Here is a 222,423-nt window from a genome sequence, read left to right on the forward strand (position 1 = left end):
CGGGGCCAGAATGTGGCAACGATCCGACATTTCGGAGTGGATATTTTTAATTTAACATTAACAGCTTAGCCGTTACTCCCAAAAGAATCACTGGGGAAGCATTAATACTGTTGACAATAGTAATTGGCTTGGAGCTTTTGTCTCCAAAAGCGGTCAAAAAAAACGCCAAAACTGAAATAATTTGAGCGTTAATCTTCGATTAATGTGGGGTTTGAAAAAGATTAGTCAGTTTTTCACGAGTTGACTATGATTAAGCAAAGCAAAAGGGATCTATTCCCACCTTTAAGTTACACCAAGGTCGAAACTTTTAGCCCAAACAAAAATAGCGCCCTAAAATCTTCGATAAGGAAGGCTATGATTGCTTTTCCCGTATTGCTGTATTTTCTTCTTTTGGCCTTTTTTCTAAATAGAGCGTCCGCCGCAAGCTATGTATCGATCCTGTAGTGGAAGAAGGCTTTTGCCCTGAGATGGGCGATGAGGGTCCGCGCTTTTAGGTCCGACAGCGAAAGATAACTCTGTTCGTCAGCTCCGCCTGCTGAGCAATCCTTCAATTGATTCCGGAGCTCTGCGCCGCAGCAAACGGCAGCTTCGTCCGCGAAGCAGACATTCATGTAAGTTGCAGCGATCGACCGCTTCGAGCCCAGAACTGCCGTCCGTTGCGGGCGCGCCAGTGTTGGCTATCGCGTTTTGCGAGCCCTGCGAGCACCGGCTATTGCGCTCCCCGGGGCAATCTTATTCCGCTGTGCGGTTGGACCACGTCTGATAGGCCGCCTGATCGTCGGAGCACGCCTGCAACTTTATCGCAATGATCCGATTATGATCGTTGCGACCCATGCGCGTCTCACCCGTCAGGGTCAAGCACATTTCGGGACTCGACGACGGTGCGATGGTGCCTGCACCATTAAAGACCCAGTTTTGAGCGGCAGAACCATAAAAAGTGGCCAATTCTGCTGAAGCACCTGCCTCGGTTGAAAGAGTCTGTATGCAGACATCAACCTCAGGCAAATAAAGCGCCGTCCGCGAATTGATCGGGGTAGAACGCCTGCCCAATAGCACTTTGCCGGAGGGGCTGTAGCAGGTCCTCGGTTGAAGCCCATCTTCAGGATTAGCGGCCACGCCAAGCCCTCCAGCGATGTCGATACAACAACCGTTCTGAATGTTGTCGAGTATAAGCGGACATTGGATTTTAGTATGCGAGGTGTTGCCCGGTGAAACTAAGCAAGAATATCATTCGCTAAAAAAGAAGCCGGCAAGTACGGTTTCTTCGCCGGTCCAGGTCGTGAAAGAAAAATACGATACGCGGGTTTCCGAACTTATTCAAAATACTCCGGATGGCGTTCGTGAATAAACGCAATGGTGTCATCAAGGCGGGACAAGTGTTTTCTAACTGCGGTCTGCGCTCTTGACAGATCCCGCAAAGCGAGCCCGCCTGCGATTTCATAATGGTCTTCTAAAATGGAATTTGCTTCGCGGTCTTTCCCAAGGCCAAGCATGCAGAGACGATCCACTTTTTGCTTGCATTCCAGCATTACTTCGAATGCTAGTGGATTGCCGCCCAGAACATAGATCAGTTTGTGAAAATCATAATCAAGCGCATGGAAGGCGGGTAAATCCCCTTTGGCCAAGGCGTTCTCCTGAAGGGCGAGGTTTTCACCAAGCTTCGCATCCTTCTCTGCGTCCCAAGTTTCGATCGCTCCATGAATAACTTCAAGTTCGACGGCCCTGCGTACCAAACGAGCAAGCTCTAGGCGGTCCATTGAAAAGCCGCGCACCTCTGTCGCTTTTTGCGGTCGGATAAGTAGCAAATCCTCATTTCCAAGCCTGGTGAAGGCGTTGCGAACAGGTTGGCGAGAGACGCCAAATCGGCGTGCGACTTCCGTCTCGGATAATTTTGTACCGGGAAGAATTGCGAGCGAAACGATCTGATCGTGCAGTGTTTCGTAGACGGCATCAGTGGTTGTTCGGGTTCTAATTCCGTCCACGATTTTTTCTTCCATCCTCTGATTCATAATCCTGTCGCCACGGTCTGGGGGGGGTGGTTAAGGCATTGTTATATAATACCAAAATCCGTATCTCCTACGTATTTCAGTAAGGCTTTTTCAGCTAATATCAAAGAGCCTGTAATCATTGAAGTCAAGGCCGTCACATGTTTCAAACGAGTTGTTGACTTAACTTGGATACTAGTGTCCTTATGAGTTCAGCAGTGATTCCGGCTCTGGGAGGAAGCAGGAAGTTTTGCGACTTTCATCCTCCAAACGACACTTTTTGGCCTGTTGCTGCCCAAAAAAAAACGGGAGGAGACCCATGACTTCTACGAAATCGCTTTTTGCAGCTGTAACCGTTGCACTGATCGCCTCATCAGCATCGGCCGAAAGCTGGCGCGCTTGGAACATTCACAATGACGGCCACCCCAATACGGCGGCGATGGACAAGTTTGCTGAGCTTGTAGACACAGCCACAGATGGTGAAGTCACGGTAGATGTGTTCCACGGCGGTGTTCTTGGCTCGCAGCCCGATGCGCTGGAGCAAGTGCGTATTGGAGCCATCGAGGTTGGCAACTTCAACCTTGGCCCGATTGGTCCGATGGTCAAAGAGGCAAACCTTGTATCGCTTCCGTTCATCTTCAAAAGTGTGCCGCACATGTTCCGAGTAATGGAAGGTGAAGCTGGCGCGGTCGTTGCCGAAGCGATGGGTGAGGCAGGGGTCCTTCCACTTGCATATTTTGATGCTGGAGCCCGGTCATTCTACAGCCAGAAGCCGATCAACTCTCCAGCAGATGTGGAAGGCCTGAAGATCCGAGTTATGAACAACGATCTCTACACTTCGATGATTTCGGCGATGGGTGGAAATCCGTCTCCCATGGCGTTTTCGGAAGTACAACAGGCACTGAAAACAGGCGTTGTTGATGGTGCAGAGAACAACTTCCCGTCGTTCAAAAACGTTGGCCATTATGAAGTCACATCGCACTATTCCCTATCTGAGCATCTGATCATCCCCGAGTGCATCTGTGTGAATACGGCTAAGTTCAACGCGCTTAGCCCTGAACTACAAGAAGCTGTACGCAGTGCGGCACAAGAAGCGGCTCTGTATCAGCGCGAACTGTGGGCTGTTGGATCTGAGCAAGCGCGCTCTGACGTTGAAGCGGCTGGCATCACAGTCAACGAAATAGCAGACAAAGGCCCCTTCCAGTCCGCGATGGACGTAGTCTATGCCGACTACCTTGCTGCCAACCCAGATATGACAGCGTTGGTCGAGATGGCTCAGGCCACTGAGTGATTTTCCAAAGCGAACACAAAAATGGCGCGTCCGGTTTCCTTCAAAGAAGCCGGGCTCGTAAAACAAAAAACGGGGGCGGCATGCGAGTTTCAGGCAAGACATCAGAGTTTATAAGGAGGATGGATATCTTCCTCGACCTGCTCGCCCGCCTTTGTACCTTGTTGGCCGGCGTCGCCATCGTGACTATGACCGCCATCTTCGCGTGGCTGGTCTTTGGCCGGTACGTCCTCAATGACACGCCCACCTGGGTTGAACAGGTATCGCTTTTACTTGTCATGGTCATTGCCTTCCTCGGCGCAGCAGCCGGGGTGCACAACCACACCCACCTCTCTGTTGTTCTTTTCCGGGGCATGGTGCCGCCGAATGTACGAACAGTTTTTGTCTGCATCACAGATTTGCTGCTCGCCGGGTTTGGCGCGATGATGTTCTGGTATGGGCTTGAATTGACCGAATTCAAATGGGGCACGTTGATCCCGCTTATTCAATGGCCCGAGGGCCTGAGATCCCTGCCTATGACCATAAGCGGAGCATTGGTCCTTCTGTTTTCCATCGGCCATCTGATCCGCCTGTTTCTAGGCGAGGATGCGCGCCAAGACAGTATAGATCAGGGTTAATCATGGGACTTGCAGTTCTTCTCGGGGTCTTTGCCGTTTCCGTCATCATCGGCACTCCGGTCGCTTACGCACTCGGGATTTCTGCCTTGGCAGCGTTTTGGTACGAAGGTTTGCCGTTGTTCGTCGGCTTTCAACGAATAGTCGCAGGAATCAACGTTTTTTCGCTTATGGCGATCCCGTTTTTCATTTTCGCTGGTGAGCTGATGTTCCACGGCGGGATAGCCGTTAGATTGGTTAGGTTCGCGCAAGCTGCTGTCGGTGCCGTGCGCGGCGGGCTTGGCATTGTAAACGTGTTTTCCTCCATGCTTTTTGGTGGGATTTCAGGTTCGGCGATCGCGGACATCTCCGCGCTGGGCTCAATTCTCATCCCCGTTATGAAGGACAAGGGATACGATGCTGACTATGCGGTGAATGTCACGGTGACATCTTCCATCGCCGGAATCATCATTCCACCCAGTCACAATATGATCATCTTTGCTCTTGCTACGGGCGGTGCGGTATCAATTTCCAAGCTGTTCTTGGCGGGTGTGATCCCCGGCATCCTGATGTGCTGTTGCTTGGCAATTGCTGCGTATGTGGTCGCAGTAAAGCGCGGCTATCAGGCTGAACGGTTTCCAGGATGGACGGCGCTGGCATACGCGTTTATCGGCTCCATCCCCGGCTTGCTGACTGCCGTCATTATCGTCGGAGGTGTCCTATCAGGCATCTTTACTGTGACAGAGTCCGGTGCGTTCGGGGCTATGTATGCCTTTGTCGTCACGCTGATCGTCTACCGAAGCCTGTCATGGGATGCTTTCAAGACCGCTGTAATTTCGTCTGTGCGCACAACGTCGATGGTCATGATCCTGATCGCCTGCGCCGGTGCCTTCGCCTACATGCTGACCTACAACCGCGTACCAACCAAAACGGTCGAGTTCCTTTTGGGGATAACCGAGAACCCAATCCTGATTTTGCTGATGATCAATGCCGTTCTTTTGCTGCTTGGCATGATTATGGATATGGCCGCCTTAATCCTCATCTGCACGCCGATCTTCTTACCGGTGATGAATATGCTGGGGATCGATCCGCTGCAATTCGGCATGATCCTTCTGGTGAACCTTGGACTGGGGCTTTGCACGCCTCCGGTCGGGACCTGTCTGTTTGTAGGCTGTGCGGTTGGCCAGTTGCCGATGGAAAAAGCCATTAGAACGATCTGGCCTTTCTACCTTGCGATCTTCGCAGCGCTGATGCTGATCACCTTCGTTCCTGCCATCTCGCTCACACTTCCCACTCTGCTAATCGGCCCATAAAGCCCAAAGGACGCCGCTATGCTGAATATCAAACGATTGGACATTGAAGAAGCGCGACGGCTGATCGCGGTTGCTAGGCTCAAAGCCGAAGATATCGGGGTGCCAATGTGCATCGCTGTTACCGACGAGAGCGGTATCCTCATCGCATTTGAGCGAATGGATGGCGCCAAGATTACCAGCGTCAATCTGGCGATCGACAAGGCTTATACCGCATGCGGCATCAAAAAGAGCACGCAAGCCTTGGGTGAAGTCAGTCAACCGGGAATGCCAGCGCATGGCATCGCCTCGGCCTTAGGCGGACGTATGGTGACCGTTGCTGGCGGTCTTCCTGTGCTTGCTGGTTCGGATGTCGTTGGCGGCATTGGTGTTAGCTCAGGCTCGCCTGCGCAAGATCATGACGTCGCCCAAGCTGGGGCCGATGTCTTTTCCAAAATGAAAAACCCAAACGCTTAGGAGGCGCATATGACGAATCCAAAAATCGGTTTCATTGGTCTAGGCCAAATGGGCAGCAAGATGGTTGAATGCCTCCAAAACAATGGTTTTGATCTTGTGGTCATGGGCCGCAACAAAGCGGCGGTTGCCCAAACCGTTGCGCGCGGCGCGGTCGAGGTCAGCACCCCTAAGGAACTCGCCGAGGCCAGTGATATCGTCATGCTCTGCGTGACAACATCTGACGTGGTCGAAAGCCTGATTTACGGCAAGAATGGTATTCTCACCGGGATCAAAGAAGGCGCGGTGGTCATAGATTTCGGCACGTCCATTCCAGCGTCAACAAAGAAAATTGGCGCGGACCTTGCGACAAAAGGGGCCGGGATGCTCGACGCACCGTTGGGGCGTTCACCTATGCACGCCAAGGACGGTTTGCTGAACATCATGGCAGCGGGCGATATCGAAACGTTTGAAAAGGTCAAACCTGTGCTCGACGTGCAGGGCGAGAACGTGTTCCACCTTGGCACACTCGGCGCGGGCCATACGACTAAGCTGATCAACAACTTCATGGGTATGACAACAGCGTGTACCATGAGCCAGGCATTTGCAGTTGCAAAACAAGCGGGCATCGATGGCCAGCAGCTTTTTGAGATCATGTCTGCGGGCCCGTCCAATTCTCCATTCATGCAATTTTGCAAGAATTACGCCGTCGATGGTGTAAGTGATCTTGGGTTTTCGATCAGCAATGCCAACAAGGACATCGCCTACTTCGTTCAGATGATCACTGACATTGGAACACGCTCCGAAATCGCTGAAGGCACTTCCGCAAATCTTCAAACGGCGCTTGATGCAGGGATGGGCGAAGGCAATGTCCCCGAAATCTACGACATGTTCGTCAAACGCGGTGCAGCCTGAGCAGGCGCCCGCTGGAGCACGACAATTTTCAACCCAGAGCAATGATGAGGGATGGCTATGAAGCTCGCTGGAAAATCGGCAATTGTAACTGGAGCCGGCCGAGATATCGGTGCAGCTGCTGCAATCAAACTAGCCTCCGAGGGCGCACAAGTTGCAATAAACTATTTTGCCAGCAGCGCAGGCGCTGAGGACGTTGTGGCCAGGATCAAAGCAAATGGCGGAACCGCATTCGCGCTTCAAGGAGACTTAACGCAGAAAAGCGACGTTGACGCATTGGTGGCGCGATCTCTCGCGGAGTTCGGCAGTATTGACGTTTTGGTCAATAATGCGGGCGGTTTGGTTGCCCGCAAAACAGTCGCAGATTCCTCACTTGAGCATTGGCGGTATGTGATGGACTTGAATCTGACCAGCAACTTCATGATGACGAACGCCTGTTTGCCTCATATGAAAAGCGGTACAATCGTCAACTTGGCAAGCCAAGCCGCTCGCGATGGCGGTGGCCCCGGCTCAGTTCCCTATGCGACCTCAAAGGGCGCGATCATGACGCTTACGCGGGGATTGGCCAAAGAGCTAGGCCCGGATATCAGAGTCAATGGGCTTTGCCCTGGGATGATTGATACTGATTTTCATAACATCCACACACCGGACGCAGGACGTCGCGGCTTTGAAACCGCTGCGCCAATGAAACGTCAGGGCACCATTGAGGATGTCGCAAACCTTGTCCTATTCCTAGCCTGCGACGACAGTGCTTTCATTACAGGAGCTAATGTCGATCTGAATGGTGGAATGCTTTTCTCATAATGTAGCGGAGGTACACCTTGCCTGAATTTCCAGTTGTCTCGACAGGAGAGAATGTCACACGGCAAGTTCTCTCTGATCATCCTAATCTCATGGTTGTTGCCTTTCGGTTCAGCAAAGCAGGTGCGATAGGTGCGTTGCACAGCCATCCGCATGTCCAGTCAACATATGTCGAAAGCGGCCGGTTCCGGTTCACTTTGGGCGAAAGGGACCAAGAGTTCGGGCCAGGAGACAGTTTTGTCATTCCTTCAGATCAAACCCACGGATGTGTTTGCCTGGAACCAGGAAAGCTCGTGGATAGCTTCACTCCGCGGCGTGACGATTTTTTGTAGAACCCATGCGTATCTTAGCAATCGGCGAGTGCATGGCGGAACTTGCTCCCCTAGGCGGTCCAGGGGAGTTCAAGATCGGGTACGCTGGTGATACGTTCAACACAGCTTGGTATTTAGCGAAAATATCACCGAATACAGAGGTCGCTTATTTTACGACAGTTGGTGACGACAAACTGTCCCGCGAAATGCGAGCCTTTATTGACAGAACAGGCATCGATACCTCTCACATTTGTGAAGTCTCGGATGGAACTGTGGGTCTCTATATGATCCACCTTTCCAACGGCGAGCGTAGTTTTTCCTACTGGCGCAACAGCTCTGCCGCCAGACGGCTTGCTGACGACCCAGATGCGCTTGACCGTGCTATCGAAAAAGCGGATTTGATCTATTACTCAGGAATTACGCTGGGAATTCTTGGTCCTCAATCGCGTGAAAACCTACTTGGTGCTCTCCAAAAGGGGCGCGATGTAGGGAAAACCGTGGCTTTCGATACGAACATCAGACCCAAACTTTGGTCGAGTACCGAAGAAATGAAGCGTTCAATCATGCGCGCTGCTGAACTCTCGGATATCGTGTTGCCGTCTTTTGACGATGAAAGCGCGTGGTTTAAAGACGACTGTCCGACCGCGACTCTTGAACGATATGCAAGACATGGTGTGGAGCGGATCGTCGTAAAGAACAGCGAGCATTCTGTGGTTTATCAAGATGGGAATATTAGAGGGGAGGTGCCCGCTAAGCCGGAAACTTCCGCTATTGATACAACAGCCGCTGGTGACAGCTTCAACGCTGGCGTTTTGCTCAGCGTTTTGGAGAAAAGTGATTTCCGCGCAGGAATATCATTAGGCTGCCAATTGGCCAGCTACGTAATCCAAGCCAAGGGAGCGCTGGTTCCTGTCGATGCACTGCGTGTTACAGCCTGAGGCGATAAATCCCGACTTGTGTTTAACGTGGAATATGCGCACCGCACGGCCATTATCTCAAGAAAGGCAACTTTAACACTGAAACAATAAAGGTATTAGAAAAGGTCACTCGCTTAAGTCCAATTAAACGACCGCAATACGCAGAGTGCTATTGGTCGTCTAAGTAAAAAGCAGATGTGAGTGTGCCCTAGTTTCAGCGATAATCTCAATGGCAATTGACGCGGGCGTCGGCCAGTTGGGGTGCAAGATTGCTTCAACAATATCCGCGTCAGCTACAAACTGGGCGTTATGTTTCGCCGCAAGATAGCGCAAGTGGCGGTTTTCCTTCAGGCACATCATTTGGATAGTCCGGACGCCTCTGTTCTGCGCCATCGCGTACATCAGTTGAAACAAAGCGTCGCCAATCCCAATGCCTTGCCACTCGGCTTCGACAGAGAGTGCAGCCTCTGGCTTTGATGGCCATGAATGAAAGAGGCCGCGCAGTTCGACAAGGCCTCTCAATTGGCCCCAGACAAACGCTCCACAAGCGATACTGTCGTACCGAAGGATATTCTGTGCGTAACTCAAGACACCATTGTCGTCGACGGCTCCACAAAACCGTGCCCGCCGCGTTCGGACATCTAACCGCAGAAAATGATCACAGATGTTATCTTGATCGCCGAAACCGAGACGACGGACGACCAGATCTTGTGAAGTTCTCCTATCGCTCATTTTTCGGGGCTCCTGCTTGGCAGGTTGGTTTGGGCCAGCACTTTCGGGAGGAGTTGAAAATGCTGGCCCGTGCGTTGGCGCTCCCTGTTGGCTTTTTCGCCACCGCTCATGCTGGCTTACTCTGGGAGGAGCGAGAACCAGCATTTTTCGTGTAAGCTTTTGGACCTGAGGGCTCGCTTACCTATTCGTCAGCCATCAATTTTCCGGCATATTCCGGGATCTCAGATCGCGAAATTCCGATCTGAGAGAGTTGGTAATCGCTCATATTTGAAAGCGCAGAGAGCATCCGGGCCAATTTCAGTGCTTTCAAGGCAGCTTTTGCCGTGGATCTGATCCACGCCAAGAAGCTGATTGATAGGGCAATGGCGTGACCACGATCTGTACCAGCCGCTTGGGTGTTAGCAGCCATATGCAGCCTCCATAGCAAGTCTTTTGATGCTACTGCGCGGAATGCCCAAATCTATTAAGTCACGGTCAGATAGCACCGAGAGTTCATAATAAGTTTCGCGATAAACCCTGCGTTTGGCCTGTGCCTTGCGTATCGTGTCCAGCTTTTGATGAAAGAACGTGCGGCCAGCTTCGAAAACGACATCCAGCGCGCTGTTTGATCGAGTAATTGCCATGATATTGCCTCGTCCATTGCTGCAATGCAGAATTTATGCTGCAATGCAGAGGTAAGGGCATTTGGTAGCGCTCACAACTCGCCATTTTGGCAAAGGCCCCATGCCATATTGGAACAGCATAGGTTATGACATGGACATTTCTGCGCAAATGCTAATCTTTGCGACGGTTGTCGAGCAGGGCAGTATTTCTGCGGCTGCAAGATCAATGGGGCAGACCCCATCAGCAGTAAGTAAGCAGATCGGGTTACTTGAAGATCAGGTGCACTACCGCCTTCTGAATCGTACCAGAACGGGTGTCTCTCCAACGCGGGAAGGCCAAGATTTCTATGAAAAATGCAAAGAGATGGCTGACAAATTCAATGAAGCCAAAGCGATGATCCACAGCTTTGACGGTGTCCCACGCGGAGAACTCAGGATCGCATCCACTGTTGCATTCGGTAAGTCCCAACTGATTCCTGCCCTCCCAGAGTTCATGAAAGAGAACCCAGAGGTAGAAATGTCTTTAAATCTGACCGACCGAGAAATCGATCTTCGGAGCGAAGGGTTCGACGCGGCGATCTGCTTTGCGGAACAACGGAAGAATCCAGATATGGTCATTAGGCGCGTTATGCAGATTCGAAGGGTACTATGTGCCTCACCTGAATACCTTGAGCGTTGTGGAACACCGTCGAATTTTGCCGAACTGGCTGAGCACAATTGCTTGAGAGTTGCTGGGAGAAGTCAACGGAACGCTTGGAACAGCATCGAACCGAACGCAGGCGAAAAGTTTGAAGCAACGGGCAGCTTTGAGGGGAACAGCACCGATGTCGTCTTTAGAGCCGCTCTGGCTGGTATCGGCATCGCACGGCTGCCCTGCTATATGGCAAACAGGAAATTTCTCTCTGGCGAACTTGTCCATGTCATGCCGGAGTATGCACCTCCCAGCACGGATATTGTTGTAATGTTTGCCGAACGGAGGAATCTGGCACCAAAAACGCGCGCGTTTGTGGATTATCTCGCGCGGCGGTTTCGGGATGCCGAAGAGAACCAAAGGAACGGCTAACTACTCATAGAAGCGGTCGTAGTTGTCCAAAATAATCCGGTCCCGTCCGCTGTGAGTGGTTAAAATTCCGGCCGACATTGGAAGAGAACTGAAGGGGTACCTCCATCAAAAACCTGGCATTGATCAAAAAACGCTACATAGGTCATTTCGGTCACCTAGCTGCCTTCTCCGAACGCGTTATCAATGGCTGATATCAGCGGTATAAAAGTGATGGTACGTTTAACCCGCAGATGAGCTGAACACTTAACGATGAATCGCTTCATCTAAAACCGCTTCGACAATATCCGTCCATGGTTTCGAAACCATAAAAACATCCAATAGTAGGGATTGCGGGCCAAGACCTTGTCGCAGAATCTCTAACTGCGAAGTTCAAGTTACTGTAGCTTCTAAGGTCTTGGCCAAGATGGGCCGAGGATTTCAACGAAACGATATCAACGCATGACTGGCTTGGTAGCTTGTACCAATTACTTCAGATAGGTGTTGAACCAATCAATTGAGCGGTCCCAGGCTAGGTTTGCCATTTCCTCATCATAGCGTGGCGTACTGTCGTTATGAAAACCGTGGTTGGCGTTTTCGTATATATATGCCTCGTATACTTTGTCGTTGGCCTGCAGAGCAGCCTCAAAATCCGGCCAGCCTTCGTTGATGCGCTCATCAAGCTCTCCCATTTGAATCAGTAGCGGCGCCTGAATTTTGGCAACATCCTCAGCTGCTGGCTGGCGACCATAGAACGGCACGCCTGCGGCCAGTTCTGGGTAGGCCACGGCAATTGCACTGACTACACCGCCGCCATAGCAGAAACCCACTGCGCCGACCTTTCCGGTGCTGTCATCTCGGTTCAACAGGTATTCAAACCCATTGAAGAAATCGTTCATCAACTCGACACGGTCCACTGTCTTTTGCAACTCGCGCCCATCGGCGTCATTGCCCGGGTAGCCGCCAACCGATGTCAGACCGTCGGGGGCCAACGCCATAAATCCGGCTTTTGCCAACCTGCGCGCCACATCCTCGATGTAAGGATTCAAACCGCGGTTTTCGTGGATCACCAACACCCCAGGTAGGGGCTCTTCAACGCCAGCGGGCCGGACAAGATACCCTCGGACATCACCGGTTCCATTGGGTGACGGATAGGTAATGTAGTCTGCGTGGATATCGGGATCGTTGAATGACACTTGCTGAGCCATCGCATAATTCGGGCTGAGCATGTTCAGCAACGCAACCGCTGTCACGCCGCCGACCGCGAACTTTCCGGCGCGATCCAGGAATTGGCGCTTGGTGATCTTGCCGTGCGCGTAAAAGTCATACAGGTCCAGAAGTTCCTGGTCGAAGTCTTTTGCCGTCATGCGAGTCATTGTGGATCTCCTGATGAGTTTGGCAGTCTGAAGGGTGGGTAGTATCCGATCTGAAGGTCTTGATTTGATTGAGCGTCTGGCTGGGCTTCCTAAGATAACGCCGGTGACCGTTCCTTGTTCGCGTACCGTTCGCGCAGCGCGTTCTTTTGAACTTTTCCCATAGTGTTTCGCGGCAACTCTTGGACGAGTTCGTAGCGGCGAGGATGTTTGAATCGCGACAGCTTGTTTCTGATGATTAACTCGATCTGTTCCACCTGAAGCTGTGCCCCGGGCTCTGCAACCAGAGCGGCAATGATTGCTTCACCGAAGTCTTTGTCGGGGACGCCGAAAATCGCCGATTCCTGAACGCCATCGACATCGTTCAAAACGTCTTCAATTTCTTTAGGGTAGACGTTGTAACCACCAGTGATGATCAGGTCTTTTGACCGACCTACAATCGACAGGTAGCCATCTTCGCTGTATTGGCCCAGATCTCCGGTGATGAAAAATCCATTTTCTCGAAGCTCTTCAGCCGTTTTCTCGGGCATTTGCCAATAGCCCTGAAAAACATTGGGGCCACGTACTTCGATCATTCCGATCTCGCCCTGGGGCAGGGGTTCTCCAGTTTCAGGGTTGGTTACGATCACCTCAGTGCCGGGTATGGCCATACCAACAGTTCCCGCGCGACGTTCGCCACTATAGGGGTTAGAGGTGTTCATGTTTGTCTCGGTCATGCCATAGCGCTCAAGTATTCGGTGGCCGGTGCGCGTTTCGAATGCCTGATGGGTTTCGGCAAGCAGGGGGGCAGAGCCCGAGACGAACAGGCGCATGTTCCCTGTGATCTCTTTTGTGAACCGGTCGTCTGCCAACAGTCTGGTATAGAAAGTGGGAACCCCCATCAAAAGGGTCGACTTGGGCAAGTCATCCAGGATTGCGCCGAGGTCGAACTTTTGCATAAGGCGAACTCTGGCACCGGCGAGTAGTGACGTATTCATCGCCACGAAAAGCCCGTGCGTGTGAAAGATCGGCAGCGCGTGAACCAAGCGATCGTCGTTTGTAATACCCCACAGACCAACAAGAGCTTGGGCGTTGGACAATAGGTTTTGATGGCTCAGCATTGCGCCTTTGGAACGGCCTGTGGTGCCTGATGTGTAGAGCAACGCGGCAAGATCGTCCGGAGCGCGATCTACGGTTTCGAATACGCAGGGCTGCGCGTCGGCCTCGCTGCTCAGGCTAGGGTAAACGCCGCCGAGTGTCCGCAGCTTCGCCCCAGACCGAGCCGCCAATTTTCCGACTTCAATTTCGTCTCTGCTGTCGCAAACGATCATCGAAGGTTGGGCATCAGAAATGAAATAGTCCAACTCTGCCAATGTGTAGGCAGTGTTAAGCGGCAGATAGACTGCACCTGCCTGTACCGAAGCGGCGTAGAGGGCAATCGTATCGGCCAGCTTGGGCGCTTGCACAACGATGCGATCGCCTGGTGAAACGCCGTTGTTTTGCAAAACATGCGCGACCTGCGCGGTGCGCTTCAAAAACGCGTCATAGGACACAACCTGGTCATCGTCGAGTTGCAGGAACGGAGCCTCGTTGCCCTCATGCCGGGCAAACAGGCCGTCGTATAGAGTGTTGGTCACGCGGTATTTTCCCTTGGCTTGGTCGCAAGCGCAGCGGTTGAGGCCGCGCGAACAGAACGCGAGGCTTCGATCGTCGCATGTGTCGCGAACTCTTCGTGATGACGTTCTGTTTTGTTTAAATCGTACAGGTAGTTCACCATCGCACCGCCGGATTGCGATCGTCCGTTCGGTGACAAATCGGCTTCGGCGTGCAACTCGTGCAACTCGGCACCGTTTCCGAGGTGAAAGCGGGCCACGGGATCCAGCGGCATCCCATCCTCGCGCTTGGCGAACAACAGGTACCGAGCGGCCATTGCGCGCAAATCTTGCGGGGAGGTTGTTGCCGCAAGTACGGCTTCGGCGGCGTGGCCGTGTTCAGGATTGTCTGTTTCGCCCTCTAGCCAACGGTTCAGTCCCGGTATCGGCGACAAGGTCACAAATGTATCAAGCCCCTCAAGTTCTCGCGACAGCTCAGTTACAACCTGTTTGATCAACAGATTGCCAAAGCTGATACCGGTTAAACCTTTCTGGCAATTCGAGATAGAGTAGAACGCCGCGACTTTCGCTTGTTCGGTTTCGATCGGTTCCCGATCTTCGGACAAAAGCGCATCGATTGCGTCTGGAACTTCAGCCGTCAAAGCAACTTCGACAAAAATCAGCGGCTCATCTGGCATCGAAGGATGGAAGAATGCAAAGCAACGACGATCCGGCGGGTAGAGCCTGCGTCGCAGATCATCTAGATCGTTGATTTGATGGACCGCTTCGTAGGCAACGATCTTGTCCAAAACGCGGGCAGGGGTATCCCAACTGATTTGTTTGAGGACAAGAAAGCCCCGATTGAACCAGCTTCTCAGCAAATGAACGAAATCAATATCTGTTCGTTTGAGCTCGGGGTTGGATTTAAGAAAGCGCAATAGGTCAACGCGCATTGCTACGAGTTCTTGTGTCGCGCCGGATGGTTGGTTCAATCGGCGCAACAACTCTTGCCGTTTGGGTTCCGCGACTTCGCTAAGCTTTTCATATAAATTGACACTTCTGTCGTTGGCATAGAGGCTTGCCACTTCGGTAAGCTGATCCGCGTCCAGCTCAAGTTGGTCATTCAAATAGGCGAAAAACTCCAATTTCTCGGGGTCTTCCAAGGTCTGGTAGCGATCAAGAATTGTGGAGGCGAGGGTGAAGCCCGATACTTCGCCTTCGGCGGACAACAAGGCCTCACAAAGCTCTCCAATGGATCGATAGTCATCGTTGCCGCGCCTTTTGCCGGGACGATCGAACAGCTGATTCAGCAGATCGCCCAGAAACCAGTTCCGCTGCATTTCAGGACTCCATCTGACTGCTCAGGTACTCACCCGTTCGGCGGTAGTGGTTGAGCAAGTGCCGGGTCGCGCTGTCTGCATCGTGGTTGAGTGCGGCATCCAGGATTTGCTGGTGTTCGGCAGCGATATCGCGCTTTTTGTAACTGGGCCCTCCCGCCGCCAGATAACGATAGCGAATGTTGAGGTCATAAAGCTGCGAGCAATACCGTAGCAGCAACGGCAGTTTTGCATTTTCCAACAAGGCCATATGAAACACTTTGTGGGCGTCTTCGAAGTCTGGTGCACTTTTTTGACTAGCCTTTTTCATATGGTGATGCCGCAAAACAAGCCTGTCCTCCCAAGCTCCATCTGCATTAGCGATGGAAGCGCGCAGCGCTGTTTCCTCGAGGTTGCATCGGAGCAACAGTATTTCCTCGAAGTTGGATTTGCTGACTGGCGCCGCCCGAAATCCGCGCTGATCAATCCGCTCGACCAGCATGTCAGACGTCAGGAGGCTAAGCGCCTCCCGAACCGGGCTTGCGCCCGTATCCAGAAGGCCACGGAGTTGTTCGATCTTGAGCTTCTGTCCGGGCGGCAACTCGCCTGTGAGGATCATATCGCGCAGCCGTCGATACGCACCATGAGTGGCTGATTTCTCTTTGCCCTCGGTATCAAGCATGACGTCCATATCCGACTTTTCCTCTTTGAATGCGCAATCTTTGAAGTGCTGTTAACTGAGGGCGCTTGTTCCGGTCGATAGACCGACTGTCAGGTTCAGTGAGCCTTCGTTGATCATCCAGCGCCGAAGAACAAAACTGCGCGCCCCGCTTTTATGCATCGGGTCGTCCTCGGCTAGATTTCGAGCGGCCTCAAGGCTGTCGGCGCGGTAGATGATCAGGCCCATTCCCTGCATATGCTCACCGGTTTCATCCGACATTGGTCCGGCAAAAGCCAGCTGACCCGAACGTTCAAGCTGCGCCTGATATGCCAGGTGATCAGGAAGTGACGCCTTCACGTCTTCGGGCGCTTTGGCAGGCGTGCTGTGTGCAACGTAAAGCTCCAAAGCAAGTGCGCCGCGGCTCTGTGCTTCTGATTTGTAGTCTGCCCAGGCAACCATCTGCGCCCTCCAATAAAATCGATATTAATTGACATATTGCAAAATAATCGGCAAAAATCAAGCAAACTGATATGGATGATGAAAATGAAATACCTAGTGGGAGAGACTTTGGAAGGTACCGCGGTGTTTGCCGTGAACGGCGAAAAAGCAGTAAATTTAACGGCTTTGGACTCTGGTGTCGGCACGGATCTGATGGGGTTGATTGCCGATCCTGGTTTGAGCGACTCACTGGCCGATAAAATCTCAGCAGCGGTGGCTGTGCCAGTCTCGACTATCACGCCGGCATTGCCGGTGGCCGCCCCCGGCACCATTGTTTGCATGGGATTGAACTATACCGACCATATCAAAGAAGGTGGATACGACATTCCCGAGTACCCCACGCTATTCATGCGCGGAAAGAACTCAATCATGGCGGCTGGCAAACCCATGGTGCGACCGGCGGCTTCCGAGCATTTCGATTATGAAGCGGAATTGATGCTGATCGTTGGGAAACGCGGTCGCCATATCTCGGAAGAAAAGGCGCTGGATCATGTGTTTGGTTATACCGTTTTCAACGATGGTTCGGTGCGGGACTATCAGCGCAAAACGGTTCAGTGGACACCGGGTAAGAACTTTGACGACACGGGCGCAATTGGCCCCTTCACCGTGACTCAGGATGAGTTGCCCGAAGGCGCTTTGGGCCTCAAGATCGAAAGCCGCGTTGGCGATGAGGTTCTTCAAAGTTCGAATACCGCCAACATGATCTGGGGTGTCCGCCAGGTGATCGCGACAATTTCGGAATTCATGACCCTGGAACCGGGAGATCTGGTTGCATTGGGAACACCGCCGGGCGTGGGCCACGCCAAAAAACCCGACCCTCGCTGGTTGAAGCCGGGCGAAACCGTTGAAGTCGAGATCGAAGGTATCGGCGTCTGTTCCAGCCCGATTGTGGACGAAAAAGACAACAGGTCAAAGGTGGCAGCAGAATGAGCGCACCGACCGGGGCAGAGCTGGAGGCACTTCGCGCCAAGGCGCAGCAAGATCATCGCGAACTGCGCGCGCGCATTCCTCGTCTGTCGGATGACGCAATCGCCTTGATTCTGCGCGAGTCCCGGTCGCACTATGCGTGGACAAACAAGCCGGTTTCCGACGCGTTGCTTGAAGAGATTTACGAGATCACGATCAGCGGCGCGACCAGTATGAATACACTGCCTGCGCGGTTCATTTTCGTGAAAAGTGCCGAGGGCAAAGAGCGGCTTGCCAAGTCTTTGAAGCCAAAGAACGTGCCAAAGATGATGGGCGCGCCAGTCACGGCCATAATTGCCCACGACATGGAGTTCTGGAAGGAACTGCCCTTCCTTTTCCCACACGAAGATCGTCGGCCGTTGTTCGAAAATAATCCCGATTACGTGGCCGATACGGCGTTTCGCAATGGAACGCTTCAGGGCGCCTACTTCATGATCGCGGCACGGGCCGTTGGGTTGGACGTTGGTGCCATGTCAGGCTTTTCGAACAAGATTGTCGACGAGGAGTTCTTTGCAGGAACCACCCTCAAATCGAACTTTCTGTGCAATCTAGGTTACGCCGATGAAACGGGTTTGTTTCACAAACTGCCGCGATTTCCGTTCGACAGGGTTTGTTCTTATGCATGAGGAAATGACGCAAGTGGGCGGCCAATCGGCCAAGTACTTTGCCGTCGCAATGCTGCGCAAATCCGTTGGTGTGGAAAGGACTGACTGCCGGGGTTCAAGGCGAACAAATAAAGGGCAACAAGATCAAACTTTCTGGGAGGAGAGATAATGAAAAACTGGACCAAGTGCAGTCTACTGGGTGTTGCCGTGGCAAGCACTATGGCACTGTCAGTCGCAGCGGAAGAGACCATTTCAGCTGTCGTAATTGATGGTTACCCAGACCGGGCCTTGTGGGTGAAAGAATTCACAAACTTCTTTATTCCTGAAGTGGATAAGCGGTTGGCCGAGTCCGGCAATTACAAGATGAACTGGCAGGAGAACTATGGCGGTTCTATTGTAAAACCCAAAGGTGTTCTGGAAGGCGTACAGTTGGGTTTGGGCGACATTGGCATCGTCACAACCATCTTCCATTCGTCCAAGTTGCCCAGCCAGGGGATCTCGGGCTCGACACCATTCGTCGCGTCAGATGCTCGTGCAGTGGCCAAGGCAGTTGACGAGATCGCGCGAGAATACCCGGCTATGCAGAATGAGTTTGCTGCGCAAAATCAGGTTTATCTGGCGACGGGCGTTGTGCTCGACACATATCAGATGTTCTGCTCAGAGCCGGTCGAGAAAGTTGCAGATCTTGAAGGACGCAAGATCGCGGGTGCCGGCCTGAACTTGCGCTATCTCGAGGGTATCAAGGACGCGGCGGGCGTACGCGGAGGCCTCACTGATTTCTACAACATGGTTCAAACCGGCCTTGTCGATTGCGTAATGATTTGGCCGGAAGCTTCCAAGACGTTCAAAATCGTCGAAGTGGCCCCTTACATGTTGAAGGCAGACCTTGGTGCGGTGAATACAAAAACAGTCACCGTCAATGCCGACTACTGGGCGAGTCTGCCCGATGAGGTCAAAGAAGTACTACAGGCCGTGGCTATCGACTACCGTGACCACGTGGCAGGAATTGCAATGGATCGAGCCGCTGCGTCGCGAGATGCATTTGTAGAAGCTGGCGGATCGATCATTGAAATCTCGGACGAAGACCGCGCTGCGTGGGCAAATGCGATGCCCAATGTTGCGCAGGAATGGGCTGCAACGCTGAATGAGAACGGTGAGCAGGGCACAGATATGCTGGCCGCTTATCTCGGCAAGCTTCAGGATGCTGGTTTCACTGGTGTGCGGGACTGGACGGCCGAATAATCGTTCGGCGACCCGAGAAAGGGGCCAGACATGCTGAAGACCGCAGTTGCCGTCCTGTCGCGGGTCGCCAATTCGCTTGCTATCGCCGCCAACGCATTGGGTACGCTTGTCGTCCTAGCGTTGGTGGTCATTCTGAATGTTGACGTCATTGCGCGGGGCCTGTTTTCGGCCCCACTGCGCGGAACCTACGAGATGGTGCAATTCTCGGTCGTGATGATCGTGTTCCTGCAGCTGGCCGACGTTGTCAGAGTGGATCGATTGACGCGCTCAGATGGGTTTCTGAACCTGCTACACCATCGTCGCCCCGGTCTGACAGCCAACCTGAGGCGCATCATCAACGCCATTTCGGCAATCTTCATGGCCTTGATCGCCTATGTAACCTTCCCAGAATTTCTTCACATGTGGGAAACACAGGACTACTTCGGAGTGCCCGGTCTTTTCACATTGCCTTGGTGGCCGGTCAAACTGGTCATCGCGTGCGGTACTGCGCTTGCCTGCGTGATCTTCCTGCTCAAGGTCGTCACGGCGCAGGACCGCCCGCAACTTATTCGCACCCCAGAGCATGACGAGGCCGCAGAATGACGCCGATTGAGATTGGCCTGATCTCGGTCGTTGCCATAGTCTTTCTGATTTACGCGGGCGTCTACATTCCGATTGCTTTGGGCGTGGTCTCCTTCGTGTCGATCTGGCTGATGCGGGACAACTTCACGCTTGCGCTCAACCTGCTGAAGGTTGCGGTGGGCGACAGCGCGATGGAATACAGTTTCGCGACAATCCCGCTGTTTACCTTTATGGGCCTCATCGTTTCAAAAGCGGGATTAGGCAGGGATATTTACGAGGTCATGACCATGCGATTTCGCAAGGTCAAAGGCGGTATCGGAATGGCGACCGTCGGAGCAAATGCTGTGTTTGCGGCCGTTACCGGGTCGTCCATTGCGTCCGCATCAGTGTTCACCAAGGTCTCGGTCCCGCAGATGATGGCGCAGGCATATAATCCACGTTTTGCGGTTGGGGTTGTGGCCGGGTCGTCGGTTTTGGGGATGATTATTCCACCCTCGGCGATGCTGATCATCTATTCCTTTGTCGCCGAACAGTCCGTAGGGGACATGTTTCTGGCGGGAGTAATACCCGGTATCATGCTGGCAATAGCTTATGTGGGCGCGATCTGGTTGATGGGCCGTTTTACACCTGCATTTGTGGGCGGCCGGGTCGTCGAAGACACCGAATGGATGTCCGGGCACGAGATCGCATCCAAGACCCTGCCCACATTGTTCATTATCACGGTAGTGCTCGGTGGCATTTACACAGGATGGCTAACCGCTGTCGAGGCGGGTGCCGCCGGGGCACTGGTTGCGCTCGTGATCGCAGTCGTACGCAAGTCCATGACACCAAGAGCGTTCTGGGACGCGTTGCTGGAAACCGGTCATATTACAGCGGCGATCTTGTTCCTGATTACGGCGGCTTCGATCTATAGTCGCATGCTGGGGCTGGCCGGGCTGCCCAATCAGTTGCAGGATTTGCTTGCGGGAAATTCCGCGTCCTTTTGGTCGATCATGCTGCTCTACGTTCTCTTGATGCTTTTTCTGGGAACTTTGCTCGATACGGCGTCCATCATTCTGATCGTCGTCCCGCTGTTCCTGCCCATGGCCGAAGCCCTGGACATGTCGTTGATCTGGTTTGGCATTATCACTGTGGTCGGCGCCGAAATCGGGCTTTTGACCCCGCCTTTGGGCATATCTTGCTTCGTCATCAAATCGACGATCAACGATGACCGAATATCGCTCAAGGATGTGTTCATGGGCGCACTTCCCTTTGCGTTCGTGATGCTGATCGTTCTGTTTGTTCTGATCGAGTTCCCGATCCTCAGCCTTGCCCTGATTTAAGGAGGCGCAGATGCGCTCTGTTACCAAAGATAATATCACCGACGTGTTCATGGGATACCTGTCCAAGGACACCGATCCGCGGATGCGCGAAATCATGGGGTCACTTGTCAAACACCTTCATGACTTCGCGCGCGAAACCAACCTGACGCATGACGAATGGCGAGCTGGGATTGCGTTTCTCGAGGGCTGTGCCGCTGTGGAAACCGAGGACCGGCACGAGTTTGTGCTGGCGTCGGACGTCCTGGGCCTGTCGTCTTTGGTGGACATGCTGCATTCAAGTCCAGACGCAACAAGTTCGTCGGTGTTGGGCCCGTTTCATGTATCCGGCGCACCTCCGCTGCCCATGGGTGGGGATATGAAACGACACTACGGCGGGCCGGTTCTGCTTGCTGAAGGCATCATTCGAGACACAGCGGGCAATCCAATTGCAGGAGCAGAACTCGACATCTGGCAAACGGCACCCAACGGCCTCTACGCCAGTCAGGATGAAGAACAGGACACCTACTCTTTCCACGGGCTGATGACAGTTGGTGACGATGGCAGATACGCGTTCACCACGGTCAAACCAGTCGAATACACGGTTCCGTCGGATGGACCCGTTGGAGACATCCTGCGAGCGTGTGGACGCCATCCGTGGAGGCCCTCACACCTGCACTTTATCGTCAAAGCCCCCGGCTATCGCTCACTCGTGACCGAGATTTTTCCAGACGACGATCCCTATCTGGATCAGGATACGGTCTTTGGTGTTCGAGACGATCTGGTGATGACGTATGTTGAACGACCAGCTTCGGAATTTCCCGATGACATGGCACTTTCTGGTAGGATCACTGAACCATTCTTGCACGTGAAATTCGACGTGACGCTTGCCAGAGTCTGAATGATATCGAGGAGGCATGAGGTGCTGAAACAAATCTGCATTCTAAGTACCGCGCTGTTTTGCAGCAGTGCTATCGCAGAAGAGCGCCCGATCTTCGACGCGCATATTCATTACAGCCACGATGCCGTCAAACTGGTTCCTCCCGAACAGGTGGCCAAAATTCTTCGGGATGCGGGCGTTCGTAAAGCTCTAGTTTCCAGCTCGGATGACAATGGCACTCAACTATTATTGGCCGCAGCACCAGAAATTGTTGTTCCGGCACTGCGCCCTTACCGTCGCCGCGGTGAAATCAACACCTGGATGCACGATGAAGCCGTAATCAATTATCTGGAAGCGAACCTGGCAAAGAACAAGTATGAAGCCATCGGTGAGTTTCACGCTTACGGAGACGACATTAAGACGCCGGTTATCCAGCGCATGATTGCACTGGCGAAAGAGCGGAACCTCATTCTACACCACCACGGCGATCGAGAGGCAGTTGACCTGATCTTCGAAACCTGGCCTGAAGCTCGGGTACTGTGGGCCCACTCTGGCTTTGATGATCCGGCGAGTGTTGTTGACGCGCTGGACACCTATCCCAGGCTTTGGGCCGATTTGGCATTTCGTTCAGACATGGTCTCACGAGGCAGTATCGATCCGAATTGGAAGGCTGCGTTCGAAGCTCATCCCGATCGGTTTATGGTCGGTACGGATACATTTGCGCCGGAACGCTGGTACTATGTCGGCCCCCACGCAGATTTTTCGCGTGAATGGCTGGATTTGCTGCCGGACCAGATTGCGGACAACATCGCCTATGCCAACGCAGAACGTTTGCTGGCATCAGAATGATCCGCTGGCTCGTCTGGTTTCTGGTATCTTCCGGCGCTGCCATCGCTTGTGAGGCGACCGGGCAACGGATGGGTTCGGAAATTCAGAACGCGCCTGCTGTGCATGTGACTGTCAACGAAATTCCGTTGGCTCAACCGTTTTCAATACTCCTCACTGTGTGCAGCGAAATTGCCGTGAGTGATATGCGCGTCGATGCAATCATGCCTGCTCACCAACACGGGATGAACTACCTTCCAGTCGTCACTGCAAAAGGCGACGGTGTGTTCCGTGTTGATGATATGCTGTTTCACATGCCGGGAATGTGGGAGCTTCAAGTGGACGTCGAATACAACGGGCAATCGGTATCCTACACCTTTGACATTGCGCTGAAATGAAGTTGTGGGTGACAGCTGCGCTAATAGCCCTGACAGGTGCAGTGCGTGCAGAGGTCTTGTTGTCTGCAGACGAAATTGAACAAACGCTTTCCTTTGGGCCTTGGCCACCATCCTTCCATTCGGACCCAAGCAATAGAGTTTCGAACAATGCCAGAGCGATCGCGCTTGGAGAGGCCTTATTCAACGATCCGGTGTTGTCCGTCGACGGTGCATTTTCTTGCGCAAGTTGTCATGATCCTGAACAGGCATTTACAACTCCAGAGGCGCGGGCGATCGGCCGTGTACTGTTAGATCGAAACACTCCATCACTGCGGAACCTGGCCGGACTCCGCTGGTATGGGTGGGGTGGCAAAAGCGATAACCTTTGGGCAGCCAGCCTGCATCCGATCATCGAAGAGCAAGAGATGGCGCACAGCCCCGAAAGCCTAAAAACAGCAATCTCTGAAAGTGCCTACATTGATGACTTTGAGCCTATTTTTGGCGTCATCCAAGATCAAGGCCCAGAGCTTGTTCTGGTGAATACTGCAAAAGCTCTTTCGGCTTACTTGGAGACTTTGGTTACCGACCGGACGCAGTTTGACGATTTTCGCGATGCCTTAGAGCGTCGGGATTTTCCAGCGGCTGCGTACTACCCCGAAGCAGCCCAGCGAGGTCTTCAGCTGTTTTTAGGGCGCGGGAATTGCGTGTTTTGCCACAACGGCCCGAGGTTTTCCAACAATGAGTTCCACGATGCCGGTGTACCATACTTTCTGAATGAAGCCGAGGTTGACGAAGGTCGGTTTGGTGGATTGAATTTTTTGCTCTCAAGCCCCTATACACTAGACGGCGACTGGAATGACGATCCGGATAAGCAAGGTGCTTGGGCGGTTCGAAATGTACGCCGGAACCACGCTGATTTTGGAACCTTCGGCACGCCCAGCCTTCGAGGTGTGGCCGAAACCGCCCCCTACATGCATGACGGCAGCCTGGATGATCTGGACGCCGTGGTCCGACACTATAACGAAATTGATATAGAAAGGCTTCACGCCAATGGCGAAGCCATACTCTCTGAACTGAATTTATCCGAGCAGGAGATTGCAGACCTGGTTGAGTTTTTGGAGACTCTGTCCGGCGTTACGCGGCCTTGAGATACTCCAATGCAGCCTGAGTACCGCCTGTAGTGTGCGGCACGCCGCTTTTGGCGAGTCCCATTTCTACGCCTGAGAGTGTGGCCATCAACATCAGGTCGTTGAAATCGCCCAAGTGACCTATTCGGAATACCTTGTCGGCTATTTTGGATAGACCATTTCCGAGTGAGATATCATAGTGCTCCAGCGCCGTCGCACGAAAGGCATCAGCAGAATGTCCCTCAGGCACTTTGACAGCGGTCAGTACGCCTGACTCCTGACCTTGGCGGGCACACAATACCTCAAGCCCCCATGCTTGCACGGCAGCTCGAGTCGCGGCTCCGTGGCGGGCATGACGAGCGAATACGTTCTCCAGCCCCTCCTCGTGCAACATATCAATGGCCTCATTCAATCCATAGATAAGATTGGTGCTAGGGGTATAAGGGAAGAACCCTTTCTGGTTCAGCTCGACCATATCCTGCCAATTCCAATAGCTGCGTGGCATGGTCACGGATTTTGAATGTTCCAGAGCACGATCGCTCACAGCGTTGAAGCTGAGCCCCGGCGGTAGCATCATCCCTTTTTGCGAACCGGAGACACAGACATCTACGCCCCATTCGTCGAACCTAAGATCGATCGATGCAAGGCCAGAGATTGAATCAACCAAAAGAAGGGCAGGGTGTTTCGCCGTGTCTATTGCCCTGCGCACTTCCTCAATAGGCGAGACTGACCCGGTAGAGGTTTCATTGTGGACGACGCATACCGCCTTGATCTCGTGCTGACTGTCCGCGCGCAAGCGGTCTTCTATCTGATTGGGGTCCGCACCGCCACGCCAATCCCCTTCAATCAACTCTGGCTGTAACCCAATTTTTTCAGCCAAGTTGCACCACATGAATGCGAAATGTCCTGTTTCGTACATGAGAACATTTCCGCCCGGCGATACTGTGTTCACAAGCGCAGCTTCCCACGCGCCTGTACCGGATGAAGGGTAGATAAAGACGTTTTGTTCCGTCTTGAAAATTGTTTTCATCCCAGCGAGGGCTTTGTGGCCTACTTCTGCAAAATCTGGCCCCCGGTGATCGATGGTCTGCATGCTTATGGCCTTCAGGATGCGTTCCGGCACGTCACTTGGCCCTGGGATTTGCAAAAAATGTCTGCCCGCCTGGCGCATCTGAATTGATCCTTCCGCTGGCGCCGAAACAGTGGCGCAATTACCTATTGGCAAAAGTTAATTATGAATTCATTATTCAGTCAACGGTGAAGTGAAGCTTCTAATTGGCTAGTTGGGAAGGGAAGGCGAACCCGATGCTTGAGAATGGATCGTTGCATCGCCGACTGATGTCTGACGTCCAAGGCGAGGTGATGGCTGACCCGGCATCACGCGCACGATACTCGACTGACGCTTCGATCTATCAGATGATGCCGGACGCCGTGGTCATTCCCCGAAACAAAGAGGACGTGCAGGCCGTGATGTCTGTAGCGCGCGACGAAGGATGCTCCGTTCTTCCGCGCGGCGGCGGCACATCGCAATGTGGGCAAACGGTCAATCAAAGCGTTGTCTTAGACAACACCAAGCACTTGAATCGTGTTCTTGACGTGGACGTTGAGAACCGTGTCGCGCGTGTTCAGCCCGGCGTTGTTCTGGATCAGTTGAACCAGTCACTAAAGCAATATGGCTTATGGTTTCCCGTAGACCCCTCGACCGCGTCGCGTTGCACGCTTGGAGGAATGGCCGCCAACAACTCTTCTGGTGGAAAATCCCTGCGCTACGGGATCATGCGCGATAACGTCCGTGCAATAAGTGCAATCCTCAGCGATGGTATGGAAGCACGGTTCAGCGCCGATACGACGGCATCTGGCGATTATGCCGATCTTGTTGGGGACATGCGTGCTCTGGGGCGTCGCGAGGCTGCGGAAATTGACGCCCGGTTTCCCAATCTCCAGCGTCGTGTGGGCGGGTATAACATCGATTCGCTTGTCGGCAACGACGTCAACATGTCTCATTTGCTCGTGGGGTCAGAAGGCACTCTGGCCTATTTCGCTGAATTGGAACTGAACCTTGCTCACTTGCCGGGCGAGAAAGTTGTCGGCGTGTGTCATTTCCCGACGTTCCGTGCTGCGATGGAAGCAACACAGCACCTCGTGACGCTCAAACCGCAGGCGGTAGAATTGATCGACGACACCATGATTGCGTTGGGGAGAGATATCCCATTGTTCCGCAGTACGATTGAAGCGTTTGTAGAAGGCAGCCCTGAAGCGTTGTTGTTAGTGGAATTTGCTGAGGGTAGCGCTGACGCCAATGCTGCAAAGCTGGTCGAGCTATCGCAACTGATGGGAGATCTCGGGTTTGATTTCAGTGGGACTGAAAACCGTTGGGGCGGGGTTGTATCAGTTACTGATACCAAACTGCAAAACTCGATCGCCGAATACCGAAAATCCGGGTTGAACGTTATGATGTCGATGAAGGAGGCCGGCAAGCCGATCTCTTTTGTGGAAGATTGCGCCGTCCCGTTGCCTGATCTCGCCGATTATACCGCTGGCCTGACCGAAATTTTTACCCGGCACGGCACAAAAGGGACATGGTACGCGCATGCCTCAGTCGGGTGTCTCCATGTTCGTCCTGTCCTGAACATGCGGCAGGACAAAGACGTCCGGACAATGAGGGCGATTGCCGAAGAGACCTTTGATCTAGTCAAGAGATACAAAGGGTCTCATTCAGGCGAACACGGTGATGGGATTGTGCGATCAGAGTTTCATGAAAAGATGTTCGGCCCTCGTATCGTTTCCGCGTTTGAACAGGTTAAGGCCCGGTTTGACCCTGCCGGGCTAATGAACCCCGGCAAAATCGTGCACGCGCCTGCCATGGATGATCGCCGCCTATTCCGCTACAGCCCGGACTACTCAGTTCCTGAATTCGAAACGGCGCTGGACTGGTCCGCTTGGCCGGGTGCCGGAGGAGGATTTCAGGGTGCCGTCGAGATGTGCAACAACAACGGTGCGTGTCGCAAGCTCAAGGGCGGAGTAATGTGTCCTTCCTTCCGTGCGACGAGAAACGAGCGTGATGCCACACGTGGGCGGGCAAACACGTTGCGTTTTGCCATCAGCGGGCAGTTGCCGGGTGGTTTAACTTCAGACGCAATGCAGGACACGATGGAATACTGCGTGTCTTGCAAGGCTTGTGCGCGTGAATGCCCGACTGGCGTCGATATGGCCCGCATGAAGATCGAAGTACTTTCAGCAAAGCGCAAAAAAGACGGGCTGACATTGGCTGATAAATTAATAGCTTATCTGCCGAGATATGCGCCAAAAGCTGCAAAAGTCGCGTGGTTATTGAATGCTCGGAACAAAATTGGGCCCTTGCGTACGCTGTTGGAGAAACCAACTGGAATTTCGGCGCGACGTGACCTGCCAGTGTGGTCCTCCGACCCGTTCCGGGATGTCGAGGCCCAAGACACAGATCCGCAGGTGCTTCTGTTTGCCGATGTGTTCAACCGATATTTCGAGCCAGACAATCTGCGCGCCGCTGTCCGGGTTCTGCGTGCGCTAGGGCTTCGGGTTGCCATAGCAAGAGATGACCAAACAGGAAGGCCGCTGGATTGCGGGCGCACTCTTTTGGCTGAGGGTTGCGTGGAAGAGGCGCGTCACGAGGCACAGCGTGTGATTGACGCGACGCGAGAAGCAGCTGCACAGGGCATACCGGTAGTCGGTCTCGAACCTTCTTCTATCCTCACATTCCGGGACGAATATTTGGCTCTTTGTCCGGGGCGGGATGCGGAGTTGCTATCCATAGCCTCTCATACCTTTGAGGAGTTTCTGGCCAAACAGCCGGATCTGCCTCTCAAATCGGTAGATCGCCCCATTTATGTGCATGGTCATTGCCACCAGAAAGCACACGATGCCGTTACACCGATGCTCAACTTACTTAAGCGTATTCCCGCATCACATGTTCACATGATCGAAAGCAGTTGTTGTGGTATGGCCGGGGCGTTTGGATACGCGCCCGGCACTATTGATGTCTCGATCAAGATGGCGGAACTCGACCTGTTTCCAGCTTTGGAGGCGGCGCCTGCGGATGCAATTGTTGTGGCGGATGGAACATCATGCCGCCACCAAATCGCCGAAGGTACGCAGCGCCAAGCGATGCACGTCGCGCGCCTGCTGGATATGGTCCTTGAATATTAGGATGTGGATATGAACCTGACGGATAGCATTAATCGCCCGACCCTACATGAAGAATTGGTCGAACGCTTGCGCAATCTTGTCGTCGAAGACGTTTTGAAGCCGGGTGAGAAAGTGCCCGAGAAACAGCTTTGCGACTCATTGGGTGTTTCCCGGACACCATTGCGAGAGGCCCTAAAGGTTCTTGCATCCGAAGGCTTTGTGGTGCTTCAAGCCAACCGGGGTGCCCGTGTCGCGAGTGTTACGAGGGAAGAATTGGAAAACACGTTTCCAGTGCTCGCAGCGCTTGAGCAACTGGCGGGGGAACTAGCGTGTCAGCAAATGGACGTTGCGGAAATTCAACGGATTGAAAGTAGCCACAAGGATATGCTGAGCGCGTACGAAGCGCGTGATCGACAGGCGTACTTTAAAGCCAATCAAGACATCCATGAGGCACTTATAAAGGGCGCGCGAAACGACATACTGGAAAACCACCACAAGCTTTTGGCCGCGCGGGTCCGCCGTGCACGTTTTTTGGCCAACTTGTCGGACGAGCGTTGGGCACAGGCAATTGACGAACATGAAACCATGATGGAGTTGCTCAAGGCCCGAGATGCAGATGGGCTTGGTAAGGCAATGAAACTTCACATGATGAACAAACTTTCGGCGCTTGTAAAAGCGCTGAAGCCAGAAGTGACGCCTCGCTAAACCCTGGTCAAAAGTGCAGTCCGGCTTCCCTCAGATATGCCGCTAGTCAGTGTCAATATCAGGAAACGGGGGAGTCAGTCCACAGTCCAGGGCGAGATTGTTGAGGTCTCGGCAAAGAGCGGGGTTGAGGCTTACACCGTCTTTGCGACGGGCCTCAGCTGCAGCCGTTTTTCCGTCTCCGGGCAGGCGTACCAGGTCATGACCGGGCAGGGGGGCGGATGCGCGCATTTCAGAGAAGACGCGGGCTGCATTCGAAGCAAAGTCTTTTTCCATTCCAAAGGCCGCCGGATCAAGCGCCATTACGAATTGCCCTGTGTTTGTGGGTGAGGTTGTGTCTGATGTGAAGTTGACTACGTCAGAGCCGAAGGCAGCGCCGTTCAAGACTCCGGCCATCAACCCTATGGCCACGGAAAGGCCGAAACCCTTCGGGCCTCCGATCGGCAAAAGAAACCCTTCTGATTTGCGGGCAGGGTCCGTTAACGGATTGCCATCACGCCCAACCATCCAACCTTCGGGCATAGGTTCGCCTTGCTGCAACAGGGTCTTGATCTTACCCATCGCGGCAACTGTCGTCGCCATATCAAACACAAACGGGTCGGGGCCATCGGCAGGTGCAGAGAAAGCGATAGGATTGGTGCCAAGAAGCAAGTCGCTTCCGCCATAGGGCGGAACGTGGTTAGCACTGCCCACCGCTGCGGCCATGCCAAGCATTCCAGCTTCGGCTTGTGGGCGCACATAAAGTGCCAAAGGTCCAGCATGATTGCCGCGCCGAACACCGACCCATCCGATACCTGCCTCTTTCGCCTTTTCTATCGCAAGATCTCGCGCCGCCGACATAGCCAAATGCCCAAGGCCGTCATCGCCGTCAATCAATGCGGTCGCGACAGACTGATGTATGACGGTAACGTTTGGTTTGGCGTTGCACCCGCCTCCGGCCAATCGGGCAAGATACTGGCGCAAGCGAAAGACTCCATGGGTGCCATATCCGAATATGTCGGCCTCAACCATCGTCGAGGCCACCTGATCTGCATCGGCTTTTGGAACACTTCGAGTTTCGAGCGCGCTCGCCACAAATTCACGCAAGGTCTGGCAGTTTATTTTCACCGGCTCAGAAGTCATCTCTGCCAACCTGCTCTTTGTGCCAGAACACCAGTTTTCGCTGTGTCCAAACCACCGTCGCAAATACAGCGAGACCAACGAGACTTAGGTACAGGATCAAGGAGAACACGCGCGGAGTATTGAGCTGCGATGCCGCAACACGGATCAACTCACCAAATCCCTTACCGCCCCCCAGGAACTCTCCTGTGATCGCGCCTGCCATAACACCAACTGCTCCGATTTTGAGGCCGGTGAATATCTGCGGCAGACCGGTTGGCAGCTTCATCTTGATCAATGTCTGCATCCGGCTGGCGCCCATCGTCTTGAACAACATGCGCGCGTTTTCGTCGGCGGCGTGAAGTCCGGCCGCAGTCCCAACCACGATTGGAAACGTCGCGATAAAGGCCGCAAGTGCAACCTTGGATTCAATGCCGAAACCCAACCAAGCCACAAAAAGAGGAGCGAACGCGACTTTCGGCATCGTATCGATAGAAACCAAATAGGGCATTACTGCCTTCTCGCCAAAGGCTGTTTCGCCAACCAAAACACCCAGCGAAAATCCGATCGCGATTGCCAGCGCAAAACCATAGATGACCTCTTTGATGGTAATCCACAGTGCCCCAAGCATGTAGCCGCCGGTCAAAAGGTTTTGCCCCACGAAGACCATATCTTTGAGGGTCTCCATCGGCGTCGGTAGAATGATCGGAGAGACCAGCCTAAGGCTGGTCACAATTTGCCAAGTTCCGACAAAAACCACGAAGACAAAGGTCATCGCCAGCCAGCGAGGAACCGAGTCGATAAAGTGAACCTTCTGCTCCCATACAGTGTCTTCTGAGGGGGCAGCGTCTTTTACGGAAGGTGAGTAATTCTGAACTTCGCTCACATTTCTTCTCCCTTATCAAGGAGGCTGCGAATGTAGTCTACGATAGCGCCGAATTTGGGTGTCGTCATCATGTCGAGTGTTCGTGGGCGTGGCAGGTCGACCTCAACGATTTCAGCAATCCTGCCTGGGCGCGGTTTCAAGACGACGATTTCGTCAGACAAAATAACAGCTTCCTGAATTGAGTGCGTCACAAGAAAAGCAGTCGAATCCTGTTCCCTGCAAATCCGCTGCAATTCCATGTTCATCATGTCGCGTGACAACTCGTCGAGCGCGCTGAACGGTTCGTCCATCAATAGCACGGCTGGTTCCGTGATCAGCATTCGGCAGATCGAAGCGCGTTGTGCCATACCGCCTGACAATTCGTTCGGATATACGTTTTCGAACCCTTGCAAACCTACGATGTCCAAAAGTTCATGCGCCTTGGCCATAGCTTGCTTGGCCGCCGCTTTTCCATCGCGGATCTCAATTGGCAAGACGATGTTTTCCACCGCTGTTTTCCAAGGGAAAAGCGTCGCTTGCTGAAACATCATACCGATGTCCCGGCGGGTCCCAGTGACTGGTTGCCCCTGAAGGATTACACGCCCTTTGGTGGGCGGGATCAGACCCGCCATGATCTTTAGTAGAGTTGACTTTCCGCACCCGCTGGACCCGATGACAGATGTGAAGCTTCCTTTCCGAAGCGTCAGATTGATGTCCTCGAGAGCGACAACAAGATTGCGTGCATAGGTCTTGCTTACATGGGTCAACTCATAGACCGGCGTGCCCAAAGGCGCGCCGGAAAACTCATGTGTGACTACAGCGTTCATTTGCTGACAGCCGCGTTGCCGATGGCAGCAAACTCGTTGGTCCAAGCAGCGCTCAGGTCATCCAGCGGCCCTGGGATTTCGCCCCCTGCAACAAGTGCGTCTTGCCATTCCTGCCAAACTTCGGCGGGGTACCATCCCAGGCCATTGCTCGGATCCGCCGCGATAGTTTTCGAGCGTACGGCATCGAACAGTGCTGACTGGAACTCCTTGTCCTCGCCTTCCTGCGGGTTGCCATCCGCCAAATGCTTCAAAACAGCTTCACGGTTGGCATCATCCAGTGCAAATGCATGACCACGTGCGAACGCGCGGCTCCAAGCTTCGACCAATTCACGGTCGTTGGCGATTGTGTCAGCCATTGTGGCGATGCCGTTACCGAAGAAACGCCCGAACTCCGCAGGCGTGATGTCACGCACCGCCATTCCGCGCTGGTTCAGAATTGCCGTGTCAGCCGTCGAAGCAGAGTAAGCGTCGATTTCGCCGTTTAGGAAAGCCGCGGTCGCCGGGCCACCGTCGCCGACGGTAAGGAAGGTAAAGTCTTCACCCTCTTTCATGCCTGCTCCGGTCATCACGTTACGTGCAAAGCCGACTTCTGCGCCATCGGCCGTACCTGTTCCGATAACTTTACCTCGAAGCTCTTCAACACTTTGGATGTCAGAGTCTTCTGGCACGGCTATGCCAAAGTTGCTGCGTGCCGCAACGTTGTAGATGTGTACGGCATCTACTTCCCGCGACCGTGCGGCAATTAAGGGGCCAGGACCGGGGCGACCGAAGTGAGCCTGTCCGGCGGACAATGCTTGAAGCACGGCTCCTGAGCCGTTGATCGCCTCGACGGTCACATCCAACCCTTCATCAGCGAAATAACCTTCGCCGATGGCGACAAAAACCGGAAATGAATTGATTGCCGAAGGGCTTGGCTGCACGAAGGTAATTTTACGTAAGTCCTGCGCAAAGCCCTGTGTTCCTAGTGCTCCTGCTACCGGAACCGCCGAAAGCAAGGACGCTGTGAAAGTCCTTCTGTTCATCATTTTAGTCTTCCTCCCTTGCATGGTTGGCAACCCGCAGATTCAGCTATGCAGGAGCCACTTAAACGACGCGCACGGTATTCCTGAGCGTGCCGATTTCTGAAATTTCACAAACCACAGTGTCCCCGTCTTTCAGGAACTGTGGTGGGTCCATGGCGTATCCGACACCAGACGGTGTGCCGGTCGCGATTACGTCGCCAGGTTCCAGGGTCATACCTTCTGAAAGGGATGCGATCAGCGTTGGAATGTCGAAAATCATGTCCGACGTCGATCCGTTTTGGCGCTGTTCGCCGTTGACCGTTAATCCGATTGATAGAGCGTGCGGATCGCTGATTGTATCAGCGGTCACTATGAAGGGGCCCAATGGGCAAGACCCATCTAAACCTTTGCCTTTGAAATACTGCCCACCATGTCGGCGTTGAATGTCGCGAGCGGTGATGTCATTGAGGATCGTATAGCCGTATACATGGTCGTATGCGTCAGCCTTGGCTATGTTTCGCCCCGGTTTTCCAATCACAACTGCCAGTTCAACTTCATAGTCAATGGCTTGTGAGACCGAGGGGAATATCAGAATGTCTGCCTCTGGCGCCACAATCGATGTCGGCGGTTTTGTGAAGAAGACCGGATGCTCTGTTACGCCAATTTTTTGGTTTTGGGCACGTTCGCCCTCGGCGATGTGTTCAGCATAATTGCGCCCGACACAGAAAACGTTCTTACGCGGGGAAGGAATTGGTGCCAGAAACGGCACGTCATCCGGGACCAGTGCGTCGTTTAGATTACCCGTTTCGGCCGATGAAACGAGGGTTTTCAAAACGCCAAGCGTTTCTTTTCCGCCTGCGATCAGATGCTGCATTGAACCTGCGTCCAGCGCTTCGCCAAGCACTTGCGCTGCGCGCAAAACGTCCAACTTGCCGCCATCGTTTAGTATTGCCACGCAAACGGCGTGGCCCTCTACGGAAACAGTTGCTAACCGCACTCGGCACTCCTCCCTCGTGCTTGTGTCAAGACGTGGTCACTGATCCTGTCCGGCGACTCGTTTCTTGCTTTCCTCTTGCCCTTGAGTTTTTTCCGACTTGGCGCTTCAATCAATCAACCAATCGCCAAATTGGGTGGAGATATGAGTGCACCAACCGAACTCGCGCACCGCGTACGCGACCTGATTAACAATGCCGGATACAGGCATAACGACAGGCTCCCACCTGAACGTGAGCTGTGTTCAAAACTTGGGACCACTCGCAATCAGTTGCGAAGAGCGTTGGCAGAGCTTGAGGCCCAGGGGCTGATCTGGCGTCATGTGGGGCGGGGAACATTTGTTGGATCCAGGCCGGTTCTCAACCTCACCGATGTAACTTATTTGGGCAACCAAATTAAACCTGAGCAGGTTGTATCCGTTAGATTTACGATCGAGCCGCAGCTTAGCCGCCTCGCAGCGCTCCATTCCACACGTTCCGATCGTGAGCAAATGAGGCTATGCGCGGACAAATGTCGTACCGCAGAGGATTGGCGCACGTACGAAGCTTGGGACAATAATTTGCATTACGCTATAGCCCGCTCCACTCGTAACCAGCTCTTTTTATACTTCTTTGAGACTTTGAATTCGGTTCGAAGATCGATTGTTTGGGGGCAGCCACGCGAAACTTTAAAGCCCGCAGAAGACTATTCCAGCTTTAGCGAACATGATGTGATCGTGTCTGCCATAGCAAAGGGCGACTGTGAGCTTGCGGCCAGTGCCATGGTGGATCACCTGAAATCGGTTTATTCGCGGGTGCTGCCTACGAGCATCCAGTCCGACAGCTGAAGTAGCGCTGGCGCTCAACCAATTCGGGAAATGGTCGGGGCTGATTGTAGCCGTTGGTCTTGCAAAACAGCCTGAATTTTGGCGATGACTTGGTAAGCCGCCGCGTCCGTTTGAATGTGGCGTGGCATCGATCGGAAGGTATCTGACCGTTCGGAAATCCGATCTTTGGCAGTCAAGCGTTCAGGAGGAAAGCGATGTCCGATCTTGTAATTCCCGCGCCGCAGGTGCATGTCATACCCGTATCGGGGGGCGGCACGTTCCCGGTCCGGCGTGTCTACTGCATTGGGCGAAACTACGCGGCGCATGCAATTGAAATGGGCCATGACCCGAACCGGGAACCTCCATTTTTCTTTCAAAAGAACCCAAACAATTTGGACCCTTCAGGGGAATTCCCGTACCCTCCGCACAGTTCCGACGTGCACCACGAAGCAGAAATGCTTGTTGCGCTCAAGTCCGGCGGCACGAATATCTCGGTGGACGATGCATTGGATCACGTCTTTGGGTACGGCCTTTCGCTTGATATGACCCGTCGCGACCTGCAAGGGCAGATGAAAAAGATGGGCCGCCCGTGGGAAATTGGGAAAGCGTTTGAGCGCTCGGCGCCATGCGGACCAATTCACAAGGCATCAGAGGTCGGGCATCTCAACAGAGGTCCGATTACTCTGACGGTGAATGGTGAAGTTCGGCAAGAAGGCGACTTGAACCAGATGATTTGGAAAGTCCCCGAGATGATCTCGTATCTGAGCGACTACTTCGAGCTTGCGGCCGGGGACGTTATCCTTTCAGGGACACCTTCTGGTGTTGGTCCCGTCAACCGAGGGGATGTTATGGTCTTGGCCGTCGACAAGCTGGGCAGCCTGAACGTACGCGTGACTTAGAACCTGCTGCGACGACCTAACATTGCGAAAGAAACCGATGCTTGTGTCAACGGATAACAGATGCCCCATTTAGTCGCTGAATTGATTGCACACCATGCAGACACGGCAAATGCCATTGGCGCCCCTGGCCAGCCTTGGTTGAGCTACCTTGGTTTGCGCGAGCATTGCGCGAAGGTCAAAGAGGATCTGCATCAGATCGGAATAGGGCGCGGCGACAGGGTGGCAATTGTGTTGCCTAACGGACCAGAGATGGCGACGGCATTCATATCCGTCGCCCAAGTGGCGACGACGGCGCCTTTAAACCCTTCTTATACTATCGAAGAATATGTATTCTATCTCAAAGACTTGAAAGCCAAGGCTCTTGTAGTAAGCGAAAACGAAAGTGGCCCAGCCGTGCAAGCGGCGACTGAACTTGGTGTGGCCGTCTTGCGGATTTCTAGCGATAGTTCTCGTCCAGCTGGACAGTTTTCCGTTTTGGCCTGTGACCCAATTGGAGTGGCTGATACATCAGCGCCGGGTGAAGATGACGTCGCCCTGATACTCCATACATCAGGAACAACGTCGCGCCCCAAGATCGTTCCTTTGACGCAGGCCAATATCTACTCGTCGGCACGGAACGTGGCTTCGTCTTTGAAGCTGACAATCGATGATCGTTGTCTAAGCATCATGCCACTGTTCCATATCCATGGGTTGATCGCAGCAGTCGCGGCTTCTTTAGGCGCCGGATCGCAAATTAGCTGCGCCCCTGGGTTCAACGCTCTTAGCTTTTTTTCACAGGTCGCTGAGGTTGATCCGACATGGTACACGGCGGTTCCGACAATGCACCAAACTATTCTCGCCCGAGCCGCCCGAAACCAATCAGTCATTGAGCAATCGCGCTTGCGTTTCTTGCGATCGTCTTCCGCGTCGTTGCCCGCGCCGGTCATGGAAGAGTTGGTGGCGACATTCAATGCGCCTGTCATCGAGGCCTACGGTATGACTGAGGCCACGCATCAAATGTGTTGCAACCCGCTTCCTCCACAAAAGCAAAAGCCCGGATACGTCGGAGTAGCAGCGGGCCCTGAAGTCAGAATTGCAGACGAAACGGAAAATGTATTGATCGCTTCGCGGGATGTCGGAGAAATCGTTATCAGCGGTCCGAACGTGACCCCTGGGTATGAGAGCAACCCGCAGGCAAATGCAGACAATTTCTTTGAAGCGGATGGAAAACTCTGGTTTCGCACCGGTGATCAAGGGTCGTTCGACGAAGAGGATTATCTGCGACTGACTGGACGCCTTAAGGAGCTTATCAATCGCGGTGGAGAAAAAATCAGTCCACTTGAAGTTGACGCCGTGCTTCTAAGCCATCCGGACGTTGCTCAGGCAGTTTGTTTTGCCGTTCCCCACGAGAAACTCGGCGAAGATATGGCGGCGGCGGTGGTGCTCTCAGAAGGAGCGACGATTGCAGGTCAGGACGTCCGGGATTTTGTTGGCGCACGGCTCGCAAAATTCAAGGTGCCGACTTCAGTGGTTATTCTCGAAGAGATACCAAAAGGTGCGACTGGTAAGATACAAAGGATTGGGCTGGCCGCTAAATTGGGACTGGCAAAGGCTTAGACACATGAAAGTTTGCATCTTTGGTGCCGGAGCTATCGGAGGTTACGTTGCCGCGAAGCTCGCGCAGACTGACGTTGACGTCAGTGTCGTTGCACGTGGCCCACATCTGGCTGCAATGCAAGAAAAAGGGCTGACTCTCCAAGAGGATGGGCAGGACCCAATCAACGTGCCAATACGCGGTTCGGACAATGCCGCCGATCTCGGCCCCCAAGACTATGTCTTTATCACACTGAAAGCGCATTCCGTTCCAGCAGTTGTGGACTCGATCCAGCCACTGATTGGGGATGAAACGACAATAGTGAGCGGAGTGAACGGGGTACCCTGGTGGTATTTCCACAAGCTGGGCGGTCCCTTCGAGGGGACGAGATTGTCATCTGTAGACCCGGGAGACGCGCAATGGAACGGTTTCGGACCGGATCGTGTGCTTGGGTGTGTTGTTTATCCGGCCGCGGAAGTCATTGCTCCGGGATCGATCAAGCATGTCGAAGGCAATCGTTTTTCTTTGGGTGAGCCCGATGGCACTAAATCAGACCGTGCCTCCAATCTTTCGGCTGCATTGTCCACCGCCGGGTTGCGCGCGCCCGTAAGACCAAGAATACGGGACGAAATTTGGCTGAAGCTATGGGGCAACTTGTCGTTCAACCCGATTTCCGCACTTACCCACTCAACACTTGATGTCTTGTGTACTGATGAAGGTTCACGCTCCGTGGCACGTGGAATGATGCTAGAGGCTCAGGAAATCGCTGAAAAACTGGGGGTTAGGTTCCCGATTGATGTCGAAAAGCGCATTGACGGAGGAGCGGCTGTCGGAGCACACAAGACCTCGATGTGGCAGGATTTGGAGCTGAACCGACCTATGGAAATTGATGCCTTGGTCACTTCAGTACAGGAATTGGGGCAACTGACCGGGATCGCAACACCCACAATCGACACTGTTGCATCACTGATAAAACTGAGGGCAAAGGTCGCGGGTCTTTACTAAGCTTCTGCTGGCGATCATCTTAAGAGATCAGTTCTGGGCGGGCGGGGAGCTGAATAGCGATCCGGCGCTACAAAACGCAGATCTTTCAAGCGTCTTGTCAGAAGAACTTTGCTTGGGCGGGGCAGGAGTTTTGCTTGCTTTTGCCTATGCCTAGACCTGCCTCTTTCAAATTCTTAAAACCAATCTCGAGATCATCCATCTTTCGGTGATGCTGTACATCCGCTTTGTCCGCAACCCGGTCATAGCCGTGTTTTCTACCAGTGTCTGCTCTGGATCAAAGCAGCCGTTTACGCTCCGACCCGTTAATAGGTCCCGAGCCTAATAGTCTTAGCTCCAGCTCACCTTTATTGTCGTCCTCTGTCGAATGCGGATAGAAGCATGCCCAAACTGCCCGTTAGCGAGCCTTCGCCGCACTCCCGGTGGCTCTAGATGGCGATACTCACCACGAGAAAACTCCGGCAAATCTAAAGCCAGTCCTTGTTTAATTAACTCTGCACCAATGTCTCGACCGTCTGGTAGATAGCATGTTCCCACAAGTCGGTCGTAAGACCTTTCACCATCAAGTTCTGCGGTAATGGTCTGCCCCTTACAAATTTCGACCATCGCCCATTTGGACTTTTGGCCGTAAGGCATGTCCAATTCCGGAGCATCGATTCCAGCCAAACGAATTTTTGTTCCATTTATTCGGATAGTGTCTCCATCTATCACATAAGCACGCCCTTGCAGCATCATGCTCTTTGGCATTGCCGGTATTGGGTATGCTGGCTTGTGGATGCGGCGTCTATTGTTGGGTCGAACAACTGGCTTCAGCGTTGATCGCCGATTGTTAGGTCGAACTACCGGCTTTAGGGAGGTTCTTCTCCGACGAGAGCGACCTACCGCACGGCCTATGGAGCGACCTATAGAGCGGCTTGAGCCAGTGACCTTAATCAAAAGTCCGCCAAAAACAACGGCCAAGACAACTAGTTCCATTGTTCCCAAAACCCTTCCACGAAGCGGATGATGTATGTTGTTCAAATAGGGTGTTTTGGGGTCGAATTGCTTTCGATTCACGACCAATAGTTTTTTTATTTCCGCCAAATTAATAATATACAGATCAATTACTTAGCTACTATCGGAAGTTTTAATCCGAATTGAGGTTCGTACCGTGGTTCATCAACACCCAAGGTAATCAACCAAGTCATGGATACTGGCTTTGATGTTCGGTTCGCCCAGAGAAAAAACACCCGCTGAACTGAGGCGGGGTACCGGCTATTGATCCAACTAGCGAAACGACCCGTAACACTCATGCCCCATTTAGTCTGGGCAGTCCCATGGTCAGACTAAATCCCCGCGTTGCCTATCATCCCAGATTAAGGTGACGCGGGGAACTTTGATCCAAACCGCGGTCCTAGGCGTAATCTAGTTACCCCGAAACTAACGCCCGCTTTGTTCAATTGGTTTCCCTCCGAACAATGCGGGTTTTTTTGGGGATGAGGGGGTAACGAGTTTTCCGTCACCAGTGGCCGACCGGACCTTTCAATTCTGGTTCGGTCGGTAACGTATGATATGGCGGTTCCACACCATGCTTTTCCAGCCATTCCAAGACTTCGCCCCATTGGGTTTGGATGCTAGGTGTGCTGCGGTATTCATGCAGCGACTCTAGGCGGCAGCGTAGATCATACGGGATTGTTCGTGGCCACTTGCGCATGTTGAATGTTCTAACTTTGTTCCGGCGCAAGTCAAACAGTTGTCCATCCCGTGACGGGCGTTATCGTTCATTGGTTATTACCACGCGCATTATCCGCACAGAATGTCGATTCCTGCGTTTGGACACCTAAGCTGGACACCTGACGATTAGATATAAAAAAAGGGACCGAAAAGTCCCTGATTTTATTGGCTGGGGTGGTAGGATTCGAACCTACGATACACGGTACCAAAAACCGCTGCCTTACCACTTGGCTACACCCCAACGGTGAGCGGCTGTCTACGATTGTTGGTGGCGGTGTTCAAGGGCTTTCCTGCAAAAATCTCGGTTGCCCCAGAAATTTTTTCAAGCCGTCATTTTGTTTCAATCAAGACCGCCCCGGTGCGATGTCCGGCCGCGACCAATTCGTGCGCCGCCGGGCACTCGTCCATAGAAAATACCTGTTGGATTGGGCAATTTAAGGCACCTGCCTCAAGTGCGGCATGGAGTTTTTCGATTGCTGCAGAACGGGCGGCCATGGGTAATAGGTAAACCAGGATGGTCTCCAGCGTGACCGCTTTGAACATCAGGGGGTAGAAGGGCAGAACGGGAAGCATTTCCTTGGCGGACCCAAAAGTGTTGATCCGTCCGTTTTCAGCGATGACTGCCGTGTTCGTCTCGACGTTCCGGCCAAATTCGACATCGACGATTCGGGCGATCGGGCGTCCGTTGTTGGCTTGCAGAATTTGATCCGCGAGGTCCGGGGCATTGTAGTCCAGAACCGCATCTGCTCCGGCCTGCAAAACCCTTTCGAAACTGCCCGGACCGGACGTGGCGATGACATGGGCGCCGCCCCACTTTGCCAGTTGAACGGCCAGATAGCCGACCGTGCCAGCGCCGCCGTGAATCAGCAGGCTTTGCCCTGCGATGTCACCGCCAGAGAATACGGCGTGGCATGCTGTCAGGCCCGGAATGCCCAATACGGATCCGGTTTCGAAAGACACGGAATCGGGCAGCGGCACGGTTTGCTCGGCCGGCAGTGTGATCTCAGTGGCGGCTGTGCCGAACGGCCGCTGCCACTGGCCGTTCCAGAGCCAGACGCGTTGACCGATCCTTGAGGTTGGGACTCCTTCACCAACCGCCGCGATAACACCCGACCCGTCGCTGTGCGGGATGATCACCGGGAATGGCGGATTGGTCACGCCGGGTCTGCTTCCGGCGCGGGCTTTGACATCCGAAGGATTGACGGCTGAAAACGCCAGATCGACTGTGACTTCTCCGACCCCCGGAGGGGTTGAGGGCACATCCTGTACTTTCAGAACGTCGCCTGCGGAACCAAAGGCGCTATAAGTGACGGCTTTCATGGTCATCCCTTCTTGTTTCGCCGCAACAGTAGCCGGAACGGCGTGAATTGCCAGCCCCAGTAAAGGATTGGGAGCGACAGGTGCGGCGGATTCCTTGTTTTGCCGCAGGCCAGCTGCAATTGAATTTCAGTTGCACGAATTGTCAATTAAGGTAATGAAATATCTAACAAAAAATGGAAATCGTATTGAAATTGGGGATTTCAGGGATTAGCTGTCGGACATCCGCAAGACACGTGCCAAGGAGGCTCAGAAATGCAATTGAATTCCAAAGTTTCAGACGCCCTGAACCGTCAGATCAACAATGAGCTTCACGCCTCGTACTCCTATCTTGCGATGGCCGCTTATTTCGAATCCCAGGATCTGCCGGGCTTTGCACAGTGGTTCAAAAGCCAGTCGGCAGAGGAAAACGCGCACGCAATGCGTATCTTCGAGTTTCTTGCCAAGCGCGGGGGGCGCATTGAGGTTGATGGGATTGCCAAGCCCCAGGCGGATTTCGGGTCGCCAGTTGATGTGCTGGAAGCGGCGCTGGCGCAGGAGAAGGCTGTAACAGGCCAGATCAATGCGTTGTTCGAACTGGCGCAGGAAGTCAGGGAGTTCAGCACTCAGAACATGTTGAACTGGTTCCTGGACGAACAGATCGAGGAAGAGGATTTGATAGGTCAGGTGCTGGACAAGGCAAAGGCCGCCGACGGTGATCGCTGGCACCTTTTGATGCTGGATCAGGAGCTTGGCGCTCGCGGTGTTGGCGACCCGGAATAGACGTCGGCGAAAGGGCTATTCCCGGATTTCTGCAGGATCGACGCCCCACAGGTTGCCTTTCAGCGTCCAGCCGCGATAGCCGCCGGCTGAGACGCGGCACCAGTCAACCGTGCAGGTTCCAAGACGGGCCACGACGCCCGCTTCGAAATGAGCGCTGACCTGTGAGGCAGGGTCGGGACTGGAATAGACCGGCAGCATGTCGCTTTCGATCAGAACGGTCCGTACGCCTGACAACAGGGCATAGTGGACCCAACCTCCGGCGCCGTCGCGATCCTGAACCTTGCGCCAGTTTCCGTATTCGGCAGTGATCTGCAACGGCATCCCGCGCCGTTTGAACACCCAATCGATTCGATGGGTCAGTGATGGCCCGCGTCGCACATTCCCTTCAGCGGCTTTCATCGACACATAACGTGGCAACGGCAGGTTGGTGACGGGGCCGCGTTTGTCCTGCGCGCTGGCCGCCAATGTGCCGAACACGATCAGAAATACAGACAGGATCGCCAGAACCGGGCGTTTTACCGATAGAAAACCACTCACCGAATGCCTGCTCTTATACCTGTTCAACGGGTTTCGAAAAAAGGTCGACTCAATGGCCGTGGGGTTCTTGTGCCCCGCCTTATCCTGCGCCACGATGACATGGCGCGCGCACGTTTGCAAAGCAGTGGGAGGGCGAAAGTGCCAAGAGAACGTCTGAGTGTTGTCGTTACGCGACGGTTGCCAGAGGCAGTGGAAACCCGATTGAGCGAGCTGTTCGATGTGCGCCTGCGGGACGATGATACACCCATGACCCGCGACGAGCTTGTCGCGGCCGTGAAAGAGGCGGATGTCCTTGTCCCGACGGTCACGGATACCATTGACGGCGGACTGCTGGGGCAGGCGGGTGAAAACCTGCGGCTGATCGCAAATTATGGCGCCGGCGTCGATAATATCGATGTCGCGACGGCGCGGCAGCGTGGGATACTGGTCTCGAACACCCCCGGTGTTCTGACTGATGATACCGCGGATATGACAATGGCGCTGATATTGGCCGTCACACGCCGTATCCCCGAGGGGCTGGCGATCATGCAAAAGGGCGATTGGACGGGATGGGCGCCCACGGCATTCCTTGGAGGGCGGATCGGCGGTCGCCGGCTTGGCATCCTCGGCATGGGCCGGATCGGTCAGGCTGTCGCGCGCCGTGCCGCCGCGTTCGGAATGCAGGTGCATTACCACAACCGTCGCAGGCTGCGCCCCGAAATCGAAGAGGAACTTGAGGCGACCTATTGGGAGAGCCTGGACCAGATGGTGTCGCGGATGGATGTCATCTCGGTCAACTGCCCGTCGACCCCGTCAAGCTTTCATCTGATGAACGCACGTCGTCTGAAACTGATGAAACCGTCGGCTGTCCTTGTGAACACATCGCGCGGTGAAGTGGTCGATGAAAATGCGCTGACCCGCATGATCCGGTCAGGCGAAATCGCGGGGGCAGGGTTGGATGTCTACGAACACGGTACCGACGTCAACCCGCGCCTGAGGCAGCTACCCAACGTAGTCCTGTTGCCGCACATGGGGTCCGCCACGCTGGAGGGGCGGATTGAGATGGGCGAGAAGGTCATCATCAATATCAAAACCTTCGAGGACGGGCATCGCCCACCGGATCAGGTGGTGCCATCAATGCTTTGATAAAATGACGCCCCGGTCGGAAAGGCCGGGGCGATCGTGTATTTCATCATCATTAGATTGAGAGGACGCTATGAAACGTGGATTGATTTCAGGACTGCTTCTGTCTGTGGCCGTTTCGACCACTTCGGTATTCGCTCAGGAAACTGCGGACGCGGTGTCGCCCGAAGCGGCGACCGAAGGCGAGGCGCAGGCGCTGACCGCGGAGGTGATCGCAGCGCTTGAAGCGAAGATGGCCGGGGCCCCGGTTGAAGCGCAAAACTGGATGGTGGCCGCCGCCAACCCGCTTGCAGTCGAGGCGGGCGCGCGGGTGCTGCGCGACGGTGGCACGGCGGCGGACGCGATGGTTGCCGTTCAGGTTGTTCTGGGGTTGGTCGAGCCGCAATCGTCTGGTCTGGGCGGTGGCGCGTTTCTGGTCTGGTACGATGCGGCCAGCGGTCAACTGACCACGCTGGACGGGCGTGAAACTGCACCGCTCGCAGCAAGACCCACGCTGTTTCAGGACGAAAACGGAGAGCCGCTGAAGTTCTTCGATGCCGTTGTCGGTGGCCTCTCTGTGGGAACGCCCGGCACGCCTGCCTTGCTCGAAGAAGCGCATCGGCGCTGGGGGCGCAGCTCATGGCCCTCGTTGTTCAAGGACGGTATCGCGCTGGCCGATGACGGATTTCTGGTCTCGCCTCGATTGGCGGCTTTGGTCGCGAACGACGCAGAGCGTCTGGCGCGCTTCCCAGCAACGGCCGAATATTTCCTGCCCGGTGGGGCGCCTTTGGAACAGGGACAGCGGCTGACAAACCCGGCATATGCCGAAACGCTTCGCACTTTGGCAAGTGAAGGCTCAGCCGGGTTTTACGGTGGCGATATTGCTGCGGGCATCGTGAACACAGTTCGCTCGGCGCCGGGCAATCCGGGTGTGTTGTCCGGGATCGATCTCGCGCTCTATCGGGTGGTCGAGCGCGCGCCGGTTTGCGCGGTCTACCGGGCCTATGAGGTCTGCGGCATGGGCCCGCCATCATCAGGTGCCCTGACGGTCGGGCAAATTCTGGGAATGCTGGACGGCTACGATCTGGCTGGCCTCGGGCCGGAAAATCCCGAAGCGTGGCGATTGATCGGTGACGCCTCAAGACTGGCGTTTGCCGATCGCGGTCGATACATGGCTGACAGCGATTTCGTCCCGGTGCCGACCCAGGGTCTGGTCGACCCGGACTATCTTTCCCAGCGCGGTTCGCTGCTGAACCAGGAAGGTACCCTGAGCGAGGCAACACCCGGCAAGCCCGAGTTCGACCACGCCCTGAACCTGGCGGATGATGTTTCTCTGGAGCTGCCGTCGACGTCGCATATCTCGATCGTTGACCGGTATGGAAATGTGCTGTCGATGACGACAACGATCGAAAACGGCTTTGGCTCACGGCTGATGACAAACGGCTTCCTGCTGAACAATGAACTGACGGATTTCTCGTTCCGAACGCACAAGGACGGCGTCCCGATTGCCAACCGCCTTGAACCCGGCAAACGCCCCCGCTCGTCGATGAGCCCGACCATCGTCATGCAGGACGGTGCTCCGGTGCTGGCCATAGGCTCCCCTGGCGGCAGCCGCATCATCGGGTATGTCGCCAAATCGATCATCGCCTGGGCCGATTGGGGCATGGATGTGCAGCAGGCAGTGTCCCTGCCGCATCTGGTCAACCGTTTTGGGACATATGATGTCGAGTTGGGCACCGGTGCAGAAGGATTCCTGGATGCCCTGACCGAGCTGGGTTTCGAAGTGAATGCCCGGGATCTGACCTCGGGCCTGCATGCCATCGAAATCGGAGAGGTTCTGAGCGGTGGCGCGGATCCCCGGCGCGAAGGTATCGCGCTGGGTGAATAGCTGGGCGGCAGAAAGGAAAGACCATGGTGCAGGCAAACGCTTTGCCCCGGAATGAGGACGGGATTGCAACCGCAATCGGTATCCTGAAACAGACATTCGGGGACCGGCTGCAAACGGGTGATGCCATCCGCGAGCAGCATGGGCATACAACGACCTGGATAGAAAACCAGCCGCCGGACGCGGTGGTCTTTCCACACTCAACCGCAGAAGTCTCGGATATCGTCAGCACCTGTGCCCTTCACAAAGTGCCGGTGATTGCATTTGGAACCGGCACTTCGCTGGAAGGGCACGTGAACGCGCCCGCAGGTGGGGTTTGCGTTGATCTGAGCCAGATGAACAAGATACTGGCCGTCAATGCCGGTGATCTGGACTGTCTTGTGCAACCCGGTGTCACGCGTGAGGATCTGAATACGTATCTGCGGGATCAGGGCCTGTTTTTTCCCATCGACCCGGGGGCGAATGCCTCGCTGGGCGGGATGGCTGCGACCCGCGCGTCAGGCACAAATGCCGTCCGCTACGGCACGATGAAGGACAATATACTCAGCCTCGAGGCCGTGATGCCGGATGGGCGGATCATTCGCACTGGTCACAGGGCCAAAAAATCCTCGGCCGGATATGACCTGACCCGACTGCTGATCGGGGCCGAGGGCACCTTGGGCATCATCACCGAACTGACGCTGCGCCTTCAGGGCATCCCCGAGGCGATCAGTTCAGCCCGGTGTTCTTTTCCCTCCGTCGATGCGGCCTGTCAGGCCGTCATGATGACCATCCAATACGGAATCCCCGTGGCCCGGATCGAATTGCTGGACGAGTTGTCGGTCAAGGCGGCCAATGCCTATTCCGGCCTGGCTCTCCCTGAAACACCGCTCTTGCTGCTCGAGTTTCACGGGTCCGAATCCGGTGCCATCGAACAGGCCGAAACCTTCGGACACATCGCGGATGAGTTTGGCGGTACCGATTTCGCCGCAACCTCGACCACGGAAGAACGTAACAGGCTTTGGCAGGCCCGCCACGACATGTACTGGGCGTGTCTGCAATTGCGACCCGGCACAAGTGGTATTTCGACCGATGTCTGCGTCCCGATCTCGCGTCTCTCCGAATGTGTGACTGCCACGCAGGCCAAAGCGGCCGAGCTGGGCCTGGTCGCGCCGATGGTAGGGCATGTCGGGGACGGCAACTTCCACACTCTGTTGTTGATCGACATGGACAATACAGCCGAGGTGTCCAATGCTGAACAATTCGTCGGCTGGCTGAATGATCTGGCCATCTCTTTGGACGGAACTTGCACGGGTGAACATGGCATCGGGCAAGGCAAGCGACCCTACCTTCATCGAGAGCTTGGGGCCGCGTTGGATTACATGGCCGCAATCAAATCTGCTTTAGATCCGGACAATATCATGAACCCGGGCAAGATATTGTGAGCGGCCCTGCCGCTTCATCTTTTCCCAAATACTCAAATTAAACGATCTTCAGCTGACCGAACTTCTGTTGTTCGTGCACTAAGGTCGGTTTTGTCCGTTTTTGCGTCGGATGGACTTTGCGGTCAGATGCGCCATTCGTCATAAACCATGCCAAACAGATTCATTCCGGAGAGCGGGCATATGAAAACCCAAGTCAAAGCACTGGTCGTTGGCGGCGGCGCCGTCGGCACCTCGATTGCGTATCATCTGGCCAAGGCGGGCTGGGACGATGTGATGCTGATCGAGCGGGACGAATTGACGTCCGGATCGACATGGCATGCCGCCGGTCTGCTGCCGCTGTTCAACATGTCTTATGCGACAACTCACATCCACAAATACTCGGTCGATTTCTACAAGACGCTCGAGGAGGAAACCGGCTTGAACGCAGGTTTCGCCGTGGTCGGCAACCTGCGCATGGCGCAAACGCAAGAGCGTATGGACGAATACATGCTCTATGCGTCCACAGCCGAAACCTGCGACGTCGCCTACGAGTGGCTGACACCCGAGCAGATCAAGGAACGCTGGCCGCTGATCGAGACCTCGGACCTGAAGGGCGCGATCTATCACACCGAGGACGGTTACATTAACCCCGCCGACGTGACACAGGCGATGGCCAAAGGCGCCCGTCAGCGTGGCGTTGATATCGTGCGCAAGATGCAGGCCGATGCGTTCCACTGGAACGGCACCCACTGGGAAGTCACCTGCACCAAGATGGTGGAAAAGGGTGGCAACCTTGTCGAAAGCGACGAGAAGGTCGTGATCACCGCCGAGCATGTCGTGACCGCATCGGGCAACCACGCACAGCGCACTGCCAAGATGCTGGGCATCAAGATGCCTGCCATCCCGGTTGAGCACACATTCATCGTCATGGACAAAGACCCCGAACTGGTCAAATGGCGCGAAGCAGGCAACCCGGAACACCCCGTTGTGCGTGACGCCGACAACGAGTCCTACGCGCGTGAAGAGCGTGGCGGCTGGATTCTGGGGATCTATGAACACGGCGCACCCGCGCGCTTTGAGCACGGTGTACCAGACAGCTTCCGTGCCGACCTGTTCCCGCTGGATCTGGACCGGATCGCGGATCAGTACATGGCAATGGCCGAACGTGTGCCTTCCTGTGCCGAATCCGGCCTGAAGGACGACTTCAACGGCCCGATCTGCTATACCCCCGACGGCAACCCGCTGGTTGGTCCGGCACCAGGCCTGCGCAACATGTGGCTGGCCGAAGGTTTCTCGTTCGGGATCACCGCCGCGGGCGGCACCGGCTATTATCTGGCTCAGATGATGGTCGATGGCGAAGCCGAGATCGACATGGCCTCGCTGGACCCGAAACGCTATTCGTCGAACTGGATGACCACCGAGTTCGCGGCGCGCAAGAACGAAGAGTGCTATGAGCACGTTTACATCCTGCACCACCCAGATGAAGAGCGTGAAGCCTGCCGCCCGCTGCGTACCGTTCCGGCCTATGACCGCCAGAAAGCACGTGGCGCACAGTTCGGATGGGTCAACGGGTGGGAACGCCCGAACTATTTCGGCCCCGTCGATGCACCTGACAACTTCGACAAGGAAAACCGCTCGTTCCGCCGTGGTGGCTGGTGGCAACATGCCGTCGAAGAAGCCAAGGCGATCCGCGAAGGCGTTGGCCTGATCGACGCGTCGGCCTTCACCAAGCATGTCGTCAAAGGTCCCGGTGCGACGCAATTCCTGGATTGGTTCACCTGCAACAAGTTGCCCAAGGTCGGTCGTATCAACCTGACCTACGCGCTGACCTCGCACGGCACCACCCGCACCGAGTACACCATCGTCCGCAATGGCGAGAACAATTACTATATTGTCTCTGCCGGTGCCTGGACCGAGTACGACGCCGACTACCTGCGCAAAGCGGCCGAGGACAAGATGGAGGAGTTTGGCTACATCGAGATCCAGGACGTGACCACCCAGTGGGGCGTCTTCGCGATCGCCGGACCCAAGTCGCGTGACGTTCTGAAAGAAGTCATCAAGGACGCCGATCCGGAAACCGCACTGTCCAACAAGCGCTTCCCGTGGTTGTCGGCCCGTCAGATCGAATTGGGTATGTGCCCGGTCAACGCAATCCGTGTGGCCTATACCGGTGAGCTGGGTTGGGAATTGCACCATCCGATCGAGATGCAGAACTACCTGTTCGACCTGCTGGAAAAAGCCGGTGAGAAACATGGTATGAAGCTGGTCGGAGCCCGCGCCCAGAACTGGCTGCGTCAGGAGAAATCCTATCGCGCCTTCGGCACTGAGCTGGGCCGCGATGCGACCCCGCTGGAAGCTGACCTGCCGCGCTTTGTCGACCTGTCGAAAGACTTCTACGGCAAGGCCAAGCTGGAAGAGACCGGCGTGCGCGTGAAGTGCTGCACGCTGCTGATCGACGGACCTGACGATGCCGACCCATGGGGCCGCGAGGCGCTGTACACGCTGGAAGGTGAGCGCGTGGGTCGTCTGACCTCGGGTGGTTACTCAGTGGCCTTCGAAAAATCCATCGGCATGGGCTATGTGAAGCCCGAGCTGGCGGTTGAGGGCACCAAGCTGAAGGTCAAAATTCAGGACAAGCTGTGGGATGCGGTCGTGACCTGCGACAGCCCCTACGATCCGAAAAACGAAACCATCCGTAAGGACGGTTAAGTTAGAACCACAGGCGGTGCACCTAAAGTGCGCCGCCTTTTGCGCTGGGATTGAAGGGTAGCTTTGTGCTACTTATTGGAAAGTTCGTCGAAACATTCCAATGCCTTGGCCGCGTACATCATGGATGGTCCACCGCCCATCTGGATGGCCATTGAAAGCACGTCCGAGACCTCGTCCCGTGAAGCCCCGGCTTTCACAAGGGCTTCTGTGTGCAATGAGATGCAGGGTTCACAACGCACGGCGATCGACATCCCAAGGGCGATGAATTCCTTGATCTTGTAGTCTAACGCACCGCCTTCTTTGACGGATTTTCCCAATGCGCCGAAGGCGCGCGCCGTGTCGGGAATCGCTCCATTCAGGTTGCGCAAACCGCTTCGGGTTTCAGACAGTTTTGTCGTCCAGGTCATTGACGTTCTCCGTTATATACAAAAAACGGAATATATCGAAGGTCACCACTAGACTTTGATCTTGATCAGTTGCCGCGTTTATCCGCAATGAAGGCAAGATTATTTGCAGGCAACTCTACTCTTTCGACAACACTCAATCCTTGCACTTCCATGAGTTCAGCGATGTCATCATCATTTTTGTACCCGATTTCAGGGTCTTGCTGGAAAAGGGCGTCATGAAAGCGTTGGTCACCGTCGCTGGTCAGGGTACCGGAACGCTTGAACGGGCCATAAAGGACAAAACGCCCATTTACGCACAGCGCCCGGGCGACTTCCGTCAGAAGCGTCTTTGTTTCGTCCCAACTGATAAGGTGAAGCAGGTTGATCAGGACCACAAGGTCGAGCTCTGCAAACTGCTTGTGCCAGCCCTCGGTTGTGGCATCCAGATGCGCGGCCTTCGATACGTTGGCTAGGGCCGTTTTATAGGCGTCGATGCTGGCGCGGCGAACATGATCGACTTCGGTCGGTTGCCAATTGACTTCGGGCAGGACGGTCGCAAAGGCACTGACATGTTGGCCTGTGCCGCTGGCAATCTCAAGCGCGGAACCTGAACGCGGTGCCCATTGCAACAACAGGTCGCAAAGAACACCGCTGTTCCGGCTCGCGGCCGGAGCAACCAATTTGCCGCCGGCCTCCGGCGTCGCAACGCTCGCGTTCGAGGGCAACTTGCGGCGGGTCATGCGTTAAACCTCGCCGGGCTCAAAGCGGCGACTGTTTCCTGATCCAGTTCGGAGGCGGCGCCTGTTGTCAGATCCGCGACAAGCTGTGATGCAGCGGGTGCGGTCTGAAACCCGTAACCGCCCTGACCGACGGACCAGACGAACGAGGGGTCGCCGGGATCAGGCCCCAGAACCAGAGTTCCGTCTGGGGCAAAGCTGCGCAATCCCGCCCAGTTCGCCAAAACCCGGTTGACGGGTTCCGTGACCATAGCTTCATACCGGGCCAACCCTTCAGCCAGAACCATGTCATCGGCATAGGCATCGTGGGGGGCGACGGGATCAGCCTCGCTAGGGGACACGATAAGGTTTCCCGCGTCCGGCTTGGCATACCAGCTGTCGCCGGCACCCAGCATCATGGGCCAGCCGCGCACGTCATATCCGCCCGGCGCAGGAATGCGGGCCATCGATCTGCGATACGGCGTGATGCCGAGCGGTGCGATCCCGGCCAGTTCCGCGATTTCATCAGCCCATGCGCCAGCGGCATTGACCAGCATCCGGGCCTGATAAACCTGATCTGCCTTTATTTCCCAGTGCCGGGGCTTGCTGATTGCATTGACCTTGCGCCTGGTCAGAATTTGGCCGCCGTTCTTGCGTATGGTTCGGGCAAAATCCTGCAACAACCGGTCCGTGTCGATGTCAAACGCGGCATGACCAACTGCCGCGAATGCCAGCGTGTCCGGGTCCAGGATCGGGACACGGGCCAAGGCGTCTTCCGTGGAAATCGGCGCCACGCTCAGGTTTTCGGCATCTTTCCCGAATTCTTCGGCCTGATGGGGGGCCGCAACCAGTATGATTCCCCGAGGTGTCAGATAACCGCCGTTATCGGATTGCAGAAACTGCGCACCGGCCCTGTTCAACGCGACCACCGACGGTGGCCCATAGCTTTCTTCGAACAGGGCAGCCGACCGACCCGAAGCGTGATACCCCAGCGCGTCTTCCGCTTCCAGCACGGTGACAGAGCCAAATTGCGACAGGCGTGCGCCCGCGCTCAGACCGGCGATGCCGCCGCCAATGATCAGAAAATCAATCAACTCGTTTTACCCGTCTGAATCGATGTTTATGGAACACAACCCGTGAAGCGGGGTCAGGTCATTCAAGCAGGCTTGAATTTGCGCTTCAACCCATTCAAACAGTGGGCAATCAGATAAAGGGAGGGCAGGGTGAACGCCGCAGATTTACACCCGATGGCCACGGGACATATTCCGTCCTACGTGACACAGGCAGACGGAAGCGATTTTCTTTTCACTTTCATGCTGGTTTTTACTGTTGTCGTGATTGTTTTGCTTGGGGTTGCATATTTCACCCTGCATTCGATCCCCGAAAAAATTGCACACCAGTCCAACCATCCGCAATTTCAGCTGGTGGGTATTCTGGCGCTGCTGGCGTTGTTCACTCATAACGGTCTGTTCTGGGTCGCGGCGATCCTTGTGGCCGGGTTTCAGTTCCCGGATTTTGCTGCACCCCTGCGCGGAATTGCCGATGCCATCCGGTCTCTGGCGCCGCAGCGCGCGCCGGAACCACCCGCGCCACAACCGGCGCAAGAACCGCAGCAGGAGCACTAAGTCATGCTTGAGACATTGATGTGTGCGCTGGTCACGGTGCTGCCGGATTATCTGTTTCGACGCTATGTTCAGGGCAAGCGGATCGGACATGAGATCACACTGTTCACCATGTGGTACGAACTGCGCTGGGGTCTGACCACATGTGCCATTCTGGCGCTGACCGTGATCACCACCCTGTTTTATTTTCATCCCGCCAGCAGCACGGCGGCGTCCTATTTCCGCACTGTCACCATCCTGCCGCAACTGGGCGGGCGCGTGTCCGAAGTTTACGTTCGAAACAACGAACAGGTCACGGCCGGTCAACCGATCTTCCGGATCGAGGATCTGACCCAGACCGCGCAGGTCGAGGCGGCGCATGCTGAAATCGCGCAGGTTCAGGCCTCGCTGAAAGTCGCACAAACCGATCTGGCCGAGGCGGAAGCCGGGATTGCCGGCGCAAAGGCCGCGCTTGATCAGGCGCTGGAGGATCTTGAGCGCAATACAACCCTGCGCGACGAAGGATCAAGCGCTGTGCGTCTGGCCGAAATCGACCGCCTTGAAAACCTGGTGGCTGAGCGTGAAGCCCAAGTGACAGCAGCCCAATCCCGTCGCGCTGCGGTCGTGCAGCAGATCGAAGAGTTGATTCCCGCGCAACTGGCCAGCGCCAATGCACAATTGGACGCTGCCCTGACCGAGCTGGACAAAACCGTCATCAATGCCGGGGTCACGGGCCGCGTCGAACAGTTCGGATTGCAGGTCGGCGACTATGTCAGCCCGCTGCTGCGCCCGGCTGGTATTCTGGTTCCGTCCTCGTCCGGTCATGACCGGTTCCAGGCGGCCTTCAATCAGCTGTCAGCACAGGTCATCAAGCCCGGCATGATCGGAGAGCTTGGTTGTATGACCAAGCCATTTACGGTGATCCCGATGGTCGTGGTCGAGGTACAGGACGTGATCCCCTCGGGTCAGATCCGCCCCTCGGACGAATTGCGTGATGTGCAGACCAATACGGTGCCGGGGTCTATCCTTGTCTATCTCGAACCGCTGTACAAAGGCATGGCGGACGACATTCCAGCCGGCAGCAACTGTCTGGCAAATGTGTACACGGACAACCACGAGCGGCTCGAGCATGAAAACCTGGGTTTCTGGCAGGCTGCGTTCCTGCATGTCGTCGACACGATTGGAGTCGTCCACGCGGCAGGCCTGCGCCTGCGCCTGATCCTGATGCCGGTCAACACGCTGGTTCTGAGCGGGCACTGAGCGATCAGCTTGCCGGTTAACGCGCAACGGCCGGTCGCGCGGCAGCGTTTCGCGTTCCGTTCAGGAGTTGTCTCCGACGTTGGCTTTGGTGTCCAAAAAGGCCGGAACCAGCCAATCGCCAGGGTCCGCAAGCACGCTGGCGAACGACAGCCAGTTTGAATAGGGCTTTGCTTGGGGCGATGGGGAACAGTCGCCAACTGATAACAGATCCTGCTGTATTCTGGCGATCTGCCGTGCCGTAGCAGTTACGGAAACAAAAAAGGGTTGGCCCGAGAGCCAACCCCAATGGTTCGATCTTTTGGTGTTTACTGCGGAATCTCGCCTTCCAGACCTTCGACATAGAAGTTCATACCGGCCAGAGTACCGTCATCGGCCACTTCACCTTCGGCCAGCCAGTCGCTGCCGTCCTGCTTTTTCAGCGGGCCGGTGAACGGGTGGTAGCTGCCGTCAGCAATGGCTGCTTTCATAGCCAGCGCTTCCTCTTTCACGTCGGCAGGCACTGCGTCCGAGATTTCGCCAATCTCAACCATACCTTCCTTGATGCCGTCCCAGGTGTTCACGGTTTCCCACGATCCATCCATTACGGCCTGGGTGCGCGCGATGTAGTAGGGCGCCCAGTTGTCGATGATCGAGGATACGCGCGGCTTCGGGGCGTATTCGCTCATGTCCGAGGCCTGACCGAACGTGATGACATTGCCTGCCTCTTGCGCGGCCGCCTGCGGCGCGGTCGAGTCGGTATGCTGCAGGATCACGTCCGCGCCCTGTTCGATCAGAACAGTGGCCGCGTCGGCCTCTTTCGCCGGGTCGAACCAAGTGTAGGCCCAGACAATTTTGAAATCGACATCCGGGTTCACCTTCTTGGCGTGGATGTACGCTGAGTTGATGCCGCGGATCACTTCGGGGATCGGGTACGATCCGATGTAACCGACGATGTTCGACTGGGTCATTTTCCCTGCGATGTGGCCCTGAACGGCGCGGCCTTCATAAAAGCGTGCCGAATAGACCGAGACGTTGTCGGCAGTCTTATAGCCGGTTGCGTGCTCGAACTTCACGTTCGGGAATTTCTTGGCCACGTTGATGGTCGGGTCCATGTAGCCGAACGAGGTGGTAAAGATCAGGTCAGCACCTTCCAGCGCCATCTGAGTCATCACACGTTCGGCGTCAGGGCCTTCGGGCACCGATTCAACAAATACGGTTTCGACCTTGTCGCCGAAATGCTCCTCAACGGCCAGACGGCCCTTGTTGTGTTCATAGGTCCAGCCGCCGTCGCCCACGGGGCCGACATAAACAAACCCGACCTTGGTTTTGTCTTCGGCCATGGCGCTTGTCGCCAGACCCAGCGCCATGGCGGCGCTTGTCAGAAGTGTTGTGAATTTCATTTAGTTACTCCCCAAGTTGGTTCAGTTGGCCCCGTCTAGTGCGAGGCATGGAAGGTCCGGCCCAGTGAGGCAGGTGCGCTGCTCTTGTCGGCCGAAAGGATCACAAGCACAAGGATCGTGATGATGTATGGCGACATTGCCAGATACTCGACTGGGATGGCAACGCCCGCTGCCTGCAGATTAAGCTGCAACACCGTGATTCCGCCAAACAAATAAGCACCCAGCAATGCACGCCACGGCTTCCAGCTTGCGAACACGACCAAAGCCAGAGCAATCCAGCCAACACCGGCGGTCATGCCCTCCGTCCACTGCGGAACACGGATCAGGCTGATGTACGCGCCGCCAAGTCCGGCACAGGCTCCGCCGAACAGGATCGCCATGATGCGGATCTTGATGACCTTGTAGCCCAGGGCGTGCGCCGCATCGTGGTTTTCACCCACCGCGCGCAGGATCAGACCAACACGGGTGTATTTCAGCGTGGCCCAGACGGCGGCCGTCAGAGCGATCCCGACATATAGGATCGGATCGTGCTGGAACAGGATCGGGCCAATGACCGGGATATCGCTCAGCACAGGGATATGGATGTCGCCCATGCTGGGCGGTTTGATCCCTACATAGCTCTGCCCCATCAATGCACTGAACCCAAGTCCGAACAGCGTCAGCGCAAGGCCACTGGCGACCTGATTGGCCAGCGCCACCTGGGTCAGCAGGACGAACAGAAGGGACAGAACGGCGCCACCGATGGCAGCCGCGATGAATCCCAGCCAAGGCGAGCCGGTTTCGACCGAGATTGCAAAACCGCTGATCGCGCCAACAATCATCATGCCTTCAACGCCAAGGTTCAGAACACCAGCCTTTTCGACGACAAGCTCTCCGATCGCGGCCAGAAGCAGGGGGGTTGCGGCCACCATCAGCGAGGCGACCAGAAGTACGGGATTGATTTCACCAAGGTCCATGGGTCACGCCACCTCGCTACGGGCCGCACGGATGCGGTAGTTTGTCAGAAGATCGAAAGCCAGCAGGAAGAACAGAAGCATCCCCTGGAACACCTGAATGGCTGCGGCCGGCAGGCCCATCTGAGACTGGGCGATTTCGCCGCCAATATAGGTCAGCGCCATCAGGCCACCGGCCAGCAGGATGCCCACCGGGTGCAGGCGGCCCAGAAAGGCCACGATGATCGCAGTAAAGCCGTAGCCCACATTGAAATCGATGCTGACGACACCGGCCGGTCCCGAGACCTCGAACATGCCTGCCAACCCGGCCAGCATGCCGGACAGGCCCAGGCAGAACAGGATCAGACGAGCAGGGTTTACACCGGCGAATTTCGCCGCCCGCGGTGCCTCACCTGTCAGGCGGATGTGAAAACCCAGCATGTGACGGTTCAGCAGCACATAGGCAAAGATCACCGCGATCAAGGCGGTCACGACACCCCAGTGCATCCCCGATCCCGCGATCAGTTCGGCATTATGCGCGCTTTCATAGGATTGCAGGTTGCGCGAGCCGGGAAAGCCGAACCCTTCGGGATTCTTCAGCAGGCCAAGAGAAACCGAGGCCAGCATCTGCTCGGCTACATAGACCAGCATCAGCGAAACAAGGATTTCGTTGGTGCCAAAGCGCACTTTCAAAAAGGCCGGGATCATCGCCCACAGCCAGCCGCCAAACGCACCGGCGATCACCATTATCGGGAAGATGTACCAGCCCTCCAATGGGTAGAACGCAAGTCCCGCAGCAGCGCCGAATATGGCGCCCATGATATACTGGCCCTCGGCACCGATATTCCAGATGCCGGCCCGGAAACCCAGCGAAAGGCCAATCGCGATCAGCACCAGGGGCGCGCCTTTCACTAGCAGTTGCGGCCGGTAGTAAAAGGAAAACTCACCGAACAATGGCTCCCAAAAGATGGTGCCGATTGCCTGCAGCGGGTTCTTGCCCAGAATAGCGAACAAAAGCCCGCCAAACACCATCGTTGCCAGCACGGCCACAAGAGGGGTCGCATAAGACCACGCCTTGGACGGTTGCGGCCGTTTCTCCAACACAATCACCTGCTCATCCCTCCAAGTTCTTCATCTTTCTGAAAATTCTCCCGCCGGAGGCGGTCAATATGTCTACACATGCGCCACCTCCATGCCATGCGCGCCGCCCATCATCAGGCCGATCTCATCCACGGTCAGACCTGTGGTCGTGCGTGGCGCGCTCAGGCGTCCTTCATTCAACGCGGCAAAACTGTCCGAGATCTCCATCAGCTCATCCAGATCTTGGCTGATGCAAATGACGGCAGTACCCTTGGCTGCAAGATCCAGAATGGCCTGTCGGATTGAGGCCGCTGCGGCCGCATCCACACCCCAAGTGGGCTGGTTCACCACCAGAACGTCGGGGTTTTGCAACACTTCGCGTCCGATAACGAATTTCTGCAGGTTGCCGCCGGACAGAGACCGGGCCGCATTTTCCGGCCCGGGCGTGCGGACATCAAAGGCCTTGATGATCTTTTCGGCGAAACTCTTGGTCTCGGCCCATTTCAGAAACCCGTTGTTCTCCAGCCCTTCACGGACCGATCCGGTCAGCAGGGCATTTTCGGTAAGGCTCATATCCGGAGCGGCCGCATGACCCAACCGCTCCTCGGGAGCGGTCAGAACACCCAGCTTTCGCCGTGTGGTCGGACCCAATTTGCCGATCGGTTGTCCATTGAATTTGATCGCGTCGGCTGTTGTCTGAATTTCTCCGGACAGCACGCCAAGCAATTCGTCCTGCCCATTGCCCGCAACACCCCCGATGCCCAGAACCTCGCCCTTGCGGACGGTCATATGGACATTCTTCAGCGCGGTTCCGAACTCAGAAGGCGAGGGCACCGACAATCCGCTGACATCCAGCGCAACATCCCCAAACTCACGCCCCGATCGTTCCGGCGTTTGCAGGGTCGAACCGACCATCATCTCGGCCATGTCCCGCGCCGAGGTCTCGGACGGAACGCATTCGCCCACATTCTTGCCCAGACGCAGGATGGTGGCGTGATCACACAGCGTGCGAATTTCTTCCAGCTTGTGCGAGATATACAGGATCGAGGTGCCTTCGGACCGCAATTTGTTCAACGTCTCGAATAGGATATCTACCTCCTGCGGCGTCAGAACCGAGGTCGGCTCATCCATGATCAAGAGCTTGGGCTCCTGCAACAGACAGCGGATGATCTCGACCCTCTGACGTTCGCCCGCAGACAGATCACCCACCGTGCGATACGGGTCCAGCGGCAGACCGTAGGTTTCGGATACTTGCCGGATACGCGAGGCCAGATCGCCCATTGGTGGCGGGTTCTCCATCCCCAATGCGATGTTCTCGGCCACATTCAGTGCGTCGAACAGCGAGAAATGCTGGAACACCATCGCGATCCCGTCGGCCCGTGCGGCGCGGGGCTCCGGCGGCGCAAAAGACTGGCCGCGCAACAGCATCGTGCCGCTGTCGGGCTTCACCAGCCCGTAGATCATCTTTACCAGCGTGGATTTGCCGGCACCGTTTTCACCCAGCAGCGCGTGAACTTCGCCCTCACCGATGTCAAAGGACACCTGATCATTGGCCACGACGCCGGGATAGGCTTTGGTCAGCCCCTGCAAGCTTAACAATGGAGTGGTCACGCGCTCAGGTCCTTTTTCAACTCGTTCTGCCGGGCAGGGCGCAAAAGCTGCGCCGCGACGCCAACGGCAATCATCTGCGGGTGTTTGCCCAGTGACGGATCACCGATTGGACAGGTTATCCGGCTGATCCGCTCGGGCGAATGCCCAAGGGCTGCCAGCCGTGATCGGAACCGCGCCCATTTCGTAGCCGAGCCGATCAGCCCGGCAAAGCGGAAATCGTGCAAAAGCAATCTGTTGCAAAGCTCCAGGTCCAGATTGTGCGAGTAGGTCAGGACCAAATGCTCTGCGTCTCGCGGTGCATGGCGAACCAGTTCTGCTGGCTTGGCGGCCGGAACAGCGGTTACACCCGGCGGCACCGTTTCTGGGAACCGCTCAGGCCCGGTATCGACCCAGGTGATTGCCAGATCGGGCAGAGGGGACAGGACATCGACCAGGGCACGTCCCACATGGCCGGCGCCCCAGATCCACAGATTGCGGGCCGGTGTGTGAACTGGCTCGACCATCCAGCCGTCTAACAACTGAGCTTCGGGTTCGACACCCTGACCCCGGGCTTGCGCCAGCATCCGTTTGACCGACAGCGGCATCGCGCCGGTCGAAACCGGGCGAGCGATGATATTGTCATCCAGCCCTTCCACCTCATCAAAATCATAGATCTCGCTGAGCAGCGTCACAGCACCACCGCAGCACTGGCCCAGATCGGGGCCAAGCGCATGTTGCGTCAGGCGGGACGAAACGGCTTGTGTTCTTGCAGCTTCCGCCGCCTGAAATTCCAAAGTGCCGCCTCCGATCGTGCCGGACTGCCCGTCTTTCCAGACCAGCATCGCGGCACCGACTTCACGGGGTGACGACCCTTTGATCCCGGCGATAACCACCCGGACCACCTTGCCGTGGGTATTGACCGCCTCCCTCAAAGCCTCCCGATCAAATCCCATCAGATGCCTCCCCTCATCCTTTGGACGCCGCGCCAGACTTCTTCGGCCGTGGCGGGCGCATCCAATGCCGGATAGCTATCCCCGCAAGCTGCCACCGCATTCGACAGTGCCAGCCAGGCGGAAATGCCCAGCATGAACGGCGGCTCACCTACCGCTTTCGACCGATAGATCGTGTCCTCGCGGTTTTCGCCATCCCAGAGCGCGACATTGAATATGTCGGGCCGGTCGGAACAGGCCGGAATCTTGTAGGTCGACGGCGCATGGGTGCGCAGATTGCCCTTGCCGTCCCAAACCAGTTCCTCGGTTGTCAGCCAGCCTGCGCCCTGAACAAATCCGCCTTCGACCTGCCCGATGTCCAGCGCCGGGTTCAGCGACGCGCCTGCGTCATGCAGGATATCCGTGCGAAGGATGCGGTTTTCACCGGTCAGCGTGTCCACTGCGACCTCGGTGATCGAGGCCCCGTAGGCGAAGTAGAAAAACGGGCGACCCCGGCCCTTGATCCGGTCCCACTCGATCTTGGGTGTTTTGTAAAACCCGGTCGCCGACAGGCTGATGCGGCCCTGATAAGCCAGCGCGGCAGCTTCGGCGAAGGTATAGCGTTCCTCTCCGACCGAGACATGGCCATCCGAGAATGTCACCGCCGACGGATTGGCCTGATGGCGTTCGGCCAGATAATCGGCCATCCGGTCACGGATCGTGTCGCAGGCGGCTTTCACCGCCATACCGTTCAGATCGCTGCCCGACGAGGCTGCCGTCGCCGAGGTGTTGGGTACCTTCGCGGTATCGGTGGCGGTGATCTTCACCATCTCGAGCGGAATGCCAAAGCGCGAGGCCGCAACTTGCGCGACCTTCTGAAACAGGCCTTGACCCATTTCGGTGCCGCCATGGTTCAGGTGGACAGAGCCGTCTTGATACACATGCACCAGCGCACCCGCCTGGTTCAGGTGGGTTAGCGTGAAAGAAATACCGAACTTGACCGGGGCAAAAGCGATGCCCTTCTTAATCACTCTGTTCTCGGCGTTCCACTTCTCGATGGCCGCCTTGCGTGACGCGTAATCGCTTGTTTTCATAAGCTTTTCGGTCATTCCGTGCAGTTCGAAATCGCTGACTTCCATGCCGTAGGGCGTGGTGTTGCCGCCTGCGGGCAAGGGGCGCACGGGGGCGTCCCCCATCTCAACAGCGCCGCGGCTGGTCAGGTCTTCGTGCGGATCGGGATGGCCCAGAGGTTTTTCCGCAGGCTCAGCGCCCGCGACAGCATGAGCCGGTTCGTAATAATTCCGGCGGCGCAACTCGACCGGGTCCAAGCCCAATTCATAGGCTGCGTGGTCCATGACGCGTTCGATACCAACCATACCCTGCGGCCCGCCAAAGCCGCGATAAGCGGTGGCGGATTGGGTGTTGGTTTTCAGCCGGTGGCTTTCGATCCGCGCATTTGGCAACAGATAGGCGTTGTCGGAATGCAGCATCGCACGGTCGGCGACAGGCAGGGACAGGTCCTGCGCCCAGCCGCAAATGGCATATTGCAGGAAGGAAACGCCCTGAATGTGCCCGTTCTCATCGAAACCGGCCTTGTATGCGATGCGGAAGGCGTGGCGTTTGCCGGTGATGATCATGTCGTCATCACGGTCATAGCGCATCTTGCAGGCCTTGCCGGTCGCGCGGGCCGCAACGGCGCAGGATACGGCCAGAGCGTTGCCCTGACTTTCCTTGCCGCCAAAACCTCCGCCCATGCGGCGGGTCTCAACACGAACGGCATGCATGGGAACACCCAAGGCATCCGCCACTTTGTGCTGAATCTCGGTCGGGTGCTGGGTCGAGCTGTGCACCAGCATATCTGCGCCTTCGTTCGGCACGGCCAGCGCGGCCTGACCTTCCAGATAGAAATGCTCCTGCCCGCCGATCTCGAACGTGCCTTCGATGACATGCGCTGACCCGGCAATGGCGGCATCAGCGTCACCTTTGGCATAAATACGGGGACCATCTTCGAACCGGCTGTCCGCGGCCAAAGCCTCTTCGACCGTCAGGATCGGGGTTTCTTCGGCATAGTCGATCTTGCCCAGCCGGGCTGCCTTGCGCGCGGCCAGATGGCTGGTGGCGATCACAAGGAAAACGGGCTGGCCAATGTAGTGGATCGTGCCATCCGACAGCAAGGGCTCGTCATGGATCGACGGAGAGACGTCATTCGCAAAAGGCAGGTCGTCGGCGGTCATGACCATGACGACTCCATCGGCAGTTTTTACCGCGGACAGATCCATCGACGTGATCGTACCTTTGGCAATCGGGCTCAAGCCAAAGGCCAGATGCAGAGAACCTTTTGGTGTGGGAATGTCATCCACATAGCGCGCGGTTCCAGAGACATGCAGCGGCGCCGCGTCATGGGGGAGGGGTTTGGTCACGCTCATGCCGACACCTCCAATACGTTTGTGACTTCACCCTGATCTTCGAGGAAGTACCTCTCAAGCATCGCTTTTGCGGTCTCCAACCGGTAGGTGGCCGAGGCGCGCATATCCGTCATCGGCGTGAAGTCGTTGGCAAAGGTTGGGATGGCGGCTTGAACAGTCTCATGTGTCCAGGGTTTGCCTGTCAGGGCCGCTTCGACATTCGAAGCGCGCTTGGGAATGCCAGCCATGCCGCCGAACGCGATACGCGCATCAGCGACGACACCGTCTGCCACAGTGATGTTGAAACACCCGCACACGGCCGAGATATCCTGATCGAACCGTTTGCTGAGCTTGTAAGCTTTCAAGCGATCATCCTGGCGCGGGAAACTGACCGCCTCGACGAATTCGCCCGGTGCGCGGTCCTGCTTACCGTAGTCGATGAAGAACTCTTCCAGCGGGATCGACCGGCGCGTGTCACCCTTGCGCAGATGCAGTGTTGCACCTAGGGCAATCAGGGCAGGCGGGTTGTCCCCGATGGGCGAGCCGTTGGCGATGTTGCCACCGACGGTGGCCGCGTGGCGCACCTGAACACTGGCGTAACGGCGGATCATCTCGGCGTAAGAGGGGTGCAGATCAACCAACGCCTCACCCATGCGGTTCATGTCGACCATCGCACCAAAACGGATTTCATCATCCGTGATGGTGACATCCTTCAGGTCGTCGCAACGGTTCAGGAATATCACCGGGTCGAGATCCCGCAGTTGTTTCGTGACCCAAAGCCCAACATCGGTCGCGCCGGCAACCAGTGTGGCGTCAGGATGCTGAGCATAAACTGCCGCCAGCTCATCCGTTGACCCCGGCAGCATGGGCGAAGTCACCAGCGTCGCCACCGGCTTGTCCTTGACCCAAACGGGAACCGGTTGCGTTTCGGTCGCTTCAGCCGCGCGTATGATCGGTGCGTATCCCGTGCACCGGCACAGGTTTCCGGCAAGCTGTGTGTCGTGATCCGTGGCACCATTGGCGTGGCTTGCCACCATCGACATGACGAAACCGGGGGTGCAAAAGCCGCACTGCGACCCGTGCAGATCAACCATCGCCTGCTGAACAGGATGGGACTCGCCATTCGGGCCGCTGGCACCTTCGACGGTGCGCACCGCTTTGCCGTGTAGTTGAGGCAGGAACAGAATGCAGGAGTTCAGCGCCTTGTGGCCACCCTCATCCGTCACCATGACGGTGCAGGCCCCGCAATCGCCTTCGTTGCAGCCCTCCTTGGTGCCGGTCAGGCCACGATCTTCGCGCAGCCAGTCCAGCAGGGTCGCTGTCGGATTGACATCCGCCAGCTCCACTGTCTCTCCGTTCAGAAGAAACGTGATATTCATACGAGAAACCCGTCGCGTTACCCAGTTGCGCCCGTTAGGCCCTCCTTCGATGCGACGTAGAAAGAGTGGCGGGCGGATAGCTTGCCGTCAGATGTTAGAAACAGCGCGCCTTGTCTGGCAAGAAAAACTGCCTGTATGATACACCATTAGGCACCCGCGACTTGTGAATGCCGCTTTTTCATAACGGTCAGTCGGTTGTTATTAAAGCGCTTTTTGGTAGAAGGGGCCTGCCATCCCCGAAGCACCTTCTGAAAAAGCCGAATAATCACCGCCGATTTTTCCGGCATTTCAAAGCTGCGGTTCCCGCTTTTGCAACTCCGCAGGGTGGGATAGCGTAGGCGGCATGAGCAGTTCCCCTCGATTCATTCACCTCCGCGTTCACACAGAATATTCTCTTCTCGAAGGCGCCGTGCGGCTGAAAAAGCTGCCCGCCCTGTGCGAGAAGATGGAGATGCCTGCCGTTGCCGTGACGGACACCAATTCCATGTTCTCCGCACTCGAGTTTTCGGTAACGGCCAGCGGTGCCGGTGTGCAGCCGATCATGGGCTGTCAGGTCGATCTGACCTATGTGCAGCCGCAACCCGGCGAAAAACCCAAGGCGCCCGCGCCGCTGGTGCTGCTGGCGCAGTCCGAGGTTGGATATGAGAACCTGATGAAGCTCAGCTCGTGCCTCTACGTGGACAAGGGCGGGCAGCTTCCGCAGGTGACCTTGGATGAACTGGCCGACCGCTCAGACGGTCTGATCTGCCTGTCCGGCGGTCCCGACGGGCCGGTGGGGCGGTTGCTGCAACAGGGGCAGCGCCCGGCGGCAGAGGCTTTGGTTGACCGATTGGCCGCGATGTTTCCGGACCGGCTTTATATTGAACTGCAACGCCACCCGGGCGAGGATGGCCAGCCCGAAGCGGAACGTCTGACCGAGCGTGGCCATGTCGAGATGGCCTATTCCAAAAACCTGCCGCTGGTCGCCACCAATGACGTCTATTTCCCGACCTCGGATATGTATGAGGCGCATGATGCGCTGATTTGTATCTCGGAAGGGGCTTATGTCGACCAGCAGGACGGCCGCCGCCGCCTGACCGCGCAGCATTATTTCAAGTCGCAGCAGGAAATGGTGACCCTTTTCGCCGACCTGCCGGAGGCGATCGAGAACACGGTCGAGATCGCGCAACGCTGTGCCTTCATGGCCTATCGCCGCGATCCGATCCTGCCGAAATTCGCAGATGACGAGGTCGCCGAACTGCGTCGCATCGCAAATGAGGGCTTGCAGAAACGTCTGGCCGTGATTCCGCATGCTGTAACGCCCGAGGAATATCAGGAACGGCTGGAATTCGAACTGGGCATCATCGAAGGGATGGGTTTCCCTGGTTACTTCCTGATCGTTGCGGACTTTATTCAATGGGCCAAGGACCACGACATTCCGGTTGGGCCGGGGCGGGGTTCAGGCGCGGGATCGTTGGTGGCCTATGCGCTGACGATTACCGACCTTGACCCACTGCGCTATTCCCTGCTGTTCGAGCGCTTTCTGAACCCCGAGCGGGTTTCGATGCCTGACTTCGATATCGACTTCTGCATGGACCGCCGTGAAGAGGTGATCCGCTACGTGCAGCAGAAATACGGGCGCGACAAGGTGGGGCAGATCATCACCTTCGGCGCGTTGCTGTCCAAGGCCGCCGTGCGCGATATCGGGCGGGTGTTACAGATGCCCTACGGCCAGGTAGATCGCCTGTCCAAGATGATCCCGGTCGAGGGTGTCAAACCCGTCTCCATCGAAAAGGCGCTGAAGGACGAGCCGCGCCTGCGAGAAGAAGCGCGCAACGAAGAGGTCGTGGACCGCCTGCTCACCTACGGCCAGCAGGTCGAAGGGCTGCTGCGGAACGCCTCGACCCACGCGGCGGGTGTCGTGATCGGGGACCGCCCGCTTGACGCTCTGGTGCCGCTTTATCAGGATCCGCGTTCCGATATGCCGGCAACGCAGTTCAACATGAAATGGGTGGAACAGGCCGGGCTTGTTAAGTTCGACTTTCTGGGTCTGAAGACGCTGACCGTGATCCAGAACGCGATGGATCTCATCTTCAAATCCGGGCGGCCCCTGCATGTGGCGGCGGATGGTACGGAGCTCTATGAACCCGCCGAAGGGGCGGAAAACCAGATCAACGCCATTCCGCTGGATGACGAGGCCACGTATAAACTCTATTCGGCGGCCAAGACAGTGGCGGTGTTCCAGGTGGAATCCTCGGGCATGATGGATGCGCTGAAGCGCATGAAACCGACCTGCATCGAGGACATCGTGGCCCTTGTAGCGCTGTACCGCCCGGGCCCGATGGAAAACATCCCAACCTATTGCGAGGTCAAGAACGGGCTGCGCGAGATCACGTCTGTTCATCCTCTGATCGATCATATCCTCGAGGAAACGCAGGGCATCATCGTCTATCAGGAACAGGTGATGCAGATCGCGCAGGTGATGGCCGGGTACAGTCTTGGTGGCGCGGATCTGCTGCGCCGCGCGATGGGTAAGAAGATCAAAGAGGCGATGGACGCCGAGCGCCCCAAATTCGAAAAGGGCGCGGGCGAGAATGGCGTGAATGCCAAGAAAGCATCCGAGGTCTTCGACCTGCTCGAGAAATTCGCGAACTACGGCTTCAACAAATCCCACGCCGCCGCCTATGCGGTAGTCAGCTACCAGACCGGCTGGCTGAAAGCGAACCACCCGGTCGAGTTCATGGCGGGCGTCATGAACTGCGATATTCACCTGACCGACAAGCTGGCCGTCTATTTCGAAGAAGTCCGCAAGGGGCTTGAGCTTCCTTATGTGCCTCCCTGTGTAAACCGCTCGCTGGCGACGTTCGACGTTGTGAACGGAGAGCTGGTTTACGCGCTGGGCGCGCTCAAGAACGTAGGCGTCGAGGCGATGAACCTTGTTGTCGAAGGGCGTGGGGACAAGCCGTTTGTGAACCTCTTTGACTTTGCCCGCCGGGTCGATTTGAAGAAGGTCGGTAAACGTCCGCTGGAAATGATGGCGCGGGCCGGGGCCTTTGATCAGCTCGACAAGAACCGCCGCCGTGTCTTCGAAAGTCTTGAACAACTGGTGCAGTACTCGGCGGCGATCCACGACCAGAAGAACTCGAACCAGGTGTCGCTGTTTGGTGAGGCCGGGGATGATCTGCCCGAACCGCGCCTTTCCGCGACGCCCGACTGGTTGCCGGCAGAACGCTTGAGCGAAGAGTTCAAGGCAATCGGCTTCTATCTTTCAGGCCACCCACTGGACGATTACATGCCTGCGCTGAAGCGCAAGCAGATTTTGACACTGGACGAAGTGACCGAAAAGGCGCGTTCCGGCCCTTTGATCGCCAAGATGGCCGGTGTCGTTGCCGGACGACAGGAGCGCAAGTCAGCGCGCGGTAACCGCTTTGCCTTTGCACAGCTTTCTGATCCGACCGGAGCTTATGAGGTCACGCTGTTCTCGGATACGTTGGAGAAATGCCGGGAATTTCTTGAAACCGGCGCACAGGTGGTTCTCACCGCCGAGGCGACGATGGAGTCGGATCAGTTGAAACTGCTCGGGCGATCCGTTGGACCAGTGGACTCGGTGGTGGCCGAGGCGGGCGCAACCGGGCTGCGCATCTTCGTGGATCAGCCGCAGGTTTTGCCCACCGTCGCCAGGGTTTTGGAAGACGCTGCCGGTGCAGCCAAGGGCGCGGCGAAGGGGCCGATCCATCTGTGTCTGCTTGACCCGGGCTTGCCGGGGGATGTGGAAATGGATCTGGGGCAGGATTTTCCGATCAACCCGCAGATCAAAGGCGCGATCAAATCGCTGGATGGCGTGATGTCGGTCGAGGAAATCTGACGTCCAACGGCTTGTTGCCAGAAGATTGCCACCAAGCTAGGCTGGAATTCTACCTATATTCATTTGGGTTAAGTCATGGGAGGACGCCAAATGGGGATTTCAGGAAGACGTCTGGGAATACTGGTCGCTGCAGCTGTGGCGTCACTGGCATTGTTGCCCGCAACACTAGCCTTGGCGGATAAGGACAAGCAGGAAGACGCGCTCAAAGGCGCTTTGATCGGCGCGGGCGTTGGTGCTTTGGTCGGCGATGGCAAGGGGGCCGCTGCCGGGGCTGTTGTCGGGGCCATCATCGGCGCCAACAAAAAGTGACCACCGATCCCAAAATAGGATCGATGCCCAATTTGAGAGGACTTGCCATGCGTTTTCACGGGTTCAAACTGATTTCGATGGTCGCTTTTATCGCTGCGCCGGGAATTGCGCTGGCCGATGACGAAGCGGACCAGATGATGCAGGAAGCGCTGCCGCTGATGTACCATACCTGCGCATCAGTCATCGAAGAGGCAGACGGGAATGACGAGTACGTCCTGGACGTGGTCGGAAAGATGACGGCCCTGTCTCTGTACAATCGCCAGATCGACATCGAACAATACGCCGCGTCCGAGGACGACAAAGCCAAGCTGCGCGAAACCTTCCTGGCCGCGCTGACCGAAGGATGCACCGGGGACGAGGATGCGCTGCTGGGCGGTGTTGTGGACAGTGCGGTGAAATCGACGCTGGGACTGTAACCCCTTAGTAATGCGGCGGGCGCTCGTCGCCGAATACAACGCCGCCGGACCCTTCCTGCGCGCGCTCAGCTTCGCGTTGCAACAGCATCTCAACCCTGCGGGTCAGGCGTTCAATCTCGGTTTGCTGCCGCGTGACGACTGCGTTCAGGTCTTCGATTGTTCGGGTAAGGTGGGCGATCTGTTCTTCCAGATGCTGCATGGGTGGCTCCTGTCTCTGGGGCTGGTCATAGCGACCCTGTGACGCCGTGGCCAGAGAAAGCGCGCCTTGCCCCGAAACAGACCATGGGATAGACCGCGCGCGGAACAAGAAAACTCCCAAGGACGCCCCACATGGCCAAGCCCAAGAAACAGCCCCGCCCCAAGGCCGAGACGCCGAAAGGGTTCCGCGACTATTTCGGCCAGGAAGTCACGCAGCGCACCGAGATGCTGCGGGCTATTGCGGACGTCTATCATCGGTACGGGTTTGACGCTCTGGAAAGCAGCGCGGTTGAGACGGTCGAGGCGCTGGGCAAATTCCTGCCCGACGTGGATCGCCCGAACGAAGGCGTGTTTGCGTGGCAGGAAGTGGACGAGAACGACAAGGGCGACTGGATGGCCCTGCGTTACGACCTGACCGCACCACTGGCGCGGGTCTACGCACAGCACCGCAACGATCTGCCGACGCCCTATCGCCGTTATGCAATGGGGCCGGTCTGGCGGAACGAAAAGCCGGGGCCGGGGCGGTATCGTCAGTTCTATCAATGCGATGCGGATACGGTCGGTACGGCTTCAATGGCCGCCGATGCCGAGATCTGCGCCATGCTGTCGGACACGCTGGAGACTGTGGGAATTCCGCGCGGCGACTATCTGGTGCGCGTCAACAACCGCAAGGTTCTGAATGGCGTGCTTGAGGCGATGGGTCTGGGTGAAGACGCAGCTGCCCGCGACAACGTTCTGCGCACCATCGACAAATTTGACAAGGTGGGCGAGCAGGGCGTGCGTGAGTTGCTGACCAAAGGTCGCCTGGACGCCTCGGGAGCGTTCATCGACGGTGTGGGGCTGAGCGATGATCAGGCCGAGCCCGTGATTGCGTTCCTGACCTCGAAAGCGGCGGATACCGTCGGCACGCTGGCCAACCTGCGTACCGCTGTAGGTAACAGCAAGATCGGCGCGGACGGAATTGCCGAACTGGAGCAGATCGGCGCTCTGCTCGATGCAGGTGGGTACCGATCGGATCGGATCGAGATCGATCCTTCGGTCGTGCGCGGTTTGGGCTACTATACCGGTCCGGTTTACGAGGCCGAACTGACCTTCGAGATTTTCGACGAGAAAGGCCGCAAGCGGCAGTTCGGGTCAGTCTCTGGTGGTGGACGTTATGACGATCTGGTCAAACGCTTCACCGGGCAGGAAGTGCCCGCAACTGGGATCTCCATCGGTGTCGACCGTCTGCTGGTCGCCTTGCGCGAAAAGGGCCGGATCGCCGCGCAGGCCACCGGCCCTGTGGTTGTCACCGTCATGGATCGTGACCGGATGGCAGACTACCAGGCGATGGTGGCCGAGCTGCGCAACGCAGGCATCCGGGCTGAGGTCTATTTGGGCAACCCCAAAAACTTTGGCAATCAGCTGAAATATGCGGACAAACGGAACTCTCCGATTGCAGTGATCGAAGGCGGTGACGAAAAGGCGGGTGGCATCGTGCAGATCAAGGACCTTATCCTGGGCGCGAAGATTGCCGAAAGCGCCACGCTCGAGGAATGGAAAGAACGCCCCAGCCAGTTCGAAGTGCCGCGTGGTGATCTGGTCGCCAAGGTGCGCGAAATTCTGAACAGTCAGGACTGACGCATGCCCAACCGCTCTCAGATTCAGGCCCGCGCCGCGATGATGCGCGTCCGGTTCGAGGCCGCCGGGGCGCAGGTGGTCGATCCGCCTTTGCTGCAATCGGCAGACTTGCTGCTGGATCTCTACGGCGAGGACATCCGGGCCCGGGCCTATGTGACCTCGGACGCGCTGCGCGGCGAACAGATGCTGCGCCCGGATTTCACCCTGCCCGTGGTGCAGATGCACATGAGCGAAGGTGCCGAACCCGCGCGCTACACCTATTCGGGCGAGGTTTTCCGGCGTCAGGAACACGATCTGGATCGCGCAAACGAATACATTCAAGTCGGGTACGAGGTTTTTGATCGCGACGATCCCGCCGGAGCGGACGCCGAGGTGTTCTCGCTTTTTGCGCTGCAGCTTCGTGGTCTGCCCCTGCGCGCAGCCACTGGCGATATCGGTATCCTGACCGCAGCCGTTCAGGGCCTGAGCACGACTGAACGGCGTAAGGCCGCGTTGATGCGGCACCTGTGGCGACCCCGCCGGTTCCGTGTTCTTCTGGACCGGTTTGCCGGACGCAAACCCGCTCCGGCGGGCCGGGACGCTTTGTTGGACGCGTCCGATCCGATGACATTTGAATCCCCCATGATCGGCAAGCGGCGCTCATCGGAAATCGAAGCCCGCATCGCGGCACTGCGCGAAGACCGCGAGACGCCTCCGATTTCGGACAGCGAACTGGCCGGTCTGGAGACGCTGCTGAATGTCCGCGAAACGATGCCTTTCGCGCTTGAGCGCTTGCGCGATGTGGCCGTTGATCTGCCGCAGATCACCCCTGCGCTGGATCGGCTCGAGGCGCGGATTGCCTCGCTTCAGGCGCGTGGGGTCGACGTGGAACGGCTGGATTTCGAAGCCGCCTATGGCCGGACATCCATGGAGTATTACGACGGGTTCGTATTTGGCTTCTACGCCGAAGGCCGTCCCGATCTGCCGCCCATCGCAACCGGCGGACGCTACGACGCGCTGACCCGGCAACTGGGCAACGGCGCGGAAATTCCCGCAGTGGGTGGTGTCCTGCGCCCCGACCTGATGCTCGAGATCGAGGAGGGTGCAAGATGAGCCTGAAACTGGGCGTTCCCTCGAAGGGCCGGCTGATGGAAAAGACCTTCGCCTGGTTTGAAAAGCGTGGCATCACCCTGTCGCGCAGTGGATCAGACCGCGAGTATTCGGGTAAGGTCGAGGGGATCGACAACGTATCGCTGATCCTGCTGTCGGCGGGGGAGATTCCGCGGGAACTTGCAGCAGGGCGGATCCATCTGGGCGTGACGGGAACGGACCTTGTCCACGAAAAACTGCCCCGCTGGGAACAACAGGTCGAAGAGATCGCGCCATTGGGGTTCGGAAATGCCGATCTGATCATTGCGACACCTGCCTGTTGGGTCGATGTGGACACGTTGGACGATCTGGATGCTGCAGCGGCGGCGTTCCGCAAGGTGCACGGCCACCGGCTGCGCATTGCCACCAAATATCATCGGCTGGTGCGTGAATTCCTGACCGAGGCGGGCGTGGCCGACTATACTCTGGTCGACAGCCAGGGCGCGACCGAAGGCACGGTGGTGAATGAAACCGCCGAGGCAATCGCGGACATAACGTCAACCGGGGAAACCCTGAGAGCCAACCATCTGAAAATCCTGTCGGATGGCCTGATACTGCAGTCGCAGGCGACACTTTGGTGCAGCCGCGTCGCGAGCTATGACGCTGACGACAAGGCCGTTCTGTCCGATCTGCTGGACCGGCTGGGCTAATTACAGCACACCAATCTCTGCCAGCGCGCGGTTCAGATCATCGGGCAGGGCATCGTCCTGCTCGCGTCCCTGTGGCAGATCGGCCGGAGTATCCTCGGGTTTCAGATAGCGCCAGCCCTGAAACGGGCGTTTCAGCGCGGTCTGCGTACGGTGTATCTCGGGGTCCAGCACGATGGCACAGCGGCGGATACCGTCTTCTCCGCGTACCTCGTCCAGCCGCAGGATGCGTTGGCGACACTGGATGACGCCCTTGATCACCCAATAGATTGATCCGCCGTTCAGAATTTCTTCCTCGCGCTTGGGCCACATACGGGTGACGTGGCGCGGGCAGCCGTCCTCATAAAGCGCTATGCGGCCGTCCTGCCACGCCATCAGCGTGTCGACGCTTTCCGAGCCGACGGATAGTTTTATGAGGTTTACGTACTTATCCACAGCTTTCCCACAGAGTCGTCCCGAAGTGCATCTTTATATTGTAGCTCGTAAGGCGCAGTCATCAAGGTGTTGTGGCAGGGGCAGGGTTTGGGGTAGTCTGGATACCTCTTTCAGTACAGGGAATCACCAATGAGCCGCTTTGCCGCCCCCATCGCCGAGCAGATCTGGGATATGAAATACCGCTTTAAAAAGGCGGATGGCACGCCCATCGACCAGACGGTCGAGGATTCCTGGCGGCGCATCGCCCGCGATCTGGCGCAGGTCGAAAAGGACCCGGCGCATTGGGAGCAGAAGTTTTTCGAGGCGCTGGAAGATTTCAAATACCTGCCAGCGGGCCGTATCACCGCAGGCGCAGGGACAGCGCGGCGTGTGACCCTGTTCAACTGCTTTGTCATGGGAACGGTTCCTGACAGCATGGGCGGCATTTTCGATATGCTGAAAGAGGCCGCGCTGACGATGCAGCAGGGTGGGGGGATCGGCTATGATTTCTCGACCATCCGACCGCGGGGCGCGGATGTGCACGGGGTCGCAGCGGACGCATCCGGTCCGCTGTCGTTCATGGATGTGTGGGACGCGATGTGCCGAACCATCATGTCCGCCGGATCGCGCCGGGGCGCGATGATGGCAACCATGCGGTGTGACCATCCGGATATCGAGCAGTTCATCACCGCCAAATCCGACCCGGCCCGTCTGCGCATGTTCAACATGTCGGTGCTGGTGACGGATGCCTTCATGGAAGCGGTCAAGGCGGACGGCCCGTGGGAGCTGGTGTTCGGCGACAAGATTTATCACACCGTTCAGGCGCGCGATCTGTGGAACAAGATCATGCAGGCGACCTATGACTATGCCGAACCGGGTGTGATCTTTATCGACCGGATCAACCAGGCCAACAACCTTAGCTACGTGGAAACCATCGCGGCCACGAACCCTTGTGGAGAACAACCGCTGCCGCCCTACGGCGCTTGCCTGCTGGGGTCGATCAACCTGGCGCGACTGGTGGCAGAACCGTTCGAACAAGGTGCCCATCTGGACGAGGCGGCGATGCAGGAACTGGTCGCCACGGCGGTTCGGATGATGGACAATGTGGTCGATGCGTCAAAATTCCCGTTGCCTGAACAAGCCGCCGAAGCACAGGCCAAGCGCCGTATCGGCCTGGGTGTGACCGGGCTGGCGGATGCTTTGCTGATGCTGGGCCTGCGTTATGGCTCGGACGAGGCGGCGCGTCAGACCGAGCGCTGGTTGCACGCAATCGCCCGCGCCGCGTATCTGGCGTCGGTGGGTTTGGCGAAGGAAAAAGGCGCATTCCCCCTGTTCGATGCCGAGAAATACCTGGCCAGCGGCACGATGCAGAAGATGGATGACGATGTGCGCGACGCAATCCGCGAACACGGTATCCGCAACGCTTTGCTGACGTCGATTGCACCGACCGGAACGATTTCCCTGTACGCCGGGAACGTGTCATCCGGGATCGAGCCGGTCTTTGCCTATGCCTACACGCGCAAGGTGTTGCAGAAAGACGGATCGCGAACCGAGGAAGAGGTCGTGGATTACGCCGTGCAGATGTGGCGCGACAAGTTCGGTGACGAGGCGTTGCCGGACTATTTCGTGAACGCACAAACCCTGACACCGCTGGATCATGTGAAGATGCAGGCTGCCGCGCAGAAGTGGATCGACAGCTCGATCTCCAAGACGATCAACTGCCCCGAAGACATCAGCTTTGATGCCTTCAAGGACGTGTACATGCAGGCCTGGGATCAGGGCTGCAAGGGCTGTACCACCTATCGCCCCAACGATGTGACCGGATCGGTTCTGACCGTCTCGGAAAGCTCGGACAAGGCACCCGGCGAAAGCGCCGATGCCCCACACGAAGCCGATGGCGGCGATGTCATTTATATGTCCGAACCGCTGGACCGCCCCCAATCGCTAGAAGGTTCAACATACAAGCTGAAATGGCCGGACAGCGAGCACGCGATCTATCTGACGATCAATGACATCGTGATCGCGGGCCGCCGTCGACCATTCGAGGTGTTCATCAACTCGAAGAACATGGAGCATTACGCCTGGACGCTGGCCCTGACCCGCATGATCTCGGCCGTGTTCCGGCGCGGTGGCGATGTGTCCTTCGTGGTCGAGGAACTGAAAGCGGTGTTCGATCCGCGCGGCGGCGCCTGGGTCAAGGGCAAATACATCCCCTCGATTCTGGCGGCGATCGGCGGTGTCATCGAGCAGCACTTGATCAACATCGGCTTTCTTGAGGGCGAAGGCATGGGCTTGAAGTCCGACCCGCAGGCACAGGTGGTGAACATGGACGCACCACGCGGAAAGGCCTGCCCGTCATGTGGCCAATTCGACATGGTGATGATCGAAGGTTGCATGACATGCCGGAGCTGCGGGCATTCCAAATGTGACGGATGATGCTTGAGGTGCGTTAGTTGTGTGGGTGACCATAAATAGCCCATAGGGTTGATTTTTACGCCCATATGAACGGTCTTTAATGCCCACAGATGCTTAAGACTCTGAAATAAAATAAAAAAGATTCCAGTGGAGTTTTGAGATTGTTCTGTGTTGGGCGACCATCGATAACATTCGCGCTATTGACCAAGACCAGAAAATCTCAAGACTGTGGCCATGGAATCAAACCGTCTCATACGCGTCACACGCAAAAGCTGACCAGAATGTTGTACTTGCCCAGCATAACCGCTCGGGCAGTTCCATGGCTATCGGATACCGAATTGATGAAAAACAAATCGCCTATCGAGGGGTCCCCTCAATACTCCGAATTGAACGCTCGATTCTCCCGTTTTCTGCTGGACTTCCGAAAGGAAAAACTCGCGCAGCAACTTGCCGGAGGAGACAAAAACCGTGACGAGATTACCCGCGGAGACTTTCAATCATTCAAAGCGCGGATGACTGAGGGTTTAGAACTAACCGATTACGATCTAGATCGTATTCACCGCCGAGTATTGTCTGTACTTCCCCGCCCCGAAGCGGGCTCGGTGCTACCAGACGAATGAAGCCGGAATGAGCAGCCTCATCTGACTGGTCCAGTTTGATTGTTAGTGCATTGTTGGCCTCTGATCCATGTGGATGATGGTTTCCGGGGCTGGTGGGCGATAACAATCAAACTGGACCAGTCAGATGAGGCTGCTCAGGCTCAGTGGACCAGTTCAGTTGGGGAGGCTCAGGTCAGCCGGTTCGCCCGTGTTCAATGTGATATGTCTGCGAAAGAGTTTTCTTCTTTTGTGCGTATTCCGCTTCAGGACCTCGCCAGGACCCGAGACAACGCGGTTGAGCAGATGCATCAGCTGTCCGGCATTCCTGCGGAGCGACTTACGCAGGGCGGATACAAACAGCTTGCCTTTCGCTACTACAAACATCGAGATGAAGAGTTACATTCAGAATTCGTTGCGGGCAATCGGGTAAGTTATTGCCCGCAATGCATCTTGAACGACATCTCGGACTGCCCTCAGTCGTTGAGAATGCCGGTTGGGAAGATCAATTGGGCTTTTTCACCTGTGAGAACTTGTCCCGTTCATTCCGTTCCTTTGGTCCGAGAGCCTGGGAGAGGCCGAGGCAATCTCTTTCTGGACTTGGCTGCCCATATGCCAGACGAAGCGCGATTGGCGAAGCTGGCCGAAATTGGGAAACAGAGGCGCGTCTCTGAACTGCAATCTTACCTTGAAGCCAGACTTGAAGGGTGCCCCGGGCCAGAGTGGCTAGACGGGCAGCTGATTGATCTAGCCTCACGTGCATCTGAAATGCTCGGTGCGTGTATCGTATTTGGTCCAAATGCAAATCTTCCAAGTCTATCGCAAGCGGATTGGGACTTGGCCGGGGCGGTTGGTTACGAGTTTACTCGATGTGGCCCTGAAGGCGTTCGAGAAGGGTTTGAAGCGGTGCAGAAGAAGACGCCATGCTCCAAGGTCCAAGCCGGGCCGCAAGGTGTGTTCGGTGTTCTTTATAAGTGGATTCAGTTCAAAAAAAACTGAAAACCGATTGGGCCATTTCGGGAGGTTTTCCGTGAACATATTCTGGAAACCATGCCAATTGGTGCGGGAACGATTCTGTTTGGAGAACTCGTTTTGCAGCGGCGGCGTCATTCTGTAGTGACACTGAGCCAGAAGTTTGGTGTGCCTCCCAGAACTGTTCAAAATGCGCTGATGGTCGCCGATCTGCTGCCTGCGGACTATGACGCGAAACGGGATTTCGGAGCCATTGACGTTGCACGTTCTGAAGACCTTCTCAGGAGGATGCGGCGTTCGGTTTCGATTTCTGAGGTTCCAAAGTATCTAGGCTGCAAACGACCCCAAGTGGCGCAGCTCATCGAAGCTGGGATGCTTAAACCAATCGCGGGCTGTAGAGATGGCCGAAGGAGCATTGCTCAGGGAGTTGACGCCAACGACCTGGACAGTTTTGTGAACCGCTTGCGAAGTTTCGGACAGCCCATTTCTGAACTCTCAGAGGGTGTGTTGGGAATTGCAAATGCGGCTGAAGCCTTGAAAGTGCCCGCTGTCAAGATTGTCGAACTGTTGCTCCAAAGGCAACTAACTCGAGTTGAGCTTCTCGACGAAGAACTGCGTTACCAATCTGTACTTGTTGACGTGGCAGAAGTGGGTGAAAAACTCGGTTGCCAAACTGGTTCTCCCGGGAAATCGATTTCGGATGTCGCGCGAAAGCTTGGCCTTTCTGCCACCTCAGTCGACTTCCTTCTTCGAACTCCACCAGACGGAATGGAACCGGTTCTGACAATTTGCGGACAAACTAGACACATGGGGCAGATGCGTGATCTTGTTAGCCCTGCTAGCGTGGACCGTTTCAAGGTGGACTACCAAAAGATCACCGACGTTGCGACGAGAATGGCAACAACAGTTCCGGAAGCCCGAAGGAAATTGAAATCTCAAGGGATCTTGCCAGTTTGGGAACCCAAAGCGGCGGGAGTGGAGCTCTACAGAACCTCAGAATTCTAGAAGAACAGACAGCTGAAGTAACAGCCGCCCTTCGGGGCGGCTTTTTTGTTGCCCAAATTTTTTTGTGGGCGACAATGAGTTGTCAAGATGGGCGAAGTGGCCGCGGCATAATCAAGGGTGATATTAAATATTAATGAAAATCAATTTGTTATTATTTGGAGCCTGCCGATTATGGGTTATTTATACCCAACGGAACATTAGTAATCAGACCAACTTAATGGGCCAGATCCACTCTTCGCTCACGCCGGCTTTTGTCCCAATACCCCTGACGAGGGACAAATTTCGGTTACACTGCACCGCGATGACAAGGTCGTGAAGCTGACTGTGGCCGATGACGGAAAAGGCCTAGACCCCGACCACAGCGAGGCAGCTTTTGGGCGATTTTCACAACTGGAGCACTCCGAAGGCAGCGGGCTGGGCCTGTCCATCGTTGCCGCCGTCGCACAGCGTCACGGTGGGCAGGTTTCAATCAACAAAGCCGCGCGTGGCGCAAGCCTTACGCTCGAGCTTCCTTGTGTTCCGTAAACTCTGACCGGGTTTCAACGTTGCCCACCCTGCCCATCTAACTGGTCCATTGCATCACCGGACATGGTTCTATCGAGATGATAGTTTCACACACAGGCGCACGTTAGCCCCGCGTAACCGAGGTGGTTCTTTGTATGGCCGTTCTGCCGAATAGATGGCCGCAGTACTTCTTTTCGGCATGATGTCAACGTGCCAGAGCTTTGGGTAACCGTCCAGCCAACGCCCGCTGAACAACGGCAAACCTCGGGGTGTGCGCGATTTCCTCAAGTGTCGCGACCCAGAGCGGAACCTCAAAATCCGGAACTGCATCGTCCGACCTGCGAAGCCGGGCGTCCGCGTCGCCAATGAATGTGGGCAGAAAGGTCTTGCCCACGCCCGAAGCCGCCATCTGCTGGAGGACCAGAAAACTGTCTGCTCCGTTGGTCATTTCGTCAGCATTCACGTGTTCCGCCATCCATTTAGCCGGGAGAGAGCGGCTTAATGCGCCATCAAGCCTCATCCATTTTTGATCTGGGGAACCATCATCATAAACTCCGAACGACAATGTACCCGAGCGTTCCCCAACCAGACCCTCGCCAAGCTGAACCGATGGGCGCACGGCAATGTCTGCAGTCAACCGGGGCAGATCATGGTGGCTGTTTCCACTCAACAAAGTCAGTTCCAAGCCGGGGTAAAGATTTGAAATATCAGTCAGTATTTTTGGCAGCACAAGCTGGCAGAGGCTGTCAGTGGATGCAATGCGCACGCGACCGACAGGGGACCGGTTTGCACCCACAATTGCCCGCTCCACCGAAAGGACCGCGTCTTCAACGCCTTCCATGGCAGAAAGAACTGCTCGGGCCTCGGGGAGCGCGCAATATCCCGACGGGCTTTTCTGAAAGATAGTGCAGCCATTTCGCTGTTCGAACGCGGCCACTCTGCGCAGGACCGTTGCATGTGTGACACCCAAGGCAGACGCCGCTGCATTCAACGATCCGTATTTGGAGACGGCAAGCGCGTATCGGATATCATCCCAATTGTCGTTGTTCATAAATTAACAGGGGACGACGAATAACAAACAATTACAAGAAAATTCGTTCAAGCTAACATTCGGTGTATTGAACAGGGAGAAATACCATGATGAAGAAAATTACGATTGTCGCGGCAGGTCTTTTGTCAGTAGCCGCAATAGGAACAGCCATCGCCCAGGAAAGTCAGAACCCGGCTGTAAAAGCTCGGACCTCAATCATGAAGCTTTATGCCTTTAATCTGGAAACACTCGGCGGAATGATAAAGGGAGAGGTGGAATACGATGCCGAGGCGGCAACTCGGGCTGCCAACAATATTGTCGTTCTGACGCAGATCGATCAATCCGCAATGTGGCCGGCTGGTTCCGACAATGCGTCCGACCCCGCCACCCGTGCCCTGCCCGCCATCTGGGAAAACTTTCCCGACGTCGGAGCCAAAGGGCAAGCGATGGCTGAAGCCGCCGTTGCGATGCAGGCTGCGGCAGGACAAGATGTGGAAGCCGTGAAAGCGGCGATGGGACAATTGGGCGGAGCCTGTACGGCATGTCACAAGGCATACAGAGCGCCAGAAAACTGATGAGGCACTGAAGGTGCGGCGTTTCTTTCGATTGGCCGCTGGTGTCGTCGTTTTGGTCGGGTTGGCCGGTGTTCTGCTGACTCGACCGCAAAGAGTGGATCCGGCGCAACTGAATGATGTCACCGCCGATCTCGCCAGAGGTGAAGCTGTTTTCTATGCAGGCGGGTGTGCGTCCTGCCACTCACCACCAGATGCCACCGGAGAGGAGAAGCTTAAACTCGCCGGAGGGCGTCGGTTTGAAACGGATTTTGGCACATTCATAGCCCCCAATATTTCCAGTGATCGAGAAGCCGGAATTGGCTCATGGTCTGCGCTGGATCTGGCCAACGCCCTGCTTCATGGCACGGGTCCCGAGGGGCAACATTATTACCCGGCTTTTCCTTATACGTCTTACGCCAACATGACCTTGGAGGATGTTGCCTCTCTTCATGCCTTCCTCGGCACCCTGTCAGCTGTCGCCGTGGAACGTAACGCGCATGAGGTCGGCTTTCCATTCAGCATTCGACGAGGGCTGGGGGGATGGAAGCTTTTGTACCTGCAACCAGGCTGGGTGGTTGAAGGCGATCTGACGGACCAACAAGCCCGAGGCCGATATCTGGTCGAAGCGTTGGGACACTGCGCTGAATGCCACACGCCGCGAAATGCCTTCGGTGGTCTGCAACGTGATCTGTGGCTGGCAGGCGCGCCAAACCCAAGCGGCAAGGGTCGCATCCCCGGCCTGACCGCCGACCAGCTTGATTGGTCTGAAGCTGACATAGCGGAATACCTGAGATCCGGTTTCACACCGGACTATGACAGCGCGGGTGGTGAAATGGCGGAAGTCATCGAGAACACATCACAGCTTACAGATGACGACCGTTTGGCGATTGCCGCCTATCTCAAAGCCGTTTCCCTGCCGTCCGTTGCGCCTGTGCCGGAGTAACTGCCGTTCGAGGAAAAGGGTCTTTGGTATCGGGAAACCGCCCCTGTGATGCGCCCCGAAACTAACGGTGGTTCAAAAGGCCACAGGATCTTAGCTAAGACGCTCGGCTTGATATTCGTCAGACCTAAGCCCGATGTGGGAAAGCCTGACCAAGGGTAGCCTGCCTTCAGTATCAAAAATCGCGTCAAACGGCATTGGAGGCGGATATGAAAGCCCAAAAAAAGTTAGGTCAACTTCTAAGCACAGTGGCATTGGCTTCGTTGATTGCAGCGACGCCTTACGTGCCAACGTTTAACGCTGACGGTCGCCTTCAGTTTGAACCGGTCTACGCGTTCGCTAAAAGCGGCAAGGGCAAAGACGGGGATGATCGCGACGATGACCGGGATGACAACTCGGGATCGGGTAATAGCGGCCGTGGGGGTGACCGCGACGATGGTCGCGACGACGACCGGGATGATGATCGCGACAATGACAGGGATGACGATCGAGACGACGACCGGGATGATGATCGTGACGACAATTCAGGATCAGGCAAAGGCGGTCGTGATGATGACGACGACGATGATGACTCAAAGCGCTCCAACAGGGGCAGCGGTAAAAAGGATCGGTCTCAGACCGGTGGCAGACCAACAGGTTCGGCCGGGATAACGAAGGTTGAGACAAATGCGAGCGGCATCGAAGTTCGTTACGCCGACGGAACCAAGGAAGAGATCGAAAACGGCCGCTATGAAAGAAAGAATGCGCAGAACCGAACCGTCGAGGAGCGTCCCGCGACTGGTGCCGACGTCTCACGACTGCGGTCTTTGGCGAACGGCATCTCAATCAACAACGTACGCTCAAGTGGCCAAGGCGGCGCATCTGGCAGCCGCCCCACGAAAATTGAACGCCAAGGCGACAACATCGAAGTGAACTACGCCAATGGGTGGAAAGAAGAGATCGAGTTTGGGCGCTATGAACTGAAAGATCCGTTCAACCGGACTGTTGTTGAAAGAAACGCAACCGCCTCGGATCGCCGCAGATTGCAGGCAATCGCAAATTAACCAAAAGCTCGGGAAGTAGTTCCCCAGGCGGTCTCTCATCCGCAGAGACCGCCTTATTCATCGAAGACACGGCGATTAGTCTCCTCTGTTCCAAGCATCGTGCGCTATCAAAGCGGCCTCCACCCGATTTCTCGCATGAAGTTTGGACAGGATCGCCGTCATGTAGTGCTTCACGGTTTTCTCCTGAAGACCCAGCCCTACGGCGATTTCCCTGTTGCTCAACCCCTTGGCCACATGGCGCAGGATTTCCTCCTCGCGATGCGTGAGATCATTCAGGATGTCTCTGTTTTTGCGGGCACCGTTTTCGCTGTTGATCTTAAGCAGCACGCGTGAAGCCAGACCCGGCGAGACAAACCCATCACCCGCAGCAATGCTGCGCAGAGAAGTTGTCAGCTCGCTCGCTGTCACGCCCTTGACAATGTACCCTATGGCTCCGGCTTCCAGTGCATCCGCAACGTCACTGCTGTTTTCCGAGACCGTCAGGATCGCAATGAAGGGTGGGTTTGTCATTGCCGCAATCTTGCGTGTTGCACTTATCCCGCCTCCCGGCATCGAGAGGTCAAGAATGGCGATGTCTGGCTGATGCGTTCCGACGAGCGCTATCGCCTCTTCCGCACTTGAACCGGCGGCGAGAACCTCGAACCCGTCGGCCTCATCCAAGGTACGCTGCAGGCCGTCCCTGAAAATCGGATGATCATCCGCTATAACGACAGATGTGGTCATAATGCACTCATCTTTCTGGGAAATAATGTCATTGCTATTGTGGTGCCGTTGCCGGGACGCGACGATACACTGAACCTGCCACCGATGCTCTCGACCCGATCTCGCAAGCCCAACAATCCCTGCCCACCATCGTCGCGCAAAACGGTTTCGTCTGAAGTGTCAAACCCGGGTCCGTCATCGCTGACCTGAATGACGATGCGGTCACTTTGCACTTCACTGGTGACCGTGCATCGGGAATCCGGGGCATATCTTGCTGCATTGGAGAGTGTTTCCTGCAAGAACCGAAAAACACACAACTTGTCGGACAGTGACAATTCCGGCGACTGGTGCCCTTGAAACGAAATCTCCGGCCGCAGCGGGCTGTGTTCCGAGTGATCTTCAACGGCCCTCTTCACGACATCAATGAGCGTAAGGTTATCGATGTCCGGAGCCGACAGCCCCCGCGACAATGCACGAATTTCTGCAAGGGACTTCTGCAAGGATTGATGAATTTCTTCGGCCTCTTTGGGCTTGGCAGACCCTTCGGGAAACGCTGCTTCCAATCGAAGGGCGGCCAGAGACAGGTACTGAGCGGGACCATCATGCAGTTCGGCACCAAGCTTCTTGAGAAACCGATCCGTCTGCGTGGCATATCTTTCCGACGCTTCGACGACACGCGACCGCAACTGGGCGTTCTGCTCGGCCATCTGTTCGCTTTCTGCAAGGCGCTTTTCCAGAAGACGCCCCTGTCGCTGAATTGTGTTGTCGCCAATTGCAACAATTGAAAACAACACGATCGTGCTGGCCACAAATGCCGAGCCGACAACCAACCAGCTTGTTATTCTTGCCTTGGCAAGGTCCAGTTCCAGTTGATCAGCCCTTTCGTAGAACTCGGCAACCGCAATGATTTCGCCGGACCAAAGCTCGCGAATGGGGCTGTACACTTCAAGCAAAGGTATCCCAAGGGCCGCTTCGGCGGCGCTTTCGGCATGATCAAGCTCTTCAAAAGAGCCGGAGATTTTTCCGCCCCAAGCTTGCTTCAAGTCGTCGGTCAGGCTGAACCGGCTGCCAATTATCGCAGTGTCCGATGCGTGGGCAATGACACCTCCTTGTTTCCAGAATTTGTAGGAGACAACGCGGTCGCGCATTGGCTGGGTCATGAATATCTCGTCCAGTGCCCGGCTTGCCTGCTCCGAAATTCGGTCGCCGTGCGCCAATTCCTGACTGAGGGGGGAAACGATGCTTTCCATATAAAGCGCGGCAGAGTTGGCGGAGTTCTGGACGACAGCATTCTGAATTCGATTTGACACCCAGACCCCAACTATCGCGGTGGCAGTGCCCATCACGGCAATACTGGCCGCAAGAAAAACTCGCGACAGCGACCAATTGCCAATTGTCAGGTCAGCTATTTTTCCTCTCATTGTGAAATCGACTATGAACTACAATCTCTTACCGCACCACAGACCTTGGTCTTACGTGAACTGGCTAAACCCCGGAACTTGCGTTTTGTCCCGGCTACGAAACATAGGGGCCCTCCAAACGCTTCAATTCTTCAATCTTGCTCGGAATGTCAGCGATTGGAGACTCGGAAGGTTTATGTCTGTTCACCATCGCGACAGCACTGACTTAGATTTAGTTGTACGCATCCCATCGAAACGGGACGTTGGCGCGCCCACAGTGGCGATTTTGAAGAAAAACCGCATCGCTGTGCTGGATTGGGCTATCGTGTTCCACGAAGCCTAAATCAGCGACCTTCTAATCATGAAGATGTGAGACAATGACGAAACAAGCCGTGGTGCTCGACAGTACTCTGACTTGCCCTGAATGTGGGCACGTCGAAACCGAGAAAATGCCAACAGACTCTTGCCAGTGGTTCTATGAATGCAAGTCATGCAAGGCCGTTTTGAAGCCGCTGGAGGGCGATTGTTGTGTTTTCTGCTCTTACGCGACGGTCCCATGTCCGCCAATCCAGTTGGGGGATGACTGCTACAGTTAGTATCGCATATGGGGCGGCAACTCTGGGTCAGTCGATGTTGAAACGTTACATGCGCGCCCAAAACAAAGGTCACTTCGCTTGGCGGTGGTCCGCCAGTTCCGGATGTTTGTAGGCCTCGGGGTATGTCATTGGTTTCGTGGGGCCAAGGGGTACAACACCATTCCAGCTTCGACCAAAATACCCTTGGCGGCAGTGTTCAATTGAACCGCTGTTTTCCACGCCCGGCACGGAATGCGCCCGGCAAAGCCAGCGCCATAGGTTCGGGTAGTCAAGGATCTTGGCACCGTTGAGCTTCATACGCAGGTAATAGACCGGGTCGTGTCGATACAGCGTCGGAAACAGGCGAAGGTCTGCTTCGGTGAAATGATCGCCCATCAGAAACATGCGACCGTCGCTGGCAAGGCGTGTGTCAAGCTGTGACAGAGTGTCAAAATAGGCGGTGAAAGCCGCCGCATATACGCTTTGATCAGACGAAAATCCGGCTTTATAGGCACCGTTGTTGATATTGACGTAAACCAGCTCGTTCAGCTCGTCGATTTCTGTCCGAATGGCCGGATCATCCGGGTAAAGAACCGGCCGCGCATCGTTACCGTGCGGACTGCCCAGTTCGACCGCATTGCGATCCAGCATGCGAATGATCTCGGCGCTTTCGTTATTGACGATGCGTTTTGACTTTTTATCGTACAAGATTGGAACCGATTTTTCTTCAGAACTTTCTGCCCGATATATGTCGCGCACCAGTCTGAAACCTTGGCCAGTGCCGGTTTCGGCGGTGCATTCCGGAAGTGTTGTTCCAGTCAGCGAAGCCACGAGGTCAGGTGCGAATTGCCAGTGGTTCGGGCCTTCAGGGTCTTCTTCGTCTGTTCGGTTGGGAAACACCACATCCATCGAAATACCGCCCTGCAGCCCCAACACGTTGCGGGCCAGTGTAACCCGGTGGCACCATGGACAGTTGAGCGCGACAAACAGGTGATACCTACCCGGTTCTGCGGAAGAATCAGTGTCGCCGATGGCATGTCGGAAACCGCTTACGCCGCGCACGAATTCCCCTCGGGCGCGGCGTAGCTCGGCATTTGACTGGTCTTTCTGTTTTGAACGGTCCGTCATTGGTCAAGCTTCACCCTCTCAGACGGTGGTGCAGAATGATAGGCACCGCAAGCTCTTCTTCATCATTCAGATGGCGTTTAAGAAAGGCTTCGATCACTTCCGACGTATCGCGCAGCGCTCCGACCTCTGAACGTGCCTGGGCCTCATCCAGATGGATCAGCTTGATCGCCCGATTGGCTGTTCGGGTGTATTGATCAAGGACCAGATCAAGATCAGCATGATCCGTTTCCAATACCTCCAGGCCTGCATCAAAGCGGGGGTCTGCCGCAGAGAGTTCCGGAAAATAGCTGCGGTCTTCCCAGCCGTGATGGCCGTGCAGATTGCCGACAAGCGCGTTACCATAATAGGACAAACGGGCGGCGTACGCGTCGGGTGACACCGTTCGGTCCAGAAAATGCTCGGCATCGGTCCGAACCAATTCGGCAAGACGGCGAAACATCTGGTGAGCGCCCAGCCAGTGCAGCGTTTTCTCTTTGAAGCCGGGATGGGAGTCCCAACTGTCGCGCGGATATTTGTCGAGCAAGATCTGCATCTCGCCCGACATGTTTTCGGTGCGGATATTGTGGTTATCAAGCATGAGCTTACTCCTTTCCGCAAGGATGTGTGGCCCAAATGTTCCGACCGTTAGACCCACGGCTGCACAGCCACTGTCTATGTCCGCACACCGGCAAAGCAAATTTCACTCAAATCCGCGAAATTGCGTTTCCAGGTCCAAACACCGCGCAGATTGAATTCGTTCGACGATGCACAATCGCAGGCTCTTGCCAACACTTGCACCAATGCGACACTCGCGCCGAAGTAGCGCGCAAGCTTCTCTGCGCCGACTTGTACATCAAGCCTTTTCCGCAACTTAGGTTCCTGAGACGCAACGCCGGATGGGCAATTGTTGGAATTACCCAAAGCTCAATTTTTTTTCACAAGTAACCTTGTATCAAGCTCAATGACGGCCTTCCTACGTTTGAGGAGTTTTAGACGAACCGCGGAGTTACACTGGAGGAAAACACAATGAATACTGCGTTTTCGTACGCCTGCAAAGACTGCGACGGCATGGAAACCTGCCCCGGCAAGGTCGTGGCTTCTACAGAAGATGAAGTATGGAAATTGATGGAACTTCATTCTGTGATCGCGCACGGAGAAGATCCGAGCACTTGGGATGCTGAGACACGCGATTATCTAGGCAAGCTGATAAAAACTCACGACTTCGGCAAATAGTTCGCATTCAGCGAAGTGTTGGGATCAGTACGGGTCCACCCCAGCCCGAATACATGCCAAAGAATCTTCGTCCCAATTCCGAGTTCACTGGAACGTTAATGGTAGCGGTTCACTTGCTGCTGCATTTGGGTGCAAAGACGCAGGATACGAACCAATGGGCGAACGAAACCTGCTGTGTGTGAGGTCTGTGCAAACGTGGCGTTTGAGGTCTGACGAAGCATATCGATCTCCTGTGTCTGACCTTACGTTAACCGCCACCACAGGAGAGGTCTGTGAACTAGGACACAGACGTTTGCCAATCGCTTTGGAGGCCACCGACGCAGCGTGATTGGTATGTAAGGCGAGGCTCAACGAAGTCGAACAGCCAGATCCCTTGCGGAGGTTTTTTTAAAGCTTGCCTATAAGCTGGAAGCAACAAGTTTTGCCATTGGCCTTCAATCTGCTTGCTGTCGCTTTGGCGTTCAGCATTCTTTCTGATTTTCCTCCGGTCCCCACTGGGAACAATCGATTTAAGTCTTTCAAAATGATATACTGCTAAAGCTTGTTAGCCGGGAGATCAGAATGGAACGGCGTCTTGCCACAGTGCTTGCGACGGACGTTGTCGGATACTCCGCGTTGATGCAACGCTCTGAAGCGGACACAGTTAAGCGCCTTAAGCGATTGCGGGATATCGTCAGCGATCTGGCGGAGCGTCATGGTGCTCGGGTCATAAGCTGGGCTGGTGATGGAGCGTTGGCGGAGTTCACCAGTCCGGTTTCAGCGGTCCGAGGGGCCTTTGAATTGCAGCGTGAACTATCGGCCCCTCATAACGCACAGGAAATCGGCCTCCAGTTGCGGATCGGCATACATCTTGCCGATGTGATTGTTGATGGGAAAGATCTTCTGGGAGACGGTGTGAATATCGCCGCGCGTATTCAGGCAGAGGCCCAGCCGGGCGGAGTTCTGGTTTCAAGCGCAGTATTCGAACAAGCCAAACGTGGGGCGCAGGTGCGGTTCATGCCAATGGGTCACCGGCGTTTCAAAAATATTGAAGAGGCAGTCGAACTTTATGCCGTCGAGGGAGACCTCGGACTGCACAGTTGCATGCTTACGAAAGGTTTGCCTCAATCTCAGGCTGCCAAGCCTCAGCAACGCGATAACGGTGTTATTGTTCTTCCGTTCCAGAACCGCAATATCGATCCAGAGCAGCAGTACTTTGCGGAAGGTTTTACAGAAGACGTTATCACAGAGCTTTCCCGCTTCACCGAGTTGTTCGTGATTTCACGAAATGCCAGCTTCTCGTTGGAAGGACGCGATTGCGCGCCAGAAACGGTATGTAGCGAAACGGGTGTTCGGTATGCGGTTGAGGGGGGCGTAAGGGTTTTGGGAAACCGCGTGAGGATTTCCGCGCATCTTTTTGATGCGGCTCGTGGTGCGCAGGTTTGGTCCGAAAACTACGACTGCGACGTGCACGAATTGTTCGATGTTCAGGACGATATGGTTGCCAAAATCTCGGCCGCCGTCGCGGGTCGCGTCGAGCGGCAAGCGGAAAAATCTGCCCGGGAAAAACCTACGGAAGACATGGCGGCTTATGATTGCTTGAAGCGAGGGCTTCACCATCACCGCATTGGCGGGGTCACACGCGAGAATGCCGAATCCGCCATTAAGTGGTTTAATAGAGCCTTGGAAAAAGATCCGGCGTTCGGTCGCGCTCAGGCATGGCTGGCCTGTGCTGTAGCAACGCGGGACGAATGGCTTGGGATAAAGGACGAAGACCGCTACTGGGAAATGGGGCGGCGCGCTTTGGAACTGGACTGTAATGATGCTGAAGTGCATCGGATCATGGGGTCACTGTCCCTGTACAAAGAGGACTTTGACAATGCGCTTTATCATTACACGCGCGCGCTCGAGATTACGCCAAACCACGCGTACATAGTGGCGCACGCGGGCAATGTTCACAATTATCTGGGCGACGGAGAAAAGGGGTTGGTCTTCCAAAGGCGCGCCGAAGCTCTTGACCCGTTCCTTCCAGAGTATTGCCGGGAAGTGGGCGTCATTGCGCATTATGTTTTGGGGGACTGGGAAGCCTGTTTTCAGGCAGCAACAGCATTCCCACGAAGGACCCGGCGCGCAGCTGCATATCGAGCCGCTGCTGCCCTGCATTTAGGCGACCCAGAGCGGTTGAATCGCGCCATTCGACGATTGGCCACGATTGATCCGGAATTCGACATAGAAGGGTTTCTTTCTGTCGAACGCTTCCAAGACAAGCGGCGCAATGAGCAGCTTCGGGAAGAGATGTACCAGGTGCTGGCTATTATGAACAACGGTCTATTGCGTGCGGTCGTGTGACAAACCTCCGAAACGCGGCAAATTCACCTTTGCAAGCCCGCAGTATAGTCAGATAAACGGAATGTGTCGACGCCATAGGCCGGATGCCCAGAGATGAAAGCCGCATTGACCCCTGCGTTACAACCGGTCGCCAGCGTCAGATTACAGATCTCCATGAGGTGCTAGGCGAGCGGGATTGATTGAAACAGATCTTCTGGCGCACCCGTGGCACGGCAAGCCGCGCGCGTGACTTCGACCACTTCAAAGGCCCTGTGTGCAATACGTGGATGCGGGCTGAAGGTAACAGCATTCCGGGCGTTGGCGGCGGAAACGCCGATCACCGGCGATGTCATCGCCGGGTTAGTCATGGGGATCAGAGACGAGATCACACCGGCAGGTTTGGCATGAACGTTGTTTGGTGGTCGTCTGAAGATGGCCGTGCCCGCGCAGCAGCCGATGGTGCGGCGGTCGCATCCAGCCGACAGGCGTTTTTTTCGGCTGCGATGTCGTTTCGATCCATGTGCGCCTGAAACCGGACACCCGCGGTATCATCACGGCAGCCGACTTACAGGCGATGAAGCCCGGTTCGCTGTTCGTGAACACGTCGCGGGCCGGTCTGATCGGACCCGGCGCGCTGTTACAAGCGCTCAATAACGGCCGCCCCGGAAATGCGGCAATTGACGTGTTCGACACCGAACCGCTGACCGATCCTGACGACCCGTTGCCGTCGCATCCCAACCTGATCGCAACGCCGCATATCGGTATTGTGACCGAAGATGAGTTTGACCTGCAATTTGCGGATATCTTTGATCAGGTGAACGCCTTTGCCGAAGGCGCTCCGATCCATATGATCAATCCCGAGGTCTGGACCAGCGCAATATAAGATTGGCCGCGATGGGCGCCCCAATGATCACCAGCACAATCCGCGTCAGGTGATGAGTGATCACGAATCCCAAATCCGCGCCTGAAACAATGGCCAGCACAGTCATCTCGGCCTGACCTCCGGGTGCAAAAGCAAGGAACGCCTCGACAGGGCGACCCAGCCCGAGTGTGGTGACAACAGCCGTAAAACCCGCAGCCAAGATGGCAAGAACAACGACATAGGCAACGCCGGCGGCAACGACGCGGCGCAATTCGCCCCATGTGACGCCAACGAATTTCACTCCGATCCCGCACCCGATGAAGAACTGCGCAGCCAGAATAGCTTCACGCGGAGGACGGGAGTGGATGAAATCCCCCAAGGACAGAGCAGCGGTCAGGATCATCGGCCCGAGGATGGATGCGCCGAACAACCCAACTCGCTCACCGCCTTTCCAGCCGACCAAGGCGGCCAGAACCATGAGCAGAATTTCGTGCGCCGGCAGATTGCTTGCGGGCTGCCCGATGGGGTTGGTCAGCTCAGCATCGTAGAACACTGTCAGAAACAGCGGTGCCAAAGTAACAATAATCAGAACGCGTGTACCGTGGATCAGGGAGAGGGTGCGTGGATCGGCGCCGGCTTCGGTCCCGAAGATGATCATATCCTGCAATCCGCCCGGCATTGCGGCGTAGAATGCGGTTTTCTCATCGAACCCCCACACTTTGCGAAAGAACGGAACCCCGACCAGCGCGATCAGAATGATGAAGAAAGGGATTAGCATGATCGATGCCGCCATCTTGGGCAGTTCGGCGAACAGGGCAGGCGTGATCGAGGCACCAACAGCGACACCCAGAATGGTCCGGGCTGCGATAGAAACCTGACCAAACCCTTCCATTGGTGCGTGGGCCAGTGCCGCAATCAGGCAAGCGGTCATTGGGCCGAACAAAAACGGCAGCGGCAGGTCCAGCGACCAGAAGACCGCTGTGCCGAACACCGCGAGGCCAAGGGTCGTCGACCGCTTCACGAACAGCGAAGTCTGGTTTCCTGAGGTGGGCAAAGGTTGGTTTCCGGCGCTGTTGACTCGCAATGTATCCAAATGTATACAAATGGACGCAATATGCAAGTGTGAGTGTTATGACTATTCAGGACGACCCATTACAGCCCGGCCCGCAAGGCAGCTCTGCCTATCAGAGATTGCTGGACGAGATCCGCGAAGGGTCGTTGTTGCCTGGTGAACGACTGCGGGAGATTGAGCTGTCCGATCGGCTGGGCGTCAGCCGAACGCCGGTCCGCGAAGCCATCCGTCAACTTGAGGCCGACGGGTTGGTCACGCATGTCCCACGATTGGGCGCGACGGTCCGCAGCCTGGATTACGCCGAGGTCATGGAACTGTACGAGATGCGCGCCGTGCTTGAAGGCACTGCAGCGCGCCTTGCTGCGCGGGCCGCGTCGGACGTGGAACTGGACGAGCTTGAGGTTTTGAATGAGCGTCTGGCCGAGGCGGGAACAGGTCCGGATGCGGCGCGGATCAACCGGATTTTTCACGCAACGCTACTGGATGCGGCCAAGAACCGGTTTCTGGCAAAATCCATGCTGTCCTTGCAAAAGGCTTTGTTGATCCTTGGCCCATCGCAACTGCTGGACAGCGATCGGGCTGGGGCTGCCGTGGCCGAACATCGCCGTATCATGGCCGCCCTCAAAACACGTGACGGGGCGGCAGCCGAGACGGAAATGCGAGCGCATATCCAGGCTGCGCAACGCATGCGCATTCGCGCATTGCAGGAACGAGATCGCACCAGCGATCAAGGCCAATAGGACAACCGGAAATGGCACCTCAAACCGAAGCTTATGATATTGCAGTGATCGGCGGGGGAAATGCCGCCCTCTGCGCCGCGATGACGGCAGCCGAGGCGGGTGCCCGTGTCCTGATCCTGGAGGCAGCGCCGAAACCCTATCGCGGTGGAAACTCGCGCCACACCCGCAACTTTCGCTGCATGCACTCGGGCCCACTGGGCCCGCTTGTCGAAGCGTATGGCGAGGACGAATACCTGTCCGATCTTTTGAAGGTGACCGACGGACAAACTGACGAGCGTCTCGCACGGCTGGCGATCCGCACTTCCGAGGAATGCCTGCCTTGGATGGAAGAACACGGGGTCCGGTTCCAGCCGTCGCTTTCGGGGACCCTGTCGCTGGCGCGAACAAATGCGTTTTTCATGGGTGGTGGCAAGTCTCTGGTTAATGCGTATTACAGAACAGCGGCAGGGCTGGGCGTTGAAGTGCTGTACGAGGCTGCCGTCACCCATCTGGAACTGAATGGCGACAGGGTCGAATGGGTCGACTATACCCACGAGGGGCAGTCCCACCGCATCGCACCGAAGGCCGTCATTGTCGCCTCGGGCGGGTTTCAGGCCGACACCGATTGGCTGACCCGTGCCTGGGGACCGGCGGCGCAAAACTTCCTGATCCGTGGAACGCCCTATAATCGCGGTGTGGTGCTGGCCGATCTGTTGGATCAGGGTGTCGAGAATGTCGGCGACCCGACCCAATGCCACGCCGTTGCGATCGACGGACGCGCGCCCAAGTTTGACGGTGGCATTGTCACCCGTCTTGACTGCGTGCCGTTCTCCATCGTCGTGAACAAGAACGCCGAGCGGTTCTATGACGAGGGCGAGGATGTCTGGCCCAAGCGTTACGCGATCTGGGGTCGTCTGGTGGCAGCTCAGCCGGAACAGGTGGGCTACGTGATCATCGACGCCAAATCGCTGAACCTGTTCATGCCGTCTGTTTTCCCGCCGCTTCAGGCTGATACTCTGGATGAACTGGCCGACATAATGGACTTGCCTGCCGGAAAGCTGAAGGCAACGGTCGCCGAATTCAATGCCGCCTGTGGCGACGTCAGCGGCTTCCATCCAACCGAGCTGGACGGAGTTTCCACATCCGGCCTGACACCACCAAAGACAAACTGGGCCCGCCCAATCTCGGAACCGCCGTTCTATGGCTACTCGCTGCGCACCGGTGTGACCTTCACCTATCTGGGGCTCAAGGTCGACGAGACGGCACAGTGTTCGACCCCTAACGGCAAGATCAGGAACCTTTGGGCGGCCGGGGAAACCATGGCCGGCTCGATCCTGGGGCAGGGGTATCTGGCCGGGTTCGGCATGACCATTGGAACGGTTTTCGGACGTATCGCAGGACGTGAGGCCGCCGCTTATGCAAACTGAACTGATACAGGAAGCCCGCCGTCAGGCCGAGATTTGCAATGCCTGCCGGTATTGCGAGGGTTACTGCTCGGTTTTCCCGTCATTGCACGCCGAGCACGCGTTCTCGGATGGCGACATCACACAACTTGCCAACCTCTGTCACAATTGCAGGGGTTGCTATTATGCCTGCCAGTACACCGCCCCGCACGAGTTTGATCTGAACCTGCCTGCTGCTTTGGCCGAAGTGCGCCGGGACAGTTGGGAAAGCTTCGCCTGGCCCCAGCCTTTGGCGCGTCGCTTCCACACCCAAGGAGGGGCAATTGCGCTTGCGCTGGTCCTCGGTTTTGCCGCGCTGTTTTGGGCGATCCGGGCAATCGGGTCTTCTGGCGGCGAAGGTTTCTATGCGGTTCTTTCCCACAATGCGATGGTGGCGATCTTTATGCCCGCCTTTCTGCTGCCGCTGTTCAGCATCGCCATCAGCTTGCGCCGCTATTGGCGTGCGGTTGACGGAAAGTCAGTCCAATGGGCCGATCTGAAAGCGGCGTTCAAACGCGCCGGGACGATGCAGGATCTTGCCGCCGGCCACGGCGAAGGCTGCAATTTCGAAGATGAAGACCGGTTCAGCCACGCCCGCCGACACGTGCATCAGGCGATCATGTATGGGTTCCTGCTTTGCTTTGCCTCAACCTCGGTTGCGACAGCGATGCATTATGGCTTTGGCCTGCATGCACCCTACGGATTCTGGTCATTACCCAAGCTGCTTGGCGTCTCAGGCGGTATCCTGTTGACCATCGGCTGTGGCGGCATGGTCATGTTGAAGCAGAAATCGGATCGTGACCTTGGCGACACCTCCGCGTGGGACGGAGAAATGGGCTTTATCCTGCTGCTGGGGTTTGTTGGCCTCAGCGGCCTTGTCCTCTACGTGCTCGGCTCGACCACAGTGATGCCCGCACTTCTGGCCATCCATCTGGGATCGGTTCTGACCTTCTTCCTGCTGATGCCCTATACCAAGATGGCACATGGGTTCTATCGCCTCGCCGCACTTGTCAGAGATGCACAGAGGAAGCGCGGCACATAAATGGTTCGCACCAGCCGCTGCTTGCGTCCTGGGTGGAAGGTGGAAAGGGTCCGGTCAGCGGGCTCTGGTCCTGAACAGGAGCAGGAACACGAACGCCGATCCGATTGAGGTTGTCACGATCCCGACAGGCAATTCCTGCGGGGCCAGCAACAAACGGCTGATAATATCCGAGCCCGTCAGCAATGCCGCGCCGACGAGAGCTGCGGTCGGCAGCAGATGGCCATGCAGCGGCCCCGCGATTCCGCGGGCGATGTGAGGGACCATCAGACCGACGAAACCGATGACACCAGCGACCGAGACGAACACCGCCGTTGCCAGCGCCGCAACAAAGAACATGCTGAACCGCAGTCCGCGCACGGGTACGCCGAGGGTTGAGGCAGTAAGATCGCCGGTCAGCAACGCGTCTAGCCAGCGGCTGCGGTAGAGAGAAAAGCTCAGGATCAGAAGCAGGCCTGCGCAGACCAGCGGAAACGTCTCCCAGCGGGCCAGGCCCAGACCGCCCAGCATCCAGAAAATCACGGAATGCGCGGCGCGGCTGTCGCCTGCAAAAATCAGGTAGTTGGTGATGGCCGAGAACAGGAACGAAACCGCAAGACCTGCCAGGATCAGTTTTTCGGGCGCGCTTGTGCGTAAACCGTGAACCAGCGCCAGCACGATGCCCGAAGCCACAAGCCCGCCGCAGAACGCGGCCAACGGCAGGGTCCAGAAGCCCAGCACGTCGCCTGTCACGGTGATCACGAACACGGCGCCGGCCGCCGCACCCGAGGACAGGCCGAACAGGAACGGATCAGCAAGATCGTTGCGCGTTGTGGTTTGCAGGACCACGCCGACGATGCCCAACCCGGCGCCGATTACGGCCGCGAACAGGGCGCGCGGCAGGCGCAAATCAAACACGATCCGGTGCAACGGCGACATGTCCCCGTCACTCAGACCTGTTCCCAGCAAGACAGCGGTGAACGTGTCGGAAACCGGAATGGATGTGGTGCCGTAGATGGTTGAGATCAGCAAAAGGGCGGCCAGAACGACCGCCCCCAGCAGGAGTGTCAGGCCAAGTCGGCCCATATCAGTTGAGATCCGGATGCATGGCCTGCGCCATTTTCAGGATCGCCTCGATATTTGCCGGTCCCGGGGTCAGTTCCTCGTACCGCAGGCCAATCCAGGCTTCATTCTTGACGGCATCGGTCTGGGACATCACCGGATGCTCCTGCAGAAATTTGAAGGTATCCTCGGCGCCGTTGCCGGTCTGGTAATCCAGCAGCACCAGAAATTCGGGGTTGGCGGCCGCCACCGTTTCCCACGAGGTGCGGCCCCAGCTTGTATCCATGTCATGGGTCACGTTTTCACCGCCCGCTGCGGAAATCATCGCATCGGGAATGGCAAACTTGCCCGCGGTGAAGGGCGCATCAGCGGGACCATCTAGAAGGAAAACGCGCGGTTTGGGCAGATCGGCGGTCCGGGTTTCGATCTCGGTCAGTTCTTCTTTCCAACCATCAACCAGTTCCTTCGCCTTGTCTTCGACCTGCATGACCTGGCCCAGGCGCAGAACGTCATCAAACAGCAGGTTCATGCTGGCTTCGGGGCGGTCCTTGTCCAGATGCACGCAGCTTTCGGACAGGATCAAGGTCTTGATGCCAAAGGGTTCCAGCGTGTCAGGAGTCACGTCTCCGCCCGGCTTCATCCCGTAATACCAGCCCGCGAAGAACATGTCGGGTTCGACGGCCACAAGGTTCTCGACCGTTGGGTATTTGGGCGCAAGCTCGGGAATGTCGCCGCGCAGCGTATCGAATTCCGGGCTGGTCTTGTACCATCCGGTGATGCCGGTCAGCCCGACGATCTTGTCCTGCAGACCCAGCGCAAAGGCCATGTCGGTCATGTTCATATCGTGCACGACAATCCGCTCGGGTGCAGTTTCAAAAACCAGCGGCTTGCCGCAATTGTCGACGGCAATTTCTTGTGCCGACGCACCGCCTGCCAGGGCTGTGGTCAGGACCACCGACCAGATCTGTTTCATTCAAAGATGCTCCTAGGGTTAGTTTGAGACCGAGGTTTTTCGGATATCCAGCGCCGGAATCACGCGGCCCTCATGGTGAAAGTACAGGTAGTCGACGCCAAAGGTTTCCCGGACCTGGTCCGAGGTCAGCACATCGGCCACGGGACCAAAGCCCGTGAGCCGCGCGGATTTCATCATGGCCACATGGGTGGCGAATTCGGGGATCATGACGAGGTCGTGGACGATCATGACCACCGTGATGCCCAACTCGGCAACCAGCGACAGCATCCGCCCCTTGGCGTCGGGGTCCAGATGGTTTGTCGGTTCGTCCAGAAACAAAAGCGAAGGGTTCTGTGCCAGCGCGCGTGCGATATGCGCACGTTGACGTTCACCCCCGGAAAGTACGCCCATTCGTTTGTCCGCCAGATCACACAGACCTGTCAGGTTCAAAACCCTGTCCAGTTCGGCGGCGTGGCCCTCTTTCGACCGGTCAGCCCGGATCGGGATTTGCCCCAAGGCCACATATTCCCGCAAAGATAGTCTGCTATCCGGCAGTTCGTGCTGGCTGACAACAGCGATCATTCGGGCGCGCTGGTTGGCGGGCGTGTGTTTCAGGCTGCGCCCATTGATCAAAACGTCGCCCAGCACCAGTTCGGCCGTGCCGCACAACAGGTTCAGAAGCGTCGTCTTCCCGGCCCCGTTCGGTCCGGCAATTGCAAGGATTGCGCCTTCTTCCAGTTCGAAAGACGCTGCTTGCAGCAGAACATCACCATTCAGCGCATAGTATTCGACGTCACGCACGGCAAGAAATGCAGAGGTCGTCATGAAGGCTCCTCCAAAATCATTCGGGGCAAACGGGAAAGGGTTTTGCCAAAAAGAGCGCTCGGCCTGTCGGACGCGCAGGTCCATCCATCGGCACTGTTCTGATATTGCAACGCGAATTCGGCCAAGGCCGCGATGTCATGCGGGGTCCGGATGTCACCGAACAGGTATTGGGCTTTGCCGGTGGCCTGAAACCCTACGGTTGTCGGCCGCGCGCACCCGGCCATGCAATCGACCGAGCGAATGGCAAACCGGGAAGGTAGCGCATCTGACAAAGAAGAGCGTATTTTGTCCGCAGACAAATCACCGTTGCATGTCGAACAGATCAGAAGAATATGATCAGTGGCGTCTGACATGGTCCGCTCCACTTGTTGCCAAGCGCGGACAGAAGGTGCTGATCATGTAAACACGTGACTGACGTGCCATCTAAGCCTCCTTCCAGGGCGCCCCGCCCTGGGTTGGTTGAACACTGATGGCAGGTCTCCTGACTCGCGGGTCCTTGCTTGGCCTTCCTTCCCGGCCCATTCGGCCAGTGGGTGTTTGGCGTCGCTCACCGCTTACAGTTGCGGGGGCAGTTACGGACTTGGCCTTCAGGGCCGCACCGTATTCCCTTTTCATCCCTCGGGTCTTCCTTCGGGAACCATCTTCTAGCTAAGTGCCTCAGACCCGGGCATGCGTCAATACAGAATTATTGGCAGGACAATCGGATGGGCTGGGCAGGGCGGTGCTCGAGTTTCACCGCCCGAGGTCCTCGGATTCAGCGTAGGGGTTCAGTTTTCCAGCAATTTTAAGACTTGCTCGCGCTCGGACAGGACCAGCAACAGGGCAAGATCGCCCGGTTCGATCTGATCCAGTATTGTCCTGCTCGCCTCGGTCGGGGAAGGCGCGCTCAGGATCTGCTCATCCCGAAGACCGTTGTTCATTGCCGCCTGCTTAATCAGCTTTGGAATCTCACCAAGGTTGCGTCCCCGCAGATAGCCCTCAAGCTCGGCGGCGACGATCACATCCGGCTGGAACCGCAAGGCCGTTTGCGTGACATCGATGATGTCCTGATCTGACCGGTCCCCGGCATGGCTTAGCAGTATGAAGCGGCGCTTGGCCGGAAGTCCGGACAAAGCCTCGCACACCGCTGCGACCGAATGCGGGTTATGCGCAAAATCGACAAAGACGCGGGCGCCGTTATGTGAAAACTCGTTGCACCGGCCAGGATTATCTTTGGCGTCTGGCTTGAACCCGGACAATCCGGCGCGAATGGCCTGCATCGGGATATCGAGTGCGCGGGCCAGACACAGCGCAGTCATTGCGTTGAGAATATTGTACCTGGCAGCCCCACCCATGGCGAGCGGTATATCGTGAACCGAAATCACCGGTTGTTCCGTGGAGCCATCGAAGAACACAATCATCTCGTCCCGCAGGAAGGCACAACAATGTCCTTGCTCGCGGGATTGTTGGATCAGTGCGTTTTTCTGGTCCAGCGAGAACCACCAGATCCTGCAGGACGTGTTCAGTGCCTCATCCCGGACATACGCGTCATCCGCGTTCAGGGCCAGAACGCCATCTTTCTTAAGGGTGCGGTGCACGGCGAACTTGGCCTGCGCCAACTCCGGAACCGTGTTGACGCCGTACTGCCCCAGATGATCATTGGCGACATTTGTGACAGCCGCAGCCGAGGCCGCATGGGTTGGAAGACCCCGGCGCAGGATTCCACCACGGGCAACCTCCAGACAGGCGACTTCAAGCCGCCGGTCGCGCAGCAGCATGCGCGCTCCGCCGGGGCCGGAATAATCACCACGGTCGAGGATGTCGTCGCCGACGCGGACAAACTCGGTCGAGGTCAGCCCGGCAACCTTGCCCGCCGCCCGGGCGATCGCCTCAAGCAGCCGGGTCGTTGTGGTCTTGCCATTGGTTCCGGTGATGAAGGCGACGGGGATGTTGTGCAAGGCGTCCCACTCGACTTCATCAGGCGCAGGCAGAGCGTTCCAGGCCCAGGTCCGGCTTCCGACCCCGTGTCCGATCGAAATGTCGTCGTCGTCACACAGGATATCGACGCCCCGCGTCGAGGCCGCCTGGATCAGGGCGATCAGGGCCGGATTTGCCTCTTTGGCCATGACGTCGCGGACGTCGGCGATCATCTTGTCGAAATCGCCGGGTGTTTCCCCGACGAGCGCCGCGGCACAGAAATGCCATGCGGTCTGGACCGCAAAGATCGCTGAATATAGCTGATCCATCGGCGCTGAAATCGCAAGGTTCACGCCGCCGGTGAATACCCGATATGTCAGCTTTTCCTGGTGCCAGCCGAGAGCATCCAGCACACGACGTGCATGATGCTGCCACAGCTCAATGACACGCGAAGACTGCTCCTGGTCAAAAAAGACGTCCATGATTGCGCCCGGGTGATCCCAGAGCAACCCGGGCCCGGTCAGCCGGCGCGCATCGTCTACCCGAAACGCGTCACTGGTCGCGCTGGGGATGGTCAGCGCGGTCTCAAGCTCTTCAATTCTGTCCATTCCGGTGCCCTCGGCTCAATCCGCGTCTTCGCTGATTTCGCGGGCCAGACGCACGCCGCGCTCGTCCCGGATCAGGGCCTGATCGCTGTCGAATATGTCCTCGAAAGAGGTCTCAACAGGGGCAGGCTTTCCGATTGCTTCAGCTTCAGGTGCGTCGCCATCCGAATTGAAGTAGATGATCTGTTTCCAGCAGCGGGTGGTGTCGTCGCCGAATATCACCAGCAGATCGCCGGGAGCTGCCATTTCAAGACCCGCCGTCACCGCTTCGACCTCATCAGGGATGATTGTGATCGCCTCATCCGGCGTGCCGCCTGCAATCAACGCCTGCCGCAGCATCTGAGGAATTTCGTCATGCCCGCGTCCGCGGCGGCGGTCGTCAGCCTTGCAGATGAAGTGGTCAAAATGACCGGCCAGCGCCGCGCCCGCATCCTCGACGTCCTCGTCACGACGGTCACCGGGCATCGATACGACGCACAGCCTGCGGCCCTTGATCTCTAGCTGGTCGGCCAGCGCCGCCATTGCCTTCAGGGCGGCGGGGTTGTGGCCATAATCCAGGATTACCTTGAACGGATGTTCGTCATAAACGTTCATCCGCCCCGGTGCCTGGAAATAGCTGGTGTCAAAGGTCCGCAGCCCGTGGCGGATGTTGTCCAGATCAACGCCAAAACTATAGGCCATGGCGGCAGCAAACATGGCGTTCTGCACGTTGAAGATCGCCTTGCCTTCCAGTGTCGCCGGGATCAGGTGCGACCAGAGCACGGGGATATGCAGGCCATTGTCGTAGATGGTCAGCATGTCGCCGTTCATGCCTTTTTCCAGCACGATGGCCTTGCCGCCTTCCTTGATATGTTCTTTCACAAGACTGTGGCCGGGATTGGTCGTGACATAGAAGATCTGACTTGCCCCGGCATAATCCGCCATCTTCAGGCAGTTGATGTCGTCGGCGTTCAGAACGGCCGTATCCGTGGCGCTTTCCACCACGACGCGTTTCACCACGGCAAGCTCTTCGACCGTGTTGATGCCACCCAGCCCCAGATGGTCGGCCGATACGTTCAGACAGGCGGCAACGTTCGAGCGTTGATAGCCCAGGCCCGAACGCACCAGCCCGCCACGCGCGGTCTCCATCACGGCGAAATCGACCATCGGATCGCGCAGCACGATCTGGGCCGACTTGGGCCCGGTCATGTCGCCCTTGACGCTCAGCTTGCCATCCACATAGACCCCGTCGGTCGAGGTCATGCCAACGGTCTTGCCGCTGGTTTTCATGATATGGTTCAGCATCCGCGATGTTGTGGTTTTCCCGTTGGTTCCCGTGATCGCCGCAATGGGGATGCGTGTCTTGTCCCCGACCGGGAACAGCATGTCGATCACCCGACCGGCAACATCGCGCGGTTGGCCTTCGGACGGGGCCACATGCATCCGGAATCCGGGGGCTGCGTTCACCTCGACAATCGCGCCGCCGATATCCTTGTAGGACTTGGTGATGTCGTCGATCAGAAAATCGACACCGCCCACATCCAGCCCAACCGCCATGATGGCGCGTTCAGCCATGTCGCGGTTGTCGGGATGAACCACATCGGTCAGGTCGATGGCCGTGCCGCCTGTGGACAGGTTCGCGGTAGAGCGCAAATAGAAAACCTCTCCTTCCGGCAAAACGGTTTCTTCGGTCACACCGGCGTTTTCCATCAGGCGTTTGGCCTGATTGTCGATTTCCAGCATGGTCAGCACTTTTTCGTGCCCGATGCCCCGGCGCGGATCCTGGTTCACGATGGCGACCAGTTCCGCAATCGTATGCTTGCCATCCCCCATCACATGACCCGGAACCCGTTTGGCGACGGCGACCAGCTTGTTGTTGACCACCAGCATCCGGTGATCAAATCCTGTAATGAAGCTTTCAACCAGAATGGCGCGGCTTCGCGAGTGTTCCTTGGCCTCGGCAAAACCGGCCTCGACCTCGGATTCCGAGTTCAGATTGATCGATACTCCGCGGCCGTGATTGGCATTCAGCGGTTTGACCACCACCGGAAATCCGATCCGGCCAGCTGCTTTCGCGGCTTCGCGGGCCGAATAGACCATGCGCTGTTGCGGCACCGGCAGGCCCAGATCGTTCAGCAGATTGTGGGTATCTTCCTTGTCGCAGGAAATCTCGACCGAGATATGTTTGGTCTCGGACGTGATGGTCGCCTGAATGCGTCGCTGATACTTGCCATGCCCGAACTGAACCAGCGATCCTTCGTTCAGGCGGATCCATGGAATGTCACGTTCTTCGGCGGCCTTGACCAACGACCCGGTCGAGGGACCGAATTCCTTGCGTTGGGCACGCAGAACAAAGCTGCGCAACTCGTCGTCCCAATCGAAATCGGGATCGAAATCATAGTCCAGGGCTTCCTTGAGGTTTTGCGGCAGCAGGTGCATCAGCAGGCGCATGGCCAGTTTCCCGGCATCAAGTCCCACGTCGCGCTGGCGATATTCGTAGACCATATTGTACTGGCCGGGTTCGCCAGTGCCCCGCGTCCGGCCAAATGTCACATCCGTGCCGGCCACGTTCTGAACCTCGATGGCGCAATGTTCCAGCACGTGACCCAGCCAGGTGCCTTCATCCTCGCGTAGACGGCGGATAAAGCCGCCGGGCTCGCGGTAGGAACAGCCATGCTCGGCAAGGCCGGGGAGGGCCGCGACCAATGCGTCGATGAATTCGGGGCCTATTCGGGCCGAGGGCCAATCTTCCAACAATCCCAGATCAATGACGTGTCGAATAACCGGAAAGCTTGCCCAGACGTTCGGACCGACGAAGACATTGGTAGAGATTATTTTCATAAGGCTCCTCGTATATTAATTGTTCATTTCCCCCCGGAGGCGTCCTCATCGCCGGACAAATCGGGCAAGGTGCAGAACGCCATATGCTCATCTGGCGGAAAAGCCTGGCGAGCCATCAGGTCATAACGGCACCCTTCGCCCAGAACGTCAAGCCGAAGACCCAAAAGGCTCAGCGCTTCGCCCCGGCGTGCATCCCACATCGAGGAATGCGTCAGATGGCTGGCATCCACGACCGTGACCGTGCCGCTGCCAACAACCTCAAGGACGTTGTCGGGGCCGATAAAGGCGGCGGTGTCCTCGTCAATTCCAAGGCCGATCAGAAAAGGATTGAAAGATGAGGCGGTTAGAAGGCGCCCCAGCCGATTGCGCTGGGTAAAATGCTGGTCGATGATCACCGCGTTGGTCAGGCCCATGCCCGGTGCAAGCGTGATGTTGCCTTCGGCGGGGGCCGAGTTGCTGCTGCCTCCGGCGACCATATGTTCGGACATGATCGACGCCCCGGCAGAGGTTCCGGCAACCGGCGCGCCCGCCGCATTCCGGCGGCGGATTTTCTGCGCCACCAGCGTTCCGCCGAGAATCGCGGACAGGCGCAACTGGTTGCCACCAGTCATGAAAATGCCGGTCGCCCGGTCCAGCATTCCGGCGTAATCGGGGTTGTCACAGTCGGCGCGGCGCGAGATGGGCAGGAATTCGACCTGACCCGCGCCAAGCTCGGAAAAGATGCGGTTATAGTCCGGCCCGGTCTCTTCCAGCATCGAGGCGGTCGGGATCACAACGATGTCGGCATCCGCGCCGCCTGACAGCTCCACGAACTTGCGGTGGATCTGCATTTCCTTCACGCGGTCTTCGCCGCCACCAATCGGAATGATGAACCCGCGAGGGGTGTCTGCATCAACGGGTGCAGGGCACATGTCAAGATTACCTTCTTCGTCCTGAAGCGGGGCAGCCGCCGGGGGCCGCACAGGCGCTTATATCTGTTCATACATGCCGCGCCGGGCTATCTGGGCGCCGCGGACATGCCATTCCCCCCGCGCCATCACATGCCGTATGCCAAGGTTTTCGTCAAGAACCACCAGATCGGCGTCTTTTCCGGCGCTCAATCGGCCTTTTCCACGTAATTTCAGCAGGTCGGCGACATTTGATGTCAAAGGGCGCAGAGCCTCATCCAGAGGTACGCCCATGCCCACTATCTCGGCCAGCGTTTCGGGCAATGTGTCAGACAGGCCAACGCCAAAACGGGTCAGATTGCCCTCATGGTCGAACGCGGGCAGGCAGCCGCCACCATCGGAGCTGATGGTGAAGCGGTCTGTCCGCCCGCCGGCATCACGAAACTGAACATAGGCTTCGGCAGCGGAAATGCCCGGATCGACATGCGCGCAGGGAAATGCCGTGGCATCAATGAAACAGCCATGACGGGCAAGGGCGACGGCCTGTTCGAACAGCGGCTTGTTGCGGTTGACATGGGTCGGATTGAAAACCCGGGCCGGAATTTCACTGGTCTCGATCGCCTGTTCCAGCATCGAAAGCCCTCGCACGCCATCCCCCATATGGCAATGAACGATCCCGGCCTTGGCTGTCATCAACCCTGCAACATGCGCCTCGCTGGCAATGCGCAGGAACTCGTCCAGTGTCGGCTGGCTGGAGCGATGATCGCTGATCGCCAGTTCACCGACACCGATGACAGGGTCAAGGAACACGATGTCGCCACGGGCGGACCCGGTCAGCGTGGTCAGCGGGAAGTGATAGCCGCCCGTGTGGCACCAGGCCGAAAGTCCTTCTGCGCGAAGACCGTAGGCCTGTTGCACCAGTGTTTGCGTATTGCGGGTCAGATCGTCGGTCCCCAAAACCCCAACGACCGAGGTGACGCCCGCCCGCGTGAACGAGGACAATACCATCGGCGGCACCCGGCTGGCAGGTCCGGTTTCGCCGCCCCCACCCGTGATGTGGGCATGGCCGTCGATCAGACCGGGCACAACCGGCGCGCCTTCGGCATCTAACACGTCGACCTGCAACGGCCTGCCCAGATCAGGCAGGTCCCGGCCCAGATAAACGATCTGTCCGGCAGCGACCAAAAGATGACCGATCCCAAAGGGCTCGGGTGTAAAAAGATTGGCATTCCTGATCAGGGTCAGCATATCGGCGGTTCGTCATATACAAAACGAACGTTCTTTATTTGACCCTTTCGCAAAGCTCAAACAGTTCCGTGCGATTGCCTGAGGATCATGTTCCGCCAGATTCAGTTCAGGAAGGTTTCGATTTTGTCCAGGGTGGCAACATTGACAGCCACCCCATCGGTCTTTGCCGCAGCACGCTTCGCGCCGCGACCGTCCCCCGGAAGGTGGGCGCCCGACTGCGCCCTGATTGCATCTACCAGCGCGCCTATCCCAGTGGCGAAACTGTCGCCGGATGTGGCGGCGGGATCGATCGCAATAAAGAACTGGCCTGTCTTGGGTGGGCCACCGGCGGTACCCGAAAACGGCGATGCATGGATGCCCAGTGTGGCTCCGGTCAGCGCCGCGGCCATGACCTCGGTCAGCAATGCAACGCCCACGCCCTTGTAGCCGCCGGACGGCGCCATCGAGCCTTTGAGGCCGACATTGGGGTCGGTTGTCGGGTTGCCATCGGGGTCCAGCGCCCAGCCGACGGGAATGGCCTTGCCTTCGCGCGCGTGTTTCATCACTTCGCTTTTGGCGATGGTGCTGGCGCTCTGATCAATCAGCAGCGATGGCTGCCCGTCCGGGCCGGGAACCGCAACCGAGAACGGGTTGGTGCCAACCACAGGTTTCGATCCCCCGGATGGTGCGATCGAAGCGGGGGCGTTGGTAAAGCCCAGACCCAACAGACCGGCCTGCGCCAACCGATATGTATGATATCCCAGAACACCACAGTTATAGCTATTGCGGATTGCAAGCACTGCCACGCCCTGCTCGCGCGCAGCCTTTGTCAGCGCCTCGAACCCGAGATCAATGGCGGAATGTGCAAAACCCGTCGCCGCGTCGACGTTGATGACACCTGGGCGCGGGCGGGTCAGAACAGGCTCGGCCTGACCATCCACCTTGCCGCACTGCACATGCTCGCAATAAATCGGGATATAGGCGAGGCCGTGGCTGGCAACGCCATCCGCTTCGGTTGCAGCGGTGGCCACTGCCAGCGGGCGGGCGTTGGCCTCGGTGGTGCCCGCAGCGACAAGCGCGCGAAAGGCCAGATCTTCGATTTCTGCGAGGGTCAGGGTGCGGGTTTCGATCATGGGTTTCTCTTCAGTCATTGTCGGAAAGCCCGGCACCAGCACCCAACAGGCGGGAGGCTTCGGTGGCGGGGGCGTAGGTGCGGTGGGCAAACCTGTTCAGGGTCTCCCATTCCCCTGGGTTGGGGGTGGCGCGGGATTGCTGTGGCGCGATGCTGGTCAAATCGCCGCTTGGACGGATTTCAACGTGATCGGCACGATTGGGCAGCGCATCGGAGGTTGAAACAACAGTTCCGTCAGTAACAATCTCAGCGCCATCGCAGGTGATTGCAATACAAGTATCCAGTCGACGTGCGGCATAGGCCGCAAACGGCACCAGAAGCAGTGGGCACTCGACTTGCCGCAATACTATAGGGTCCGACTTCAGAATATGCGCGCTGTCGGACAGGTATGCGCCGTTTGAAAGGGGACACGGACCGCGTTCGCCTGACCGGATCGTTTCTTGTTCCAGCAGCCGCGCCAGCGTTCCGGTACCGTCCAGCCCCTGCGCGCATAGCCAGCGTGTTGCCTTGCCGGCTTCCTCGGCCAGTCCCCAACTGTAGCCCGCGCCGCGTGCGGCCCGTTTGGCCGTGGCCTCAACCTCGTTCAGGGAATAGCTCATTCCACGGCCTCCGGGTAAACCCACAGATCCGCCGTTTGAGGGGTCAATTCCTCGGGGTAGGGCGCGCCTGAATACATGCAGATGCGAACCCATCGGTCTGACCGCGGATCGAAATGGGTTGCTCCGAAAAACGAAAGTTTGGCACGCAACATGTCGATGGGCAGAACATCTGCACTGATCGTGTTGTCACGGATTTCGCCGTAGGGCGCGACGCATGACATCTGAGCCCGTCGAACCGTATGCCGGTGTTCCGGGTGTTGCAGCAGAAACTCAGCGATGGGTGCGTTGTCCTGCCAACTGGCAAGCTGCTGGCAGGCAAGTGCCGCATCACGTGCTGGTGCCAGCGGTTGTTCATAGTCCGAGATCGGCTCTTCGAACCGCTCACCCAATCTGGGTTCCAGCTTTTCTTCCGAGACATACCAGGCCCGGGCGCAATTCTGCGGGTTGGTCCAATCAACATCCAGTGCCCAGTCAAAGCTTTCGCGGATCAGCGAACGGACCTGTTTCACCGTCATCGCGCCGTCGATCAGATGCGCCTGCGTGTTGCTGTCGGCCATGCAGCTTGCCAATCCATCCACAAGCTCGGGGTAGGGTTCCATGATCAGCGAGACGACCAGTTCCTGACCTTCTTCGCTGAGCGTGTTCTCTGACCAGCGCACAAGCCGGTCCCAGGGTTGGTTCTGCATCAGGTCATCCTGTTCCAGATAGTCCGAGATGGCCTTCAGATCAGCGTTCAGAGTCGCCAGTTTTTCAATCTGTATCGGGTGATCCGACCGCCACCATGAGGTCGACAGCATGCTGCGGTCAAAGATGTTCAGGAATTTTTGAACTTCGTCGCTGGATGCAGTTTCGATGCCGCGTACGCGGGCGATGGCCTCTTCCCGTGCCATGATCCAGTTGTTGAACAGGATCGGATGGTTGACGATAAACGGCGCCATTCCCAACCCTGTGGAATTGCCGATGCCCAGCCAGCGTGCGATTTGCGGGTCAAGCACCGCAGCCTGTCCATTACCTTTGACATTCGCCACATGCTGTACCAGATCGCGCACAAAAACCCGGGTCAGGTAGACTGACAGCATCTCGATCTGGAACGGACCGCTGACTTCGGAACGATCTGCCGTTATCTCGCGATCCGCCGCGCCGAACTTACCGGAACCGTAAACCGCCGTGGTCCGCATCAGATAGCCGACCTTGTAAATCTGCTCCAGCTCGGGCTGTTGTCCGGCGGCAAGACTGTCGACAACATGGGCCCACAAGCGAACGGACCGGTTGGCCCGCGACAGGGAAAGTTCGCTTTCGCTGACGCGCCCCGCCTCTTGCAGCGGGACATTCCTTGACAGTCGCGCGATATCCTCGGACGTCGGAACCCCGTCAAACAGTGTGAAAGTGGCATCCCACGCCTCGGCAATCACCCGGTCCGAGCGTTGTTCGGGCGGCAGGTCATGGGCAAACGCGACCAGAGAATACGCGCGCTCGGGTCCGCAAGCGGTATAAACCGCATGGCCGACACCGTTGTCATCAATCTCAAAGACCGGGCGAGAGAAAACCCAGGCCTCCTCCGCCATGCGCCGCGTCAGTTGCCGCATGAAGCTGAGGCGACATTGATGCAGCGAGCCCAGGCGGGAAAGGCGCATCACCTTCGCAGGATCACGTCGCGCGATATGAGGGGCGGGGGGTGTCATGTGTGTTGGGGTCCGAAGCTTTCATCAAAGAACCGATACCAGTTACCGCCCATGATACCGGCAATTTCGTCTTCGCTCATGCCGACGGTACGCAATCCGGCCTCGATGTTGCCGAAATCGCGATTGTCGCGGAACCAGTCCGGCATCGGCGGAAAGCCGGGATTGCTGGCCGAGCCTTCGCCGTAATCGATCTCTTTCGTCCAGCGCCCTACACGCATCCATTCGACCACACTGTCGGGCTGGTCCTGGCACAGATCGGTGCCGATCCCCAGATGCTGAACGCCGTATGTGTCGGCGGTACGCGCGATCATCTCACAGAAACTTTCAATCGTGCATGCGGATTTGTCTTTCAGGTGATGAGGGTAGACCGAAAAGCCGAGCATCCCACCATTTTCCGTCACCGCACGAATAACCTCCGCGCGCTTGTTGCGCAGGGCCGGAGACCATTCGTGCGGATTGGCGTGAGTGATGGCAATGGGACGCTCGGACAGTTCGGCGGCCTCGATGGTCGACCGGTCTGCCGAATGGCTCATGTCGACCACAAGGCCTACGCGGTTCATCTCTTTGATGACCTGTTTGCCCATGCGGGTAATACCGGTGTCTTCGGCCTCGTAACAGCCGGTCGCCAGAAGGGACTGGTTGTTGTACGTCAGTTGCATGAACCGCGCACCAAGGTCATGCAGGATTTCCACCAGCCCGATATCGTCCTCGATGGGGCTGGGGTTCTGAAATCCGAAGAACACTGCCGTCCGGCCGGTATCGCGGGCTGTGTCGATGTCGCTGGCCCAACGGCCTTTCATGATCAGGTCCGGATACTGCTCGAACCAGCGGTTCCACTTTTCAAAGTTCAGAACCGTTTCGCGAAAGTTCTCGTGATACGAAATGGTGACGTGGATCGCGTCCACACCACCTTCGCGCAGTTGGCGAAAAATCTTTTCCGACCAGTTGGCGTATTGCAGCCCGTCAATCCGCATCAGACGGGACCCGCGCTGATATAGGCTGTTTTGACGGTGGTGTAGAATTCGGCCGCCGCCTTGCCCTGTTCACGCGGGCCATACGAGCTGTCGCCGCGCCCGCCAAAAGGCACGTGATAGTCGGTTCCGGCGGTGGGCAGGTTGACCGTGACAACACCGGTACGTGCATTGCGGCGGAAGTGTGTGGCGCGGGCCAGCGACTTGGTCACAATACCCGAGGTCAGGCCAAAATTGGTGTCGTTCACCACGCTCAACGCTTCGTCATAGCTGCCGACTTTGATGACGCTGGTCAGGGGCGCGAACATTTCCTCACGGTTGATGCGCAAATCGTTGGTCGTGTTCAGGAACACGCCGGGGGACATGTAGAACCCGTCATGCGGCATGTCGAGCAACTGGCCACCACAGGCAAGCTCAGCGCCTTCGGATTTGCCAAGCTCCACATAGCTCAGGTTTTCCTTGAGCTGCTGCTGACTGACAACCGGCCCCATCTGCACCCCATCCTGCAGGGCATGGCCGACCTTCAAGGCCTTCGCACCGGCCACGAGCTTTTCGACAAACGCATCATGCACACCGGCATGAACGACCAGACGCGAAGACGCAGTGCATTTCTGACCGGTGCCCCCAAAAGCGCCGCCAAGCGCCAGTGTGACGGCCAGATCCAGATCAGCGTCATCCATCACCGCCAGAGCGTTCTTGGACCCCATCTCCATCTGTACCTTGGTCAGGTTCTGGATGGCGGCAGCAGCGATGCCCTTGCCGACCGGAACCGAACCGGTGAACGAGATAGCGTTGACCTTTGGGCTTTCCACCAGTCGTTGGCCAATGGATCGGCCTGAACCCATGACAAGGCTGAACAGACCCTTGGGTATGTCCTGCCGTTCGATGATTTCGGTCAGGGCCACAGCCGAGGCCGGGGTGATGTTCGCGGGCTTCCAGACAACCGCGTTGCCATAACACAGCGCCGGGGCAATCTTCCACGAAGCGGTCGCGGTTGGGAAATTCCACGGGCTGATGATCGCCACAACACCAACAGCTTCGCGGCGTACGTCAATCTCGACACCCGGCCGGACACTGTCTGCATTTTCACCGATCTGACGCAGGCATTCTGCGGCGTAATAGGTAAAGAACTGGCCTGCGCGATAGACCTCGCCTTTGCCCTCGGCAAGCGGTTTGCCTTCCTCTCGTGATAGCAGCGTGCCCAACTCTTCGGCGCGCGACATCAGCTCATTCCCGATATTCATCAGAACGGCTTGCTTGCGCTCCGGCAGATAGGCCTCCCATTCGGCCTGCGCAACGCGCGCCTGATCCAGTGTCGCGTCCAACTGGTCCGGGCTGGCCTGCGCGAACATGCCGACCAGATCGCTCAGGTCCGAAGGGTTGCGGTTTTCAATTTCGCTTTCTCCCGCCAGCCATTCGCCGGCGATCAGGTTCAGTTTGGTCACAATGCGCCCCAGAGTCGAAAAACAGGATTTCTGACAGGATGGCTTTTTGCAGCAACATCAGTCAAACTCAAATAAATGAAGAAAGCTTCAGGAATTATGAACTATGGCAATTAAGATCGAAACCTTGCGGTGTTTTTGCACCGTTGCCCAAACCGGTCAGCTGAATGAAGCCGCCGACAGGCTTGGGCGGACGCAATCCGCCGTGTCGATGACATTGAAGCAATTTGAGGAACACCTCGGCAAAAAACTGTTCGAGGGCGAGCGCAAGAACCGTCTTTCACCTTTGGGGCAGCAGGTATTCGAGCTTGCACTGAAACAGGTTCGTCAATTCGATCAAACCGTGCAGAACATCGAAGCGGCAGCGGATGCCGAACACGGCCTGTTGCGGATCGTTTCGGTCCCGTCGGTTGCGGCGCTGGTTTTCCCGGCGGCGCTGGCGCATATGACGCAGGGGTTTCCGGGCTTAAAGATCGAACTGCGCGATACGGATACTCAGCAGGTGCTTGATGCGCTGGTCGAGGGCAAGGCTGATATCGGAATTGCCTCGGGCCACCACGCACTGAACGGGTTCCGGGCGATTGCCCTGTTTGAAGACCTGTTCGGATTGGTTTGCGCGTCGGATCATCCGTTGATCAAAGCTGAAGTCGCACCAACAATCGATGATGTTACCTCGGCTCCGTTTATCCGGAACGCATTGTGCGGACTGATCCGCTCGCCGCGATTTGTGCAGGCCATCGAAAGTGCGGATGTCACCATCCACAACACACACTCGCTTGTAACGATGGTCCGCACAGGCAGATGGGTGACGGTCCTTCCGCAAACCGTTGCCCGGTTCATCCCCGAGGCGACGGCCTTCCGGCCCATTTCGGACCTTGCAGACAAAAGGCAGGTCTATCTTTATGTCAGCGAACGGTCACGGTTTCAGGACATGACTGATGAAATCAGTGCCTTCATTCAGGGCCTTGATCTGGGAGGCGGGCAATGAGGACTCGACTGGCATGTTGGCGTAAGCCCATCACAGTCTTGCAAGGGAGACCCCCGCCGATGCTTGCCTGCAGGAACGGCGGAAGTCTCCAATAAAACTCAGGACTTATAGGGGTCAGACAGCGCCGGCAGAACGGTTCCTACGCAATCACCGAACCCGATGACATACCCATCCCCCTTGGCCGCACCTTTCAGAGTCAGTGTGTCACCGTCCTCGATGAAACTGCGTGTCTCTCCGCCGTCCAGCGTAAGTGGTTCCTTCCCACCCCAGCTGAGTTCCAGCAAGGATCCACGTTCGGGTTTTGTCGCGCCCGAAATGGTCCCCGACCCAAGCAGATCACCTGCATTCATCGGACAACCCGATGTGGAGTGATGGGCCAACTGTTGCGCAGCGGAATAGTACATCTCGTTGTAGTTCGTTCGCGCGATGGTGGTGGCTGCCTTGCCCTCAGGCGCCATCGTGACCTCCAGCTCGATGTTGTAGAGCATCGGGCCGCAATCCTTGAGGTGATCCAACAATTCGAACTCACGCTCCGGTGTGTCACACCGGAAGGGTTCAAGCGCTGCCTTGGTGACGATCCAGGGGCTGATCGAGGTCGCGGTGGCCTTGGCCTGAAACGGGCCCAGCGGCTGGTATTCCCATGCCTGAATATCGCGCGCGGACCAGTCATTCAGCAGGACATAGCCGAAAATGTGGTCATCTGCCGCTTGAACCGAGATCGGACCATCGGACGGAGTGCCGACAATTGCCCCCATTTCAAGTTCGATATCGAACCGGCGGCTGGGCAAAAATGCGGGCAGATCCTGATCGGGCGATTTGAGCTGCCCCCAGGGGCGGCGAATATCGGTGCCCGAAACCACCACGGAGGAGGCGCGCCCGTTATAACCGATCGGGATATGCAGCCAGTTCGGCGGCAACGCATTTTCGGGGCCACGGAACATTGTCCCGACGTTGAAGGCATGATTCCGGCCCGCGTAGAAATCTGTGTATTCGCTGACCGCAAAGGGCATGTGCAACTCCGCCTCGTCCTGCCGAACCAGCAGTGGTTCGACCTTTGCCTGTTCGTCCGACCCGTCGGCCAGCAGGGCGGTCAGCCGATCGCGCAATGCGCCCCAGACGGCCGGGCCTTCCTCCATCAGCGGGTTCCAGAAGGGCAAATCGAAAAGCGGCTCGTCACCCAGGTTGATCAGGCCTTCGGCCTCGGCATAGGTGACGTCCAGGATCATGTCTCCGATGGCGACGCCGCAACGGGGTTCTTCACCCTCGGTCGAAAAGACCCCATAGGGCAGGTTGTTCAGCGGAAACGGGTGCGTCGCGTCATTGGCCGAAGCCACCCAGGATTTTTTCAAAGGCATGGTCTGTCCTTTTTTGTGTCTTGTGGCGTGATGCCGCCGTTATGCTGTCGGGCGGAGGGACTTCAACCCAAGCAGTATTGCCGCCAATATCATGAAAATGCCGCCCGCCCGGTCAAGCCAAAGCCGCGCCTGTCCACTGAGCCGTCTGGCCAGCCAGCTTGCGCTGCCGCCATAGGCCGAAAGGAACAGGCCGTCCATGACCAGATAGGTCGCCGATAAAACGGCAAACTGCGGCCAGAACGGGTAGGTGCCGTCGATGAACAACGGGAAAAGGGCGGCAAAGAACACCACGGCCTTCGGGTTTGCAGCGGACGTGATAAACCCCTGCGCCCAAAGTGATTTCCGGCTTGTTTTGACGGCTTTCTGAAGCGTCTTGCGTTCAGCCCGCAGGATGGATCGTGCGCCAAGAAAAACCAGATACGCCACGCCGAGCCATTTGATCACGGTCAGTGCAATGCCCGATGTGGCAATCAGCGTCGCCAGCCCAAGACCCGCCGCCAGCATTTGCAGCAGATTTGCCGTCAGATCCCCCGCTGCCGTGAACAGACCCCGGGAAAAGCCGTTGGCCGCCGAGTTTGACAGCATCAGCAACTGGCTCGGCCCCGGAGTGCTCATCAACAGCAGGACGGTTCCGACATAGGTGATCCAGATGTCCAGGCTCATGGCTGACTACTTCTTTCCAGGCGTTCCATCGAACTTTTTCTCAAGCGAAGTCCAGCAATCGATGTAGTCATCCTGCAAGGGCGCCTTGTTGGCTGCGAAGGGTGTCAGATGCTGCGGGAACCGCGTTTCGAACATGAAGGACATGGTGTTGTCCAGCTTGTCCGGACCCAGGTTGGAATTCGATGCTTTTTCAAAGGCATCCTTGTCGGGTCCATGTGGCAGCATCATGTTGTGCAAGCTCATGCCGCCCGGAACAAAGCCCTGCGGTTTGGCGTCGTACTGACCGTAGATATTGCCCATCAGTTCGGACATGATGTTCTTGTGATACCAGGGCGGGCGGAACGTATCCTCCATCACCATCCAGCGTTCGCGGAACAGAACAAAGTCGATATTGGCCGTGCCGGGTTGCCCGGACGGGGCGGTCAGGACGGTAAAGATCGACGGATCGGGATGGTCGAACAGGATTGCGCCGACAGGGCAGTAATTGCGCAGATCGTATTTGTAGGGCGCGTAGTTTCCATGCCAGGCCACGACGTCCAGCGGGCTGTGCCCGATCTTTGTCGTGTGGAACTGTCCGCACCATTTGATGGTCACCGTCGATGCCGTCTCGCGATCTTCAAAAGCCGCAACAGGTGCCTTGAAATCGCGGGGATTGGCCATGCAGTTCGCGCCGATGGGGCCGCGGCCGGGAAGTTCGAACTTCTGCCCGTAATTTTCGCAGACAAAGCCGCGCGCCGGGCCTTCCAGCACTTCGACCCGATAAACCAGACCGCGCGGCAGGATGGCGATCTCTTTCGGCTCCAGGTCGATGATGCCCAACTCGGTCGCAAAACGCAGACGGCCTTCCTGCGGTACGACCAGCAATTCGGAATCGGCGGAATAGAAATAATCATCCACCATGGACTCGGTGACCAGATAGATATGGCTCGCCATTCCGACTTGCGTGTTTACGTCGCCTGCTGTCGTCATGGTGCGCATTCCGGTCAGCCAGGTCAGCTTCTCCTGAGAATGCGGGACCGCGTCCCAGCGATACTGGCCCAGGCTGATCACATCCGGATCAACACAGGGTGCAGATTTCCAGTGCGGCAGGTCGATCTTTTCATAACGGTGTGAATGCTTGACCGAAGGGCGGATGCGATAACACCAGGTCCGCTCGGGCGGGTTGGCGGTAAAAGCTGTGCCGCTTAACTGTTCGCCATAAAGGCCATAGTTGCATTTCTGTGGGCTGTTCATGCCCTGCGGCAGCGCACCCGGCAAAGCCTCGGTTTCGAAGTCGTTGCCAAAGCCGGGCATGTAGCCCGCGTGCGTCCCGACCGGAGTGATGGCCTGGGTCAGTTTGTGTGGATCAGTCGGACGGTTCATCCTGTGTTCCTCCATTTGCTGCTTGTCGGGTAATAGTTGATTTTGTAACTAACAAGTATGGCAAAGCCCGATTCACACAAAAAAGATGACTTTGATCTGCAGGAATTCCTGCCGTTTCTTCTGAACATGGCTGCGGAAGAGGTTTCGCTTGAGTTCCAGCGCATTTACAAAGGGCGGCACGGCATGCTGCGCACCGAATGGCGCGTGCTGTTCCATCTTGGCAACTTCGGGGAAATGACCGCTAAGGAGATCGGCCAAAGGGCCAAGGTGCACAAGACCAAGATCAGCCGGGCGGTTCAGCGGCTGGAACAGCGCCGTTACCTGGCGCGCACCCAAAGCGACACGGACCGCCGGGTCGAGCATCTCAGGCTGACGGACGCCGGCACGCGCGTATATCGCGAACTGCGCGACATTGCCGAGCAATATGACGCAAAGCTTGCCAATGCGTTTTCCGATGACGAGGTTATCCTGCTGCGGCAAATGCTTCGGAAGCTGGCGGGAATGGTCTGAGCACTGGTAATTTGCCGTCCCTTACCCCAGATGATCAACAGACTTGATACAGGACTTGAATATGACGGCCCCCGACACCGAAACGGCAAAAGCGGACTCTCTGATCGAATGGCTGGTCGACCGGGGGCTGGAAGGGGCCGGAAAAGAAGAGTTGCTGGACGGGTACTGCGCGCGACTGGTTGATCTGGGCGTGCCCCTCATGCGGTTTCACGCGGCGCAATCCGCCCTGCACCCGGTGTATGGCGGCACAGGATACAGCTGGTATCACGGGCATGGCGGAGACTATCAGAAGTTCGAGTATTCCGAAGAACCCAGCCCGCAATGGCAGCAAAGCCCGCTTTATGCACTGATGACAGAGGACATGCAGGACCTGCGTGAACGGCTGGTCGATCAGAACACGCCCAGCCGTTTTCCTTTGCTCAATGAACTGCGCGAACAGGGCGCCACGGACTATTACGCAACAGGCGTGTCTTTCGAGCGTCCCATGCGCGAGGCCCTGAAAGAACCGGACACTTCGGTCGACGGAGTACTGATGTCCTGGACCAGCGACGCGCCCGAGGGGTTCCGCGATCATGATCTGAACTTGATCAATACTGTCTTGCCCCATCTGGGACTTGCGCTCAAATCGGCGTCCAACAGCCGGATGGCCAGGGATCTGATGCGCGTGTATCTGGGCCGGGATGCGGGGCGCCGGGTGTTGTCAGGGGAAATTCGCCGCGGCTCGCTACAGCAGATCGACGCCGTGATCTGGAACTTCGATCTTGAAGATTTCACCAGCCTGTCCGAGCAATTGCCCGGCCCGGAAATCATCGAAATGCTGAATGACTATCTGGCGGTTGTGGTGGCGGTCGTGCACGAATGCGGTGGCAATATCCTGAAATTCATGGGCGACGGGCTGATGGCCATGTTCGATGTCGGGGAAATCGACGAAGACGCCCGCGCCGCGCTTGCTGCCGTGGCGCTGTTGCAGGATCGAATGGCCGCAAGGAACGCGCAGCGGCAGGCAGAGGGTCTGCGCGTTGTTGGTTACACCCTGGCGCTGCACGCAGGTGAGATCCTCTATGGCAATATCGGAGCGGAAAACCGGCTGGATTTCACCGTGATCGGACCTGCGGTCAATCAGGCCGCCCGCATCTCCGGCATGCACCGGTCTCTGGGGCAGCGAATCCTGATATCAGACGACGTCGCCCGGGCCGCCGAGCCTTGCAGTCACGAGCTTGTATCGTTGGGCCGCTACATGCTGCGCGGTGTGACCGAGCCGAAAGAGCTGTTTACTGTCTACAGGGCCGACGAATAGCGGCGGCCCGTGGAATTGCACCGGTCGTAAGATGTTATCCTTGACTGGTCAGGTCCTGCGCCAACATCATGGCGTTGCCGTCCAAGTCGTAGAATGTGGCGGTGCTGACCATCCCCTCGATGGTTTCTGTGTCGCCGTCGAATTTGACCCCGGCCGTTTCCAGCGCGCCCCTTGCCGTATCTATGTCGCTTACTCCAAAAACCGGGACGGTGTTGCCGGGCGCGGGTTCGGTCTGCTCGCCCAGTCCCAACGTTACGCCGTCGGTCTTTGTCTGCATTTCGCTCCAGCCGGCCTCGTCAATGTGATGGATCAGCTCAAACCCAAGCATGTCGCTGTACCATTTGGCGCTGGCGTGACGGTCGCGGACTGAGATCGCAAGCGTGATCGTGTTTTCCAAAGAAACTGGCAGCATCGGTCTTTCCTACTATCTAATAATAAAGTAACTATACTTTATGGACACAAAGTCACTTGTCAAGCTTACGTCGCGGGCATGGTCGCTGAGCATTCTGGCAAAGCTGCACGCGGGCGTTCCGGGGCGGCAGGCACCGCTGATTGCGGCGACGGGGGCAGGCCGCAGTTCGTTTACCCAAAGCCTTGGGCACCTGATCGAGTTAAGGCTTCTTGAGAAAAACCCCGGCCACGGTCATCCACTGCGCCCCGAATTCCGGCTAACGCAGAGCGGTAAAGAAATGGCCGAGGTTGCAAGCAGAATTGTTAAGGCCGTGCCCGACGAAAAGGACTTTGCCCTTCTGAGGCGAAGCTGGACGGTGCCAATCCTGGCCGTGACGCATAAACCCCAGCGCTTTTCGGCCATAAAGTCAGATCTGTACACGATCACCGACCGCGCGTTGTCGAAGTCGCTCTATCTTTTGGAAACGCATGACTGGCTTAGGCGCGACATCGATGTCTCAGGCCGGTCGCCCTTTCCGACCTACCTTGCCATCAATCGTGGCATCGAAGTCAACAAGGCGATCGCCCTGGCAAAATGATCAGGATGTTCAAGGCAGCGGTGAAGATGTGCCCCGTCAGAAGTCGATCTCGACCCCCGGCAGGTTCAGTTCCTTCATCATGTCGCGCAGCTCTTGTCGCGCGGCTATGTTCGAGATGTTCAGCTGTTTGACCCCGATATCCTTGAGGTCCAGCAGGGTCAGGCCGCGCGGAAACAGCTCGCGGAAAATCACCCGTTCGGAAAAGCCGGATGCAACCCGGAAACCGATCCGCTGAGACAGCATCTCGATCGCGCGCTGCATCTTTTCTTTGTTGACCATGCGCTGTGTGCCGACCCGGTTGCGGACCACAACCCAGTCGATGGGTTTCAGCCCGGCCTGCGCCCGCAGTTGACGCGCATTCCACACCATTTCCGAATAGACCGACGGCCCGAGGATCTTTTCACCCTTCGAGTCGATCCGCGCCAACAAGTCGAAGTCGATGAAGCTGTCGTTCAGCGGCGTGATCAACGTGTCGGCCAACGAATGCGCCACCTGGCTGAGGCGTGTGTGCGAGCCGGGGCAGTCGATCAGGATGAAATCACTGTCACTTTCCAGTTCAGCAACGGCGGCGGACAGGCGGTGGTCATAGATATTCTCGCCCGGCTTCAGCGTGGCCGCATCGATTTCGGGCAGGTCGTGATGACGCGGGCTGGGCAGGCTCAGGTCCGAACTTCTGAGAAAGTTCAGGCGGTTTTCGAAGTAACGCCCAAGGCTGCGCTGCCGCAGGTCCAGATCCAGTGTGCTGACCTTGTGCCCCAGCCGCGCCAGCGCCGTCGCCACATGCATCGAAACGGTCGATTTGCCTGCGCCGCCCTTTTCGTTCCCGACCACAATGATATGTGCCATGCTTGTATTCCCAAGTCCCGCCGTGTTTGCCCACACGTTGTTTGTGGCCACTATATGTTGTGTTTGGTGGGAAGGAAAGAACCTCAAGCGGTGTATTGGCCTATTATTGGCGAGGAAACCGGAAAACAGCGCGGCCCGGGCGGGTTACGCCGTGCAACAAGACGGGCGGCTTGCACCGTTTCTCAGATTTGCCAAAGAAACGATGGGCCAGACAGGCAAAAACAGCGCGTGGTTGCGAAGGCCGTGACCTGCACTTCCCCAGTGGGCTTTCAAGGTCAGCCGATGCCGGTTTCGTGACTTGAATACCTGTGGCGCCTGGCGGATGTTGCCTCACAAACAGATTGGCAATCAGCAGAGGACATCCTGAATGATCGGATATGCTACCATTGGCGTTTCCAACATGGACAAGGCCAAAGAGTTCTATACCGCGCTTTTTGCGGACAAAGGCGCGAAGGTTCTGATCGATGCCGGTCGGATTGCGTTCATCGGCAACGATCCGACTGCACCCATGCTGGCGGTTTGCGAACCCTATGACGGCGAAACCTGCGCGTCAGGAAATGGCAACATGCTGGCCTTTGCCGCCGAATCCAAAGATGCGGTCACCACCATGTATGACAGGGCCATCAGCCTTGGCGCGACGGACGAGGGCGAGCCGGGCCAGCGTGTGCCTGACCGCTTCTACGGCGCATATGTCCGGGACCCAGACGGCAACAAGCTGTGCTTTTACCTGTTCGAATAAAACCCAACACGCTCCAAAAAAAAGGCCGCCCAATGGGCGGCCTTCTGCATTCGGAACCGGTAAGGCTTAGAAGCCCAGACCTTCGTATTTTTTCTTGAACTTCGACACGCGGCCGCCAGCGTCCATCAGGCGCGACGATCCACCGGTCCACGCGGGGTGCGAGGAGGGGTCGATTTCCAGAGCCAGCTGGTCGCCTTCGGCGCCCCAGGTGGATTTCATCTGAACCACGGTGCCATCGGTCATTTTGACGTTGATGACGTGATAATCGGGATGGATGTCTTTTTTCATCTTTCCGCTCCTTACGCCTCGGCGCCAGCCTTGGGCTTGTAGTTGGTGACTTCTGCGATACGCGCGGACTTACCACGGCGCGAGCGCAGATAGTACAGTTTGGCGCGACGGACGCGGCCACGGCGGACAACGGTGATGCTGTCAATGTTGGTCGAATGCAGCGGGAACACACGCTCCACGCCTTCGCCAAACGAAATCTTGCGAACGGTGAACGAACCGGCGATGCCGCTGCCACCTTTGCGCGCGATGCAGACGCCTTCGTAGTTCTGCACACGGGTACGCGACCCTTCGGTCACTTTAAAGCCGACACGGATGGTGTCTCCGGCTTTGAAATCGGGGATGTCTTTCCCCAGGGCGGCAATCTGTTCCGCCTCAAGCTGTGCGATCAGGTCCATCGCAGGTACTCCTATCTGCTCGTGGTTGGTCCACGAAGTTTGGGCACGGCCTGAGAGCTCTTGGTCTTCACCGGGTCCTGCGCACAGCCCGCCAGAGGTCAGATCGAATGTTCCTTTGGTCTGGCTTGCCGCATCGCGTCCGGGCCGAAGAAAGCGGGACGTCACGCTTTGAAACAAACCAAAACACCGGAGTCGCATGACGCGACACCGGATTGCGCTGCTTTAGGCGTTTTGGTGCCCGGGATCAAGCATCAATTGTCAATTTCTGAAGGTGCCCGGTGTGTAAGCGGTAAGTTTCCGCCGTCACGCAATTGTAGCGTTGTCTTATCATGCAGATTTGTCATTCTAAGCCCAACAATACGAGCAGATATTTCAGGCAGGTTAGAATAATGCGCTTAGCGATATTTTTGGCACTTATCGGGCTGACACTTGTATCTTGCGGGCGGCGCCCTCCGCCACCACAGGTGGTCGAGCATTTCGAGGTAACGGACCCGAAACCGCCATTGGTTATTCACCCTCGCTTTGGCGATGCGGACCCTCATGAGTGGGAGGTGCGGCACCCTGGAAGCTACCCGGTCCATGGTCTGGACGTTTCGCGCTGGCAGGACTCGATCGATTGGCGCACTGCCCGCTCTGCCGGGGTCAGCTTTGTGTTCATCAAGGCCACAGAGGGGGGCGATTTCGCAGACCCGCGCTTCAACGAACACAGGCAGGGCGCGCAGGCAGCGGGTGTGCCGTGGGGCGCCTATCACTATTATTACTTTTGCCGTCCTGCTGCCGAACAGGCCCGCTGGTTTATCCGCAACGTGCCCAAGGGCGCCGATCTGCCTCATGTTCTCGACATGGAATGGACGCCCCATTCCAAGACCTGCACTTTGCGGCCCGATGGCAAAACAGTGCGGGCCGAGGCCGAGAAATTCCTGAATATTCTCGAGCGTCACTACGGGCGCAGACCGATCGTCTACACCACTGTGGATTTCTATCAGGACACCAATATCAGTCGCCTGCCCAAAACCGAGTTCTGGTTGCGTTCGGTTGCCGGGCACCCGCGAGATGTCTATCCGAATACGATCTGGCGTTTCTGGCAATACACCGGCACAGGGCTGGTCCCGGGGGTCCAGGGCAAGGTTGATATCAACACATTCAACGGAGAGCCGGAAATCTGGGCCCGCTGGAAGGCTGGAGGCAACTGAGTTTTCTTAGGGGGTGAACTCCGGACGTTTGCTTATGCGAATTCCGGGTAGCAGCAAAAGCACGGACGATCCGGTCAGGCTTGCCCAGTTGGGCAGGCCTGTTTTGGTAGGTGTCTCAGCTATTTTCAGGCGAACTGCTTTCGCCTTCTGAAAGCACCAGAAAAGCGCCGAGCCCAAGTAGGACGGCGGGAACGATTGACAAAAAGCTCAGGCCGAAGGCCCATAAAATTCCAACAGCGGACAGGCCCATCAGGCCAGCTCCAACCTGCGCGTTCCTGCCGGCGATGCCTCCGCCCAGAAGGCCGGCGACCGGCAACACCAGCGACATGATGCTGTAGAACTGCGCGGATGACGCGCCTTGTTCATACCCGATGCCGCTGGACAACGAGCCGAGGGCGGATGAGGCGCTGTAGCCCACCGCACCGACCAATAAGGCGATAACACCGCCGATAATTCCAAGTATCATTCCAGTTTTCATTGTAATCTCCTGCTTGAAATTGTTGGGTCTGCGACCCTGTTCAAACGCTAAGAGACCACCCGTCTCGCGGGCAATGATTTCGCAATGACAACTTTTGTAATCCGGTCAGATATCCTGTACCGATCGGGCAGGATATCCGTACTTGCAATGACTTGCCACGCGCATGCCGAGGCGGCGACGTTCCCCGCCACGGATGCCGTCAGGCAAGTGCACCCATCAATTCAAAGTCGGTTTGTAGCTTTCAACGGTGCCGCCGCCGATAAGGTGACTTAACCGGTTCTCGCGTTCCGTGCCATAACTGTCGCCCAGCCAGAAGACTTCACCATCCGTCAGGTCACGGCGTTCAAAGCCGTGCTTGGCCAGGCAGCGGTCGACGCCGTCGATCTTGCCGTTTTCATAAATGGTGTCCTGATTCATCCCGACAATCGCCGGTCCCAGAACGACGCCGACCAGAATGACACCGGTTGCATAGCCACCGACAACGGCACTGGTGCCGCCTGCTTCGGCATTGGCCGAACAGCCTTGAACCGCCCTACGGGCAAAGGCAAGATCGTGGCCGGGCTTTACGGGGATGGACGGTCCGGGATTGGCGGCACAAGCACTCAGAACAAGCAATGCACCAAACAATAACTTTTTCATTTTACAAACTTATTCACTCTTGGGGGGTCGATTCCGACCAGTATTCTCCAAGCTGAGTACCTGCATTTTCTAGCAACCTCAAAGTGAATTGGTTCATTGCTGCTTTCTGCGACTTTCTGGTCACAATCGCGCGGATGAGACGGCCAAAGTGGGGGGGGTGAACGCGTTCTTAGATGTCGATGGTCCGTGTACTTAAACTCAGTGAAAAGCCCGGGAGTATCGATTTGAAATGGCAAAAGCACAACATTCCTGTGAATGCTGCAATTCGGTCTTTTTTCCGACCAATTCTTAATAGATAAATACGCATCGGTAACGTGTAGTTTGTTGAAAGGTCGGGCGGGCAAATGAGAACCGGACAAAACGGTCGCAAAGCTATCTTGTGGACACAAACTGAAATCGACGGGCTTGAGGCTGCGCCTCTGGAATCGTTGACGGTAGGTGCGGCATGGTCCTGGCGCGGCGTGGCACGTCGACTGGACGTGGCTGCCGAGATGATGCTGGGCAAGGCAGAAAGCGTCGGCAGCAGAGTTGTTGCTGAAAGCGTATATTCCTCTTCGGAGATACCCGGTGATGTCTTCGGCACTGTTGTTCTGACCAACGGTGCACGGCAATATCGAGCGGAGTTGATTGTCCCCGAAGGTGAAGACGCGCCGACGCTGGTTTTTGAACAGGATTTCCCCGAGCGGGATCAGGATTACTGGGTCAGCGACATCCGGGAAATCGGCCTGCCACTGGACGCCATCGATCACAGCAACAGCACAGTGATCGCATTTCCGGCACGGAACGGTATACGGTAGTATTCCCCACAATTGGTGCAACGGGCCGGCTGTTTCCCTGCGGGTTGAAAAATCAAAGCCCCGAGACCTGTTGACTCTCCGAAATTCACGGATATAAGCGCGGCTTCATTGGTGTTGGTGGCCCCCGCAAGGGGATGCCTGTCATGGGGGAAACCTCAAGAGGACAACGCCCTTCATAGTGGCCCTTGGGGCCTCGACCTGAACGAAGGAGATCAGCCGTGACCAAACGCACGTCTGCCAAGTACAAAATCGACCGCCGGATGGGCGAAAACATCTGGGGTCGTCCGAAATCCCCGGTCAACCGTCGTGAATACGGCCCCGGCCAGCACGGCCAGCGCCGCAAGGGCAAACTGTCGGACTTCGGTCTGCAGCTGCGCGCCAAGCAGAAGCTGAAAGGCTATTATGGCGACCTGACCGAGAAGCAGTTCCGCCGCATCTACGCCGAAGCCGAGCGTGTCAAAGGCGATACCGGTGAAAACCTGATCGGCCTGCTGGAGCGTCGCCTGGACGCTGTTGTTTACCGCGCCAAGTTCGTGGCGACCGTGTTTGCTGCACGTCAGTTCGTGAACCACGGCCACGTCAAGGTGAACGGCCAGCGCGTCAACATCCCGTCCTACCGAGTCAAGGAAGGCGACGTGATCGAAGTGCGTGACAAGTCCAAGCAACTGGCCGTTGTTCTGGAAGCCGCTGCTCTTGCCGAGCGTGATGTGCCTGACTACATCGACGCCGACCATTCGAAAATGACCGCGACCTTCGTGCGCGCACCGGGCCTGAGCGATGTGCCTTACCCGGTCGTCATGGAGCCGAACCTGGTCGTCGAATTCTACGCGAAGAACTGATCTTCGCCGATCCCAAGTTTCAAAGGCCGCGCTGTTCTGCGCGGCCTGTTTTTGTTGGGGGCTCTGCCCCCATCGCGGCAGGCCGCGCTTCCCCCGGGATATTTTTGGCCAGATGAAGTGCGGATCAGAGCGGTAGCGGACGCCCCTCGGCAATCGCTTCCATGGCGAAATACGAAGTCACGCTGTCCAGTTCCACCTTTTCGATCAGGCGCTGGTAGACCTTGTCGTAAGATGCCATGTCCTGGGTCACCACCTTGAGCTGATAGTCATAGTCGCCGCCGATCCGGTGGAAATCCACCACTTCAGGGATGGTCAGAACGTGGCTGCGAAAAGCCTGCAGCCATTCCGCTGAATGGTGCCGGGTGCGCAGCATGACAAAGACAACTAGGCTGAGCCCCAGCTTTTCACGCGCGATCCGGGCACTGGAACCTCGCAGCACGCCATCGTCGGTCAACGCCTTGAGGCGGCGCCAGCACGCATTCTGCGACAGGCCGACCCGGTCGGCCAACTCGCGTTGCGACAACGAAGCATCCCGTTGCAGCTCTTTCAGAATGCGTGTGTCTATTTGATCTAATTTTGAGGCCATTCCTGATCATATGACACAAAAAAGGAGAAAATGAAGAAAAAATAGGTGAAGTTTTTAGAACAGGGTTCAATCACATTGGTTCCAAAGGAATGGAGCAGATGCAATGACCTTGTCCGAATTTCGAGCAAACCTTCAGACCGCCGCTCAAGATTCATCCTTGCGTGAAGGGCTGATCGGAGAGAACGTGCTGATCCCTGGTCTGCTTCGGGACGTACCGCTTGTCTATGCGGATTACGTGGCCTCCGGCCGGGCGTTGCGTCAGGTCGAAAACTTTGTGGCCGGGCATGTGTTGCCGTTTTATGCCAACAGCCATACTGAGGCCTCTTTTTGCGGATCCTATATGACACGTTTGCGCCGTGAAGCACGCGCAGAGATCGCCCGCATTGTTGGCGCAAGGGGAGAAGAAGCGGTGATTTTTGCCGGGTCGGGCGCCACTGCGGGTCTCAACCGGCTGGTCAGTTTGCTGGGGATAGAGCAAGCTGACCAGCCGGTTGTCCTGATCGGGCCGTATGAACATCATTCGAATATTCTGCCATGGCGGGAAAGCAAGGCGCGGGTGATCGAAATTCCCGAAGCCCCGGAGGGTGGCCTTGATCTGGATGCACTGAAAGAGGCGCTGGTTGCAAACCAGGATGCGGATCTGTTGATTGGTTCGTTTTCGGCGGCATCAAACGTGACGGGCATCATCACCGATCCCGATCCGGTCACACGGTTGCTGAAGGAGCATGGTGCTGTGTCGGTCTGGGACTATGCCGGTGGCGGACCTTATCTGCCGATGGATATGGGGCCGGCGGACGCGCGCAAGGATGCGATAGTCGTGTCACCACACAAATTTCCGGGCGGGCCGGGGGCGTCGGGCGTTCTGATCGTGAACAGTCATGCGGTTCAGCGCACTTGCCCCAGCTGGCCCGGTGGCGGAACGGTCAGTTTCGTGTCGCCCTGGCGCCATGATTACAGCGAAGATCTTGCCACCCGGGAAGAGGCCGGAACGCCAAACGTCATCGGAGATATTCGCGCTGCGCTGGCCTTTATCGTCAAGGATTTCGTCGGCGCCGATGAGATCGCAAAGCGCGAGGCGCTTTACAATCAAATGGCGCTGGACGGCTGGCGTGGCAATCCAAACCTGACATTGCTGGGCGTGGACAACCCTCACCGCCTTCCCATCTTTTCGTTTCTCGTCCGCGACAATTCCGGCCAGCCGGTGCACCAGCAGTTGTTCACCCGCATGCTGAGCGATGTCTATGGCATTCAGGCTCGGGGCGGATGTGCCTGCGCCGGGCCTTATGCGCACCGACTGCTGGGCATGGACCGTGCAACATCCGAGGTTTTGCATGCCGAATTGTCCGCAGGGAAAGAGATGAAGAAACCCGGCTGGGTGCGGCTGAACTTCTCGTACCTGATGACCGAAGAGACGGTTCAGTTCATCATCGACAGTGTCAATGACCTGTCGCACCGGACCGAAGAATTCGCGCCATTCTACGACGCTGATCCGGCAACGGCCCGCTTCCGGGCGGCATAAGAGAATTGCCGCTTTTCTCAATCCGTTGAGACGGGTATGAGGGGCTGGGATAACGGAGCCCCTCATGACCAAGATTACCCCGCAACCCGGCATCATGGACATCGCGCTGTATCAGGGCGGCCAGTCGCATATCAAAGGCGTGGCGGATGTCACCAAGCTGAGTTCCAACGAAAACCCCTTTGGTCCGGGCCCAAAGGCGATTGAGGCCGTTCGGGAAACTGCTGCCATGCTGCATCGCTATCCCAGCACGGATCATGCCAGTCTGCGCAGTGCAATCGGCGAGCGGAACGGGCTGGATGCGGCGCGGATCATCTGTGGCGTCGGCAGCGACGAAGTTCTTCAGTTCGTGGCGCAGGCCTATGCGGGACCGGGCGATGAGGTGATCCATACCGAGCATGGATTTTCCATGTACCCGATCATCGCCCGTATGGTCGGCGCGGACCCCATCATGGTGGCCGAAACAGATCGCACGGTCGATGTGGATGCCATTCTGGCTGCCGTCACCGAACGCACACGGATCGTTTTTGTCACCAATCCCGGCAATCCGACTTCGACCATGATTTCCGAGGCCGAACTGACGAGATTGGCGGAAAACCTGCCCGAAAGCTGCCTGATGGTGGTTGATGGCGCCTACGCCGAGTTTGTCGATGGGTTTGATGGCGGCGCGGCATTGGTGGACCGTTTTGAAAATGTGATCATGACGCGGACTTTTTCCAAGATCTACGGTCTGGGCGGGCTGCGTGTCGGCTGGGGGTACGCGCAGCAGCCGATCATCGATGTGCTCAACCGGGTCCGCCAGCCCTTCAACCTGTCGCAGACTGCGCTGGCCGCAGCAGAAGCGGCGGTGCGGGACACCGATTACATGACGTTTTGCCAGACCGAGAACGCCCGCCTGCGCGTTTGGTTGTCGGATGAGCTGGCGAAGATCGGCGTTCCGTCAGACCGGTCTTGCACCAATTTCATCCTGGCGCGCTTTGCTGATCAAGCCGAGGCCGAGGCCTGCGACGACTACCTGAAAACCCAGGGTTTGATTGTTCGGCGGGTTGCAGGCTACAACCTGCCGAACGCGCTGCGGATCACCGTTGGCGATGAAGAGGCCTGCCGCCGTGTCGTGGCAGCAATCACCGCGTTCAAAGGGGGCGCAGCATGAGCCAGATATATGACCGTGTGGCGCTGATCGGGCTGGGTCTGATCGCTTCCTCGATGTTCTGGGCCATCAAACGCGCCGGTCTGGCCGGCGAAGTCACGGGCTATGCACGGTCCGAAGCCACCCGTGATACGGCGCGGCGCATCGGGTTGTGCGACCGCGTGTGCGACACGGCGCGCGAGGCCGTTGAAGGGGCCGATCTGGTGGTGCTGTGCGTTCCCGTTGGTGCGATGGAAGCTGTTGCGCAGGACATCGCACCGGTCCTGAAACCCGGCGCCACCGTGACGGATGTCGGTTCGGTCAAGCGCCACGTTATTCAGGCCGTGTCACCGCACGTTCCCGATGGCGTGCATTTCATTCCCGCCCACCCATTGGCCGGAACCGAGCATTCCGGCCCCGAAGCCGGGTTTGCGGAACTGTTCGACAATCGCTGGTGCCTATTGGTGCCGGTGGAAGACGCTGACCCTGAAGCCGTTACCCGGCTGCGTGCCCTGTGGGAGGGGATGGGCTCGAACGTTGATGAAATGGATGCCGACCATCACGATCTGGTTCTGGCCGTGACCTCTCATGCGCCGCACCTGATTGCCTATACGATGGTGGGCGTCGCGGACGATCTGCGGCGGGTCACAGATAGCGAGGTGATCAAGTACTCGGCAGCCGGTTTCCGGGATTTCACCCGGATTGCAGCGTCTGATCCGACTATGTGGCGCGATGTGTTTCTGACCAACAAAGACGCGACGCTGGAAATTCTCGGGCGCTTTACCGAAGAACTTTTTGCCCTGCAACGTGCGATCCGCACCGGGGATGGCGAGCATCTGTTCGATTACTTCACCCGCACCCGCGCGATCCGACGCGGCATCATCGACGCGGGTCAGGATACGGACGCGCCCGACTTTGGACGTGGCAAGGCCCATTCATGACAAAGATCTGGGGGCGCATACTGGTCGGAACTGCGGTGTTGATCGCCACCGCAACCACGGCTGCGCCACCGGAACAATCGCTGTTTCCATTGACACGCCCGGCGGCTTTTTCAGGGGGCGCAGTGATTTCCAAAGCGGCAGCAACCGTTGCGGCGCTGTCAGAGATGCGGCCCCAAACACGTCCGGAATCGCCTCAGGTTTTGGCCGCTGCTGCGCGACCTTCGGATCTGCCGCTGCTGGGACCGGACACGTCACTGATGCCGTACCTGCGGCCCAAAGAGTTGGAGCAACAGGCTTTTCTGAAGAAACGCAAACTGCGCAAGGGGTCAGTTTGCGGTGACATCGCCATTCAGGGCAAAGCGGTGGGCAGGGTGTCGGGCAAGATCAAGGCCTGCGGGATCAAGGATGCGGTCCAGATCACATCAGTTTCGGGTGTCGCGCTCAGCCGCCCGTCGACGATGGATTGCGGCACGGCGATCGCGCTCAACAAATGGGTCGACAAAGCCGTCATTCCCACCTTCAAAAGACGTGGTCCGGTAGTCGAGTTGCAGGTGGCGGCCCATTACGCCTGCCGCACGCGCAACAGCCAAAAAGGTGCCCGGATTTCGGAACACGGCAAGGGGCGTGCCATCGACATCTCGGGTTTCACAATGGCCGATGGTGAGGTTGTGACGGTTTTGAACGGTTGGCGCAAAAACCCCTCGCAAAAGCAGCTGATCAAGGTTTGGCGCGGTGCCTGTGGCCCGTTCGGAACCGTGCTGGGACCAAACTCGGACAGGTATCACCGCGATCATTTCCACCTGGACACGGCGCGGTACCGCAGCGGTACGTTCTGCCGCTAGTTCCGGCGCGCTTGCGATTTCAGGTTCATTGCCAGCAGATCGGTCTGTGCGTGGATGTGATTGAAACTCTCACGGGTCAGAACCTTTTGACCGTTCGCAAAATCAACGACGTGATCATAGGCCTCAAACAGAATATCCCGCAGCTTTTCGTTTTCGGAGGCATCCTTTTTGGGGGTGTATTCCAAATAGACCGGGGGTTTGACTTCGCCCAGGGTTCGCAGTGCGCCTTGCAGGACCTGCAATTCATGCCCTTCGACGTCGATCCAGATTAAACGAAGATCCTGAAGCGATTGGGCTTGGGTCTCGAGAAGTGAATCAACGGTGGTCACATCCACCATGATCGCATTATCCTGCGCCTCTCCGATTTTCGAACCGCCCCGGTTCAGTTCACTGGTGACGAAGGGCAACTGTCCGCTTTTGGCAGATGCGCCGACGCGCAGAATAGTCACCTTGTCGTTCAGGTCGTTGATCTGAACGTTCCGGCACAGCAACTCGTGGTTTTCGGGGTCGGGTTCGATTGCAACAACCGAGTTGCAGTGCAGATCCCTGAAGAAATAAACTGTGTGGGTACCGATATTTGCACCGACCTCAAGCACGGAACCGCCTTCCGAGGGCTGGCCCGAACGGGTCAGATATTCGGCCAGTTCACGCACCGGATCGCGACTGAATTCGCCGAATTTCGTCAGGTGTTCTCCGATGACATCATGAGGGTAGTAGACCAGGCTGTGATCGTCGAAATTGCGAAAGAACAGAACGTCGTCTTTCCACAACCGCCGCAGCAGTTCGCGCCTGATCTTCTTGTGTCCCAGCGCCCAGTTCGAAATCCGATAGGAAATGAGTGTTCTTAGTCCCATTGACCGTTCCCGTAAGCGCCAAAATCTGTTTCGTATTTGCCCAAGGTATCGCCGGGCATCACCGCAATATCAACCGGGGTGCCGGTCCCAGGGGCAACGGGCCCAGTGCCACGAAACCGTCGCGGAAATTGAGCTGTAGGTCCAGCGCGTTCGGATTGCCGCCCAAACCGGCCATAAAGTTCAGCGCCCGCGTGACCGGGTCAACCGCCTGATCCGGCAATGCACCGGCGGCGTTGGCCATGGCGATCATGTCGCGCCAGTTCTCCGCCTTGATGGCGATTTCGCCGGTTGGAATGCCCTGCGCGTCAACATCCAGCTCGCCAGCAGCAAACAGGCGCAACTCACCCCATCTGATTTCCGCCAGCCTCAGATCGATGGCTACCGGCTGCGGCCTGCTTTCCTCAAGCGCAGAACGATCCCAGGGCTTGTCAAAGGTGACGGTCATGTCCATCGCCAGCGTTTCAAATGCCTGCGGCAGCGATGTGGCCGACCGCATGAGGTCGCGCAGGTCCATGCCAGGCCGAAAGCCGTCGATCCGGGCGCTGACCTTGTATGCTTCGGGCTGGCCGGACTGTTCCATAAGCAGATCAAGGGTTTCACCACCGGCCACCGCAGCAGCTTCGCCAGCGACAATCCACTTGTCCGCAGACAGGGCCATCTTTTCCAGAACAAGTGCGACACCCGGCTGCAATTGCAGTTCTGCCTGCAAATCCGTTGCCTGAACGGTCGCCGTCTGGTCGAAATAGGACAGCCGTTGGGGCGTATCCGCAAACCGCAGCACCTGCCGACCGGGCCAGATCGCAGGGCTTTCGAACTCGATCCAGTCGGCGCTCCAGGCGGTGCCGTTGACCGGATCGGCCAGCCCCGGGTTGTTCAGCCGGGTCACGTGATGCGTCGGGTAACCCGCTGTTGCAACTTCGGAAAAATCGGCCTGCCAGCCCAGTTCCTGTTGCTTGTCGAACCAGGTGGTTATCGCGCTGCGCAGCCCATAACCGGCGATGAACCAATAGGCACTCCAGGCAACGGCAACAAATATGAGTACTCGTATCAGACGGCGCATGACAAATGGCCCTTTTTCCTGCGTCGGATTTGATGTTTATAGGCGCAAACGGGCAAGGACCAGAGTAATGACGATGTGGGTTTTCGGATATGGATCGCTGCTGTGGAATCCTGGGTTTCCGGTGGCGCGCAGCGAACGCGCAACCTTGCAGGGATATGCACGCTCTTTCTGCATGAGTTCCATCCACCACCGCGGCACCGAGGACAACCCGGGTCTGGTGCTGGCGCTGGACGAGCAGACCGACGCCCATTGCAAGGGTCTGGCACTGGCGGTCGAAACGGGGCACGAGGAACGCACCCTGCATGAACTGCGCGAGCGCGAGCTGATTTCCTCGGCCTATGTCGAGAAGATGCTGGATGTGCATCTGGACTGCGGTACGGTGGTGAATGCCGTGACCTATGTGATCGACGAGGCCCACGTGCAGTATTGCGGCGGCATGCCCTTGGAAGAACAGGCTCAGATCATCGCCCATGCCGTTGGCGGGCGCGGTCCGAACACCGAATATCTGTACAATACGACCGAACATCTGGCCGAGATCGGTCTGCGCGATCCCGATCTTGAGTGGTTGTCGCAACGGGTGCGCAGCATTACCGCATAAACCCTTGGCGTCACCGGCGGAAGTTCGCTAGATTCAGCGCAGAGCAGGCAAAAACCGGGAATGACGCGCATGGCGCAGGCACATCAGGGCGCGAGACCCCATTTCTCGCATCCCATCCGACAGATCGTGATGATGTTGATCGCGATTGGCCTGTCAGGGCTGGGTGTGTTCATGGCGCTGCCATACGTGCTGCCGGTGTTTCAGGCGAACCCCTATCTGAACGGGTTCATTCTGCTTGTTTTCGTCATCGGCGTTCTGGCCTGTTTCTATCAGGTGGGGCAGCTGATCGGCTCCGTCCGCTGGATCGAGGCATTTGTCGGCGGTGTCGTGCGCGAGGATGCCCGGACGCCGCAGTTGCTGGCACCGCTGGCCTCGCTGCTGCGGGAACGTGGTGCGCGGTCGCAGATCAGTTCCAGTTCAACCCGGTCAATTCTGGATTCCGTAGCCGAACGGGTCGAGGAAGAGCGTGAGATCACACGCTATATTACCAACGTCCTAATTTACCTTGGCCTTCTGGGTACATTCTTTGGCCTTGCCACCACCGTTCCGGCCATTGTCGACACCATCCGCAGCCTGAACCCGCAGGAAGGCGAAGAAGGGTTGGCGGTGTTCAACCGGCTGATGACCGGGCTCGAGGCGCAGTTGCAGGGTATGGGCGTCGCATTTGGATCCTCGCTGCTGGGGTTGGCTGGCTCCTTGATCGTTGGCCTGCTGGAACTCTTTGCCGGGCACGGCCAAAACCGGTTCTATCGCGAGCTTGAGGAATGGCTGTCATCGATCACCCGCGTCGGTTTCGCAGCAAGTGAAGAAGGCGGCGCAGAAATCGCGGTTCTGACGCCGGTTCTGGATGCAATGTCCGAACAGATGAATGCGCTGCAGGATCTGTTTTCAGCGCAGGAAGCTGACCGCGCCGACCTTTCGGCCAAGATGGGTCAGCTGGTTCGAACCATCGGGGACATGAACCAGCGGCAGTCTGAAACCGAAGGCGTGACATCTGCTTTGGAACGCGTGGCCCTTGGTCAGGACGCGCTGCTGGATCACATGCGCGAACATGGCGCCGGCGACGGGATCGACGCCGAAAGCCGGATGCGCCTGCGGTCGATGGACGTGCAGCTGCTGCGTATCCTCGAGGAAATCTCTGCTGGCCGTCAGGAAAGCATGAACGAGATGCGCAAGGATATCGAATTGCTCGTCAGGGCTCTGACCCTGCCCAAGGGCGCCGTGCGCAGCACACCGGAAGGCGAGTAAACCATGGCTCTGTCCCGCCGCACAGGTCAACGTTTCCAGGGTTCGGTCTGGCCGGGCTTTGTGGATGCGATGACCGGGCTGCTGATGGTTCTGACCTTCGTCCTGACCATCTTCATGGTGGTGCAATTCGTCCTGCGCGAGACTATTTCGGGGCAGGAGGATGAGCTGACCGCCCTGTCCGACGAAGTCGCCGCTTTGGCGGGCGCACTGGGGCTGGAAGAGCGTGAAAACAGCCGTTTGCAGGCTCGTCTGGGGGCGCTGAACGCGACCTTGACGCAGGCCGAGGATGACCTGTCACAGGCACAGACCCGGATCACGGATTTTGAGGCTCAGGTCGCGGCTCTGCTGGTCGATCAGGAACAGGCGCGCGAGGCGATTGCTGATCTTCAATCCCAGCGCGAGGAATTGCTGAGCGAACAGGAGGCCCTGAACCTTGCGCTAGCCCAACGCCGGGCCGAAATCGACGCGCAGGCCGAGGCTGCCCGTTTGGCTGCCGCCCGCCGTGAAGCGTTGGAAGCGCTCGTTGCTGACCTAGAGGCGAACGAGGCAACCCAAAGCAGCCGGATCGCTGAACTTGAAGAAACACTGAGCGCGGAAGAGGCTGCGAAATTGGCCGAAGCCGCCGCCGCCGAAAACCTGCGCAACCGTCTTCAGGACGCCGATGCGGAGCTGACGGCGATGACCCTGGCACTTGAGGCGCAGCGCAAGGACGCCGAGGATACTCTGACCCTGCTCGCCGCGGCGCAGGCGGCCAAGGCCGAGCTGGAGCGTCGCTTTGGCGATCTGGATCCGGAAGAATTGAAGGCGCAACTCAAGGCCGCGCTGGCCGCGCAGACCCAGGCGCAAGCGGATGCCGAGGCGCAGAAGACACTGGCAGAAGAGCGGGCAACATTGCTGGCAGTGGCACGCAACACGATTGCGGATGAAAAAGAAATCTCTGCCGAAGCGCAGCGGCAAACGGCGCTTTTGAATCAACAGATGGCTGCGCTGCGCGGGCAGCTTGGATCGTTGCAGGCCCTGCTGGATGACTACGAAGAGCGTAACGCATCGGCCAATATCCGCATCCAGACACTGGGGCAGGACCTGAACGCCGCCCTGGCGCGGGCGGCCTCGGAAGAACGCCGCCGCCGCTTGCTGGAAGAGGCCGAGCGGATACGGCTTGAGGCCGAAGCCGAAGCGCTGTCGGGTCAGAACCAGCAACTGGCGGCGCAGGCCGAAGATCTGCAACGTTACCGGTCCGAGTTTTTCGGGCGCCTGCGCGAGGTTCTTGGGGATCAGGAAGGCGTACGGATCGAAGGCGACCGGTTCGTGTTTTCATCCGAGGTTCTGTTCGACACCGGCTCGGCCGTCCTTTCCCCGGAAGGGCAATTGGAGGTCGCCAAGGTGGCCAATATCCTGCGCAGCGTGGCGGCGGAAATCCCTGAAGGATTGAACTGGGTCATTCGGGTGGACGGGCACACCGACAACGTGCCGCTGGCCGGAACAGGGCGGTATCAGGACAACTGGGAACTCAGCCAGGGGCGCGCCTTGTCCGTTGTTCGCTACATGGTCGACGCGCTGGGCATCCCGCCAGACCGGCTTGCCGCAAACGGCTTTGGCGAATTCCAGCCCGTCAATCCGTCAGATACGCCCGAAGCCCGCGCCCAGAACCGGCGGATCGAGCTGAAACTGACCGAGCGCTGATCCCTTTACATCACGTCAGCCCATGAACGCGGGCAAACGGATCGCGGGTCTTGTCCTTGTGCCAGGTATACTCACACCACGCCGACACCTTTTCGGCTACATCTGTGCCGTGCATCAGGGCAATGGCACCCAGGGCCATGTCCATTCCGGCGGAAACGCCGGATGAGGTCAGGAATGGCCCGTCTTCAACCCATCTGGCCCGGGGAACCCACTCCACGTCGGGTCCTTGGGCGCAGACCCACGAAAAGGCCGCCTTGTTGGTCGTGGCGCGTCGGTTGTCCAATACACCGGCCCTGGCAAGAAGGGCGCTGCCAGTGCAAACGCTCAAGGTGAATTCCGCCTTATCCGAACTGTCCGCAATCCAATCCAACAAGCGTGAGTTGTTGACTTCCTTGCGAGTGCCAGCTCCGCCAGGCACAAAAAGAATGTCATAGCCCTGCGCCGCGTCGATCGTCGTGTCGGCAAAGGCCTTCAGTTTTTGATTGCTTTCAACCGGCCCACTGGTTTCCGCGACAAGCTCCAGGGTGAAGTCATCGGTGAGCAGGCCTAAAATCTCCATCGGGCCGAACACATCCAGCAACTCAAACCCGGGAAAAATCAAAGCGCCGATTTTACGCATCCCTGTCTCCTGTCCTTTGAACGAAAATCGCCTGCCAACTTGGGTTGGCAGGCGATGGCTGTCGTTTCATTCTTCGGGTTAATCTGCCGTCAGCAGCGGAGGTTTGTCGCCCGGAATACGCGGCTGATCGGGGCCGAGGATTTCCAGATCAAGTTCGCCGTCCTTGACGGATACGCGGACCACACCGCCCTTGGCGAGTTTTCCGAACAGCAATTCCTCGGCCAGCGGTTTCTTAATGTGCTCCTGAATAACCCGTCCCAACGGGCGGGCCCCCATCTTGTCGTCATAACCCTTGTCGGCCAGCCATTCGGCTGCGTTGGGGGTCAGATCGATCGAGACGCCGCGATCCAAAAGCTGCGCCTCAAGCTGCAGGACGAACTTCTCGACCACCTGCAGGATGACCTCTTTCGGCAGCGGCGCGAACGAGATCACCGCATCCAGACGGTTGCGGAATTCCGGCGTGAACATGCGCTCGATTGCGGCGGTGTCCTCGCCCTCGCGGCGATCACGGGCAAAACCGATGGCGGCCTTGGCCTGTTCCTGCGCGCCAGCGTTCGAGGTCATGATCAAGACCACGTTGCGGAAGTTCACTGTGCGGCCGTTGTGATCGGTCAGCTCACCGTGGTCCATCACCTGCAACAGGATGTTGAACACGTCCGGGTGCGCTTTCTCGATTTCGTCCAGAAGCAACACGCAATGCGGATGTTGGTCGACACCATCGGTCAACAGACCGCCCTGGTCGAACCCGACATAGCCCGGAGGCGCACCGATCAGACGGGAAACCGCGTGTTTCTCCATGTATTCGGACATGTCGAAGCGCAGCAGTTCCACACCCAGCGTATCGGCCAGCTGTTTCGCAACCTCGGTTTTACCCACACCGGTCGGGCCGGCGAACAGGTAATTGCCGATTGGCTTTTCAGGCTCACGCAAACCCGCGCGCGCCAGTTTGATCGCGCTGGACAGCGCCTCGATGGCTTCGTCCTGACCAAACACCACTCGTTTAAGCGAAGCTTCCAGGTCTTTGAGAACCTCGGCATCATCCTTGGTGACGTTCTTGGGCGGAATGCGGGCGATCTTGGCGACCACCGCTTCGATCTCTTTCACACCGATGGTCTTGCGGCGTTTGCTTTCCGCGACCAAGTGCTGGGCCGCGCCGGCCTCGTCGATCACGTCGATCGCCTTGTCGGGCAGTTTGCGGTCATTGATATAGCGCGCCGACAGTTCCACAGCGGTTTTGATCGCATCAGCGGTATATTTGATCTCGTGATGCTTTTCGAAATAGGGTTTCAGACCGCGCAGAATCTTCACGCTGTCCTCGACCGAAGGCTCATTCACGTCGATTTTCTGGAAACGGCGGCTCAGCGCGCGGTCCTTCTCGAAATGCTGGCGGAACTCCTTATACGTGGTCGAGCCCATGGTACGCAGCTTGCCGCCCTGCAGTGCAGGTTTCAGCAGGTTCGACGCGTCCATCGCGCCGCCCGAAGTGGCGCCGGCACCGATCACGGTGTGAATCTCGTCGATGAACAAGACCGCGTCAGGATGGTCTTCCAACTCGGTCACGACAGCCTTGAGACGCTCCTCGAAATCACCGCGGTATCGGGTTCCGGCCAGCAACGCACCCATGTCGAGCGAGTAGATCGTGGTGTTGGCCAGAACATCCGGCGCTTCACCCGCGACGATCTTATGCGCCAGACCCTCGGCGATGGCGGTTTTGCCTACACCCGGATCACCCACCAGCAGCGGGTTGTTCTTGCGACGGCGGCACAGCACCTGGATGCAGCGTTCGACCTCATCTGCGCGCCCGATCAGCGGATCGACATCTCCAGCCCGCGATTTGGCGTTCAGATCGATGCAATACTTGCCCAGCGCGCTTTCCTTTTGTTCGCCTTCGCCCGCGCTTGACTGAACCTCTTCCTCAACCTGATCCGCGCCGGAAACGGGGCGGTTTTCACCATACGCAGGATCCTTGGCCACGCCATGTGCGATGAAGTTCACCGCGTCATAGCGGGTCATGTCCTGCTCCTGTAGGAAATAGGCCGCGTTGCTTTCGCGTTCGGCGAAGATGGCGACCAGAACGTTGGCCCCGGTGACTTCGGTCCGGCCAGAGCTTTGAACGTGAATCGCCGCGCGCTGGATGACACGCTGGAAGGCTGCGGTCGGCACCGCCTCGGATCCGTCAATATCCGTTACCAGATTTGACAGATCCTCGTCGATGAACTCGACAAGGGTGCTGCGCAACTCATCCAGATCGACGCTGCACGCCTTCATCACGCGCACTGCATCGGGTTCTTCCAGCAGCGCCAGCAGCAGATGCTCCAGCGTTGCGAATTCATGTCGCCGTTCGTTCGCCGCAGCCAGGGCCGCGTGAATGGCTTGTTCTAATGTGCTCGAGAATGAAGGCACGCGGGTGCTCCTCTGTCTTGGGTCAGAAGGGGGCGCATTAAAGGTCGGATCCCCATCCCAACCATGTCCTCATACTATTAGAGTTTGGTTGATCGTGGCGCGGCTTCAAGGGTTTTCTTGCTCTTGACAGTCACATTTCGTGTGACCGTGACCGTGACGTGGGGCAAATAGGTCCTAAAACCGGTCTTTTCTAGCCCGAATTTCGGCAAACACCGATACAGGATCGGCATTTTCCATCCCAAGTTGAGTCTTGATCCCAGGATCCGTGGCCCGCAGAAACGGATTTGTGGCCTTCTCAAGCGCCAGAGTCGACGGAACAGTTGGGTCGCCGGCAGCCCTTGCGCTGTCGATATCCTGCGTGCGCTGCTGCAGCGCCGCGTTGTCCGGATCGACAGTGATCGCGAACTTTGCATTGGATTGTGTGTATTCGTGACCGGAACAGACGACCGTCTCGTCGGGCAGGGCGGCCAGTTTGCCAAGCGAAGCCCACATTTGCGCAGGTGTGCCTTCGAACAGACGGCCGCAGCCCAAGGCCATCAGGCTGTCTGCTGTGAACACGGCCGTGCTCTCCGGCATGTAAAACGCGATATGTCCGATCGTATGGCCCGAGACGTCCAGCACATGAACCGGTTCGCCGCCAATTTCGAAAGTATCGCCTTCGCGCACCTGCAAATCCAAAGGCGGCAGGCGGTGGGCGTCAGCGGCGGCTCCGACCACTTTGGCAGGGTGATGTTCGAGGATTCCGGCCAGACCATCTACATGATCCCAGTGGTGATGGGTCAGCAGGACATGAGACAGTTTCCAGTTGCGGGCGTCAAGCGCGGTCAGGATCGATCCAGGTTCAGGCGCGTCGATCAATGCGGTCTGGCCACTGGCCGCATCATGCGCCAGAAAGGCGTAATTGTCGCTGAGGCATGGGATGGTGACGATCTCAAGAGGCATGGCCTTTTGCCCTTTCGTTGCTAGACTGCCGACAGCTAAGCCGATTGACCGGGTTTCCGCAATGCATCTTGATGTGCAGGATCTGAGGAATTTCTACTATCGCAGCACTTTGGGACGTGCCGCGCAGGCGGCGATCCGTGGTCGAATGGTCGAGCTGTGGCCCGAGGCCAAGGGGCAGACTGTTGTCGGGTTCGGATTCGCCGTGCCCTTGCTGCGCCCCTATCTGAAGGATGCGCGGCGCGTGATCGGACTGATGCCCGGCCCGCAGGGTGTAATGCCCTGGCCTGCAGGAATGCCCAACGTCTCTGTCCTAACCGGAGAGACGCTTTGGCCCATCGAAACCGGTCACGTGGACAAGCTGGTGGTTATGCACGGTCTGGAAACCTCTGAGCGGCCCACCCAGTTGCTGGAGGAATGCTGGCGCGTGTTGGGGCCGGGGGGGCGTATCCTGTTTGTCGTGCCCAACAGGGCGGGTCTGTGGTCGCGGTCCGACCGGACACCGTTCGGGTTTGGTCGCCCGTATTCCGCATCGCAGCTGGAATCCCAGCTCAAGGCCCATCATTTCGTTCCGGAAACGCATTGCTCGGCTCTTTACATGCCGCCATCCTATCGACGGTTCTGGCTGAAATCCGGCAATCTGATCGAAAAGACGGGGCAACGTCTGCCGACAATTATGGCGGGTGGCGTTCTCATGGTCGAGGCGACCAAGCTTATCCGGCCGCCAAGTGGCACCGTGACCAAAGATGCGGTCAAACGCCCGATCAAGGCGTTGGACGGCCTGCTCAAGCCGGCCTGACAGAACAGGTGATGGACACCCATGTGTGGTGCCCAAATCTGAGGGAAATAGGCCACAGGAATCGCCAAAAGCTGCAATTTGGTAACATTTTTCACCCCTTCAGACGTGTCCAAAGGGTCGCACTTTGCGTAAGTGCATGAAATCAAACAATTTGTGGATAACATCGTAATCACTATACTATATTGCGAGGTTGGAACACCTCTGCTACATCCCCGGTGATTTTGATCCCCGCCCTACAAGGACGGGGTTTCTTCACGCCCCCGGGGTAGCTGCCGCACGCGAATTCGGGGCCCAAAATATCGGAAGGGTGGACGTGTCCGAACCAGCTTCGATTTCCACAGGCATCGCCGAGCGCTATGCCACCGCAATCTTCGAGATTGCCAAAGAGAATAATGACCTCGCAGGTCTGGAAACCGGCATCAATGATCTGGCAGCAGCTTTGGGCGAAAGCGCAGATTTGCGCGACCTGATCGCCTCGCCTCTGGTTTCCCGCGCCGAACAGGAAGGCGCAATCACCGCAATTGCCGCCAAGATGGGGCTGAACTCCATCCTGCAGAACACGCTGGGCCTGATGGCGCAAAAGCGTCGCCTGTTCGTTGTGCCGCAGCTGGTGCAGGTTCTGCGCGATATGCTGGCGGACGAGCGCGGCGAAGTGACCGCCGATGTCGCCTCGGCCAAGGCGCTGACCAAGACGCAAATGGAAAAACTGTCCAAAACGCTGTCCGAGCGTGTGGGCAAGACCGTGACAATCAATGCGACCGTTGATGAAAGCCTCATCGGCGGTCTTGTCGTTAAAGTGGGCTCGAAGATGATCGACAGTTCGATCCGTTCGAAGCTCAACTCCCTACAGAATGCAATGAAAGAGGTCGGATAAATGGGAATCCAAGCTGCAGAGATTTCTGCAATCCTGAAGGACCAGATCAAGAATTTTGGTCAGGAAGCCGAAGTGGCCGAGATCGGCCGCGTGCTGAGCGTCGGTGACGGGATTGCCCGTGTATACGGCCTGGACAATGTGCAAGCAGGTGAGATGGTCGAATTCCCCGGTGGCATCATGGGCATGGCGCTGAACCTGGAAAGCGACAACGTCGGTGTCGTTATCTTCGGTTCCGACCGTGACATCAAAGAAGGTGACACCGTCAAGCGCACCAACTCGATCGTGGACGTTCCGATCGGTGACGAACTTCTGGGTCGCGTTGTTGACGGTCTGGGCAACCCGCTGGACGGCAAAGGCCCGATCAACGCTTCCAAGCGCGGCGTTGCAGACGTGAAAGCCCCGGGCATCATCCCGCGTAAATCGGTGCATGAGCCGATGGCAACTGGTCTGAAATCGGTTGACGCGATGATCCCGATCGGCCGCGGCCAGCGTGAGCTGATCATTGGTGACCGTCAGACCGGCAAAACCGCCGTTGCTCTGGACACCATCCTGAACCAGAAAGTCTACAACGACGCAGCGGGCGACGACGAGTCGAAGAAACTGTACTGCGTATACGTTGCGATCGGCCAAAAGCGTTCGACCGTTGCGCAGCTGGTGAAAAAACTGGAAGAGTCCGGTGCCATCGAATACTCGATCGTTGTGGCCGCAACCGCGTCCGACCCGGCACCGATGCAGTTCCTGGCACCTTACGCCGCGACCGCGATGGCCGAGTACTTCCGTGACAACGGCCGCCACGCGCTGATCATCTATGATGACCTGTCGAAACAGGCCGTGTCCTATCGTCAGATGTCGCTGCTGCTGCGCCGTCCGCCCGGACGTGAAGCCTATCCTGGTGACGTTTTCTACCTCCACTCCCGCCTGCTGGAACGTTCGGCGAAGCTGAACGAGGATTTCGGTGCGGGTTCGCTGACCGCTCTGCCGGTTATCGAAACTCAGGGTGGTGACGTTTCGGCGTTTATTCCGACCAACGTGATCTCGATCACCGACGGTCAGATCTTCCTTGAAACCGAACTGTTCTACCAAGGCATCCGTCCTGCTGTGAACACCGGTCTGTCGGTTTCGCGTGTGGGCTCGTCAGCCCAGACCAACGCGATGAAATCGGTCGCCGGCCCGGTCAAGCTGGAACTGGCCCAGTACCGCGAAATGGCTGCGTTCGCGCAGTTCGGTTCCGACCTTGACGCCGCAACCCAGCAGTTGCTGAACCGTGGTGCGCGTCTGACCGAGCTGATGAAGCAGCCGCAGTACTCGCCGCTGACCAACGCGGAAATCGTCTGCGTCATCTTCGCAGGCACCAACGGCTACCTCGACAAGATCGACGTATCGGATGTTGGCCGCTACGAGGCCGGTCTGCTGGCGCACCTGCGCGGCAAGCACGCCGACCTGCTGAAGTGGATCACCGACGAAGATCCGAAGGTCAAAGGCGACGCGTCCGACAAGATCAAGGCAGCGATCGACGAATACGCCGCAACCTTCGCTTGATAGGGGGTTCCGATGCCTAGTCTGAAGGACCTTAAAAACAGGATCGAGTCGGTCAAATCGACCCGCAAGATCACCAAGGCCATGCAGATGGTCGCGGCAGCAAAACTGCGCCGCGCCCAGGAATCTGCCGAAGCTTCGCGCCCCTATGCCGAGCGGTTCAATGCCGTGATGGCGGGGCTGGCGGCTTCGGTCGGGGGCAGCGACAGCGCCCCCAAGCTGCTCCGTGGTACGGGCAGTGATGATGTCCATCTGCTGGTTGTGATGACAGCTGAACGCGGCCTGTGTGGCGGCTTCAACTCGAACATCGCCAAGCTGGCCCGCCAAAAGGCGGAAGAGCTGCGCCTGAAAGGCAAGACGGTCAAAGTTCTGACGGTCGGCAAGAAAGGCCGCGACGCGCTCAAGCGTGATTTTGGCGATCTGTTCGTTGGACATATCGACCTGAGCGAGGTCAAGCGTCTGGGGTATTCCAACGCGCAAGACATCGCCAAGGACGTCCTGTCTCGTTTCGACGGGGGAGAGTTCGACGTTGCCACGATCTTCTACTCGAAGTTCGTCAACGTTGTGACCCAGATCCCGACGGCACAGCAGGTCATTCCCGCCTCGTTCGAGGACGAAGCGGCAGGTGACGACAGCGGTGCCATTTTCGACTACGAGCCCAGCGAAGAGGCCATTCTGGCCGACTTGCTGCCCAAGGGGGTTGCGACCGCGATCTTCTCGGCTCTGCTCGAAAACGGAGCGTCCGAACAGGGGGCACGGATGTCCGCGATGGACAACGCGACACGTAACGCGGGTGAAATGATCGACAAGCTGACGATCCAGTTCAACCGCTCGCGTCAGGCCGTGATCACCAACGAGCTGATTGAAATTATTTCCGGCGCCGAAGCGCTGTAAGAAAACCGGAGACGAAACATGGCGAATGCAAAAGGCAAAGTCACACAGATCATCGGGGCCGTCGTCGACGTGCACTTCGACGATCAGCTGCCTGAAATTCTGAACGCGCTGGAAACCACCAACAACGGCAAGCGCCTGGTGTTGGAAGTTGCTCAGCACCTGGGTGAAAACACTGTCCGCACCATCGCGATGGACGCGACCGAAGGTCTGGTCCGTGGTGAAGAAGTGACCGACACCGGCGCACCGATCTCGGTTCCCGTCGGCAACGCCACTCTGGGCCGCATCCTGAACGTTGTCGGCGAGCCGATCGACGAGAAAGGCCCGGTTGAGGCGACAGAAGCCCGCGCGATCCACCAGCCCGCACCGACCTTTGCGGAACAGTCGACCGAATCCGAAGTTCTGGTCACCGGCATCAAGGTTGTTGACCTGCTGGCCCCCTACGCAAAGGGCGGTAAGATCGGCCTGTTCGGCGGCGCCGGCGTTGGTAAAACCGTTCTGATCATGGAACTGATCAACAACATCGCAAAAGTGCACTCGGGCTTCTCGGTGTTCGCGGGTGTTGGTGAACGGACCCGTGAAGGGAACGACCTGTACCACGAGATGATCGAATCGAACGTGATCAAGCCGGACAACCTGTCGGAATCGCAGGTGGCCCTGGTTTACGGTCAGATGAACGAACCTCCAGGAGCCCGTGCACGTGTTGCTCTGACCGGTCTGACCCTGGCCGAGCAGTTCCGCGACCAGTCCGGTACCGACGTTCTGTTCTTCGTCGACAACATTTTCCGCTTCACGCAGGCGGGTTCCGAGGTTTCGGCTCTGCTGGGTCGTATTCCTTCGGCCGTGGGCTATCAGCCTACGCTGGCCACCGACATGGGTGCGCTGCAGGAACGCATCACCTCGACCAAAGCTGGTTCGATCACCTCGGTTCAGGCGATTTACGTGCCTGCGGACGACCTTACCGACCCCGCGCCGGCAACTTCGTTTGCGCACCTGGACGCGACTACCGTTCTTAACCGTGCGATCTCGGAAAAGGGTATCTACCCTGCGGTTGACCCGCTCGACTCGACCTCGCGTCTGCTCGATCCGGCCATCGTCGGCGAAGAGCACTACAAGGTTGCGACCGACGTTCAGCAGATCCTCCAGCGCTACAAGTCGCTGCAGGACATCATCGCCATTCTCGGCATGGACGAACTGTCGGAAGAGGACAAGCTGACCGTGGCCCGTGCCCGTAAGATCGAACGCTTCCTGTCGCAGCCGTTCGACGTGGCCGAAGTCTTCACCGGTTCGCCTGGTGTTCAGGTTCCTCTGGATGTCACCATCTCGTCGTTCAAGGCCGTTGTGGCCGGCGAATACGATCACCTGCCCGAAGCGGCCTTCCTGATGGTCGGCGGCATCGAAGACGTGATCGCCAAGGCCGAGAAGATGGCTGCAGCGGCTGCCTAAGGAGAAACCCTGATGGCAAACACGATGCAATTCGACCTCGTCAGCCCCGAGCGGAGCCTTGCTTCACTCGCGGTGACGGCGGTCCAGATTCCCGGCGCGGACGGGGACATGACGGCAATGCCCGATCATGCCCCCACCATCACCACACTGCGCCCCGGTCTGCTGAAGGTTGAGGCGCCCGAAGGGTCCAGCGAATACCTGGTCACCGGAGGGTTTGCCCAGATCAACGGCGACAGCTTGTCGGTTCTGGCCGAAAAGGCCATTCCGGTTTCAGAAGTGACCCGTGCGCATATCGACGATCTGATCACCGAGGCCCGCGAGTCGCACGAAGCGGCAAAAGGTGGCGACGATCAGACCATCGTCGACGACGCCGCCAAGCTGCTGGCCGACATGGAAGCGCTTGGGACGCATATGAGCCTGTAACGCGGCTTGATCGTTTATGAATTAGAACGGCCTCGCGTTTGCGGGGCCGTTTTTTTGTCGTGCTTTTGACCGAATGCCGGAATAAGTTGCGGGAATTCAAAAACAACGACGACAGAATGAAAACTTTTCAAACCCATCCTATTGGCATTGATCAAGGCGAGGCCCTGTTGTTTTCCGATTTTGCCAATGGCGGTGAAATGTGGACAGGTGAGGGGGCGCGGGAACGCCGGACGACCGTTGCATTCAGCCAACCGTTTCGCTCGGCACCGATGGTACAGATCGGCATTTCGCTGTGGGATGTGGACACGTCCTCGGCGCTACGCGCCGAAATCAAGGCCGAGAACATTACGCCCGAAGGGTTCTGCGCTGTCTTCCGCACCTGGTCGGATACGCGCGTTGCCCGCATCCGCGCCTCGTGGACCGCGATTGGCGAGGTGCCGCACGAGGATGACTGGCATATATCCTGAGCGCACCTTCAGAACGGAAGCCGCGCTCTTGTCGTCAACTGCTCACCTGAAGCCCGTTTCTTACGCGTCGGTGCCTTCGATCATGTCCACGCGTGTTGCGTGGCGGCCACCTTCGAACGCGGCCCCCAAAAACGCGTCCACGATATCCAGCGCCTGACCTTCGCCAATGACGCGCGCGCCCATGGACAGCATGTTGGCATCATTGTGCTGCCGGATCATCCGGGCTGAGAATGTGTCGGAACACACACCGCAACGGATGCCCGGCACCTTGTTGGCTGCCATCATGATGCCCTGACCGGTGCCACACAACAGGATGCCAAGCGCACAATCGCCCGAGGCGACGCGCTCGGCAGCGGCCTTGCCATGCAGGGGATAGTGTGTGCTTTCCGGAGTGGTCGGGCCGATATCCACGACCTCCCATCCGGCGTCCGCGATATGTGCGGCGATTGCCTGGCGCAGTCCGATGGCGGCATGGTCACTGGAAAGGACGACGCGTTTGTTGTCAGTCATGAAAAGGCTGTCCGTTCTAAGATATGCGTGTAAGAAAGGTGGGCCCTGTCCAGGCGCCCCTTTTCCGGTCAGTTCATCTGATACAGGGATTCGTAGATTGGTGTCAGTGTCTTGTCTTCGAACAGCGAAGAAACACTTGTGCCGTTCCAGATGTTCAGGATCGCCTGGGTAAAGATCGGTGCCGTCGGTACGATCCGGATGTTCTTGGCCTTGGCGATTGCGTCGGTGGGCTGGATCGTGTCGGTCAGAACCAGCGACTTCATGACCGAGTTGGTCACACGTTCGACCGCCGGGCCGCTCATGACGCCGTGGGTGATGTAAGAGTGCACCTCTTTCGCACCATTATCCAGCAGCACCTGCGCCGCTTTGCAAAGCGTACCGGCAGTGTCGCACATGTCGTCCACGATCAGGCAGATCTTGTCCTTGACGTCGCCGATTACGGTCATCTCGGCCACTTCACCGGCTTTCTCGCGGCGTTTGTCCACGATCGACAGGGGGGCGTTGATCCGTTTGGCCAGTTCGCGCGCACGGGCCACGCCGCCGACGTCGGGCGACACCACCATGATTTCATCCAGGCTGTCCTTGAACTGGTGTTTCACATCCAGGGCAAAGATCGGCGAGGCATAGAGGTTGTCCACCGGAATATCGAAGAAACCCTGAATCTGGGCCGCGTGCAGGTCCATGGTCAGGACCCGCTCGATTCCGGCACCGGTCAGCATGTTGGCGACCAGCTTGGCAGAGATCGGCGTACGCGCCTTTGTGCGGCGGTCCTGACGGGCATACCCGAAATAGGGGATCACGGCAGTGATCCGCTGGGCCGACGACCGACGCAGGGCATCAGCGATGATCAGCAGTTCCATCAGGTTGTCATTGGCCGGGTTCGAGGTCGGCTGGATGATGAACATGTCCTCGCCGCGCACATTCTCGAACACCTCGACGAAGATCTCGCCATCGTTGAACCGTTCGACCCGCGCATCGACCAGCCCCTGATCGACGCCGCGGTAAAGGCTCATGCGGCGGGCTATGGTTTTGGCAAGCGGAAGGTTGGCGTTCCCAGCGATTAGCTTGGGTTCGTGAAGTGTCGGCATCGGCTGAGGTCCCCGGGCAGCAATGGCAATGTGACAGATTCGTGATGTTGACACCGCTTAGCATGGCCTTACCGTCCCGCAAAGGTAACGCAGCGGAGAAAGTGCACATGACCCAGATTGACTACTATTTTGCGACACTCTCGCCCTATTCCTATCTGGCCGGAACCCGGCTGGAAGAGATCGCGGCCAAGCACGGTGCGACGATCAACTACAAGCCGTTGGACATTATCGCTCTGTTCTCGCGCACTGGTGGGGTTCCGCCGAAGGATCGGCACATTTCTCGCATCGAATACCGGGCCCAGGAATTGCTCCGCCAGTCCAGAAATCTGGGAATGGAATTCAACCTGCAACCCGCGCACTGGCCAACGAATATGGCCCCGTCATCCTACGCCGTGATCGCCGCCGTTCAGGACGGGTCCGGCGATGTCGGGCAGCTTTGCCATTCGATCCTGCGTGCCTGCTGGGCGGAGGAAAAGGACATCGCTCAGGATGATGTGATCCGCGATTGCCTGTCAAAGGCCGGGTTCGATCCCGGACTTGCCGACAGCGGCCTGCTTGTGGGTGCGGAAACCTACGCCGCCAATCTTGAAGAGGCCGTTGATCGCGGCGTGTTCGGCGCGCCGTTTTATATCACCCCGGATGACCAGAGGTTCTGGGGGCAGGACAGGCTGGACGATCTGGACCGGCACCTGGCGACGCTGTAGGCATGACAGGCCGTTCCGTGCCGCAAGATGTCTTTGTGCGAACACTGGGCAAGGGCGCGCATCAGATGCTCGCCCTGCACTGCACCATTGCCCATTCCGGCGCCTGGTCGGGCCTTGCAGCTGCGCTGAGCGGGAAGGCAAGCCTGATTGCGCCGGACATGCTGTCACACGGTCGCAGCCCCGATTGGGACGGGCGCGGCGACTTTTTTGACCGGATGACCGAACTGGCGGCCAGCCAGTTGCAAAAACCGATGGATGTGATCGGCCACTCCTTTGGTGCGATGATTGCGTTGCGCCTGGCAGTCGAACACCCCGACCTCGTGCGCCGCGCTATTCTGATTGAGCCGGTCTTTTTTGCCCTGGCAAAGCTGGATGCCCCGGACCTCTACGATCAGCATGAGCGAGATGCAGAACCCTTTGTCTCCGCGCTCGCCACAGGCAACGCATCGCAGGCAGCCCGCCTGTTCAACCGCATGTGGAGCATACAGGACAGCCCCCGCTGGGCGGATCTGCCCGACCGTACCCGCGCCGCAATGATCCGCGGGGTGCATGTAGTCCCGGCCTCCAACAATGCCCTATACGAGGACGGTGCGGGCCTGTTGCAATCGGGAAAACTGGAACGCGCCCAAATGCCGGTCCGGATCCTCAGCGGATCGCTGACGCACCCGGTCATACCCGCAATATGCAACAGCCTGCAACGCCGTCTGCCTGCGGCAACCACCGAAATCATCCCGGGGGCAGGGCACATGCTGCCGATTTCCCATCCAAAAGAGACGGCGCGCAGCCTGTCGGAGTTCTTCCGCATTCCGCTAGCCTCTTCTGTCTGAATTTTCTGCGGCGGGGGCGGCGCCCCCGACGACCGTCAGAAAAGGGCCAGAAACCGGTCGATCTGTTCCGCACTGATGGACCAGTCGCAGACAAGGCGGCAGGCCAGCATCTCGTCCTCGTCCGCCCCGTCCAGTTCATCACCCCACATGTGATAGACTGCGCCCTTTTCGTGCAGGCGACGATGCAGGTGCCTCGGGAAACGGACGAAAACGATATTGGCTTGCGGCTCGTGCAGGAAATCCGCACCGGCCGCCTGCAATCCTGCCGCCAGCTTTGCGCAATTCGCGTTTGCCTGCCGGGCTGCGCGCAGCCACAGATCGTCCCGCAGATAGGCCGCCATCTGCGCGGACAGATAGCGGTGTTTGGAAAACAGATGCGCGCCCCGCTTGCGGCGCAATTCGAATTCCCATGCTTTGCTTTCGTCAAAGAAAACAATGGCTTCGACGCCCATTAGCCCGTTCTTGGTGCCGCCAAAGCTTACGGCGTCCACCCCGGCTTTCCACGTCATTTCGGCAGGCGAACAGTTCAGCGCGACCAGAGCATTGGCGAACCGTGCCCCGTCCAGATGCACCGGCAGGCCGTATTCCCGTGCAACACCGCACAGCCCCTGCAATTCGGCGAGCGAATAGACAGACCCGCGCTCGGTGACCTGAGTGATCGATACAGGGCCGCGCTGCGGACCATGTACGCCGCGGGTCTCCTCTCCCAGAATACTGCTGCGCAATGCCTCAGGCTGCATCTTGTCGCCACCGGGCACCAGCGTCAGCTTGGCGCCACTGTAGAACTCGGGCGCGTTGCACTCATCCTCGTGAATGTGGGCGACGGGCGAGCAAAAGACGGTGTCCCAAGGGTTCGCCAGTGTCGCCAGCGCCAGCGAGTTTGCAGCCGTGCCTGTCGCCACCAGGTATACCGCCGCGCCCGGCGCCTCGAAGACGCCCCGGATCCGGTCGCGCACCTCGTTCATCAGCGTGTCGGCGCCATACGCCATCTGATAGCCATGATTGGCTTCACTCAGCGCGGTCAGCACTTCAGGATGGACTGGTCCGGAATTGTCAGAGGCGAAAAACATCAGACGGGCTCCTCGATAATATGGTCTTCCCACTCTTCCAGAGGGGTTTCGAATTCGGACACGGTGCGCCCCTGAACGGAAACCCCGGCGGCATGAACGCTGTCCGGCGTCCCCGATATCAAGGGGTGCCAGTCATACAAGGGCTTGCCTTCCCACAGCAGCCGGTAGGCACAGGTCTGTGGCAGCCAATAGGCGTGATCGTCAATATTGTCCGGGGTCATCACGATGCATTCCGGCACGAACTGATGGCGGATGTCATATTGCGTGCACCGGCAGCTTTCGTCGTCCAGCAGGCGGCAGGCGACGCAGGTCAGGGCGACCTCGCCCGTGTCTTCATCTTCCAGCTTGTTCAGGCAGCATTTGCCGCAGCCATCACACAGGGCCTCCCATTCGCGCTGGTTCAGGCGACGCAGGGGCTTACGCTCCCAAAAACGATGCGACAGGCCGCCGCGTTCGATCGGGTCTTGTTTCATTGGCCCGCCAGAACCTCGCGGGCACGGGCACAATCCGCATCCATCTGCGCGACCAGCCCGTCCAGCCTCTCAAACGTCATTTCCGGGCGCAGATAGTCCACCAGCCCCACCGACAATGTGGCCCCGTAAAGATCGCCCGAGAAGTCGAACAGAAAGGTCTCAATATTCGGCACTGCGCCATTGAACATCGGGCGTGTCCCAACAGATGCGGCACCGCGATAGCTGCCCTGATTGGGTCCATCCAGAACGTCAACCAGCACCGCGTAGACGCCGAATTTCGGCGGGTGCAGCCCTTCGATGGACATGTTGGCCGTCGGAAAACCCAGTTCGCGCCCGCGTTGTTCCCCGCCGATGACCTCGCCTTCGATCCGGTGCCAGTGACCCAGCATCGAGGCGGCGTCGCGCGGGCGTCCGTCACTCAGCGCCTGTCGGATCGCGGTGGATGAGACCACATGCTCGGACCGTTCCTTCAGCGGCGCGATGGTGACCCCAAACCCCATGTCCCGGCCAAACCGGACCATGTCATCGGCTGTGCCGCTGCGTCCCTTGCCAAAACAGAAATCGGCCCCCACCACCACATGCGCCAGACCCAAGCCTTTGCAAATGACATCGCGCGCGAATTCCTCGGGGGTCAGGCCGGCCAGCGCACTGTTGAAGGGCAGCTCATACAGCTTCTGCACCCCGAGCTTTTCCAGCCGATGCGCCCTGCTGTTGCCGCGCATCAGGCGGAAAGGGGGGCTGTCTGGCGCGAAAAACTCGCGCGGATGCGGCTCGAACGTCATGACACCCAAGGGCGCATCCGGCGCGGCTTTGCGCGCCAGTTCGATGACCGACTGATGGCCGATATGAACGCCGTCAAAATTCCCGATCGCCACGCTGGCGCCCCGGTCCTGAGGCTCGACAAACTGAAAATCCCGGATGATGCGCATGGCGTCTGCCTAGCGGGACTGAGAGGCGGGTTCAAGACCTGCCGATAGCAGATCAGACAGAGTTCGCCTCAGTCGAATTTCCGCGAGGGGGCCAGAACCATGGCTTCGCCAACCAAAACCTTTTTGCCTTCGACAGAACAATGGCAGTCCAGCTTGACGCGCCGCTTCGAGAAGTCGATGTCGATGACCTTGACCTCGGCATAAACCATGTCGCCGGGGCGGACCGGAGCCAGAAACTTCAGCGACTGGCCCATGTATACGGTACCGTGACCGGGCAGCTGCTCACCGATTACCGCCGAAATCAGGCCGGCCGTCAGCATCCCATGCGCGATGCGCCCTTCGAAAATCGTGTCGCGGGCATAATCGTCGTCCAGATGAACCGGGTTCCGGTCGGTCGACACCTGGGCAAACATCTCGATGTCCTCGTCCGTCACCACTTTGCGCAGGTGGCGGCTCATGCCCATTTCAATGTCTTCGATACAGATCGTTCCGCGCGGAAGATTGTCCAACATGTTGCCCTCACTTGCAGTTGGCGGAGAAATAAAAAACCGCCCGTAGCCATCGATTGGCAACTTTATTACTTCGCAAGTGCAGAAAATCAAGCCCTATTTTATTACCTCAGACGGCCGATCGAATAGGTTGGGTTTATTTTTTCTTTTTCAATATAGCTGTTTAGCGCATCCGGGTCAGGCTGGTATGACGTTTTTGTCTCGGATGCAGCCAGACCGCCGGATATGAACAGGGAATCAATACCTTCCCCCATACCGCCGGCGATGTCCGTATGTGGACCATCACCGATTGCCAGAATATCGGCATCGGCAATGTCTGCGCCCAGTTCCTGCAGCCTGCGCCGGGCCAAATCGTAAATCGGCGGATGAGGTTTGCCAAAATACAGGCTCTCACCGCCCATTTCGGTGTAAAGGCGGGCCAGAGCCCCTGCACACCATTCCCGTACTTCACCACGATCCACGACAATATCGGGGTTTGCGCAGAGCAGCTTCAGCCCTTTTTGTTTGGCGTACAGAAAATCGGGCCGGTTGACCGCCGGGTCCGCCATGGGGTCGAACGGGCCGCAGCAAACAATTCCTTCGGCTTCATCCAGCGGCACCCGTTCGATCTGGATTGGGTGATGCAACAGCTTGAGTGGTTCAAAGAACCCTTCGTCGCGCTCCCATTCGCCCATGAAATAGACTTTCTGGCCAACCGTGCCCCGGAACATGGCTGACCGGGCCGAGTCGCCACTGGTGGCGATAGTGTCATAGGCGTCGGCCGGTACGTTGAACTGCGTCAGTTGCACTGCCACACCGGCACGGGGTTTTGGTGAGTTTGTGACCAGAACCACCAAACCACCCGACGCGCGGTAAGATTGCAGCGCAGCAACCGCTTCGGGGAAGGCTGTAATGCCATTGTGCACGCAGCCCCACAGGTCGACGAACAGAGCTTTGTAGCGGTCGGAAACCTCGGCAAGCGATTGGATGATCTGTGTCATGTCAGGACCCTGTTGACGCGGTGGGAAAGTCATCAAAGCCTATGGCAGAGGAATACCGGTTTGGCCAGTAGGGGCTTTGCCCCCGCCGCCCTTCGGGCGTCTCCCCCAGGATGCTTTCAGCCAGATGAAGCAGGGGATCCAAACTTCATCTGGCCAAAAATATCCCGGAGCGCGAGGCAGAGCCTCGCAAAAAAAACAGGCGCCCGATAAGGGCGCCTGACAATCTGTAAAGAGTTCGGTGTCAGACCTTGAGGTTCGGGATGATCTGTTTCTTGCGGCTCATGATGCCGGGCAGAACCACGGCATCGCCGTCGACCGAGGCACCAAAGCTTTTTTCGGCCACGGATTTGACCAGATCGTTCGGAACCAACAGGGTGGCTTCTTCGTTCAGGATGTCCACAACGAACAGCAGAACCTGATCCACACCATCTTCCCGGGCGACATCCGCCATCGAACCTGCCAGGCTGTCCTTGCGGTCCAGAACCACACCGGGCGCGGTGGTTTCAAGAACTGAGACGCGGAATTTGGTGCCGTCGACCTCGTATTCCTTGCTGTCCATGCGGATCAATTCCGCGTCGGAAAAGGACGAAACGTCCGACTTCGCGGCGAACATGTCGGCAGCGTATTCCGAAATATCCAACTCAAGTTCGGCGGCGAGCTTTTCCGCGACCGCACGATCGCGCGGTGTTGTTGTGGGCGAGCGGAACTCCAGCGTATCGGACAGGATGCAAGTCAGCGCCGCGCCTTTGATGGCGTCAGGCATCTTGGCCGCGTCATCCCCGATCAGGTCGATCATGATGGTTGCGGTGCAGGCCAGCGGGCGAACAGTAATGTCGATTGGGCCTTTGGTTTCCAGGCCGCCGACCAGCTTGTGGTGGTCGATGATGGCGCGGATATCGGCGCCGTTGATACCGGCAGGCAGCTCGGCGGGGTTGTTGGTGTCGACGATGACGACCGGAGCGCCCTCACTCACGTCATCGATGATCCGCGGTTTCGGCAGATCCCAGTGGCGCAGCATGAAGGCGGCTTCGGTATTGGGCTCGCCCAGCAGCACCGGCTCGGCTTTCTCGCCCTGGATTTCGTTCAGATACCAGGCCCACAGAATGGGCGAGCCGGTCGAGTCAGTGTCGGGGGACTTGTGGCCGAAAACCTGGATTGTCATGTCAGTGTCCTGCAGAAATGGGATTTTGCGGGCCTTATAGGGTGGACAGACAGGCTTGTCACCCGGCTGTGCGCCAGATGCGACTGTTCGTCAAATCTGACTGTCAGATCAAAAGGGCGCGCGGGTCAGCGTGAAGCCCGCAAGCTGTAATTGATGCAACAACCCCTGCTGACCTGCCAGATGCCCCGCACCCACGGCGATGACGGCCGTTTGGTTCTTCAGTTCCAGAATGTGCTTCAGCCAGTTGTCGTTGCGCTGGATCAGCAATTGCTGCTCGAACGCCTTCCATTCGGCATCAAATTCTTCCTGCGTCAGACCTGATGCGTCGAACCCCTGCAGCAAGGAAAGCTGGATGATTTCGGCATGTTTTTCTTCCAGATAGGCGTTGGTCATCGTGGCCAACTGGTCTTCGCTGGCCTCCAGCGCGCCGGCAAGCCGGGCCAGTGACTGGGCCTGTTCTTCGATCGGATGGCTCTCGAACATCGCAATGACATCTTCGACCTGTTCCAGCGAATGCTGCGGGATACCGTGAGTATCGGCGAGTTCGGACAGGCGTGCATCCATGCCGCGGTCTCCGTCCGGGGTCTGGGCGACGCAGGATGGCACGCCCAATGTCAGGCTCAAAAACCAGGGGCGCAACTTGGCGGCGGTCCAGGCGGGAATGCCGCGTTTGGCCAAGGTGGCTGACAGGGCGGCCCAATCCTCGGCCGACATCAGATCAATCAGAGTCGGCCCCGATGTGATCAGCAAAGGGCTGGGGTCCTTGGCCAGAGCCTGCTCGAACGCTTTCATCTCGGCCTGCGAGGTTTCAAAGAAAAAGGCGTCGGCGTCTTTCAGGAGCGGTTCCAACCGCTCGACCACGGCGGACATGCGCGGGTCATTGACGTGCAGGGTTCCGATCAGATGCATTACCGTGTCGCCCCTCACGGCAACCCAGTGGTTGCCTTCGGGAAAGGGGATGCCGTCCAAGGCGTGTTCAAGGCGGGTCGCCATCTCGGGTGTCATGTCCGCCCTCAGGTCGCGGCCTTCGCAAGCGGCGTGAAGGCTGGCAGGCAAGATCAGGCACAACAGAAATATAAGAAGGCGCATCGTTTTCCCTGCTTTGACGGTCATCCTACCGGGCGCGACATTGCCTTTCCTTTCGGCGATGCGCAAGCTGAAGGGACTGGCAACGTCTGGCAATCCCGGCCGAATAGCCTAGCATGGTGAGATGAAGCGCGAACAGGACCTATACCCGCCGATCAAGGCGTTGCTTGAGCGTCAGGGATACACTGTCAAGGGCGAGGTCGGCGCAGCCGATATCGTTGCCGCGCGCGACGGCGATGATCCGGTCATTGTCGAGCTGAAGCTGGGGTTTTCGCTGGCCCTGTTTCATCAGGCGATCGCGCGCCTGAAAGTAACCGATCAGGTCTATGTCGGTGTGCGCAAACCGAAGGGCCGGACCGCAAGGCGGGCGCTGAGGGATAATCTGTCCTTATGCCGCAGGCTGGGTTTGGGCCTGATTACCGTCCGGGAAGATGGCCGGGCCGAGGTGCATTGCGACCCGGGGCCGTACGCGCCTCGCAAGAACAAGGTAAGGGCCGCGCGGTTGTTGCGGGAATTCGACCGGCTGCAAGGTGACCCGAATGCGGGCGGGGCCACGCGGCACGGAATCGTGACCGGGTACCGCCAAGACGCCCTGAAATGTGCGGCCCATCTGGCGGAATGCGGCGCGACCAAGGGATCTGACGTGGCCAGCGCAACCGGAGTTACCGGGGCGACGCGCATCATGCGCGACAATCACTATGGCTGGTTCGAAAAAGTCGAAAAGGGGGTCTACCAATTGTCGGCCTGTGGATCCGAGGGGCTGAAGCACTGGGCCTACAGCTGGGAACAGCAGGACTGAAGCCCGAAACGGCCCCGCTTGAATCCCGGACGCAAAAAGTTTCTCACATCTTGTTGACTCGGCCTTTCCAACTCCCTAGCTATGCGTCGTTATCACTCGGATGACCCGAGTGCTAACGCCTCGCCGTTAGGTGAGGGGAGGATAAACAAACTTTGAGCCCAAGGAGCTGCAAAGATGGCATTGAAACCGCTTCATGACCGTGTGCTGGTCCGTCGCGTTGAAAGCGAAGAGAAAACAGCAGGCGGCCTGATCATTCCTGACAGCGCAAAAGAAAAGCCCAGCGAAGGCGAAGTCGTTGCAACCGGCGAAGGCGCACGCAAGGACAGCGGCGAACTGATCGCAATGGCCGTAAAAGCCGGCGACAAGATCCTGTTCGGCAAATGGTCGGGCACCGAGGTCAACGTCGGCGGCGAAGAGCTGCTGATGATGAAAGAAAGCGACATCATGGGGATCATCGAGTAAGCCCACGCGCTTTCTCTGATCTTCATTTCCAACATATTTCTCAAGGAGAAACGACATGGCTGCAAAGGACGTCAAGTTCGACACCGATGCCCGCAACCGTATGCTGAAGGGTGTGAACATCCTGGCTGACGCGGTTAAAGTGACCCTGGGCCCCAAAGGCCGTAACGTGGTTCTGGACAAATCCTTCGGCGCGCCGCGCATCACCAAAGACGGTGTTTCGGTTGCCAAGGAAATCGAACTGGAAGACAAGTTCGAAAACATGGGCGCGCAGATGGTGAAAGAAGTCGCCAGCCGCACCAATGATGAAGCCGGTGACGGTACCACCACCGCAACCGTTCTGGCACAGGCCATCGTTAAAGAAGGTCTGAAGCAGGTTGCAGCGGGCCTGAACCCGATGGACCTGAAGCGCGGCATCGACCTGGCAACCGCCAAGGTTGTTGAAGGCATCAAGGCCGCTTCGCGCGAAGTCAAGGACTCGGCAGAAGTTGCTCAGGTTGGCACCATCTCGGCCAACGGCGAAGCCGAAATCGGTCAGCAGATCGCAGACGCGATGCAGAAGGTTGGCAACGAAGGCGTCATCACCGTCGAAGAAAACAAAGGTCTGGAAACCGAGACCGATGTTGTCGAAGGTATGCAGTTCGACCGTGGCTACCTGTCGCCTTACTTCGTCACCAACGCAGACAAGATGATCGCAGAACTCGACGACTGCATGATCCTGCTGCACGAAAAGAAACTGTCCTCGCTGCAGCCGATGGTTCCGCTGCTCGAGCAGGTGATCCAGTCGCAGAAGCCTCTGCTGATCATCGCGGAAGACGTTGAAGGCGAAGCGCTGGCAACTCTGGTTGTCAACAAACTGCGCGGCGGTCTGAAAATTGCTGCTGTCAAAGCACCGGGCTTCGGCGACCGCCGTAAAGCCATGCTGCAGGACATCGCAATCCTGACCGGCGGTCAGGTCATCAGCGAAGATCTGGGCATGAAGCTCGAGTCCGTCACCATGGACATGCTGGGCACCGCCAAGAAGATCGAAATCACCAAAGACGAAACCACCATCGTCGACGGTGCTGGCGAGAAAGCCGAGATCGAAGCACGTGTTGCTCAGATCCGCACTCAGATCGAAGAAACCTCGTCGGATTACGACCGTGAGAAGCTGCAAGAGCGCGTTGCCAAACTGGCAGGCGGTGTTGCTGTTATCCGCGTCGGCGGCATGACCGAAGTTGAAGTGAAAGAGCGTAAGGACCGTGTGGACGATGCTCTGAACGCAACACGCGCTGCCGTTCAGGAAGGCGTCGTTGTGGGCGGTGGTGTTGCTCTGGTTCAGGCCGGTAAAGCACTGGAAGCTCTGAAGGGTGCAAACGCTGATCAGGATGCAGGCATCAACATCGTTCGCAAAGCTATCGAAGCGCCGCTGCGCCAGATCGCCGAGAACGCAGGTGTCGACGGTGCGGTTGTTGCAGGCAAAGTTCGCGAATCTTCGGACGCTGCCTTCGGCTTCAACGCGCAGACCGAAGAATATGGCGACATGTTCTCGTTCGGCGTGATCGACCCGGCCAAAGTTGTCCGTACCGCTCTGGAAGACGCGGCATCGGTTGCCGGTCTGCTGGTCACCACTGAAGCGATGGTTGCAGACAAGCCGCAGAAAGACGCACCTGCCGCAGGCGGCATGCCCGACATGGGCGGCATGGGCGGCATGATGTAAGACGTCGAATTCGCTCCGGCGAATTCCGACGGCCCCGACAGGCGCCAGGCCACATGGCCAGGCTGCTTCAAGGGGACGCACAGTACAAAGGAACGGGGTCGCCTTCGGGCGGCCCCGTTTCGGTTTCGATGGCCGCGATGCGGCCATGCCTCCGGCGGGAGTATTTGGGAAAAGATGAAGCGCCGGGTGTTTGCGGAAAGGACTGTCCAGTTCGCGGCGAACCGGCTATGCGGTTGATATGAGACTGTTCCTGCTGACCACCCTGACCATGTGCGCCTTCGCGGCGAACTCGATCCTGAACCGGCTGGCAATCGACAGCGGGGCCGCCGATCCGGCGGGATTTGCCGTGGTGCGGGTTTTGTCTGGGGCCTTGATGCTGGTGGTGCTGGTCCGGCAACAAGGCGGGCATCTGCCGGTATTTCACAAGCGCAGGGTTATCGGGGCAGGGTCACTGTCGCTTTACATGATCGGGTTTTCGATGGCGTACCTGACGCTTGATGCGGGATTGGGGGCGTTGATCCTGTTCGGGGTTGTACAGATTTCCATGTTTGCCTTTGGCGCCGTGTCAGGTTCGGGTCCCACCGCGCGCCAGCTGGCCGGAGCGGGGATTGCGCTTTTCGGACTTGGGTATGTGTTGTGGCCATCTGGTGCTGTTCAGGTCAACTTGTCCGGCGCCGCGCTGATGACAGCGGCGGGTGTGGGCTGGGCCGCTTATTCGCTGGCAGGCCGGTCCGAGCCCGACGCATTGCAGGGAACAGCTGCCAATTTCGTGGTGGCCCTGCCGGTCACGTCCGTTGCGCTGTTTTTGTTGGGCGGAGCGTGGCAGATGGAACCCACTGGGTATGCGCTGGCGGTTTTGTCCGGCGCCGTAACCTCGGGGCTGGGTTATGCGCTGTGGTATCGGGTTCTGCCGCAGCTTTTGCCTGCGACTGCGGCCGTGGTGCAACTGAGCGTTCCGATCATCGCTATCGCGGCTGGCATTGCACTGCTGGGGGAAACGGCAGGTCTGCGTCTGGCTTTTGGAACCGTCGCGGTGCTGGGCGGCATTGCGATGGCCGTATCGCGACGGAAGACCGGCTAGGGGTTTTCACGATCCACGATAAGCCTTATCTGGCGGCTATGAGATTTCTGGTAGTATTGCTTCTTTGCCTCGCTCCATCTTTAGCCAGCGCGAAATGCGTTGTTTTGCTGCATGGGCTTGCGCGAACCAAGGCTTCGTTTTCGGTGATGGAGCAATTGTTTAGCGCCCACGGCTACAAAGTCGTGCGTCCGGATTACCCGTCAACGGATCTGCCCATACCCGAACTGGCCCGGCAAACCGTGCCGGGCGCCCTTGCCGCCTGCGGGGACGAGACCGCAAATGTCGTGGCCCATTCGATGGGCGGGATTCTTCTGCGGTACTGGCTGCAGGACAATACACCGGACAACCTGGGCCGCGTGGTCATGCTGGGCCCGCCAAACCAGGGCAGCCAACTGGTTGATGAACTAGGCTCATGGGAGGTCTTCGGTATGCTCAACGGTCCCGCCGGGTTGGCGCTGGGAACGGGACCGGAGGGTATTCCCGGCCAGTTGCCGCCGGTCGAATTCGATCTTGGCGTAATCGCGGGAGAAAACTCGCTGAACCCTTTGTTTTCGTCGATGATCGAGGGGCGGGATGATGGAAAGGTGTCAGTGCGAACCACCCGTGTCGCAGGCATGGCCGATCACATCGTATTGCCTGTGACCCATACCTTCATGATGAACAACCCCCGGGTCATGGCGCAGTCGCTGCATTTTATCGAGTTTGGCCGCTTTGATCCGCAGATCACCTGGCTCGACGGTGTCATGAATGTCATTGACGAGATCTGTATCGGAGAGGACTGTTCAGAACCTCTGTCGGAGCCGACGCGATGACCGCACTTGAACTGACCTTCACCCGGGCGGATGTTCTTGTGTCAGGTCACGAAGTGACGCGAACCGAACTGGCCGTGGCGGACGGGATCATTCAGTCCTCGGGGGCCGGACGGCAGATCGATCTGTCGGGATACACCATCCTGCCGGGGATCGTCGATCTGCACGGGGACGGGTTTGAGCGTCATCTTGCGCCGCGTCGCGGAGCGATGAAGCAAATGGCCGAAGGTCTGGTGTCGGCCGAGGCGGAACTGGCCGCCAATGGTATTACCACAGCCGTGCTGGCCCAGTTCCATAGCTGGGAGGGCGGCGTGCGTGGCCCGGGATTTGCGGGCCAGGTCTTTGACGCGATTGCCGTGGTCAGGGATACCGTCGTGACGGATCTGTTACCCCAGTTGCGGTTTGAAACCCACATGCTGGACGACTATGCGGACCTGCCCGAGCGTATTGCCCGGTGGCAGGTGCCTTATGTGGTGTTCAATGACCATCTGCCGCATGACCGCCTGGCGCAAGGACGCACACCGCCGCGTCTGACCGGGCAGGCGCTCAAGGCCGGGCGCAGCCCTGAAGCGCATCTCGAAATGCTGCAAGAAATGCATGCCCGGTCAGGGGAAGTACCGGCAGCGCTGGAACAGCTTTGCGCCAAGCTGTCCGATCGCGGTGTCCGGTTGGGCAGTCATGACGACGCCACGGCCCGGGCCCGGGCAGACTGGCGCGCGCGTGGGGCCCGGATATCAGAGTTTCCCGAAACGCTGGAAGCCGCCGAGGCGGCCCGTGCTGCCGGTGATCACGTCATACTGGGGTCTCCGAACGTGGTGCGGGGCGGCTCGCACAAAGGCAATGCCAGCGCGCTTGACCTGATCACGATCGGCCTGTGCGACGCGCTGGCGTCGGATTACCATTACCCCAGCCCGCGCCGCGCGGCCCTGATGCTGGCCAAAAGCGGTCTGCTGGATTTGGCCGGGGCCTGGGCGCTGGTCTCGTCAGGGCCTGCGCAGGTGCTGGGTCTGACGGATCGCGGCACGCTTGCACCGGGCAAACGGGCCGATCTGGTGATCTTGGAAACCGCCACCAACCGTGTCGCGGCCACTCTGGCGGGTGGGCGCGTCAGCTACATGTCCGGGGACATCGCGGCGCGCCTGGTGGCATAAGCGCGCTGCGTTTTCTATTGTTCAGGAATAGCTTCGACTGAGGCATCGCACGCCGGCTCGATACCCCTCAGCGGATGACACGGTTGAAATGGCCCATCTTGCGGCCTGCCTTGACGTCGGCCTTGCCGTAGAGATGCAGCGCCACATCCCGTTCGCGGGCCAGATCGGGCACACGGTCCATATCGGCGCCGATCAGGTTCTCCATGACCACGTCGGAATGCCGCTGGCCATCCCCCAGAGGCCACCCTGCGACAGCGCGGATGTGCTGTTCGAACTGATCCACGGCGCATCCATTCTGGGTCCAATGTCCCGAGTTGTGAACACGCGGGGCGATCTCGTTGACGATAAGACCCTCGGCCGTGACAAACAGTTCAACGCCCATCACCCCGACATAATCCAGCGCGTTCAGAATATTGGCCGCCAGCAGCACGGCATCCGTTCGCTGCGACGGCGACAGCCGCGCCGGTACGGTCGTTGTATGCAGGATACCGTCACGGTGGACGTTTTCACCGGGATCGAAACAGGCAACCTGACCGTCCAGACCACGGGCGGCGATGGCGGACACCTCGTGCGAGAAATCCACGAAGCCTTCCAAAATAGCAGGCGCGCCCGCCATTTCGGCCAGTGCGGATTCGGCGTCGTCGGGCGCGCGCAGCCGGGCTTGACCTTTGCCGTCATAGCCGAACCGGCGGGTTTTCAGAATGGCGGGTGTGCCAATCTCATCAATCGCTGCGCGCAGGCTGTCCAGATCTGTGATGTCGGCGAAGGGTGCCGTTTTCAGGCCCAGTCCCTGCAGAAAGCTCTTCTCGGTCAGCCGGTCCTGACTGACCCGCAGGGCTTCGCGGCCCGGGCGAATGGGGCGATGCGCTTCCAGCAGATCCAGTGCCTCGGTCGGGATGTTCTCGAACTCATAGGTGATGACATCCACGTCTTCGGCAAAGGCACGCAGGGCGTCGGCATTGTCATAGGCGGCAGTGGTCACGCGGTCGGCGACGTGGCCAGCAGGTGGGTTCGCGCCCGGCTCATAAACATGGGTGACAAACCCCAGTCGGGCCGCCGCGACCGACAGCATCCGGCCCAGCTGGCCACCGCCCAGAATTCCGATCCGAGCCCCGGTTTGCAATGCTTCAGTCATCGGCGGGCTCCTCGGGGATAGAGGCCGACAGGGCCTCGCGCCAGGCATCCAGCCGTCCGGCCAGTTCGGCATCCTGCAGGGCCAGGATACCAGCAGCCATCAACCCGGCATTGGCACCACCCGCCGATCCGATGGCCATGGTCGCCACCGGAAACCCTTTCGGCATCTGAACGATGGAATAGAGGGAATCGACACCCGACAGGGCCCGCGTCTGAACCGGCACTCCGATCACCGGAACCCGTGTCTTCGAAGCCATCATGCCCGGAAGATGCGCGGCCCCGCCGGCACCCGCAATGATCACCTGCAAGCCGCGCGACACAGCGGTTTTGCCATAGTCCCACAGGCGATCCGGCGTGCGGTGGGCCGACACGATGCGCGCCTCGTAGGCAACACCCAGTTCGTCCAGAATATCCGCGGCTTCCTTCATCGTGGGCCAGTCCGACTGGCTGCCCATGATGATGCCTACCTTGATCTCACCCATCCGCATTTTCCCCGGCTTTTCAAAGAGCGCGCACTATAGCCAAATCCACCTGCCTGGCAATGCGTCAGGCGATGATGTCGGGGGTCAGGCGGTCCTCGATCAGCCGGATGATGTCCTTCAGCCGCAGTTTCTGCTTTTTAAGACGTTTGATGGTCAGCTGGTCCGAGGTACCCGTTGCCTGCAGCGCCTCGATCGCTTCGTCCAGATCGCGGTGCTGACGTCGGAACACCTCAAGTTCAACCCGCAAAACCTCATCAGTTTTCATGGAAAGATCGGTAGGCGCATTCATAGGCGACTCAGTCGTAGTTGTGGTGCTTTCCACACAAGATAGTGTGTCAGGGTTTATCGGGCCAGACCTTGTGGACATCCCTGCATATTCCCATATTCTATTACACGCGGTTGCCGCAACGGGGCCGCACCACCCGTCGCTTTGACATAAAAGGACGAGAAAACGTGTCAAAACTTACTCTTGGCTCATACCCGCATCTTTTGGGGTTCGAGCAGTTGGAACGCCTTCTGGAACGGTCTGCAAAGGCTGGCAACGAAGGATACCCGCCCTACAATATCGAACAGACATCGGATTTTTCGTATCGCATCACCCTGGCCGTGGCCGGGTTCGCGGAAGAAGATCTGTCGATCACCATCGAGGATCGCCAGTTGGTGATCCGGGGCCGTCAACGCGACGACAGCGAGGGGCGTATCTTTTTGCACCGTGGCATCGCGGCGCGTCAGTTTCAGCGCATGTTTGTGCTGGCTGATGGGGTCGAGGTCGGCGAGGCGATCATGGAAAACGGTCTGCTGCACGTGGATCTGACCCGCGCCGTGCCGGAAACCGTGGTACAGACGATCAACATAAGGAAGGGGTAAGAGCAATGAATACACCGATTGAGATTAACACCGAAGGCGACCGGATCGTGTATGTCAAAGCGGTCGATGTTGCCGATCTTCCCTTGGAAGTGCGAGAGCAGGCTGGTGATCTGGATCAGCTTTATGCGGTTCACGATTCCGACGGACAGCAATTGGCGCTGGTCGCCGACCGGAAACTGGCTTTTGTCCTGGCCCGTGAACATGACTTTTCACCGGTGGCCGTTCACTGAACGGCCCCGCCTCCGGCTGTTTTTAGCGTGACAATGACCGCCATAGCGGCGACATATGCGAACCGGAAGGGCCGGATGCGCCCGTAATTCATATGGTTCGAGGAAAGTGACGCATGAGCTGGTTCGATTTTGACTGGGTAGACGCCTTCAGCGACCGGGCATTTGGCGGAAACGGTTGTGCCGTGGTCCACGGTGGTGCTGTGCTGTCGCAGGAAGTGTGCATGGCCTATGTCCGCGAAACCTCGCTTGTGGAATGCACCTTCACCGGCCCTTCGGAAGTCGCGGATGTGCATGTGCGTTACTTCCTGGCCAGTCGCGAAATCCCATTTGCCGGGCATCCCACCATCGCCACCGTAGCAGCCATGCGGTCGCGCGGGTTGTTCGAAGGTGACTGCCTGACGCTGGAAACCGGGGCAGGGATCGTATCGATCCGCTTGAGCGGCGATGAAATTGAGATGACGCAGGTTGCCCCCCAATTTGGCCAGCACGTGCCGGCGGAACTTGTTGCCGCCGCGATCGGCCTTTCGGAAAGCGCCATCATCTCCCCGCCCCAGTTCGTGTCGACCGGATTGCCGTTCTGCATCACTGTGTTGCGCGATCATGATGCCCTGCGGGCCGCAAAACTGTCCGAAGAGCCTCTGCGCAAGGTGGCCGAGAAGGCAGGTTTTTCGGGCTCAGATATGGCCGAACCCTTCCTTGTGACGCTGAAGGGTGCAACGTCTGTCGGTGACACATTCTCGCGCCTGCTGCTGGCGCCACCCAGCCCGCCAGAGGATCCGTTCACCGGCTCGGCCACGGGCGCCATGGCGGCTTACCTGTGGAAATACGGCCTGATGCCGAAGGACACCTTTGTGGCCGAGCAGGGGCACGACATGGGCCGCCCCGGACAGGCGACTGTCACGCGAATTGGCCCCCCGGACGCGATGACCGGGATCAGGGTTGCCGGTCGCGGCCATGTCCTGATGCGTGGTCAGGTCGACCTGCAAGAGACATTGCAATGACCCGTCCCGCGATTGCCATTTTGCCATACGGCCACCGTCTGGGTCCGAAACTGGGGGCAGTTCCCCTGTCCGATCTCATCTGGCCCGAGGGCTGCCCAGAGCGCCTGACCGGCAAGACCATCGGCGATCTCGAGCGCACCGATCACCTGATCATGTACCCCAACTCTACCGTACATCTGCGCCTGCGCCGCGGCACACGCGCGCGCATTTCGTTGATGATGGGGGAACCTTCGGCCATTCACGCCAAGCACGACCGGATGCTGCGCTGGACCCATCGCCGCTTTTTCCGGGTGTTCACCTTTCACGACATCCTTCTGCAGACCATCCCGAACGCCGTGTTCCTGCCCTACGGCGATACGCAGGTGTTGGACTGGCAGGATCTGAAAACTGAAAAAAAACGCTCCTGTTCCCTCATCGCGTCGGCCAAACGGGATCAGGTTGGGCATGAATTGCGGCACGAACTGATTGACTGGGTCCGGGAAAGTGGCGCGGATGTCGATGTAATGGGCCGGGGTTACAAACCGTTTGAGAACAAGTCCGATGGTCTGGCCCAATACCGGTACTCGGTGGTTATCGAGAACGTCCGGGAACGGAACTACTTCTCGGAAAAGCTGATCGATGCGATCCTGTGTTCGACCGTGCCGATCTACTGGGGATGCCCGAATATCGACGACTTCATGGACACTTCGGGCATGATCCTGTGCGAATCCAAGGCTGAAATTCAGCAGGCGATTGCGGATGCATCGCCAGAGGATTTCACCGCCCGTCTGCCGCATGTGCAGGCCATTCAGGCCAAAGCCGCCGAATTTGGCGCCTTCGAGCGCCGCGCAGTCGAGGCGCTTCGCGCGGAACTGAATTCCGGAAGTTGAGAGAAGATAACCCCCGGCATAGACCGGGGGCTTTCGTGTTCAGGTTCTGAAACCGGCTCAGGTCGCGGCAATCAGGCCCATGCTTTCCAGTTTCAGCAGTACCTGGTGGGCGCAGTTGTCGACCTCGACATTCTCGGTTTCAACGCGCAGTTCCGGGTTCTGCGGTACGTCGTAAGGGTCCGAGATGCCGGTGAACTCCTTGATCTTGCCTTCCCGCGCCAGCTTGTACAGGCCCTTGCGGTCGCGGCGCTCGCATTCCTCGATCGTGGTGGCCACGTGAACCTCGCAGAACGCGCCGAACTGTTCGATCTCCTCGCGAACCGCGCGGCGGGTTGTGGCATAAGGCGCGATCGGCGCGCAGATAGCGATGCCTCCGTTCTTGGTGATTTCGGACGCCACATAGCCGATGCGGCGGATGTTCAGGTCGCGGTGTTCCTTCGAGAAGCCCAGTTCCGATGACAGGTTTTTACGCACAATGTCACCGTCCAGCAAAGTCACCGGGCGGCCGCCCATTTCCATCAGCTTAACCATAAGCGCGTTGGCGATAGTGGATTTGCCCGAGCCCGAGAAACCGGTGAAGAACACCGTAAATCCCTGCTGGCTGCGCGGCGGCTTGGTCTTGCGCAGTTCTGCAACGACTTCGGGGAAGCTGAACCATTCGGGGATTTCCAGACCTTCGGCCAGACGGCGGCGCAGTTCGGTGCCCGAGATGTTCAGGATCGTGACCTTGTCCTTGTCCAGGATCTCGTCATTCGGCTCGTACTGAGCACGCTCCTGAACGTAGACCATGTGTTTGAAGTCGACCATCTCGACGCCGATTTCGTCCTGAAACTGGCGGAACAGATCCTGCGCGTCGTAGGGGCCATAGAAATCCTCGCCCTGGCTGTTCTTGCCGGGGCCGGCATGGTCGCGGCCCACGATGAAATGGGTGCAGCCGTGGTTGGCGCGGATAAGCCCGTGCCAGACCGCCTCGCGCGGGCCGGCCATGCGCATCGCCAGGTTCAGCAGCGACATCGATGTGGTGGATGCGGGATACTTGTCCAGTACCGCCTCGTAGCAGCGGACACGGGTAAAGTGATCGACATCACCCGGCTTGGTCATGCCGACAACCGGATGGATCAGCAGGTTGGCCTGCGCCTCTTTGGCGGCGCGGAAGGTCAGTTCCTGATGCGCACGGTGCAGCGGGTTGCGGGTCTGGAACGCCACGATGCGGCGCCAGCCCAGCTTGCGGAAATAGGCGCGCAGCTCGTTTGGGGTGTCGCGGCGGGCGCGGAAATCGTAGTGGACCGGTTGCTGAATGCCGACCACGGGGCCGCCCAGATATACCTTGCCGGCCACGTTGTGCAGATAGTTCACGGCCGGGTGCGCGTCGTCGTCCGCGCCAAAGACTTTCTCGGCCTCACGCGCCTTGTCCGGTGTCCAACGGTCGGTCACGGTCATGGTGCCCAGAATGACGCCTTCCTGGTCGCGCAGGGCAATGTCCTGACCCAGTTCGATGTTCTCGGCAAAATCTTCGCTGACATCCAGCGTAATCGGCATCGGCCACAGGGTGCCGTCAGCCAGGCGCATGTTTTCCACGACGTTGTCGTAGTCGGCCTCGGACAGGAAACCCTTGAGCGGGTTGAACCCGCCATTCATCAGCAGCTCCAGATCGCAGATCTGGCGCGGGCTCAGGTCCCAGCTTGTCAGATCGGCGGCTTCGACCTTCAGTTTCTGGGCCGAGTCATAGGATACGTACAGTTCAGGGATCGGTGCCAGATTGCTTAACATCGTCATCAGAATACTCTTATTACAGTGTGGTGTTGCCTGTCGTCGCGGCGCATGTGCCCCGATGCAAGCCCGGAGTCCATATACCTTCATGAAACAAAGGACGATATGCGTCGAATTTTCCCGGATTGGAAGGATTTTCCATGTTTGGAATGCATTTGCGATCACGGTTCTTCAAATTGGCAACAATTCCGCCGCTTTCAGCGCATGTGTTCCTATGCTGCGACGCTCAGCTCGAGTTCCGATGCACGTTTGACGGTCAGGGCAGGCACCGGGTGGCTCACGCCGCGCAACTCGAAAAAGTGGATGTCTGAAACGCTGTAATCAAACTCTGCCGCCTGCAAAAGCGTCTCGGACACCAGCAGTTCCGCACCCAGTGCCTTGGTTTCGGCTTCCAACCGGCTGGCCACGTTCACGGCATCCCCGATAATGGTACGCGAAGCCGAACCGGCAGCGCCGATCTCGCCCAAAACCAGATCGCCCAGATGCAACCCCATGCCGATCCTGACACCTGGGGCGCCTTCACCCTCAAGCTGGCGGTTGAACTGCTGCAGCGCCTGGCTGATCTCGGCGGCCGCCTTCAGCCCGGCCCGGGCCGAGCTTGCGGTATCCGGTGTTTCAAACACGGCCAGCAGCCCGTCGCCCATGTACTTGTCGACAACACCGCCCTGGGAAGTGATGGGCGGCACGATCGCGTCAAAGAACCGGTTCAGAAGGAACACGATGTCATACGGCAATTGGCCGGTCGTGCGCGCGGTGAACCCGCGCATGTCCAGAAACAGCACGGCAAGCTGGCGTTCTTTTCCCTGACTGGCATGCGCGCGCCCGCGGCGGCCTTCAGGGCGGAACATGCGGAACACGGTTGCGGGTTCGGTCGGGCGAATCTGACAGGCCAGGCGCGCGCCCTGCGGGGCGTTTACGGCGTTCAGACTGCGTGCCTCGACTGCACTGGGGGACGGAAGATCGTCGGCGCCTTTCTCGACAATCACGCGGCAGGTGGTGCAACGCCCCTTGCCGCCGCACAATGCGGTGTGCGGGATGCCGTTGGCCTGAGAAATCTCAAGCAGGGTCATGCCTTTCTCCGCCACTACCTCGGGGCCGTCCACATACCGGACACGCACCGAATGCCTGCGCCGCCACATCTTGCGCCCGAAATAGATCAGCAGCGTCGCCCCAAGGGCCACCCAGAAAACCATTAGCGAGGTGTTCTTGACACCGAACATGGTCTGGAAAGCTTCGGGGGAGGGCCAGTTGTAGTGCTCGATATACTGCTCGCGCAGGTCGTCATCAGCGAAGTCCAACCACAGCCGCCGCCCCTCGGTCAGCAGCCCCGCAAGCGCAAAGGTCGGGATGAAAACGGCCAATCCAATCAGATAAGGCACGGCCCGTGACCACCAACGGGTCAGGCGCAGCCACATATGCAAACCGATGCAGCCATGTATCCAGACCAACAACAGCAACAGGCTTTGCATCCAGATCGCGATGCTGGGCCACATCAGGATGATGATATAGCCCATCTCGTCATTCACATCGAAAATCTCGTGCGCATACCGTGTATGAACAATGTGAGAGATCAGCTGCAGCGGGATCAGCAACCCCAGAACAACCTGTAATCCGGTGCTGAACGGCATGCGCAGGGTTCTGCGCTGGGCAATGGAGTAAAGTGCCAGACCGGCATGGGTGAACAGCGCCGAATAAAGAAGGATTGCCCCGGCATCGTGCCGGGTGACAGCCTGACGCCCATCCTGCATGCCATGCAGGTAGTCCGTGTGAAACAGGCCCAGGCCAATGTTGATGAAATGAAAGAAGGCAAAGTTAAACAGGACAAGACCGCTGCCGATCCGAAGACGGGTAGCCCATCCGCCGCGCCACAGAACGTTACTCAAAGATGCCACCCATATACGGCCTTTCGTGCCCCCAAAGTCTGATACGGGGTAGGGCGGCGGTCAAGACGGCCATCGGGCGAACGACTGAATTCACCGGGCGTCGCTGGTGAATTCAGCCAATTGCTTATTCCTGTTCGGCCAGGAAACGCTCGGCGTCCAGTGCGGCCATGCAGCCCATTCCGGCGCTGGTGACGGCCTGGCGATAGATATGGTCCGTCAGGTCACCCGCAGCGAAAACACCGGGAACCGAGGTTTCGCTGGACCCCGGTTTGGTCACGACATAGCCACCCATATGGGTTTCCAGCGTGTCCTTGACCAGTTCGTTGGCCGGAGCGTGGCCGATGGCCACGAATACGCCCTTGCATGGAATTTCCGTGATCTCGCCAGTTTTCACGTTCTTCACGCGCACGCCTTCCACGCCCAGCGGAGCATCGGTTCCGATCACCTCGTCCAGTTCATGGAACCACAGCGCCTCGATCTTTTCGTTTTTGAACAGGCGATCCTGCAGGATCTTTTCTGCCCGCAATTCATCCCGGCGGTGAATCAGTGTGACCTTGCTGGCAAAATTGGTCAGGAACAGCGCCTCTTCGACGGCGGTATTGCCGCCACCGATCACCACAATCTCCTGTCCACGATAGAAGAACCCGTCGCAGGTGGCGCAGGCAGATACGCCAAAGCCCTTGAACTTGTCTTCCGAGGGCAGGCCAAGCCACTTGGCGCGGGCGCCAGTGGCAAGAATGACCGCGTCTGCCGAATAAACCGTGCCGCTGTCACCCTTCGCGGTGAACGGGCGCTTGCTGATATCCAGATCGCTGATGATGTCGCCGATGATCTCGCAGCCCATCGCCGCTGCATGTTCCTGCATCTTGATCATCAGATCGGGGCCCTGCACCTCGGTAAAGCCGGGGTAGTTCTCGACATCGGTTGTGGTGGTCAGCTGGCCGCCGGGCTCGATCCCCTGTACCAGGATCGGCTCCAGCATTGCCCGGCTCGCATAAACGCCGGCCGTGTATCCGGCCGGTCCCGACCCGATGATCAGAACCTTGGTGTGTTTTGTGTCGGCCATGGTACCCCCAACTCGATCTGCCTGATGTGGGCGCTTTGCCCGTTGAGGATGGATATAGCGACCGCTTGATCGGGCTTAAAGCCCCTTCCTGACGGTTCCTGTACGGCAGGCGGGGCAGGCGATGTCGATGAAATTTGCATTACAAATAAACAATATTGCGCGGCGGTGAAATAATATTGCGCATTAGCTGGGCGCTGATATAACAACTGAAAATTCAGGAGCATTCCATGGTCGCCACACGGCTGGATGAGATTGACCGCAAAATTCTGGCGGAATTGCAGGCAGACGGTCGCATGACCAACGTAGAACTGGCCAAACGCGTGGGAATATCAGCCCCGCCGTGTCTGCGCCGGGTGCGTACGCTCGAGGAATCAGGCCTGATCCACGGCTACCACGCCGACGTCAACGCCCGCGAACTTGGGTTCGAAGTGCAGGTCTTTGCCATGGTCGGCCTCGAAAGCCAGGCCGAATCCGAACTCAGCGCGTTCGAAAATCGGTGCCGGGAATGGCCACTGGTCCGCGAATGCCATATGCTGAACGGCGAAGTCGATTTCATCCTGAAATGCGTTGCGCCAGATCTCAGCAGCTTTCAGCAGTTTCTTACAGGCGAGTTGCTGACCACGCCGAACGTGGCCAGCGTAAAGACGTCGCTTGTCATCCGCGGCGCAAAAGACGAGCCCGGCGTGCCCTTCGACGTTCTGGAAGAACGAATGAACCGGACGGCGTAACCCCCGCGCGTTTTGGATGTGCCGTAACCGGCGGCAGCATTGCGGCGACCGCCAAAGATAAGATCCAACTGAGTATTAGCTGCATTATGCCCCCACTATGCAGTAATCGTTAACATTTCACGCTGATATCGCGTCCACCTCTCCATCTCCGGCGCGCGGCATCAGCAGCGGGCCAAAATCGTTGAGTGACTCGATATGAGCAAACAGGTTCAAATAGATCGACCGCAAAGAGTGGCTGATCATCCGAACAGCATTAACGCCTGGATGATAAGACTCAAAAGATAACCCATCAACACTTATCACCGAATGCCGTTTGAGGCAGATATGAAACAGTTCGACCGGAGTGGGCGGCAATGTTTCGATAACGCCCATTCCGTCCTGGAACTCCCGAACCGGTGCCAGAATCGGTGCGCCGCCATGCAGGTGGCGCAAATGGGCCGGGCAGCCCAGCAGCCGGGCCGCTGGTCCGGCGATGACACCGGACATCGGTTTCTGCATCCCGAACGTGTCGGCCATGATCCGGGTCAATGGCCGCGTCCGGCCGCGAGAATCTTCGCGTCCTGGAATCAGCGTGACGGATCCTTTCCACAGCACGGTTTCCGAGGTGCCATCCTGTGTCAGGACCGTATCCCCCGGCGTCAGATCTTCGATTGCAATCGGTCCGTGTTCGGTATCGACCAGCGAACCGCGCGTGAAGGCGCAGAACGCATCCTCGAACATGGGCAGCGCCGGTGCGATGTGGCGGGTTTGCGAAACTTCACCATTTTTCAGCAACGTGCTGACCTCGTAGCGCCGTAGCTGCGCCTTTGCCTTTACTGGCGGTTGTTGGGCTTCGCGCAGCATCGCCGACGTTTCGACGGCATTTCTGGCGGCGCGTGCCAATGAATTTGGAATAGTCATATTTATTCCGTCCCCTCTAAATACCGGTCATGCAGGCCGAACCCTAGGGCAGACCCACCAGATCGGTGTCGTTCTTTGTCTTGAATGAAACGAGAGACCACAGGACGACAGTCGGAATTCCCGCGCGTCGCGACGCAATATCGCATAACTTTGGTCAACACATTGACCCCCCAGACAAACTCACACAACCGCAAACTGAAATTGTTCACGCACACACGCCCCGTATCAGCGCCACGCAGTATGGTCGTGGCAGCTCGTGCATCGGGCCGGAGCACCCTCCCGTTGCACGTATTAGCCCTTGGAACCGGCAGCATGGTTCCTCGGGCCTTCATGATCAGCGCCGCGCCGCCAGACGGCGCGCAACTCTGACAGATCTGCTGGAAACTCGCTTCCATGGCATGTCAGGGTTTTGGTCCCTGATCGCCGCGAAAACAGCGCTTAGAAAGCGTGATCTCGTCTTCATAACTTTGTCCTGCTCAATTATTGGGGCTTAGGCCCGTTTTCCCTTGTGTGAACCATTTGTGACGCTGATTTGCGGCACCGATAAGGCTGATCCGGGATCAATTGAGGACAAATTGAAGGTAAGCGGTTCCCTTTTGTTAACATTGCCGCGCCAATTAAAGGTCAAAACGTATAACTGTTTGACAGCGGACAATAATTCCCGTTCGATTCTGATTGGAATAAACACCACAAATGTGGCGGAAAAGCGGCAAAATTGCCTTAATCTTGCCTAAAGCTACAATCTGATCGCGGAAATCAGGCGCCCGTAGTCCGCCTCTTTGGCGTGTGTCGACCGGCGGTAGGAATAGAACCTTTCGGGGTCGGAATAGGTGCAATGCCGTGTCCATTCCGCCTGCCCGATACCCGCCGCCCGCAGCCGGTGCAGGCCAAAGGCGGGCAGGTCGAAATGAAGCCGATCGCCTTGCCCATTTGCGAAAAACCGCATGTTATCGTGCGAGTCCGCAGCAAAGTCATCCAAAAACTCCGGCCCGACCTCATATGCGCGTTGCGAGATCGTGGGGCCGATCACCGCAATGGTGTCTTCGCGGCGCGCGCCCAGGGCCACCATGGCCTCCAACGTGGCTTCCAGCACGCCATCCAGGGCACCGCGCCACCCAGCATGTGCGGCCCCGATCACATTTGCGTTTGGATCAGCAAACAGCACTGGCTGGCAGTCGGCCGTCAGGATCGTCAGGGCCAGCCCGGGCGTTGCGGTCACAACCGCGTCCGCCTTTGGCTTCTCACCGGTAATCGGGGCATCGACCGTCAGGACGGTTGGGGAATGCACCTGATGCACACCGATCAGCGCGTCGTGGGCAACTGCCATCGCATCGGCCACCCGGCTGCGGTTCACGGTTACGACGTCGGTCTGGTCAGACGACCCGTACCCGCAGTTCAGCCCCGAGAAGATTCCGGATGACGCCCCGCCGCGGCGGCTGAAAAACCCATGTCGGACAGGGGACAGAAGATCAGATGTCAGAATCTCGAGCGTCATGGTTCCAGTCCCGGTGGTGGAGAAGCGTTTGCCGGATAGAGGCCCAGCACTTTGAACAGGTTTCCCATTTCCTCGGGATGCGTCAACCGGCGATGTGCCGAGACCAGCGAATCCAGCGCCGGACCGGTTAATGATTGAGCCAGTCTTTGCGCACGTGCCGTTATGCCCAGCCGCTCAAGGAAAACGCCCTGTGGGGTCAGGCGTGTATGGGCACAGCCCGCTGTCCGGCTGGCCGCTGCAAGGGGTTCGAAATCAACATGGGCCGTCAGGTCGGCCTGGCCCGGGTCCGTCAGCACGTCTGACCGCTGATGCCCGCGCAGCGCCTGCAACGTGTCGCCCAGCGACCGCCAGTCGCCATAATCCACGATCAGGCCAACGCCACCATTTGCGGCAATGCGGCCGGAAATCTCGCTGACGAAGGGAATGGCCGGGGCACAAAGTTCGACCAGATCAGCGTCCTGGGTATCCTCCAGCCGTGCGTGCAGGGCGGGCTGTGGCCCCGACGGTCCCAAACCAAAGCTCAGCGCGCCGTGATCCGCGCCGATCAGCCTCTCGCGCCAGCCCTCGCCATCCCGCAGGAATTGCCGGATCGGCAGGGCATCAAAGAACTCATTGGCGACAAGATACATCGGAAGGTCCGGCAACATGTCGATCGTATCAATCCAGACCGGCGCATGATCTTTCAGCGTCTCAAGCTGGATGGCGCGCAACGTGGGTGATGCCTCCAGCAACACGACCTGCGCAGCATCGTGAAAACCGGGAATATCCCGTGTGGCGCGCAGGATGTCCGACATCAGGGTTCCGCGACCGGGGCCCAACTCGACAAGGGTAATCCGTGCGGGACGGCCCTGATCCAACCAGCCTTGCGCCAGACACAGGCCGATCAGTTCTCCGAACATCTGGCTGATTTCCGGGGCGGTAATGAAATCGCCCTGCACGCCAAGCGGGTCGCGGGTTGTGTAGTATCCCAAATCAGGATGCAGCAGGCATTCGCTCATGTAATCGGCAATCGTCATCGGGCCGTCCTGCCCGATCCGTGCCAGCAGGTGATCGGTCAGGTTCATTTCGCCGCCCGGGCGCGCAGGGCAAACCACAGGCCAAGACCGATCATCGGCAGAGACAACAACTGCCCCATCGTCAGTCCATAGCCGCCCACATGCCATGCAAGTCCCAACGGGTTGCCGGGAGAAACAAACTGCGCATCCGGCTGGCGGAAGAACTCAACTATAAAGCGGGATGCGCCGTATCCGACCAGAAACACGCCCATAATCAGACCGGGTTTGCGGAACGCCCCGCGCCGATAGGCCAGCCACAGCAACAGCGCGCCAAGCAGGATGCCTTCAAGTGCAGCCTCATACAATTGTGAAGGGTGGCGCGCGCACATGCCCGTCACAACGCCAGGGCAGTCCTGCGCGGCCATGCCGGGAAAGTTCACGGCCCATGGCGCATCGCTTGGCCGCCCCCAGAGTTCCGCATTGATGAAATTGGCCAGTCGCCCCAGCAACAATCCCGGCGGTACGGTGTGGGCGATCAGATCGGCCAGAGTCAGCGCCGGTATATTATGCCGCCTTGCATAAAAATATACGGCGACAACCACGCCCAGCAATCCGCCGTGAAAGGCCATGCCGCCTTGCCAGACTTTCAGGATATCCAGCGGATGCGACAGGTAGTATCCGGGCTGATAGAACAGCACGAACCCCAGCCGTCCGCCCAGAATGACGCCAAGGATGATCCAAGTGACCAGATCCTCCAATTGCTCCTTGCGCAAAGGCGGCGCCTCGCCGGGCCACAGGGCAGGGCGACGCAACGCGGACAGCGCCATCCGCCACGCGATCAGAATGCCGGCGATGTAAGCCAGTGCGTACCATCGCAGCGCGAACTCCATCCCGAACAGCGAGATCGAGAACAATTCGGGCGACAGATCGGGAAAATTCAGAATAGCCTGCATGTGCGTCTCATTGCCCGGGCTTTGCAGGGCAAGTCAACCTTGAGTCCGGCTCATTCTTTACCCATATAGGGACCAACCGCGAAACCGGAGTTAGAGACATGCAAACCCGCAACAAAATCCTGGACGACGTATCCCAGCTGATGACCAACGCGATGGGCGTGGCGCAGGGCGCGCGGGAAGAGGCCGAAAATGCGATGAAGTCGATGATCGACCGCTGGCTGGCCGACCGTGATTTCGTTACCCGCGAAGAATTTGATGCCGTCCGTGCCATGGCCCAGAAAGCGCGCGAAGAAAATGCGGCGCTCGAAGCGCGGATAGCAGCGCTTGAGGCGAAACTGGACAAGTAACGTTCCGTTCGCGCCGCGTTGACCAAGTTTTCAGGACAAAATTTTTTGCCGCGCAATCCGAATTAACGGGTTGTGCGATGCGGTGTATTTTGACGCGTCGCAGAATTTAATCAAGAAAAAGCTGGGCAAAGTGCCAATATTTTGGATGCCGTTGCAGGCTGTCCACAACTTATTGCTGTTATCCCCAAGAATGGGGGTTGTCAGAATATCAACCACATCGCACCATATTTAGTACAGGCCCAAGGGGGAAGCCCGGCTTGTAGAGCAGGCAACTAGCAATGGGGCGCTGCCAGCCCCGAAATGCTAGAGAAGGAGCGAGGTGGCATTATGGCCCTTTCCGAACAGTTTCTAGAAGAAGACCTTCATCCGATTGATATTGTTGAACATCTGGCCGAACACCACGACTGGGATTTTGACCGCATCGGCGATGACCAGATTGCCATGGCCGTCGAGGGCCAGTGGCGGACCTATTCGATCACGCTGGCCTGGTCCAACTATGACGAAACACTGCGAATGGTCTGTTCGTTCGAAATGGAACCGCCGGCCGAACGGGAAATGCAGCTTTACGAGCTGCTCAACAAGATGAATGATCAGTGCTGGGCGGGGGCCTTTACCTACTGGGCCAACCAGAAACTGATGGTCTACCGCTATGGTCTGGTGCTGGCGGGCGGCCAGATGGCCAGCGCCGAGCAGATCGATACGATGATCAACGCCGCCGTTCTCAGCGCCGAGCGGTATTACCCGGCGATACAACTGGTCACGTGGGGCAACCGTACCCCGGAAGAGGCCATTCAGGTCGCCATTGCAGAGGCCTACGGCCGCGCGTAAAGCTTTGCCCTGAATCGTTACGTTACGAGAGGGGCAATCATGGATATGTCACGCGTCGCCGATCAGGGGCTTGTGCTTTTGGGATGTGGCAAGATGGGGTCCGCCATGCTCGCCGGATGGCTTGAGCATGGTCTTCCCGCATCTTCGGTCTGGGTTATCGACCCTTACCCTTCCGACTGGCTCAAGGCGCAGGGCGTGAACATCAACACACCGTTGCCCGAAGCGCCCGCCGTGGTGCTTGTTGCCGTCAAACCGCAGATGATGGGCGACGCGCTGCCCGCGATCAAGGCGCTGGGCGGTGGCACCAGCCTGTTCATCTCTGTTGCAGCCGGAACCTCTCTGGCCACGTTTGAGGACGTTCTGGGGCAGGGCACCCCGATCATCCGCGCCATGCCAAACACGCCCGCCGCGATCCGCCAGGGCATTACCGCGCTGATCGGCAACGCCAACGCCACAGACGCCGATGCGGATCTGGCCGAATCCCTGCTGTCGGCCATCGGACAGACGGTCCGGCTGGAGAGTGAGGACCAGATGGATGCCGTAACCGGCCTCAGCGGTTCGGGTCCGGCCTATGTGTTCCACCTGATCGAAGCGCTCGCCAAGGCGGGCGAGGCGCATGGCCTGCCGCACGAACTGGCGATGAAGCTGGCCAAATCCACCGTGGCCGGGGCCGGTGCGCTGGCCATGGCCGCCGAGGAAGACCCTGCACAACTGCGCATCAATGTCACCTCGCCCAACGGGACAACTCAGGCCGCGCTTGAGGTTCTGATGCACGAGGAAACCGGGTTCCCGGATCTTCTGCACCGCGCCGTCGGCGCTGCAACCAATCGGTCGAGGGAGCTGTCGCGTGAGTGAGATTTCCTTCGACGACTTTCTCAAGGTCGATATCCGCGTGGGTCAGGTGGTGCGCGCGGAACCATATCCCGAGGCCCGCAAACCCGCGATCAAGATGTGGATCGACTTCGGCGACGAGATCGGCGAGCGCAAAACCTCGGCTCAGGTCACGGCCCATTACGACCCGGCCGGGCTGGTCGGCAAACAGGTGATGGCCGTGATCAACTTTCCGCCGCGCCAGATTGGACGATTCATGTCCGAAGTTCTGGTGCTTGGCCTGCCGGACGAGAACGGCGAAATCGTTCTTATCGGCCCTGACGGCAAGGTCCCGCTGGGTGGGCGGATGCACTGATGAAGCTCTGGATCACCCGACCGATGACACCCGCCGTCGAAAGCCGCGCCCGCGCCGAATTCGACGTCCAGATCAGGGCTGAAACCACGCCGCTTGACCACGCTGAAATGCATCGTGCCTTGACCGAGTTCGATCTGGTGGTTCCGACGTTGGGCGATCAGTTCTCGGCACAGATCATCGGTGAGGTGCCCGCACCGCGATGCAAGCTGCTGGCCAATTTCGGCGTGGGTTACAACCATATCGACGTGGATGCGGCACGGTCGGCAGGTATCGCCGTTACCAACACGCCTGGCGCTGTCACGGACGCCACCGCTGACATCGCCATGACCCTTCTGCTATCCACTGCTCGCCGTGCGGGCGAGGGTGAGCGGCTGGTCCGTTCGGCTGGCTGGCGGGGGTGGCACCCGACCCAGATGCTGGGCCACCACGTGACCGGCAAGCGGGTCGGCATCGTGGGCATGGGCCGTATCGGGCAGGCCATCGCACGGCGCTGTCATTTCGGGTTCGGTATGCAGGTTGCCTATCAGTCCCGCAGCCCAAAGGACGTCGATTTTCCCGCGGACTACATCCCCAAACTGACCGACCTTGCAGCGTCGGTCGATTTCCTGGTGCTTGCCGTCCCCGGCGGCGCGGAAACAAGGCATCTGGTCAACACGCAGGTTCTTGAGGCAATGAAGCCGTCCGGCCTGCTGATCAACATCGCGCGGGGTGAGGTTGTGGACGAGGCCGCCCTGATCGCGGCCCTGCAAGAAGGCCGAATCGCTGGCGCGGGTCTGGACGTATACGAATTCGAACCGACCGTCCCTCAGGCCCTTCGTGATATGGAAAACGTGACATTGTTGCCGCATCTTGGCACCGCCACCGAAGAGGTGCGTACCGATATGGGGCAGATGGCGCTGGACAATGTCGCGGCCTTTATTGCGGGGCGTCCGTTGCTCAACCCGGTTTAGACGCCCACCGCCTGACGCCAGTGTTTGCGGCACAGCGAAACATAGGTTTCGTTGCCGCCGATCTGCACCTGTGCGCCTTCGGTGATGGCCTGGCCGTTTTCGTCCTGCCGGATCACCATGGTCGCCTTACGTCCGCATCTGCAGATGGTGCGCACCTCGCGCATCTCGTCGGCCAACGCCAGTAGGGCGGCCGAGCCCGGGAACAGCTTTCCCAGAAAATCGACCCGCAACCCATATGCCAGCACGGGAACATCCAGATCGTCCACCGCGCGGGCCAGTTGCCATACCTGATCCTCGGTCAGAAACTGCGCCTCATCGACGAAGACGCAGGCGATTTTGCCTTTGTTCCGGCGATCTTGGATCATCTGAAAAACGTCGTCTTCCGTTGCGAACACATCCGCTTCGGCGGATATGCCGATGCGAGAAGCGATGCGACCGACACCGGCCCGTCCATCCAGCGCGGCGGTCATCAGATAGGTGTCCATGCCCCGCTCGCGATAGTTGTGCGATGCCTGCAGCAACACGGTCGATTTGCCCGCATTCATGGTGGAATAGTTGAAATACAGTTTTGCCATGGGCCGGGTCTAAATCGGGTGAACCAAGGGGGCAAGTCATCAATGGCATTGAGGAAGCGACGTCGCCGTTGCGGTTGCATGGGCCGAGCATATGCTCTCTGGGGATGGAACCCGCGCGCCCACAACAACGACGCCGTCGGCCAACATATGGCCTAAACAGAGCGGAGCCAAAAATCAGCTCCGCGATCACTCATTACCGGCTTGAAATGCCGCCACTCACTCACAAAATCCCCGCATATCTGAGGGATAGCCAATATATGACATTTCAATTATGAATCGAATATGGGAAATTTCCCCACCCTTTCCCCCAAATGCGGTCGGCTGAAGGGTGATTACAGGTAACAAAGGTAAAACAATGGCAGATATCGGGGCCTATCTGAAAAAGCATACCGAAGCACTGGTCAAAGATGTGGGAATCGAATCTGCCTGTAAGATAACGGGCAAGTCCAAAGCGACACTTGGGCGGTACTATTCAGACAACGCCGAACACAGCGACCGGTTCATGCCGGTGGACGCCGTAGCGAGGCTTGAGACGGTGGCAGGCTTTCCCCACGTTACTTCTGCGCTGGCCGATCTCAATAACATCACTTTGTCGTATGACGGCCGGAATTCCGACTCCCCGCGCACCGGCGGCGTGAACTCGGACGTCATCGCCTTAAGTCAGCGTTTTGCGATGCTGATGACCGAATACCAGGCTGCCATCGAAGACGGTATCATCACCGTGAACGAAGCAAAGCGGCTGCTGAGAGAAACCAGCCTGTTGCAGCAGGTTTTGATCGAAATGAAGCTGCATCTGGAAGAAGAAAGCGTCAGCTGAACCGCCGGAACTCGGGTCCGAGATGCGATTTTCGTGAACAGACGCTTACCCGTATGATTGTGAAGTCAGCTTTTCCGCTTCACAATCACAGACCCGACCGAATAACCGGCCCCGAAGGAACAGATCAGGCCGATCTGGCCATCTTCCAGATCGTCCGAGTATTTCGAGAATGCAATGATCGACCCGGCGGATGAGGTGTTAGCGTAATCCTGCAGGATATTGGGCTGCTCACCCGGATCGGGCACGCGGCCCAGAACCTTTTTGCCGATGAAATCGTTCATGGTCTTGTTGGCCTGATGCAGCCACAGCCGTTTCAGATCGTCACTGCCCAGCCCCTCGGCCTCCATGTGATCGGTGATGTGCTGGCTGACCATCGGCAGCACCTCCTTGAACACCTTGCGCCCGTTCTGCATGAACTGCATATCGCGCCGATCTTCCATCCCGGCCGGTCGGGCGCGGCGCAAAAAGCCGTTGTTGTTGCGGATGTTGTTGGAAAATGCCGTGGCGCAGCGGGTCGAGAGAATCTCAAAATGGGCGCCCGTGGCATCCTCCTGCCGCTCGATCAGCGTGGCGGTTGCAACATCGCCGAAAATGAAGTGGCAATCGCGGTCGCGCCATTCCAGATGGCCCGAGCAGATCTCGGGGTTGACCACAAGCGCCGCCCGAACAGACCCCGACCGGACCATATCCGCAGCCGCCTGAATCCCGAACGTGGCCGAGGAACAGGCGACATTCATGTCAAACCCGAAGCCCGAGATACCAAGCGCCTCCTGTATCTCGATCGCAATGGCAGGATAAGCGCGCTCGTGGTTCGAGGCGGCGCAGATAACCAGATCAATGTCATCCGCCGTGCGACCGGCCTGCGCCATCGCCTTTTTGCAGGCATCCACCGCCATTTCGGTCATAATCCCCGGCTCATCATCGCCGCGCTGCCGCAGAAGCGGGTGCATCACGTCCGGATCCAGAACGCCGGATTTGTCCATCACATAACGGTTTTCGATCCCTGACGCCTTCAGGATGAACTCTTCCGACGAATGCTGCATCGCCTCCATGCGCCCGTCCGCGATGGCCTGCGCGTTCGCGGCGTTCTGTTTGTCGGCATAGGCGTTGAACGCTTCGACAAGCTCGGCATTGGTGATGACATTTTCGGGTGTGAAAACCCCGGAGCCGGTGATGGCAGGCGTATACATGGTCGGTCCTGATTGGTCTGGATCAGCACAAAATGCCGATGCAAGGCGGGCAGATCAAGGTTGGGTGACCTAAGGGAATGCGCGGGAACACGCCGGGTGATGTAACCTCCGGCGTGATTGCTCTGGCCTACCTACTATGTGAAAACCTGCCCGAGACAGAAAAAACCCCCGGATTGCTCCGAGGGTTTCGCGTGACATTTTGTGGCGCTGAACCGTGTCAGCCCTGCAGCGACCTGACTTCGACATCACCCTCGGCCTGCGCCTTGATCGCCAGAGCGGCAGCATGGCTGGCAGCGGCTGTGGTGAAATACGGGATCTTGTCATAAAGCGCGATCGAGCGGATGGCCTTGCTGTCCTCGACCGCCTGCGCGCCTTCGGTGGTGTTCATCAGCAACTGAACCTGACCGTCCTTCAGCATGTCGACCACGTCCGGGCGCCCTTCATACACCTTGTTGACCACGTCGCAGGGCACGCCCTGTTCAGCCAGCCAGCTTTGCGTGCCCCGGGTCGCGACAAGCATAAAGCCCTGCGCCACCAGCACCTGCGCCGCTTCAAGCATCGTCCGGCACTTGTCCGCGTCCTTGATCGAGATGAACGCGCGCCCCGAAGACGGCAATACCATCCCGGCGCCCATCTGCGCCTTCAGGAAGGCGCGCGGGAAGCTGCGGTCCCAGCCCATCACTTCCCCGGTCGAGCGCATTTCGGGGCCTAGGATCGTGTCGACGCCGGGGAAGCGGGCAAAGGGCAGCACCGCCTCTTTAACCGAAAACCACGGCATGTTCGGGTCGGCCAGTGTCATCTGATCGGCGATCTTGGTGTCGTCCACGGTCTTGTAGGCCGGACGCATCGGGAAGTTCGAAAGCTTTTCACCCGCCATCACCCGCGCCGCGATCGAGGCAATTGCACTGTCGGTCGCTTTGGCGACAAACGGCACCGTGCGGCTGGCGCGCGGGTTGACCTCGATCAGGAAAATCTCGTCGTCCTTGATCGCGAACTGCACGTTCATCAGGCCGACGACGTTCAGCGCCTTTGCCAGTTTGAACGCCTGTTCCTTGATCTGGCCGATGATCTCTTTCGACAACGAATAAGGCGGCAGCGAACAGGCCGAGTCGCCCGAATGCACACCTGCTTCCTCGATATGCTGCATAATGCCGGCCACATGCACGTCAGTGCCGTCGCACAGGGCATCCACGTCCAGTTCGACCGCACCGGCCAGATAGCTGTCCAGCAGAACCGGGCTGTCGCCAGACACAACCACGGCCTCGTTGATATAGCGTTTCAGCTGATCCATATCGCGCACGATTTCCATCGCGCGGCCACCCAACACGTAGGACGGGCGGATCACCAGCGGGAAACCGATCTTTTCGGCGATCTCAAGCGCCTGTTCGCCGGTCGAGGCGATGCCGTTATTGGGCTGCTTCAGGCCCAGATCGTTGACCAGCGCCTGGAACCGTTCGCGGTCTTCGGCCAGATCGATGGCGTCCGGTGTGGTGCCAAGGATCGGGATACCTTCAGCCTCAAGCGCATTGGCCAGTTTCAGCGGGGTCTGACCGCCGAATTGAACGATGACGCCGTGCAGCGTGCCGTTTTCCTGTTCCTTCGTCAGGATTTCCATGACGTGTTCAAAGGTCAGCGGCTCGAAATACAGGCGGTCCGAGGTGTCATAGTCGGTCGACACGGTCTCGGGGTTGCAGTTGACCATGATGGTCTCATACCCAGCCTCGGTCAGCGCGAAACAGGCGTGACAGCAGCAATAGTCGAATTCGATGCCCTGACCGATCCGGTTCGGGCCACCACCGAGGATGACAACCTTCTTGCGGTCCGACGGACGCGCCTCGCATTCAACCTCTCCCATCATCGGGGCTTCGTAGGTCGAGTACATATAGGGCGTCTGCGCTTCGAATTCGGCGGCACAGGTGTCGATACGTTTGAACACGGCATTCACACCCAGGTTGCGGCGGGCGCGGCGGACGTTTGCTTCGTCGCGGCCAGACAGATTGCCCAGACGCGCATCGGTGAAGCCAAGCATTTTCAGCTTGCGGATGCCGTCCTCGGTTACCGGCAGGCCGTCTTTGCGGACCGTGCGCTCGGCCTCGATGATCTCGCGGATGCGTGCCAGGAACCACGGGTCAAACTTGGTGACGCCGAAAATCTCGTCATCGGTCAGGCCGTGGCGCATGGCCTGCGCGATGGTGCGAAGGCGGTCGGGCGTCTGCTGACTGATCGCCTTGATGACGTGCGCCTTGTCGTCGCCGCTTTCGACCTCGTCCCACAGGCCGATGCTCAACCCCGGAATTTCGATCTCGTCAAATCCGGTCAGGCCCGATTCCATCGACGCCAGCGCCTTCTGCATCGATTCGTGGATCGTGCGGCCGATGGACATCGCCTCACCCACCGACTTCATCGCGGTGGTCAGGTAGGGTTCAGAGCCCGGAAATTTCTCAAACGCGAATTTCGGGATTTTGGTGACGACGTAGTCGATGGTCGGTTCGAACGACGCGGGCGTGACCTTGGTGATGTCATTGTCCAACTCGTCCAGCGTGTAGCCCACGGCCAGTTTCGCCGCGATCTTCGCAATCGGGAAACCAGTCGCTTTCGAGGCCAGTGCCGACGAGCGCGACACACGCGGGTTCATCTCGATCACGACCATACGGCCATCATCCGGGTTGATCGCCCACTGCACGTTCGATCCGCCAGTCTCAACTCCGATTTCGCGCAGCACGGCGATCGAGCCGTTGCGCATGATCTGGTATTCCTTGTCGGTCAGCGTCAGGGCTGGGGCCACAGTGATCGAGTCACCGGTATGCACGCCCATTGGGTCCACGTTTTCGATGGAACAGACGATGATGGCGTTGTCGGCAGTGTCGCGCACCACCTCCATCTCGTATTCCTTCCAACCCAGCAGGCTTTCATCGACGAGAATCTGGTTCACCGGCGAAGCATCCATGCCCGAGCGGCAAAAATGGATATAATCCTCGCGGTTATAAGCGACACCACCGCCGGTTCCGCCCAGTGTAAAGGCGGGGCGGATGATCGCAGGCAAGCCGATTTCTTCCAGTTCGTCCAACGCCATTTGTACGCCGGCATCCAGATCGGTGGAGCCGTTCTCGCGCTTGGGTGCGGTCACGATTGTCGCCTTGGGGTTCTCAAGACCCAGCCGGTCCATCGCCTCGCGGAACAGGGCGCGGTCCTCGGCCATTTCGATGGCATTGCGCTTGGCACCGATCATCTCGACCCCGAACTTCTCGAGCACACCCATTTCTTCCAAGGCGAGAGAAGTGTTCAACCCGGTCTGCCCGCCCATCGTGGGCAGCAGGGCGTCGGGGCGCTCTTTCTCGATGATCTTGGCAACCACTTCGGGCGTGATCGGTTCGATATAGGTGGCATCCGCAAGACCGGGATCGGTCATGATCGTAGCGGGGTTCGAGTTCACCAGAATGACCCGGTACCCTTCTTCCCGCAGCGCCTTGCAGGCCTGTGCGCCCGAATAGTCGAATTCGCAGGCCTGTCCGATGACAATGGGGCCGGCCCCGATGATCATGATCGACTGGATGTCGGTTCTTCTGGGCATGGCCTGGTTCCTTCGATTGTCCGCGAGTCAGGGCACCCTCCGAGTGCCCAAATTGTCCTGCGTTATAGGGACCGCGCCAAAAGGTTCAAGGGGGATCGGAAACAGGGATGAAATTGCCGCTTTCCCCTCTTTCCCTTACCGCCGTATTCTCTATACCGCGCAGCACGGTAAATTGAGGATGCACGTGCGAATTCGTTTCGATCAGGGGCCAGCCGGACCCGGAACCAGTTTCGACCGGCCAGCCAGAGTGATCCGCGCGGACAAGGCGGAGGACGTGCCCCAGGCGATGGCGGCGCTGGATTCGGCGCGCACTGACGGTGCATGGCTGGCAGGCTACGCCAGTTACGAGCTTGGCTATGTTTTAGAGCCGCGCCTGAACGACCGTCTGCCGGAAGATCGCCGCCTGCCGCTTCTGTGTTTTGGCGTTTATGCCGCGCCCACACAACGTGATCTTCCCCCCGCCGCCGGCGGGGTGACCGGTTTTCAGCCACGCTGGGATGAGGCCCGGTATACCCGCGCCTTTCGACAGGTTCATGACGCGATCGGGGCCGGGGACATTTATCAGGCCAATCTGACCTTTCCGATCCATCTGACGGTCGAAGGCGACAGCGCCGCGCTATACGCGGCCCTTGCTGCAGGCCAGCCTGTCGGCCACGGCGCGTTGATCGAGCAAGACGATCTGCCCGATCTGCTCAGCCGCTCGCCCGAGCTGTTTTTCCGCACCGACGCCGACCGCGGGATCGAAACCCGCCCGATGAAAGGCACCCAGCCGCGCAGCGAGGACATGGCGGAAGACGCCCGCCGCCGCGCATTCCTGTCGACCGACGACAAGAACCGCGCCGAGAACCTGATGATCGTTGATCTGCTGCGCAACGATATCAGCCGCGTCGCCTTGCCCGGATCGGTCCGGGTGCCCGAACTGTTCAAGGTCGAAACCTACGCCACTGTGCATCAGATGGTCTCGCTGGTGCAGGCGCAACTTCATATGGGCGCGGAATTGTCCGATATCCTCACGGCACTTTTTCCCTGTGGCTCGATCACCGGCGCGCCCAAAATCCGCGCGATGGAGATATTGTCCGACCTCGAACTCTGGCCGCGCGACATTTATTGCGGCACAATCGGCTGGGCAGCGCCGGACGGACGGTCGGAATTCAACGTGGCGATCCGGACCCTGATGGTGGAAAACGGCGCGGCCACGCTGAATGTCGGCGGCGGTGTCGTCTGGGACAGCACCGCCCCGTCCGAATATGAGGAAGCGCTATGGAAAGCCCGCTTTGCCCGCCAGCCGAGACTGACTTCCGCCTGATTGAAACACTGGCCTACCGGCCGGGACAGGGGATGATCCGGCTGGATCTTCATCTGAACCGGATGCAGCGCACCGCAAACGCCCTGCACCTGCCGTTTTCCCCGGACGACGCACAATCGGCGCTGCAGACCATAACGGGCGATACCCCGCTGCGGTGTCGTCTGACGATGGACGTGTCGGGCCGTTTCGAGGTGACCACCGGGGTGTTGGCCGACAACCCCGCAGTCTGGCGGATTGCCGTGGCCGAAACACGGCTATCTTCGTCGGATATCTGGTTGCGGCACAAGACCACGCAACGCGAAACCTATGACACCGCCCGGGCCTCGTTGCCTGCTGGAACGGATGAGCTGATTTTCCTGAACGAACTGGACGAGCTGTGCGAGGGCACCATAACGAACCTGTTCATCGAAACCTCGCGGGGCCAGCACCTGACACCGGCACTGACCTGCGGTCTTCTGCCGGGCATTCTGCGGCAGCAGCTTCTGGAAACAGGAAAAACCACTCAGGCGGTCCTTACCCTGGCCGATCTGCGCAACGCCCGGAACCTCTGGGTCGGCAATTCCCTTCGCGGCCTTATCCCGGCTGAACTGGTGCAGCATTGAGCGCGTTTGGCGAATGGGCCCTTCCGCCGACAACCCGCGTCCGGCTCTGGCTGGAGTTCGGATTGTTCTTCGTTGTGGCCCCGGTCCTGATTGCGGTCCTTTTCCCGCCGAACTGGATGTTTCCGATGCTGTTCATCTTCACGGCAATCGGGATCGTTCTGTTGCACAACACGCCCGGCTTTTCATGGGCCGAACTACGCTGGAACTGGCGCAACTGGTCCTGGGCCGAACTGTTGGTGTTCATCTTCGCCATGGCCCTGTTCTGCTCGATCCTGGTGTTGTGGACACGGCAGGACGCTGCGTTCTACCTGCTGCTGCACCGGCCCGAGTTTCTGGCCATCATCTGGCTCGGGTATCCGCTGGCCTCGGCCCTGCCGCAGGAGCTGCTTTTCCGGCCTCTGTTCTTTCGCCGCTATCACGGGATCCTGCCGGACGGCCGCGCGGCCTATCTTCTCAATGCCGTGCTGTTTTCACTGGCGCATCTGATGTATTGGAGCTGGATTGTCGCCCTCATGACCTTCGGCGGCGGGCTGCTGTTCACCTGGGCCTACCGCAAGCGCGGATCGTTTTTCTACGCGGTGCTGCTGCACGCGATTGCGGGCAATATCATCTTCGCGGCCGGGCTGGGCGTCTATTTCTACTCGGGCAACGTGCAAAGGCCGTTTTGACGACGCGACCCGCCTTGACTTTCCAAGCCCGACGGGGTGTATCGGCGCGACGAATTCTGCGCCCGAAGGGATATGATCCATGCACGCCTACCGCAGCCACACCTGCGCCGCTCTGACCGCCGCCAATGTCGGTGAAACCGTCCGCCTGTCCGGCTGGGTGCATCGGGTCCGAGATCACGGCGGCGTGCTGTTCATCGATCTGCGCGACCATTTCGGCGTAACCCAGGTGCTGTGCGACGGCGACAGCGCCGCCTTTGCTGCCCTGGAAAAGGTGCGGTCCGAGTGGTGCATCCGCATCGACGGCACTGTCAAGGCGCGTGATGCCGAACTGGTGAACCCGAAATTGCCGACCGGCGAGATCGAGGTATATGTCCGCGAACTCGAAGTGCTGGGCGCCGCCGAAGAACTGCCGCTGATGGTCTTTGGCGATCAGGAATACCCCGAGGAAACCCGCCTGCGCTATCGCTATCTGGACCTGCGCCGCGAGGCGATGCAGCAGAACATGACCCTGCGCTCGGACGTTGTCGCCTCGATGCGCAAACGTATGTGGGATCAGGGCTTCCGCGAGTATCAAACGCCGATCATCACCGCCTCGTCACCCGAAGGCGCGCGCGACTTCCTGGTGCCTTCGCGCCTGCATCCGGGCAAGTTCTACGCCCTGCCGCAGGCCCCGCAGCAGTTCAAGCAGCTGATCATGGTGTCGGGTTTTGACAAGTATTTCCAGATCGCGCCGTGCTTTCGCGACGAAGACCCGCGCGCCGACCGCTCGCCCACCGATTTCTACCAGCTCGACCTCGAGATGTCGTTTGTCGAGCAGCAGGACGTGTTCGATACCATCCAACCCGTTCTGACCGGCGTGTTCGAAGAATTCGGCGGTGCTCGCAAGGTCGATCAGGACTGGCCGCAGATTTCCTACAAGGACTCGGCCCTGTGGTACGGCACCGACAAGCCCGACCTGCGCAATCCTATCAAAATGCAAGTGGTCTCCGACCACTTCCGTGGGTCTGGCTTTGCGATATTCGCGAAGCTGCTCGAGCAGGAAGGCACCGAAATCCGCGCCATCCCTGCGCCGACTGGTGGCAGCCGAAAGTTCTGTGACCGTATGAACGCCTTTGCCCAGAAAGAAGGTCTGCCCGGTATGGGCTACATCTTCTGGCGCGATCAGGGCGAAGGCATGGAGGCCGCTGGCCCGCTGGCCAAGAACATTGGCCCCGAGCGGACCGAGGCGATCCGTCAGCAGTTGGGTCTGGGTGTCGGCGATGCGGCTTTCTTCCTGGGCGGCAAGCCGAAAGCCTTTGAAAAGGTTGCGGGCAAAGCGCGCGACGTGATCGGCGAAGAACTGAATCTGACCGAGAAGGACCGTTTTGCCTTTGCCTGGATTGTCGATTTCCCGATCTACGAGCAGGACGAGGAAACCGGTGCGATCGATTTTGAGCACAACCCGTTCTCGATGCCGCAAGGTGGGATGGAGGCGCTGAACGGCAACCCGCTGGACGTGCGCGGCTATCAGTATGATCTGGCCTGCAACGGGTACGAACTTGTTTCGGGCGCAATCCGGAACCACAAACCCGAAATCATGCTGAAGGCCTTTGAACTGGCTGGGTATGGCGAGGACGAAGTCAAGTCCCGCTTCGGCGCCCTGTTCAACGCCTTCCACTATGGCGCGCCGCCGCACGGCGGCTGCGCTGCCGGTATCGACCGGATCGTTATGCTGCTGGCGGATGAGGCGAACATCCGCGAGGTCATGATGTTCCCGATGAACCAACGCGCCGAGGATCTGATGATGGACGCCCCGTCCGATCCGACCTCGGATCAGCTTATGGAACTGGGCTTGCGCCTCATTCCGCAGGAGTGATCCGGTAACGCCCGCCTTGCGCGGGCGGTTGCCCTGACGGGCCGTTTCCGGGATCGCGCCATAGGCCCCGCGCATCGATGCGCGCTGACCGGTGATGCAATCCCTTAATCCACACGAACCCACCTCATTTGGCGCAAGGCGTGAATTGCCTTTCCCCTCGGCATCCTGGCCTCACCACTCACGCAGGGGTCTGACCGGACGACGATCAGCCGCTCAGCCAGCGGATCAGTCAAGCGGGTTTTCCAGATGCTGCCGGTTGTTTCGAATACTTCGCGCCGCCGTGCGCGTCTGCCGGTAGGCCCATAGAAACAGCAGCGTGGCCGTGATGAAATACGCCGTGACCATGTCAGATCGCCTCCCGCTGTTGTAAGCGGGACTGAACGATACCGGCCACCTGCGCCGCCCGCGCGGTGACAGGCGCACCTGCAGCCCGGGACGCGGCCAGCTTTTGCGCGGCGTCTGCCAGCACCGTGTCTTCCGCATCGCGGGCCACGCCGGTCAGGAATTGCGCGGCGTAGTCCAGCGTCCGGTGGTCGTTTGGCCCGGCCAGAACGTCGGCGATATGGGCCATGTCGTCCTGATAGGCCATCGGATCGGGGCGTATGACCTCATCCTGGATGGCATGCAGTCCGCCGGGGCGGCGATCTTCGGGCAGCAACTCCAGAATAGTGCGCTGAAAACAGGCCAGAGAGTTCAGGGGCTTGTTCAGAAAACCGTCTGCACCGGCCTGCATTGCAAGTTGCTCGGCACAGTCGTCGCCGGACAGGCCCAGAATGACACCGATCCGGGGAGAGGCCTCGTTAAGCTCGGCAATCAGGTCCGCCCCGGGCCCGTCGGGCAACCCCATATCAACCAGAATGACCGATGGGCGATAGATCTTCAGATGACGCCGCGCAGATGTCAGACAGTCCGCCCGCCGGATCCGCGCGCCGCTGTGCAGACACATCAGCCGGATCGCATCGCAGGCATAACGGCTGTCCTCGACAACCAGAATGGTTTGCCCCAAAAGCGGGCGCGTGGCGGTGGGCAAAGAGCGTGTGGCTTCGAAAGGGTTCGAATCGTCCATGGCAGACCTCCTGATCAGCAGATGCCTCACGCTAGGATCTCCTGGCTAACACAGGGTTAATTTTGCACTGCACGCCAGAGGCAAACACTGGCCGTTTCCCGTCGGCTCGTGCTACCAAACCTTCTGACCCGCCAACGGCAGGAGGGCCGTCATGAACATCGTCATTGCCGGAGCCGGCAGCATCGGGTGCTATTGCGGCGCGTTACTGGCCGATGCGGGGCATCAGGTCACCTTGCTGGGTCGCGCCCGAATTCTGGACCCGATCCGGGGGCAGGGCCTGACGGTAACCGATTTCTCGGGCCTGCATCGTCACATCGCGCCGGACAGATTGACCCTGAGCGAAGACCCGGCCTGCCTGTCCCGGGCCGGGATCGTGATTGTGTCGGTCAAAACGGGCGCCACGGCGGATCTGGCGGCGGATATAGCCCGCTTCACACCGACAAGCGCACCGATTGTGTCGTGGCAAAATGGTATGGAAAACGCACGCATCCTGCGCGCAGCCTTGCCGGGGCACGATGTGCGCGCCGGAATGGTGCCATTCAACGTTGTGCCGACAGAACCCGCCTGTTTTCACCGGGCAACCTCCGGCGATATCATAATCGAAAGCGGATCAGGCGCATTGGGCCAGACGCTGGGCAGCGCGGATTTGCCGGTGTCTGAAAGTGACGATATTCAGGCGGTGCAATGGGGCAAACTGGTCATCAACCTCAACAACGCCCTGAATGCCCTGTCCGGCCTGACCCTGCGCGAACAGCTCATGAACCGGGCGTGGCGGCGTTTGATGGCCGATCAGATGGGTGAAGCACTGCGCGTGCTGAAAGCCGCCGGTCATCCCGTCGCGTCGACCACGCCGCTTCCGGCGTGGATGACGCCATATGTTTTGCGTCTGCCAACACCGCTTTTTACCCGGATTGCATCCCGGATGCTGACCATTGACCCCAGCGCACGCACATCCATGGCCTATGACCTGGCGGCAGGCCGGCCGACGGAAATCGACAGTTTGCAGGGCGAGATCGTTCGCATCGCCAATGAAGCTGGCACTTCGGCGCCACTGTGCACAAAGGTACAGGCCCTGATCGAAAGAGCCCCTGCCGAGCCTTTGACACCGGACCGGGTCCGGGCTTGAGACAGCTCAGGAAAACGCCGTCAGCACCCAGAATATCACCGCAGACATTGCCGCTGCCGCAGGCACTGTAATGACCCATGCCGCCACAATGGTCATGAAATGCGACCGGCGTACCAGCTTGCGGCGTTGGTACTCTTCAGGTGCCAGCTGCAACTCGGACGAGCGCCGGCGGTTGGTAACTTTCCGTCGGCGGTCCGAGTGCCACTCGCGGTAGAAGCCAACCCCGAAAACCGCGCCCACAGCGATGTGGGTCGAGCTGACGGGCAGGCCCAGCCAACTGGCGAAGATTACCGTAATGGCTGCCGACAGGGCCACGCAGAATGCGCGCATCGGGTTCAGTTTGGTGATCTGGCTTCCGACCATGCGGATCAGCTTGGGGCCGAACAGGAACAGGCCAAACGAGATGCCGAAGGCCCCAATGACCATCACCCAAGTGGGAATGGACACCTTGGCCGAGAAATCTCCGAACTCTGCCGCGTGCACAATCGCCGCAAGCGGGCCAACCGCGTTGGCGACGTCATTGGCACCGTGGGCAAAACTCAGAAACGTGGCCGAAATGACCAAAGGCAACCCGAAAAGGGTTTTCAGCGATCGGGTGCGGTTTTCAAGACCTTCGGACTTGCGACGCACCCAAGGCACGGTAACCGCCCAGACCAGCAGGGCTGCGGCCAGGCCGATCAGCAGGGCGTATTCCAGATCGATCTTCACGATCCGCTTCAGGCCCTTAACGGACAGATAGGTGGCAAATGCCCCGGCCATGACCGCGACGAGGATCGGAACCCAAAAGCGGGCAGCGGCAATCTTGTCGTCCTGATACTGGATCTTGGCCTTGATCAGCGCCAGGAAACAGGCGGCGATTGCGCCGCCCAGCACCGGCGAAATGACCCAACTGGCGGCAATGGCCCCCATGGTGCCCCAGCTCACCGCGCTCAGCCCGGCGGCCGCAATTCCGGCGCCCATGACGCCGCCGACCACCGAATGAGTCGTGGATACCGGCGCGCCGATCCAGGTGGCCAGGTTGACCCACATGGCCGATGAAATCAGCGCTGCCATCATCGCCCATATGAAGACGTTGTTGTTTTGCACCGACATCGGATCGATGATGCCTTTCGAGATGGTCGAAACCACATCGCCGCCAGCCAGCAAAGCTCCGGCGCTTTCGGCAACGGCGGCGATCAGGATCGCACCGCCCATGGTCAGAGCGTTGGCACCTACCGCAGGGCCCATATTGTTGGCCACGTCATTGGCGCCGATATTGATCGCCATATAGGCCCCGAACCCTGCGGCCGCGACCACTATCAGACTGCCATCGGCCTGACCGAACAGTACCGCTGCGGACAAACCGGCCAGCGCGATGAAGGCCAGCGCGATCCCCGGGGCCAGCAACGGCCGCGCCACATGCGCATTCGCATGCTCGAGCCGTGAAATACGGTGAAGGTCGCTGTCCAGTGCGCGCCAGCGGGATTTGGTCTGCGATTCTGACATCTGTTTGGGCCGTTAGGGATTTGGATGCAGGCCGCTAACGGTTTTCGGCAGGTTGGGCAACCGACATGTCATCAATTTTACGTTTTACTGTTACAAATGCAGCAGCAAATCGCGCAATTCCGGCTCGTTCACACGTTCCGCGGCCACTTTGGGCGACACCCAGCACCGCTGACGCTCATGCGCCTCGGGGTATTGATCCGACAGTTCCGTCACCGGTATGCGGTAGACATTTGTCCGGACCGCCTGGGATGTGCCGTCCTTCAGGATCTTGTCATAGGTGAAATGCCCGATCGGCGTTTTGTCGAAAGATGTGGCCCGCACGCCGGCCTCTTCCCACGCTTCCTGCAAAGCGGTCTCGGCCCCGTCGAGGCCGTCAATCGGCCAGCCCTTGGGAATGACCCACCTTTTGGTTTCGCGGCTGGTGATCAGCAGAACATCCTCACCGGTTTCGGTTCTGCGTGTGCAAAGCGCGGCAAACTGCACCCGTTCCGGGCGCTGAAACAGAGGTTTGCCGACCTCGTTCCAGAGCTTTTGTAGCTTGTTTTTCATGTGTTCGCGTCAGTTTCCATAACCTACATTAGGCAGATATCATTTAGGAACCTAACGGAGTGTTTTCAACGAGCTTTCATTTCCGGAAAATGTTGCCGCTCCGACTCTACCACGTGCTCACCAACACCCGGTGGCGGTCACGAAAATTCACTGAAAATCCCGCGCGGGGAGCTGTCTTCACTTGTGGCGCCTGTTGGCGCGAAGGGTCGGGTCGGCCTGAGTCGGATCTTCCGGCCAGGGGTGTTTGGGATATTGCGCCCGCATATCCTTGCGCACATCCGCATAGGACCCCGCCCAGAAACCCGGCAAATCGCGCGTGATCTGGATCGGACGCTGTGCCGGCGACAGCAGGGTGATCTTCAACGGTTCATCCCCGATGACCGGGTGGCGCGTCACTCCGAACATTTCCTGCAACCGGACCGAGATTTCGGGCACCGCCCCGCCATAGTCGATCGGAATTTTCCGACCCAGCGGTGTCTCGAACGATCCTGGTGCGCGGCGGTCCAGCTCCTGCGTCTGCGTCCAGTCCAGTCGCGCCCGCAGGGCAGGCAACAGATCGAAGCGTTTCCAATCCTCGGCATTGCGCACGCCCGCCAACATCGGCAGCAACCAGCTTTCCAGATCCGCCATCAGACCTTCGACCGAGAAGTCCGGCAAGTTCACCCCTCCGGCCCGGACCAGTTCCACCCGCGCCGCAAGGCGGGCGGCGGCCCCGTCCAGGCGCAACCCCAGATCGCGTACACCGTCCAGCATGGCGCGTGCCACTCGCTCTTCGGGCACGTCCTTCCAGATCCTGTCGTCCAGAGTGATCGCCCCGAACCTTTCCTGCTGGCGGGCCACGACCCTGCGTTCGCGCCTGGACCAGTCGCAACTGTCGACCCATCCGATCTGATCGGTGAACAGGTCGCGGATGTCCCTCTCGGTGATCTGCACCGCCATTCGCACGCGGGCCTCACGCGGGTTTCCGTCCGTGTCGATCACCACCAGATAGGGTGCGGCGGCCAGCGTGTCGCCATCGTCCAGCACAATACCCTTGCCGCCTGAAAGGACATAACGCGGCATGTCCCCCCTGCGCCGCTGACCGATGCGGTCGGGATAGGCCAGCGCCGCCATGGCCGCAGGGGACAAATCACCGGTCCCGCCGGATTGCGCCCGCAACCGCCTGGTTTCGCCCTTGATGCGCTCCACAACACCTATGTTCACCGGCCAGACCCGATTGCGTTGGAACGTGCGTGGATCTCGTAACGCTTCAAGCCTAAAGGACAGATCGGTTGGCGCGCCCTTCAACGGATCCCGTTCGGCCATCAACGCCGCCAGCGGTGCGGCGTCAGCACCCGCGCGCACCAGCATGTGCCCCAACCGAGGGTGCAGGGGCAGCGCCGCAAGCGCCCGCCCGTGATCAGTGATCCGCCCACGGGCATCCAGCGCACCCAGCATCGCCAACAGTGCCCGCGCTTCGGACATGGCCCCCTCGGGCGGTGGCGTCAGAAATGCCAGATCGCCCGATTCGGCCCCCCACAATGCAAGCTCCAGCGCCAGCCCGGTCAGATCTGCCGCCTCGATTTCGGCGGGTGGGTAGGCGGCCATGGCCCCATCCTCGCCTTTCGACCACAGCCGATAGCACAGGCCTTCGGCGACACGACCGGCTCGGCCCGCGCGCTGAATGGCCTCGGCACGCGTGACCCGTTCGGTCACCAGCCGGGACATGCCCGATCCGGCATCGAACCGCGCCCGTCGCGCCTGTCCCATGTCGACCACCACCCGTATGTCGGGGATGGTCAGAGAGGTTTCGGCAATCGAGGTTGCCAGCACCACCTTGCGCCCCTGATCAACTGGCGCAATTGCGGCGCGCTGGGCGGCAAAGGGCATAGCCCCGAACAAGGGCCGTACCACGCAGTCGCCGGGCAACCGCCCCGACAAGGCCGACTCGGCACGCCGGATTTCACCCTCGCCCGGCAGAAACACCAGCATCCCGCCGCCTGCCGCGCGGCTGTCACGCTCGGCCCGCACGACCAGATCGACCAGCGCATCCAGCCGTCGTGCCTGCGCGCTCAAAGGTCGGTCCAGCCAGCGTGTTTCAACCGGGTAGCTGCGCCCTTCTGACGTTACCAGGGGGGCATCCACCAGTTGCCCCACCGGTTCTGCATCCAGTGTCGCCGACATCGCCAGCAAGATCAGGTCGTCCCGCAACGCACCCGTGACCTCAAGACACAGGGCCAGACCCAGATCGGCATTCAAGGACCGTTCGTGAAATTCATCGAAAATCACCGCGCCAATACCCGGCAGGTCGGGTTCGGACTGCAGCATCCGGGTCAGAATACCTTCGGTCACAACCTCGATCCGGGTCGTTTTCGAGACTTTGGCATCGCCGCGCACACGATAGCCCACGGTCTGGCCTGCGCGCTCTCCTAGGGTTTCGGCCATGCGCTCGGCCGCAGCTCTGGCCGCCAGCCGCCGGGGTTCAAGCATGACTATCCGGCCTTTGCACAGGCCGGCCTCGAGCATCGCCAGAGGCACCCGGGTGGTTTTGCCTGCGCCGGGCGGGGCCTGCAAAACGGCACGGCCCCGCGCCTTCAGCGCTGAGATCAGATCGGGCAGGGCATCATCTATCGGCAGTCGGGTCATGCCGCCTTATCCCCAATGGCACCGCCAAGGTCCAGAACGCGTGCGCCGAAACCTTGCAGCAGACACTGGACAAACCCGGCCCCACTCCGTCATCTAGGGAAAATTTCGACGAGGGACCCATCCATGAACACACCCGAGCTTGGGGGCAGAATTATGCAGGGCGACCGCCGCGCGCTGGCACGCGCCATCACGCTCGTAGAAAGCCGCCGCGCCGATCACCGGGTGCAGGCCGCCGAATTGCTGTCCCATCTGGCAACAGCGGATCGGCAATCGCTGCGCATCGGCCTTTCGGGGACGCCGGGTGTCGGCAAATCCACCTTCATCGAGAGCTTTGGCATGATGCTGACGGGGCAGGGGCTGCGCGTCGCGGTTCTGGCGGTCGACCCCAGTTCGGCCCGCTCGGGCGGCTCGATTCTGGGCGACAAGACCCGGATGGAACGGCTGAGCCGCGAGAGAAACGCCTTTATCCGCCCGTCCCCCAGCCAAAGCCACCTGGGGGGTGTTGCCCGCCGCACGCGCGAGGCGATTGCCCTGTGCGAAGCGGCCGGCTTTGACGTGGTGCTGATCGAAACCGTGGGCGTCGGCCAGTCCGAAACCGTGGTGTCGGAAATGTCCGATCTGTTCCTGTTGCTGCTTGCGCCCGCGGGCGGCGACGAATTGCAGGGCGTCAAGCGCGGCATCATGGAAATGGCCGACATGATTCTGGTCAACAAGGCAGACGGCGACCTGAAGGCCACCGCCACCCGCACCTGCGCCGATTATGCCGGTGCGCTGCGCCTGCTGCGAAAACGTCCGCAGGACCCCGAAGGTTTTCCGAAGGCGATGACCGTCTCGGCGGTCGAGGAACATGGGCTGGAACAGGCCTGGGACGAGATGCAATCCCTCACCCAATGGCGCCGCGACAACGGTCATTGGCACGCGAACCGGGCTGCGCAGGCCCGCTTCTGGTTCGAACAGGAGGTGCGCCATGCCCTTCTGGCGCAGCTCGACGCACCCGAAATCCGCGCCGAGATGGAGCGGCTGAGCGCCGAGGTCGGTTCGGGCGATATCAGCCCCACCGCAGCGGCGGATCGTATGCTCGGCACCCTATCCGGGCAGTAGGTCCGGGCCGGAATTCCGGCAAAGGTGGTGCGATTCCATCTGATGTTGTATTATATATGAATACTTAACGGGATCCGGGCGCTCTGGCGCTCGTCCCTCAAGGCGGCACATGTTGACGCCGCAGGGCAGGAGCCAGACTGAACAGATCAACGGGAACTGTCGATCATGCCCAATATCAATGGCACCAACGGTGCCGACAACATCGATGTCACCAACAACAACGGCACCCTGAACGGTACGCCGCAGGGGTCGCCGATCGACAATATCCGTGGGCGGCAGGGCAATGACGTCATCAACGTCTCGAACAGCACGGTCTTGGGCGATGTGCGCGGCAATGCCGGAAGCGATGACATCACCATCACGGGCAGCACCATCGGCGGCACGCTGGCGGCCGGCAGCGCAGGCGACACGGTCACCGTCCGGGGATCGGACGTTTCCAACATCCGCCTGGGTGGCGGCAATGATACGCTCGATTTCCAAAGCACCAATGTGTCCGGCGATATACGCGGTGGCGGTGGAACCGATACGCTGAACCTGCCTGCGGGCACGGTCATCACCGACAACACATTTGGCACCATCACGGTTGTGGCCGGGACAGGTTATTCGTTGTCCAGTGGCACGTTCACCCTGCCATCGGGCAGCACCGTGACCTACTCCACCTTCGAAAACGGAGCCGGTGTTCCCTGCTTTACCCGCGACACGGAAATTCAGACCGAACACGGACCCGTGCCCATCCAGAACCTGCGCACGGGCGACAGACTTCCCACCGGCGGCCACGGGCTGCAGCCCATTCGCTGGATCGGTCGCCGCCGCATGGGCGCAAAGGTTCTTGCCGCCAACCCCAAACTCCGGCCCGTCCGGATCCATGCCGGAGCCCTGGGCGGCGGGTTGCCGCAGCAGGATCTGTTGGTCTCCCGGCAGCACCGCATGGTAGTGCGGTCGAAAATCGCCATGCGCATGTTCGGCGCGCCCGAGGTGCTGATCCCCGCGATCAAGCTGACGCAACTGCCGGGTATCCATGTCGATGACACGCTGGCTGAGGTAGAGTATTTTCACCTGCTCTTCGACCGGCACGAGATCATCTTTGCCGAAGACGCCCCCACCGAAAGCCTTTTCACCGGACCCGAAGCGCTCAAGACCCTTAGCGATGCGGCGCGCGAGGAGATTTTCGCCATTTTCCCGGAACTGGCGGACGTGACACATGAGTCGGATCCCGCCCGTTTCATTCCGCGCGGACCGCAACAGGCACGGCTGGTCGCGCGCCACTTGCGCAACAACAAGCCCCTGCTTCTGAACTCGTGATCCGGGCAGCAAGGATTGCGATTATTGCCCGAAACGGATAGCCCGATCTGACATCGCGGATTACCTCCGAAGGTGTCGGAAAGAATTCGCAGCATCCGTCTTGACCCTTCCGCCGATTCCCACTACACGCATCCAACCAGTTTTCGGGCGCGACTTCGGGTTGCGCCCCTTGTGATTTGGCCGCAGGCAGTAGCCCGGCCTCCAGAAACAAAGGAAGAAACCATGTCGCGCCGTTGCGAACTGACCGGAAAAGGCCCGATGACTGGCAACAATGTCAGCCACGCCAATAACAAAACCAAGCGTCGCTTTCTGCCGAACCTGAACGACGTTACTCTGCAGTCCGAAACACTGGGCCGTGGCGTCAAGCTGCGCATTTCGGCTGCCGCTCTGCGTTCGGTTGACCACCGCGGTGGTCTGGACGCGTTCCTGGCCAAAGCCAAAGACGATGAGCTGTCGGCAAACGCGCTGAAAGTGAAAAAGGAAATCGCCAAGGCACAAGCCTCGGCCTGATCTTTTTCACAGCAAGAGTTTTGGCCCTGCACCCGCCCGGTGCGGGGCCTTTTTCTTGGCCTGATTGCAAACTGTTCCTCAAAGAGAAATAGTTTTATTCTCTTTCGTGAAATTGTTCACAGACGTCCATCGGTGGCAGGTCTATTGTCTGACTCGCAATTCCGGTGGAGATTGTGGATATGTCGTTAAAATCGTTTTACTTTTTCTCTCTGTTGGCTACCGTTTGTGCCAGAACCTTTGCGGCCTGCACGCGGATGCAGAGACGGGTGAACCATCTTCACACCAGCCTGACCAAAAGCCAGGTCCGTCGTAACGGCGTGGATACCTGACGCGGAGAAAAGGACGCAGGCGAATGCCCTTGTGACGCGCGCGAAAGCGGGCGTATATCGCGGATAAGATGAGATCCGTATTCAAGCAAAATCTGGCTCTGGCCATTTCCCTGCTCGTCATTCTGACCGGGCAGGGGGTGGCTGTATCGCGGGGGATGGACCGCGCCGTTGGTCAGATGGTGCTGTGCACCGGAACCGGCCCCGTTGTCGTCTACATGGACGAAGACGGCCAGCCCACCAAAGCCCCGCATTACTGCCCTGACTACGCCCTGAGCCTTCTGGGGGCGTTGGCGGCGGAGCAACCCGAGTTGCCTGCTGCTCCGCGTCTTTCGCAACCGGCCCCATTGCCGTTGGCCGAAAACCTCGTCGCCCGGACGCTGCCGCGCAAACCGGCCCGCGCGCCTCCTTTTCTGATCTGATTCCAAACCAGTTTTCAGATCCAATCAAAGGAGAGGCACAATGTCCTTCAAATCCACCCTGTTCGCCACCATCGCCACCGCAGCCATGGCCACTACCGCATTTGCTCAGGATCTGATCCTGGTCGAAGATGCCTATGCCAGATCCTCGGGCAAATCGGCCAAGGCCGGCGCAGCTTTCATGATGATCCGGAATGACAGCGGTCAGGATGACCGTCTGGTCGGTGTGACGTCGGATGTGGCGGCACGGGTCGAGCTTCATACCCACAAGGTAGACGAAAACGGCGTCGCCAAGATGATGCATGTCGAGGAAGGCTTTGCCATCCCCGCGGGCGAGGTCCACATGCTGAAACGCGGCGGCGATCACGTGATGTTCATGGGTCTGAAGCAGCCGTTCGAGCAGGGTGCAACCGTTCCTGTCACCCTGATCTTCGAGCAGGCCGGTGAAGTCACGGTCGAGGTCCCGGTCGATCTCGAGCGTCAGGACCAGGGCGGCCACGGCTCGCATTCCAACTGAACCAACGCCTGTCTTCAGGCCGCTCTGCGGCCGTCATCCATGCGTCAGGCCGGGTTTAGCCCGGCCTGTTGCCCTTTGACGGTCCGGGTATGTTTGTTATCTGTTGACGACACGCATGGCGATCCGGTCATGGGCGCGTTTGAACCGGGCCGTCAGCCAGAACATTACGGCGGCAAATGCTAGCGCAGAAAACGCAATAGCCCATCCCAGCGCAACCAACCCGCTGCCGGGCCAGAACATCAGAACCAAACCGATCAGAATGGCGATGATTCCGGAATTGCGTAGGGTCGGCCCTGCCGGGTCCATCTCGTGCATCTGCCGCCACGTCATGACGGATCCGATCCCGACAATCAGCGCCCAGGCCCCAAGCAGGAAGAAGGCAAGCCGGGCGGTTCCTTCGGGCCAGATCAGCAGGATCATTCCAATCAGCACGGCGCCGATGCCGAACCCGCCAATCAACCCGCGCCGCCCGAACCCCAGCAACGTCAGCCCGCCATCGAGAATCAGCAACAGACCGACCAGTTGCAACAGAACCGTAATGCTGCCGGTCGGCCAGAACAGGGCTGCAAGCCCAAGTGCGGCGGCCATCAGCCCACGCAGCAGAAATGTCCACCAAAGATTTGCCAGCTTGTCACCAAGCGCGTCCCGACCTGCAAATGTGCCGTCTTCCAGAACTTCACCGCTCCGGGTCTGATGTTCCTCCATCGGGGTCTCCTGTTTTCGGGTCTCATCCAATACGCGTGAACCCGATTGTAACGGATGGCATCAGGTCCGATCCAGCAGCCGATCCACCCACCCGGGCACGATCTGTGTGGCCGGGCCAAATACCGTCTCATCAAAATGGGACGCTCCGGAGGACGGTTCAAGGTTCAGCTCGATCGTCTGCGCCCCGGCGGCCTGCGCCTCGTGCACAAAAGCCGCCGCAGGATAGACCTGACCCGATGTGCCGATGGCGGCAAAGATCGCGGCGTCGGCCAGATGATCATAGATGTCGTCCATGAAATAGGGCATCTCGCCAAACCAGACGACATCGGGGCGTCCAGTTGGGTGGTCGCAGGCGGGACAACGCTCGCCCACTACCATTTCCGTCGGGGCCTGCCACCGATGATTGCAGGCCGAGCACAATGCGCCGGCCAGAGTGCCATGCATATGGATGACCCCTTTGGCCCCGCCCGCCTCATGTAAGCCGTCAACATTCTGGGTCACGATGACCACGTCTCCGCGCCAATCCCTCTGCAGCCGCGCCAAGGCTTCATGCGCCGCGTTCGGCTGCACCTGCGCGGCCTGTTTTCTGCGGGCATTGTAGAACCCGTGGACCAGCGCCGGATCGCGGGCAAAACCTTCGGGCGTGGCCACATCTTCGATGCGGTGCTGCGCCCATAATCCGCCTTCATCGCGAAACGTGCTCAACCCGCTTTCGGCTGAAATTCCAGCTCCGGTCAGAATGACGATCTTTCCCATGTCTCCTCCGCGCGCTAAACCTTGGCTCATGACCCACCGTATCCTGTTTGTCTGTCTCGGCAATATCTGCCGCTCACCCGCGGCCGAGGGCGTGTTCCGCGCCCGTGCCCCGCAGCACGAAACCGACAGCGCCGGCACCATGGGCTGGCACACCGGCAATCCGCCCTATGGCCCGATGCAGACCGCCGCTAACGCCCGGGGCATCGACCTGAGCGACCTGCGCGCGCGGCAGTTCCTGGCGGCCGATTTCAACCGGTTCGACCTGATCATCGGGATGGACGCCAGCAACATCGCAGACATCGAGGCCTTGCGCCCACCGGGCAACCAAACCTCTGTCCGCCTGCTGACAGACTTCGCGCCCCAGATCGGGACCGACCATGTGCCCGATCCGTACTATACCCGTGATTTTGACGGTGCGCTTGACCTGATCGAAGCGGCGGTCGAAGGGCTTGACGCCCACCTGAGGGCTTAGCCGATCACCTTCAGCCGGTCGCTGAGCCACGGCACCTGCTCGATCGCGGGGTCAAGGATATGGCTCCGCATCAGCCTTTGAATCATGCCCGCAATCTCGCGCGGAACCTCGTCGGGCCAGTCCGTGCGGGTGAACAGTGAGATGGTGCGCGAAAACTCTCCGAACGGGGCCGGGTAGACTTCAAGCCCGTCATGAAACCGCGCCGCCCGCATATAGCCCAGCGGTGTGGTGATCGCCCAGCCCAAGCCCCGCGCCACCATCGCCATCAGCGCCAGATGCGAGCCGATCTCGAACCGTTCCTCGAACTCGATCTGCTGCCGCGCCAGCTGGCTCTCGATCTGGCGGCTGATCAGCTGCTCGCGGGCATACCGCAGGAACGGCAAGTCCCGCAGCGCGGCCTCCACACCTCCGGCGCCTTTTGGGGCCACCAGTATGAACGGATCGCGGACCAGAGGGTACTCAACCACCCCCTCCAGCACCTCGCCGCTATGGGCCGAGACCGCCAGATGCAACCGCTGTTCCTCAAGCGCCTGAAACAGGTCAAGGCTGGACAGCGTGATCAGTTTGAATTTCGAGCGGGTCAGACTGTCGGCTAGCAACGTTGCCAGCCGTGGGGTCAACTCGTTGTCGAAATCGTCGATCAGACCGATGGACAGCGTGGCCAGATGCCCCAGGTCCATCACGGAAAGCTCGCTCTGCGCCATCTGCAATTCGGCCAGCACGGCCCTGGTCCGGGCCAGAAAGCTGCGCCCGGCCTGCGTCAGCCGCATCGGTCGCCGCCCGTGATCCACAAGCTCGGCCCCCAGCGCGTTTTCCAGATTGCGCAACTGCTGGCTGACCGACGGCTGGCTTAGCCCGGTGATCTCGGCCGCCTGCGCCACCGATCCCGTCCGCGCCAGCGCCTCGAACACTTCGAGGCCGCGCAAGCTCAGCCCTTTCATAACCATGCAAAATCCTCTCGCTGCGCCTTTTCTGAGGGGCAGCGGGCGTCAGGTCAAGGATTGCGTCCGGCTTAGCTGCAGATCGCCTGCGCCATCTGGCCGAAGTTCTGATACCGATCCCACAGCGCGTCATCGCGCGCGGTTTTCGACATCTTCAACTCCTGCGCCTTGTGGGGGTCGGTAAACCACTTGGCGACGGTCTTCTGGTCGCTGCGCGTCAATGCCTGATTGGCCACATGCTGAATGCAGCTGCACCGATCCCGCGTCGCCGCCGCCCGGTCGGACGCCAGACATGCCTGTTTGATCTTGGCCGCATACGAAGGGGCCGGAGCCACCGCCGTCAGCGACGCCGCACAGAATGCGATTAAGAGGAACTGTTTCATACTCGAGCCTCGTTTTTATTGCCTGCCCGGAGAGATCTGACGCCCCTCTCGGTCTGCGGCGGAGTATGAATTAATCGGGGGTTCGGATCAATCATGCGTTGCGAAAAAGTGATTGCCGGGGTCAACCCCGCCACACCCGTAGGCCGGGCTTCAGCCCGGCACCGGTCAAGGCAGGAACGCCAACCACTCTTGAACAGCTTCAATTGACCCTTCGATTGTCTGGAATACTCGGCAGTATGCACTGGCCCCGGCGACCGGAATGTTCCATCGGATAACCCCTTCTTCGGCAGGATCAGTTCTGCGCGCACCAGACCTGCAGGTCTTCCAATCCAACCTTCAGCATCGTCCCTCAGGCAAGACACGATTGCCGACGCAGGTGACGGCAGTTTCACTGCAACCCACCGCAGAGCACAGTATTGTCGGCATTCGTTTGCCAAGCTCCAATTCTTTCTTGGCTCAGGTTCCGATTGCAGTCGTTCTCCACCTTGACCGCCTTAAAAAACCCGCTAATACGCGGAACATGACAGACCTCGCTCATATCCGCAATTTCTCCATCGTCGCGCATATCGACCATGGCAAATCCACCCTTGCCGACCGGCTCATCCAGGAGACCGGAACGGTGCAGGATCGCGACATGAAGGAACAGTTGCTCGACAGCATGGATATCGAGCGCGAGCGGGGCATCACCATCAAGGCCAACACGGTCCGCATCGACTATACCGCCGACAACGGCGAGCAATACGTCTTGAACCTGATCGACACCCCCGGCCACGTCGACTTCGCCTATGAGGTCTCGCGGTCCATGCGCGCGGTCGAAGGCTCGCTGCTGGTCGTGGACTCGACCCAAGGGGTCGAGGCGCAGACGCTTGCGAACGTGTATCAGGCCATCGACGCCGATCATGAGATCGTTCCGGTACTGAACAAGATCGATCTGCCCGCGTCCGACTGTGACCGCGTGGCCGAGCAGATCGAGGACGTGATCGGCATCGACGCGACCGACGCCATTCAGGTTTCGGCAAAAACCGGGCAGGGCATCCACGAGACGCTGGAAGCCATCGTGCGTCAACTGCCCGCGCCGAAGGGCACTCTGGACGCGCCGCTCAAGGCGATGCTGGTCGATTCGTGGTACGACGCCTATCTGGGTGTGATCGTTCTGGTCCGCATCATGGACGGCACGCTGAAAAAGGGCATGCGGGTCAAGTTCATGTCGAACGGCACCCTGCACCATGTCGACCGCGTCGGTGTGTTCCGGCCCGAAATGCAGATGATCGACAGCCTTGGCCCCGGCGAGATCGGCTTTCTCACCGCCTCCATCAAGCAGGTCCGCGACACCCGCGTCGGTGACACCATCACCAATGACCGCAACGGCACCGAGGTCGCCCTGCCGGGCTTCAAACCCGCGCAGCCGGTGGTCTTCTGCGGCCTCTTTCCCGTGGACTCGGCCGAATTCGAGGACCTGCGCGACGCGATCGACAAACTGGCCCTGAACGATGCCAGTTTCAGCTTTGAAATGGAAACCTCGGCCGCGCTGGGCTTTGGCTTCCGCTGCGGCTTCCTGGGCCTCTTGCACCTCGAGGTCATCCGCGACCGCATCGAACGCGAATATGATATCGACCTCATCACCACGGCGCCGTCGGTGATCTACCACGTCTTCATGAAAGACGGTGAGATGATCGAGCTGCACAACCCCGCCGACATGCCGGACCTGTCCAAGGTCGACCACCTGGAAGAACCGCGCATCAAGGCGACCATTCTGGTGCCCGACGAATACCTCGGCGACGTGCTGAAACTCTGTCAGGACCGCCGCGGCATCCAGATGGACCTGACCTATGCGGGCAGCCGCGCCATGGTCGTCTATGACCTGCCGCTGAACGAGGTCGTCTTCGACTTCTACGACCGTCTGAAATCGGTGACCAAGGGCTATGCCAGCTTCGACTACCAGATGACCGGCTATCGTGAGGATGCACTGGTCAAGATGTCGATCCTTGTGAACGACGAACCGGTCGATGCGCTGTCGACCATGGTTCACCGCGACCGGGCCGAGATGCGGGGCCGGGCGATGTGCGAAAAGCTGAAAGACCTGATCCCGCGCCACATGTTCAAAATCCCGATCCAGGCCGCCATCGGAGGCAAGGTCATCGCGCGCGAGACCCTCTCAGCGCTGCGAAAGGACGTGACTGCGAAATGCTACGGCGGCGACGCCACGCGGAAGCGGAAGCTGCTGGACAAGCAGAAGGCAGGTAAAAAGAAGATGCGCCAGTTCGGGAAAGTGGATATCCCGCAGGAGGCGTTTATTTCAGCGTTGAAGATGGACAGCTAAGGCTGTCCAATTTTTGAGTATTTTTGAGCGACGGGCACTCTATGTATTAGATGTAAGAGTGCCTGACCCAAGTCGCAATCGCCGTCCGGAATCTTGGTCTATTGCTTCTACGGAAACATCCATGCTTTGGTAAGATTTTGGCACGCCCAGCACCTTAATATGAGATCTTAAAATGTTCTCTGGTAAGGTGCTATATTTACGGTAACGCACCAAGTGGTTTTTCGACGGGTCTAGGTCATCAGTAGCCATGATAATGTCACTGTGATTTTCACCAATTGTTTGCTTTAAATAGGCTGAAGGAAGGTTCGAGGCAAAGGCAAAATAGACTTCTGGAGAAATTTTTATCTTCAATTCACACTCTGAGATAGGAACAGCACTTCCGTCCTCTCCGTCCATCCAGAGTGGTTGGTTTAAAGTCCTGTGGGTAATGGATTTTGACAGAGTATTGTATTTAAAAAGATCACTTGTCGAAAAGTTTGATAGCAGTCCTTTTAAGTCCATCCCGCAGATAAATCGGTCCAGAGTAAGCCGTATCTTCGTGCCTTCTGAGTTCTTGGCAAGGGTTACCTCAAGTGAGATGTTTTCAACGGTGATGAATTTTATAACGATTGGTAGGCTAGAAAGAGGATTGTCGAGCTGCTTGGATAGATGGTCAGCTTTGCATAGGGATATACCAAGGCGATGAGCTTTTTGAACAGCGTTTTTACTGAATCCGATACGTGAAACGATTATGCCTTTATTTGCTCGTACATCCTGAATAATTGAGTGAAACGCATCGACTTTTGGTAAGTCTACTTTGCGTAGATAATCTTTGCACTCAATAATAGTTTTAATCTCATGTCCGGCAATATTTGACGTAATCAAAACATCAATTTGTCGCTCTCCCTCGGGAGATTCCAACATAACATCCCTTTCAACAATTGAATCGCCCTGCTGGCTAGAGATGATCCGATAAAGTTTTTCTACTTCTTCTTCAAATTTCCTTCCATCATTACGCTTATTTTTCAAAATATTCTCCTGGGTGTTGTGCGGAAGGGTGATTACAACGAGGAAACGCGCGCAAAATTTGTGTTTCCTAGGCACTGTAAAGCTCGAACAAATACTCTTTGCAAGACCCAATTGCTGACAAAACTGATTACTATATACTAGTTTCTTTTTAGAGGAGTCGGTTGCGAGGTTTCGATCTAAGGCATCACCTTGCGGCATGCTTTTTTCTCGCACGATGCCGAGGCGTGTTTGTTCCTGCAGTTATGCGGATCGATTGTTGCAGACGCGTTTGCGATCTAGGGCTTCGCCCGTTTGAACGAAACCATCCACTGGATGGTTTCTGGGAATCTTTCTCACTCCACTGGAACGTTTCCGAGACGTGCTTCATCGCCTCGGGTCGGCGTGGTCGCTTAGTCAATTGATTGATCGCGCTAGAGGCACGGCCTCAAACCACGTAAGCGGGGGGCGCAGGTCACGACGCCCCCAACTGTTCTATCACTTGGATTTCAGCGTCTCGTCGATCGAGAACAGCACCAGCGCAAGTTCGGTGCCGATGCGCAGGCCGATGATCGAGAAGAGGCCGCCCAGCAACGTCGCCAGCGAGATGCCAAGTTTGGTCCCGAAGGGCGCCCAGGACGCAAAGGTCGAGATGATCGAGATCAGCGTGGCCAGCACAATGAAGATCGCGCCGATGATAAACAGTATTCTTGCAACTTTCGGAAAGTAGAATTTGTCAAACGAAAGAAATTGACTCATTTGCGTCATGGTTTAGTCCTGTTAAGCTTCTGTTTTTACTGGAAATCATCCGAAATTGAATCCGTCAACGGGTGACGCAACGTAAAGTTGTGCAGTTCGGTCATCGCCTCAGATTTTCTGACCTGTTCACTGTGACCAATCTCACAGCCCCAGCCTTTTGGACGTGCTATTGTCGCTTCAACGGAAACACTCCTCAGGAGTCTCCAATGTCCACGTCCCTGATCCCAATCATCGCCCTCGGGTCGGCGGGTCTCTATTCCGTCGCCATGATCTCGATGAAGTTCTGGTGGAAGATCCCCGGTGTCGGCCTTGGCCTGCTGATCGTCGCCACCCTGCTGGCCGCAGCCACGCTGGAGCTTGCCGCTTTGCGGGATGAACGGCTGGGCATCATTTATACCGGCATTCTGGGGGCCGAGGTCGTTCTGATCGCCATCGCCTCATACTTTCTGTTCGGCGAGAATTTTTCGCATCGCGAAGTGATTGGCATCGCGCTGGTCATCGTCGGCACCGCGTTGGCCTGGGCCTGATCCCGGTATCTTATCGTCCTCTGAACCAATCATGAAGTTTCCCTTAGGTAAGTTGTAACCCGCTTTCTCCCTTCCAATCTGTTCAGCAGACAAAAGGAGAGAGCCCATGACCAGATACATGACAGCCGGGGCAGCCGCTCTGGCCACGACCCTCGCCCTTGGAACCGCCGCGCTGGCAGATGCCACACCGGATCTGCGCGGCACCTGGGCCGGCAGCTACACCACGGTTTCACCCTCGCGCACCGCCACCGGTGACGTGCCGCGCTTTAACAATGCCGAATGGGTGCTGCATATCGAAAAGCAGCAGGACAACGTGTTCTGGGGACCCAGCAAATGGCGGCGTGCGGCCAGCGAGGACTGGACTGTCTATGACGCCACCGGCTCGGTCAGTCTGGACGGGTCGGGCAAGATCGGCATCGTCGAAAGCTCGGCCGATCCGACGATTGGCGTGAATGCCCTGATCGATGCCCGCTATGAGGATGGTAAGATCTATGCGGATTTCCGTAGCCTGCGGAACGGAACGACCTACAGCACTGTTCTGGAACGTCAGGTGAACTGAAGTGTTTCCGGCCCGGTCGGGCTGTAGGGGGTACTGGCTGTCGTTGGCAGCGCGTAATAGGTAATCCCGCCCGGGCCGGAACGCTTCTCAAAATTGGAACCAGCGTCTCCGCCAGGAGGGGACGGGCCGGGCGGCAAGCTCGCCGCCCGCGACAGGGTCCAGACCGCCCGGCGCAAGAATGCGGCGTTCCTCGGCGCGGGTCATCTGGATTTCGCGAACCTTCAGCGCGGCCCCGCGCGCGGTGACATAGGTGCCGTCCGGCCCCGGTTCCATCCCCGGAATGTTCCGTCCCAGCGACCACATTCCGCGGATGCCGTTCAGGGGATGTTTCCACCCGATCTCGTCATCGTCCTGCAGGTGCCAGATTCGGTTCACCTCGGCGACCGAGATCAGCACCGCCGGCAGTTTGCCGTGGCGGGTCAGGATGATCACCTCGCGGGGATCCTGAGCGCGGGTGACCAGATCGCCCAGATGGGCGCGGGTCGTGGGAAATTGTGCAGCGCATCGGCGAATCTCCGTATGTACGATTCGAAAGATCGCGGGTCCGATGGATGTATTAACCCTGCAATTTCGGCCAAAGGCACCGCGCGGGGCCTTCGCACCTGCAGAAATCGCTCAAAATCGGGCCGCTGTTTCATGTCCGGACTTATCCACCCTCAACCCCACGCGGCATCGCGGATTTCAGAGTTGTCCACAACTCTTTCCCGGTGGATACCAACAGGTTATCCCCGTCTAATTTTTATGCTGCAGTGCTATTTTCTTGTCGGTTGAGGGTGTGAATGTAACAGTCTGATCACCGCAGCGGTTCTTAGGAACCCAAGCGGGACGCAAGGGCCAAGGGGGCCGCGGTGATGAAGGCGGATCTTAGGATTTAGTTTTTATCACAATGGCTTACCGGTGGCGGATCGGTTGAGTTGGGCTTTATGTCCGGATCAGATGATCAGCCTCTCAGACGGTTCGTGCGTGCTGCGCCGCGACACTGAGCGTGACGCAGCAGCTTCGGTCCTTTCGGGGGCCGGGCAACTGGATCGTGATGTCTTTCGGGACGGATCGGACCGGCAAGGCGTCAGGGGTGTCCGCAAGGATACATGCAAAGACCGCGTCTGCGCACCTGACGCCTTTTCCTTTTTTCGAACCCCGGGTTCATACAGGCTGCCACTACTCACCTGCCAACGAGAGCGGGGTTCTTTTGCTTGAGCAAAAGAACCCCGCATTTGTGTCAGGATATGCAATTCCGCGTCTGTGCACCTGTGGGTAACATCCTACATGACCTTTTTGAGGTGCGCAACTATATATGGGGTGCGCTGTCGTCGCTTGCGCAATATGCAGAGGCCGCTCGGTAGTTGTTCAATGTGTGGCCAATGAGTTTTTTGGCCTGTCCGTTGTCCGTAGTGGAACAGTTGTCAGGCGTGTTTCCCGGCGCAGAACAGCTCGTAAACCACTTCCAGTATCCGGCGCGGGCGATCATCTGCCAGGCGATAGTAAATGGCTTTACCTTCGCGGCGGGGCGTCACAAGGCCTTCCAGTCGCAGACGGGAAAGTTGTTGCGACACAGCGGCCTGACGCGCAGACAGCAACGTCTCCAGCTCGGTCACAGATTTCTCTCCGGACACCAGATGGCACAGGATCATGAGGCGACCCTCGTGACTGATGGCTTTTAGAAAGTTGGACGCTTCTGTGGCGCTGGTCACCATACGGTCCAGGTCTTCAGAGTTCATGTCCTGTGCGAGCTGAGGCAGTGCCATTGTTCTGATCCTTCTTGGCCCGATAAATGGGCAGGTGTTAACCAATTACAGACGCGCAATATGGACTGTGTAGATACAGTTATTGATCATGCATCACAATATGCATGCATCAAAATACCGTGATGGAAGACACAGGCCACCGAAGCCAAACCGCATTTCGATGATTTTCCGGACACCGATCCGAACCACGGGCGTCCTCAAATGCCACTCGACAATTCCAAAAGCAAGAATACCTGACCGATGTCAGCCGACCCCTTGCGGCCCCTCTGTGCCGATACTAAGACTCGTGTAACTTTTCTTCGGGTAGTGTCCCGATCCATAGCAAAGCAGGCAGGTTCCGAATGTTCGATCCCGTAGACACATATATGAACACTCTTGTCCCGATGGTCGTCGAACAGACCAGCCGGGGTGAGCGCGCATACGACATCTTCTCGCGCCTCCTGAAAGAACGGATCATTTTCATCAACGGTCCGATACACGATGGCATGAGCCACCTGATCGTGGCGCAGCTGCTGCACCTTGAGGCGGAAAACCCGAACAAGGAAATCTCGATCTACATCAACTCGCCCGGCGGCGTCGTCACCAGCGGTTTGTCGATTTACGACACAATGCAGTACATCAAGCCGAAATGTTCGACATTGGTGATCGGTCAGGCGGCCTCGATGGGTTCGGTTCTGCTGGCTGGGGGCGAGAAAGGCATGCGCTTTTCGCTGCCCAACAGCCGGATCATGGTGCACCAGCCCAGTGGTGGCTATCAGGGTCAGGCCAGCGACATCATGATCCATGCGGCCGAGACGCAAAAGCTCAAGGATCGTCTGTATGATATCTACGTGCGTCATACCGGACAGACCAAAAAGGCGGTTGAAAAAGCGCTGGATCGTGACAATTTCATGAGCCCGGAAGAAGCCAAGGACTGGGGCCATATCGACGAGATCGTCGAAAACCGCGCCAAGATGGGCGGAGAAGAGGCCTGAGTTCAAAACCTCGCGCGCACTGCGCGAGGTGCGATTTTGAGATTGTAGCGGCCCCGGCGCTGGCCTAAGCTGTGTCAAAAGGCGGCAAGCGCGGCTCGAGGGGGTCGCTGGGATGGAGCCCGAAAGGTAGAACATGGCGACGAATTCAGGCGGTGACGGCAAGAACACGCTCTACTGCAGTTTCTGCGGCAAGAGCCAGCATGAGGTGCGCAAACTGATTGCCGGCCCGACCGTGTTCATTTGCGACGAATGCGTCGAGCTGTGCATGGATATCATTCGCGAGGAAACCAAGGCCAGCGGCCTGAAATCTTCGGATGGCGTGCCGACGCCCAAGGATATCTGTGAGGTGCTGGACGATTATGTCATCGGTCAGGCCACTGCCAAACGGGTTCTGTCGGTTGCCGTGCACAACCACTACAAGCGCCTGAACCATGCCCAGAAGGCGGGCAATGATATCGAGCTGGCGAAATCGAACATCCTGCTGATCGGCCCCACCGGTTGCGGCAAAACCCTGCTGGCGCAAACGCTGGCACGGATTCTGGATGTGCCATTTACCATGGCGGATGCGACGACGCTGACCGAGGCTGGATATGTGGGTGAGGATGTCGAAAACATCATTCTCAAGCTGCTTCAGGCCAGCGAATACAACGTCGAGCGTGCGCAACGCGGCATTGTCTATATCGACGAAGTCGACAAGATCACGCGCAAGTCAGAAAACCCATCGATCACCCGCGATGTTTCGGGCGAGGGCGTCCAGCAAGCGCTGCTGAAACTGATGGAAGGCACCGTGGCCAGTGTTCCGCCGCAAGGTGGCCGCAAGCATCCGCAGCAGGAGTTCCTGCAGGTGGATACCACGAATATCCTGTTCATCTGCGGTGGTGCGTTTGCCGGGCTCGACAAGATCATCGCGCAGCGCGGCAAGGGTTCGGCCATGGGTTTCGGCGCAGACGTCCGCGAGAATGACGAGCGCGGTGTCGGCGAGATTTTCAAGGATCTTGAGCCGGAAGACCTGCTGAAATTCGGCCTGATCCCGGAATTTGTCGGCCGTCTGCCGGTTCTGGCCACGCTGGAAGATCTGGATGAGGACGCGTTGGTTACCATCCTGACCAAGCCCAAGAACGCCTTGGTCAAGCAATATCAGCGTCTGTTCGAGCTGGAAGATGCCGAACTGGCCTTTACCGATGACGCATTGCAGGCAATCGCCAAGAAGGCCATCGAACGCAAGACCGGCGCGCGTGGTTTGCGCTCGATCCTCGAAGACATCCTGCTGGATACCATGTTCGACCTGCCGGGGATGAAAAACGTGACCGAAGTGGTGGTCAATGAAGAGGCCGTGATGTCAGACGCTCAGCCTCTGTTCATCTATGCCGATGCCGGACAGGAATCCGCCTCTGCGGGTTGATCGGACACGGTTCTGAAAAGTCGGTTGGTTTCGCCCTTTCCAGGGGGGCGCTGCCCCCATCGCGGCAGGCCGCGATTCCCCCGGGATATTTTTAGCCAGATGAATAAAGGATCCCTTGTTCATCTGGCCGCAAATATCCCGGAGCGCGAGGCAGAGCCTCGCGAAAGCACCGCGGTGCAAACCCCGGATGAACCTTCTTAAGGAGAGCAGTGTGATCAAGCGTATTTCCTCGGGCGGCGAGTTTGAGGCCAAGGTCGGATATTGCCGCGCGGTTGTGGCCGGTGGGCTTGTTCATGTCGCGGGCACGGTCGGGCAGGGCGATACGGTAGCCGAACAATGCCGGTCCGCGTTGGGTATCATCGAAAAGGCACTGGCCGAGGCCGGAGCGGGTTTCGCCGACGTGGTTCGGGTCACCTATATGCTGCCGGACCGGATGGAATTTGCGCCGTGCTGGCCAATCCTGGCCGAAATATTCGGAGAGCACCCTCCGGCAGCGACGATGATCGAGTGTGGCCTGATCGACCCCAAATACAGGATCGAAATAGAAGTAACCGCGGTTTTGCCGGAATGACGCAGTTGCGTTGCGTGGTACTGGACCTTGCCCGGCCTTTGGTCCATACCTTCCTTGACTTAAATGCCGGAGGCAACCGATGGGAATACTGAACACTCTATTGCGGGCGGTGACCTGGTGGAATGGGGCGACCCTGAACACACGGATTTTCACCTCGCGCAATGGCATCAAGGTTGGCGAAGACAACGAAGGCAATGTTTTTTACCGCAATGCCGATGATAGCAAGCGCTGGGTCATCTTCAATGGCGAGGTCGAGGCCAGCCGGGTCGATCCGGATTGGCACGGTTGGCTGCACCGTACCTGGGATGAGCCGCCCACCGACAAACCGCTTGCGCACAAGTCCTGGGAAAAACCGCATCAGGAAAACCTGACGGGAACAGCTTTGGCATACATGCCTGCCGGATCGTTGCGCCGGGCCGAACCGGTCGAGCGATCCGACTATGAGGCCTGGAGCCCGGAATAGGCGAGGCGAGCGATGTCTACCCATAACATGACCGAAGTCTTGGTCGGCGGTGTTGTACTGGCATGCGCCGTCGCATTTGGCGTTTATGCCAGCCAATCCACCGGCCTGTCGCAAAACCGCACAGGCTATGAACTGGGCGCATCTTTCCGATCCCTGGAAGGTGTGGGGGTCGGAACAGACGTGCGCTTGGCGGGGGTGAAGATCGGGACTGTAACGGGTGTTGAACTGAACGCCGATACCTATCGTGCCGATACAACCTTCACGATTGCGGATGGTGTCCTGGTGCCGGATGACAGTGCCATCGTGATCTCTTCTGAGGGGTTGCTCGGCGGGAACTTTGTTGAAGTCATGCCCGGCGGTTCGCCCTTCTTTTTTGAACCGGGAGACGTGGTCGAGGATACGCAGGGTGCCGTCAGTCTGATCTCACTGCTGGTCAAGTTTGTGGCCGGAGACGGCAGCGAATGATGCGCGCCGCGCTTTTGGCGCTTATCCTTTTCTCAACCGGCGCAATGGCCCAGCAAAAAGTGGCGTCTGGGCCGGGTGCCATGCTGCGTGGTCTGGACAAGGTCAGTGGCCAGACCGTTGATGTCGAGTTGCAAAGCGGCGAGACGCAGACCATCTTTGGGCTGGATGTCGCTTTGGGCGATTGCAGGTATCCGATTGAAAACCCCACCGGCGATGCGTTTGCCTTCCTGACAATCTGGGAACAGGGCAAGACCGAGCAATTGTTTGACGGCTGGATGATTGCAACCTCGCCCGCGCTGAATGCGCTGGACCATTCCCGTTATGACGTTTGGGTAATCCGCTGTATGAGCCCCTGAGGGGTTTGAGAGATTTCGGCGGAAAAATGAGCGCTGGCATTGACCGCCCTTTCCAGAGCCTGCTGGTAGCGCGCGCGCGGAATCTCAATAGCGCCAAGCGAGGCTAGATGTGCGGTCAGAAACTGCGTGTCGAACAATTGAAATCCGGTCTGACTTAATCGGTCCACCAAATAGGCAAGGGCGATCTTCGACGCATCGGTATGGTACGAAAACATGCTTTCGCCAAAAAACGCGGCACCGAGGGCCACGCCATAGACGCCTCCGACCAATCTGTCTTGGGCGTATACTTCCAGCGAATGGGCATGGCCCGAGCGATGAAGCTGCAGATATAGATCGCGCAGTTCGGCGTTTATCCAGGTGTCCGCGCGGTCTGCGCATCCATCGACAACCCCGGCGAAATCACGATCGATTGAAACAGAATAGTCCGCGTTTCGTATGCGACGGGCCAGGCTTCGGGAAATGTGAAACCCATCCAGCGGAAACACTCCGCGCAGTTTGGGATCAACCCAGAACAGTTCAGCCGCGTCCCGGTGCTCGGCCATCGGAAAGATACCGATGGAATACCCGTGCAGCAGAAGTTCAGGAGACAGGCTCATGATTTTTGGCCGGGCATTGGGTGGGTGTGACCACCCAATGCCGCTGTCTTACTGGGCCATGTTTTGCGCAAGCCAACGCTCCAGCCAGTGAATGTTGTAGTCACCGCTGTGAATGTCGGATTCCTGCAAAAGCGCGTGGAACAGGGGAACCGTGGTGTCGATACCGTCGACGATCAATTCACCCAGCGCGCGTTCCAGCCGCGCCAGCGCTTCGGCCCGGTCACGGCCCTGCACGATCAGCTTGGCAATCAGAGAGTCGTAATAGGGCGGGATCGTATACCCGTCGTAAAGCGCCGAATCCATCCGGACGCCCAGTCCGCCCGGCGCGTGATACGCTGTGATCTTGCCGGGGCAGGGCGAGAAGTTGGGCAGCTTTTCAGCATTGATCCGAACCTCGATGGCGTGGCCGTTGATTTCCAGATCGTCCTGACCGAAGGACATCGGCTCACCTGCGGCGACGCGGATTTGCTCGCGCACCAGATCGACGCCAAAGATACCTTCGGTGACGGGATGTTCTACCTGCAGGCGGGTGTTCATCTCGATGAAATAGAACTCGCCTTTCTCATAGAGAAACTCGATGGTCCCGGCGCCGATGTAGTTAATCTTGGCCACCGCATCTGCGCAGACCTTGCCGATCTTGGCGCGTTCTTCCGGGGTGATGCAGGGGCCGGGGGCCTCTTCAAACACCTTCTGGTGGCGACGCTGCAGCGAACAATCGCGCTCGCCCAGATGTACGGCCTTGCCTTTGCCGTCGCCGAACACCTGAATCTCGATGTGGCGCGGCGTGGTCAGGTATTTCTCGATATAGACCTCGTCGTTGCCAAAGGCGGCCTTGCCCTCGGCGCGCGCGGTCATGAAGGCGCTTTCCATCTCGTCGGCATTCATCGCGACTTTCATGCCGCGCCCGCCGCCACCGGCGGTGGCCTTGATGATGACGGGATAGCCGAATTCCTCGCCGATCTGCTTGGCTGTTGCCAGATCAGGCACTCCGCCATCCGATCCCGGAACGCAGGGCACGCCCAGGGCTTTCATCGTATCCTTGGCGGTGATCTTGTCGCCCATGATGCGGATATGTTCCGCAGTGGGGCCGATGAAGGTAATGCCGTGGTCCTCGACGATCTGCACGAACTCGGCATTCTCGGACAAGAAGCCATAGCCGGGGTGAATGGCCTGCGCGCCGGTGATTTCACAGGCCGATATGATCGCAGGCATCGACAGGTAGCTTTGCGGGCTGGGCGGAGGGCCGATACACACCGATTCGTCCGCCATACGCACATGCATGGCGTCGCTGTCAGCGGTAGAATGCACGGCGACCGTCTTAATCCCCATCTCGCGCGCGGCACGGATCACGCGCAGGGCGATCTCGCCTCGGTTGGCAATCAGGATCTTGTCGAACATGGGCCCGCCTTACTCGATGATGGCCAGAGGGGTGCCGAATTCCACAGCGTCGCCATCGCCGACCAGAATACGTTTGACTGTACCCGACTTGGGGGCGTGGATGTGGTTCATGGTCTTCATCGCCTCGACAATCAGCAACGTGTCGCCTTCGGACACGGATGCCCCGACAGAGATGAAAGAGGGTGCACCGGGTTCGGCCTGCATGTAGACAGTGCCAACCATTGGCGACGTCACGGCGCCGGGGTGGCTGGCGGGATCTTCGGCAGCGGCGGGCGCTTCCGCAGGGGCCGGAGCCGCAGCAGCAACGGGGGCGGCAGCGACCGGTGCAGTGGCCGGAACGGTCATCTGAACCGGGGCAGGCACGGCCTGCGACATGCGGCTGACGCGTACGTTCAGGCTGTCTTCCTCGCCATACTCGCGCTTGACCTGCAATTCGGTCAGGTCATTTTCGCGCAACAGTTCGGCCAATGCCTTGATGAACGCCACATCCGCTTCGTGCTTGGTATCTGTCATGAGTGTCCTCGACGGTTCCCCTTTGGCCCGTCTGTTTCGTGCGGGCTTTGGTCTGATTAGGCAGCGTTATAAGCCATGCGCACGGTCATGAAAAGTGCCGTCTCGCCCTTCTAAATTGGGGTTTTATTCGGAAACGTGAGGGGGTGAGGCGCTTATAATGGCATCCCCGACAATTTGGCGACAAGCTCGGGCAGTTTCCGGGCGCCGAACTTCTCCAGAAGCCGCGCGCGGTAGGCCTCGATGGTGCGATAGCTCAGGCCCAGTTCGCCGCCGATCTCCTTGGCGGATAGCCCCCGGCACGACAGGATGGCCACTTCGCGTTCCCGCGCGGTCAACTCGACCAGTGGCCGTTCTTCGGAGATGTCAGAAAAGCTCCAGATTCCATGTCGAAACGGGTCATCAGGCGTCAGCGAGCGTCCGCGCGCCCGGCACCAGAACAGATCGCCATTGCGCCGACGCATGACGCGTTCATCCGTGTAATACCCGGTATCGCGCATCACCTGCAGACTGCGTGCGCCAATGCGCTCCCAGTCGGCCACGGACGGGTAGAGATGCAGCAGCGGCATGTTGCGATATTCCGCTTCTTCGCCGCCAAAGGTGCGCGCGAATTGCAGATTGCAACGCCGGATGATCCGGTTTTCCAGTTCGACAAGGCCGATCGGCGCGTATTCGAATGCAGGGTCGCTCATTTCTGTATCGTGCCGGGATTTGTGGTGAAAATGAAGTGGAATGAAGAAATAGATCGAACGGGGATGCCTGTTGGTGAATATTAAACGAAACGCAAGGTACGGTATAGCTTGTTAATTGTGTAAAGACCGGTTGAAAATATTGCCCTAAACTTCTTTTATTAATAATTTTATCAGAAAACAAATCTGGGATATACAGTAGCGGCAACCGATGGGAGGGTGCTGCAATTCGGGGTGTATTGACAGGAAGCCGTATCAGGGAACGTCGGCAGATTGCTGGTATGCGCCAGTCCGAACTTGCCCGGCAGGTCGGCATTTCGGCCTCTTACCTGAATCTGATCGAACACAATCGACGCCGGATCGGCGGTAAGCTGTTGGTCGATATAGCGTCAGTTTTGATGGTGGAACCTTCGGTACTGACGCAAGGTATCGAGGCCACGCTGATTTCAGCCCTGCGGGAGGCTGCGGCGGAATCGGTCGGCCATTCCGCCGAAATTGACGGGCTGGAAGAATTTGCCGGTCGCTTTCCTGGGTGGGCGAAGGTGCTGGCACAGATGCATCGGCGGGTCGTGTCGCTTGAACGCACAGTCGAAACACTGTCCGATCGCCTGACGCATGATCCGCACCTGGCCGCATCTATGCACGAGGTTCTGTCAACGGCAGCAGCGATTCGATCCACGGCAGCCATTCTGGTCGACACCCGGGATATCGAGGCCGAGTGGCAGGACCGATTTCATCGAAATCTGCATCAGGATGCAGAGCGTCTGGCCGACAGTTCAAAGGCGTTGGTGGCCTATCTGGATGACAACGACTCGGCAAACGATCGCCGGGGTGTGCCGCTGGAAGAAGCCGAGGCGTTCTTTTCGGATCATGCGCATCATTTCCCGATGATCGAAGAGAACGGAGCGACCGGCGAAATAGACCTCAACGCGCTTGATTCTGGTGCCGCCAAGGCCGTCACGCGCGATCTTCTGGGGCTTTATGCACGGGACGCAAAGGCCCTGCCGCTTGAGCTACTGAAGGCAGCCCTGGCTGATACGGGAACAGATCCGCTGAAACTGGCGGCCCGGTTTTCGGTCGACCACGCCACGGTATTGCGCAGGCTGGCCTTTTTGCCCAAGGACACGCTGACCCGCCCGACAGGCCTAGTGATCTGCGACGCCTCGGGAAGCATCCTTTTCTTCAAGCCGGTACAAGGGTTTGCCTTGCCGCGATACGGCGAAGCCTGCCCGCTGTGGCCGTTGTATCAGGCGTTGAACCGGCCATTGGTGCCGATCCGCAGGCGTGTTCTGCAACTTGGCAGAACAGCGGCAGAATTCGAGTGTCACGCGGTGGCCTGGCCCCACAGCATATCGGGACACGAGGACGGGCCGGACTACCGGTCTGTCATGCTGGTGCAACCGGTCGAGTTTGTCGGAGACACAAGTAATGCAAGTGTCCGCGCCGGTCCCGGCTGCCGTGTGTGTCCAAACCCGGAGTGCGGATCGCGCCGCGAACCGTCGATTCTGAGTGAAGGTTTTTGACAGTTTCGTAACATAGCGCTTAATCTGAATGTGACAGGTCGCCGGGCGCGTGGCCGGTCTCGGGGAGGAATTGCAAATATGAGCCGTAAGGTTCTGTTGATTGAGGATGAGCCGAACATTGCTGAGGCCATTCGGTTTTTGCTGACGCGTGAAGGCTGGCAGGTCGAAACCCATGCCGAGGGTACGGATGCGGTTGAAGTGATTCAGGGGGCAAACCCTGATCTGGTGATACTGGACGTGATGTTGCCGGGGAAAAACGGCATGGACATCCTGCGGGATTTACGCGAGCTGGACGAGATGAAAGCTCTGCCGGTCCTGATGCTGACTGCGCGGGGCCAGTCCCGTGACCGCGAGATGGCTGAAAATGCCGGGGTCAGCCGGTTCATGACCAAGCCGTTTTCCAATGCCGAAGTTCTGACAGCGGTGCGGGACCTGCACGCACAGGCCACCCGGACATGAGCCAGAGCGAAGACCATCAGCCGTCAGCGGGGCGGTCTTCGCTGTTTCTTGAACGTCAGGGCTATCGTCGGCGCAGGCTGATGGATGCGGCCCGGTTGCTGCCCGTTCTGGGTGGCGCCCTTGTTGCAATCCCGCTGCTATGGCCCTCGGTAGATCGCGCCGGGGCCGGTGTGCCATTGTCCTCGGCCATCTATTACATCTTTGCCTGCTGGGGGCTGCTTATTCTGGCCAGTGTGGGATTTGGATATGCGGCCAGGCGTTTGTCCCGGCGCGACGAAACCGAGGCGGATACGGATCAATGGCAACGCTGAACGTCCTGATCCTGGTCTGCTTGGGCTATGTCGTGTTGCTGTTTGGCGTTGCGTTCGCTGCCGACAGAATGGCGGCAGCGGGCAAGGGCAAATGGCTGCGTTCACCGCTGATATATACGCTGTCCCTGTCGATCTACTGCACCGCTTGGACCTTCTACGGTGCGGTCGGAAACGCAGCCCGTTCGGGGCTGGAATTCGTGACCATATATCTGGGCCCGACACTGGTGATGATCGGTTGGTGGTGGGGCCTGCGCAAATTGGTCCGGGTCGGACGCAGTCAGCGTGTGACTTCGATCGCGGACCTGATCTCCTCCCGCTACGGCAAGTCGAACACGCTGGCCATCTGCGTGACTATTCTGGCGGTACTGGGCGGCACGCCCTACATCGCGTTGCAATTGCAGTCGATAACCCTGTCCTTTTCCATTTTTGCCGAAGCGGACCCCTCGGGCCTCTATCGCGAAGGTTCCAGTGTATTCTGGGTCGCGGCAGGTCTTGCCGTTTTTGCCATCCTGTTCGGCACACGCAACCTGGACGCGAACGAGCGACACCACGGTGTGGTGACGGCCATCGCGTTGGAATCCGTGGTAAAACTGTTCGCTCTGCTTGCCGTCGGTGCGTTTGTGGTCTGGGGCGTTGCGGGGGGGATCTCCCCGATGATGGAGCGTATCGACGCGTCGGATATCGGTCGATGGAACGTGGATGCGGGCCGATGGACCACTTTTGTTTTCCTGTCCGCCGCTGCCTTTGTCTGTCTGCCGCGCATGTTCCAGGTCATGGTGGTGGAAAACGATGACGAAAGTCATCTGCGAACCGCTGCATGGGCATTTCCGCTGTATCTGCTGCTGATGAGTCTGTTTGTCGTTCCGATTGCCGTTGTGGGGCTGGATCTGTTGCCCGAAGGCTCGAACCCGGACCTGTTCGTTCTGACCGTGCCGCTGTCGCAGGGCAATGACTGGCTGGCGATGCTGTCCTTTATCGGCGGGTTCTCCTCAGCCACGTCGATGGTGATCGTGACTGCGATGGCGCTATCGACCATGTTATCGAACCATATCGTCATGCCGATTTGGCTGAGCACCCAGGAAGGTTCCGGTTCGGTTTCGGGTGACGTGCGCAACGTGGTGTTGATGTCCCGCCGGGTGTCCATCGCAGCCCTGATGGCGCTGGGCTACTTTTACTACCGGCTGTCGGGGGGCGGGGCGGCTTTGGCCTCGATCGGTCTGATTGCTTTTGCGGGTGTATCCCAGATTCTGCCGGCAATGGTCGGCGGCCTGTTCTGGCGCGGTGCCACTCGAACCGGAGCACTTGCCGGGCTCAGCGTTGGGTTCGTCCTCTGGATCTATACCCTGCTTCTGCCGGGAATGGGCGGCGCCATAATGCCTGACAGCGTTGTGCAGAACGGGCTGTTCGGTTGGGGCTGGCTGCGGCCACAGGCGCTGTTCGGGATCGAGGGGATCGACCCGATGGTGCATTCCGTCCTGTGGTCCATGTCGCTGAACACCGTTGCCTTCTGTATCGCCTCGCTGCTGAGCTTTCCCAGCCCGCTTGAACGCCTGCAGGGTGCGCAGTTCGTCAATGTCTTTGATCACTCTGTCGCGCCGGGTGGCTGGACAGGTTCAGTTGCTCAAAGCGAAGATCTGATGATCATGACCCAGCGGATTCTGGGTGCGGGTCCCGCGCAGGAGTTCTTTCAGTCCGAGGCCAGACAACAGGGCGGGCGCGCCGATCTGCCTGAACCGACGCCGGGGTTTCTGGAACGGCTGGAACGCGAGTTGAGCGGTTCGGTTGGTGCCGCTACAGCCCATGCCATGATCGGACAGATCGTTGGCGGTGCATCGGTTTCCGTCGAAGATCTGCTGGCGGTCGCGGACGAATCCGCGGAACTGCTGGAATATTCCAGCAAGCTTGAGGAGAAGTCCGCAGAACTCAGCCGCACGGCGCGGAAACTGCGCGAAGCCAACACGAAGCTGACGCAGATTTCCGAGCAAAAGGACACGTTCCTCAGTCAGGTCAGCCACGAATTGCGTACGCCAATGACCTCGATCCGGGCTTTTTCCGAGATCATGCGTGACACGGACGGGCTGAAGCGCGAGGAACAGACCCGATATGCCGCGATCATTCATGACGAGGCGTTGCGTTTGACGCGTTTGCTGGACGATCTGCTGGATCTGAGTGTTCTTGAAAGTGGCAAGGTCAGTCTGAATATGGGGGACGACACGCTGCGCTCGGTCCTGGATCGAGCGGTCGCCAGCGCGCTTGCGGGAACCGAAAAGACTCTGAGTGTGCGGCGGGTGCGTGGCGCTGAACGGATTCCGCTGCACACGGATCTGGACCGCCTCGCCCAGGTGTTCATCAACCTGATTTCGAACGCTCAGAAATACTGCGACGCGACCGATCCGGAACTGACGATTTCGGCTCATGACATTGGCGGTCAGGTGGTGATTGACTTCGTGGACAATGGCACTGGCATCCCCCCCGAAGCGCGTTCGGTTGTGTTCGAGAAATTTGCCCGCGTAGGGGTCGAAAAGGCCCAGGGGGCGGGGTTGGGTCTGGCGATCTGCCGCGAGATCGTGCAGCGGCTGGGCGGCGAGATCAACTATCTCGCGGGGCAGGGCGGGGCGGCGTTCCGGGTCAGCCTGCCGCTGGCCTACCGGCAGGCTGCGCAATAACGGCCGTCTAAAGACATTCGTAACTTTGGTTGGGTTACACCTGAACCTGGAATTCGGAATAAGGTGGCGAACAGGGCGATGACACAACCCGTCAATGCGGCTTTGGCGCGTAAGCTTGCAATCAGGCCGACCGAACCCGACGACACGCCCCGACCGGTGCTGCGGGCCCTCCGACTGGCACTGGCCAGGGCTGCGGGCGAACAATGGAACCTACCACTAACTGTAATCGGCGCAAAACAGACGACCTGCCCGCAGGACGGGTTGGCTGACCTGATAGGGAAAGACTGGCTTTTGCTGTTGTTTCGGGCGGAAAATGGGGTCATGGCTGCCGTTTGTCTGAACCCCGGCGCTGTGTCCGCGATCGTGCAGGCGCAAGCCTTCGGTGAGGTGCTGCCGGGTGAACCTCAGCCGCGCCCTTTCACTGAAACAGATGCGGCCATGGTGGCACCTCTGATCGAAGATACGCTGGCTCGGTCCGTCGATCTGGTCGCCTTGGCGTCCGATCAGGCGAGCCTGTCGGGGTTTGAGTTTGCTTCCCGCCTGCCGGATACACGGGCCTTGTCACTGGCGTTGGTGGAAGACAGATACCGCCTTTTCGACCTGACTGTGGAGCTGGGCGGAGGGGCGCGGCAAGGTCAGATGTGCTTTCTGCAACCCGAGCCAGCACTGGTTGTGGAAACCGGTGACGCGGCCATTCAGAAAACAGGGCCCCGACTGGATCAGGCGATCGGCGTTTTACGGGCTGAACTGAACTCCGTGATCTGCCGGATGTCGCTGCCCCTGACGACATTGTCGGTATTAAAGGTGGGCGATGTTGTTCCCCTGACCGGCGCAAGGCTGGACCGTACCAGGCTCCTGACAATTGACAAAAGCCCCGTCGCTGTCGGTCGTCTGGGTCAATGTGGGGGAATGCGCGCGGTGCGGCTGAATGAGCAAGGAATTACACCCGTTCCCGCCGATGCAGCAGCGTTGCCATTTCTTGAAAGCAAGCCCGACGAAAAACAGTCGATCCCCAAAGATCCAACCGCACAAGTCGATGCGGTTGAGGCCTCCTCGCCAAGAGACACGCGTTTGCTGACATCAGCCGATGCGGAACTGAATTTTGAGGATGCCGATCAAATGGCCGCCGAGATATCCAAGCTTGCTGGATTGACCGGGCCGGAAACCGACCCGGGCCATAATTTCTGATCAGCTTTTTTCCTGGCGGATGTGATCCAATGCCGGACGCAGGTTTTCCAGCATGTAACCTGCATTGGTTGTGGCGGACAGGATGTCATCCGTGCTCATCCGATCGCATTGCCCCAGCGCCCAGACCACCGAGCATCGCGTGCCTGATGCGCAATAAGCCAGAACCGGCCCGCTGCAGCTTTCCGCCAGTTCACGTTGAAGCGCCACGTTCTCGGGGGTCATGGTCTGGTGTGTCAGTTCCAGAACCTCGTATTCCATCCCTGCATCGCGAACTGCCTGTCCGATGGCGTCAGACTGCATGTTCGCCGGAACTTCGATGTTGGGCCTGTTGCAGATGACTTTGACAAATCCTGCCGCAGCGATAGCTGGCACATCCTCGACCGTGATTTGTGGCGAGACGGCATAGCGGGGGGTGATTGGTCGAATCTCCATTCT

General features: G+C 58.2%; 223 protein-coding genes, 1 tRNA gene, 1 pseudogene and 1 riboswitch. Of the genes and pseudogenes, 119 read left to right on the top strand and 106 right to left on the bottom strand.

What is annotated here, in order from left to right:
* Nucleotides 1-732 precede the first annotated feature (732 nt).
* Nucleotides 733-1,116, bottom strand: a complete 384-nt coding sequence (locus ACR0JW_RS12115) for a ricin-type beta-trefoil lectin domain protein (RefSeq protein ID WP_480713976.1) — start codon at nucleotides 1,114-1,116, stop codon at nucleotides 733-735.
* Nucleotides 1,117-1,313: 197 nt separating this feature from the next.
* Nucleotides 1,314-1,997, bottom strand: coding sequence for a GntR family transcriptional regulator (locus ACR0JW_RS12120; RefSeq protein ID WP_480713977.1), 684 nt, complete (start codon nucleotides 1,995-1,997; stop codon nucleotides 1,314-1,316).
* Between the two features lie 307 nt (nucleotides 1,998-2,304).
* On the opposite strand from ACR0JW_RS12120, the gene ACR0JW_RS12125 reads away from it, so the two are divergent.
* The 8 genes from ACR0JW_RS12125 to ACR0JW_RS12160 are packed head-to-tail and all read left to right on the top strand — an operon-like array spanning nucleotide 2,305 to nucleotide 8,570.
* Complete coding sequence (locus ACR0JW_RS12125) at nucleotides 2,305-3,276, top strand: TRAP transporter substrate-binding protein (protein WP_170620204.1); 972 nt, start codon at nucleotides 2,305-2,307, stop codon at nucleotides 3,274-3,276.
* Entirely contained in the window at nucleotides 3,273-3,890 is a 618-nt protein-coding gene (locus tag ACR0JW_RS12130) for a TRAP transporter small permease (RefSeq protein ID WP_480713978.1), read from the top strand. Before ACR0JW_RS12125 ends, ACR0JW_RS12130 begins: the two co-directional genes overlap by 4 nt.
* Nucleotides 3,891-3,892: 2 nt before the next feature.
* Nucleotides 3,893-5,179, top strand: coding sequence for a TRAP transporter large permease (locus ACR0JW_RS12135; protein WP_170620203.1), 1,287 nt, complete (start codon nucleotides 3,893-3,895; stop codon nucleotides 5,177-5,179).
* Between the two features lie 18 nt (nucleotides 5,180-5,197).
* Nucleotides 5,198-5,632 (top strand): GlcG/HbpS family heme-binding protein, encoded by a 435-nt coding sequence (locus tag ACR0JW_RS12140; protein ID WP_170646569.1) that lies wholly within the window; start codon nucleotides 5,198-5,200, stop codon nucleotides 5,630-5,632.
* A 9-nt stretch (nucleotides 5,633-5,641) separates the two neighbouring features.
* Nucleotides 5,642-6,523 (top strand): NAD(P)-dependent oxidoreductase, encoded by an 882-nt coding sequence (locus tag ACR0JW_RS12145; protein WP_480713979.1) that lies wholly within the window; start codon nucleotides 5,642-5,644, stop codon nucleotides 6,521-6,523.
* A gap of 57 nt (nucleotides 6,524-6,580) precedes the next feature.
* Nucleotides 6,581-7,324 (top strand): SDR family NAD(P)-dependent oxidoreductase, encoded by a 744-nt coding sequence (locus ACR0JW_RS12150; protein ID WP_480713980.1) that lies wholly within the window; start codon nucleotides 6,581-6,583, stop codon nucleotides 7,322-7,324.
* A 17-nt stretch (nucleotides 7,325-7,341) separates the two neighbouring features.
* A complete protein-coding gene (locus tag ACR0JW_RS12155) occupies nucleotides 7,342-7,653 on the top strand; it encodes a cupin domain-containing protein (protein ID WP_480713981.1) in 312 nt (103 codons plus the stop codon).
* 5 nt (nucleotides 7,654-7,658) lie between these two features.
* Nucleotides 7,659-8,570, top strand: a complete 912-nt coding sequence (locus tag ACR0JW_RS12160) for a sugar kinase (protein ID WP_480713982.1) — start codon at nucleotides 7,659-7,661, stop codon at nucleotides 8,568-8,570.
* Nucleotides 8,571-8,729: 159 nt separating this feature from the next.
* Here ACR0JW_RS12160 and ACR0JW_RS12165 read toward each other — a convergent pair whose 3' ends face one another.
* The 3 genes from ACR0JW_RS12165 to ACR0JW_RS12175 form a co-directional block, all read right to left on the bottom strand.
* Nucleotides 8,730-9,281: a GNAT family N-acetyltransferase gene (locus ACR0JW_RS12165; RefSeq protein WP_480713983.1), complete on the bottom strand. Its 552-nt coding sequence runs from the start codon at nucleotides 9,279-9,281 to the stop codon at nucleotides 8,730-8,732.
* Between the two features lie 181 nt (nucleotides 9,282-9,462).
* Nucleotides 9,463-9,690 (bottom strand): DUF1127 domain-containing protein, encoded by a 228-nt coding sequence (locus tag ACR0JW_RS12170; RefSeq protein ID WP_480713984.1) that lies wholly within the window; start codon nucleotides 9,688-9,690, stop codon nucleotides 9,463-9,465.
* Nucleotides 9,680-9,904 (bottom strand): DUF1127 domain-containing protein, encoded by a 225-nt coding sequence (locus ACR0JW_RS12175; protein WP_170620196.1) that lies wholly within the window; start codon nucleotides 9,902-9,904, stop codon nucleotides 9,680-9,682. The genes ACR0JW_RS12170 and ACR0JW_RS12175 overlap by 11 nt, the downstream gene beginning before the upstream one ends.
* 130 nt (nucleotides 9,905-10,034) lie before the next feature.
* Between ACR0JW_RS12175 and ACR0JW_RS12180 the strand changes: the two genes are divergently transcribed.
* Complete coding sequence (locus tag ACR0JW_RS12180) at nucleotides 10,035-10,946, top strand: LysR family transcriptional regulator (protein WP_480713985.1); 912 nt, start codon at nucleotides 10,035-10,037, stop codon at nucleotides 10,944-10,946.
* A gap of 464 nt (nucleotides 10,947-11,410) precedes the next feature.
* On the opposite strand, the gene yghX is transcribed toward ACR0JW_RS12180, so the two are convergent.
* The 5 genes from yghX to ACR0JW_RS12205 all read right to left on the bottom strand — a co-directional run bounded on the left by yghX (nucleotide 11,411) and on the right by ACR0JW_RS12205 (nucleotide 16,302).
* Nucleotides 11,411-12,298, bottom strand: a complete 888-nt coding sequence (yghX, locus tag ACR0JW_RS12185; protein WP_480713986.1) for a YghX family hydrolase — start codon at nucleotides 12,296-12,298, stop codon at nucleotides 11,411-11,413.
* A gap of 89 nt (nucleotides 12,299-12,387) precedes the next feature.
* Nucleotides 12,388-13,911 carry a malonate--CoA ligase gene (locus ACR0JW_RS12190; RefSeq protein WP_480713987.1) on the bottom strand — a complete coding sequence of 508 codons (1,524 nt, stop codon included), beginning with the start codon at nucleotides 13,909-13,911 and terminating at the stop codon, nucleotides 12,388-12,390.
* Nucleotides 13,908-15,206: a malonyl-CoA decarboxylase gene (locus ACR0JW_RS12195; RefSeq protein WP_480713988.1), complete on the bottom strand. Its 1,299-nt coding sequence runs from the start codon at nucleotides 15,204-15,206 to the stop codon at nucleotides 13,908-13,910. Before ACR0JW_RS12195 ends, ACR0JW_RS12190 begins: the two co-directional genes overlap by 4 nt.
* Before the next feature lies 1 nt (nucleotide 15,207).
* Nucleotides 15,208-15,873 carry a GntR family transcriptional regulator gene (locus ACR0JW_RS12200; RefSeq protein WP_480713989.1) on the bottom strand — a complete coding sequence of 222 codons (666 nt, stop codon included), beginning with the start codon at nucleotides 15,871-15,873 and terminating at the stop codon, nucleotides 15,208-15,210.
* 42 nt (nucleotides 15,874-15,915) lie between these two features.
* Complete coding sequence (locus ACR0JW_RS12205) at nucleotides 15,916-16,302, bottom strand: YciI family protein (RefSeq protein WP_171126194.1); 387 nt, start codon at nucleotides 16,300-16,302, stop codon at nucleotides 15,916-15,918.
* An 84-nt stretch (nucleotides 16,303-16,386) separates the two neighbouring features.
* Here ACR0JW_RS12205 and ACR0JW_RS12210 point away from each other — a divergent pair, with 84 nt between their 5' ends.
* From ACR0JW_RS12210 to ACR0JW_RS12250, 9 genes are all read left to right on the top strand, one after another.
* The gene (locus ACR0JW_RS12210) at nucleotides 16,387-17,271 is read left to right on the top strand and encodes a fumarylacetoacetate hydrolase family protein (protein ID WP_480713990.1); all 885 of its coding nucleotides are present in this window, start codon (nucleotides 16,387-16,389) and stop codon (nucleotides 17,269-17,271) included.
* Nucleotides 17,268-17,933, top strand: a complete 666-nt coding sequence (locus tag ACR0JW_RS12215; RefSeq protein ID WP_480713991.1) for a malonic semialdehyde reductase — start codon at nucleotides 17,268-17,270, stop codon at nucleotides 17,931-17,933. Before ACR0JW_RS12210 ends, ACR0JW_RS12215 begins: the two co-directional genes overlap by 4 nt.
* Nucleotides 17,934-18,080: 147 nt before the next feature.
* On the top strand, nucleotides 18,081-19,154 hold the full coding sequence (locus ACR0JW_RS12220) for a C4-dicarboxylate TRAP transporter substrate-binding protein (protein WP_170611101.1): 1,074 nt from the start codon (nucleotides 18,081-18,083) through the stop codon (nucleotides 19,152-19,154).
* 30 nt (nucleotides 19,155-19,184) lie between these two features.
* A complete protein-coding gene (locus ACR0JW_RS12225; protein ID WP_171211988.1) occupies nucleotides 19,185-19,736 on the top strand; it encodes a TRAP transporter small permease subunit in 552 nt (183 codons plus the stop codon).
* Nucleotides 19,733-21,037 carry a TRAP transporter large permease gene (locus ACR0JW_RS12230; protein WP_480713992.1) on the top strand — a complete coding sequence of 435 codons (1,305 nt, stop codon included), beginning with the start codon at nucleotides 19,733-19,735 and terminating at the stop codon, nucleotides 21,035-21,037. The genes ACR0JW_RS12225 and ACR0JW_RS12230 overlap by 4 nt, the downstream gene beginning before the upstream one ends.
* Nucleotides 21,038-21,047: 10 nt before the next feature.
* Nucleotides 21,048-21,914 (top strand): dioxygenase family protein, encoded by an 867-nt coding sequence (locus tag ACR0JW_RS12235; protein ID WP_480713993.1) that lies wholly within the window; start codon nucleotides 21,048-21,050, stop codon nucleotides 21,912-21,914.
* Between the two features lie 21 nt (nucleotides 21,915-21,935).
* Nucleotides 21,936-22,742 carry an amidohydrolase family protein gene (locus tag ACR0JW_RS12240; RefSeq protein WP_480713994.1) on the top strand — a complete coding sequence of 269 codons (807 nt, stop codon included), beginning with the start codon at nucleotides 21,936-21,938 and terminating at the stop codon, nucleotides 22,740-22,742.
* The gene (locus tag ACR0JW_RS12245) at nucleotides 22,739-23,116 is read left to right on the top strand and encodes a hypothetical protein (RefSeq protein ID WP_480713995.1); all 378 of its coding nucleotides are present in this window, start codon (nucleotides 22,739-22,741) and stop codon (nucleotides 23,114-23,116) included. The genes ACR0JW_RS12240 and ACR0JW_RS12245 overlap by 4 nt, the downstream gene beginning before the upstream one ends.
* On the top strand, nucleotides 23,113-24,243 hold the full coding sequence (locus ACR0JW_RS12250) for a cytochrome-c peroxidase (RefSeq protein ID WP_480713996.1): 1,131 nt from the start codon (nucleotides 23,113-23,115) through the stop codon (nucleotides 24,241-24,243). Before ACR0JW_RS12245 ends, ACR0JW_RS12250 begins: the two co-directional genes overlap by 4 nt.
* Here ACR0JW_RS12250 and ACR0JW_RS12255 read toward each other — a convergent pair.
* Nucleotides 24,230-25,393, bottom strand: coding sequence for a pyridoxal-phosphate-dependent aminotransferase family protein (locus ACR0JW_RS12255; protein ID WP_480713997.1), 1,164 nt, complete (start codon nucleotides 25,391-25,393; stop codon nucleotides 24,230-24,232). The genes ACR0JW_RS12250 and ACR0JW_RS12255 overlap by 14 nt on opposite strands.
* 167 nt (nucleotides 25,394-25,560) lie before the next feature.
* Here ACR0JW_RS12255 and ACR0JW_RS12260 point away from each other — a divergent pair, with 167 nt between their 5' ends.
* Nucleotides 25,561-28,404, top strand: coding sequence for an FAD-binding and (Fe-S)-binding domain-containing protein (locus tag ACR0JW_RS12260; protein WP_480713998.1), 2,844 nt, complete (start codon nucleotides 25,561-25,563; stop codon nucleotides 28,402-28,404).
* Nucleotides 28,405-28,413: 9 nt separating this feature from the next.
* Entirely contained in the window at nucleotides 28,414-29,088 is a 675-nt protein-coding gene (locus ACR0JW_RS12265; protein ID WP_480714042.1) for a GntR family transcriptional regulator, read from the top strand.
* A 42-nt stretch (nucleotides 29,089-29,130) separates the two neighbouring features.
* On the opposite strand, the gene ACR0JW_RS12270 is transcribed toward ACR0JW_RS12265, so the two are convergent.
* From ACR0JW_RS12270 to ACR0JW_RS12290, 5 genes are read right to left on the bottom strand one after another with little or no spacing between them, the layout of a single operon-like run.
* On the bottom strand, nucleotides 29,131-30,207 hold the full coding sequence (locus ACR0JW_RS12270) for an Ldh family oxidoreductase (protein WP_480713999.1): 1,077 nt from the start codon (nucleotides 30,205-30,207) through the stop codon (nucleotides 29,131-29,133).
* Nucleotides 30,197-31,069, bottom strand: coding sequence for an ABC transporter permease (locus ACR0JW_RS12275; RefSeq protein ID WP_480714000.1), 873 nt, complete (start codon nucleotides 31,067-31,069; stop codon nucleotides 30,197-30,199). The genes ACR0JW_RS12270 and ACR0JW_RS12275 overlap by 11 nt, the downstream gene beginning before the upstream one ends.
* The gene (locus ACR0JW_RS12280) at nucleotides 31,066-31,875 is read right to left on the bottom strand and encodes an ABC transporter ATP-binding protein (RefSeq protein ID WP_480714001.1); all 810 of its coding nucleotides are present in this window, start codon (nucleotides 31,873-31,875) and stop codon (nucleotides 31,066-31,068) included. The genes ACR0JW_RS12275 and ACR0JW_RS12280 overlap by 4 nt, the downstream gene beginning before the upstream one ends.
* Nucleotides 31,872-32,900 (bottom strand): ABC transporter substrate-binding protein, encoded by a 1,029-nt coding sequence (locus tag ACR0JW_RS12285; protein WP_480714002.1) that lies wholly within the window; start codon nucleotides 32,898-32,900, stop codon nucleotides 31,872-31,874. The genes ACR0JW_RS12280 and ACR0JW_RS12285 overlap by 4 nt, the downstream gene beginning before the upstream one ends.
* 58 nt (nucleotides 32,901-32,958) lie before the next feature.
* Nucleotides 32,959-33,831, bottom strand: coding sequence for a fumarylacetoacetate hydrolase family protein (locus ACR0JW_RS12290; RefSeq protein WP_480442362.1), 873 nt, complete (start codon nucleotides 33,829-33,831; stop codon nucleotides 32,959-32,961).
* A 183-nt stretch (nucleotides 33,832-34,014) separates the two neighbouring features.
* Here ACR0JW_RS12290 and ACR0JW_RS12295 point away from each other — a divergent pair, with 183 nt between their 5' ends.
* The 4 genes from ACR0JW_RS12295 (at nucleotide 34,015) to ACR0JW_RS12310 (ending at nucleotide 38,151) form a co-directional block, all read left to right on the top strand.
* Nucleotides 34,015-34,695: a FadR/GntR family transcriptional regulator gene (locus ACR0JW_RS12295; protein ID WP_170611065.1), complete on the top strand. Its 681-nt coding sequence runs from the start codon at nucleotides 34,015-34,017 to the stop codon at nucleotides 34,693-34,695.
* A 194-nt stretch (nucleotides 34,696-34,889) separates the two neighbouring features.
* A complete protein-coding gene (locus ACR0JW_RS12300; RefSeq protein WP_480714003.1) occupies nucleotides 34,890-35,573 on the top strand; it encodes a fumarylacetoacetate hydrolase family protein in 684 nt (227 codons plus the stop codon).
* A 60-nt stretch (nucleotides 35,574-35,633) separates the two neighbouring features.
* Nucleotides 35,634-37,169 carry an acyl--CoA ligase gene (locus ACR0JW_RS12305; RefSeq protein ID WP_480714004.1) on the top strand — a complete coding sequence of 512 codons (1,536 nt, stop codon included), beginning with the start codon at nucleotides 35,634-35,636 and terminating at the stop codon, nucleotides 37,167-37,169.
* A gap of 4 nt (nucleotides 37,170-37,173) precedes the next feature.
* Entirely contained in the window at nucleotides 37,174-38,151 is a 978-nt protein-coding gene (locus ACR0JW_RS12310; RefSeq protein ID WP_480714005.1) for a 2-dehydropantoate 2-reductase, read from the top strand.
* Between the two features lie 327 nt (nucleotides 38,152-38,478).
* Here ACR0JW_RS12310 and ACR0JW_RS12315 read toward each other — a convergent pair whose 3' ends face one another.
* The 3 genes from ACR0JW_RS12315 to ACR0JW_RS12325 form a co-directional block, all read right to left on the bottom strand.
* Complete coding sequence (locus ACR0JW_RS12315) at nucleotides 38,479-38,883, bottom strand: thermonuclease family protein (protein WP_170681084.1); 405 nt, start codon at nucleotides 38,881-38,883, stop codon at nucleotides 38,479-38,481.
* Nucleotides 38,884-40,027: 1,144 nt separating this feature from the next.
* Nucleotides 40,028-40,102: transfer RNA gene (locus ACR0JW_RS12320), tRNA-Gln, on the bottom strand.
* Between the two features lie 89 nt (nucleotides 40,103-40,191).
* Entirely contained in the window at nucleotides 40,192-41,181 is a 990-nt protein-coding gene (locus ACR0JW_RS12325; RefSeq protein ID WP_170681146.1) for an NADPH:quinone reductase, read from the bottom strand.
* Nucleotides 41,182-41,433: 252 nt separating this feature from the next.
* On the opposite strand from ACR0JW_RS12325, the gene ACR0JW_RS12330 reads away from it, so the two are divergent.
* Nucleotides 41,434-41,940: a ferritin gene (locus ACR0JW_RS12330; protein WP_170681082.1), complete on the top strand. Its 507-nt coding sequence runs from the start codon at nucleotides 41,434-41,436 to the stop codon at nucleotides 41,938-41,940.
* 15 nt (nucleotides 41,941-41,955) lie between these two features.
* On the opposite strand, the gene ACR0JW_RS12335 is transcribed toward ACR0JW_RS12330, so the two are convergent.
* A complete protein-coding gene (locus ACR0JW_RS12335) occupies nucleotides 41,956-42,477 on the bottom strand; it encodes an SH3 domain-containing protein (RefSeq protein WP_170614863.1) in 522 nt (173 codons plus the stop codon).
* Between the two features lie 138 nt (nucleotides 42,478-42,615).
* Here ACR0JW_RS12335 and ACR0JW_RS12340 point away from each other — a divergent pair, with 138 nt between their 5' ends.
* From ACR0JW_RS12340 to ACR0JW_RS12355, 4 genes are all read left to right on the top strand, one after another.
* Nucleotides 42,616-43,602 carry a 2-hydroxyacid dehydrogenase gene (locus tag ACR0JW_RS12340; protein ID WP_170614862.1) on the top strand — a complete coding sequence of 329 codons (987 nt, stop codon included), beginning with the start codon at nucleotides 42,616-42,618 and terminating at the stop codon, nucleotides 43,600-43,602.
* A 70-nt stretch (nucleotides 43,603-43,672) separates the two neighbouring features.
* On the top strand, nucleotides 43,673-45,466 hold the full coding sequence (gene ggt / locus ACR0JW_RS12345) for a gamma-glutamyltransferase (protein ID WP_170681080.1): 1,794 nt from the start codon (nucleotides 43,673-43,675) through the stop codon (nucleotides 45,464-45,466).
* 23 nt (nucleotides 45,467-45,489) lie between these two features.
* The gene (locus tag ACR0JW_RS12350; protein ID WP_170681078.1) at nucleotides 45,490-46,887 is read left to right on the top strand and encodes an FAD-linked oxidase C-terminal domain-containing protein; all 1,398 of its coding nucleotides are present in this window, start codon (nucleotides 45,490-45,492) and stop codon (nucleotides 46,885-46,887) included.
* 180 nt (nucleotides 46,888-47,067) lie between these two features.
* On the top strand, nucleotides 47,068-49,575 hold the full coding sequence (locus ACR0JW_RS12355) for a GcvT family protein (RefSeq protein WP_170681076.1): 2,508 nt from the start codon (nucleotides 47,068-47,070) through the stop codon (nucleotides 49,573-49,575).
* Nucleotides 49,576-49,643: 68 nt separating this feature from the next.
* Here ACR0JW_RS12355 and ACR0JW_RS12360 read toward each other — a convergent pair whose 3' ends face one another.
* The 3 genes from ACR0JW_RS12360 to ACR0JW_RS12370 all read right to left on the bottom strand — a co-directional run bounded on the left by ACR0JW_RS12360 (nucleotide 49,644) and on the right by ACR0JW_RS12370 (nucleotide 51,771).
* Entirely contained in the window at nucleotides 49,644-49,982 is a 339-nt protein-coding gene (locus tag ACR0JW_RS12360; RefSeq protein WP_170614858.1) for a carboxymuconolactone decarboxylase family protein, read from the bottom strand.
* Between the two features lie 65 nt (nucleotides 49,983-50,047).
* Nucleotides 50,048-50,701, bottom strand: a complete 654-nt coding sequence (locus ACR0JW_RS12365; RefSeq protein WP_170681074.1) for a DUF938 domain-containing protein — start codon at nucleotides 50,699-50,701, stop codon at nucleotides 50,048-50,050.
* The gene (locus ACR0JW_RS12370; protein WP_170681072.1) at nucleotides 50,698-51,771 is read right to left on the bottom strand and encodes an FAD-dependent oxidoreductase; all 1,074 of its coding nucleotides are present in this window, start codon (nucleotides 51,769-51,771) and stop codon (nucleotides 50,698-50,700) included. The genes ACR0JW_RS12365 and ACR0JW_RS12370 overlap by 4 nt, the downstream gene beginning before the upstream one ends.
* A 129-nt stretch (nucleotides 51,772-51,900) precedes the next feature.
* Between ACR0JW_RS12370 and ACR0JW_RS12375 the strand changes: the two genes are divergently transcribed.
* Both ACR0JW_RS12375 and ACR0JW_RS12380 read left to right on the top strand, forming a co-directional pair.
* Complete coding sequence (locus ACR0JW_RS12375; protein ID WP_480442174.1) at nucleotides 51,901-52,302, top strand: hypothetical protein; 402 nt, start codon at nucleotides 51,901-51,903, stop codon at nucleotides 52,300-52,302.
* Between the two features lie 3 nt (nucleotides 52,303-52,305).
* Nucleotides 52,306-53,538 (top strand): HlyD family secretion protein, encoded by a 1,233-nt coding sequence (locus ACR0JW_RS12380; protein WP_480714006.1) that lies wholly within the window; start codon nucleotides 52,306-52,308, stop codon nucleotides 53,536-53,538.
* A gap of 305 nt (nucleotides 53,539-53,843) precedes the next feature.
* Here ACR0JW_RS12380 and ACR0JW_RS12385 read toward each other — a convergent pair whose 3' ends face one another.
* The 7 genes from ACR0JW_RS12385 to xdhA all read right to left on the bottom strand — a co-directional run bounded on the left by ACR0JW_RS12385 (nucleotide 53,844) and on the right by xdhA (nucleotide 63,232).
* Nucleotides 53,844-54,917 carry a BMP family ABC transporter substrate-binding protein gene (locus tag ACR0JW_RS12385; RefSeq protein WP_170681068.1) on the bottom strand — a complete coding sequence of 358 codons (1,074 nt, stop codon included), beginning with the start codon at nucleotides 54,915-54,917 and terminating at the stop codon, nucleotides 53,844-53,846.
* 35 nt (nucleotides 54,918-54,952) lie between these two features.
* On the bottom strand, nucleotides 54,953-55,873 hold the full coding sequence (locus ACR0JW_RS12390; RefSeq protein WP_170614853.1) for an ABC transporter permease: 921 nt from the start codon (nucleotides 55,871-55,873) through the stop codon (nucleotides 54,953-54,955).
* Nucleotides 55,874-55,876: 3 nt separating this feature from the next.
* Complete coding sequence (locus ACR0JW_RS12395; protein ID WP_170614852.1) at nucleotides 55,877-56,959, bottom strand: ABC transporter permease; 1,083 nt, start codon at nucleotides 56,957-56,959, stop codon at nucleotides 55,877-55,879.
* Between the two features lie 63 nt (nucleotides 56,960-57,022).
* Nucleotides 57,023-58,540, bottom strand: a complete 1,518-nt coding sequence (locus ACR0JW_RS12400) for an ABC transporter ATP-binding protein (RefSeq protein ID WP_480714007.1) — start codon at nucleotides 58,538-58,540, stop codon at nucleotides 57,023-57,025.
* Nucleotides 58,537-59,472, bottom strand: coding sequence for a xanthine dehydrogenase accessory protein XdhC (xdhC, locus tag ACR0JW_RS12405; RefSeq protein WP_170681064.1), 936 nt, complete (start codon nucleotides 59,470-59,472; stop codon nucleotides 58,537-58,539). The genes ACR0JW_RS12400 and xdhC overlap by 4 nt, the downstream gene beginning before the upstream one ends.
* On the bottom strand, nucleotides 59,472-61,874 hold the full coding sequence (gene xdhB / locus ACR0JW_RS12410) for a xanthine dehydrogenase molybdopterin binding subunit (RefSeq protein ID WP_170681061.1): 2,403 nt from the start codon (nucleotides 61,872-61,874) through the stop codon (nucleotides 59,472-59,474). Before xdhB ends, xdhC begins: the two co-directional genes overlap by 1 nt.
* Nucleotides 61,871-63,232 carry a xanthine dehydrogenase small subunit gene (xdhA, locus tag ACR0JW_RS12415; RefSeq protein WP_170681059.1) on the bottom strand — a complete coding sequence of 454 codons (1,362 nt, stop codon included), beginning with the start codon at nucleotides 63,230-63,232 and terminating at the stop codon, nucleotides 61,871-61,873. The genes xdhB and xdhA overlap by 4 nt, the downstream gene beginning before the upstream one ends.
* 343 nt (nucleotides 63,233-63,575) lie before the next feature.
* Between xdhA and dnaE the strand changes: the two genes are divergently transcribed.
* From dnaE to ACR0JW_RS12430, 3 genes are all read left to right on the top strand, one after another.
* On the top strand, nucleotides 63,576-67,076 hold the full coding sequence (gene dnaE, locus ACR0JW_RS12420) for a DNA polymerase III subunit alpha (RefSeq protein WP_170681057.1): 3,501 nt from the start codon (nucleotides 63,576-63,578) through the stop codon (nucleotides 67,074-67,076).
* A 90-nt stretch (nucleotides 67,077-67,166) separates the two neighbouring features.
* Nucleotides 67,167-67,385 carry a YMGG-like glycine zipper-containing protein gene (locus ACR0JW_RS12425; RefSeq protein WP_170825421.1) on the top strand — a complete coding sequence of 73 codons (219 nt, stop codon included), beginning with the start codon at nucleotides 67,167-67,169 and terminating at the stop codon, nucleotides 67,383-67,385.
* A gap of 47 nt (nucleotides 67,386-67,432) precedes the next feature.
* On the top strand, nucleotides 67,433-67,801 hold the full coding sequence (locus ACR0JW_RS12430; protein ID WP_170681053.1) for a hypothetical protein: 369 nt from the start codon (nucleotides 67,433-67,435) through the stop codon (nucleotides 67,799-67,801).
* Between the two features lie 4 nt (nucleotides 67,802-67,805).
* Here the strand turns inward: ACR0JW_RS12430 and ACR0JW_RS12435 are convergent, their stop codons facing one another.
* The gene (locus ACR0JW_RS12435; protein ID WP_170681051.1) at nucleotides 67,806-68,000 is read right to left on the bottom strand and encodes a SlyX family protein; all 195 of its coding nucleotides are present in this window, start codon (nucleotides 67,998-68,000) and stop codon (nucleotides 67,806-67,808) included.
* A gap of 131 nt (nucleotides 68,001-68,131) precedes the next feature.
* Here ACR0JW_RS12435 and hisS point away from each other — a divergent pair, with 131 nt between their 5' ends.
* Genes hisS through hisG form a run of 3 tightly spaced genes read left to right on the top strand, consistent with a single transcriptional unit; the run spans nucleotide 68,132 to nucleotide 71,397 of the window.
* Entirely contained in the window at nucleotides 68,132-69,619 is a 1,488-nt protein-coding gene (gene hisS, locus ACR0JW_RS12440) for a histidine--tRNA ligase (protein WP_170681049.1), read from the top strand.
* Nucleotides 69,620-69,622: 3 nt separating this feature from the next.
* Complete coding sequence (locus ACR0JW_RS12445) at nucleotides 69,623-70,711, top strand: ATP phosphoribosyltransferase regulatory subunit (RefSeq protein WP_170614842.1); 1,089 nt, start codon at nucleotides 69,623-69,625, stop codon at nucleotides 70,709-70,711.
* Complete coding sequence (gene hisG, locus ACR0JW_RS12450) at nucleotides 70,708-71,397, top strand: ATP phosphoribosyltransferase (RefSeq protein ID WP_170681047.1); 690 nt, start codon at nucleotides 70,708-70,710, stop codon at nucleotides 71,395-71,397. The genes ACR0JW_RS12445 and hisG overlap by 4 nt, the downstream gene beginning before the upstream one ends.
* Here the strand turns inward: hisG and ACR0JW_RS12455 are convergent, their stop codons facing one another.
* Nucleotides 71,398-71,829 (bottom strand): DUF1489 domain-containing protein, encoded by a 432-nt coding sequence (locus tag ACR0JW_RS12455; RefSeq protein WP_170681045.1) that lies wholly within the window; start codon nucleotides 71,827-71,829, stop codon nucleotides 71,398-71,400.
* A gap of 129 nt (nucleotides 71,830-71,958) precedes the next feature.
* Between ACR0JW_RS12455 and ACR0JW_RS12460 the strand changes: the two genes are divergently transcribed.
* The 5 genes and pseudogenes from ACR0JW_RS12460 to ACR0JW_RS12480 form a co-directional block, all read left to right on the top strand.
* On the top strand, nucleotides 71,959-74,244 hold the full coding sequence (locus tag ACR0JW_RS12460; protein ID WP_170681042.1) for an adenosylcobalamin-dependent ribonucleoside-diphosphate reductase: 2,286 nt from the start codon (nucleotides 71,959-71,961) through the stop codon (nucleotides 74,242-74,244).
* 320 nt (nucleotides 74,245-74,564) lie between these two features.
* Nucleotides 74,565-74,843 (top strand): hypothetical protein, encoded by a 279-nt coding sequence (locus ACR0JW_RS12465; RefSeq protein WP_480714008.1) that lies wholly within the window; start codon nucleotides 74,565-74,567, stop codon nucleotides 74,841-74,843.
* 69 nt (nucleotides 74,844-74,912) lie between these two features.
* The gene (locus ACR0JW_RS12470) at nucleotides 74,913-75,818 is read left to right on the top strand and encodes a TniQ family protein (RefSeq protein ID WP_170681038.1); all 906 of its coding nucleotides are present in this window, start codon (nucleotides 74,913-74,915) and stop codon (nucleotides 75,816-75,818) included.
* A gap of 51 nt (nucleotides 75,819-75,869) precedes the next feature.
* Nucleotides 75,870-76,796, top strand: a complete 927-nt coding sequence (locus ACR0JW_RS12475; protein WP_170681036.1) for a hypothetical protein — start codon at nucleotides 75,870-75,872, stop codon at nucleotides 76,794-76,796.
* 273 nt (nucleotides 76,797-77,069) lie between these two features.
* A pseudogene (locus ACR0JW_RS12480) lies at nucleotides 77,070-77,321 on the top strand (sensor histidine kinase); the annotation flags it as partial.
* A 184-nt stretch (nucleotides 77,322-77,505) separates the two neighbouring features.
* Here ACR0JW_RS12480 and ACR0JW_RS12485 read toward each other — a convergent pair.
* Nucleotides 77,506-78,351, bottom strand: a complete 846-nt coding sequence (locus tag ACR0JW_RS12485; RefSeq protein ID WP_170825063.1) for a LysR family transcriptional regulator — start codon at nucleotides 78,349-78,351, stop codon at nucleotides 77,506-77,508.
* A gap of 86 nt (nucleotides 78,352-78,437) precedes the next feature.
* Between ACR0JW_RS12485 and ACR0JW_RS12490 the strand changes: the two genes are divergently transcribed.
* From ACR0JW_RS12490 to ACR0JW_RS12500, 3 genes are all read left to right on the top strand, one after another.
* Nucleotides 78,438-78,905, top strand: coding sequence for a cytochrome c (locus ACR0JW_RS12490; RefSeq protein ID WP_170681032.1), 468 nt, complete (start codon nucleotides 78,438-78,440; stop codon nucleotides 78,903-78,905).
* A 13-nt stretch (nucleotides 78,906-78,918) separates the two neighbouring features.
* Entirely contained in the window at nucleotides 78,919-79,827 is a 909-nt protein-coding gene (locus tag ACR0JW_RS12495) for a c-type cytochrome (protein WP_170681030.1), read from the top strand.
* A 206-nt stretch (nucleotides 79,828-80,033) separates the two neighbouring features.
* Nucleotides 80,034-80,867, top strand: a complete 834-nt coding sequence (locus ACR0JW_RS12500) for a hypothetical protein (protein ID WP_480714009.1) — start codon at nucleotides 80,034-80,036, stop codon at nucleotides 80,865-80,867.
* Between the two features lie 75 nt (nucleotides 80,868-80,942).
* Here ACR0JW_RS12500 and ACR0JW_RS12505 read toward each other — a convergent pair whose 3' ends face one another.
* Both ACR0JW_RS12505 and ACR0JW_RS12510 read right to left on the bottom strand, forming a co-directional pair.
* A complete protein-coding gene (locus ACR0JW_RS12505) occupies nucleotides 80,943-81,590 on the bottom strand; it encodes a response regulator transcription factor (protein ID WP_170681028.1) in 648 nt (215 codons plus the stop codon).
* Entirely contained in the window at nucleotides 81,587-82,912 is a 1,326-nt protein-coding gene (locus ACR0JW_RS12510) for a sensor histidine kinase (protein WP_480714010.1), read from the bottom strand. Before ACR0JW_RS12510 ends, ACR0JW_RS12505 begins: the two co-directional genes overlap by 4 nt.
* Nucleotides 82,913-83,346: 434 nt before the next feature.
* Between ACR0JW_RS12510 and ACR0JW_RS12515 the strand changes: the two genes are divergently transcribed.
* A complete protein-coding gene (locus ACR0JW_RS12515) occupies nucleotides 83,347-83,565 on the top strand; it encodes a GDCCVxC domain-containing (seleno)protein (RefSeq protein ID WP_480714011.1) in 219 nt (72 codons plus the stop codon).
* 69 nt (nucleotides 83,566-83,634) lie between these two features.
* Here ACR0JW_RS12515 and ACR0JW_RS12520 read toward each other — a convergent pair whose 3' ends face one another.
* The 3 genes from ACR0JW_RS12520 to ACR0JW_RS12530 all read right to left on the bottom strand — a co-directional run bounded on the left by ACR0JW_RS12520 (nucleotide 83,635) and on the right by ACR0JW_RS12530 (nucleotide 85,572).
* Nucleotides 83,635-84,672 (bottom strand): glutathione S-transferase C-terminal domain-containing protein, encoded by a 1,038-nt coding sequence (locus tag ACR0JW_RS12520; RefSeq protein ID WP_170681024.1) that lies wholly within the window; start codon nucleotides 84,670-84,672, stop codon nucleotides 83,635-83,637.
* Between the two features lie 10 nt (nucleotides 84,673-84,682).
* Nucleotides 84,683-85,249, bottom strand: a complete 567-nt coding sequence (locus ACR0JW_RS12525; protein ID WP_170681023.1) for a hemerythrin domain-containing protein — start codon at nucleotides 85,247-85,249, stop codon at nucleotides 84,683-84,685.
* A gap of 74 nt (nucleotides 85,250-85,323) precedes the next feature.
* Nucleotides 85,324-85,572: a glutamate synthase-related protein gene (locus tag ACR0JW_RS12530; protein ID WP_170681021.1), complete on the bottom strand. Its 249-nt coding sequence runs from the start codon at nucleotides 85,570-85,572 to the stop codon at nucleotides 85,324-85,326.
* A gap of 105 nt (nucleotides 85,573-85,677) precedes the next feature.
* Between ACR0JW_RS12530 and ACR0JW_RS12535 the strand changes: the two genes are divergently transcribed.
* The 4 genes from ACR0JW_RS12535 to ACR0JW_RS12550 all read left to right on the top strand — a co-directional run bounded on the left by ACR0JW_RS12535 (nucleotide 85,678) and on the right by ACR0JW_RS12550 (nucleotide 89,074).
* Nucleotides 85,678-85,884: a DUF1059 domain-containing protein gene (locus ACR0JW_RS12535; protein ID WP_480714012.1), complete on the top strand. Its 207-nt coding sequence runs from the start codon at nucleotides 85,678-85,680 to the stop codon at nucleotides 85,882-85,884.
* Between the two features lie 561 nt (nucleotides 85,885-86,445).
* Nucleotides 86,446-88,212 (top strand): adenylate/guanylate cyclase domain-containing protein, encoded by a 1,767-nt coding sequence (locus tag ACR0JW_RS12540; RefSeq protein WP_170681017.1) that lies wholly within the window; start codon nucleotides 86,446-86,448, stop codon nucleotides 88,210-88,212.
* A gap of 204 nt (nucleotides 88,213-88,416) precedes the next feature.
* Nucleotides 88,417-88,599, top strand: a complete 183-nt coding sequence (locus ACR0JW_RS12545; protein ID WP_480714013.1) for a hypothetical protein — start codon at nucleotides 88,417-88,419, stop codon at nucleotides 88,597-88,599.
* Nucleotides 88,600-88,711: 112 nt separating this feature from the next.
* Nucleotides 88,712-89,074 carry an NAD(P)-dependent oxidoreductase gene (locus ACR0JW_RS12550; RefSeq protein ID WP_480714014.1) on the top strand — a complete coding sequence of 121 codons (363 nt, stop codon included), beginning with the start codon at nucleotides 88,712-88,714 and terminating at the stop codon, nucleotides 89,072-89,074.
* Here ACR0JW_RS12550 and ACR0JW_RS12555 read toward each other — a convergent pair.
* Nucleotides 89,043-90,074 carry an AbrB family transcriptional regulator gene (locus ACR0JW_RS12555; RefSeq protein ID WP_480714015.1) on the bottom strand — a complete coding sequence of 344 codons (1,032 nt, stop codon included), beginning with the start codon at nucleotides 90,072-90,074 and terminating at the stop codon, nucleotides 89,043-89,045. The two genes, ACR0JW_RS12550 and ACR0JW_RS12555, sit on opposite strands and share 32 nt — an antisense overlap.
* 110 nt (nucleotides 90,075-90,184) lie before the next feature.
* On the opposite strand from ACR0JW_RS12555, the gene ACR0JW_RS12560 reads away from it, so the two are divergent.
* The 3 genes from ACR0JW_RS12560 to tcuB are packed head-to-tail and all read left to right on the top strand — an operon-like array spanning nucleotide 90,185 to nucleotide 93,328.
* Complete coding sequence (locus ACR0JW_RS12560) at nucleotides 90,185-90,865, top strand: GntR family transcriptional regulator (RefSeq protein ID WP_170681015.1); 681 nt, start codon at nucleotides 90,185-90,187, stop codon at nucleotides 90,863-90,865.
* A gap of 11 nt (nucleotides 90,866-90,876) precedes the next feature.
* Nucleotides 90,877-92,271, top strand: coding sequence for an FAD-dependent tricarballylate dehydrogenase TcuA (gene tcuA, locus ACR0JW_RS12565; RefSeq protein WP_170681013.1), 1,395 nt, complete (start codon nucleotides 90,877-90,879; stop codon nucleotides 92,269-92,271).
* The gene (gene tcuB, locus ACR0JW_RS12570; protein WP_170681011.1) at nucleotides 92,261-93,328 is read left to right on the top strand and encodes a tricarballylate utilization 4Fe-4S protein TcuB; all 1,068 of its coding nucleotides are present in this window, start codon (nucleotides 92,261-92,263) and stop codon (nucleotides 93,326-93,328) included. The genes tcuA and tcuB overlap by 11 nt, the downstream gene beginning before the upstream one ends.
* Nucleotides 93,329-93,382: 54 nt before the next feature.
* Here the strand turns inward: tcuB and ACR0JW_RS12575 are convergent, their stop codons facing one another.
* The 13 genes from ACR0JW_RS12575 to ACR0JW_RS12635 all read right to left on the bottom strand — a co-directional run bounded on the left by ACR0JW_RS12575 (nucleotide 93,383) and on the right by ACR0JW_RS12635 (nucleotide 109,407).
* A complete protein-coding gene (locus tag ACR0JW_RS12575) occupies nucleotides 93,383-94,390 on the bottom strand; it encodes an iron ABC transporter permease (RefSeq protein WP_170681002.1) in 1,008 nt (335 codons plus the stop codon).
* Between the two features lies 1 nt (nucleotide 94,391).
* Nucleotides 94,392-95,339: an ABC transporter substrate-binding protein gene (locus ACR0JW_RS12580; RefSeq protein ID WP_170681000.1), complete on the bottom strand. Its 948-nt coding sequence runs from the start codon at nucleotides 95,337-95,339 to the stop codon at nucleotides 94,392-94,394.
* A gap of 18 nt (nucleotides 95,340-95,357) precedes the next feature.
* The gene (locus tag ACR0JW_RS12585) at nucleotides 95,358-96,143 is read right to left on the bottom strand and encodes an ABC transporter ATP-binding protein (protein ID WP_170680998.1); all 786 of its coding nucleotides are present in this window, start codon (nucleotides 96,141-96,143) and stop codon (nucleotides 95,358-95,360) included.
* A complete protein-coding gene (locus ACR0JW_RS12590) occupies nucleotides 96,140-96,496 on the bottom strand; it encodes a DUF1636 family protein (RefSeq protein WP_170680997.1) in 357 nt (118 codons plus the stop codon). Before ACR0JW_RS12590 ends, ACR0JW_RS12585 begins: the two co-directional genes overlap by 4 nt.
* A gap of 101 nt (nucleotides 96,497-96,597) precedes the next feature.
* Nucleotides 96,598-96,800: riboswitch (cobalamin riboswitch) on the bottom strand.
* 110 nt (nucleotides 96,801-96,910) lie between these two features.
* Nucleotides 96,911-98,647: a Mur ligase family protein gene (locus tag ACR0JW_RS12595; RefSeq protein WP_170680995.1), complete on the bottom strand. Its 1,737-nt coding sequence runs from the start codon at nucleotides 98,645-98,647 to the stop codon at nucleotides 96,911-96,913.
* A 15-nt stretch (nucleotides 98,648-98,662) separates the two neighbouring features.
* Nucleotides 98,663-101,464, bottom strand: a complete 2,802-nt coding sequence (gene cphA, locus ACR0JW_RS12600; RefSeq protein WP_170614807.1) for a cyanophycin synthetase — start codon at nucleotides 101,462-101,464, stop codon at nucleotides 98,663-98,665.
* A gap of 23 nt (nucleotides 101,465-101,487) precedes the next feature.
* Nucleotides 101,488-102,375, bottom strand: coding sequence for a cyanophycinase (locus ACR0JW_RS12605; protein ID WP_170680993.1), 888 nt, complete (start codon nucleotides 102,373-102,375; stop codon nucleotides 101,488-101,490).
* A 57-nt stretch (nucleotides 102,376-102,432) separates the two neighbouring features.
* A complete protein-coding gene (gene iadA, locus ACR0JW_RS12610; protein WP_170680991.1) occupies nucleotides 102,433-103,599 on the bottom strand; it encodes a beta-aspartyl-peptidase in 1,167 nt (388 codons plus the stop codon).
* A 101-nt stretch (nucleotides 103,600-103,700) separates the two neighbouring features.
* The gene (locus tag ACR0JW_RS12615; protein ID WP_170681140.1) at nucleotides 103,701-104,711 is read right to left on the bottom strand and encodes an Ldh family oxidoreductase; all 1,011 of its coding nucleotides are present in this window, start codon (nucleotides 104,709-104,711) and stop codon (nucleotides 103,701-103,703) included.
* A 10-nt stretch (nucleotides 104,712-104,721) separates the two neighbouring features.
* Nucleotides 104,722-105,309, bottom strand: a complete 588-nt coding sequence (locus ACR0JW_RS12620; RefSeq protein ID WP_480714016.1) for a DUF3726 domain-containing protein — start codon at nucleotides 105,307-105,309, stop codon at nucleotides 104,722-104,724.
* Nucleotides 105,306-106,991 carry a hypothetical protein gene (locus tag ACR0JW_RS12625; RefSeq protein WP_170680988.1) on the bottom strand — a complete coding sequence of 562 codons (1,686 nt, stop codon included), beginning with the start codon at nucleotides 106,989-106,991 and terminating at the stop codon, nucleotides 105,306-105,308. Before ACR0JW_RS12625 ends, ACR0JW_RS12620 begins: the two co-directional genes overlap by 4 nt.
* Entirely contained in the window at nucleotides 106,988-107,965 is a 978-nt protein-coding gene (locus tag ACR0JW_RS12630; RefSeq protein ID WP_170680986.1) for a membrane dipeptidase, read from the bottom strand. The genes ACR0JW_RS12625 and ACR0JW_RS12630 overlap by 4 nt, the downstream gene beginning before the upstream one ends.
* Nucleotides 107,965-109,407, bottom strand: a complete 1,443-nt coding sequence (locus ACR0JW_RS12635) for an aldehyde dehydrogenase family protein (protein ID WP_170680983.1) — start codon at nucleotides 109,405-109,407, stop codon at nucleotides 107,965-107,967. Before ACR0JW_RS12635 ends, ACR0JW_RS12630 begins: the two co-directional genes overlap by 1 nt.
* 103 nt (nucleotides 109,408-109,510) lie before the next feature.
* Between ACR0JW_RS12635 and ACR0JW_RS12640 the strand changes: the two genes are divergently transcribed.
* Nucleotides 109,511-110,392 carry a LysR family transcriptional regulator gene (locus ACR0JW_RS12640; RefSeq protein WP_170680981.1) on the top strand — a complete coding sequence of 294 codons (882 nt, stop codon included), beginning with the start codon at nucleotides 109,511-109,513 and terminating at the stop codon, nucleotides 110,390-110,392.
* Nucleotides 110,393-110,490: 98 nt separating this feature from the next.
* On the opposite strand, the gene fahA is transcribed toward ACR0JW_RS12640, so the two are convergent.
* The 3 genes from fahA to hmgA are packed head-to-tail and all read right to left on the bottom strand — an operon-like array spanning nucleotide 110,491 to nucleotide 113,772.
* Entirely contained in the window at nucleotides 110,491-111,747 is a 1,257-nt protein-coding gene (gene fahA, locus ACR0JW_RS12645) for a fumarylacetoacetase (protein WP_480714017.1), read from the bottom strand.
* 39 nt (nucleotides 111,748-111,786) lie between these two features.
* Nucleotides 111,787-112,410: a LysE family translocator gene (locus tag ACR0JW_RS12650; RefSeq protein ID WP_170680977.1), complete on the bottom strand. Its 624-nt coding sequence runs from the start codon at nucleotides 112,408-112,410 to the stop codon at nucleotides 111,787-111,789.
* Nucleotides 112,411-112,416: 6 nt separating this feature from the next.
* Nucleotides 112,417-113,772 carry a homogentisate 1,2-dioxygenase gene (gene hmgA / locus ACR0JW_RS12655; RefSeq protein WP_170680975.1) on the bottom strand — a complete coding sequence of 452 codons (1,356 nt, stop codon included), beginning with the start codon at nucleotides 113,770-113,772 and terminating at the stop codon, nucleotides 112,417-112,419.
* Nucleotides 113,773-113,829: 57 nt separating this feature from the next.
* On the opposite strand from hmgA, the gene ACR0JW_RS12660 reads away from it, so the two are divergent.
* On the top strand, nucleotides 113,830-114,282 hold the full coding sequence (locus tag ACR0JW_RS12660; RefSeq protein WP_170614795.1) for a MarR family transcriptional regulator: 453 nt from the start codon (nucleotides 113,830-113,832) through the stop codon (nucleotides 114,280-114,282).
* Nucleotides 114,283-114,343: 61 nt separating this feature from the next.
* Nucleotides 114,344-115,579, top strand: coding sequence for an adenylate/guanylate cyclase domain-containing protein (locus ACR0JW_RS12665; protein WP_170680973.1), 1,236 nt, complete (start codon nucleotides 114,344-114,346; stop codon nucleotides 115,577-115,579).
* Between the two features lie 34 nt (nucleotides 115,580-115,613).
* Here ACR0JW_RS12665 and ACR0JW_RS12670 read toward each other — a convergent pair whose 3' ends face one another.
* On the bottom strand, nucleotides 115,614-115,991 hold the full coding sequence (locus ACR0JW_RS12670; protein WP_170680971.1) for a VOC family protein: 378 nt from the start codon (nucleotides 115,989-115,991) through the stop codon (nucleotides 115,614-115,616).
* A 40-nt stretch (nucleotides 115,992-116,031) separates the two neighbouring features.
* Here ACR0JW_RS12670 and ACR0JW_RS12675 point away from each other — a divergent pair, with 40 nt between their 5' ends.
* On the top strand, nucleotides 116,032-116,568 hold the full coding sequence (locus ACR0JW_RS12675) for a transcriptional regulator (protein ID WP_170680969.1): 537 nt from the start codon (nucleotides 116,032-116,034) through the stop codon (nucleotides 116,566-116,568).
* A 36-nt stretch (nucleotides 116,569-116,604) separates the two neighbouring features.
* On the opposite strand, the gene ACR0JW_RS12680 is transcribed toward ACR0JW_RS12675, so the two are convergent.
* Entirely contained in the window at nucleotides 116,605-117,414 is an 810-nt protein-coding gene (locus ACR0JW_RS12680) for a division plane positioning ATPase MipZ (protein ID WP_170614791.1), read from the bottom strand.
* A 367-nt stretch (nucleotides 117,415-117,781) separates the two neighbouring features.
* Between ACR0JW_RS12680 and ACR0JW_RS12685 the strand changes: the two genes are divergently transcribed.
* On the top strand, nucleotides 117,782-118,153 hold the full coding sequence (locus tag ACR0JW_RS12685) for a VOC family protein (protein ID WP_170680967.1): 372 nt from the start codon (nucleotides 117,782-117,784) through the stop codon (nucleotides 118,151-118,153).
* A gap of 66 nt (nucleotides 118,154-118,219) precedes the next feature.
* Here the strand turns inward: ACR0JW_RS12685 and rpmE are convergent, their stop codons facing one another.
* A complete protein-coding gene (rpmE, locus tag ACR0JW_RS12690; protein WP_170428949.1) occupies nucleotides 118,220-118,441 on the bottom strand; it encodes a 50S ribosomal protein L31 in 222 nt (73 codons plus the stop codon).
* An 11-nt stretch (nucleotides 118,442-118,452) separates the two neighbouring features.
* Nucleotides 118,453-118,836, bottom strand: coding sequence for a 50S ribosomal protein L19 (rplS, locus tag ACR0JW_RS12695; protein WP_170328369.1), 384 nt, complete (start codon nucleotides 118,834-118,836; stop codon nucleotides 118,453-118,455).
* Nucleotides 118,837-119,225: 389 nt separating this feature from the next.
* Between rplS and ACR0JW_RS12700 the strand changes: the two genes are divergently transcribed.
* Nucleotides 119,226-120,029 carry a glycoside hydrolase family 25 protein gene (locus ACR0JW_RS12700; RefSeq protein WP_170680965.1) on the top strand — a complete coding sequence of 268 codons (804 nt, stop codon included), beginning with the start codon at nucleotides 119,226-119,228 and terminating at the stop codon, nucleotides 120,027-120,029.
* A gap of 115 nt (nucleotides 120,030-120,144) precedes the next feature.
* Here ACR0JW_RS12700 and ACR0JW_RS12705 read toward each other — a convergent pair whose 3' ends face one another.
* Together ACR0JW_RS12705 and ACR0JW_RS12710 are read right to left on the bottom strand one after the other, a co-directional pair.
* Complete coding sequence (locus ACR0JW_RS12705) at nucleotides 120,145-120,507, bottom strand: hypothetical protein (RefSeq protein WP_170614788.1); 363 nt, start codon at nucleotides 120,505-120,507, stop codon at nucleotides 120,145-120,147.
* A gap of 216 nt (nucleotides 120,508-120,723) precedes the next feature.
* Complete coding sequence (locus ACR0JW_RS12710) at nucleotides 120,724-121,146, bottom strand: hypothetical protein (protein ID WP_170680963.1); 423 nt, start codon at nucleotides 121,144-121,146, stop codon at nucleotides 120,724-120,726.
* A 377-nt stretch (nucleotides 121,147-121,523) separates the two neighbouring features.
* Here ACR0JW_RS12710 and ACR0JW_RS12715 point away from each other — a divergent pair, with 377 nt between their 5' ends.
* Together ACR0JW_RS12715 and rpsD are read left to right on the top strand one after the other, a co-directional pair.
* On the top strand, nucleotides 121,524-121,943 hold the full coding sequence (locus ACR0JW_RS12715; RefSeq protein WP_170680961.1) for a hypothetical protein: 420 nt from the start codon (nucleotides 121,524-121,526) through the stop codon (nucleotides 121,941-121,943).
* Between the two features lie 218 nt (nucleotides 121,944-122,161).
* Nucleotides 122,162-122,782, top strand: a complete 621-nt coding sequence (gene rpsD, locus ACR0JW_RS12720) for a 30S ribosomal protein S4 (protein WP_170614785.1) — start codon at nucleotides 122,162-122,164, stop codon at nucleotides 122,780-122,782.
* A 124-nt stretch (nucleotides 122,783-122,906) separates the two neighbouring features.
* On the opposite strand, the gene ACR0JW_RS12725 is transcribed toward rpsD, so the two are convergent.
* Nucleotides 122,907-123,368 carry an Lrp/AsnC family transcriptional regulator gene (locus ACR0JW_RS12725; RefSeq protein ID WP_170825072.1) on the bottom strand — a complete coding sequence of 154 codons (462 nt, stop codon included), beginning with the start codon at nucleotides 123,366-123,368 and terminating at the stop codon, nucleotides 122,907-122,909.
* Nucleotides 123,369-123,471: 103 nt separating this feature from the next.
* On the opposite strand from ACR0JW_RS12725, the gene ACR0JW_RS12730 reads away from it, so the two are divergent.
* The 4 genes from ACR0JW_RS12730 (at nucleotide 123,472) to ACR0JW_RS12745 (ending at nucleotide 127,796) form a co-directional block, all read left to right on the top strand.
* On the top strand, nucleotides 123,472-124,887 hold the full coding sequence (locus tag ACR0JW_RS12730) for an aminotransferase class V-fold PLP-dependent enzyme (protein ID WP_170680958.1): 1,416 nt from the start codon (nucleotides 123,472-123,474) through the stop codon (nucleotides 124,885-124,887).
* A 64-nt stretch (nucleotides 124,888-124,951) separates the two neighbouring features.
* Nucleotides 124,952-126,037 carry a histidinol-phosphate transaminase gene (hisC, locus tag ACR0JW_RS12735; protein WP_170680956.1) on the top strand — a complete coding sequence of 362 codons (1,086 nt, stop codon included), beginning with the start codon at nucleotides 124,952-124,954 and terminating at the stop codon, nucleotides 126,035-126,037.
* Nucleotides 126,034-126,954 (top strand): prephenate/arogenate dehydrogenase family protein, encoded by a 921-nt coding sequence (locus tag ACR0JW_RS12740; protein WP_170680954.1) that lies wholly within the window; start codon nucleotides 126,034-126,036, stop codon nucleotides 126,952-126,954. Before hisC ends, ACR0JW_RS12740 begins: the two co-directional genes overlap by 4 nt.
* Nucleotides 126,951-127,796 carry an extensin-like domain-containing protein gene (locus tag ACR0JW_RS12745; RefSeq protein ID WP_170680952.1) on the top strand — a complete coding sequence of 282 codons (846 nt, stop codon included), beginning with the start codon at nucleotides 126,951-126,953 and terminating at the stop codon, nucleotides 127,794-127,796. The genes ACR0JW_RS12740 and ACR0JW_RS12745 overlap by 4 nt, the downstream gene beginning before the upstream one ends.
* Here the strand turns inward: ACR0JW_RS12745 and ACR0JW_RS12750 are convergent.
* Nucleotides 127,793-128,650, bottom strand: coding sequence for an FkbM family methyltransferase (locus ACR0JW_RS12750; RefSeq protein ID WP_480714018.1), 858 nt, complete (start codon nucleotides 128,648-128,650; stop codon nucleotides 127,793-127,795). The genes ACR0JW_RS12745 and ACR0JW_RS12750 overlap by 4 nt on opposite strands.
* Before the next feature lie 58 nt (nucleotides 128,651-128,708).
* Nucleotides 128,709-129,710, bottom strand: a complete 1,002-nt coding sequence (locus tag ACR0JW_RS12755; protein WP_480714019.1) for a DUF2125 domain-containing protein — start codon at nucleotides 129,708-129,710, stop codon at nucleotides 128,709-128,711.
* 67 nt (nucleotides 129,711-129,777) lie between these two features.
* On the opposite strand from ACR0JW_RS12755, the gene ACR0JW_RS12760 reads away from it, so the two are divergent.
* The 3 genes from ACR0JW_RS12760 to ACR0JW_RS12770 all read left to right on the top strand — a co-directional run bounded on the left by ACR0JW_RS12760 (nucleotide 129,778) and on the right by ACR0JW_RS12770 (nucleotide 133,239).
* Nucleotides 129,778-130,308 (top strand): gamma-glutamylcyclotransferase, encoded by a 531-nt coding sequence (locus tag ACR0JW_RS12760; RefSeq protein ID WP_480714020.1) that lies wholly within the window; start codon nucleotides 129,778-129,780, stop codon nucleotides 130,306-130,308.
* A 69-nt stretch (nucleotides 130,309-130,377) separates the two neighbouring features.
* A complete protein-coding gene (locus ACR0JW_RS12765; RefSeq protein ID WP_170619555.1) occupies nucleotides 130,378-131,556 on the top strand; it encodes a biopolymer transporter ExbB in 1,179 nt (392 codons plus the stop codon).
* 3 nt (nucleotides 131,557-131,559) lie between these two features.
* Nucleotides 131,560-133,239 carry a peptidoglycan -binding protein gene (locus ACR0JW_RS12770; protein ID WP_170680944.1) on the top strand — a complete coding sequence of 560 codons (1,680 nt, stop codon included), beginning with the start codon at nucleotides 131,560-131,562 and terminating at the stop codon, nucleotides 133,237-133,239.
* Nucleotides 133,240-133,249: 10 nt separating this feature from the next.
* Here the strand turns inward: ACR0JW_RS12770 and ACR0JW_RS12775 are convergent, their stop codons facing one another.
* From ACR0JW_RS12775 to gloB, 3 genes are all read right to left on the bottom strand, one after another.
* Nucleotides 133,250-133,858 (bottom strand): DJ-1/PfpI family protein, encoded by a 609-nt coding sequence (locus ACR0JW_RS12775; protein ID WP_170680942.1) that lies wholly within the window; start codon nucleotides 133,856-133,858, stop codon nucleotides 133,250-133,252.
* Between the two features lie 78 nt (nucleotides 133,859-133,936).
* Nucleotides 133,937-136,261, bottom strand: coding sequence for an ATP-dependent Clp protease ATP-binding subunit ClpA (clpA, locus tag ACR0JW_RS12780; RefSeq protein ID WP_170680940.1), 2,325 nt, complete (start codon nucleotides 136,259-136,261; stop codon nucleotides 133,937-133,939).
* 174 nt (nucleotides 136,262-136,435) lie between these two features.
* Nucleotides 136,436-137,203: a hydroxyacylglutathione hydrolase gene (gene gloB, locus ACR0JW_RS12785; protein ID WP_480714021.1), complete on the bottom strand. Its 768-nt coding sequence runs from the start codon at nucleotides 137,201-137,203 to the stop codon at nucleotides 136,436-136,438.
* 61 nt (nucleotides 137,204-137,264) lie between these two features.
* Here gloB and ACR0JW_RS12790 point away from each other — a divergent pair, with 61 nt between their 5' ends.
* From ACR0JW_RS12790 to ACR0JW_RS12820, 7 genes are all read left to right on the top strand, one after another.
* Nucleotides 137,265-137,999, top strand: a complete 735-nt coding sequence (locus tag ACR0JW_RS12790; protein ID WP_170614771.1) for a methyltransferase domain-containing protein — start codon at nucleotides 137,265-137,267, stop codon at nucleotides 137,997-137,999.
* Nucleotides 138,000-138,312: 313 nt separating this feature from the next.
* A complete protein-coding gene (locus ACR0JW_RS12795) occupies nucleotides 138,313-138,873 on the top strand; it encodes a F0F1 ATP synthase subunit delta (protein WP_170614770.1) in 561 nt (186 codons plus the stop codon).
* Entirely contained in the window at nucleotides 138,874-140,412 is a 1,539-nt protein-coding gene (atpA, locus tag ACR0JW_RS12800) for a F0F1 ATP synthase subunit alpha (protein ID WP_170614769.1), read from the top strand. It abuts the gene before it with no gap.
* A gap of 12 nt (nucleotides 140,413-140,424) precedes the next feature.
* Nucleotides 140,425-141,303, top strand: coding sequence for a F0F1 ATP synthase subunit gamma (locus ACR0JW_RS12805; protein WP_170680936.1), 879 nt, complete (start codon nucleotides 140,425-140,427; stop codon nucleotides 141,301-141,303).
* Between the two features lie 18 nt (nucleotides 141,304-141,321).
* A complete protein-coding gene (gene atpD / locus ACR0JW_RS12810; RefSeq protein WP_170614767.1) occupies nucleotides 141,322-142,746 on the top strand; it encodes a F0F1 ATP synthase subunit beta in 1,425 nt (474 codons plus the stop codon).
* Nucleotides 142,747-142,758: 12 nt separating this feature from the next.
* The gene (locus ACR0JW_RS12815; RefSeq protein ID WP_170680935.1) at nucleotides 142,759-143,169 is read left to right on the top strand and encodes a F0F1 ATP synthase subunit epsilon; all 411 of its coding nucleotides are present in this window, start codon (nucleotides 142,759-142,761) and stop codon (nucleotides 143,167-143,169) included.
* A gap of 116 nt (nucleotides 143,170-143,285) precedes the next feature.
* Complete coding sequence (locus ACR0JW_RS12820) at nucleotides 143,286-143,636, top strand: H-type lectin domain-containing protein (RefSeq protein ID WP_170614765.1); 351 nt, start codon at nucleotides 143,286-143,288, stop codon at nucleotides 143,634-143,636.
* A 60-nt stretch (nucleotides 143,637-143,696) separates the two neighbouring features.
* Here the strand turns inward: ACR0JW_RS12820 and rpiB are convergent, their stop codons facing one another.
* Nucleotides 143,697-144,146, bottom strand: a complete 450-nt coding sequence (gene rpiB / locus ACR0JW_RS12825) for a ribose 5-phosphate isomerase B (protein WP_170614764.1) — start codon at nucleotides 144,144-144,146, stop codon at nucleotides 143,697-143,699.
* Nucleotides 144,147-144,214: 68 nt separating this feature from the next.
* The gene (locus ACR0JW_RS12830; protein ID WP_170614763.1) at nucleotides 144,215-145,234 is read right to left on the bottom strand and encodes a ribose-phosphate pyrophosphokinase; all 1,020 of its coding nucleotides are present in this window, start codon (nucleotides 145,232-145,234) and stop codon (nucleotides 144,215-144,217) included.
* A gap of 107 nt (nucleotides 145,235-145,341) precedes the next feature.
* Here ACR0JW_RS12830 and ACR0JW_RS12835 point away from each other — a divergent pair, with 107 nt between their 5' ends.
* Together ACR0JW_RS12835 and ACR0JW_RS12840 are read left to right on the top strand one after the other, a co-directional pair.
* The gene (locus tag ACR0JW_RS12835) at nucleotides 145,342-145,938 is read left to right on the top strand and encodes a 2-hydroxychromene-2-carboxylate isomerase (RefSeq protein WP_170680933.1); all 597 of its coding nucleotides are present in this window, start codon (nucleotides 145,342-145,344) and stop codon (nucleotides 145,936-145,938) included.
* Nucleotides 145,939-145,940: 2 nt separating this feature from the next.
* On the top strand, nucleotides 145,941-146,765 hold the full coding sequence (locus ACR0JW_RS12840) for an alpha/beta fold hydrolase (RefSeq protein WP_170680931.1): 825 nt from the start codon (nucleotides 145,941-145,943) through the stop codon (nucleotides 146,763-146,765).
* A 35-nt stretch (nucleotides 146,766-146,800) separates the two neighbouring features.
* Here ACR0JW_RS12840 and ACR0JW_RS12845 read toward each other — a convergent pair whose 3' ends face one another.
* From ACR0JW_RS12845 to ACR0JW_RS12875, 7 genes are all read right to left on the bottom strand, one after another.
* Nucleotides 146,801-147,835 (bottom strand): beta-eliminating lyase-related protein, encoded by a 1,035-nt coding sequence (locus tag ACR0JW_RS12845; protein WP_170680929.1) that lies wholly within the window; start codon nucleotides 147,833-147,835, stop codon nucleotides 146,801-146,803.
* Nucleotides 147,835-148,308 carry a YcgN family cysteine cluster protein gene (locus ACR0JW_RS12850; RefSeq protein WP_170614759.1) on the bottom strand — a complete coding sequence of 158 codons (474 nt, stop codon included), beginning with the start codon at nucleotides 148,306-148,308 and terminating at the stop codon, nucleotides 147,835-147,837. The genes ACR0JW_RS12845 and ACR0JW_RS12850 overlap by 1 nt, the downstream gene beginning before the upstream one ends.
* Nucleotides 148,305-149,237: a bifunctional riboflavin kinase/FAD synthetase gene (locus tag ACR0JW_RS12855; RefSeq protein WP_170680927.1), complete on the bottom strand. Its 933-nt coding sequence runs from the start codon at nucleotides 149,235-149,237 to the stop codon at nucleotides 148,305-148,307. The genes ACR0JW_RS12850 and ACR0JW_RS12855 overlap by 4 nt, the downstream gene beginning before the upstream one ends.
* A gap of 68 nt (nucleotides 149,238-149,305) precedes the next feature.
* The gene (locus ACR0JW_RS12860) at nucleotides 149,306-149,749 is read right to left on the bottom strand and encodes a MaoC family dehydratase (RefSeq protein ID WP_170614757.1); all 444 of its coding nucleotides are present in this window, start codon (nucleotides 149,747-149,749) and stop codon (nucleotides 149,306-149,308) included.
* A gap of 101 nt (nucleotides 149,750-149,850) precedes the next feature.
* Nucleotides 149,851-150,726, bottom strand: coding sequence for a TIGR01459 family HAD-type hydrolase (locus ACR0JW_RS12865; RefSeq protein WP_170680925.1), 876 nt, complete (start codon nucleotides 150,724-150,726; stop codon nucleotides 149,851-149,853).
* 241 nt (nucleotides 150,727-150,967) lie between these two features.
* On the bottom strand, nucleotides 150,968-151,888 hold the full coding sequence (locus ACR0JW_RS12870) for a manganese-dependent inorganic pyrophosphatase (protein ID WP_170680923.1): 921 nt from the start codon (nucleotides 151,886-151,888) through the stop codon (nucleotides 150,968-150,970).
* Between the two features lie 108 nt (nucleotides 151,889-151,996).
* Nucleotides 151,997-152,977, bottom strand: a complete 981-nt coding sequence (locus ACR0JW_RS12875) for a TraB/GumN family protein (protein ID WP_170614754.1) — start codon at nucleotides 152,975-152,977, stop codon at nucleotides 151,997-151,999.
* A gap of 121 nt (nucleotides 152,978-153,098) precedes the next feature.
* Here ACR0JW_RS12875 and ACR0JW_RS12880 point away from each other — a divergent pair, with 121 nt between their 5' ends.
* The 6 genes from ACR0JW_RS12880 (at nucleotide 153,099) to ACR0JW_RS12905 (ending at nucleotide 158,972) form a co-directional block, all read left to right on the top strand.
* On the top strand, nucleotides 153,099-153,773 hold the full coding sequence (locus ACR0JW_RS12880) for a DUF2161 family putative PD-(D/E)XK-type phosphodiesterase (protein ID WP_170614753.1): 675 nt from the start codon (nucleotides 153,099-153,101) through the stop codon (nucleotides 153,771-153,773).
* 174 nt (nucleotides 153,774-153,947) lie between these two features.
* Nucleotides 153,948-154,235 (top strand): co-chaperone GroES, encoded by a 288-nt coding sequence (locus tag ACR0JW_RS12885; protein ID WP_170614752.1) that lies wholly within the window; start codon nucleotides 153,948-153,950, stop codon nucleotides 154,233-154,235.
* Between the two features lie 55 nt (nucleotides 154,236-154,290).
* A complete protein-coding gene (gene groL / locus ACR0JW_RS12890) occupies nucleotides 154,291-155,931 on the top strand; it encodes a chaperonin GroEL (RefSeq protein ID WP_170614751.1) in 1,641 nt (546 codons plus the stop codon).
* 238 nt (nucleotides 155,932-156,169) lie between these two features.
* Nucleotides 156,170-157,012 (top strand): DMT family transporter, encoded by an 843-nt coding sequence (locus ACR0JW_RS12895; RefSeq protein WP_170680921.1) that lies wholly within the window; start codon nucleotides 156,170-156,172, stop codon nucleotides 157,010-157,012.
* A 38-nt stretch (nucleotides 157,013-157,050) separates the two neighbouring features.
* Nucleotides 157,051-157,824, top strand: a complete 774-nt coding sequence (locus tag ACR0JW_RS12900) for an alpha/beta fold hydrolase (protein ID WP_170614749.1) — start codon at nucleotides 157,051-157,053, stop codon at nucleotides 157,822-157,824.
* Nucleotides 157,821-158,972: an alpha-D-ribose 1-methylphosphonate 5-triphosphate diphosphatase gene (locus ACR0JW_RS12905; RefSeq protein ID WP_480714022.1), complete on the top strand. Its 1,152-nt coding sequence runs from the start codon at nucleotides 157,821-157,823 to the stop codon at nucleotides 158,970-158,972. Before ACR0JW_RS12900 ends, ACR0JW_RS12905 begins: the two co-directional genes overlap by 4 nt.
* A gap of 67 nt (nucleotides 158,973-159,039) precedes the next feature.
* Here the strand turns inward: ACR0JW_RS12905 and ACR0JW_RS12910 are convergent, their stop codons facing one another.
* From ACR0JW_RS12910 to ACR0JW_RS12920, 3 genes are all read right to left on the bottom strand, one after another.
* Nucleotides 159,040-160,107, bottom strand: a complete 1,068-nt coding sequence (locus ACR0JW_RS12910) for a 5-(carboxyamino)imidazole ribonucleotide synthase (RefSeq protein ID WP_170680919.1) — start codon at nucleotides 160,105-160,107, stop codon at nucleotides 159,040-159,042.
* A complete protein-coding gene (gene purE / locus ACR0JW_RS12915; protein ID WP_170614746.1) occupies nucleotides 160,100-160,588 on the bottom strand; it encodes a 5-(carboxyamino)imidazole ribonucleotide mutase in 489 nt (162 codons plus the stop codon). Before purE ends, ACR0JW_RS12910 begins: the two co-directional genes overlap by 8 nt.
* A 64-nt stretch (nucleotides 160,589-160,652) precedes the next feature.
* Entirely contained in the window at nucleotides 160,653-160,877 is a 225-nt protein-coding gene (locus ACR0JW_RS12920) for a YdcH family protein (RefSeq protein ID WP_037308505.1), read from the bottom strand.
* Nucleotides 160,878-161,041: 164 nt separating this feature from the next.
* Between ACR0JW_RS12920 and ACR0JW_RS12925 the strand changes: the two genes are divergently transcribed.
* The 4 genes from ACR0JW_RS12925 (at nucleotide 161,042) to ACR0JW_RS12940 (ending at nucleotide 163,555) form a co-directional block, all read left to right on the top strand.
* Nucleotides 161,042-161,455, top strand: coding sequence for an Hsp20 family protein (locus ACR0JW_RS12925; RefSeq protein ID WP_058275530.1), 414 nt, complete (start codon nucleotides 161,042-161,044; stop codon nucleotides 161,453-161,455).
* Nucleotides 161,456-161,460: 5 nt separating this feature from the next.
* Nucleotides 161,461-161,685: a DUF1150 family protein gene (locus ACR0JW_RS12930; RefSeq protein WP_170614745.1), complete on the top strand. Its 225-nt coding sequence runs from the start codon at nucleotides 161,461-161,463 to the stop codon at nucleotides 161,683-161,685.
* A 113-nt stretch (nucleotides 161,686-161,798) separates the two neighbouring features.
* Entirely contained in the window at nucleotides 161,799-162,686 is an 888-nt protein-coding gene (locus ACR0JW_RS12935) for a PhzF family phenazine biosynthesis protein (RefSeq protein ID WP_170680917.1), read from the top strand.
* Nucleotides 162,683-163,555 (top strand): glycosyltransferase family 10 domain-containing protein, encoded by an 873-nt coding sequence (locus ACR0JW_RS12940; RefSeq protein WP_170680915.1) that lies wholly within the window; start codon nucleotides 162,683-162,685, stop codon nucleotides 163,553-163,555. The genes ACR0JW_RS12935 and ACR0JW_RS12940 overlap by 4 nt, the downstream gene beginning before the upstream one ends.
* A gap of 57 nt (nucleotides 163,556-163,612) precedes the next feature.
* Here the strand turns inward: ACR0JW_RS12940 and ACR0JW_RS12945 are convergent, their stop codons facing one another.
* The 3 genes from ACR0JW_RS12945 to trxB form a co-directional block, all read right to left on the bottom strand.
* Nucleotides 163,613-165,331 carry a bifunctional sulfate adenylyltransferase/adenylylsulfate kinase gene (locus tag ACR0JW_RS12945; protein ID WP_170807918.1) on the bottom strand — a complete coding sequence of 573 codons (1,719 nt, stop codon included), beginning with the start codon at nucleotides 165,329-165,331 and terminating at the stop codon, nucleotides 163,613-163,615.
* 206 nt (nucleotides 165,332-165,537) lie between these two features.
* Complete coding sequence (locus ACR0JW_RS12950) at nucleotides 165,538-167,208, bottom strand: adenylate/guanylate cyclase domain-containing protein (RefSeq protein ID WP_480714023.1); 1,671 nt, start codon at nucleotides 167,206-167,208, stop codon at nucleotides 165,538-165,540.
* Between the two features lie 124 nt (nucleotides 167,209-167,332).
* Nucleotides 167,333-168,274 (bottom strand): thioredoxin-disulfide reductase, encoded by a 942-nt coding sequence (gene trxB, locus ACR0JW_RS12955; protein WP_170680911.1) that lies wholly within the window; start codon nucleotides 168,272-168,274, stop codon nucleotides 167,333-167,335.
* Nucleotides 168,275-168,501: 227 nt separating this feature from the next.
* Here trxB and ACR0JW_RS12960 point away from each other — a divergent pair, with 227 nt between their 5' ends.
* Nucleotides 168,502-169,002, top strand: a complete 501-nt coding sequence (locus tag ACR0JW_RS12960) for an Lrp/AsnC family transcriptional regulator (protein ID WP_170680909.1) — start codon at nucleotides 168,502-168,504, stop codon at nucleotides 169,000-169,002.
* Between the two features lie 117 nt (nucleotides 169,003-169,119).
* Here ACR0JW_RS12960 and ACR0JW_RS12965 read toward each other — a convergent pair whose 3' ends face one another.
* The 4 genes from ACR0JW_RS12965 to lgt all read right to left on the bottom strand — a co-directional run bounded on the left by ACR0JW_RS12965 (nucleotide 169,120) and on the right by lgt (nucleotide 173,345).
* Nucleotides 169,120-169,902: a Hint domain-containing protein gene (locus tag ACR0JW_RS12965; protein ID WP_170680907.1), complete on the bottom strand. Its 783-nt coding sequence runs from the start codon at nucleotides 169,900-169,902 to the stop codon at nucleotides 169,120-169,122.
* A gap of 736 nt (nucleotides 169,903-170,638) precedes the next feature.
* Nucleotides 170,639-171,397 (bottom strand): peptidoglycan editing factor PgeF, encoded by a 759-nt coding sequence (pgeF, locus tag ACR0JW_RS12970; protein ID WP_170680905.1) that lies wholly within the window; start codon nucleotides 171,395-171,397, stop codon nucleotides 170,639-170,641.
* Nucleotides 171,394-172,461, bottom strand: coding sequence for an SAM-dependent methyltransferase (locus tag ACR0JW_RS12975; protein ID WP_170680903.1), 1,068 nt, complete (start codon nucleotides 172,459-172,461; stop codon nucleotides 171,394-171,396). The genes pgeF and ACR0JW_RS12975 overlap by 4 nt, the downstream gene beginning before the upstream one ends.
* Nucleotides 172,458-173,345 (bottom strand): prolipoprotein diacylglyceryl transferase, encoded by an 888-nt coding sequence (lgt, locus tag ACR0JW_RS12980; protein WP_170680901.1) that lies wholly within the window; start codon nucleotides 173,343-173,345, stop codon nucleotides 172,458-172,460. The genes ACR0JW_RS12975 and lgt overlap by 4 nt, the downstream gene beginning before the upstream one ends.
* 98 nt (nucleotides 173,346-173,443) lie before the next feature.
* Between lgt and ACR0JW_RS12985 the strand changes: the two genes are divergently transcribed.
* The 5 genes from ACR0JW_RS12985 (at nucleotide 173,444) to ACR0JW_RS13005 (ending at nucleotide 176,656) form a co-directional block, all read left to right on the top strand.
* Nucleotides 173,444-173,692, top strand: coding sequence for an accessory factor UbiK family protein (locus tag ACR0JW_RS12985; RefSeq protein WP_050604795.1), 249 nt, complete (start codon nucleotides 173,444-173,446; stop codon nucleotides 173,690-173,692).
* 327 nt (nucleotides 173,693-174,019) lie between these two features.
* Entirely contained in the window at nucleotides 174,020-174,520 is a 501-nt protein-coding gene (locus ACR0JW_RS12990; protein ID WP_170614734.1) for a type III secretion system chaperone family protein, read from the top strand.
* 39 nt (nucleotides 174,521-174,559) lie between these two features.
* Nucleotides 174,560-175,375, top strand: coding sequence for a pyrroline-5-carboxylate reductase (gene proC / locus ACR0JW_RS12995; RefSeq protein WP_170614733.1), 816 nt, complete (start codon nucleotides 174,560-174,562; stop codon nucleotides 175,373-175,375).
* Complete coding sequence (locus ACR0JW_RS13000; protein WP_170614732.1) at nucleotides 175,368-175,706, top strand: tRNA-binding protein; 339 nt, start codon at nucleotides 175,368-175,370, stop codon at nucleotides 175,704-175,706. The genes proC and ACR0JW_RS13000 overlap by 8 nt, the downstream gene beginning before the upstream one ends.
* Nucleotides 175,706-176,656 (top strand): 2-hydroxyacid dehydrogenase, encoded by a 951-nt coding sequence (locus tag ACR0JW_RS13005; RefSeq protein ID WP_480714024.1) that lies wholly within the window; start codon nucleotides 175,706-175,708, stop codon nucleotides 176,654-176,656. Before ACR0JW_RS13000 ends, ACR0JW_RS13005 begins: the two co-directional genes overlap by 1 nt.
* Here the strand turns inward: ACR0JW_RS13005 and ACR0JW_RS13010 are convergent.
* On the bottom strand, nucleotides 176,653-177,231 hold the full coding sequence (locus ACR0JW_RS13010; protein WP_170680897.1) for a thymidine kinase: 579 nt from the start codon (nucleotides 177,229-177,231) through the stop codon (nucleotides 176,653-176,655). The two genes, ACR0JW_RS13005 and ACR0JW_RS13010, sit on opposite strands and share 4 nt — an antisense overlap.
* Nucleotides 177,232-177,586: 355 nt before the next feature.
* Here ACR0JW_RS13010 and ACR0JW_RS13015 point away from each other — a divergent pair, with 355 nt between their 5' ends.
* Nucleotides 177,587-178,048, top strand: coding sequence for a hypothetical protein (locus tag ACR0JW_RS13015; protein WP_170614729.1), 462 nt, complete (start codon nucleotides 177,587-177,589; stop codon nucleotides 178,046-178,048).
* 65 nt (nucleotides 178,049-178,113) lie between these two features.
* Here the strand turns inward: ACR0JW_RS13015 and ACR0JW_RS13020 are convergent, their stop codons facing one another.
* Both ACR0JW_RS13020 and carB read right to left on the bottom strand, forming a co-directional pair.
* Nucleotides 178,114-179,238, bottom strand: a complete 1,125-nt coding sequence (locus ACR0JW_RS13020; protein ID WP_170680895.1) for a beta-ketoacyl-ACP synthase III — start codon at nucleotides 179,236-179,238, stop codon at nucleotides 178,114-178,116.
* Between the two features lie 217 nt (nucleotides 179,239-179,455).
* Complete coding sequence (gene carB, locus ACR0JW_RS13025; protein ID WP_170680893.1) at nucleotides 179,456-182,809, bottom strand: carbamoyl-phosphate synthase large subunit; 3,354 nt, start codon at nucleotides 182,807-182,809, stop codon at nucleotides 179,456-179,458.
* 178 nt (nucleotides 182,810-182,987) lie between these two features.
* Here carB and ACR0JW_RS13030 point away from each other — a divergent pair, with 178 nt between their 5' ends.
* The 4 genes from ACR0JW_RS13030 (at nucleotide 182,988) to aspS (ending at nucleotide 187,240) form a co-directional block, all read left to right on the top strand.
* Nucleotides 182,988-184,115 carry an aminodeoxychorismate synthase component I gene (locus ACR0JW_RS13030; protein WP_170680881.1) on the top strand — a complete coding sequence of 376 codons (1,128 nt, stop codon included), beginning with the start codon at nucleotides 182,988-182,990 and terminating at the stop codon, nucleotides 184,113-184,115.
* A complete protein-coding gene (locus ACR0JW_RS13035) occupies nucleotides 184,070-184,717 on the top strand; it encodes an aminotransferase class IV family protein (protein WP_170680879.1) in 648 nt (215 codons plus the stop codon). The genes ACR0JW_RS13030 and ACR0JW_RS13035 overlap by 46 nt, the downstream gene beginning before the upstream one ends.
* Nucleotides 184,714-185,385 (top strand): CPBP family intramembrane glutamic endopeptidase, encoded by a 672-nt coding sequence (locus ACR0JW_RS13040; RefSeq protein WP_480714025.1) that lies wholly within the window; start codon nucleotides 184,714-184,716, stop codon nucleotides 185,383-185,385. The genes ACR0JW_RS13035 and ACR0JW_RS13040 overlap by 4 nt, the downstream gene beginning before the upstream one ends.
* Before the next feature lie 79 nt (nucleotides 185,386-185,464).
* Nucleotides 185,465-187,240: an aspartate--tRNA ligase gene (aspS, locus tag ACR0JW_RS13045; protein WP_170680877.1), complete on the top strand. Its 1,776-nt coding sequence runs from the start codon at nucleotides 185,465-185,467 to the stop codon at nucleotides 187,238-187,240.
* 346 nt (nucleotides 187,241-187,586) lie between these two features.
* On the opposite strand, the gene ACR0JW_RS13050 is transcribed toward aspS, so the two are convergent.
* Entirely contained in the window at nucleotides 187,587-188,306 is a 720-nt protein-coding gene (locus ACR0JW_RS13050; protein WP_170680875.1) for a response regulator, read from the bottom strand.
* A gap of 151 nt (nucleotides 188,307-188,457) precedes the next feature.
* Here ACR0JW_RS13050 and ACR0JW_RS13055 point away from each other — a divergent pair, with 151 nt between their 5' ends.
* Nucleotides 188,458-189,432, top strand: coding sequence for a 2-dehydropantoate 2-reductase (locus tag ACR0JW_RS13055; RefSeq protein ID WP_170680873.1), 975 nt, complete (start codon nucleotides 188,458-188,460; stop codon nucleotides 189,430-189,432).
* Between the two features lie 6 nt (nucleotides 189,433-189,438).
* Here ACR0JW_RS13055 and ACR0JW_RS13060 read toward each other — a convergent pair whose 3' ends face one another.
* The 3 genes from ACR0JW_RS13060 to hrpB all read right to left on the bottom strand — a co-directional run bounded on the left by ACR0JW_RS13060 (nucleotide 189,439) and on the right by hrpB (nucleotide 194,091).
* Nucleotides 189,439-190,917, bottom strand: coding sequence for an inorganic phosphate transporter (locus tag ACR0JW_RS13060; protein ID WP_170614721.1), 1,479 nt, complete (start codon nucleotides 190,915-190,917; stop codon nucleotides 189,439-189,441).
* A gap of 90 nt (nucleotides 190,918-191,007) precedes the next feature.
* Entirely contained in the window at nucleotides 191,008-191,466 is a 459-nt protein-coding gene (locus ACR0JW_RS13065; protein WP_170614720.1) for an NUDIX hydrolase, read from the bottom strand.
* A gap of 177 nt (nucleotides 191,467-191,643) precedes the next feature.
* Nucleotides 191,644-194,091: an ATP-dependent helicase HrpB gene (gene hrpB / locus ACR0JW_RS13070; protein ID WP_170680869.1), complete on the bottom strand. Its 2,448-nt coding sequence runs from the start codon at nucleotides 194,089-194,091 to the stop codon at nucleotides 191,644-191,646.
* 123 nt (nucleotides 194,092-194,214) lie between these two features.
* On the opposite strand from hrpB, the gene meaB reads away from it, so the two are divergent.
* The 5 genes from meaB to ACR0JW_RS13095 all read left to right on the top strand — a co-directional run bounded on the left by meaB (nucleotide 194,215) and on the right by ACR0JW_RS13095 (nucleotide 198,266).
* On the top strand, nucleotides 194,215-195,192 hold the full coding sequence (meaB, locus tag ACR0JW_RS13075) for a methylmalonyl Co-A mutase-associated GTPase MeaB (protein ID WP_170680867.1): 978 nt from the start codon (nucleotides 194,215-194,217) through the stop codon (nucleotides 195,190-195,192).
* A gap of 165 nt (nucleotides 195,193-195,357) precedes the next feature.
* On the top strand, nucleotides 195,358-196,494 hold the full coding sequence (locus ACR0JW_RS13080; RefSeq protein WP_170680865.1) for a Hint domain-containing protein: 1,137 nt from the start codon (nucleotides 195,358-195,360) through the stop codon (nucleotides 196,492-196,494).
* Between the two features lie 222 nt (nucleotides 196,495-196,716).
* Nucleotides 196,717-197,004, top strand: a complete 288-nt coding sequence (rpmB, locus tag ACR0JW_RS13085) for a 50S ribosomal protein L28 (RefSeq protein WP_170614716.1) — start codon at nucleotides 196,717-196,719, stop codon at nucleotides 197,002-197,004.
* Between the two features lie 397 nt (nucleotides 197,005-197,401).
* The gene (locus ACR0JW_RS13090) at nucleotides 197,402-197,752 is read left to right on the top strand and encodes a hypothetical protein (RefSeq protein WP_480714026.1); all 351 of its coding nucleotides are present in this window, start codon (nucleotides 197,402-197,404) and stop codon (nucleotides 197,750-197,752) included.
* A 40-nt stretch (nucleotides 197,753-197,792) separates the two neighbouring features.
* A complete protein-coding gene (locus ACR0JW_RS13095; protein WP_170680863.1) occupies nucleotides 197,793-198,266 on the top strand; it encodes a copper chaperone PCu(A)C in 474 nt (157 codons plus the stop codon).
* 96 nt (nucleotides 198,267-198,362) lie between these two features.
* Here ACR0JW_RS13095 and ACR0JW_RS13100 read toward each other — a convergent pair whose 3' ends face one another.
* Both ACR0JW_RS13100 and ACR0JW_RS13105 read right to left on the bottom strand, forming a co-directional pair.
* The gene (locus tag ACR0JW_RS13100) at nucleotides 198,363-198,971 is read right to left on the bottom strand and encodes an HdeD family acid-resistance protein (protein ID WP_170680861.1); all 609 of its coding nucleotides are present in this window, start codon (nucleotides 198,969-198,971) and stop codon (nucleotides 198,363-198,365) included.
* A 60-nt stretch (nucleotides 198,972-199,031) separates the two neighbouring features.
* Entirely contained in the window at nucleotides 199,032-199,727 is a 696-nt protein-coding gene (locus tag ACR0JW_RS13105) for an NAD-dependent deacylase (RefSeq protein ID WP_170680859.1), read from the bottom strand.
* 28 nt (nucleotides 199,728-199,755) lie between these two features.
* Here ACR0JW_RS13105 and ACR0JW_RS13110 point away from each other — a divergent pair, with 28 nt between their 5' ends.
* On the top strand, nucleotides 199,756-200,199 hold the full coding sequence (locus ACR0JW_RS13110; RefSeq protein WP_170680858.1) for a low molecular weight protein-tyrosine-phosphatase: 444 nt from the start codon (nucleotides 199,756-199,758) through the stop codon (nucleotides 200,197-200,199).
* Here the strand turns inward: ACR0JW_RS13110 and ACR0JW_RS13115 are convergent.
* On the bottom strand, nucleotides 200,196-201,146 hold the full coding sequence (locus ACR0JW_RS13115) for a LysR family transcriptional regulator (RefSeq protein ID WP_170680857.1): 951 nt from the start codon (nucleotides 201,144-201,146) through the stop codon (nucleotides 200,196-200,198). The two genes, ACR0JW_RS13110 and ACR0JW_RS13115, sit on opposite strands and share 4 nt — an antisense overlap.
* 65 nt (nucleotides 201,147-201,211) lie before the next feature.
* Nucleotides 201,212-201,523 carry a hypothetical protein gene (locus tag ACR0JW_RS13120; RefSeq protein WP_170614710.1) on the bottom strand — a complete coding sequence of 104 codons (312 nt, stop codon included), beginning with the start codon at nucleotides 201,521-201,523 and terminating at the stop codon, nucleotides 201,212-201,214.
* A gap of 520 nt (nucleotides 201,524-202,043) precedes the next feature.
* Between ACR0JW_RS13120 and lepA the strand changes: the two genes are divergently transcribed.
* A complete protein-coding gene (lepA, locus tag ACR0JW_RS13125; protein WP_170614709.1) occupies nucleotides 202,044-203,843 on the top strand; it encodes a translation elongation factor 4 in 1,800 nt (599 codons plus the stop codon).
* Nucleotides 203,844-203,882: 39 nt separating this feature from the next.
* Here the strand turns inward: lepA and ACR0JW_RS13130 are convergent, their stop codons facing one another.
* A complete protein-coding gene (locus ACR0JW_RS13130) occupies nucleotides 203,883-204,851 on the bottom strand; it encodes a restriction endonuclease (protein WP_170680854.1) in 969 nt (322 codons plus the stop codon).
* Nucleotides 204,852-205,325: 474 nt separating this feature from the next.
* Nucleotides 205,326-205,586 carry a DUF4282 domain-containing protein gene (locus ACR0JW_RS13135; RefSeq protein WP_170680852.1) on the bottom strand — a complete coding sequence of 87 codons (261 nt, stop codon included), beginning with the start codon at nucleotides 205,584-205,586 and terminating at the stop codon, nucleotides 205,326-205,328.
* Nucleotides 205,587-205,792: 206 nt separating this feature from the next.
* Between ACR0JW_RS13135 and ACR0JW_RS13140 the strand changes: the two genes are divergently transcribed.
* A complete protein-coding gene (locus ACR0JW_RS13140) occupies nucleotides 205,793-206,113 on the top strand; it encodes a hypothetical protein (protein WP_170680850.1) in 321 nt (106 codons plus the stop codon).
* Nucleotides 206,114-206,219: 106 nt separating this feature from the next.
* A complete protein-coding gene (locus ACR0JW_RS13145) occupies nucleotides 206,220-206,672 on the top strand; it encodes a hypothetical protein (RefSeq protein WP_170680848.1) in 453 nt (150 codons plus the stop codon).
* A gap of 87 nt (nucleotides 206,673-206,759) precedes the next feature.
* On the opposite strand, the gene ACR0JW_RS13150 is transcribed toward ACR0JW_RS13145, so the two are convergent.
* Together ACR0JW_RS13150 and ACR0JW_RS13155 are read right to left on the bottom strand one after the other, a co-directional pair.
* A complete protein-coding gene (locus ACR0JW_RS13150; protein ID WP_170825096.1) occupies nucleotides 206,760-207,284 on the bottom strand; it encodes a type II toxin-antitoxin system Phd/YefM family antitoxin in 525 nt (174 codons plus the stop codon).
* 791 nt (nucleotides 207,285-208,075) lie between these two features.
* Nucleotides 208,076-208,417 carry a metalloregulator ArsR/SmtB family transcription factor gene (locus ACR0JW_RS13155; protein WP_170680846.1) on the bottom strand — a complete coding sequence of 114 codons (342 nt, stop codon included), beginning with the start codon at nucleotides 208,415-208,417 and terminating at the stop codon, nucleotides 208,076-208,078.
* A gap of 341 nt (nucleotides 208,418-208,758) precedes the next feature.
* Between ACR0JW_RS13155 and ACR0JW_RS13160 the strand changes: the two genes are divergently transcribed.
* From ACR0JW_RS13160 to ACR0JW_RS13185, 6 genes are all read left to right on the top strand, one after another.
* On the top strand, nucleotides 208,759-209,391 hold the full coding sequence (locus tag ACR0JW_RS13160) for an ATP-dependent Clp protease proteolytic subunit (RefSeq protein WP_170614701.1): 633 nt from the start codon (nucleotides 208,759-208,761) through the stop codon (nucleotides 209,389-209,391).
* 133 nt (nucleotides 209,392-209,524) lie between these two features.
* Entirely contained in the window at nucleotides 209,525-210,793 is a 1,269-nt protein-coding gene (gene clpX / locus ACR0JW_RS13165) for an ATP-dependent Clp protease ATP-binding subunit ClpX (protein ID WP_170614700.1), read from the top strand.
* A 211-nt stretch (nucleotides 210,794-211,004) separates the two neighbouring features.
* Nucleotides 211,005-211,364 carry a RidA family protein gene (locus ACR0JW_RS13170; protein ID WP_480714027.1) on the top strand — a complete coding sequence of 120 codons (360 nt, stop codon included), beginning with the start codon at nucleotides 211,005-211,007 and terminating at the stop codon, nucleotides 211,362-211,364.
* 79 nt (nucleotides 211,365-211,443) lie between these two features.
* Entirely contained in the window at nucleotides 211,444-211,827 is a 384-nt protein-coding gene (locus ACR0JW_RS13175; RefSeq protein WP_170680842.1) for an NADH:ubiquinone oxidoreductase subunit NDUFA12, read from the top strand.
* A 12-nt stretch (nucleotides 211,828-211,839) separates the two neighbouring features.
* Nucleotides 211,840-212,292 carry an outer membrane lipid asymmetry maintenance protein MlaD gene (gene mlaD, locus ACR0JW_RS13180; RefSeq protein WP_170614697.1) on the top strand — a complete coding sequence of 151 codons (453 nt, stop codon included), beginning with the start codon at nucleotides 211,840-211,842 and terminating at the stop codon, nucleotides 212,290-212,292.
* Entirely contained in the window at nucleotides 212,289-212,648 is a 360-nt protein-coding gene (locus tag ACR0JW_RS13185) for a DUF2155 domain-containing protein (RefSeq protein ID WP_480714028.1), read from the top strand. Before mlaD ends, ACR0JW_RS13185 begins: the two co-directional genes overlap by 4 nt.
* On the opposite strand, the gene aat is transcribed toward ACR0JW_RS13185, so the two are convergent.
* From aat to ACR0JW_RS13205, 4 genes are all read right to left on the bottom strand, one after another.
* Entirely contained in the window at nucleotides 212,612-213,244 is a 633-nt protein-coding gene (aat, locus tag ACR0JW_RS13190) for a leucyl/phenylalanyl-tRNA--protein transferase (RefSeq protein WP_170680838.1), read from the bottom strand. The genes ACR0JW_RS13185 and aat overlap by 37 nt on opposite strands.
* Before the next feature lie 48 nt (nucleotides 213,245-213,292).
* Nucleotides 213,293-214,642, bottom strand: coding sequence for an acetyl-CoA carboxylase biotin carboxylase subunit (gene accC, locus ACR0JW_RS13195; RefSeq protein ID WP_170680835.1), 1,350 nt, complete (start codon nucleotides 214,640-214,642; stop codon nucleotides 213,293-213,295).
* A gap of 9 nt (nucleotides 214,643-214,651) precedes the next feature.
* Nucleotides 214,652-215,155 carry an acetyl-CoA carboxylase biotin carboxyl carrier protein gene (gene accB / locus ACR0JW_RS13200; RefSeq protein WP_480714029.1) on the bottom strand — a complete coding sequence of 168 codons (504 nt, stop codon included), beginning with the start codon at nucleotides 215,153-215,155 and terminating at the stop codon, nucleotides 214,652-214,654.
* Nucleotides 215,156-215,307: 152 nt separating this feature from the next.
* Nucleotides 215,308-215,844 (bottom strand): LuxR C-terminal-related transcriptional regulator, encoded by a 537-nt coding sequence (locus ACR0JW_RS13205; protein WP_170614692.1) that lies wholly within the window; start codon nucleotides 215,842-215,844, stop codon nucleotides 215,308-215,310.
* Between the two features lie 278 nt (nucleotides 215,845-216,122).
* Between ACR0JW_RS13205 and ACR0JW_RS13210 the strand changes: the two genes are divergently transcribed.
* The 5 genes from ACR0JW_RS13210 to ACR0JW_RS13230 all read left to right on the top strand — a co-directional run bounded on the left by ACR0JW_RS13210 (nucleotide 216,123) and on the right by ACR0JW_RS13230 (nucleotide 221,988).
* Nucleotides 216,123-217,364 (top strand): short-chain fatty acyl-CoA regulator family protein, encoded by a 1,242-nt coding sequence (locus ACR0JW_RS13210; RefSeq protein ID WP_480714030.1) that lies wholly within the window; start codon nucleotides 216,123-216,125, stop codon nucleotides 217,362-217,364.
* A gap of 78 nt (nucleotides 217,365-217,442) precedes the next feature.
* Entirely contained in the window at nucleotides 217,443-217,823 is a 381-nt protein-coding gene (locus tag ACR0JW_RS13215) for a response regulator transcription factor (protein WP_170680831.1), read from the top strand.
* The gene (locus tag ACR0JW_RS13220) at nucleotides 217,820-218,134 is read left to right on the top strand and encodes a hypothetical protein (protein ID WP_170680829.1); all 315 of its coding nucleotides are present in this window, start codon (nucleotides 217,820-217,822) and stop codon (nucleotides 218,132-218,134) included. Before ACR0JW_RS13215 ends, ACR0JW_RS13220 begins: the two co-directional genes overlap by 4 nt.
* Complete coding sequence (locus tag ACR0JW_RS13225) at nucleotides 218,122-220,800, top strand: ATP-binding protein (RefSeq protein WP_170680827.1); 2,679 nt, start codon at nucleotides 218,122-218,124, stop codon at nucleotides 220,798-220,800. Before ACR0JW_RS13220 ends, ACR0JW_RS13225 begins: the two co-directional genes overlap by 13 nt.
* A gap of 78 nt (nucleotides 220,801-220,878) precedes the next feature.
* On the top strand, nucleotides 220,879-221,988 hold the full coding sequence (locus ACR0JW_RS13230; protein WP_170680825.1) for a flagellar motor switch protein FliM: 1,110 nt from the start codon (nucleotides 220,879-220,881) through the stop codon (nucleotides 221,986-221,988).
* On the opposite strand, the gene ACR0JW_RS13235 is transcribed toward ACR0JW_RS13230, so the two are convergent.
* Complete coding sequence (locus ACR0JW_RS13235) at nucleotides 221,989-222,420, bottom strand: TIGR01244 family sulfur transferase (protein ID WP_170680823.1); 432 nt, start codon at nucleotides 222,418-222,420, stop codon at nucleotides 221,989-221,991.
* Nucleotides 222,421-222,423: the final 3 nt, after the last annotated feature.

This window comes from Ruegeria sp. BG6, from assembly GCF_056538465.1.

Excerpts from the sequence above, each read along its gene's own strand:
- ACR0JW_RS12120 (WP_480713977.1), bottom strand. The coding sequence starts at position 1,997 with ATGGAAGAAAAAATCGTGGACGGAATTAGAACCCGAACAACCACTGAT.
- ACR0JW_RS12125 (WP_170620204.1), top strand. The coding sequence starts at position 2,305 with ATGACTTCTACGAAATCGCTTTTTGCAGCTGTAACCGTTGCACTGATC.
- ACR0JW_RS12135 (WP_170620203.1), top strand. The coding sequence starts at position 3,893 with ATGGGACTTGCAGTTCTTCTCGGGGTCTTTGCCGTTTCCGTCATCATC.
- ACR0JW_RS12140 (WP_170646569.1), top strand. The coding sequence starts at position 5,198 with ATGCTGAATATCAAACGATTGGACATTGAAGAAGCGCGACGGCTGATC.
- ACR0JW_RS12145 (WP_480713979.1), top strand. The coding sequence starts at position 5,642 with ATGACGAATCCAAAAATCGGTTTCATTGGTCTAGGCCAAATGGGCAGC.
- ACR0JW_RS12150 (WP_480713980.1), top strand. The coding sequence starts at position 6,581 with ATGAAGCTCGCTGGAAAATCGGCAATTGTAACTGGAGCCGGCCGAGAT.
- ACR0JW_RS12160 (WP_480713982.1), top strand. The coding sequence starts at position 7,659 with ATGCGTATCTTAGCAATCGGCGAGTGCATGGCGGAACTTGCTCCCCTA.
- ACR0JW_RS12165 (WP_480713983.1), bottom strand. The coding sequence starts at position 9,281 with ATGAGCGATAGGAGAACTTCACAAGATCTGGTCGTCCGTCGTCTCGGT.
- ACR0JW_RS12170 (WP_480713984.1), bottom strand. The coding sequence starts at position 9,690 with ATGGCTGCTAACACCCAAGCGGCTGGTACAGATCGTGGTCACGCCATT.
- ACR0JW_RS12175 (WP_170620196.1), bottom strand. The coding sequence starts at position 9,904 with ATGGCAATTACTCGATCAAACAGCGCGCTGGATGTCGTTTTCGAAGCT.
- ACR0JW_RS12180 (WP_480713985.1), top strand. The coding sequence starts at position 10,035 with ATGGACATTTCTGCGCAAATGCTAATCTTTGCGACGGTTGTCGAGCAG.
- yghX (WP_480713986.1), bottom strand. The coding sequence starts at position 12,298 with ATGACTCGCATGACGGCAAAAGACTTCGACCAGGAACTTCTGGACCTG.
- ACR0JW_RS12195 (WP_480713988.1), bottom strand. The coding sequence starts at position 15,206 with ATGCAGCGGAACTGGTTTCTGGGCGATCTGCTGAATCAGCTGTTCGAT.
- ACR0JW_RS12200 (WP_480713989.1), bottom strand. The coding sequence starts at position 15,873 with ATGGACGTCATGCTTGATACCGAGGGCAAAGAGAAATCAGCCACTCAT.
- ACR0JW_RS12205 (WP_171126194.1), bottom strand. The coding sequence starts at position 16,302 with ATGGTTGCCTGGGCAGACTACAAATCAGAAGCACAGAGCCGCGGCGCA.
- ACR0JW_RS12210 (WP_480713990.1), top strand. The coding sequence starts at position 16,387 with ATGAAATACCTAGTGGGAGAGACTTTGGAAGGTACCGCGGTGTTTGCC.
- ACR0JW_RS12215 (WP_480713991.1), top strand. The coding sequence starts at position 17,268 with ATGAGCGCACCGACCGGGGCAGAGCTGGAGGCACTTCGCGCCAAGGCG.
- ACR0JW_RS12220 (WP_170611101.1), top strand. The coding sequence starts at position 18,081 with ATGAAAAACTGGACCAAGTGCAGTCTACTGGGTGTTGCCGTGGCAAGC.
- ACR0JW_RS12225 (WP_171211988.1), top strand. The coding sequence starts at position 19,185 with ATGCTGAAGACCGCAGTTGCCGTCCTGTCGCGGGTCGCCAATTCGCTT.
- ACR0JW_RS12230 (WP_480713992.1), top strand. The coding sequence starts at position 19,733 with ATGACGCCGATTGAGATTGGCCTGATCTCGGTCGTTGCCATAGTCTTT.
- ACR0JW_RS12235 (WP_480713993.1), top strand. The coding sequence starts at position 21,048 with ATGCGCTCTGTTACCAAAGATAATATCACCGACGTGTTCATGGGATAC.
- ACR0JW_RS12245 (WP_480713995.1), top strand. The coding sequence starts at position 22,739 with ATGATCCGCTGGCTCGTCTGGTTTCTGGTATCTTCCGGCGCTGCCATC.
- ACR0JW_RS12250 (WP_480713996.1), top strand. The coding sequence starts at position 23,113 with ATGAAGTTGTGGGTGACAGCTGCGCTAATAGCCCTGACAGGTGCAGTG.
- ACR0JW_RS12255 (WP_480713997.1), bottom strand. The coding sequence starts at position 25,393 with ATGCGCCAGGCGGGCAGACATTTTTTGCAAATCCCAGGGCCAAGTGAC.
- ACR0JW_RS12260 (WP_480713998.1), top strand. The coding sequence starts at position 25,561 with ATGTCTGACGTCCAAGGCGAGGTGATGGCTGACCCGGCATCACGCGCA.
- ACR0JW_RS12265 (WP_480714042.1), top strand. The coding sequence starts at position 28,414 with ATGAACCTGACGGATAGCATTAATCGCCCGACCCTACATGAAGAATTG.
- ACR0JW_RS12270 (WP_480713999.1), bottom strand. The coding sequence starts at position 30,207 with ATGACTTCTGAGCCGGTGAAAATAAACTGCCAGACCTTGCGTGAATTT.
- ACR0JW_RS12280 (WP_480714001.1), bottom strand. The coding sequence starts at position 31,875 with ATGAACGCTGTAGTCACACATGAGTTTTCCGGCGCGCCTTTGGGCACG.
- ACR0JW_RS12285 (WP_480714002.1), bottom strand. The coding sequence starts at position 32,900 with ATGATGAACAGAAGGACTTTCACAGCGTCCTTGCTTTCGGCGGTTCCG.
- ACR0JW_RS12295 (WP_170611065.1), top strand. The coding sequence starts at position 34,015 with ATGAGTGCACCAACCGAACTCGCGCACCGCGTACGCGACCTGATTAAC.
- ACR0JW_RS12300 (WP_480714003.1), top strand. The coding sequence starts at position 34,890 with ATGTCCGATCTTGTAATTCCCGCGCCGCAGGTGCATGTCATACCCGTA.
- ACR0JW_RS12305 (WP_480714004.1), top strand. The coding sequence starts at position 35,634 with ATGCCCCATTTAGTCGCTGAATTGATTGCACACCATGCAGACACGGCA.
- ACR0JW_RS12310 (WP_480714005.1), top strand. The coding sequence starts at position 37,174 with ATGAAAGTTTGCATCTTTGGTGCCGGAGCTATCGGAGGTTACGTTGCC.
- ACR0JW_RS12315 (WP_170681084.1), bottom strand. The coding sequence starts at position 38,883 with ATGATGCTGCAAGGGCGTGCTTATGTGATAGATGGAGACACTATCCGA.
- ACR0JW_RS12325 (WP_170681146.1), bottom strand. The coding sequence starts at position 41,181 with ATGAAAGCCGTCACTTATAGCGCCTTTGGTTCCGCAGGCGACGTTCTG.
- ACR0JW_RS12330 (WP_170681082.1), top strand. The coding sequence starts at position 41,434 with ATGCAATTGAATTCCAAAGTTTCAGACGCCCTGAACCGTCAGATCAAC.
- ggt (WP_170681080.1), top strand. The coding sequence starts at position 43,673 with ATGAAACGTGGATTGATTTCAGGACTGCTTCTGTCTGTGGCCGTTTCG.
- ACR0JW_RS12350 (WP_170681078.1), top strand. The coding sequence starts at position 45,490 with ATGGTGCAGGCAAACGCTTTGCCCCGGAATGAGGACGGGATTGCAACC.
- ACR0JW_RS12355 (WP_170681076.1), top strand. The coding sequence starts at position 47,068 with ATGAAAACCCAAGTCAAAGCACTGGTCGTTGGCGGCGGCGCCGTCGGC.
- ACR0JW_RS12360 (WP_170614858.1), bottom strand. The coding sequence starts at position 49,982 with ATGACCTGGACGACAAAACTGTCTGAAACCCGAAGCGGTTTGCGCAAC.
- ACR0JW_RS12365 (WP_170681074.1), bottom strand. The coding sequence starts at position 50,701 with ATGACCCGCCGCAAGTTGCCCTCGAACGCGAGCGTTGCGACGCCGGAG.
- ACR0JW_RS12380 (WP_480714006.1), top strand. The coding sequence starts at position 52,306 with ATGCTTGAGACATTGATGTGTGCGCTGGTCACGGTGCTGCCGGATTAT.
- ACR0JW_RS12385 (WP_170681068.1), bottom strand. The coding sequence starts at position 54,917 with ATGAAATTCACAACACTTCTGACAAGCGCCGCCATGGCGCTGGGTCTG.
- ACR0JW_RS12390 (WP_170614853.1), bottom strand. The coding sequence starts at position 55,873 with ATGGACCTTGGTGAAATCAATCCCGTACTTCTGGTCGCCTCGCTGATG.
- xdhC (WP_170681064.1), bottom strand. The coding sequence starts at position 59,472 with ATGGGATTTGATCGGGAGGCTTTGAGGGAGGCGGTCAATACCCACGGC.
- xdhB (WP_170681061.1), bottom strand. The coding sequence starts at position 61,874 with ATGAGCGTGACCAAACCCCTCCCCCATGACGCGGCGCCGCTGCATGTC.
- xdhA (WP_170681059.1), bottom strand. The coding sequence starts at position 63,232 with ATGAATATCACGTTTCTTCTGAACGGAGAGACAGTGGAGCTGGCGGAT.
- dnaE (WP_170681057.1), top strand. The coding sequence starts at position 63,576 with ATGAGCAGTTCCCCTCGATTCATTCACCTCCGCGTTCACACAGAATAT.
- ACR0JW_RS12425 (WP_170825421.1), top strand. The coding sequence starts at position 67,167 with ATGGGGATTTCAGGAAGACGTCTGGGAATACTGGTCGCTGCAGCTGTG.
- ACR0JW_RS12430 (WP_170681053.1), top strand. The coding sequence starts at position 67,433 with ATGCGTTTTCACGGGTTCAAACTGATTTCGATGGTCGCTTTTATCGCT.
- ACR0JW_RS12435 (WP_170681051.1), bottom strand. The coding sequence starts at position 68,000 with ATGCAGCATCTGGAAGAACAGATCGCCCACCTTACCCGAACAATCGAA.
- hisS (WP_170681049.1), top strand. The coding sequence starts at position 68,132 with ATGGCCAAGCCCAAGAAACAGCCCCGCCCCAAGGCCGAGACGCCGAAA.
- ACR0JW_RS12445 (WP_170614842.1), top strand. The coding sequence starts at position 69,623 with ATGCCCAACCGCTCTCAGATTCAGGCCCGCGCCGCGATGATGCGCGTC.
- hisG (WP_170681047.1), top strand. The coding sequence starts at position 70,708 with ATGAGCCTGAAACTGGGCGTTCCCTCGAAGGGCCGGCTGATGGAAAAG.
- ACR0JW_RS12460 (WP_170681042.1), top strand. The coding sequence starts at position 71,959 with ATGAGCCGCTTTGCCGCCCCCATCGCCGAGCAGATCTGGGATATGAAA.
- ACR0JW_RS12465 (WP_480714008.1), top strand. The coding sequence starts at position 74,565 with ATGAAAAACAAATCGCCTATCGAGGGGTCCCCTCAATACTCCGAATTG.
- ACR0JW_RS12475 (WP_170681036.1), top strand. The coding sequence starts at position 75,870 with ATGCCAATTGGTGCGGGAACGATTCTGTTTGGAGAACTCGTTTTGCAG.
- ACR0JW_RS12485 (WP_170825063.1), bottom strand. The coding sequence starts at position 78,351 with ATGAACAACGACAATTGGGATGATATCCGATACGCGCTTGCCGTCTCC.
- ACR0JW_RS12490 (WP_170681032.1), top strand. The coding sequence starts at position 78,438 with ATGATGAAGAAAATTACGATTGTCGCGGCAGGTCTTTTGTCAGTAGCC.
- ACR0JW_RS12500 (WP_480714009.1), top strand. The coding sequence starts at position 80,034 with ATGAAAGCCCAAAAAAAGTTAGGTCAACTTCTAAGCACAGTGGCATTG.
- ACR0JW_RS12505 (WP_170681028.1), bottom strand. The coding sequence starts at position 81,590 with ATGACCACATCTGTCGTTATAGCGGATGATCATCCGATTTTCAGGGAC.
- ACR0JW_RS12510 (WP_480714010.1), bottom strand. The coding sequence starts at position 82,912 with ATGGGCACTGCCACCGCGATAGTTGGGGTCTGGGTGTCAAATCGAATT.
- ACR0JW_RS12515 (WP_480714011.1), top strand. The coding sequence starts at position 83,347 with ATGACGAAACAAGCCGTGGTGCTCGACAGTACTCTGACTTGCCCTGAA.
- ACR0JW_RS12520 (WP_170681024.1), bottom strand. The coding sequence starts at position 84,672 with ATGACGGACCGTTCAAAACAGAAAGACCAGTCAAATGCCGAGCTACGC.
- ACR0JW_RS12525 (WP_170681023.1), bottom strand. The coding sequence starts at position 85,249 with ATGCTTGATAACCACAATATCCGCACCGAAAACATGTCGGGCGAGATG.
- ACR0JW_RS12535 (WP_480714012.1), top strand. The coding sequence starts at position 85,678 with ATGAATACTGCGTTTTCGTACGCCTGCAAAGACTGCGACGGCATGGAA.
- ACR0JW_RS12540 (WP_170681017.1), top strand. The coding sequence starts at position 86,446 with ATGGAACGGCGTCTTGCCACAGTGCTTGCGACGGACGTTGTCGGATAC.
- ACR0JW_RS12560 (WP_170681015.1), top strand. The coding sequence starts at position 90,185 with ATGACTATTCAGGACGACCCATTACAGCCCGGCCCGCAAGGCAGCTCT.
- tcuA (WP_170681013.1), top strand. The coding sequence starts at position 90,877 with ATGGCACCTCAAACCGAAGCTTATGATATTGCAGTGATCGGCGGGGGA.
- tcuB (WP_170681011.1), top strand. The coding sequence starts at position 92,261 with ATGCAAACTGAACTGATACAGGAAGCCCGCCGTCAGGCCGAGATTTGC.
- ACR0JW_RS12575 (WP_170681002.1), bottom strand. The coding sequence starts at position 94,390 with ATGGGCCGACTTGGCCTGACACTCCTGCTGGGGGCGGTCGTTCTGGCC.
- ACR0JW_RS12580 (WP_170681000.1), bottom strand. The coding sequence starts at position 95,339 with ATGAAACAGATCTGGTCGGTGGTCCTGACCACAGCCCTGGCAGGCGGT.
- ACR0JW_RS12585 (WP_170680998.1), bottom strand. The coding sequence starts at position 96,143 with ATGACGACCTCTGCATTTCTTGCCGTGCGTGACGTCGAATACTATGCG.
- ACR0JW_RS12590 (WP_170680997.1), bottom strand. The coding sequence starts at position 96,496 with ATGTCAGACGCCACTGATCATATTCTTCTGATCTGTTCGACATGCAAC.
- ACR0JW_RS12595 (WP_170680995.1), bottom strand. The coding sequence starts at position 98,647 with ATGGACAGAATTGAAGAGCTTGAGACCGCGCTGACCATCCCCAGCGCG.
- cphA (WP_170614807.1), bottom strand. The coding sequence starts at position 101,464 with ATGAAAATAATCTCTACCAATGTCTTCGTCGGTCCGAACGTCTGGGCA.
- ACR0JW_RS12605 (WP_170680993.1), bottom strand. The coding sequence starts at position 102,375 with ATGTGCCCTGCACCCGTTGATGCAGACACCCCTCGCGGGTTCATCATT.
- iadA (WP_170680991.1), bottom strand. The coding sequence starts at position 103,599 with ATGCTGACCCTGATCAGGAATGCCAATCTTTTTACACCCGAGCCCTTT.
- ACR0JW_RS12615 (WP_170681140.1), bottom strand. The coding sequence starts at position 104,711 with ATGATCGAAACCCGCACCCTGACCCTCGCAGAAATCGAAGATCTGGCC.
- ACR0JW_RS12620 (WP_480714016.1), bottom strand. The coding sequence starts at position 105,309 with ATGAGCTATTCCCTGAACGAGGTTGAGGCCACGGCCAAACGGGCCGCA.
- ACR0JW_RS12625 (WP_170680988.1), bottom strand. The coding sequence starts at position 106,991 with ATGACACCCCCCGCCCCTCATATCGCGCGACGTGATCCTGCGAAGGTG.
- ACR0JW_RS12630 (WP_170680986.1), bottom strand. The coding sequence starts at position 107,965 with ATGCGGATTGACGGGCTGCAATACGCCAACTGGTCGGAAAAGATTTTT.
- ACR0JW_RS12640 (WP_170680981.1), top strand. The coding sequence starts at position 109,511 with ATGGCAATTAAGATCGAAACCTTGCGGTGTTTTTGCACCGTTGCCCAA.
- fahA (WP_480714017.1), bottom strand. The coding sequence starts at position 111,747 with ATGCCTTTGAAAAAATCCTGGGTGGCTTCGGCCAATGACGCGACGCAC.
- ACR0JW_RS12650 (WP_170680977.1), bottom strand. The coding sequence starts at position 112,410 with ATGAGCCTGGACATCTGGATCACCTATGTCGGAACCGTCCTGCTGTTG.
- hmgA (WP_170680975.1), bottom strand. The coding sequence starts at position 113,772 with ATGAACCGTCCGACTGATCCACACAAACTGACCCAGGCCATCACTCCG.
- ACR0JW_RS12660 (WP_170614795.1), top strand. The coding sequence starts at position 113,830 with ATGGCAAAGCCCGATTCACACAAAAAAGATGACTTTGATCTGCAGGAA.
- ACR0JW_RS12665 (WP_170680973.1), top strand. The coding sequence starts at position 114,344 with ATGACGGCCCCCGACACCGAAACGGCAAAAGCGGACTCTCTGATCGAA.
- ACR0JW_RS12670 (WP_170680971.1), bottom strand. The coding sequence starts at position 115,991 with ATGCTGCCAGTTTCTTTGGAAAACACGATCACGCTTGCGATCTCAGTC.
- ACR0JW_RS12675 (WP_170680969.1), top strand. The coding sequence starts at position 116,032 with ATGGACACAAAGTCACTTGTCAAGCTTACGTCGCGGGCATGGTCGCTG.
- ACR0JW_RS12680 (WP_170614791.1), bottom strand. The coding sequence starts at position 117,414 with ATGGCACATATCATTGTGGTCGGGAACGAAAAGGGCGGCGCAGGCAAA.
- ACR0JW_RS12685 (WP_170680967.1), top strand. The coding sequence starts at position 117,782 with ATGATCGGATATGCTACCATTGGCGTTTCCAACATGGACAAGGCCAAA.
- rpmE (WP_170428949.1), bottom strand. The coding sequence starts at position 118,441 with ATGAAAAAAGACATCCATCCCGATTATCACGTCATCAACGTCAAAATG.
- rplS (WP_170328369.1), bottom strand. The coding sequence starts at position 118,836 with ATGGACCTGATCGCACAGCTTGAGGCGGAACAGATTGCCGCCCTGGGG.
- ACR0JW_RS12700 (WP_170680965.1), top strand. The coding sequence starts at position 119,226 with ATGCGCTTAGCGATATTTTTGGCACTTATCGGGCTGACACTTGTATCT.
- ACR0JW_RS12705 (WP_170614788.1), bottom strand. The coding sequence starts at position 120,507 with ATGAAAACTGGAATGATACTTGGAATTATCGGCGGTGTTATCGCCTTA.
- ACR0JW_RS12710 (WP_170680963.1), bottom strand. The coding sequence starts at position 121,146 with ATGAAAAAGTTATTGTTTGGTGCATTGCTTGTTCTGAGTGCTTGTGCC.
- ACR0JW_RS12725 (WP_170825072.1), bottom strand. The coding sequence starts at position 123,368 with ATGGCCTCAAAATTAGATCAAATAGACACACGCATTCTGAAAGAGCTG.
- ACR0JW_RS12730 (WP_170680958.1), top strand. The coding sequence starts at position 123,472 with ATGACCTTGTCCGAATTTCGAGCAAACCTTCAGACCGCCGCTCAAGAT.
- hisC (WP_170680956.1), top strand. The coding sequence starts at position 124,952 with ATGACCAAGATTACCCCGCAACCCGGCATCATGGACATCGCGCTGTAT.
- ACR0JW_RS12740 (WP_170680954.1), top strand. The coding sequence starts at position 126,034 with ATGAGCCAGATATATGACCGTGTGGCGCTGATCGGGCTGGGTCTGATC.
- ACR0JW_RS12745 (WP_170680952.1), top strand. The coding sequence starts at position 126,951 with ATGACAAAGATCTGGGGGCGCATACTGGTCGGAACTGCGGTGTTGATC.
- ACR0JW_RS12750 (WP_480714018.1), bottom strand. The coding sequence starts at position 128,650 with ATGGGACTAAGAACACTCATTTCCTATCGGATTTCGAACTGGGCGCTG.
- ACR0JW_RS12755 (WP_480714019.1), bottom strand. The coding sequence starts at position 129,710 with ATGCGCCGTCTGATACGAGTACTCATATTTGTTGCCGTTGCCTGGAGT.
- ACR0JW_RS12760 (WP_480714020.1), top strand. The coding sequence starts at position 129,778 with ATGACGATGTGGGTTTTCGGATATGGATCGCTGCTGTGGAATCCTGGG.
- ACR0JW_RS12765 (WP_170619555.1), top strand. The coding sequence starts at position 130,378 with ATGGCGCAGGCACATCAGGGCGCGAGACCCCATTTCTCGCATCCCATC.
- ACR0JW_RS12770 (WP_170680944.1), top strand. The coding sequence starts at position 131,560 with ATGGCTCTGTCCCGCCGCACAGGTCAACGTTTCCAGGGTTCGGTCTGG.
- ACR0JW_RS12775 (WP_170680942.1), bottom strand. The coding sequence starts at position 133,858 with ATGCGTAAAATCGGCGCTTTGATTTTTCCCGGGTTTGAGTTGCTGGAT.
- gloB (WP_480714021.1), bottom strand. The coding sequence starts at position 137,203 with ATGCCTCTTGAGATCGTCACCATCCCATGCCTCAGCGACAATTACGCC.
- ACR0JW_RS12790 (WP_170614771.1), top strand. The coding sequence starts at position 137,265 with ATGCATCTTGATGTGCAGGATCTGAGGAATTTCTACTATCGCAGCACT.
- atpA (WP_170614769.1), top strand. The coding sequence starts at position 138,874 with ATGGGAATCCAAGCTGCAGAGATTTCTGCAATCCTGAAGGACCAGATC.
- ACR0JW_RS12805 (WP_170680936.1), top strand. The coding sequence starts at position 140,425 with ATGCCTAGTCTGAAGGACCTTAAAAACAGGATCGAGTCGGTCAAATCG.
- atpD (WP_170614767.1), top strand. The coding sequence starts at position 141,322 with ATGGCGAATGCAAAAGGCAAAGTCACACAGATCATCGGGGCCGTCGTC.
- ACR0JW_RS12815 (WP_170680935.1), top strand. The coding sequence starts at position 142,759 with ATGGCAAACACGATGCAATTCGACCTCGTCAGCCCCGAGCGGAGCCTT.
- ACR0JW_RS12820 (WP_170614765.1), top strand. The coding sequence starts at position 143,286 with ATGAAAACTTTTCAAACCCATCCTATTGGCATTGATCAAGGCGAGGCC.
- rpiB (WP_170614764.1), bottom strand. The coding sequence starts at position 144,146 with ATGACTGACAACAAACGCGTCGTCCTTTCCAGTGACCATGCCGCCATC.
- ACR0JW_RS12830 (WP_170614763.1), bottom strand. The coding sequence starts at position 145,234 with ATGCCGACACTTCACGAACCCAAGCTAATCGCTGGGAACGCCAACCTT.
- ACR0JW_RS12835 (WP_170680933.1), top strand. The coding sequence starts at position 145,342 with ATGACCCAGATTGACTACTATTTTGCGACACTCTCGCCCTATTCCTAT.
- ACR0JW_RS12840 (WP_170680931.1), top strand. The coding sequence starts at position 145,941 with ATGACAGGCCGTTCCGTGCCGCAAGATGTCTTTGTGCGAACACTGGGC.
- ACR0JW_RS12845 (WP_170680929.1), bottom strand. The coding sequence starts at position 147,835 with ATGTTTTTCGCCTCTGACAATTCCGGACCAGTCCATCCTGAAGTGCTG.
- ACR0JW_RS12850 (WP_170614759.1), bottom strand. The coding sequence starts at position 148,308 with ATGAAACAAGACCCGATCGAACGCGGCGGCCTGTCGCATCGTTTTTGG.
- ACR0JW_RS12855 (WP_170680927.1), bottom strand. The coding sequence starts at position 149,237 with ATGCGCATCATCCGGGATTTTCAGTTTGTCGAGCCTCAGGACCGGGGC.
- ACR0JW_RS12860 (WP_170614757.1), bottom strand. The coding sequence starts at position 149,749 with ATGTTGGACAATCTTCCGCGCGGAACGATCTGTATCGAAGACATTGAA.
- ACR0JW_RS12865 (WP_170680925.1), bottom strand. The coding sequence starts at position 150,726 with ATGACACAGATCATCCAATCGCTTGCCGAGGTTTCCGACCGCTACAAA.
- ACR0JW_RS12870 (WP_170680923.1), bottom strand. The coding sequence starts at position 151,888 with ATGACAATCCAGGTTTTCGGCCACAAGTCCCCCGACACTGACTCGACC.
- ACR0JW_RS12875 (WP_170614754.1), bottom strand. The coding sequence starts at position 152,977 with ATGCGCCTTCTTATATTTCTGTTGTGCCTGATCTTGCCTGCCAGCCTT.
- ACR0JW_RS12880 (WP_170614753.1), top strand. The coding sequence starts at position 153,099 with ATGAAGCGCGAACAGGACCTATACCCGCCGATCAAGGCGTTGCTTGAG.
- ACR0JW_RS12885 (WP_170614752.1), top strand. The coding sequence starts at position 153,948 with ATGGCATTGAAACCGCTTCATGACCGTGTGCTGGTCCGTCGCGTTGAA.
- groL (WP_170614751.1), top strand. The coding sequence starts at position 154,291 with ATGGCTGCAAAGGACGTCAAGTTCGACACCGATGCCCGCAACCGTATG.
- ACR0JW_RS12895 (WP_170680921.1), top strand. The coding sequence starts at position 156,170 with ATGAGACTGTTCCTGCTGACCACCCTGACCATGTGCGCCTTCGCGGCG.
- ACR0JW_RS12900 (WP_170614749.1), top strand. The coding sequence starts at position 157,051 with ATGAGATTTCTGGTAGTATTGCTTCTTTGCCTCGCTCCATCTTTAGCC.
- ACR0JW_RS12905 (WP_480714022.1), top strand. The coding sequence starts at position 157,821 with ATGACCGCACTTGAACTGACCTTCACCCGGGCGGATGTTCTTGTGTCA.
- ACR0JW_RS12910 (WP_170680919.1), bottom strand. The coding sequence starts at position 160,107 with ATGACTGAAGCATTGCAAACCGGGGCTCGGATCGGAATTCTGGGCGGT.
- purE (WP_170614746.1), bottom strand. The coding sequence starts at position 160,588 with ATGGGTGAGATCAAGGTAGGCATCATCATGGGCAGCCAGTCGGACTGG.
- ACR0JW_RS12920 (WP_037308505.1), bottom strand. The coding sequence starts at position 160,877 with ATGAATGCGCCTACCGATCTTTCCATGAAAACTGATGAGGTTTTGCGG.
- ACR0JW_RS12930 (WP_170614745.1), top strand. The coding sequence starts at position 161,461 with ATGAATACACCGATTGAGATTAACACCGAAGGCGACCGGATCGTGTAT.
- ACR0JW_RS12935 (WP_170680917.1), top strand. The coding sequence starts at position 161,799 with ATGAGCTGGTTCGATTTTGACTGGGTAGACGCCTTCAGCGACCGGGCA.
- ACR0JW_RS12940 (WP_170680915.1), top strand. The coding sequence starts at position 162,683 with ATGACCCGTCCCGCGATTGCCATTTTGCCATACGGCCACCGTCTGGGT.
- ACR0JW_RS12945 (WP_170807918.1), bottom strand. The coding sequence starts at position 165,331 with ATGACGATGTTAAGCAATCTGGCACCGATCCCTGAACTGTACGTATCC.
- trxB (WP_170680911.1), bottom strand. The coding sequence starts at position 168,274 with ATGGCCGACACAAAACACACCAAGGTTCTGATCATCGGGTCGGGACCG.
- ACR0JW_RS12960 (WP_170680909.1), top strand. The coding sequence starts at position 168,502 with ATGGTCGCCACACGGCTGGATGAGATTGACCGCAAAATTCTGGCGGAA.
- ACR0JW_RS12965 (WP_170680907.1), bottom strand. The coding sequence starts at position 169,902 with ATGACTATTCCAAATTCATTGGCACGCGCCGCCAGAAATGCCGTCGAA.
- pgeF (WP_170680905.1), bottom strand. The coding sequence starts at position 171,397 with ATGACGCTCGAGATTCTGACATCTGATCTTCTGTCCCCTGTCCGACAT.
- ACR0JW_RS12975 (WP_170680903.1), bottom strand. The coding sequence starts at position 172,461 with ATGAACCTGACCGATCACCTGCTGGCACGGATCGGGCAGGACGGCCCG.
- lgt (WP_170680901.1), bottom strand. The coding sequence starts at position 173,345 with ATGCAGGCTATTCTGAATTTTCCCGATCTGTCGCCCGAATTGTTCTCG.
- ACR0JW_RS12985 (WP_050604795.1), top strand. The coding sequence starts at position 173,444 with ATGCAAACCCGCAACAAAATCCTGGACGACGTATCCCAGCTGATGACC.
- ACR0JW_RS12990 (WP_170614734.1), top strand. The coding sequence starts at position 174,020 with ATGGCCCTTTCCGAACAGTTTCTAGAAGAAGACCTTCATCCGATTGAT.
- proC (WP_170614733.1), top strand. The coding sequence starts at position 174,560 with ATGGATATGTCACGCGTCGCCGATCAGGGGCTTGTGCTTTTGGGATGT.
- ACR0JW_RS13005 (WP_480714024.1), top strand. The coding sequence starts at position 175,706 with ATGAAGCTCTGGATCACCCGACCGATGACACCCGCCGTCGAAAGCCGC.
- ACR0JW_RS13010 (WP_170680897.1), bottom strand. The coding sequence starts at position 177,231 with ATGGCAAAACTGTATTTCAACTATTCCACCATGAATGCGGGCAAATCG.
- ACR0JW_RS13015 (WP_170614729.1), top strand. The coding sequence starts at position 177,587 with ATGGCAGATATCGGGGCCTATCTGAAAAAGCATACCGAAGCACTGGTC.
- ACR0JW_RS13020 (WP_170680895.1), bottom strand. The coding sequence starts at position 179,238 with ATGTATACGCCTGCCATCACCGGCTCCGGGGTTTTCACACCCGAAAAT.
- carB (WP_170680893.1), bottom strand. The coding sequence starts at position 182,809 with ATGCCCAGAAGAACCGACATCCAGTCGATCATGATCATCGGGGCCGGC.
- ACR0JW_RS13030 (WP_170680881.1), top strand. The coding sequence starts at position 182,988 with ATGCACGTGCGAATTCGTTTCGATCAGGGGCCAGCCGGACCCGGAACC.
- ACR0JW_RS13035 (WP_170680879.1), top strand. The coding sequence starts at position 184,070 with ATGGAAAGCCCGCTTTGCCCGCCAGCCGAGACTGACTTCCGCCTGATT.
- aspS (WP_170680877.1), top strand. The coding sequence starts at position 185,465 with ATGCACGCCTACCGCAGCCACACCTGCGCCGCTCTGACCGCCGCCAAT.
- ACR0JW_RS13050 (WP_170680875.1), bottom strand. The coding sequence starts at position 188,306 with ATGGACGATTCGAACCCTTTCGAAGCCACACGCTCTTTGCCCACCGCC.
- ACR0JW_RS13055 (WP_170680873.1), top strand. The coding sequence starts at position 188,458 with ATGAACATCGTCATTGCCGGAGCCGGCAGCATCGGGTGCTATTGCGGC.
- ACR0JW_RS13060 (WP_170614721.1), bottom strand. The coding sequence starts at position 190,917 with ATGTCAGAATCGCAGACCAAATCCCGCTGGCGCGCACTGGACAGCGAC.
- ACR0JW_RS13065 (WP_170614720.1), bottom strand. The coding sequence starts at position 191,466 with ATGAAAAACAAGCTACAAAAGCTCTGGAACGAGGTCGGCAAACCTCTG.
- hrpB (WP_170680869.1), bottom strand. The coding sequence starts at position 194,091 with ATGACCCGACTGCCGATAGATGATGCCCTGCCCGATCTGATCTCAGCG.
- meaB (WP_170680867.1), top strand. The coding sequence starts at position 194,215 with ATGAACACACCCGAGCTTGGGGGCAGAATTATGCAGGGCGACCGCCGC.
- ACR0JW_RS13080 (WP_170680865.1), top strand. The coding sequence starts at position 195,358 with ATGCCCAATATCAATGGCACCAACGGTGCCGACAACATCGATGTCACC.
- rpmB (WP_170614716.1), top strand. The coding sequence starts at position 196,717 with ATGTCGCGCCGTTGCGAACTGACCGGAAAAGGCCCGATGACTGGCAAC.
- ACR0JW_RS13090 (WP_480714026.1), top strand. The coding sequence starts at position 197,402 with ATGAGATCCGTATTCAAGCAAAATCTGGCTCTGGCCATTTCCCTGCTC.
- ACR0JW_RS13095 (WP_170680863.1), top strand. The coding sequence starts at position 197,793 with ATGTCCTTCAAATCCACCCTGTTCGCCACCATCGCCACCGCAGCCATG.
- ACR0JW_RS13100 (WP_170680861.1), bottom strand. The coding sequence starts at position 198,971 with ATGGAGGAACATCAGACCCGGAGCGGTGAAGTTCTGGAAGACGGCACA.
- ACR0JW_RS13105 (WP_170680859.1), bottom strand. The coding sequence starts at position 199,727 with ATGGGAAAGATCGTCATTCTGACCGGAGCTGGAATTTCAGCCGAAAGC.
- ACR0JW_RS13110 (WP_170680858.1), top strand. The coding sequence starts at position 199,756 with ATGACCCACCGTATCCTGTTTGTCTGTCTCGGCAATATCTGCCGCTCA.
- ACR0JW_RS13115 (WP_170680857.1), bottom strand. The coding sequence starts at position 201,146 with ATGGTTATGAAAGGGCTGAGCTTGCGCGGCCTCGAAGTGTTCGAGGCG.
- ACR0JW_RS13120 (WP_170614710.1), bottom strand. The coding sequence starts at position 201,523 with ATGAAACAGTTCCTCTTAATCGCATTCTGTGCGGCGTCGCTGACGGCG.
- lepA (WP_170614709.1), top strand. The coding sequence starts at position 202,044 with ATGACAGACCTCGCTCATATCCGCAATTTCTCCATCGTCGCGCATATC.
- ACR0JW_RS13135 (WP_170680852.1), bottom strand. The coding sequence starts at position 205,586 with ATGAGTCAATTTCTTTCGTTTGACAAATTCTACTTTCCGAAAGTTGCA.
- ACR0JW_RS13140 (WP_170680850.1), top strand. The coding sequence starts at position 205,793 with ATGTCCACGTCCCTGATCCCAATCATCGCCCTCGGGTCGGCGGGTCTC.
- ACR0JW_RS13145 (WP_170680848.1), top strand. The coding sequence starts at position 206,220 with ATGACCAGATACATGACAGCCGGGGCAGCCGCTCTGGCCACGACCCTC.
- ACR0JW_RS13155 (WP_170680846.1), bottom strand. The coding sequence starts at position 208,417 with ATGGCACTGCCTCAGCTCGCACAGGACATGAACTCTGAAGACCTGGAC.
- ACR0JW_RS13160 (WP_170614701.1), top strand. The coding sequence starts at position 208,759 with ATGTTCGATCCCGTAGACACATATATGAACACTCTTGTCCCGATGGTC.
- clpX (WP_170614700.1), top strand. The coding sequence starts at position 209,525 with ATGGCGACGAATTCAGGCGGTGACGGCAAGAACACGCTCTACTGCAGT.
- ACR0JW_RS13175 (WP_170680842.1), top strand. The coding sequence starts at position 211,444 with ATGGGAATACTGAACACTCTATTGCGGGCGGTGACCTGGTGGAATGGG.
- mlaD (WP_170614697.1), top strand. The coding sequence starts at position 211,840 with ATGTCTACCCATAACATGACCGAAGTCTTGGTCGGCGGTGTTGTACTG.
- ACR0JW_RS13185 (WP_480714028.1), top strand. The coding sequence starts at position 212,289 with ATGATGCGCGCCGCGCTTTTGGCGCTTATCCTTTTCTCAACCGGCGCA.
- aat (WP_170680838.1), bottom strand. The coding sequence starts at position 213,244 with ATGAGCCTGTCTCCTGAACTTCTGCTGCACGGGTATTCCATCGGTATC.
- accC (WP_170680835.1), bottom strand. The coding sequence starts at position 214,642 with ATGTTCGACAAGATCCTGATTGCCAACCGAGGCGAGATCGCCCTGCGC.
- accB (WP_480714029.1), bottom strand. The coding sequence starts at position 215,155 with ATGACAGATACCAAGCACGAAGCGGATGTGGCGTTCATCAAGGCATTG.
- ACR0JW_RS13205 (WP_170614692.1), bottom strand. The coding sequence starts at position 215,844 with ATGAGCGACCCTGCATTCGAATACGCGCCGATCGGCCTTGTCGAACTG.
- ACR0JW_RS13210 (WP_480714030.1), top strand. The coding sequence starts at position 216,123 with ATGCGCCAGTCCGAACTTGCCCGGCAGGTCGGCATTTCGGCCTCTTAC.
- ACR0JW_RS13215 (WP_170680831.1), top strand. The coding sequence starts at position 217,443 with ATGAGCCGTAAGGTTCTGTTGATTGAGGATGAGCCGAACATTGCTGAG.
- ACR0JW_RS13220 (WP_170680829.1), top strand. The coding sequence starts at position 217,820 with ATGAGCCAGAGCGAAGACCATCAGCCGTCAGCGGGGCGGTCTTCGCTG.
- ACR0JW_RS13225 (WP_170680827.1), top strand. The coding sequence starts at position 218,122 with ATGGCAACGCTGAACGTCCTGATCCTGGTCTGCTTGGGCTATGTCGTG.
- ACR0JW_RS13230 (WP_170680825.1), top strand. The coding sequence starts at position 220,879 with ATGACACAACCCGTCAATGCGGCTTTGGCGCGTAAGCTTGCAATCAGG.
- ACR0JW_RS13235 (WP_170680823.1), bottom strand. The coding sequence starts at position 222,420 with ATGGAGATTCGACCAATCACCCCCCGCTATGCCGTCTCGCCACAAATC.